190 protein-coding genes, 3 tRNA genes, 1 other RNA gene, 1 pseudogene and 2 riboswitches (1 of these 197 running past the window's edge) are annotated in these 230686 nt (G+C 43.1%); of the genes and pseudogenes, 91 read left to right on the top strand and 104 right to left on the bottom strand.

Annotated elements, in window-relative coordinates:
- A protein-coding gene (locus tag ACQKC9_RS02005) for an autotransporter domain-containing protein (RefSeq protein WP_427620310.1) crosses the window boundary here: on the top strand, positions 1–1789 show its 3' portion. 65 nt of this gene lie to the left of the window's left edge; the window shows 1789 of its 1854 coding nt (coding positions 66–1854); the start codon falls outside the window, past its left edge; its stop codon occupies positions 1787–1789.
- A 143-nt stretch (positions 1790–1932) separates the two neighbouring features.
- On the opposite strand, the gene arfB is transcribed toward ACQKC9_RS02005, so the two are convergent.
- From arfB to ACQKC9_RS02035, 6 genes are all read right to left on the bottom strand, one after another.
- The gene (arfB, locus tag ACQKC9_RS02010; RefSeq protein WP_102091188.1) at positions 1933–2346 is read right to left on the bottom strand and encodes an alternative ribosome rescue aminoacyl-tRNA hydrolase ArfB; all 414 of its coding nucleotides are present in this window, start codon (positions 2344–2346) and stop codon (positions 1933–1935) included.
- A gap of 185 nt (positions 2347–2531) precedes the next feature.
- The gene (locus tag ACQKC9_RS02015; protein ID WP_427620311.1) at positions 2532–3374 is read right to left on the bottom strand and encodes an HpcH/HpaI aldolase/citrate lyase family protein; all 843 of its coding nucleotides are present in this window, start codon (positions 3372–3374) and stop codon (positions 2532–2534) included.
- A 213-nt stretch (positions 3375–3587) separates the two neighbouring features.
- On the bottom strand, positions 3588–4349 hold the full coding sequence (locus ACQKC9_RS02020; RefSeq protein ID WP_101205627.1) for an SDR family oxidoreductase: 762 nt from the start codon (positions 4347–4349) through the stop codon (positions 3588–3590).
- A 174-nt stretch (positions 4350–4523) separates the two neighbouring features.
- The gene (locus tag ACQKC9_RS02025; RefSeq protein WP_102078818.1) at positions 4524–5306 is read right to left on the bottom strand and encodes an SDR family NAD(P)-dependent oxidoreductase; all 783 of its coding nucleotides are present in this window, start codon (positions 5304–5306) and stop codon (positions 4524–4526) included.
- 3 nt (positions 5307–5309) lie between these two features.
- Positions 5310–6317, bottom strand: coding sequence for an NADP-dependent oxidoreductase (locus tag ACQKC9_RS02030; RefSeq protein WP_427620312.1), 1008 nt, complete (start codon positions 6315–6317; stop codon positions 5310–5312).
- 22 nt (positions 6318–6339) lie between these two features.
- Positions 6340–8145, bottom strand: a complete 1806-nt coding sequence (locus tag ACQKC9_RS02035; RefSeq protein ID WP_427620313.1) for an acyl-CoA dehydrogenase — start codon at positions 8143–8145, stop codon at positions 6340–6342.
- Positions 8146–8326: 181 nt separating this feature from the next.
- On the opposite strand from ACQKC9_RS02035, the gene ACQKC9_RS02040 reads away from it, so the two are divergent.
- Complete coding sequence (locus ACQKC9_RS02040; protein ID WP_427620314.1) at positions 8327–9349, top strand: GlxA family transcriptional regulator; 1023 nt, start codon at positions 8327–8329, stop codon at positions 9347–9349.
- Positions 9350–9403: 54 nt separating this feature from the next.
- On the opposite strand, the gene ACQKC9_RS02045 is transcribed toward ACQKC9_RS02040, so the two are convergent.
- The gene (locus ACQKC9_RS02045; protein ID WP_427620315.1) at positions 9404–10681 is read right to left on the bottom strand and encodes an LD-carboxypeptidase; all 1278 of its coding nucleotides are present in this window, start codon (positions 10679–10681) and stop codon (positions 9404–9406) included.
- Positions 10682–10884: 203 nt separating this feature from the next.
- Here ACQKC9_RS02045 and ACQKC9_RS02050 point away from each other — a divergent pair, with 203 nt between their 5' ends.
- Positions 10885–11364, top strand: coding sequence for a YkvA family protein (locus ACQKC9_RS02050; protein WP_427620316.1), 480 nt, complete (start codon positions 10885–10887; stop codon positions 11362–11364).
- Between the two features lie 121 nt (positions 11365–11485).
- On the opposite strand, the gene ACQKC9_RS02055 is transcribed toward ACQKC9_RS02050, so the two are convergent.
- Together ACQKC9_RS02055 and ACQKC9_RS02060 are read right to left on the bottom strand one after the other, a co-directional pair.
- Positions 11486–11791, bottom strand: a complete 306-nt coding sequence (locus ACQKC9_RS02055; RefSeq protein ID WP_114700242.1) for a hypothetical protein — start codon at positions 11789–11791, stop codon at positions 11486–11488.
- A gap of 116 nt (positions 11792–11907) precedes the next feature.
- Positions 11908–12453, bottom strand: a complete 546-nt coding sequence (locus tag ACQKC9_RS02060; RefSeq protein WP_427620317.1) for a hypothetical protein — start codon at positions 12451–12453, stop codon at positions 11908–11910.
- A gap of 349 nt (positions 12454–12802) precedes the next feature.
- Here ACQKC9_RS02060 and dnaQ point away from each other — a divergent pair, with 349 nt between their 5' ends.
- The 8 genes from dnaQ to ACQKC9_RS02100 all read left to right on the top strand — a co-directional run bounded on the left by dnaQ (position 12803) and on the right by ACQKC9_RS02100 (position 22106).
- On the top strand, positions 12803–14461 hold the full coding sequence (gene dnaQ / locus ACQKC9_RS02065; protein WP_427620318.1) for a DNA polymerase III subunit epsilon: 1659 nt from the start codon (positions 12803–12805) through the stop codon (positions 14459–14461).
- A 147-nt stretch (positions 14462–14608) separates the two neighbouring features.
- The gene (locus ACQKC9_RS02070; RefSeq protein WP_427620319.1) at positions 14609–16291 is read left to right on the top strand and encodes a hypothetical protein; all 1683 of its coding nucleotides are present in this window, start codon (positions 14609–14611) and stop codon (positions 16289–16291) included.
- 259 nt (positions 16292–16550) lie between these two features.
- Positions 16551–17495 (top strand): NAD(+) diphosphatase, encoded by a 945-nt coding sequence (gene nudC / locus ACQKC9_RS02075; RefSeq protein WP_427620320.1) that lies wholly within the window; start codon positions 16551–16553, stop codon positions 17493–17495.
- A 257-nt stretch (positions 17496–17752) separates the two neighbouring features.
- Entirely contained in the window at positions 17753–18598 is an 846-nt protein-coding gene (locus ACQKC9_RS02080) for an RnfABCDGE type electron transport complex subunit B (protein WP_427620321.1), read from the top strand.
- 133 nt (positions 18599–18731) lie between these two features.
- Complete coding sequence (gene nth, locus ACQKC9_RS02085; RefSeq protein WP_427620322.1) at positions 18732–19427, top strand: endonuclease III; 696 nt, start codon at positions 18732–18734, stop codon at positions 19425–19427.
- Between the two features lie 489 nt (positions 19428–19916).
- Positions 19917–21083, top strand: a complete 1167-nt coding sequence (metK, locus tag ACQKC9_RS02090) for a methionine adenosyltransferase (RefSeq protein ID WP_057760687.1) — start codon at positions 19917–19919, stop codon at positions 21081–21083.
- A 76-nt stretch (positions 21084–21159) separates the two neighbouring features.
- Positions 21160–21516: a DUF3144 domain-containing protein gene (locus ACQKC9_RS02095; RefSeq protein ID WP_102078350.1), complete on the top strand. Its 357-nt coding sequence runs from the start codon at positions 21160–21162 to the stop codon at positions 21514–21516.
- Positions 21517–21749: 233 nt separating this feature from the next.
- Positions 21750–22106, top strand: coding sequence for a hypothetical protein (locus ACQKC9_RS02100; RefSeq protein ID WP_427620323.1), 357 nt, complete (start codon positions 21750–21752; stop codon positions 22104–22106).
- Positions 22107–22249: 143 nt separating this feature from the next.
- On the opposite strand, the gene ACQKC9_RS02105 is transcribed toward ACQKC9_RS02100, so the two are convergent.
- The 9 genes from ACQKC9_RS02105 to ACQKC9_RS02145 form a co-directional block, all read right to left on the bottom strand.
- Positions 22250–23902 carry a BCCT family transporter gene (locus ACQKC9_RS02105; RefSeq protein ID WP_057760694.1) on the bottom strand — a complete coding sequence of 551 codons (1653 nt, stop codon included), beginning with the start codon at positions 23900–23902 and terminating at the stop codon, positions 22250–22252.
- A 242-nt stretch (positions 23903–24144) separates the two neighbouring features.
- On the bottom strand, positions 24145–25797 hold the full coding sequence (locus ACQKC9_RS02110; protein ID WP_427620324.1) for a BCCT family transporter: 1653 nt from the start codon (positions 25795–25797) through the stop codon (positions 24145–24147).
- A 244-nt stretch (positions 25798–26041) separates the two neighbouring features.
- Positions 26042–27685, bottom strand: a complete 1644-nt coding sequence (locus ACQKC9_RS02115; RefSeq protein ID WP_427611520.1) for a BCCT family transporter — start codon at positions 27683–27685, stop codon at positions 26042–26044.
- 200 nt (positions 27686–27885) lie between these two features.
- Positions 27886–29151 (bottom strand): PQQ-dependent sugar dehydrogenase, encoded by a 1266-nt coding sequence (locus tag ACQKC9_RS02120; protein WP_427620325.1) that lies wholly within the window; start codon positions 29149–29151, stop codon positions 27886–27888.
- Between the two features lie 207 nt (positions 29152–29358).
- Positions 29359–31956, bottom strand: coding sequence for an ATP-dependent chaperone ClpB (clpB, locus tag ACQKC9_RS02125; RefSeq protein WP_427620326.1), 2598 nt, complete (start codon positions 31954–31956; stop codon positions 29359–29361).
- A 309-nt stretch (positions 31957–32265) separates the two neighbouring features.
- On the bottom strand, positions 32266–32847 hold the full coding sequence (locus ACQKC9_RS02130) for a L,D-transpeptidase family protein (protein WP_427620327.1): 582 nt from the start codon (positions 32845–32847) through the stop codon (positions 32266–32268).
- Between the two features lie 111 nt (positions 32848–32958).
- Positions 32959–33750, bottom strand: coding sequence for an SDR family NAD(P)-dependent oxidoreductase (locus tag ACQKC9_RS02135; RefSeq protein ID WP_427620328.1), 792 nt, complete (start codon positions 33748–33750; stop codon positions 32959–32961).
- Between the two features lie 72 nt (positions 33751–33822).
- The gene (locus tag ACQKC9_RS02140) at positions 33823–35538 is read right to left on the bottom strand and encodes an AMP-binding protein (protein ID WP_427620329.1); all 1716 of its coding nucleotides are present in this window, start codon (positions 35536–35538) and stop codon (positions 33823–33825) included.
- 305 nt (positions 35539–35843) lie between these two features.
- The gene (locus ACQKC9_RS02145) at positions 35844–36974 is read right to left on the bottom strand and encodes a DNA topoisomerase IB (RefSeq protein ID WP_427620330.1); all 1131 of its coding nucleotides are present in this window, start codon (positions 36972–36974) and stop codon (positions 35844–35846) included.
- 180 nt (positions 36975–37154) lie between these two features.
- On the opposite strand from ACQKC9_RS02145, the gene ACQKC9_RS02150 reads away from it, so the two are divergent.
- A complete protein-coding gene (locus tag ACQKC9_RS02150; RefSeq protein ID WP_427620331.1) occupies positions 37155–37607 on the top strand; it encodes a GNAT family N-acetyltransferase in 453 nt (150 codons plus the stop codon).
- A gap of 83 nt (positions 37608–37690) precedes the next feature.
- On the opposite strand, the gene ACQKC9_RS02155 is transcribed toward ACQKC9_RS02150, so the two are convergent.
- From ACQKC9_RS02155 to ACQKC9_RS02170, 4 genes are all read right to left on the bottom strand, one after another.
- Positions 37691–37975 (bottom strand): pyrimidine/purine nucleoside phosphorylase, encoded by a 285-nt coding sequence (locus tag ACQKC9_RS02155; RefSeq protein ID WP_057760713.1) that lies wholly within the window; start codon positions 37973–37975, stop codon positions 37691–37693.
- Positions 37976–38036: 61 nt separating this feature from the next.
- A protein-coding gene (prfB, locus tag ACQKC9_RS02160; RefSeq protein ID WP_197177230.1) for a peptide chain release factor 2 occupies positions 38037–39132 on the bottom strand; the annotation gives its coding sequence in 2 pieces (ribosomal slippage) (positions 38037–39059 and positions 39061–39132; 1095 coding nt in all).
- Between the two features lie 124 nt (positions 39133–39256).
- Complete coding sequence (locus ACQKC9_RS02165) at positions 39257–39958, bottom strand: HAD family hydrolase (RefSeq protein WP_427620332.1); 702 nt, start codon at positions 39956–39958, stop codon at positions 39257–39259.
- A 159-nt stretch (positions 39959–40117) separates the two neighbouring features.
- Positions 40118–40654 carry a gamma carbonic anhydrase family protein gene (locus tag ACQKC9_RS02170; protein ID WP_057760719.1) on the bottom strand — a complete coding sequence of 179 codons (537 nt, stop codon included), beginning with the start codon at positions 40652–40654 and terminating at the stop codon, positions 40118–40120.
- 502 nt (positions 40655–41156) lie between these two features.
- Between ACQKC9_RS02170 and carA the strand changes: the two genes are divergently transcribed.
- The 10 genes and pseudogenes from carA to ACQKC9_RS02220 all read left to right on the top strand — a co-directional run bounded on the left by carA (position 41157) and on the right by ACQKC9_RS02220 (position 54323).
- The gene (gene carA, locus ACQKC9_RS02175; protein WP_427620333.1) at positions 41157–42398 is read left to right on the top strand and encodes a glutamine-hydrolyzing carbamoyl-phosphate synthase small subunit; all 1242 of its coding nucleotides are present in this window, start codon (positions 41157–41159) and stop codon (positions 42396–42398) included.
- Between the two features lie 153 nt (positions 42399–42551).
- Complete coding sequence (gene carB / locus ACQKC9_RS02180) at positions 42552–45815, top strand: carbamoyl-phosphate synthase large subunit (RefSeq protein WP_102091162.1); 3264 nt, start codon at positions 42552–42554, stop codon at positions 45813–45815.
- 330 nt (positions 45816–46145) lie between these two features.
- On the top strand, positions 46146–46622 hold the full coding sequence (greA, locus tag ACQKC9_RS02185) for a transcription elongation factor GreA (RefSeq protein ID WP_057760725.1): 477 nt from the start codon (positions 46146–46148) through the stop codon (positions 46620–46622).
- Between the two features lie 484 nt (positions 46623–47106).
- Positions 47107–48000, top strand: coding sequence for a hypothetical protein (locus ACQKC9_RS02190; protein ID WP_427620334.1), 894 nt, complete (start codon positions 47107–47109; stop codon positions 47998–48000).
- A 206-nt stretch (positions 48001–48206) separates the two neighbouring features.
- The gene (locus ACQKC9_RS02195; RefSeq protein WP_057760727.1) at positions 48207–48782 is read left to right on the top strand and encodes a hypothetical protein; all 576 of its coding nucleotides are present in this window, start codon (positions 48207–48209) and stop codon (positions 48780–48782) included.
- A gap of 141 nt (positions 48783–48923) precedes the next feature.
- On the top strand, positions 48924–50192 hold the full coding sequence (locus ACQKC9_RS02200) for a putative DNA modification/repair radical SAM protein (RefSeq protein WP_427620335.1): 1269 nt from the start codon (positions 48924–48926) through the stop codon (positions 50190–50192).
- Between the two features lie 76 nt (positions 50193–50268).
- On the top strand, positions 50269–51141 hold the full coding sequence (locus tag ACQKC9_RS02205; RefSeq protein ID WP_427620336.1) for a TIGR03915 family putative DNA repair protein: 873 nt from the start codon (positions 50269–50271) through the stop codon (positions 51139–51141).
- A gap of 150 nt (positions 51142–51291) precedes the next feature.
- Complete coding sequence (locus tag ACQKC9_RS02210) at positions 51292–52614, top strand: glycosyltransferase family 4 protein (RefSeq protein ID WP_427620337.1); 1323 nt, start codon at positions 51292–51294, stop codon at positions 52612–52614.
- Between the two features lie 29 nt (positions 52615–52643).
- Positions 52644–52865, top strand: a pseudogene (locus ACQKC9_RS02215) (agmatine deiminase family protein); the annotation flags it as partial.
- An 84-nt stretch (positions 52866–52949) separates the two neighbouring features.
- Positions 52950–54323, top strand: coding sequence for an NAD-dependent succinate-semialdehyde dehydrogenase (locus ACQKC9_RS02220; RefSeq protein ID WP_427620338.1), 1374 nt, complete (start codon positions 52950–52952; stop codon positions 54321–54323).
- Between the two features lie 957 nt (positions 54324–55280).
- Here ACQKC9_RS02220 and ACQKC9_RS02225 read toward each other — a convergent pair.
- From ACQKC9_RS02225 to ACQKC9_RS02235, 3 genes are all read right to left on the bottom strand, one after another.
- Complete coding sequence (locus ACQKC9_RS02225; RefSeq protein WP_427620339.1) at positions 55281–56723, bottom strand: APC family permease; 1443 nt, start codon at positions 56721–56723, stop codon at positions 55281–55283.
- A 302-nt stretch (positions 56724–57025) separates the two neighbouring features.
- Entirely contained in the window at positions 57026–58288 is a 1263-nt protein-coding gene (gene gabT / locus ACQKC9_RS02230) for a 4-aminobutyrate--2-oxoglutarate transaminase (RefSeq protein ID WP_427620340.1), read from the bottom strand.
- A 201-nt stretch (positions 58289–58489) separates the two neighbouring features.
- Positions 58490–59953 carry an NAD-dependent succinate-semialdehyde dehydrogenase gene (locus tag ACQKC9_RS02235; RefSeq protein WP_427620341.1) on the bottom strand — a complete coding sequence of 488 codons (1464 nt, stop codon included), beginning with the start codon at positions 59951–59953 and terminating at the stop codon, positions 58490–58492.
- A gap of 223 nt (positions 59954–60176) precedes the next feature.
- Between ACQKC9_RS02235 and ACQKC9_RS02240 the strand changes: the two genes are divergently transcribed.
- Positions 60177–60947, top strand: a complete 771-nt coding sequence (locus ACQKC9_RS02240; protein ID WP_427620342.1) for an IclR family transcriptional regulator — start codon at positions 60177–60179, stop codon at positions 60945–60947.
- A 53-nt stretch (positions 60948–61000) separates the two neighbouring features.
- Here ACQKC9_RS02240 and ACQKC9_RS02245 read toward each other — a convergent pair whose 3' ends face one another.
- Both ACQKC9_RS02245 and ACQKC9_RS02250 read right to left on the bottom strand, forming a co-directional pair.
- Entirely contained in the window at positions 61001–62209 is a 1209-nt protein-coding gene (locus ACQKC9_RS02245) for a CaiB/BaiF CoA transferase family protein (RefSeq protein WP_427620462.1), read from the bottom strand.
- Between the two features lie 205 nt (positions 62210–62414).
- Complete coding sequence (locus tag ACQKC9_RS02250) at positions 62415–63599, bottom strand: acyl-CoA dehydrogenase (RefSeq protein WP_179799224.1); 1185 nt, start codon at positions 63597–63599, stop codon at positions 62415–62417.
- A 176-nt stretch (positions 63600–63775) separates the two neighbouring features.
- On the opposite strand from ACQKC9_RS02250, the gene ACQKC9_RS02255 reads away from it, so the two are divergent.
- Positions 63776–64603, top strand: a complete 828-nt coding sequence (locus ACQKC9_RS02255; RefSeq protein WP_427620343.1) for an IclR family transcriptional regulator — start codon at positions 63776–63778, stop codon at positions 64601–64603.
- A 73-nt stretch (positions 64604–64676) separates the two neighbouring features.
- Here ACQKC9_RS02255 and ACQKC9_RS02260 read toward each other — a convergent pair whose 3' ends face one another.
- Genes ACQKC9_RS02260 through ACQKC9_RS02275 form a run of 4 tightly spaced genes read right to left on the bottom strand, consistent with a single transcriptional unit; the run spans position 64677 to position 67768 of the window.
- On the bottom strand, positions 64677–65669 hold the full coding sequence (locus tag ACQKC9_RS02260) for a hypothetical protein (protein ID WP_427620344.1): 993 nt from the start codon (positions 65667–65669) through the stop codon (positions 64677–64679).
- A gap of 18 nt (positions 65670–65687) precedes the next feature.
- Entirely contained in the window at positions 65688–66692 is a 1005-nt protein-coding gene (locus ACQKC9_RS02265) for a hypothetical protein (RefSeq protein ID WP_427620345.1), read from the bottom strand.
- Between the two features lie 35 nt (positions 66693–66727).
- A complete protein-coding gene (locus ACQKC9_RS02270) occupies positions 66728–67549 on the bottom strand; it encodes a hypothetical protein (protein WP_427620346.1) in 822 nt (273 codons plus the stop codon).
- A gap of 18 nt (positions 67550–67567) precedes the next feature.
- The gene (locus ACQKC9_RS02275; RefSeq protein ID WP_427620347.1) at positions 67568–67768 is read right to left on the bottom strand and encodes a hypothetical protein; all 201 of its coding nucleotides are present in this window, start codon (positions 67766–67768) and stop codon (positions 67568–67570) included.
- A gap of 267 nt (positions 67769–68035) precedes the next feature.
- Here ACQKC9_RS02275 and ACQKC9_RS02280 point away from each other — a divergent pair, with 267 nt between their 5' ends.
- Complete coding sequence (locus tag ACQKC9_RS02280) at positions 68036–69850, top strand: FMN-binding glutamate synthase family protein (protein WP_427620348.1); 1815 nt, start codon at positions 68036–68038, stop codon at positions 69848–69850.
- A 72-nt stretch (positions 69851–69922) separates the two neighbouring features.
- Entirely contained in the window at positions 69923–70738 is an 816-nt protein-coding gene (locus ACQKC9_RS02285; protein WP_427620349.1) for a phosphodiester glycosidase family protein, read from the top strand.
- A 216-nt stretch (positions 70739–70954) separates the two neighbouring features.
- Here ACQKC9_RS02285 and ACQKC9_RS02290 read toward each other — a convergent pair whose 3' ends face one another.
- The 5 genes from ACQKC9_RS02290 to ACQKC9_RS02310 form a co-directional block, all read right to left on the bottom strand.
- The gene (locus ACQKC9_RS02290) at positions 70955–72172 is read right to left on the bottom strand and encodes a globin domain-containing protein (RefSeq protein ID WP_427620350.1); all 1218 of its coding nucleotides are present in this window, start codon (positions 72170–72172) and stop codon (positions 70955–70957) included.
- A 311-nt stretch (positions 72173–72483) separates the two neighbouring features.
- A complete protein-coding gene (locus ACQKC9_RS02295) occupies positions 72484–73707 on the bottom strand; it encodes a vWA domain-containing protein (protein WP_427620351.1) in 1224 nt (407 codons plus the stop codon).
- 146 nt (positions 73708–73853) lie between these two features.
- Positions 73854–74717, bottom strand: a complete 864-nt coding sequence (locus tag ACQKC9_RS02300; protein ID WP_427620352.1) for an AAA family ATPase — start codon at positions 74715–74717, stop codon at positions 73854–73856.
- A gap of 299 nt (positions 74718–75016) precedes the next feature.
- Positions 75017–75613 (bottom strand): hypothetical protein, encoded by a 597-nt coding sequence (locus ACQKC9_RS02305; RefSeq protein ID WP_191113871.1) that lies wholly within the window; start codon positions 75611–75613, stop codon positions 75017–75019.
- 261 nt (positions 75614–75874) lie between these two features.
- Positions 75875–76195, bottom strand: a complete 321-nt coding sequence (locus ACQKC9_RS02310; protein ID WP_057760762.1) for a YcgL domain-containing protein — start codon at positions 76193–76195, stop codon at positions 75875–75877.
- A 249-nt stretch (positions 76196–76444) separates the two neighbouring features.
- A riboswitch (glycine riboswitch) is annotated at positions 76445–76584 on the top strand.
- Positions 76585–76653: 69 nt separating this feature from the next.
- A riboswitch (glycine riboswitch) is annotated at positions 76654–76802 on the top strand.
- Between the two features lie 168 nt (positions 76803–76970).
- On the opposite strand from ACQKC9_RS02310, the gene gcvT reads away from it, so the two are divergent.
- The 5 genes from gcvT to ACQKC9_RS02335 all read left to right on the top strand — a co-directional run bounded on the left by gcvT (position 76971) and on the right by ACQKC9_RS02335 (position 83646).
- Entirely contained in the window at positions 76971–78155 is a 1185-nt protein-coding gene (gcvT, locus tag ACQKC9_RS02315; RefSeq protein ID WP_427620353.1) for a glycine cleavage system aminomethyltransferase GcvT, read from the top strand.
- A 117-nt stretch (positions 78156–78272) separates the two neighbouring features.
- Positions 78273–78653, top strand: coding sequence for a glycine cleavage system protein GcvH (gene gcvH, locus ACQKC9_RS02320; protein ID WP_057760766.1), 381 nt, complete (start codon positions 78273–78275; stop codon positions 78651–78653).
- Between the two features lie 352 nt (positions 78654–79005).
- Positions 79006–79764, top strand: coding sequence for a nitroreductase family protein (locus tag ACQKC9_RS02325; RefSeq protein WP_427620354.1), 759 nt, complete (start codon positions 79006–79008; stop codon positions 79762–79764).
- An 85-nt stretch (positions 79765–79849) separates the two neighbouring features.
- Entirely contained in the window at positions 79850–82747 is a 2898-nt protein-coding gene (gene gcvP, locus ACQKC9_RS02330) for an aminomethyl-transferring glycine dehydrogenase (protein WP_427620355.1), read from the top strand.
- A gap of 209 nt (positions 82748–82956) precedes the next feature.
- On the top strand, positions 82957–83646 hold the full coding sequence (locus tag ACQKC9_RS02335) for an esterase/lipase family protein (protein ID WP_427620356.1): 690 nt from the start codon (positions 82957–82959) through the stop codon (positions 83644–83646).
- Positions 83647–83741: 95 nt separating this feature from the next.
- Here the strand turns inward: ACQKC9_RS02335 and ACQKC9_RS02340 are convergent, their stop codons facing one another.
- The 4 genes from ACQKC9_RS02340 to ACQKC9_RS02355 form a co-directional block, all read right to left on the bottom strand.
- A complete protein-coding gene (locus tag ACQKC9_RS02340) occupies positions 83742–85088 on the bottom strand; it encodes a ribonuclease D (RefSeq protein WP_427620357.1) in 1347 nt (448 codons plus the stop codon).
- 135 nt (positions 85089–85223) lie between these two features.
- A complete protein-coding gene (gene recR / locus ACQKC9_RS02345; protein ID WP_057760773.1) occupies positions 85224–85817 on the bottom strand; it encodes a recombination mediator RecR in 594 nt (197 codons plus the stop codon).
- Positions 85818–85934: 117 nt separating this feature from the next.
- Entirely contained in the window at positions 85935–86264 is a 330-nt protein-coding gene (locus ACQKC9_RS02350) for a YbaB/EbfC family nucleoid-associated protein (protein ID WP_045445429.1), read from the bottom strand.
- A gap of 111 nt (positions 86265–86375) precedes the next feature.
- Positions 86376–87650, bottom strand: a complete 1275-nt coding sequence (locus ACQKC9_RS02355) for an O-succinylhomoserine sulfhydrylase (protein ID WP_427620358.1) — start codon at positions 87648–87650, stop codon at positions 86376–86378.
- A gap of 446 nt (positions 87651–88096) precedes the next feature.
- Between ACQKC9_RS02355 and ACQKC9_RS02360 the strand changes: the two genes are divergently transcribed.
- The 3 genes from ACQKC9_RS02360 (at position 88097) to dusA (ending at position 92355) form a co-directional block, all read left to right on the top strand.
- Positions 88097–89731 carry a phospholipase D family protein gene (locus tag ACQKC9_RS02360; protein ID WP_427620359.1) on the top strand — a complete coding sequence of 545 codons (1635 nt, stop codon included), beginning with the start codon at positions 88097–88099 and terminating at the stop codon, positions 89729–89731.
- Between the two features lie 222 nt (positions 89732–89953).
- Positions 89954–91258, top strand: a complete 1305-nt coding sequence (locus ACQKC9_RS02365) for an MFS transporter (protein WP_427620360.1) — start codon at positions 89954–89956, stop codon at positions 91256–91258.
- A 113-nt stretch (positions 91259–91371) separates the two neighbouring features.
- Entirely contained in the window at positions 91372–92355 is a 984-nt protein-coding gene (gene dusA, locus ACQKC9_RS02370) for a tRNA dihydrouridine(20/20a) synthase DusA (protein WP_427620361.1), read from the top strand.
- Positions 92356–92436: 81 nt separating this feature from the next.
- On the opposite strand, the gene ACQKC9_RS02375 is transcribed toward dusA, so the two are convergent.
- The 4 genes from ACQKC9_RS02375 to ACQKC9_RS02390 form a co-directional block, all read right to left on the bottom strand.
- Positions 92437–93225, bottom strand: a complete 789-nt coding sequence (locus tag ACQKC9_RS02375) for a CPBP family intramembrane glutamic endopeptidase (RefSeq protein ID WP_427620362.1) — start codon at positions 93223–93225, stop codon at positions 92437–92439.
- 68 nt (positions 93226–93293) lie between these two features.
- The gene (locus tag ACQKC9_RS02380; protein WP_427620363.1) at positions 93294–94184 is read right to left on the bottom strand and encodes an alpha/beta fold hydrolase; all 891 of its coding nucleotides are present in this window, start codon (positions 94182–94184) and stop codon (positions 93294–93296) included.
- A 280-nt stretch (positions 94185–94464) separates the two neighbouring features.
- On the bottom strand, positions 94465–95517 hold the full coding sequence (gene sppA / locus ACQKC9_RS02385; protein WP_290175450.1) for a signal peptide peptidase SppA: 1053 nt from the start codon (positions 95515–95517) through the stop codon (positions 94465–94467).
- Positions 95518–95801: 284 nt separating this feature from the next.
- Positions 95802–98717 (bottom strand): ComEC/Rec2 family competence protein, encoded by a 2916-nt coding sequence (locus tag ACQKC9_RS02390; RefSeq protein WP_427620364.1) that lies wholly within the window; start codon positions 98715–98717, stop codon positions 95802–95804.
- Positions 98718–98962: 245 nt separating this feature from the next.
- Here ACQKC9_RS02390 and ACQKC9_RS02395 point away from each other — a divergent pair, with 245 nt between their 5' ends.
- Positions 98963–99538 (top strand): DUF2062 domain-containing protein, encoded by a 576-nt coding sequence (locus tag ACQKC9_RS02395; RefSeq protein ID WP_227522947.1) that lies wholly within the window; start codon positions 98963–98965, stop codon positions 99536–99538.
- A gap of 63 nt (positions 99539–99601) precedes the next feature.
- On the opposite strand, the gene ACQKC9_RS02400 is transcribed toward ACQKC9_RS02395, so the two are convergent.
- The 3 genes from ACQKC9_RS02400 to ACQKC9_RS02410 all read right to left on the bottom strand — a co-directional run bounded on the left by ACQKC9_RS02400 (position 99602) and on the right by ACQKC9_RS02410 (position 102059).
- Positions 99602–99907 (bottom strand): hypothetical protein, encoded by a 306-nt coding sequence (locus tag ACQKC9_RS02400; protein ID WP_057760791.1) that lies wholly within the window; start codon positions 99905–99907, stop codon positions 99602–99604.
- A 178-nt stretch (positions 99908–100085) separates the two neighbouring features.
- Positions 100086–100766, bottom strand: coding sequence for a lipoprotein-releasing ABC transporter ATP-binding protein LolD (lolD, locus tag ACQKC9_RS02405; RefSeq protein ID WP_057760792.1), 681 nt, complete (start codon positions 100764–100766; stop codon positions 100086–100088).
- Between the two features lie 57 nt (positions 100767–100823).
- Positions 100824–102059, bottom strand: a complete 1236-nt coding sequence (locus ACQKC9_RS02410) for a lipoprotein-releasing ABC transporter permease subunit (RefSeq protein WP_102092330.1) — start codon at positions 102057–102059, stop codon at positions 100824–100826.
- 444 nt (positions 102060–102503) lie between these two features.
- On the opposite strand from ACQKC9_RS02410, the gene ACQKC9_RS02415 reads away from it, so the two are divergent.
- Complete coding sequence (locus ACQKC9_RS02415) at positions 102504–103478, top strand: hypothetical protein (RefSeq protein ID WP_427620365.1); 975 nt, start codon at positions 102504–102506, stop codon at positions 103476–103478.
- A 133-nt stretch (positions 103479–103611) separates the two neighbouring features.
- On the opposite strand, the gene ACQKC9_RS02420 is transcribed toward ACQKC9_RS02415, so the two are convergent.
- On the bottom strand, positions 103612–104001 hold the full coding sequence (locus ACQKC9_RS02420) for an SCP2 sterol-binding domain-containing protein (protein ID WP_427620366.1): 390 nt from the start codon (positions 103999–104001) through the stop codon (positions 103612–103614).
- Between the two features lie 866 nt (positions 104002–104867).
- Between ACQKC9_RS02420 and ccoN the strand changes: the two genes are divergently transcribed.
- The 6 genes from ccoN to ACQKC9_RS02450 all read left to right on the top strand — a co-directional run bounded on the left by ccoN (position 104868) and on the right by ACQKC9_RS02450 (position 111056).
- Positions 104868–106349 (top strand): cytochrome-c oxidase, cbb3-type subunit I, encoded by a 1482-nt coding sequence (gene ccoN, locus ACQKC9_RS02425; protein WP_191113886.1) that lies wholly within the window; start codon positions 104868–104870, stop codon positions 106347–106349.
- Positions 106350–106358: 9 nt separating this feature from the next.
- Complete coding sequence (gene ccoO, locus ACQKC9_RS02430; protein WP_191113887.1) at positions 106359–106997, top strand: cytochrome-c oxidase, cbb3-type subunit II; 639 nt, start codon at positions 106359–106361, stop codon at positions 106995–106997.
- A complete protein-coding gene (locus ACQKC9_RS02435; protein WP_057760804.1) occupies positions 106997–107176 on the top strand; it encodes a CcoQ/FixQ family Cbb3-type cytochrome c oxidase assembly chaperone in 180 nt (59 codons plus the stop codon). The genes ccoO and ACQKC9_RS02435 overlap by 1 nt, the downstream gene beginning before the upstream one ends.
- A complete protein-coding gene (locus ACQKC9_RS02440; protein ID WP_404692984.1) occupies positions 107176–108321 on the top strand; it encodes a c-type cytochrome in 1146 nt (381 codons plus the stop codon). The genes ACQKC9_RS02435 and ACQKC9_RS02440 overlap by 1 nt, the downstream gene beginning before the upstream one ends.
- Before the next feature lie 527 nt (positions 108322–108848).
- On the top strand, positions 108849–110258 hold the full coding sequence (ccoG, locus tag ACQKC9_RS02445; protein WP_427620367.1) for a cytochrome c oxidase accessory protein CcoG: 1410 nt from the start codon (positions 108849–108851) through the stop codon (positions 110256–110258).
- 216 nt (positions 110259–110474) lie between these two features.
- Entirely contained in the window at positions 110475–111056 is a 582-nt protein-coding gene (locus ACQKC9_RS02450) for a FixH family protein (protein ID WP_427620368.1), read from the top strand.
- A gap of 126 nt (positions 111057–111182) precedes the next feature.
- Here the strand turns inward: ACQKC9_RS02450 and ttcA are convergent, their stop codons facing one another.
- Positions 111183–112289 carry a tRNA 2-thiocytidine(32) synthetase TtcA gene (ttcA, locus tag ACQKC9_RS02455; RefSeq protein ID WP_427620463.1) on the bottom strand — a complete coding sequence of 369 codons (1107 nt, stop codon included), beginning with the start codon at positions 112287–112289 and terminating at the stop codon, positions 111183–111185.
- 350 nt (positions 112290–112639) lie between these two features.
- Between ttcA and queC the strand changes: the two genes are divergently transcribed.
- The 12 genes from queC to ACQKC9_RS02515 all read left to right on the top strand — a co-directional run bounded on the left by queC (position 112640) and on the right by ACQKC9_RS02515 (position 126188).
- Positions 112640–113416: a 7-cyano-7-deazaguanine synthase QueC gene (gene queC / locus ACQKC9_RS02460; protein WP_191113890.1), complete on the top strand. Its 777-nt coding sequence runs from the start codon at positions 112640–112642 to the stop codon at positions 113414–113416.
- A gap of 344 nt (positions 113417–113760) precedes the next feature.
- The gene (locus ACQKC9_RS02465) at positions 113761–114090 is read left to right on the top strand and encodes a hypothetical protein (RefSeq protein WP_057760815.1); all 330 of its coding nucleotides are present in this window, start codon (positions 113761–113763) and stop codon (positions 114088–114090) included.
- 175 nt (positions 114091–114265) lie between these two features.
- Positions 114266–114763 carry a peroxiredoxin gene (locus tag ACQKC9_RS02470; protein WP_160020998.1) on the top strand — a complete coding sequence of 166 codons (498 nt, stop codon included), beginning with the start codon at positions 114266–114268 and terminating at the stop codon, positions 114761–114763.
- Between the two features lie 144 nt (positions 114764–114907).
- A complete protein-coding gene (locus tag ACQKC9_RS02475) occupies positions 114908–116398 on the top strand; it encodes a dihydrolipoyl dehydrogenase (protein WP_427620369.1) in 1491 nt (496 codons plus the stop codon).
- A gap of 160 nt (positions 116399–116558) precedes the next feature.
- Complete coding sequence (locus ACQKC9_RS02480) at positions 116559–117743, top strand: mechanosensitive ion channel family protein (RefSeq protein ID WP_427620370.1); 1185 nt, start codon at positions 116559–116561, stop codon at positions 117741–117743.
- A gap of 150 nt (positions 117744–117893) precedes the next feature.
- Entirely contained in the window at positions 117894–120200 is a 2307-nt protein-coding gene (gene rlmKL, locus ACQKC9_RS02485; protein ID WP_427620371.1) for a bifunctional 23S rRNA (guanine(2069)-N(7))-methyltransferase RlmK/23S rRNA (guanine(2445)-N(2))-methyltransferase RlmL, read from the top strand.
- A 278-nt stretch (positions 120201–120478) separates the two neighbouring features.
- Positions 120479–121054: a TerD family protein gene (locus tag ACQKC9_RS02490; RefSeq protein ID WP_057760825.1), complete on the top strand. Its 576-nt coding sequence runs from the start codon at positions 120479–120481 to the stop codon at positions 121052–121054.
- Between the two features lie 227 nt (positions 121055–121281).
- Complete coding sequence (locus ACQKC9_RS02495) at positions 121282–122349, top strand: DUF475 domain-containing protein (RefSeq protein ID WP_057760827.1); 1068 nt, start codon at positions 121282–121284, stop codon at positions 122347–122349.
- 244 nt (positions 122350–122593) lie between these two features.
- Positions 122594–123514 carry a glutaminase gene (locus ACQKC9_RS02500; RefSeq protein ID WP_290175455.1) on the top strand — a complete coding sequence of 307 codons (921 nt, stop codon included), beginning with the start codon at positions 122594–122596 and terminating at the stop codon, positions 123512–123514.
- Positions 123515–123968: 454 nt separating this feature from the next.
- Positions 123969–124544 (top strand): TerD family protein, encoded by a 576-nt coding sequence (locus ACQKC9_RS02505; protein WP_057760832.1) that lies wholly within the window; start codon positions 123969–123971, stop codon positions 124542–124544.
- 206 nt (positions 124545–124750) lie between these two features.
- A complete protein-coding gene (locus tag ACQKC9_RS02510) occupies positions 124751–125503 on the top strand; it encodes a TIGR00266 family protein (protein ID WP_057760834.1) in 753 nt (250 codons plus the stop codon).
- Positions 125504–125579: 76 nt separating this feature from the next.
- Entirely contained in the window at positions 125580–126188 is a 609-nt protein-coding gene (locus tag ACQKC9_RS02515) for a TerD family protein (RefSeq protein WP_057760836.1), read from the top strand.
- A gap of 149 nt (positions 126189–126337) precedes the next feature.
- On the opposite strand, the gene ACQKC9_RS02520 is transcribed toward ACQKC9_RS02515, so the two are convergent.
- Positions 126338–127612, bottom strand: coding sequence for a TerD family protein (locus ACQKC9_RS02520; RefSeq protein ID WP_427620372.1), 1275 nt, complete (start codon positions 127610–127612; stop codon positions 126338–126340).
- A 288-nt stretch (positions 127613–127900) separates the two neighbouring features.
- Here ACQKC9_RS02520 and ACQKC9_RS02525 point away from each other — a divergent pair, with 288 nt between their 5' ends.
- Complete coding sequence (locus ACQKC9_RS02525; RefSeq protein WP_427620373.1) at positions 127901–129052, top strand: ATP-grasp domain-containing protein; 1152 nt, start codon at positions 127901–127903, stop codon at positions 129050–129052.
- A 129-nt stretch (positions 129053–129181) separates the two neighbouring features.
- On the opposite strand, the gene ACQKC9_RS02530 is transcribed toward ACQKC9_RS02525, so the two are convergent.
- Both ACQKC9_RS02530 and ACQKC9_RS02535 read right to left on the bottom strand, forming a co-directional pair.
- The gene (locus ACQKC9_RS02530; RefSeq protein WP_165596807.1) at positions 129182–129922 is read right to left on the bottom strand and encodes an MHYT domain-containing protein; all 741 of its coding nucleotides are present in this window, start codon (positions 129920–129922) and stop codon (positions 129182–129184) included.
- 122 nt (positions 129923–130044) lie between these two features.
- Positions 130045–130752 carry a hypothetical protein gene (locus ACQKC9_RS02535; RefSeq protein WP_427620374.1) on the bottom strand — a complete coding sequence of 236 codons (708 nt, stop codon included), beginning with the start codon at positions 130750–130752 and terminating at the stop codon, positions 130045–130047.
- Between the two features lie 722 nt (positions 130753–131474).
- Between ACQKC9_RS02535 and ACQKC9_RS02540 the strand changes: the two genes are divergently transcribed.
- From ACQKC9_RS02540 to ACQKC9_RS02560, 5 genes are all read left to right on the top strand, one after another.
- Positions 131475–132701 carry a S1 family peptidase gene (locus ACQKC9_RS02540; RefSeq protein ID WP_427620375.1) on the top strand — a complete coding sequence of 409 codons (1227 nt, stop codon included), beginning with the start codon at positions 131475–131477 and terminating at the stop codon, positions 132699–132701.
- A 42-nt stretch (positions 132702–132743) separates the two neighbouring features.
- Positions 132744–134060, top strand: coding sequence for a phosphoribosyltransferase domain-containing protein (locus tag ACQKC9_RS02545; RefSeq protein WP_427620376.1), 1317 nt, complete (start codon positions 132744–132746; stop codon positions 134058–134060).
- A 42-nt stretch (positions 134061–134102) separates the two neighbouring features.
- A complete protein-coding gene (locus tag ACQKC9_RS02550) occupies positions 134103–134933 on the top strand; it encodes an HAD hydrolase family protein (RefSeq protein WP_427620377.1) in 831 nt (276 codons plus the stop codon).
- A gap of 78 nt (positions 134934–135011) precedes the next feature.
- A complete protein-coding gene (locus ACQKC9_RS02555) occupies positions 135012–136193 on the top strand; it encodes a cysteine protease StiP domain-containing protein (protein WP_427620378.1) in 1182 nt (393 codons plus the stop codon).
- A 65-nt stretch (positions 136194–136258) separates the two neighbouring features.
- On the top strand, positions 136259–137323 hold the full coding sequence (locus ACQKC9_RS02560) for an HpcH/HpaI aldolase/citrate lyase family protein (RefSeq protein ID WP_227679389.1): 1065 nt from the start codon (positions 136259–136261) through the stop codon (positions 137321–137323).
- A 151-nt stretch (positions 137324–137474) separates the two neighbouring features.
- Here ACQKC9_RS02560 and ACQKC9_RS02565 read toward each other — a convergent pair whose 3' ends face one another.
- Positions 137475–138287, bottom strand: coding sequence for an alpha/beta fold hydrolase (locus ACQKC9_RS02565; RefSeq protein ID WP_427620379.1), 813 nt, complete (start codon positions 138285–138287; stop codon positions 137475–137477).
- Positions 138288–138626: 339 nt separating this feature from the next.
- On the opposite strand from ACQKC9_RS02565, the gene ACQKC9_RS02570 reads away from it, so the two are divergent.
- Positions 138627–139424, top strand: a complete 798-nt coding sequence (locus tag ACQKC9_RS02570; protein ID WP_427620380.1) for an enoyl-CoA hydratase/isomerase family protein — start codon at positions 138627–138629, stop codon at positions 139422–139424.
- Between the two features lie 70 nt (positions 139425–139494).
- Here the strand turns inward: ACQKC9_RS02570 and ACQKC9_RS02575 are convergent, their stop codons facing one another.
- From ACQKC9_RS02575 to acnB, 3 genes are all read right to left on the bottom strand, one after another.
- A complete protein-coding gene (locus ACQKC9_RS02575) occupies positions 139495–139938 on the bottom strand; it encodes a PACE efflux transporter (RefSeq protein ID WP_427620381.1) in 444 nt (147 codons plus the stop codon).
- 205 nt (positions 139939–140143) lie between these two features.
- The gene (locus tag ACQKC9_RS02580) at positions 140144–140587 is read right to left on the bottom strand and encodes a DUF805 domain-containing protein (RefSeq protein ID WP_427620382.1); all 444 of its coding nucleotides are present in this window, start codon (positions 140585–140587) and stop codon (positions 140144–140146) included.
- A gap of 202 nt (positions 140588–140789) precedes the next feature.
- Positions 140790–143393: a bifunctional aconitate hydratase 2/2-methylisocitrate dehydratase gene (gene acnB, locus ACQKC9_RS02585; protein WP_427620383.1), complete on the bottom strand. Its 2604-nt coding sequence runs from the start codon at positions 143391–143393 to the stop codon at positions 140790–140792.
- Positions 143394–143812: 419 nt separating this feature from the next.
- Here acnB and ACQKC9_RS02590 point away from each other — a divergent pair, with 419 nt between their 5' ends.
- Positions 143813–144223: a carboxymuconolactone decarboxylase family protein gene (locus ACQKC9_RS02590; RefSeq protein WP_102092355.1), complete on the top strand. Its 411-nt coding sequence runs from the start codon at positions 143813–143815 to the stop codon at positions 144221–144223.
- 148 nt (positions 144224–144371) lie between these two features.
- Complete coding sequence (lipA, locus tag ACQKC9_RS02595; RefSeq protein ID WP_427620384.1) at positions 144372–145415, top strand: lipoyl synthase; 1044 nt, start codon at positions 144372–144374, stop codon at positions 145413–145415.
- A 153-nt stretch (positions 145416–145568) separates the two neighbouring features.
- On the opposite strand, the gene ACQKC9_RS02600 is transcribed toward lipA, so the two are convergent.
- The 3 genes from ACQKC9_RS02600 to ACQKC9_RS02610 are packed head-to-tail and all read right to left on the bottom strand — an operon-like array spanning position 145569 to position 149143.
- The gene (locus ACQKC9_RS02600) at positions 145569–147572 is read right to left on the bottom strand and encodes a TRAP transporter permease (RefSeq protein WP_427620464.1); all 2004 of its coding nucleotides are present in this window, start codon (positions 147570–147572) and stop codon (positions 145569–145571) included.
- 10 nt (positions 147573–147582) lie between these two features.
- Positions 147583–148146: a DUF1850 domain-containing protein gene (locus tag ACQKC9_RS02605; RefSeq protein ID WP_427620385.1), complete on the bottom strand. Its 564-nt coding sequence runs from the start codon at positions 148144–148146 to the stop codon at positions 147583–147585.
- Positions 148124–149143, bottom strand: coding sequence for a TAXI family TRAP transporter solute-binding subunit (locus tag ACQKC9_RS02610; RefSeq protein WP_057760864.1), 1020 nt, complete (start codon positions 149141–149143; stop codon positions 148124–148126). Before ACQKC9_RS02610 ends, ACQKC9_RS02605 begins: the two co-directional genes overlap by 23 nt.
- A 466-nt stretch (positions 149144–149609) precedes the next feature.
- Here ACQKC9_RS02610 and mtnP point away from each other — a divergent pair, with 466 nt between their 5' ends.
- A complete protein-coding gene (gene mtnP / locus ACQKC9_RS02615) occupies positions 149610–150503 on the top strand; it encodes an S-methyl-5'-thioadenosine phosphorylase (protein WP_427620386.1) in 894 nt (297 codons plus the stop codon).
- 157 nt (positions 150504–150660) lie between these two features.
- Here the strand turns inward: mtnP and ACQKC9_RS02620 are convergent, their stop codons facing one another.
- From ACQKC9_RS02620 to ACQKC9_RS02645, 6 genes are all read right to left on the bottom strand, one after another.
- Complete coding sequence (locus ACQKC9_RS02620; protein WP_427620387.1) at positions 150661–151704, bottom strand: methyltransferase domain-containing protein; 1044 nt, start codon at positions 151702–151704, stop codon at positions 150661–150663.
- Between the two features lie 115 nt (positions 151705–151819).
- On the bottom strand, positions 151820–152482 hold the full coding sequence (locus ACQKC9_RS02625) for a TIGR04282 family arsenosugar biosynthesis glycosyltransferase (protein WP_427620388.1): 663 nt from the start codon (positions 152480–152482) through the stop codon (positions 151820–151822).
- Positions 152483–152566: 84 nt separating this feature from the next.
- A complete protein-coding gene (locus tag ACQKC9_RS02630; RefSeq protein ID WP_427620389.1) occupies positions 152567–153271 on the bottom strand; it encodes a TIGR04283 family arsenosugar biosynthesis glycosyltransferase in 705 nt (234 codons plus the stop codon).
- Positions 153272–153316: 45 nt separating this feature from the next.
- Positions 153317–154138: a DUF547 domain-containing protein gene (locus tag ACQKC9_RS02635; RefSeq protein WP_427620390.1), complete on the bottom strand. Its 822-nt coding sequence runs from the start codon at positions 154136–154138 to the stop codon at positions 153317–153319.
- Positions 154139–154274: 136 nt separating this feature from the next.
- Positions 154275–155267 (bottom strand): arsenosugar biosynthesis radical SAM (seleno)protein ArsS, encoded by a 993-nt coding sequence (arsS, locus tag ACQKC9_RS02640; RefSeq protein WP_427620391.1) that lies wholly within the window; start codon positions 155265–155267, stop codon positions 154275–154277.
- Positions 155268–155488: 221 nt separating this feature from the next.
- On the bottom strand, positions 155489–156691 hold the full coding sequence (locus ACQKC9_RS02645; protein WP_427620392.1) for an FAD-dependent oxidoreductase: 1203 nt from the start codon (positions 156689–156691) through the stop codon (positions 155489–155491).
- Positions 156692–157075: 384 nt separating this feature from the next.
- Here ACQKC9_RS02645 and ACQKC9_RS02650 point away from each other — a divergent pair, with 384 nt between their 5' ends.
- The 6 genes from ACQKC9_RS02650 to ACQKC9_RS02675 all read left to right on the top strand — a co-directional run bounded on the left by ACQKC9_RS02650 (position 157076) and on the right by ACQKC9_RS02675 (position 162726).
- Positions 157076–158032, top strand: coding sequence for an alpha/beta fold hydrolase (locus ACQKC9_RS02650; RefSeq protein ID WP_427620393.1), 957 nt, complete (start codon positions 157076–157078; stop codon positions 158030–158032).
- 223 nt (positions 158033–158255) lie between these two features.
- Positions 158256–159077, top strand: a complete 822-nt coding sequence (dapD, locus tag ACQKC9_RS02655; protein ID WP_057760881.1) for a 2,3,4,5-tetrahydropyridine-2,6-dicarboxylate N-succinyltransferase — start codon at positions 158256–158258, stop codon at positions 159075–159077.
- Between the two features lie 225 nt (positions 159078–159302).
- The gene (queE, locus tag ACQKC9_RS02660) at positions 159303–160034 is read left to right on the top strand and encodes a 7-carboxy-7-deazaguanine synthase QueE (protein WP_057760883.1); all 732 of its coding nucleotides are present in this window, start codon (positions 159303–159305) and stop codon (positions 160032–160034) included.
- A gap of 61 nt (positions 160035–160095) precedes the next feature.
- On the top strand, positions 160096–161253 hold the full coding sequence (locus tag ACQKC9_RS02665) for a multidrug resistance efflux transporter family protein (RefSeq protein ID WP_427620394.1): 1158 nt from the start codon (positions 160096–160098) through the stop codon (positions 161251–161253).
- Positions 161254–161353: 100 nt separating this feature from the next.
- Positions 161354–161989 (top strand): trimeric intracellular cation channel family protein, encoded by a 636-nt coding sequence (locus tag ACQKC9_RS02670; protein WP_427620395.1) that lies wholly within the window; start codon positions 161354–161356, stop codon positions 161987–161989.
- A 71-nt stretch (positions 161990–162060) separates the two neighbouring features.
- Positions 162061–162726 (top strand): trimeric intracellular cation channel family protein, encoded by a 666-nt coding sequence (locus ACQKC9_RS02675; RefSeq protein WP_057760888.1) that lies wholly within the window; start codon positions 162061–162063, stop codon positions 162724–162726.
- Between the two features lie 82 nt (positions 162727–162808).
- Here the strand turns inward: ACQKC9_RS02675 and recJ are convergent, their stop codons facing one another.
- Positions 162809–164647: a single-stranded-DNA-specific exonuclease RecJ gene (gene recJ, locus ACQKC9_RS02680; protein WP_427620396.1), complete on the bottom strand. Its 1839-nt coding sequence runs from the start codon at positions 164645–164647 to the stop codon at positions 162809–162811.
- A gap of 317 nt (positions 164648–164964) precedes the next feature.
- On the opposite strand from recJ, the gene ACQKC9_RS02685 reads away from it, so the two are divergent.
- Both ACQKC9_RS02685 and ACQKC9_RS02690 read left to right on the top strand, forming a co-directional pair.
- A complete protein-coding gene (locus ACQKC9_RS02685) occupies positions 164965–165480 on the top strand; it encodes a hypothetical protein (protein ID WP_057760892.1) in 516 nt (171 codons plus the stop codon).
- 184 nt (positions 165481–165664) lie between these two features.
- Positions 165665–166054 (top strand): hypothetical protein, encoded by a 390-nt coding sequence (locus ACQKC9_RS02690; protein ID WP_201567403.1) that lies wholly within the window; start codon positions 165665–165667, stop codon positions 166052–166054.
- A 97-nt stretch (positions 166055–166151) separates the two neighbouring features.
- Here the strand turns inward: ACQKC9_RS02690 and ACQKC9_RS02695 are convergent, their stop codons facing one another.
- From ACQKC9_RS02695 to uvrB, 3 genes are all read right to left on the bottom strand, one after another.
- Positions 166152–166529 (bottom strand): hypothetical protein, encoded by a 378-nt coding sequence (locus ACQKC9_RS02695; protein ID WP_165597842.1) that lies wholly within the window; start codon positions 166527–166529, stop codon positions 166152–166154.
- Positions 166530–166818: 289 nt separating this feature from the next.
- Entirely contained in the window at positions 166819–167871 is a 1053-nt protein-coding gene (locus ACQKC9_RS02700) for a pyridoxal phosphate-dependent aminotransferase (RefSeq protein WP_427620397.1), read from the bottom strand.
- Between the two features lie 312 nt (positions 167872–168183).
- Entirely contained in the window at positions 168184–170295 is a 2112-nt protein-coding gene (gene uvrB, locus ACQKC9_RS02705; protein WP_101206411.1) for an excinuclease ABC subunit UvrB, read from the bottom strand.
- A 483-nt stretch (positions 170296–170778) separates the two neighbouring features.
- On the opposite strand from uvrB, the gene dps reads away from it, so the two are divergent.
- Positions 170779–171261 (top strand): DNA starvation/stationary phase protection protein Dps, encoded by a 483-nt coding sequence (gene dps, locus ACQKC9_RS02710; protein ID WP_057760902.1) that lies wholly within the window; start codon positions 170779–170781, stop codon positions 171259–171261.
- 158 nt (positions 171262–171419) lie between these two features.
- Here dps and ACQKC9_RS02715 read toward each other — a convergent pair whose 3' ends face one another.
- The 4 genes from ACQKC9_RS02715 to ACQKC9_RS02730 form a co-directional block, all read right to left on the bottom strand.
- On the bottom strand, positions 171420–172508 hold the full coding sequence (locus tag ACQKC9_RS02715) for a cation diffusion facilitator family transporter (RefSeq protein WP_427620398.1): 1089 nt from the start codon (positions 172506–172508) through the stop codon (positions 171420–171422).
- A gap of 208 nt (positions 172509–172716) precedes the next feature.
- On the bottom strand, positions 172717–173277 hold the full coding sequence (locus ACQKC9_RS02720) for an acyl-CoA thioesterase (RefSeq protein WP_427620399.1): 561 nt from the start codon (positions 173275–173277) through the stop codon (positions 172717–172719).
- 151 nt (positions 173278–173428) lie between these two features.
- A complete protein-coding gene (locus ACQKC9_RS02725) occupies positions 173429–173839 on the bottom strand; it encodes a DUF2177 family protein (RefSeq protein ID WP_427620400.1) in 411 nt (136 codons plus the stop codon).
- 39 nt (positions 173840–173878) lie between these two features.
- Positions 173879–174781 carry a LysR family transcriptional regulator gene (locus tag ACQKC9_RS02730; protein ID WP_057760910.1) on the bottom strand — a complete coding sequence of 301 codons (903 nt, stop codon included), beginning with the start codon at positions 174779–174781 and terminating at the stop codon, positions 173879–173881.
- Between the two features lie 108 nt (positions 174782–174889).
- Between ACQKC9_RS02730 and ACQKC9_RS02735 the strand changes: the two genes are divergently transcribed.
- Positions 174890–176062 (top strand): MFS transporter, encoded by a 1173-nt coding sequence (locus ACQKC9_RS02735; protein ID WP_427620401.1) that lies wholly within the window; start codon positions 174890–174892, stop codon positions 176060–176062.
- Between the two features lie 116 nt (positions 176063–176178).
- Here ACQKC9_RS02735 and ACQKC9_RS02740 read toward each other — a convergent pair whose 3' ends face one another.
- The 4 genes from ACQKC9_RS02740 to ACQKC9_RS02755 all read right to left on the bottom strand — a co-directional run bounded on the left by ACQKC9_RS02740 (position 176179) and on the right by ACQKC9_RS02755 (position 181432).
- Complete coding sequence (locus ACQKC9_RS02740; protein WP_427620402.1) at positions 176179–177633, bottom strand: class I SAM-dependent methyltransferase; 1455 nt, start codon at positions 177631–177633, stop codon at positions 176179–176181.
- Positions 177634–177767: 134 nt separating this feature from the next.
- Complete coding sequence (locus ACQKC9_RS02745; protein ID WP_427620403.1) at positions 177768–178808, bottom strand: DUF1365 domain-containing protein; 1041 nt, start codon at positions 178806–178808, stop codon at positions 177768–177770.
- An 84-nt stretch (positions 178809–178892) separates the two neighbouring features.
- Positions 178893–180632, bottom strand: coding sequence for an NAD(P)/FAD-dependent oxidoreductase (locus ACQKC9_RS02750; protein WP_427620404.1), 1740 nt, complete (start codon positions 180630–180632; stop codon positions 178893–178895).
- Between the two features lie 62 nt (positions 180633–180694).
- Positions 180695–181432 (bottom strand): SDR family NAD(P)-dependent oxidoreductase, encoded by a 738-nt coding sequence (locus tag ACQKC9_RS02755; protein WP_427620405.1) that lies wholly within the window; start codon positions 181430–181432, stop codon positions 180695–180697.
- 554 nt (positions 181433–181986) lie between these two features.
- On the opposite strand from ACQKC9_RS02755, the gene ACQKC9_RS02760 reads away from it, so the two are divergent.
- Together ACQKC9_RS02760 and ACQKC9_RS02765 are read left to right on the top strand one after the other, a co-directional pair.
- Positions 181987–183189: a pyridoxal phosphate-dependent aminotransferase gene (locus tag ACQKC9_RS02760; RefSeq protein WP_347163404.1), complete on the top strand. Its 1203-nt coding sequence runs from the start codon at positions 181987–181989 to the stop codon at positions 183187–183189.
- A gap of 256 nt (positions 183190–183445) precedes the next feature.
- Positions 183446–183521, top strand: a tRNA-Asn gene (locus tag ACQKC9_RS02765).
- A gap of 498 nt (positions 183522–184019) precedes the next feature.
- On the opposite strand, the gene ACQKC9_RS02770 is transcribed toward ACQKC9_RS02765, so the two are convergent.
- The 5 genes from ACQKC9_RS02770 to ACQKC9_RS02790 all read right to left on the bottom strand — a co-directional run bounded on the left by ACQKC9_RS02770 (position 184020) and on the right by ACQKC9_RS02790 (position 187903).
- Positions 184020–185327 carry an arsenic transporter gene (locus tag ACQKC9_RS02770; RefSeq protein WP_427620406.1) on the bottom strand — a complete coding sequence of 436 codons (1308 nt, stop codon included), beginning with the start codon at positions 185325–185327 and terminating at the stop codon, positions 184020–184022.
- Between the two features lie 67 nt (positions 185328–185394).
- Positions 185395–186168 carry an arsenical resistance protein ArsH gene (gene arsH / locus ACQKC9_RS02775; RefSeq protein ID WP_427620407.1) on the bottom strand — a complete coding sequence of 258 codons (774 nt, stop codon included), beginning with the start codon at positions 186166–186168 and terminating at the stop codon, positions 185395–185397.
- Positions 186155–186562 carry an arsenate reductase (glutaredoxin) gene (gene arsC / locus ACQKC9_RS02780; protein WP_057760920.1) on the bottom strand — a complete coding sequence of 136 codons (408 nt, stop codon included), beginning with the start codon at positions 186560–186562 and terminating at the stop codon, positions 186155–186157. Before arsC ends, arsH begins: the two co-directional genes overlap by 14 nt.
- A 44-nt stretch (positions 186563–186606) precedes the next feature.
- The gene (locus tag ACQKC9_RS02785) at positions 186607–186969 is read right to left on the bottom strand and encodes an ArsR/SmtB family transcription factor (protein WP_427620408.1); all 363 of its coding nucleotides are present in this window, start codon (positions 186967–186969) and stop codon (positions 186607–186609) included.
- A 172-nt stretch (positions 186970–187141) separates the two neighbouring features.
- Positions 187142–187903: a hypothetical protein gene (locus ACQKC9_RS02790; protein ID WP_427620409.1), complete on the bottom strand. Its 762-nt coding sequence runs from the start codon at positions 187901–187903 to the stop codon at positions 187142–187144.
- Between the two features lie 380 nt (positions 187904–188283).
- Between ACQKC9_RS02790 and ACQKC9_RS02795 the strand changes: the two genes are divergently transcribed.
- Entirely contained in the window at positions 188284–189633 is a 1350-nt protein-coding gene (locus ACQKC9_RS02795; protein ID WP_427620410.1) for an MBL fold metallo-hydrolase, read from the top strand.
- A 354-nt stretch (positions 189634–189987) separates the two neighbouring features.
- Here ACQKC9_RS02795 and ACQKC9_RS02800 read toward each other — a convergent pair.
- The 4 genes from ACQKC9_RS02800 to msrB form a co-directional block, all read right to left on the bottom strand.
- A tRNA-Asp gene (locus ACQKC9_RS02800) sits at positions 189988–190064 on the bottom strand.
- Between the two features lie 37 nt (positions 190065–190101).
- Positions 190102–190177: transfer RNA gene (locus ACQKC9_RS02805), tRNA-Val, on the bottom strand.
- A 224-nt stretch (positions 190178–190401) separates the two neighbouring features.
- On the bottom strand, positions 190402–190887 hold the full coding sequence (locus tag ACQKC9_RS02810) for a glutathione peroxidase (protein ID WP_160020834.1): 486 nt from the start codon (positions 190885–190887) through the stop codon (positions 190402–190404).
- 137 nt (positions 190888–191024) lie between these two features.
- Positions 191025–191450: a peptide-methionine (R)-S-oxide reductase MsrB gene (gene msrB, locus ACQKC9_RS02815; protein ID WP_057760931.1), complete on the bottom strand. Its 426-nt coding sequence runs from the start codon at positions 191448–191450 to the stop codon at positions 191025–191027.
- 444 nt (positions 191451–191894) lie between these two features.
- Between msrB and ACQKC9_RS02820 the strand changes: the two genes are divergently transcribed.
- A complete protein-coding gene (locus ACQKC9_RS02820; protein ID WP_427620411.1) occupies positions 191895–193547 on the top strand; it encodes an aminotransferase class I/II-fold pyridoxal phosphate-dependent enzyme in 1653 nt (550 codons plus the stop codon).
- 287 nt (positions 193548–193834) lie between these two features.
- Here ACQKC9_RS02820 and ACQKC9_RS02825 read toward each other — a convergent pair whose 3' ends face one another.
- Both ACQKC9_RS02825 and ACQKC9_RS02830 read right to left on the bottom strand, forming a co-directional pair.
- Positions 193835–195442, bottom strand: a complete 1608-nt coding sequence (locus tag ACQKC9_RS02825; protein WP_201548837.1) for an inorganic phosphate transporter — start codon at positions 195440–195442, stop codon at positions 193835–193837.
- A gap of 567 nt (positions 195443–196009) precedes the next feature.
- The gene (locus ACQKC9_RS02830) at positions 196010–197719 is read right to left on the bottom strand and encodes an ATPase (protein ID WP_427620412.1); all 1710 of its coding nucleotides are present in this window, start codon (positions 197717–197719) and stop codon (positions 196010–196012) included.
- Between the two features lie 320 nt (positions 197720–198039).
- Between ACQKC9_RS02830 and ACQKC9_RS02835 the strand changes: the two genes are divergently transcribed.
- The 5 genes from ACQKC9_RS02835 to ACQKC9_RS02855 all read left to right on the top strand — a co-directional run bounded on the left by ACQKC9_RS02835 (position 198040) and on the right by ACQKC9_RS02855 (position 204055).
- Positions 198040–198753 carry an FFLEELY motif protein gene (locus ACQKC9_RS02835; protein ID WP_427620413.1) on the top strand — a complete coding sequence of 238 codons (714 nt, stop codon included), beginning with the start codon at positions 198040–198042 and terminating at the stop codon, positions 198751–198753.
- 90 nt (positions 198754–198843) lie between these two features.
- Positions 198844–199944, top strand: coding sequence for a bifunctional demethylmenaquinone methyltransferase/2-methoxy-6-polyprenyl-1,4-benzoquinol methylase UbiE (gene ubiE, locus ACQKC9_RS02840; RefSeq protein WP_427620414.1), 1101 nt, complete (start codon positions 198844–198846; stop codon positions 199942–199944).
- A 118-nt stretch (positions 199945–200062) separates the two neighbouring features.
- Entirely contained in the window at positions 200063–200767 is a 705-nt protein-coding gene (locus tag ACQKC9_RS02845) for a ubiquinone biosynthesis accessory factor UbiJ (protein WP_427620415.1), read from the top strand.
- 102 nt (positions 200768–200869) lie between these two features.
- Positions 200870–202531, top strand: coding sequence for an ABC1 kinase family protein (locus tag ACQKC9_RS02850; protein WP_427620416.1), 1662 nt, complete (start codon positions 200870–200872; stop codon positions 202529–202531).
- Between the two features lie 96 nt (positions 202532–202627).
- Positions 202628–204055, top strand: a complete 1428-nt coding sequence (locus ACQKC9_RS02855) for an FAD-binding oxidoreductase (RefSeq protein WP_427620417.1) — start codon at positions 202628–202630, stop codon at positions 204053–204055.
- Positions 204056–204161: 106 nt separating this feature from the next.
- Here the strand turns inward: ACQKC9_RS02855 and ruvB are convergent, their stop codons facing one another.
- From ruvB to ACQKC9_RS02880, 5 genes are all read right to left on the bottom strand, one after another.
- The gene (gene ruvB, locus ACQKC9_RS02860) at positions 204162–205145 is read right to left on the bottom strand and encodes a Holliday junction branch migration DNA helicase RuvB (protein WP_057760949.1); all 984 of its coding nucleotides are present in this window, start codon (positions 205143–205145) and stop codon (positions 204162–204164) included.
- Positions 205146–205320: 175 nt separating this feature from the next.
- A complete protein-coding gene (ruvA, locus tag ACQKC9_RS02865) occupies positions 205321–205941 on the bottom strand; it encodes a Holliday junction branch migration protein RuvA (RefSeq protein WP_191113941.1) in 621 nt (206 codons plus the stop codon).
- Positions 205942–206019: 78 nt separating this feature from the next.
- Positions 206020–207057 (bottom strand): class II fructose-bisphosphate aldolase, encoded by a 1038-nt coding sequence (gene fba / locus ACQKC9_RS02870; protein ID WP_057760953.1) that lies wholly within the window; start codon positions 207055–207057, stop codon positions 206020–206022.
- A 427-nt stretch (positions 207058–207484) separates the two neighbouring features.
- On the bottom strand, positions 207485–207871 hold the full coding sequence (locus tag ACQKC9_RS02875; protein WP_201567361.1) for a hypothetical protein: 387 nt from the start codon (positions 207869–207871) through the stop codon (positions 207485–207487).
- Between the two features lie 257 nt (positions 207872–208128).
- The gene (locus tag ACQKC9_RS02880; protein WP_427620418.1) at positions 208129–209343 is read right to left on the bottom strand and encodes a phosphoglycerate kinase; all 1215 of its coding nucleotides are present in this window, start codon (positions 209341–209343) and stop codon (positions 208129–208131) included.
- A gap of 506 nt (positions 209344–209849) precedes the next feature.
- Here ACQKC9_RS02880 and ACQKC9_RS02885 point away from each other — a divergent pair.
- Entirely contained in the window at positions 209850–210179 is a 330-nt protein-coding gene (locus tag ACQKC9_RS02885) for a TraR/DksA family transcriptional regulator (RefSeq protein ID WP_341609671.1), read from the top strand.
- Between the two features lie 65 nt (positions 210180–210244).
- On the opposite strand, the gene ACQKC9_RS02890 is transcribed toward ACQKC9_RS02885, so the two are convergent.
- Positions 210245–210913, bottom strand: a complete 669-nt coding sequence (locus tag ACQKC9_RS02890; protein WP_427620419.1) for a thiamine phosphate synthase — start codon at positions 210911–210913, stop codon at positions 210245–210247.
- Positions 210914–211000: 87 nt separating this feature from the next.
- Entirely contained in the window at positions 211001–212083 is a 1083-nt protein-coding gene (locus tag ACQKC9_RS02895; RefSeq protein ID WP_427620420.1) for a serine hydrolase, read from the bottom strand.
- 393 nt (positions 212084–212476) lie between these two features.
- Here ACQKC9_RS02895 and ACQKC9_RS02900 point away from each other — a divergent pair, with 393 nt between their 5' ends.
- The 3 genes from ACQKC9_RS02900 to ACQKC9_RS02910 all read left to right on the top strand — a co-directional run bounded on the left by ACQKC9_RS02900 (position 212477) and on the right by ACQKC9_RS02910 (position 216697).
- The gene (locus ACQKC9_RS02900) at positions 212477–213112 is read left to right on the top strand and encodes a response regulator (protein WP_101206382.1); all 636 of its coding nucleotides are present in this window, start codon (positions 212477–212479) and stop codon (positions 213110–213112) included.
- Positions 213113–213145: 33 nt separating this feature from the next.
- The gene (locus ACQKC9_RS02905) at positions 213146–214903 is read left to right on the top strand and encodes a sensor histidine kinase (RefSeq protein ID WP_427620421.1); all 1758 of its coding nucleotides are present in this window, start codon (positions 213146–213148) and stop codon (positions 214901–214903) included.
- A gap of 78 nt (positions 214904–214981) precedes the next feature.
- Entirely contained in the window at positions 214982–216697 is a 1716-nt protein-coding gene (locus ACQKC9_RS02910) for a sigma 54-interacting transcriptional regulator (protein ID WP_427620422.1), read from the top strand.
- A 70-nt stretch (positions 216698–216767) separates the two neighbouring features.
- Here the strand turns inward: ACQKC9_RS02910 and ACQKC9_RS02915 are convergent, their stop codons facing one another.
- Positions 216768–218237: a S41 family peptidase gene (locus ACQKC9_RS02915; RefSeq protein WP_427620423.1), complete on the bottom strand. Its 1470-nt coding sequence runs from the start codon at positions 218235–218237 to the stop codon at positions 216768–216770.
- 234 nt (positions 218238–218471) lie between these two features.
- Entirely contained in the window at positions 218472–220130 is a 1659-nt protein-coding gene (gene gpmI / locus ACQKC9_RS02920; protein ID WP_290176469.1) for a 2,3-bisphosphoglycerate-independent phosphoglycerate mutase, read from the bottom strand.
- A gap of 247 nt (positions 220131–220377) precedes the next feature.
- On the opposite strand from gpmI, the gene ssrS reads away from it, so the two are divergent.
- Positions 220378–220573: non-coding RNA, 6S RNA (gene ssrS, locus ACQKC9_RS02925), on the top strand.
- Positions 220574–220679: 106 nt separating this feature from the next.
- Here ssrS and ACQKC9_RS02930 read toward each other — a convergent pair.
- Positions 220680–221312 (bottom strand): FxsA family protein, encoded by a 633-nt coding sequence (locus ACQKC9_RS02930; protein WP_427620424.1) that lies wholly within the window; start codon positions 221310–221312, stop codon positions 220680–220682.
- A gap of 259 nt (positions 221313–221571) precedes the next feature.
- Between ACQKC9_RS02930 and ruvC the strand changes: the two genes are divergently transcribed.
- On the top strand, positions 221572–222156 hold the full coding sequence (gene ruvC / locus ACQKC9_RS02935; RefSeq protein WP_427620425.1) for a crossover junction endodeoxyribonuclease RuvC: 585 nt from the start codon (positions 221572–221574) through the stop codon (positions 222154–222156).
- A gap of 145 nt (positions 222157–222301) precedes the next feature.
- Here ruvC and ACQKC9_RS02940 read toward each other — a convergent pair whose 3' ends face one another.
- The 5 genes from ACQKC9_RS02940 to ACQKC9_RS02960 form a co-directional block, all read right to left on the bottom strand.
- Complete coding sequence (locus tag ACQKC9_RS02940) at positions 222302–223252, bottom strand: META domain-containing protein (protein WP_427620426.1); 951 nt, start codon at positions 223250–223252, stop codon at positions 222302–222304.
- A 313-nt stretch (positions 223253–223565) separates the two neighbouring features.
- Positions 223566–224228 (bottom strand): glutathione S-transferase family protein, encoded by a 663-nt coding sequence (locus ACQKC9_RS02945; protein ID WP_427620427.1) that lies wholly within the window; start codon positions 224226–224228, stop codon positions 223566–223568.
- A 220-nt stretch (positions 224229–224448) separates the two neighbouring features.
- Entirely contained in the window at positions 224449–225087 is a 639-nt protein-coding gene (locus ACQKC9_RS02950; RefSeq protein WP_057760978.1) for a peroxiredoxin, read from the bottom strand.
- A 243-nt stretch (positions 225088–225330) separates the two neighbouring features.
- Positions 225331–226074, bottom strand: a complete 744-nt coding sequence (locus ACQKC9_RS02955; protein ID WP_427567356.1) for a phospholipase D family protein — start codon at positions 226072–226074, stop codon at positions 225331–225333.
- A 163-nt stretch (positions 226075–226237) separates the two neighbouring features.
- Positions 226238–227977, bottom strand: coding sequence for a glutamine--tRNA ligase/YqeY domain fusion protein (locus tag ACQKC9_RS02960; RefSeq protein WP_427620428.1), 1740 nt, complete (start codon positions 227975–227977; stop codon positions 226238–226240).
- A gap of 305 nt (positions 227978–228282) precedes the next feature.
- On the opposite strand from ACQKC9_RS02960, the gene ACQKC9_RS02965 reads away from it, so the two are divergent.
- Together ACQKC9_RS02965 and ACQKC9_RS02970 are read left to right on the top strand one after the other, a co-directional pair.
- Positions 228283–228798 carry a peptidylprolyl isomerase gene (locus ACQKC9_RS02965; RefSeq protein ID WP_057760980.1) on the top strand — a complete coding sequence of 172 codons (516 nt, stop codon included), beginning with the start codon at positions 228283–228285 and terminating at the stop codon, positions 228796–228798.
- A gap of 123 nt (positions 228799–228921) precedes the next feature.
- Positions 228922–229791, top strand: coding sequence for a UDP-2,3-diacylglucosamine diphosphatase (locus ACQKC9_RS02970; RefSeq protein ID WP_427620429.1), 870 nt, complete (start codon positions 228922–228924; stop codon positions 229789–229791).
- 119 nt (positions 229792–229910) lie between these two features.
- Here the strand turns inward: ACQKC9_RS02970 and orn are convergent, their stop codons facing one another.
- The gene (gene orn / locus ACQKC9_RS02975; protein WP_057760984.1) at positions 229911–230498 is read right to left on the bottom strand and encodes an oligoribonuclease; all 588 of its coding nucleotides are present in this window, start codon (positions 230496–230498) and stop codon (positions 229911–229913) included.
- Between the last annotated feature and the right edge of the window lie 188 nt (positions 230499–230686).

Raw genomic sequence — 230686 nt, forward strand, 5'->3', positions numbered from 1 at the left:
GCTGGCTGTCAGCCTATCTATCGCTGGTATTTCTCACGCAAATGCTTATGACAGTGTCACCTTTTTCGGTGATAGCTTGACCGATGGTGGCTATTTTAGTCAAGTTGTACCAGGTCCTGCTCAGTTTACTACTAACCCTGACAACACATGGGCGACCTCATTCGCTGAGCAGCTAGGTACCACGGCTGTTCCCGTTGTATTCGGTAGTCCTCAAATTGGTAATAACTACGCTATCGGTGGTGCAAGAGCAGGCGAAGAAGCGGTCTTCCCTGGCGGTATTCCTATTGCTTCTGCCAATAGCCAAGTCGATAGTTATCTCGCCAATAACACAGTAGATCCTAATGGATTATATGTGGTGTGGGCAGGTGCAAATGACTTGCTTGCGGCGGCTGAAAATCCTGCTAATGCTCAGGCGACCATACTTGGAGCAGTAGCTAGCCAAACCGAAACGATTAATGCATTAAAAAACAATGGTGCCAAATATATCTTGGTACCTAATATTCCCGATGTCGGTCTAACCCCTAGAGTTATTGATCAAGGGCCTGTAGCACAGGCGCAAAGTACTGGTGCTACTAGTCTATACAATCAATTCATGCTTAGTGCCGCAGCAAATACTGGCGCTAATATCATACCGCTAGATATGTTTAGCTTAACTCAAGAGATCATTGCATCGCCTGCTCAGTATGGTTTCACTAATGTCACCGATGAAGCTTGCGGTGACAACAATAGCTCTCTAACTTGTGGACCTGATACGCTTGTAGAAGCAAATGCCAACGAAACCTACTTCTTCGCTGATGGCATACATCCAACAGGTGCTACTCATCAACTGATCGCTGACTATGCAAATGCTGTTGTCACAGCACCTAGCCTAATCGGTGTATTGCCTCATATTGCAACGACAACTGGACTTGCAACCAATGAGCGCTTACAGTCACACGTCAATCAAATCCAAAGCAGTGAGCAAAAACCTGCCCGTACACTATGGGCCGTCGGTGAAGTCGCTAATCAAGAAATTGCTGGGTTTGATGGTGATAATAATACCCAAGTATTGCTTGGCGTAGATTTTGCTCATCCTAACTCAGCCAATGCCGTGACAGGCTTGTATGGCAATATCACCCAAAAAGACTTTGAAAACTCAGACGTTGGCACAGGTTTAAGTGATGTTGATCTAGGAGAGGTCGGTTTTGGTGTCTATCACAGCAACAAGTTTGGTGGTTTACAGATCAATGGTGCTGCAGGATTTGGCAACATGGATGTCGATGTCACACGTGCTGTGACACTAGGCAGTAACCAACAGCAGTTTAAGTCAAATGCTGATGGCAAGCGCTTTTATGCCAACCTGCAGGCAGGCTACCCAATGCAAGTGAGCAATATTGCCGTTACGCCTTATATCGGTGCCACAGCGAGCCGCGTAAAAATTGACGGACTCAAAGAAAAAGAGATGTCTGGCATTGCTATGCAGTTCGATGAGCAGAAATACTCTACGACATATGGCAAGCTTGGTCTCAAAGCCAATCATAGCTTGATGGAGAACCTCAACCTATTTGGTGATATTCATTACCAAAAGCAGCTGAGTGACAATCGCGAAGCAGTAACCGCACGTTTGAATACGCTACCAAATATCAGCTTTGAGACGCCTATGGTCGAAACTGATGATGATAATGTTGCTATGACACTTGGCCTATCTAGAAGCTTTGGCCTATTGAATGCCAATGCTGGTATTACCCATTCACAAGGTAATGACGACGACTCAACCAGCTTATTCGTTGGACTTAATGGTGCATTCTAAATAAGTCGTTAATCTAAAAGAATGGTATAGGTGATAATTAATCGCCTATACCATTCTAAATTCAAAAAACCTCATAGCCTACTACAGCTTTTGCTCTATAAGTTTTCCGCTTCTCAACGACAAAACCTAATATCACAAACTCTCTAAAAATCTACTTTACCGCGCAAAGCCTTTGTCTTACCGCGCTGTGTCTTTTTATCCACCCGTTTACGTTTGGCATTTCTGCTTGGCTTGGTCGGCCTTCTCGTTTTATTAACGTAAGTGGCTTTGGTGATAAAGCTTTGCAAACGCTCAAGCGCATCTATTTTATTGCGCTCTTGGGTTCGAAATTGCTGCGCCTTGATAATTAGTACGCCTTCCTTTGTTATTCGGCTATCTTTGCTATTTAGCAGTCGCTGCTTGTACTCATCACTCAGACTTGAGTTGTTAATATCAAAACGCAAGTGAATGGCAGAAGATACTTTGTTGACATTCTGGCCACCTGCGCCTTGCGCTCGTATGGCGCTGATCTCTACCTCATTATCATTGAGGCTGATATTATTATTAATGAAAATCATAGTTTGCTTTTATCGAATGTGAATGGATATGGTTTATGATAAAGCATTATATAGTCAATCCTCTATAAATTAGGTACGGTGTCAGTCTCGCTTAGTATACTGCTTGTAATACTTTCACTCAGCTTCCTGGTAACCAAATTATATTGAACCGACTACTTATATTTAACTAAATATGGATTGACCTGCTACTTTGCCAACAGTTGACGACAACGTTCAATCACTGGCGCATCGACCATCTCGCCATCTATTTTAAATACTGCCTGCCCGCTCCGCTCGTACTCCTCAATCACACGCTGTGCGAATAACAAAGTCTCATTTGTTGGTTGCAATGCTTGTTGGACGACCGCCACTTGTTTGGGATGAATACACAGCATTCCAGACATACCCATTTGTGACCATAGCTGTACTCGGGCGCTTAGGCCTACTTTATCATTGAAATCAGGATAAATAGTATCGATGGGTGGCGATAATTGGTGCACTTTTGACGTCAGGATTAGTTGATAGCGGATTTGGTTGGCGATGATATCAGCAGCAGGCGTTCCTACTTGTACTTGCAAATCATTGCACAGATCTAAAAATCCATAACTAAACGCGGCCAACCCGACCGCTTTTGCCATACTATCGATTTGATACAATCCTATCGCACTCTCAATCAATGCAATCACGGGTAAATTGGTAAGCTGATGTACGCTATTAATATCTTCTTCTTGCTCAGCTTTGGCCAATAACACGCCAGCTAAATTAGGCATCTTCTGACAAAGCACTATGTCTTTGAAAAATTCTTCGCTACCTGACTTATTAATACGTACCCAAATTGGCTGATAACCTGCACTGTCGTGATATTGCTGTAATGCTTCGCGTGCGGACGCTTTATCTTCTAGCGCAACGGCATCCTCTAAATCTACAATAACCGCATCTGCACCACTAGCAAAGGCTTTCGCTACTCTATCGATGCGAGTCGCTGGCACAAACAGCCATGTTTTATTTTGAGAAATCGTTTTTATTTTATTGTTGATAACTGAATTCATGCGTGACTCCATCATATTGTCCAAGTAGCTATTAGCATATTTATTATGCCACTATACAGCTGATCCCCATTCAAGATTCGCCATTCTATAGCATAAAGCCAAGGCTACTTAGATATTCAATCGAAAATCAAATCAAAAAAACCGCATGAAAATGAATCTCATGCGGCTCTTCATAGTAAATTGTTCTTGAACTTATATGCTGTATTTTGCTAATTAAGCTAACATACCGCCGTCGACAACGATAGTCGCACCTGTGGTATAGCTTGAGGCATCCGACACTAGATACAATACGGTACCAGCCATTTCATCAGGCTCAGCCACACGTCCTAGCGGAATTGAGTGTAGTGCCATTTTTAAGACTTTATCATTAGTAGTCAATGCAGAGGCAAACTTAGTATCGGTCAAACCTGGCAATAGCGCATTAACACGGATATTAAGTGGGCCACATTCTTTAGCAAAGGCTTTGGTCATGCTGATGACTGCCGCTTTGGTGATTGAGTAGATGCCTTGTTTATCGCCTGCTACTAAGCCATTGACCGATGCGGTATTTAAGATGACACCGCCACCCTGCTCTTTCATCATTTTGCCAGCGGCCGTCGACATAAAGAAGTAACCACGGATATTAACTTCAACCGTTTTATCAAAGGCGGCTAAATCCGTATCTAAAATGTGACCATAGTAAGGGTTGGCTGCAGCGTTATTAACTAAGATATCAATTTGACCAAATTCACTTTTGATATGCTCAAAAATTGCGTCAATTTGCTCCATGTCTCCTACATGACAAGCAAAAGCGCTGGCTTTGTGACCGTCAGCTTTGATGCTATCAGCGACTGCTTGGCAGGCATCGATTTTGCGGCTTGAGACAATCACATGTGCGCCTCTTGATGCCAATAGACGGGCAATAGACTCACCAATACCACGACTCGCACCAGTTACTAGAGCCACCTTACCGGTTAAATCAAATAAATCTTTCATCGTTATTCCTTATATTTTTATAAACTTTATATTTTCGATAGTTTTTGAGCGCTAAATTCATGTATCTAAAACGTGTATCTAAAATCAGATAACTAAATGCAGATAATCGCTGTCAAAACTAACAGCGATTATCGAGCACTAATGAACTGAACAAAGAGCGCTCAACGATCACGGTTACGCTAGCATACCACCATCTAAGGTGAAGGCATGACCATTCATAAAGCTGCTTTCATCGCTGGCAAGCCACGCAATCGCACTAGAGATTTCACTGACGTTTCCTAGGCGGCGCAGTGGACTGGCCTTAATCGTTGCTTGCTGCGTACGCTCATCCATCGTTGCCATAGTATTGCGAACCATTGGCGTATCAATGAAGCTTGGGCATACTGCGTTAAAACGAATGTTGGCGCGCGCGTACTCATGGGCAGCAGACTTAGTCAAACCCATAACCCCATGTTTAGCTGCACTGTAGGCTGAAATCATAGGCGCTGAACGCAGACCAGCAATAGAGGCGACGTTGATCACATGACCACCGCCATTAGGTATCATACAATTGACCGCAGCACGCATACAGTGCCAAACGCCTTTTAAATTCACTGCGATATTGCGATCAAAGTCGTCATCACTTAGCTCATGCATTGGTGAAGGCTTGTGGTCGATACCAGCGTTGTTTACCACAACATCTAGGCCACCAAGCGTTTCTACTGCGAAGTCAAATAACGCACGCACTTCATCACCACTGGTCACGTCCACTTTTTTGAAGACGATACTGTTGCCAGCATCTTGACCTTGTTTGGCAACTGCTTCGCCCATTTCTTCTGCCATATCACCAATGACGACTTTTGCGCCGCGACTGGCTAGCAACAACGCACTTGCTGCACCGATGCCTGATGCACCGCCCGTGATCAAAATTCGTTTGCCAGCTACATCTGATGCAATTCCATTTGTATTCAGTGTCATGATCTATCCCTCTACCTTAAGTACTAGTTTGCCGAAATTTTCACCGTTAAAGAGCATCATCAAAGTATCAGGGAACGTCTCGATACCTTCAACGATATGGTCTTTTACTTTCATATCACCTGACTGAATCCAGCCAGCAATCTCTTTCATAGCGATTGGATATTCTTTGATATTATCGAATACTACGATGCCTTCCATGCGAGCACGATTGACCAATAGTGATAGATAGTTCGATGGGCCTTTTACTGCTGTGGTGTTGTTATATTGGCTGATAGCCCCGCAAATAACGATACGCGCATGTAGATTAATCTGGGTAAGCACGTCATTTAAGATATCACCGCCTACGTTGTCAAAGTACACATCGACGCCGTCTGGGCAGGTTTTCTTTAGTGCTTTTTTCACATCTTCGTTTTTGTAATCAATCGTCGCATCAAACCCAAGCTCATCGACCAAGAACTTGCATTTCTCAGCACCGCCCGCGATACCAACGACACGGCAGCCTTTAATCTTGGCAATCTGACCAACCAAGCTACCAACCGCACCAGCAGCGCCAGAGACGACCACGGTCTCACCCGCTTTTGGTTGACCTGTTTTTAGCAACCCAAAATATCCTGTCATACCTGGCATACCGAGGACGCCTAAGTAGTAAGACAGCGGCGCTAGACTTGGATCAACTTTATGTAGACCTGTACCATCACTGACCGCATATGACTGTACGCCATCGTGACCTGCGACATAGTCACCTACTGCAAATTTCTCATGCTTACTTTCAATCACTTCACCCACAGTACCGGCGCGCATAACTTCACCAATTTGTACTGGCGCGATATAAGATTTGGCATCGTTCAACCAACCACGCATCGCCGGATCGATAGAGATGTATTCAACCTTAATCAGTAGCTGACCATCGGTAATCGTCGGTATTTCTGTCTCGGTATAATCCCAAGTTTCAGCGCTTGGCTCGCCTACTGGTCTTGCTTTTAGGCGCCATTGTTTATTAATTTTTGTCATGTCTCTTTCCTTAGAGTTGTCCTTAGAACCAGTCCGCTTGCATATCAGTGCAAACCGAGTTGGTGTTGGTTAATAATTCGATGTCGCGTTTAACTAATGGTAGTTCCCAATCGATGAAGTATTTGGCTGCTTGTATCTTGCCTTTGTAAAAGTTTTGCTGCTCGACATCTTGCGTCGTACTTAGTAGCTGCTCGGCTTTACTGGCTTGGCGAATCCAAATCCAGCTCAGTACAATTGAGGCAAAAATATTCATCAGTGCTTGCGCGTTGCCAGTAAGGGTTAGTGCTTCTTCTGTCTGCAACACTTTGCCCAAATGCACGAGCACTTCATGCAACTGACCCATATAAGGCATCAGCTTGCCTGCAAGTTGCGCACTCTCAGGGGTAGTGATGCTTTCTAAATCTTGTGTAATCTCACGTTTTAGGATTTGAATGCCTAACCCGCCTTTTTGCCATAACTTGCGGAATGACAAATCTAGCGCCTGCACACCGTTTGTGCCTTCATGGATAGGATTTAGACGATTATCACGCCAAAACTGCTCAGCTTGATATTCACGCGTATAGCCTGCGCCGCCCAATACTTGAATACCTAAGTCATTGGCTTTTGGGCCATATTCAGATGGCCATGCTTTTAGCACTGGGGTTAGCAAATCTAATAGTTCGGTTAGCTCATTTTTTAGCGTTTCGTCTTCACAGGTATTGATACGGTCAATTAGGTTTGAGCCATATAGACATAATGAGATGCCACCTTCAGAGTAGGCTTTTTGTGCCAATAGCATGCGCTTTACGTCACCATGCTGAATAATGGCCGTTGCATCATCTTCAGGCTTATTGTTTGGCGCAATGCGACCTTGTGTACGGTCTTTGGCATAATCTAGCGAATACTGATAGCCGCGATAACCAATCATAGAAGCACCAAAACCGACAGCGATACGTGCCTCATTCATCATCTTGAACATATAACGCAAGCCAAAATGCTCTTCGCCGATCAAATAACCATGACAATCGCCTTCATCGCCGAAGCTCAATGCCGTAGAAGTCGCACCTCTATAACCAAGCTTATGAATCAGTCCAGTCAAATGTACATCGTTACGCTCGCCAACAGACAAGTCAGCGTTCAAGCGATACTTAGGCACGGCAAATAAAGAGATACCTTTAACACCGCCTGGACCACCTGGTACTTTGGCCAATACCAAATGTACAATATTGTCAGACAGCTCATGATCACCTGCTGAGATATAAATCTTGCTGCCTTTAACGCGGTACGAGCCATCATCCTGTTTTACAGCGATGGTTTTGATATCGGCAAGCGACGAACCTGCGTGCGGTTCGGTCAGTGCCATGGTGCCAGTAAATTCACCTGTCAGCATGCGCGGCATAAAGGCTGCTTTAATCTCGTCACTAGCAAAATGCGAGATGACGTTGATTGCCGCAGTGGTCAAAAATGGATAGGCAGTCGTTGATGGATTGGCTGCCATAAAGTAGCCTGCCACAGCAGTCATAACCGTCTCAGGTAACTGCATGCCGCCGTCTTCAAAACTATAACGACCTGCGATAAAGCCAGACTCTCGGAACGCATCAAAAGCAACTTTCACATCGTTTATCATGCTGACTTTTTTACCATCGAACTGTGGCTCGTTCTTATCTGCGATATGGTTGTGTGGCAAAAATAAATCTGTCGCAATCTTATTTGCAGTCTCTAACACAGCGTCAAATGTCTCACGGCTATGTTCTGAGAACTTTGCGTGCTCGGTGAGTGATTCTGTGCCTAGTACATCATACAATTGGAAAGGTAATTCGAAATCGTTTAGGAGGGTATCTGCAGCCATAGTATTCTCGTTAACTGATTAAATGTAGTTATCAATTGATATTAGTCTAATTTGATACCTGTCCGTATTGTCATTTATGACATAATTATGGTCAAATAAGACATAAACAGAGTGTCTAACTGGTTAAAATCAACCAAATAATGGCTATTTTGGTAAGTACAGCAAAGGAAACGAGTGACTTATGCCCTATTTCAAACCTTTTAAAATGATTATTCTTGGCTTCGATGGTGTACTTGGCAGTGTGCTCTCTGGCGCATTGGACTTATTTTCATTCACAGGGGTTAGCTGGCAACGCTTTTCGAATGAGTCTGTAGAGCCACGATTTAATGTGCAGATCGCAAGCTTAGGTGGCGGTGATATTAGGTGCAGCAATCGGTTAATCATGCAAGCCCACTGTGATATCCGAGACGTGACAGAGTGCGATTTATTGCTTGTGCCAACCATTGGCGATTCTATTGATAAGGTATTGAAGCAAAATAGTGAGCTGCTGCCACATTTAGTACGGCTTGCGAATACCAAGGCCGATATAGCAAGCAACTGTAGCGGTGCATTTTTTTTGGCAAAGGCAGGATTATTGGATCATAAGATAGCCACCACACACTGGGGCTATGCCAATAAGTTTAAGGTAGATTTTCCATTGGTGGACTTACAAGAGAATCAATTTGTTACCCATTCAAGAAGCGACTCAACAAACCAGTCAGGCAATATATTTTGTGCAGCTGGCGGCAGCGCCTTTTATGATTTGGGGCTATTATTAATAGAGCGCTACTGCGGACGTGAAATCTCTACACAAGTGGCAAAAACCCAAATTATTGATAGCAAAAGAGGCAGTCAAAATAGCTATACCAATGTGACCTTACACAAGCCGCATTCCGACCATTTGATTAAACAAGTCCAAGAATATATCGAAGAGAACTTTCAGCATTCTTTGCAGGTCAGTAGTTTAGCCGCTATGATAAATATTACCCCGCGCACTTTAAACAGGCGCTTCCAGTCCTGCGTGGCGATGCGACCGATTGAGTATATTCAGGCCGTTAGAATTGAACAAGCCAAACGCTTACTTGAGTTGGGCGATGTATCGATAAAGTCGCTTGCCGATCAAGTAGGTTATGATGATATCTCTTCATTCACGCGTCTATTTAAACGCGCGACAGAGCTGACGCCTAAAGAGTATCAAGATAAGTTTTCGCGGTTGGCTATTTAGTCATGGCAGCGAATAATAGTTAGAGATTAGTATTTAAAAACTATTGCTTAGCAATTAAGCAGTCTGCCACAACCCTTCTACTTGGATAGCATCAGCCTTGATGGTTGGATAATCGGTAAATGCCAACTGATAGCCGCCAACGGTATCGGCGCTAATTTGACAGGTTGCCCCCAGCGGAAAACTGTATTTTTTGCCGATATGACCAAAAGGCATACCACTATATATCGGCAATCCTGTCAATTCATGCAATTGGCGAATGACTGTGGCGACATCATAACGTTTGTCATAGCTGTCCTCGCCCGTACCAGACAATGCCCCAAATACAATCGCTTGCTGACCTTTAAATATGCCTGCGAGATATAAGTCATATAACATGCGCTCAATACGATACGCCTGCTCACCGACATCTTCTAAAAACACAATACCACCATCGATACGCGGTAAATACTCACTACCTGCTAGCGCTGACACGACACTTAGGTTACCTCCCCAAATCGTACCAGTTAATGGTTTTGGCTCACCTTTTGTCAGTATGGTAGGTAGCTGCTGACTGGTTAAGGTAGCGTCTTGTATGCTGATAGTTAGATTGGGGTTGGTTAGTGCTTCAACAAACTGCTGACAGCTGATCTTATCAGGCACAGTTTTACCAAACTCGCTATAGAGCATTGGCGCGGCAAGCGAGCTCATTGACCCTTTTGCCAATAGCGCACATTGGATAGCTGTCACATCGCTAAAGCCTGCGAGTATCGTGCCGCGCTCTTTCATAATCCGTCCTAGCATCGCCCAATCCACCATAGGCAATATGCGCATGGCACCGTAACCACCGCGCACACCTAGCAGCAGCTTTGGCGCGGCTATTGCCCCAGTAGCAAGGTTTTGAAAATCGCTAGCACGCTGTGAGTCCGTTCCCGCAAAGCGTAAATACTGACGATTGGTAATAGCAGGATTTTCTACTTTAAACCCAGCACAAGCCACACGATCTAATGCCAACTGATTACGCTCATCACTACCACCAACGTTAGAGCTAGCAAAAAGTCGTGTCTCAATCGTAGCCGTGATACAACCTGCCTGTGTCAGTGATTCCTGTGACGTTTGTGCTAATGAGCTATCATCCAACAACGAAGTTGGCAGTTCATCCTTGGTCAGCTGCGTACTATGACCAGACTCGATAGGGCTGGCTGCAAGCGCTTGAGACATACCTTGGCTCGCTAGTACTGCTGTGCCTGCACTCACCCCGATTCGACGTAGAAACTGCCGACGGTTTAGCCCAGATGTTGTTTCAGTTGCACGACTATTTTTATTATCTGTCCATGCCTGACGCTTAATCCTCATATCTTACTGCTACCTTATCGCTTTTATTTTTATGACTTGTGTTTTTAGACCTTGTGGCAGCATATTGTAGACGCTTTTCTGACACTGATGGTTGCCTAATCTTTACCGATATTTACTTTTTCGCTACTGAGACACACAATATAGGTCGATCAGATTTGTTACTGTAAATACAAATTCATCGCAAAAAACAAAAGGTAATAATTATGTTTAATAAAAAAACGGATAAAAACAAGTCACTTGACTCTAATTTAGAATACTTGCTGGGCAAAGAAGATAAGCTGAAAGAAAAATTAGAGGATAGCGGCTATCTTGAGCCGTTTAGTGATGACTTAATGCTATTTATGAGTCTTGTCAAAGACTATTACAAAGGTGACTACCGTAAGATTCCTTTTAAGACTATTTCAGCTGGTGTTATTGGTGCACTCTATGTACTAAATCCAATTGACCTCATTCCTGATTCTATTCCGTTTATCGGCCATATCGATGATGCGCTAGTACTTAAGTTCTGTCTAAAGCAGGCCAGAAAAGATCTGCAAAAATATAAAGAATGGAAGCAAGAACAATCAGCTACTAAGGATAAGTTAGAAGCTAAGAGCGACACGGATAAGACTGATAACGATAAAACTAGTAGTGATGAGAAAGACAGCGACGAGGCTGGTACGAATCTGAAGAAAGCCTCATAAATATTAATACTTTCAGCGATTAAAAAAAGTGGTTCATAATCACAGTATTAAAAAAGCCACGACCGCGAATTAATATTTCGGTCGTGGCTTTTGTTATTTATAGTTTATTTAATACTATATTTTAATCAGGCACTTCATAATTAGCTTTTTCTGGATTAAGACCAAACGAGTAGACGAAGGTCGCAACGAGACTATTGATAATAATGAAAGGCAAATCAATGGCAGCATGACCAAGTGCATAGCGACCAAGCAGCCACGAGACGATTAACATGATAATAAAGAATGCACCCAAATATGCCAAAATCGCAGGATGTTTTAAATTATAAGGCTGTTCAGGCGTCGGTTGTTTGTCTAGTACATACGTCCTTACCGCCCAACCAGCTGCATAAGAGAATCCGCCTAACACCACGTAACTGAAAAAATTCATATCGCTTAACTCTAATGGTATGACTGTTTATAACAAAATACTACCTATGCAAATATCATCGACAAACAATGGTATTTATAGTCGATACTTATCCAAGTACTATAGTCAACGCTTATTTAAATACTATCATCAACATTATCGATAACAAGATTGGCATGTGGATTGGCTAAAATATCAGTATTCACTTCATCACATTCCACGCGATAGATCGTGTTGGCACCTCGGTAGATATACGACAAGTACTCACTATCTAAGAGCGGATCAATATTTGCATAGGCTGGTTTGACATGAGCCAGTACAAGCACTCGATCAGGACGACCAATAACCGCATCGACATTATCTGGATCGATAGAGAAAAACTGCGGTATGTCGCTATTCTCGATCACTTCTAACGGCTCTGGAGTATCCCAAACGCGCTTAGCAGTGACGGGCTCTTTCATCTGCATTACCCAAGTGTCATCTTGCTGGCTGACCTTTATCTGTGCAGGTTCATCTTGACTCACCGTATAACAACCCTCAAAGACAGACAGATCTGCTGCAACTTCGGTATCTGCTTGAGGGCTAGTATCATCACAAGCGCTCAGAAAAATCGCGCTGCTGGCAGTCACACTGAGCATCAAATACGTCAGTCTCTTATTAAATAAATTCGAGCGTAAGGACATAATGGGGTTATCCTGCAATCATGCATTAAAAACTTTTATTAAGTGTACTATTGTCAAAAAACCATCAAATAGCAGATATAAAAAATGCGCTTGGGCATTTTTGTAGCAAAAACGATTCTTTTACTAAAAACTAGAGCCTTTCAGCGAGCTTCACTATTTTAACAGAAAACCAAGACGTTACTATTATGTTATAAGTTACCGTAACGGTTTTCTGACTTTGTGCGTCACGACTGCCCATATTTATGATAGATTTGCTATACTCACAACGTCATCATCATCGTTCGAATAACGTAAACGAGATGCTCTAGTACTACCCTATGCTTACCACTTATCAGGTCCATACTCTTTTATGTCAGACAACCGTAATTCAATGCCAAACACTCATAAAGACAACGCGATTGATCCATTGGCTGCTAAAACAAACACCACTGTGGCCTATACTGATGGTGCTTGCAAAGGCAATCCTGGCGCTGGCGGCTGGGGCGCACATCTTATATTTAGTGATGGCAGCACACAAGATTTATACGGCGGCGACAAAGAAACCACCAATAACCGTATGGAACTAATGGGTGCGATACAAGCCCTGACGCATAGCCCGCATGAGCATACTCTTGAGATTTGGACTGACTCCAGTTATGTCAAAAAAGGCATAACTGAATGGATTGAAGGTTGGAAGAAAAAGGGCTGGAAAACTGCCAGTAAAAAGCCCGTCGCCAATCAAGACCTATGGCAACAATTGGATAAGCTCTGCCAACAGCGTGATGTTAGCTGGCATTGGGTCAAGGGTCACGCTGGACATGCTGGTAACGAAAAAGCAGATGAGCTGGCAAACTTAGGTGTCACCTCAAACAGCGGCCATTCAGCTATAGTCAGTAAAGCAGATACGGCTAAAAAAAAAGACCACATAGCGACTGATATTGATACTAACATTGATACTAATACTGACGCTAACACTGATACCTTGCAAAAATCGTCTAGCGCTGACTGGCTAAGTTTCGATCCATTGGGTCTAGATATGATGGACGATGAGTTTGATGAAGAGCCATTAGAACCTGAGCCGCTAAAGGAAGATAGTCAGAGTACAGCTAACACCCTTAAGATGAATGAAAACATTGCTGTAGAATCTAGCAACCATCAAGATAATACATACAACCCGACGAGTACCAAAGCTATGCCAGATATTCAAACGCACCTAGATGATACCGTCGACAATAATATGTTGCCAAGTGTAGAATCTGACGCCCCTAAGTTCGATGGGGATACTAGCCGTGCCAACCCACATTTTAAGCCGCTACTACCAAAGCCGATACATCGTCATGAAGCAGATCGCCAGCTTATCATGGATACAGAAACCACAGGGCTTGATGCTCTAAAAGGCGATCGTATTATCGAGGTCGGTATTGTGGAGCTGGTCGGACGTAAGTTTACTGGTGAAAAGCTGCACGTTTATATCAATCCACAGCGTGGCATGGATGACGAAGTCATTCGTATTCATGGTATCTCTGAAGCATTTTTGACTGACAAACCGACCTTTGATCAAGTGGCTCAGTCTTTGTATGACTTTATGGACGGCGCTGAAATTATCGCTCATAACGCTACTTTTGATATGAACTTCCTAAATATGGAGTTTGCAAAAGTTGGTCTGAATGACTTTGCTAATCGAGTACAAGTAACCGATTCACTGGCGATGGCCAAGCAGCAATACCCTGGGCAAAAAAACACGCTAGATGCCCTCGTGCGTCGCCTAGATGTTGGTAAGCAAGACCGTACTTTTCACGGAGCATTACTTGACTCAGAGATTCTAGCCGAAGTTTATTTGGCGATGACTGGTGGACAGGTCACGCTTGCCATCGAAGAGGATACAGATACCGATGGCGGACAAACTGCTCATGCAAGTTTCGCTAATTTAGCGACTTTACTACTGGCATCAACGGCGGATGAAACTGCTGACCAAAGCTGGTATACCGCTTTGGCAGAAGATTATCCTGCCTTAAAAGCTAGCATGTAATTGTCGTTCGAATTTTTATTGAACCGACATTTGTATAATTTAGTCTTGATTATTATGATAGAAAGCGTTAAAACATCACTAGCTAATACTTTCTAAATCAAATTTATCATATTGCTATTCTCATCAGTACATTATGGAAAAATACTTATGGACCAGTCTGCGCAAATGAAGCTAACCGCCCCAACGCTTAGTGTTACTGATTTTAACCTACCATCACTCCATTTACTGCATGATGAGGTTATAGCAACGCTTAAAGATACTGAAATTCATCTAGGTGAGTTCAATGATGATAGTAGTCAGGCACCTTTGTTGTCAGACTCTATCGAAGTATTAAAGCAGCTGTCTTGTATTTTCAAACTCATTTCTTTGGTCGGTGCAGAGGCTCTGAATGATGCCATTGTTGGTGGTTTACAGAGACTTTATGACAATGGTGATAATAACGATACTGATTTGATCATGGATCTATCAGAAGCCATCATGACCTTGGATCGTTATGTTGAGTTTGTCCTATTGACTGAATCGGTAGAGCCTACTCTACTCATACCTGTCATCAACAAGCTTAATGCACATAGTCAAGAAGCTCCTATTACAGCAGACTATTTTGCAGCTTTTGGTAGCAGTAGTGTCATCATCGCTAATCCTGAACAAAACTTTGAATCTCTAAGCACACTCAATCTAGACACAGAGCTGCTGACCAACGCTTATCGTAGTGGCCTTGCGGTTGCACTACTCAATCAAGATGGCAAAATTGACTCAGCAGATCAGCAAAAGCTTGATGCTATGAGTGCAGCTTGTGCATTAATTGCCTCAAATACTGATAGCTTATTTTGGCAAGCGGCGACTGCTGCCGTGACTGATATCGCAGCAGTATTACCATTAAATCTGAGTCAAAAACACACACTTATTTATTTAGAGCAGCAATTTCAAAGCTATTTGCCAGTAATGGATACCCGTTTTGCAGATTTAGTGAGCTTTGCCTGTCAACGTGATAACGAGCAAGCGCAGCAATTACGTGAACAGTATGCAAGCAATCATTTAGAAGGTGCTCAGTTAGAACAAATGAAGCGCTTTTTATTCGGTCCTAACCGCGAACTTACTGATACGTTAAACACAATTATTCAAAATCAGATCAATAACATTAAAGAACACGTCGATAGCTATGCACGTGGCGATTCAATCAACCCTGTTGACATGCAGACAGCGCAGATTATTAAAGAGCTGACTGAACTGAGTTCGGCATTGCGTTTATTAGGTCTGTCCAACGCGGCCAATAGTCTTAGCGAAGCAGCAGAAGCTGTGAGCCATTGGCAAGCACCTTCTCCTGAAGATTTCGATCATTTGCTACTAGCGCTAATGCATGCAGAGAACGCCACCATTGCTATGGCAGAGATGCATACACCAGGGGCAATCTATCTACCACTGAATAACCCGCATATCTCATTGCATCAGCTTAATACGGCCAATGATACCTTGATACAAGAAAGCCGAACTGCGATTGCTAGTGCTGAGCAAGCCATCAATGATTATTTGGCGGAGCCTGAGCGCGACATGCTTAACATCCAAAATATACCTGGGATGATGCGTCAAGTAGCAGGCGCGGTACGTTTCTTACAGTTGGCCACACCTGCCAGCATGCTGAGTCAGCTAGCCAACTACATTGAAAAGCGTATCGAAGGCGGACGACGTATCGAAGACAGTACGTTAGCCTGCATCGCTGATGTTATCATGGCGGTTGATCATCACTTAGATGGTTTTGAGAATAATCGTCCTGTCAGCAAGCAAGCGCTTGATGTTGGTCAACAGAGCTTAAGCCATCTACTGGCTGCTTAACTTTTCTTATTATCATGTCATGGTCATCATCTCTTAGCCATGACATCTCATTTACGTATAGATAATTCAAGATAATGTAGGTACAAGTCAGGCATGTGAAAGCGCTACAGTCATTAGGTTAAACTAGCCTAGTCATTAGGCTGAACCAGCCTGACAACATATCTGGATATCTGGTTTACATAGAATTGATGATATTTTACTCTAAAACAGTCTGTGTCTACGTCGATGCGGACTTACTTTATAATGTTTGGAATTTTATATGGCCCATGCTTTTGTATTAAGTGATGACAGTATCTTATGCCGTCAAATGCCAGATGGTTGGTGGCCTTTGCAAGTTCAGCTATCGCCCGATAGTAATGACTCAAATGAGCAAGCTTATCAAGTTGGTCATGTAACGCTGCATGAGAGCCTAGCACCAAATCATTGGATATCAGACGATAACAATAGCACTGGCAACCATGCAGATAATACGGTTGATGCCAATATGGCTCATAGCTTTACTGCTCAAGCTACGAGCGCCATGACTTATGACTATGCAGTTGCTCATAACGTAACGCTACCAATTATTGCTGAAAGCAGTGGCAACACTTTTGTTCCTTATCGAAAACTGATGACTCATTTGCCAGTCGCCTTGTCAGATCAGATTAGCCAAGCGATACAGCTATTAAGCTGGCAAGCAGATACACAGTTTTGTAGTCGCTGTGCTAGCCCTACTGTAAATGCTGACCAAGGCGAACGTGCCATGGTTTGTCCAGTATGTCGGTTGCGCCAGTATCCCCGCGTACAACCATGCGTCATTACTGCTATTACTCGTCCAAATCCAGCGACGGGTGAGATGCAAATTTTACTGGCTCACCATCATCGTCATGGACAGCAAAACCTACCGCCAATGTATGGTTTGATCGCAGGGTTTGTAGAAGTTGGAGAGAGTCTGGAGCATGCCGTAGTACGTGAAGTCGCAGAAGAGGTCAATATCAGCGTATCAGATATCCGCTATGTCAGTAGTCAGCCATGGCCATTCCCCTCTAATTTGATGCTTGGTTTTCGTGCATCGTATGCCAGTGGCGATATTATCTTGCAAGAAGATGAGCTAGCACATGCTAATTTCTTTGATCTCTCAAACCTGCCCAGAATTCCACCAAAGGGTAGTATCGCTCGTGATTTGATTGATAAAGTGGCTAAAGAACAAAATATAGATTTATAATCAGTACTTATCTATAAACACCACATTACGCTATAGTGTTGTATTTTCAATCTCATCTCTTTAAAATCGCTGCTCCTGTGATAAGCGTTTTACTTTAAACTTTATTTTTTAATAAGTAACACGTTAACCTGAGCAGTAAAACGCTGACAGAGCAGATGCTCTTATAGACACTGTTTTACAAAGACCGCTTTCTCCACCTTTTATCTCTATTTATACTAATACCTATTCTTACGACTGGTATTAAGGTCCTTAATTAAATGCAAAGTAGCACCAATATACGCTTAGTTAATCTACCTATCTTATTCGATGCATTACACATTGATACCTTGCCCGCTGACATACAAGCAAAAATTGCACGTGTGGATGCTTGTTTGCCACAGACGCAATGCGGACTATGTGAGCATCCAGATGGTTGCCTACCATATGCCGCTGCGATTGTATTAGATGGCGAGCCGTATAACAAATGTGTGCCTGGTGGTCAGCCTGTCACCAATGCGATTGCTCAGACTCTCGATATAGATACTCCTGACACTACGCTGACGGCAGTGCCTTCACAGTGGCCAATAGATGCCACCTCTGAACGTCCGACCGAGGTTCGTGCGGTTATCCGTGAAGATGACTGTATCGGCTGCACCAAATGCATTCCTGCTTGTCCAGTCGATGCTATCGTTGGTACTGGCAAGCATATGCATACGATTTTTACAGATTTGTGCACGGGCTGCGAGCTCTGTATCGCGCCCTGCCCTGTTGATTGCATTGACTTAGTTGCGATTGAGCGAGAAATATCTGAGCCTGAGCGAATAGCAGAGCAAGAGGATTTGAGACAACGCTACCATACCCATTTGAAACGTGTCACAGAACAGCTTGCCGATACGAGCAATAGTAGACCTGTCGTTAGTATGGTAGAGGCTAAGCTCAATAATGCAGCAAGCCAGTCTCTAAACATCAGTGAATCGCAAGCGAAAAACACCATTGCAGCTGCCAAGCTCCGTACCAAAATCAAAAAACTGGAAAAGCAACTGAGTGTTCGTGCAAACGACAAGAAACAAGCAGAGCTCGAATCCTTACAAGCCGAGCTTGAATCATTACAAGTAGCGCTATAACAGTAATAGCAGCTTGCGCCGTTAATGCGTTAATAAAATGCGTTAATAAATTGATACTTTAATCATTAACATGAATGCTAGCGCTAGCATATAATTTGGCACCACCATTCATCAAAATAATAGTCAAAATCCCATGAGTAAAACGGTCAAACATAAAACAGCTGACACGCCGCCCTCTAGACGAATGCCCAATCGTGACGTGCGTCCGTTCTTTGAAAAGCTGGCAGCGACTATTGATGAACCTGTCACCGAACTCAATTATGACAGTAATTTTGAGTTACTTATCGCGGTAATTTTGTCCGCACAAGCGACTGATGTCAGTGTCAATATTGCTACCAAGCAATTGTACCCAATAGCTAACACGCCTGAAGCAATACTGGCACTAGGCGAAGACGGTCTAAAATCCTATATCAAAAACATTGGTTTATATAATGCCAAAGCAAAAAACGTCATCAAAACCTGCCATGATTTGATTGAGAAATTTGATAGCACCGTTCCTGATAATCGCAAAGACTTAGAATCACTGGCAGGTGTCGGCCGTAAAACTGCCAACGTTGTATTAAATACTGCTTTTGGCCAGCCTACCATGGCCGTTGACACGCATATCTTTCGTGTGGGCAATCGTACTGGGCTTGCCACTGGCAAAACCGTACTCATCGTCGAAAAAAAGCTGGTCGAGCGCATCCCAGAAGACTTCATCGTAGACGCTCATCATTATCTTATCTTACACGGCCGCTATACTTGCCAGGCACGTACACCCAAATGTGGCGCTTGCCCTGTTTATGAAGAATGTATGTTCAAAGATAAAGCTGCATTTTTAGAGTTGTAACGTATTGTTTATTTTAAGCAGATGCTGCTGCTAGCTAATCACTCAGCCAGATAAACCGCTATCCAGTAACCACCTTTGATTGCAGTGAACTGCTTGATGAGCATTTCTTATAGTAGAGCAAGTGTTGCTCACTAGAGTTTTATAACGTTTCAAGGTAGAATAACCCTATTTTGCGTTAAGAGATTTTGGCCATTACCCTGCTTCTGATAAGGCAATCTGCACATTAGCGTTGTCTATTAGGGCAAGTACTGACCCAACTCGTTACCGCCAAGACCATATTAGAGCGAGGCAGTATCATTTTATATATTGATTGAATGATAGTCCGCTCACCCTTTGGTCATATTTATCAGCAAAGATTTTAGTCAAAACCGATTTTAAATTGAGAAATACCGATTATCTGCCGCGTAAATGCGTGGTCAAAATTAATTAGAGCAGCACCCAGATGTACTGCTTTTCCTACCCTTATTGATTCAATTAAGCGATCCCATTATGCGTGAATACAACTTATTTACCTCAGAATCTGTGAGCGAAGGCCATCCTGACAAAATGGCTGACCAAATATCAGACGCTATCCTTGACGCTATCTTACGTGAAGATCTACACGCACGTGTGGCATGCGAAACCTTAGTAAAAACAGGCGCAGTCATACTTGCAGGTGAAATTACTACAACCGCAAATATCGATTTAGAGCGTCTGGTCCGTGACACCGTAAATGGCATCGGCTATCACCATTCAGACCTAGGCTTTGATGGCGAGACTTGTGCAGTCATCAACATGTTAGGCAAACAATCTCCTGAAATCGCGCAAGGTGTCGATCGTAGCGACCCTGAAGAGCAAGGTGCAGGCGACCAAGGCTTAATGTTTGGTTATGCCAGTAATGAAACCGAAGTATTGATGCCAGCACCTATCGAGTATGCCCATCGTTTGATGGAGCGTCAGTCGGAGCTGCGCCGTGCAGGCGAGCTGCCATGGTTGCGTCCAGATGCCAAAGCGCAGGTGACCTTGAAGTATGACGGCAATCGTCCTGTTGCCATCGATGCTGTTGTATTATCAACACAGCATGATCCAAGCATCTCGCAGTCAGACCTACAAGAAGCCGTGATGGAATCTATCATCAAGCAAGTGCTACCAGCTGACTTATTGCACGCTGGCACACGCTATCATATCAACCCAACTGGTAAGTTCGTGATTGGTGGTCCTGTCGGTGATGCTGGTTTAACTGGTCGTAAAATTATTGTTGATACTTACGGCGGCATGGCACGTCATGGTGGCGGTGCGTTCAGTGGTAAAGATCCTTCAAAAGTGGATCGCAGTGCTGCTTACGCGGTACGTTATGTGGCCAAAAACATCGTAGCAGCAGGTCTTGCTGAGCGCTGTGAAGTACAGGTCAGCTATGCGATTGGTGTCGCTGAACCTACTTCTATTTCTGTCAATACCTTTGGTACTAGCAAAATCAGTAACGATGAGATCATTCGCTTGATTCGTACTCACTTTGACCTACGTCCTTACGGCATTACCCGTATGTTGAATTTACTACAACCAATGTATCAGCAGACTGCTACCTTTGGACACTTTGGTCGTCCAGGTTCAGAGACTGCCTTTACGTGGGAAAAAACAGACAAAGCTGATATCTTAAAAGCAGACGCTGGTTTATAAGAGTCACTATTTTAAAACGTTTACCAACCATTTTTATATACTAAAAACTACTGACACTTATTATTAGGAGTTGCTTATGTCTCAAGACAATATTCAAGACCAAAACGCTGATGCTAACATCGAAATTACCCCTGAAATGCAGGCATTCTATCAACGTGCTGACGCTATCATCGGTATTGCCAACAGTCAGCTAGGCCCTGAAGCACATTCAGGTCAAGTAGGTGCTTCTTTATTGTATGCTGCAGCACGCTATAGCGCGTCAGTTGCCTCTATCGGTTTTGTCAAAGGTGATGATTTCGCCAAAGAAAAAGACGATATCGTCGAGTTTTATGTCAAACAGTATCGCCAAATGCTGAGCGACAATTTGACTGATTATGCTCAAAACTTTGACAAATACGTGCAGCTAAACCAAGACGATAAACCAGCTGAATAAGCGAATGTTGTCAGTCTAGATGTCTTTAATTTAGACATACTGTCGTAAAATCAGTATTCGATTGCAGAAAATAAAACCCCAGGCTTAACTAAGCTTGGGGTTTTTTGTATGGTGTTTAAGTAGATAGCTACTGACAAATGAGCTACCATAAACGACTAAGTATTTATAATCAGTAGACAAATTCATCAGTGATAACAGGACGCTATCGAATATTATTAATAAGGACATTTCTTATGAAACAAACTATATCTACTCGTCGATTTTCCACAATTAATCAATCTTCGTTCAAACCATCATCACTTATATTGATATTAGTTCTAGCTTTAACTGGCTGTAGCTCTATGTCTGATGTAGGCACGTCTGGTCAAACACCTACCTCATCCAGTCCTGATATCAGTCAACAATTTGAAGGTAATCTTACTCAATGCCCACCCGCTAACCCTGCCAATAATATCTGTACGGCACAATATGAACCCGTCTGTGTAAAAACGAAAGTTGGATCAATTGTTATCTACCGAACGGCTAGCAATGCTTGCTCAGCCTGTAATATTCCTGAAGCCATTGGTTATACAAAAGGCGAATGCAATTAATCTATAAAGCGATTATATCGAGATCTGCTGTGCTGAAAGCTGCTGTATTGGAAGACTTTCTATTAAAAATATTGAACATCCATAAAAATACCCAGCTTATGACAAGCTGGGTATTTTTGTAGCTGAGAAATAAACTCTAAATCTTAAGCATCTTTCTCAAGTGCTGGTGGGCCTTTTAGCAACTCTTCATCACGGAACTCATTGGCCGAGTTATGCTCTGCTGACTCTTCTGTGGTGAACCATTGCTGATTACGATACAGTATCAAGCGATCTCGACTGAGACCACGCAATAGAGAATACATCATCACGACGATCACAATAGCAAAAGGAAAACCTGAGACAATTGATGCCGCTTGTAATGCACTTAAGCCGCCTGCTGCCAATAATACAGCAGCGATAACACCTTCAGAACCAGCCCAAAATAAGCGCTGAATCTTTGGTGGATTGGTATCACCACCTGATGTCAGCATATCGATGACAAAACTGGCTGAATCTGATGAGGTGACAAACCACAGGACAATCATCACCACGATGAGCAAGTTGACCGCACCTGTTAATGGATAAGACTCCATCAATTTAAAGATAGCGCTACCTGTATCGGCTTTGACTGCTTCGATCAGACCTGGGCTAACTATGTTAGGGTCTGCTGCTGCCACCAGCTCCATATTTACCGCAGAACCACCAAAAGCAGTAAACCACAGAAACAATATCGTGATAGGAATTAATAATACGCCTAATATAAACTCACGGATGGTACGACCACGAGAGATACGTGCAACGAATACCCCAACGAATGGTGACCAGCTAATCCACCATGCCCAATAGAAAATCGTCCAAGAGGCTTGCCAATTTTCTTCGCCTCTATAAGACTCTGTCCATAGACCTAACGGCACGATTTGATGCAAATAGTTGCCGATGTTTTCTACGAAGCTATTAAAAATAAACTGCGTAGGCCCAAAGATAATCACAAAACTTAGCAATATCACAGTGAACAATATATTGGTATCACTTAGACGCTTGATGCCTTTATCCAATCCCATAAACAGAGATAACCCTGCTAGCATGGTGATAAGGCCAATCAAAATAATCTGCACCGTAATATTATTGGGTATACCAAATAACGTCTCAAGGCCTGAGTTAATCTGTAAGACGCCAAGACCTAACGTGGTCACTACCCCAAACATCGTACCAAATACGGCAAGCGTATCTACCGTATGCCCCCAACCGCCGTAGATCTTTTTACCCAATATTGGATAAAGTGTCGAACGGATAGCCAGTGGTAAACCTACTCGATAATGAAAATATGCGAGCGATAGCGCAACCATGCCATATAGCGCCCATACATGTAGACCATAATGTAGGAACGAGATATTCATCGCTTGCTTGGCAGCGGCAACTGTCTCCGCCTCGCCTAATGGTGGTGCCATGAAGTGATACAACGGCTCAGCGGTGCCCCAATAAAGCAGCCCAATACCGATACCTGCTGAAAACAGCATACCAATCCAAGAAACCATATTGTACTCTGGTCTCTCATTCTGATGACCGAGTCTGATATCGCCGTAGCGGCTAAATATCATATAAATACTCATGACCAATGTTAAATTGACCACGACAATAAAGAACCAGCCAAAGCGTAAAGAGACAAATGCTTTTGCTTGGTTAAATACTACTTCTGCTTGTTCGTTAAATAAAGCGCCAAAAATAATGAACGCCAGTATCAAGATTGCTGAAGTCAAAAATACAGGTTTACTTACCCGCGGAAAAGGGCCTAATCGGCCAACTTTTACATGATCCATAGGTATATCCCCAAAAAAGTGCGTAACCATACCAAGGTATGAACGAATTATCAAATATAACACCTTGTAAATACTGCCGAATGTATAAAAATCGTAGTAACATTTCGGTAATAATTTTCAACAATACGAATTTATCCTGAATAAATTTAAGTATCTTTACCCAATAAAAAAGCCCCAACTTAAAAATAAATTGGGGCTTCTTCTATCAAAAGCTTGAGTAGCTATCTTACTTTTACCTACTTTTAGTCACCTTTAACAATCTTAGGTGGCCCTTTTAGTAGGTGCTCGTCAGCAAATTCATCTGCCGAGTTATGATCTGCTGATTCTTCAGTAATATAATGCTGCTGTGCTCTATATAGTATCAGTCGATCGCGGCTCAAACCACGCAGTAGCGCATACATCATGGCAAATATAACCAAGGCAAATGGCAATCCTGCTACGATAGCGGCTGCTTGTAACGCGCTCAATCCACCAGCAGCTAACAAAACAGCAGCAATAACGCCTTCAGTGCTTGCCCAAAATAAACGTTGAATCTTTGGCGGATTAGTATCACCACCTGCGGTCAGCATATCAATGACAAAACTTGCTGAATCTGATGAGGTCACAAACCACAATACAATCATAATCACAATCATAAATGTGATGGGTTGCGCCAATGGATAGTACTCAACCAATTTAAAAATGGCACTACCAAAATCTGTTTGTACCGCCTTAACCAGTCCAGGACTAACCAACGCTGGATCAATAGCAGCGAGCAGCTCCATATGGATAGCAACGCCGCCGAAAGTTGAAAACCAAAAGAACAATATGGTCATAGGGATAAGCAATACCCCAAGTACGAACTCTCTAATCGTACGACCACGGCTGATACGAGCAATAAACACGCCGACAAATGGTGCCCAACTTACCCACCATGCCCAATAAAATATCGTCCATGCTGACTGCCAGTTTGCCTCACCTTCATAAGACTCACCCCACAGACCTAATGGCACAACCACTGAAAGATAGTTGCCGATATTTTCTAGGAAGCTATCAAAAATGAAAAGCGTCGGCCCTAAGACGACCATAAAACCAAGCAAAATAGCCGTTAGACCAATGTTCACATCGCTTAGACGCTTGATACCCTTATCCAAACCCATCATGACAGAACAGGCGGCTAAAGCAGTAACAAAAGCAATCAGAGCGATTTGTATTGTAAGGTTATTAGGAATACCAAATAATTTCTCAAGCCCTGAATTAATTTGCATAACCCCAAGACCAAGTGACGTCACCACACCAAACATCGTACCGAATACGGCTAAGATATCAACGGCATGACCCCACGAGCCATATATTTTTTTACCCAATATAGGATAAAGGGTTGAGCGAATCGATAGTGGCAAGCCACGGCGAAAATGGAAATAGGCTAAAGATAGCGCTACAATCGCGTACAATGCCCAAGCATGTAAGCCCCAATGTAAAAAGGTAATATTCATCGCCTGCTTGGCGGCTTCTATCGTTTCCTTTTCACCAAGTGGCGGTGCCATAAAATGATATAAGGGCTCTGCTGTACCCCAGTAGACAAGTCCAATACCAATACCAGCAGAGAACAGCATGCCGATCCACGAGAATAGACTGTACTGTGGTGTCTCAGTTTGAGCACCAAGGCGAATATCGCCATAACGGCTCATAGACAAATAAACACAAAGTCCTAAGGCCACATTAACGAGAATAATGAAAAACCAACCAAATTTATCGGTAATAAAGCCTTGTAAAAAACTGAACAACGTACCGGCAGATTCAGTAAAAAAAACACCAAGAACAATAAATGTAATAATCAGTAATGCTGAAGTTAAAAAAACAGGTTTACTTACCCGCGGGAAAGGGCCTAACCTGCCAACTTTTACATGATCCATAGGTATATCCCCAAAAAAGAGCGTAACCATACCAAGGTATGAACGAATCACTAAATATAACACCATGTAAATACTGCCGAATGTATAGAAATCGTAGTAACATTGCAGCAATAATATTTCAACAATCTGAATTTTCCCTGAATAAATTCAAATATCTTTACCCAATAAAGAAGCCCCAATTTAAAAATAAATTGGGGCTTCTTCTATCAAAAGCTTAAGTAGCTGTCTTAATGCTATCTACTTCTTAGTCACCTTTAACAATCTTAGGTGGCCCTTTTAACAGATGCTCATCGACGAACTCATTCGCTGAGTTATGGTCTGCTGATTCATCTGTAATAAAGCCTTGCTGCGCTCTGTATAGAATCAGACGATCACGACTCAAACCACGAAGTAGCGCATACATCATGACAAAGACTACTAGGGCAAACGGTAGTCCTGCTACGATCGCTGCCGCCTGTAGAGCAGACAGTCCACCAGCCGCTAGCAAGATAGCCGCGATAACACCTTCTGTCGTCGCCCAAAATAAGCGTTGGATTTTCGGTGGGTTGGTATCGCCACCAGCAGTCAACATATCGATGACAAAGCTAGCAGAATCTGACGAGGTCACAAACCATAGCATAATCATAACGACAATCAGTAGCGTAATCGGTTTTGCCAATGGGTAGTATTCAACCAGTTTAAAGATGGCGCTACCAGAATCCGCTTGTACTGCTTCTACCAATCCTGGGCTAACACCTGACACAGCAGAAGCAAGCTCCATATGAACAGCAACGCCGCCAAAGGTGGTAAACCAAAAGAACAAAATCAGCATGGGAATCAGTAGTACACCAAGCGTAAACTCACGAATAGTACGGCCACGAGAGATACGAGCGATAAAGATACCAACGAATGGTGCCCAGCTAACCCACCATGCCCAATAAAATATCGTCCAACTACTTTGCCAATCTGTACCGCTATAAGACTCACCCCATGTACCTAGAGGTACAATCACAGTCAGATAGTTGCCGATGTTTTCGATAAAACTATCAAAGATAAATAGCGTTGGTCCTAAGATGACCATAAACGCTAATAAGACGATAGTGAAACCAATATTGATATCACTTAAACGCTTAATACCTTTATCCAAACCCATCAAGACTGAAGCTGCCGCTAGCGCTGTGATGAAAGCGATCAAGCCAAACTGTACGGTAAGACTGTTAGGCGTACCAAACAGCTTTTCGAGTCCAGAGTTGATCTGCATAACCCCAAGTCCAAGCGAGGTAACCACACCAAACATCGTACCAAACACAGCTAAGATATCGACCGTGTGTCCCCAACGACCATAGATCTTTTTACCAAGTAAAGGATACAAAGTAGATCGAATCGATAATGGTAGCCCGCGACGGAAATGGAAGTACGCTAAAGATAGCGCTACAATCGTATAAATCGCCCAAGCGTGTAGACCCCAATGCATAAATGAGATATTCATCGCTTGCTTGGCGGCTTCTACTGTCTCTGCATCGCCCATTGGTGGTGCCATAAAGTGATACAGCGGCTCTGCTGTACCCCAATAAACCAGACCAATACCAATACCTGCAGAGAAGAGCATGCCAATCCAAGAGAACAGATTGTACTGCGGTCGTTCTGTTTGGTTACCTAGTCGAATGTCACCATAGCGACTCATTGCCAAGTAGATACAAAGCGCGAGCGCGGTATTAACTAGAATAATGAATAGCCAACCAAACTTATCGGTAATAAAATTTTGTAAAAAACTAAAAACAGCCCCTGCTGTTTCGGTGAAAAACGCACCGAAAATAATAAAGCCAATAATCAGCAGTGATGATGTAATAAACACAGGTTTACTTACCCGCGGAAAAGGTCCTAATCTGCCTACTTTTACTTCTTCCATGTGCAAGTCTCAAATTTCAAGGAACGTTACCTTAACAAAATAGGTCTTAACTATCAATCTATTACAAAATAAAACTTGATAAAACTATTAATTTACTCTAAAAGAATTGAATAGTTTTATTAAAATAATTAAATATATAGGCAGGTAAATACGTCCTTAATTCGATGCTGTTTCGATGTTTTTTCAATATTGTTTCGATGTTATTTGGGCAATAATCTGAGTAATTGTGCATCATTACCGTCTTCAAGTGTCCACACTTGCCCGTCTACTGCTAGCACACTGCGTACACGCTCACCCATGTCATAGCGGTAACGCTCAGCCGCGGTATTGTCTTCACTTATGCCCACTACGACAAGCGCTTTAGATGACAAGCCACTGATAAGCGCATTGCCCTGCCAGCTAGGAAAGTCATTGTGAGTACCAGCCGCATAAATGCTCACAGCAGATGGTGATATGACAGGTGTCCAAGTAATTTTGGGTGCCGCAAACTCTGGCTTTGTGTCATGGTCAGGAATATCTAAACCTGAATAATTGCGTCCATTGGATACCACTGGCCAGCCATAGTTGTTACCCTTCTCAATAATATTAAATTCATCGCCGCCTTTTGGTCCCATTTCGTGCGCCCAAAGCTGTCCACTATCGTCAAATGCCATACCAAGCACATTGCGATGTCCGATGGTCCAAAACTGTTTGGTTAACTCATTATCAGTAAACGGATTGTCTGTCGGGGTGTTACCATCAGGACTCAACCGTATTATCTTACCCAAATTACCATTCATGTCTTGTGCTGGGTCTTTGTCTTGACGCTCGCCTGAGCTGATATATAGATAGCGGCCGTCGGGCGAAAACAGCAGGCGATGACTATAATGTCCTTGCCCCGTAACTTTCGGAGTCTGTTGCCAGATGGGCGTGATATCTTGCAACGTAGGTGTGGCTGTCTCTAATCCTGAGAGTGTCGCCTTGATTACTTTAGCGCCAAATTTATTACTATCATTTCCTGTTCCTGCTTCCGCATAACTAAGATAGATGGTATTGGACGTCGCAAAATCCGGAGCCACGATGATATCTCCTAAGCCGCCTTGACCACCGTAAGCGACTGTAGGAACGCCTTCAATTTTGGTCTTATTGCCAGTCGCTGTACCTACGATAAATAGCTCACCTGTTTTTTGTGTCACCAGTAATTTTGGCGCTTTGCTATCTGCAATAGGTAACGCTGTCATAGCCCAGGGCTCATCAAAGGTAGCGATTGCTTTAGTGGTAAAGTCAGGCTTGCTAGTCTCTGTTTGTGTGGTGGTTTGAGCATCGTTATCTGAACTGGAAACTTCCTTAGACTCTGTTGCAGTGCTTTTATTATTACTAGGACTTACTGTAGAAGGGTTAGAGCATGCGGCAGTGCTAAATAGCAATGCTGCAATAATTAGCGGCGAGGCTAAAGGTATATTTATACGTTCAATATGGGCTGTCATCGTTCTGTTTCTCCGTTCAGTTGATACTGATACTATTAGTCTTTGATTTAGTTATAGCATAGTCCTGAGACTTAAGAGATATTGAAATGGTAAAAAAACAGTAACGTAAAACGCGCCTTATAAATAAAAACCCCTTACCTACGATTGTAGATAAGGGGTTTATTTTAAGCGTACAGTTGGGTTATAAAGACGTCAAAGCCAATACGATTAGCTCATTCTAAGCTTATCAAAAGTTAGCTTGTCATCGACACCTACATCGACTTTGATAATATCACCAGCGACAAAATCACCTGCCAATAGCTTCAATGACAATGGGTTTTCGATCTCTTGTTGAATGGCACGCTTTAAAGGACGGGCACCATAAACAGGGTCATAACCTACAGCAACCAATTTATTCATCGCATCTGCTGACAGCTCAATATCCATCTCACGCTCTTGGATACGCTGACGCAAGCGATCCAATTGAATATCTGCAATACCTGCCATCTGCGACATACCAAGCGGATGGAAGACTACGATTTCGTCAATACGGTTGACGAACTCTGGACGGAAATGCTGCCCAACAGAATCCATTACTTCCGCTTTGATATCCTCGTAGCTTTCGCCAACCATTTCTTGAATCTTATGCGAACCCAAGTTACTGGTCATGATAATCACAGTATTCTTGAAATCAACGACACGACCTTGTGAGTCGGTTAGACGACCATCGTCCAATACTTGCAGCAAGATGTTGAACACATCAGGATGCGCCTTCTCTACTTCATCGAACAATATGACGCTATACGGCTTACGACGTACCGCTTCAGTCAACGTACCGCCTTCTTCATAGCCAACATACCCTGGAGGTGCCCCGACGAGACGGCTGACACTGTGTTTTTCCATATATTCACTCATGTCGATACGTACAATCGCATCTTCAGAGTCAAACAAGAAGTTTGCTAGTGATTTGGTCAGCTCGGTCTTACCAACACCAGTAGGTCCTAAGAATAAAAACGAACCAGAAGGACGATTGGGATCAGATAAGCCTGCACGGCTACGACGTACCGCATTGGCCACCGATTCGACCGCTTCGTTTTGACCGATGACACGCTCATGGAGCTTTTCTTCCATTGCGATCATCTTATCACGCTCGCCTTGCATCATTTTGCTGACTGGAATACCAGTCGCGGCCGCAACCACTTCGGCGATTTCATTGTCTGTCACCTTATTACGCAGCAATTTCACACCGCTACCTTCACCTGTCTGCTCTTTTTGCTCAGCCAAGTCAGACTCATGAATACGTCGTTCTAACTGCGGAATGGTTTCGTATTGCAGCTTACTCATGGTCTCATAATCGCCTTCACGGCTAGCTTTGTCATACGCAATACGTGCTTTATCTAGCTCGTCTTTTAGCTGTTGACTGCCTTTGACCAGTGCTTTCTCTGCCTGCCAAACCTCATTGAGATCAGCATATTCTTTTTCTAATTCTGCTATTTGTGCATCGAGCACTTTACGCTCGGCTTGCGCGCCAGCGTCTTCTTCATTTTTGAGCACTTCACGCTGCATTTTTAGCTGAATCAAGCGACTATCGAGCTTACCTAATGATTCAGGTTTACTGTCCATCTCCATGCGCAGACGACTGGCCGCTTCATCAATTAAATCAATCGCCTTATCTGGTAACTTACGATCAGTGATGTAGCGATGACTCATACGCGCAGCAGCGATAATAGCACTGTCTTGAATATCGACACCATGATGCAGCTCGTAACGCTCTTTTAGACCCCGTAATATCGCAATGGTGTCTTCGACCGTTGGTTCATCGACCAGTACTTTCTGGAAACGACGCTCAAGTGCGGCATCTTTTTCGATGTATTTACGGTACTCATCCAGCGTCGTCGCTCCGACACAATGCAGTTCACCGCGTGCCAATGCAGGTTTTAGCATATTGCCTGCATCCATCGCACCTTCAGATTTACCCGCACCAACCATGGTGTGCAGCTCATCTATGAACAATATAACGTTGCCTTCTTGTTTGGCCAAATCACTCAATACGCTTTTGAGACGCTCTTCAAACTCACCGCGGAATTTCGCCCCTGCAATCAGTGCGCCTAAGTCTAACGACAGCACTTCTTTACGGCGCAGACCTTCTGGCACGTCACCATTGATGATTTTTTGCGCCAAGCCTTCAACGATAGCCGTCTTACCAACGCCCGGCTCGCCGATGAGTACAGGGTTGTTTTTGGTACGGCGTGATAGCACCTGAATGGTACGGCGAATCTCTTCATCACGGCCAATGACTGGATCTAGCTTGCCAAGCTCCGCTTGTTCAGTCAGGTTGATCGTATATTTGTTGAGTGCATCACGCTGACCTTCTGCGTTTTGGTTATTCACCGTATCATCGCCACGCAGCTGCTCAATTACAGCTTTTAACTTGCTTGCCGTTACGCCGGCACTTTCAAATATCTTTTTGGTTTCGCCCTGCTCAGCAAGTGCCAATATGACCCATTCCGTCGCAATAAAATCATCGCCTTCTTTTTGCGCCTGACGATCTGCCAAGTTCAAGATTTTGACCGAATTTGGGTTTAGATTGACGTCACCTGTCGGCTCCGAAATCGTTGCTTGATTATCCAATGCTTTAGCAACGCCATTTTTTAGCGCTGGAATAGAAGCACCTGCTTGTTGGCAGATGGATAAATTAGATTCATCTTGTAGCAACACGGCAAGCAAATGCACAGGATCGATACCTGTATGATCGCGACCTAACGCTAGGCTCTGTGCTTCTTGAATGGCGGACTGCAATTTTTGAGTAAACTTCTCAAATCTCATGTCTATATCCTTTTATAATTGGTATTCTCAGTAGCACCTCTAAGGGTTATCTTAGTCTAGTGCCTACTGTTATCTGTCACTTATATAAGGTATATATACACCTATTTCAAGACGATCACCAAATAAAACCTTACTTAAAACAATGATATTAATTATTAATAATATTTAAATCACCTATTAATATCAATTAAAGGTAGTTAGTAGATAAGTTACGCCATTTTATTGATGTAAGTTAAAGAGAAGTCTCTGTTGAATACGGTAATAAGCAATGCACTTATTGAGCATAGACCCAATCATAATACGACTATGCTACTCCACGATTTCGATAAAAGTACCAAGTATCACCGCTGCCATAATTTCATCCATCTCATCATTGGCAACAGCGATACAGCCATCTGTCCAATCACGTCGTTGATTAAACAATGCCAAATACCCAAAGCCGTTCATTTGCCCGTGAATCATGATATTACCGCCTGCACTGACTCCTAGTTTTTTAGCATATGCTTTGTCAGCAGTATTGGGATAGCTGATATGAATAGAACGATGGGCAATGGAATTTTCATTCTTATAATCTAATGTATAGACCCCAACGGGCGTACGCTGGTCGCCTTCTTGTTGCTTGTGACCTGATGGACTGTCCCCTAGCGCAATACGATACGACTTAATGGCTTTACCATCGCTCATCAGTTTTAAGATACGGTCTGATTTATCGACGAAGACTCGATCAATCACTATAGAAGGAGGAATGGGATTCTTGGGTTTTGAGGTGCTTTTGACATAAGCAATAGCGCTGGTGCTGACAATGGCAGCAAGACTAAGAACAATAGTAATAGGCAGCCAAGGCATACGCTGCTCATTTGATGGGTAAGATTTTTTATAAAAAAATAGCATAGGCTTTGATTCCCATAATTAATTTTTTGTCATTAATCATATGTATCAAAGTACTATGCCAGATTCTGTAGATACGTTTTGTGCTAAAGTGATGAATCACTCACGAGACTGTTACACCATGCGAATCGCACCATCTAAGCGAATAACTTCACCATTTAGATAAGCATTATCGATGATATGAGTCACCAATTTGGCAAACTCATTGGGATCGCCCAAACGTTTAGGATATGGCACGCCTGCTTCTAACTGTTCGCGTGCCTTTTCAGGAATACTGTCCATCATCGGCGTAGCAAAGACACCTGGTGCGATAGTCATCACGCGGATGCCATGACGTGCCAGCTCGCGAGCAAGTGGCAAGGTCAGACCAACCACGCCTGCCTTGGACGAAGAATAGCTGGCTTGACCTACTTGACCGTCAAAGGCGGCGATAGAGGCTGTATTAATAATAACACCTTGATCTACATTCTTCTCTACATGGTCGCCTGCATTGCTATCATTCGCTATGCGCTTGGCAATGCTAGCAGCGACCAAACGAGCGACGTTAAATGAACCGACCAGATTGATATTGACCCCGCGGCTAAATGCCTCAAGGTCTGCCGGATTGTTATCACGATCTAGCAGTTTTTGTACCACTACGATACCAGCACAGTTGATTGAACCTTGTAGGCCGCCAAAAGCTGATTCTGCCATTTCAACCGCTGATTGCACTTCATCACCGTTAGTAATATCACAGCGCACAAAACGTGCGCCATCACCCAACTCAGCGACCAATGCTTGCCCAGCAGATTCATTTAAATCAGCGATGACGACGTTGCCACCTTGACCCACAATCGCCCGAGCCACTGACTCTCCCAAACCTGATGCACCACCTGTAACCAAAAAGCTGCTTTCTTTAACTTGCATGATTATTCCTTTAAATTTTTGCTTCTTATTAGATATTTTTCTACTGAATTTATGAATGCTTTACCAAATTATTTATGCAGCAGACAGACTACGCAGCAAAAAGCGTTGAATCTTACCACTCGGCGTTTTTGGTAATTCTGTCACAAACTCGACCTCACGCGGATACGCATGAGTGGATAGCCGTTTGCGTACCAGCTCTTGGATTTCTTTGGCGATTTGCTCACTGCCTTCGATACCATCTTTTAGTACCACATAAGACTTAATAGTGTGACCGCGCACTTCGTCTGGCACGCCTACTGCCGCAGACTCTGCCACTGCGTCATGCTCTAACACAGTGTTTTCGACATCAGTAGGCCCTACGCGATAACCTGCGGTAATAATGATGTCATCATCACGGCCTGAGAACCAGTAGCTGCCGTCACTATGACGCTCAACCACGTCGCCTGTCAGATAGTAGTCATCTACAAAGGCTTGTTTTTCATTCCAGCTATAGCCACGGAAATAAAACGCAGGTGACTGACTGACCACGACTGCTAGCTGCCCTTGCTCACCATCCGGCAGTACATTCATATCATCATCTAGTACAACTAGCGTATGACCTGGGAGCGCCATACCCATCGAGCCAACAGGACAGTCATGCGCCAGTGCATGATGTGCACAGCAAGTCATGCCAGTCTCTGTTTGGCCATATTGGTCTTTGACTTGGCACGCCAAATAGGTTTCAACCCAGTTGACCACTTCTGTATTCAATGTCTCGCCTGCCGAGTTGGCACAGCGTAAAGACAGCTTAGTATTAGTATCGTTATGAGCGCCTTCATTAACACTATCAAATACGCCGCTAGATTTCATCATTCGAAATGCCGTCGGTGAAGAGGCCAAATTGGTAATCTTGTGACGCACCATAAACTCACGCGTATTATTCGCATCAAATCCTGCTTCATTAAAATAAGTGGTGATACCCAGTAGCAGCGGCCCTGTGATGGCATAGTACAAGCCATACGCCCAGCCTGGATCTGCCATGTTCCAGTACTGATCATCTTCGCGTAGGTCGATGGCATAACGCATATATAAATAGAAAGCAGGTAACGCAGCCAATGGAACGCTGACGCCTTTTGATTTACCAACCGTACCTGAGGTAAACATTTGCAAGAATGGCGCGTCCGTATCAAGCATCATAGGTTCAAACGTTTGCAGCTGTGCTGCCATAGACTGGCTATAATGATCGTCACCCCATGTCTGAGCATCTTTTATACTGCCGACCAATACCATTTTGGTTTGCTCAGCCAAATCTTCAAACTTGCTGCGATTTTCTAGGTTAGTAAAAACGACTTTGGTATCGGCTTTGTCCATCCGATATTTGATTGAATCATAGCCAAAAGCAGTAAATAGCGGCTGATATACCGCGCCGATGCGCCACGTCGCCAATACAACAGTAAGAAGCTCTGGCGTGCGCGGTAGCATGGTCGCTACCTTGTCGCCCGCTTGTACCCCATACGACTGTAATAAGTTAGCAATTTGTGCACTCGCTTTGTCAAGCTCACCAAAAGTCATGCGCGTTACATTGCCTGTCGTGTCTTCGTGTACTAACGCAGTATTGTCAGCCCGACCGTCACGTACATGACGACCACAGCAAGCCATATAAGCATTTAGTCGATCATCCACATGCTCGCCAAATATTTCTGACAGCAGTGTATTCATATCAAAATTATTATAGTAATCGGTATAGTTTTTTGGTGTGACGGTAGTATCTGTATCAATATTCGTAGGAGTTTGAGAGACGGTGTTCATAAGCTAATCCTTTAGCAATAGCAGGTAACTGGCAAAATGGTATTTATGATTGAAAAAACGGTCACATCCTATAGACCGTTTCATAGGTTCGTATTTATCATGCTCTATTAGTAACGCATTTTTACGTTTATTTCAATACATAACGTATCATTTTTATTTTATAGAAGTAGAGATAATCTATAACTAATTATCATTAGTTCACCATAAATCTGCAAAGACACCTACAATAGCCAAAGTACTGCCACATATTTTCAATTTCCTATTAAAGAATTAACACCTCAATATTATTATCTACAACCTCACACTTAAACATCAGCTCTTAAAAACCCTAATAATGCTTTTTCTTCACAGCTTTGGTATTTTTTGGTTCGACCACGGCGCGCTTGTTTGTAAGCCTCAAAAAATTGCCCTGCCAAAAAACGCTCAATGACAATGGGATGAATATAAGAGGCACGGCATACGGTCGGCGTGTTGCCTAGCTCTGCTGCCACACTTTCTACCATATCAGTGACTAATTGCTGTCGCTCAGCGCTTTCTGGCGCACTGGCTAGTATGTTAGCGCCTGCCGTCGTTTGTAGTTCGTCATAAAGGTAGCTTGCTGCGAGTACACTTGCCATCCATGTACGAAAATCCTTTGCGCTATATAGCTTGCTTTCACAGTCCATACCGCACGTATGCATGCGTAAGTAGTCATTGATATCGCTACTGTCGACGACTTGTTTGTGCCCATTGTCATCTAGATATTTGAATATCTGATAGCCAGGTAATTCAGAACACGCTTGTACGATGTCAATCAAGCGCTCGTCTTGTAGCTCAATATGATGCTCTTTTGCACTTTTGCCGACGAAATCAAACGCCAGTCCATTGTCGGTTTCACTGACATGCTTGCTGCGTAGCGTACTCAGACCATAGCTTTTATTTTGCTTGGCGTAGCGGCTATTACCAATACGAATCAATGTTGTTTCTAGCAATTTAACGACGGCAGCAAGCACATTGGTGCGTGACAACGACTCTGCTTCCAAATCTATCTCCACCTGCGCGCGTAGATTGGGCAATGCCTCTGCAAACCCTATCATCGCATCAAACTTTGCTTGGTCACGGATGTTGTTCCATGACGGATGATACAAGTACTGTTTGCGAGATTTTTCGTCTCGCCCTGTTGATTGCAGATGACCTCTTTCATCTTGACATATCCAGACCTCTGACCACATGGGCGGTATCACCAATGCATCAAAACGCTGACGCAATGCTTTGTCTTTGACCGTGTTGCCCGTTGCATCACGATAAGTAAAGCCGCGACCCCAACGTCTACGCTCGTAGCCTGGCTCATCGTCACTCACATAACGCAAATTAGCACGGCGTGCGAGATGCTCGTAATCATGACGCACATCTTTGGTCATTGTCTGCTGGCTAGTCTGTAATTTTGCCTTTGTCATAAACCTGTATACCTTTGAGAATTCATGGTTTTAGCATAATTAATGACGGTAGTTTTTGCTGTTTATTTGGCACAGACAAAGTGTAATGCTGTGTAAAAGTAAGCGAATGGCAGGGTTCTCAACCATTGAATTTTAGGTCATAATTTAATGGCTATCAAAACTTAAGTTGAGTAAAACACAATGAAAAACACTTCTATCACAATAGCACCACTCTCTAAAGCCGACTATGACTTTTGGTTGATATTGTGGCAAGACTATCTAACATTTTATGAGACCAGTTTGCCAATGAGCACGATTGATACAACATGGCGCAACTTGATAAATAATGACGTCGCTACCTATGGAATTGGGGCGTGGAAGGATGATATTTTGGTAGGTTTTACTCATGTAGTAATACATCCAACGACTTGGAGTAGTACGGCATGTTGTTATCTACAAGATCTCTATGTCAATGAGTCTGTACGTGGAAAGGGTATCGGACGGGCATTAATTGAAGCGGTATACAACTTTGCTGATGAAAAAGGCTGTAATCACGTTTATTGGAAAACTCAAGAAAGTAATGCTGATGCACGCCAACTGTATGACAAAGTCGCAAGCTTAACGGACATGGTGCAGTACCGTAAAAACTTATAGTTTTTTATAGTTCAGAAATAAAAAACGCCAAGCATAAAATACTTGGCGTTTTTCGTTTTGATACTGCTATAACTTAGAAGTCGTTATTTACCATATACACATAGATAAGCGGTTTCGACGTCTACTTTTACTTGGAACTTTTGATTGGCTTCAACGGTAAACTGCTCGCCAGCGTTAAACGTTTGCCACTCATCACTCTCTGGTAATTTTACGGTCAATGCGCCACTTACCACACTCATGGTTTCGAATTCACTAGTGCCAAACTCATATTCACCAATTTCCATGACGCCGACAGTTGCAGGCTTGGTTGCCGTTTGAAAAGCAATAGAAGTCACTTTATCATCAAAATAATTATTAACGCTTGGCATAATTTTCCTTAATTAAATATTGGTTACTATTTTAAAACGGCTGCTTGTTTAAAACTGCTGCTTACAATCCTGCTTTTAGACTCGCTTCAATAAACTGATCAAGGTCACCATCTAGCACAGCACCCGTGTTAAAGGTCTCAACACCGGTACGCAAGTCTTTGATACGTGAGTCATCAAGCACGTACGAGCGAATTTGACTGCCCCAGCCGACATCAGATTTACCATCTTCAACTGCTTGCTGTGATTCCATACGTTTTTGCATTTCTAGCTCATAGAGCTTAGCACGTAGCATCTTCATCGCCGTGGCCTTGTTACCATGTTGACTACGCTCATTCTGACAGGTCACTACTACGCCCGATGGTTCATGAGTAATACGTACCGCAGAATCTGTCGTGTTTACGTGCTGACCACCAGCCCCAGATGAGCGATAGGTATCGATACGCAAATCTGCTGGATTGATATCAATCTCGACGTTGTCATCGATTTCAGGCGAGACAAACACCGCAGCAAACGAGGTATGACGACCATTATTACTATCAAATGGTGATTTACGCACTAAACGGTGAACGCCAATCTCGGTACGCAACCAACCAAACGCATAGTCGCCTTTGATCTCAATCGTTGCCGACTTAATACCAGCCACACTACCAGACGACACTTCAATCACGTCTACTTTGAAGCCATGTGCTTCTGCCCAGCGTGTATACATGCGAAGTAGCATCTCTGCCCAATCTTGCGCTTCAGTACCACCACTACCCGACTGAATATCTAAGTAGCAGTTGTTTGGATCCATCTCACCGCTGAACATACGGCGGAACTCTAGGTCAGCCACACGTTTTTCAGCATTGTCCAGCTCAGTCTGCACATCGGCGAGCAATGACTCATCGTCTTCCTCTACCGCCAGCTCTAGCATAGCAGATGCATCTTCTAGCGTAGTTTCAAGAGAGACCACTACATCAATGACACCATCAAGATGGCTTTTTTCTTTGTTAATCTTGGTCGCACGCTCTGGATCGTTCCATAGCTCTGGGTTTTCTAACTCCAAATTGACTTCTTCTAAGCGTTCTTGCTTACCATCGAAGTCAAAGATACCTCCGCAAGTCCTGCCCACGCTCTGATAAATCTTTAATTTGCTCTTGATACGGATTGATTTCCATAAATATTCCTGTTTTTCTAATAAAATAAATAACGCATGTGGCGCTATTTTAAATGAGATTGATACTAAATGGTTCGCTAATTATCGCTGATGCCAATGTTGCTACTATTACTGGATTAAATAATCTAGATCGACCAATCTTCTACTGCCCAGCGATGGGCCAAGGCATGTGCGTGTAGCGCATCGTCAGGTGATACGCAAACGGCCACATCAGCCCATTCGAGTAACGGAATATCATTTTTGGAATCTGAATACGCGTACGTCTTTTCAAACGTGATGCCAGAGGCTTGCTGTTTATTCAGCCATTTATCCAAATGGTATATTTTGCCCGCTTGGAAGTTTGGTCTATCAGTTAGCTTGCCTGTATAGCGATTGTCTTTGATCTCGAGCGGCGTTGCCAATACATTGGCAGCTTCAATACCAAAACGCTTGGCAATGGCGGATACTACAAAATCATTGGTCGCAGAAATAATCACCACATCGTGCCCTTGCTCAATGTGCTGACACAATGCTTCCATCGCTTTTGGGCGAATATGTGGCTCGATTTCGCTTTTGATATAGTCTTCTCTTAGCTCATCAAGTCTATCAAGCGGCAGACTGCTTAAAAACTGCGCAACGAATTCATTATACTCTGTCGCGTCTAGCGTGCCTTCGATATAGTCATTATAAAATTTCTGGTTGGCAGTGCGGTACTGCGCCTCATCGACAAGGTCATGCTTTACGATATACTCACCCCAGAGATAATCGCTATCGACATCAAGTAAGGTATGATCTAAATCAAATAATGCCAGTTGTTTTTGTTGTGTTTTTGCTTGATTTGCCTGCATGGTGAGACCTTATCGTTGGTTGCGAAAAAATATGAATCGTTTAATAAAATTGGGTACAGTTATCTACTAAGGCTGAGCGTGCCACCTAAATAGCACATCAATTAGATATAGCTCGTACCTTATAATTTAACCATTTGGAATTGCTTAGACTATTTACCTTTAGTCAGGCATCGCTATTTCTGTTAAGCCTGTTTTGAATTTCTGGCAACGCTCAGCATAATGTAGCGCTGACATTTTTAGCATCGCTGCTTGCTCATCGGTCAGCGTCTTGACCACTTTTGCAGGCGCGCCCATCACTAGCGAGTTATCAGGAATAACCTGACCTTCAGTAATCAAGGCTTTCGCCCCTATCAGACAGTTTTTACCGATTTTGACATTATTGAGCACCACAGCGCCAATGCCAATCAAGCTATTATCACCGACTTCACAGCCATGTAGCATAGCCAGATGACCGATAGTCACGTAATTACCAATAGTAACTTTGATACCTGCATCAGTATGAATCACACTGTTTTCTTGCACATTACTATAGTCACCGATATGAATACGATCGTTGTCACCGCGTATCACTGCACCGAACCAAATATTGGCTTGATGGCCTAAATATACATCACCCATCACTTGCGCTGAGTCTGCTACCCAACCGTTGAACGGTGCGGCAAACTCTGGGGTTTTATCTAAATACTGATAAATCATAACGACTCCTTGTCATCTTCATTATTGTTATAACAAATGATCATAAAAATTGGGTCTAGCGCTGCGCTGTCCATTGTGGCAAAGCCAACTGCGAAAATCCAGCGCTATTAATATACGCTCGATGTCGAATCTGACAAAAGAAAAGGCAGCTTATATCTGCTTAGGCTATTTCATAAAGTGAATATATTTATAAAGTCCTTGTTATTAGCCATGAAATGACTATTAATCCAGTAAATCGGCTAGCTATAACCGTCTATTTTGTATATAATACGCAAAATCTGTGCCTAAGCGAGCGGACATGATGCAAGTTACCTATTCACTATCTAGTGGGTTTTGTAGTTTTCATCAATAATGTCTTCTCGCTTTTTTGTGGAAAATTTTTGTGTATCGCCCTTTTTTTACTTTTATATGACAACAGTCAAATGCCGTAAATAAAAGGATACGGAGCAATTTTAGTCCAACAAAACATGATGGCACTCACCAATAACAGCGGAGGCAATCCTTGAATTCATCGGCAGAAATACAAGCAATTTTGGCACTAGCAGACGGTACAATCTTTCGCGGTGTCAGTATCGGCAGCCTAGGTCATCGTATTGGTGAAGTGGTATTTAACACAGCCATGACAGGGTATCAAGAAATCCTAACCGATCCAAGTTATGCCCGCCAGCTGGTGACTTTGACTTACCCTCATATCGGTAATACAGGCACCAATAGCGAGGACACAGAATCTGGTAATGGCCACAAAGTATGGGCAGACGGTCTTATCATCCGTGATGCCACCATGGCAACCTCTAACTTCCGTAACTCTGAGTCACTCAGCGACTATTTACAGCGTAATGAGACAGTGGCTATCGCTGAAATTGATACCCGTCAGCTAACACGTCTATTACGTGATAAAGGTGCACAGAACGGCTGTATCATGACTGCCTCAAACGGCGAGACTATCAGCAACGACGATGAGCAAAAAGCGATTGAGTTAGCGAAAGGCTTTGCAGGTCTAAAGGGCATGGACTTGGCAAAAGAATGCTGTACTAAAGAGAACTTCGAATGGACAGCAGGCACTTGGGACTTATCAGACACCCTACTCAACCGTGATATCCTTGGTAGTCATGATAGCGGTACTGGCGGCTTCTTTAAACAACTCGGCACTCATATCGATTCTAAATACAACGTCGTCGCTTATGACTTCGGTAGCAAAACCAACATCCTGCGCATGCTCGTCGACCGCGGTTGTCACGTGACGGTTGTACCAGCACAGACCCCTATCGCAGACGTGCTAGCAATGAACCCAGATGGCATCTTCTTATCAAACGGCCCTGGCGATCCTGCAGCTTGTGATTATGCTATCGATGCGGTACGTCATATCATTGAGCAAACTGACGTGCCAACGTTTGGCATCTGCTTAGGCCATCAGCTGATTGGTTTGGCTAGCGGTGCAAATACTATCAAGATGAAAACTGGCCATCATGGTGCCAACCATCCAGTACAAGATTTGGCGACTGGCACGGTTATGATTACCAGTCAGAACCATGGTTTTGCGGTTGATGAAGACACGTTACCTGACAACGTTAAATCTACTCATCGCTCACTATTTGATGGTACCAACCAAGGTATCGAGCTGACCAACAAGCCTGTATTTAGCTTCCAAGGTCACCCAGAAGCCAGCCCTGGTCCACATGACTGCGCGCCATTGTTTGATAAGTTTGCGGATATGATGGAGCAGTCTAAAACGGCCCAAGCGTAAACGGTTGTTTATAACTACATAATAAGTAAACGCTTTAATCGTCCATAGCGGTTCAAGCGTCGCTAAATAAAGCACTGCAAGTATAAAACGCCATAAGCGTTATCAAAAATAAAGATTACTCAAATTATCACCCAAACGAAGGTAGCTCTAACTATGCCAAAACGTACCGACATAAAAAGCATTCTTATCATTGGCGCAGGCCCTATCGTCATCGGCCAAGCATGTGAGTTTGACTATTCAGGCGCACAGGCGTGTAAAGCACTAAAAGAAGAAGGCTACCGCGTCATCTTGGTCAACTCAAACCCTGCGACCATCATGACTGACCCTGTCATGGCTGACGCGACCTATATCGAGCCGATTACTTGGCAAACCGTTGAGCAAATCATTGCCAAAGAACGTCCAGATGCAATCTTGCCAACGATGGGCGGACAGACAGCACTAAACTGTGCGCTAGAGCTAGACAAGCACGGCGTATTGACCAAGTATAACTGTGAATTGATTGGCGCGACCAAAGACTCAATCGAGATGGCAGAAGATCGCAACTTGTTTGATAAAGCCATGAAGCGTATCGGCCTTGAGTGCCCTCGCGCTGAAACGGCTGAAACCATGGAAGAAGCGTTTGCTACTCAAGAAAAAATGGGCTATCCATGTATCATTCGTCCATCATTCACGATGGGTGGTTCAGGCGGTGGTATCGCTTATAACCGCGATGAGTTCATTGAAATCTGCGAGCGCGGTTTTGACTTGTCTCCTAACCATCAATTGCTTATCGATGAGTCATTGATTGGTTGGAAAGAATACGAGATGGAAGTGGTTCGTGACAAAAACGACAACTGCATCATCATCTGCGCCATCGAAAACTTTGATCCAATGGGTGTGCATACAGGCGACTCAATCACGGTTGCACCTGCGCAGACTTTGACGGACAAAGAATACCAAATCATGCGTAATGCTTCATTGGCAGTACTGCGTGAAATTGGTGTAGAAACTGGCGGCTCAAACGTACAGTTCGGTATCAACCCTGATACAGGTCGCATGGTCGTCATCGAGATGAACCCACGCGTATCACGCTCGTCTGCCCTAGCCTCAAAAGCCACTGGCTTCCCGATTGCCAAAATCGCAGCAAAACTGGCGATTGGTTATACCCTAGATGAATTGCAAAATGACATCACTGGTGGCAAAACGCCAGCCAGCTTTGAGCCTGCGCTTGATTATGTCGTGACTAAGATACCTCGTTTCAACTTCGAAAAATTCCCGCAAGCAGACAATATCCTGTCGACTCAGATGAAATCGGTCGGTGAAGTGATGGCGATTGGTCGTAACTTCCAAGAGTCGATGCAAAAAGCATTGCGCGGCATGGAAACAGGTGCAGATGGTTTTGATGAGCAAATTGACTTGTCAAAAGTGAGCGCCGAAAAAGCGCGTAGCGAAATCATTAACCGCCTAACCATTCCAACACCTGAGCGTATCTACTACGTTGCTGATGCATTCCGCGTCGGTATGAGTGTCGATGAAGTGTTTAACTTTACCAAGATTGACCCATGGTTCTTGGTACAGATCGAAGACATCGTTAAAACAGAAGCTACCGTAAAATCACTTGGCTTTGGTGGATTGAACGAGAAAAATCTACGTAGCTTTAAACGTAAAGGTTTGTCAGATTTGCGTTTGGCTAAACTGCTTGGTATTTCACAAAAGCAACTTCGCAAAAAGCGTTGGGATCTAAACGTCTATCCAGTCTATAAGCGTGTCGATACCTGTGCCGCAGAGTTTGCTACTAGTACGGCCTATATGTACTCGACGTACGATAGCGAATGTGAAGCAAACCCAACAGACAAAAAGAAAATCATGGTTATCGGTGGCGGTCCTAACCGTATCGGCCAAGGTATTGAATTTGATTACTGCTGTGTGCATGCAGCGCTTGCCATGCGTGAAGATGGTTACGAGACCATCATGGTCAACTGTAACCCTGAAACGGTTTCAACCGATTATGACACTTCTGACCGTCTATACTTTGAGCCAATCACGTTAGAAGACGTGCTAGAGATCGTTCGTATCGAAAACCCTGATGGCGTGATCGTACAGTTCGGTGGTCAAACGCCATTGAAACTTGCTCGTGCACTAGAGTCAGCAGGCGTTAAAATCATCGGTACTAGCCCAGATGCAATTGACCGTGCCGAAGATCGTGAACGCTTCCAGCATATGATTCAGCAGCTAAACCTAGTACAGCCATCAAACGCACTAGCAACTAGCTTAGAAGACGGCTTGGTGAAAGCAAAAGATGTAGGCTATCCATTGGTTGTACGTCCATCTTATGTATTAGGTGGCCGCGCGATGGAAATCGTCTATAACGAAGACGAGCTAAGACATTACCTACGTACTGCGGTACAAGCATCGAACGAAGCGCCTGTCCTACTAGATCGTTTCTTAGATGATGCTATCGAAGTCGACGTAGACTGTGTATGTGATGGTACTGATGTCGTTATCGGCGGTATCATGCAACATATCGAACAGGCTGGCGTTCACTCAGGTGACTCAGCATGCTCACTACCACCATACTCACTGTCTAAAGAGCTATGTGACGTGATGCGCGCACAGACGGTCGCTATGGCAAAAGAGCTAGGCGTTATCGGTCTAATGAACGTACAGTTCGCGGTAAAAGGCGAAACCGTATATATCCTAGAAGTGAACCCACGTGCTGCACGTACAGTACCGTTCGTCTCTAAGTGTATCGGTACTTCGTTAGCACAGGTTGCGGCTCGCTGTATGGCTGGCACTTCGCTTAAAGACCAAGGCTTTACTACTGAGATTGTCCCAGCATTCTATGCGGTCAAAGAAGCGGTATTCCCATTTGCTAAGTTCCCAGGTGTTGACCCAATCTTGAGCCCTGAGATGAAATCAACGGGCGAAGTTATGGGCGTGGGCAAAACCTTTGGCGAAGCATTCTACAAGGCCATTATCGGTAGTAATGAGCGTCTGCCAGGCTTGCCTACTGAAGGCGAGACAAAAACCGTCTTTATCTCAGTTCGTGACAGCGACAAAGCCCAAATCGCTCCGATTGCTCGTCAACTTGCAGACTTTGGCTTTAAGATTGTCTCGACCACTGGCACGCAAAAAGTACTGAGCGACGCTGGTATCGAAAGTCAACAAATCAACAAGGTTACTGAGGGTCGTCCGCATATCGTTGATGCCTTGAAAAATGGCAAAATCGACCTTATCATCAATACGACTGAAGGTAAGCAAGCACAAGAGGATTCGTTCTCTATTCGCCGCAGTGCGCTACAAGGAAAAGTATTCTACGTCACCACGTTAGGTGCCGCTGATGCCGTCTGCAAATCTTACGCGATTGACTTACCGTTTGATGTCTATAAGTTACAAGATTTGCATGAGCAAGCAAAGTCTATTGACGTGGCTGAATAATTTCAGTAGATTAAGCATAACCGTTAGGCTTGCCTAAAAGCTCACTCAAGTATCGTTGTTTGCTTTAAATATAGCCAACCATGCTTGAGGAACGATACCTTTACCGTGATAGACCTAAAAAGCATAGTGGCTAAATTGCGACTATGCTTTTTATTACGTAAGCTTAAGTGCGCCTATGCTTGAATTGAGATGATATACACTCATAAATGATGGCCAACTTATTCATTACATCGTCTTAATTATCACTCTTTTATATTTTATATCCATTGCAACAACACTGACACCATCTCATTATGAGGTGGTGTGGTGTTATTGGTTTAAGGAAAAAACATGCAACGTTACCCAATGACTCCGCAAGGACACGCGGCTCTAGAAGCCGAATTAAAACAGCTAAAAAGTGTCGACCGTCCACGCATCACAGCATCGATTGCTGAAGCACGCGAACACGGCGATTTGAAAGAAAATGCTGAATACCATGCTGCCCGCGAGCAACAAGGTTTTTGTGAAGCACGTATCCGTGATATCGAAGCCAAGCTTGGTGGCGCTCAAGTCATCGATCCTTCGACACTGCCAAAAGAAGGCCGTATCGTGTTTGGCGTCAGCGTCGTGATTGAAAACATGGACACCGAAGAAGAAAAACAGTACAAAATCGTTGGCGACGATGAAGCTGACTTTAAAGCTGGCAAAATCTCAGTCAACTCACCAATCGCTCGTGGTTTGATTGGTAAATTCGAAGGTGACGAAGTACGCATCGAAACGCCAAAAGGCGTGGTTGAATATGAAGTCATGAAAGTTATATACGACTAATAGCGACACTTAATAGCTACACTGCGTTCTAATCTATAAATTTGATGTTCTCAAAGATAGACAGTTTGAGAAATGACTTTTAGATAGTAGCTTCTATGACAATGATTGCGACTGACTACTTAGCCGTTCAATTTCATAGATGAAAGCTGTACTACACATAGATAGCATTTATACCGTTTCGGTTACACAATGCTGCTTTTATCCATGATTTGTTTTGGCGCATAATTATTTGAGTTTGAGTGCACAACAGCTTCAATATTAAGTTTATTCAATAAGAAATAGTTAAGATTGAATAGCTTTTATCCAAGTTAGTATTGCGGCGCCTTTACTAAAAATAATGATGGTCTAATCGCACACATAGGCTAATATCAGCACTACTACCCTCGTTATTTGGCATATTTTTCGGTGTCATTTAGCGGGGGTTTTGTTTATCTAAGCATTATCTATTGTTGTATTACTTACTATTATTTTTGAGGAGTCTTTTATGATTACGAACAATGGTTTTCAAGCATTAACTACTAAAACGACTATGGCAAAAAATTCAGCTATGTCTGCATTGCTAGCAGGTATCGTATTGGCCACATCATCAGCCAATGCTGCCCCTGAGATTTCCATTAGCTCATCTGCGAGCGGTAGCACCACGGTGGTCGAGCAATACTCTGATGGCAAAACTGCTACGATTACTGCGACGCCAAACGGTATCACCATGCAAGATGGCATGCCGTACGCGGTAACTCAGGTGACCACTGTGCCACACTATGTCGTGCGCCAGTCTCCTGTTGTCCAAGGTACGACGACCGTTACTAGCGTACCAGTGACTAACTCTATTACCAATAAAGTCACTAAAGTAGATGTGATTACCACGCCTGCCAGCAGCGTGACGCAAGTACTACCTGTTGCAACCAATGTCACCCCGCCAGTGATTATGCAGCAGCCAGTGACCAATCAAGTAACGACCACGACCACAACTTTGGATACGTTGCAACTGACCCCGACTTTTAGTACGCCTGGCGTGGTCAATGCCAACACCAAAGTCATGAAAATTCTAAAAAATGCTGATGGACGTGAAGTTGCCGTTCCTGCCAATCATATTGCCCCTGGTGATGTGATCGAGTATCACACCACTTATACCAATACCACGGCACAGCCAGTCAATGATATCAATGCAATGATCTCATTACCAAGTGGCGTCCAGTTAGTCTCGTTGAATAGTCCTCTGCCGACGCTTGCTACCACTGGCGGTGACAGCTATCAAACCATTCAGCAGGTTGGCAATACGGTGGTTGTCCAAGAAAACTACTCTGGTCTAAAATGGAACTTGGTGAACTTTGACGCCAATGCGGCCAAGACTGTCGTCATACGTGCCAAGGTTCAGTAAAAATAATTCTGAGTTTGAAACTTAAAAACTATTGAATTTGATAAAAGGTCTTATGGACTAAGTATTTAGTCCATAAGACCTTTTTTGGAAAATAGCTAACTTATTATGATATAAATAAGCTTTTGTTAATCTGAAAAATGAGCCTTGTAGTTGTATTGGCTGTAACACGTTATTATTAAGCTCTATATCACTAAGGAAGATGAATAATGAGCATCCTGTCCATTAGAATATTTCTATTCATCCTTGTTCTTATTGGCATATTTATTATTTTTAAAGCAATAAAACTGTTTAGCAATGCATTTAATGGCATCATATTATTGACGCTACCATATAACGATAATGCAGGTAGTTTCACTGTCTCAAAATCAGGCATTTATGCAATCTGGCACAAGGGCCCTCTCTTCAAAAAAACGCCGCTGACCCAGTTTAGAACACATATTCTCAATACCGCTACTGATAAAGAAATTAAGCTTAATCGCTCGATACTGTCTCCGCGCTCAAACAATTTTGATACTGGAAGAATGGAGCTTTTTACTTTTAAGGCGGAAGCGGGTCACTACGAATTAAAGCTAGTACCAGGTTCAAGTACCTCAAGATTTCAAGCAATGATAGGAGGCGCTATCCCATTGGCAGATATTGATTTAAACCACTACTCTATTGAGATTCAAAAAAGCCAAGCACAGATACTCACGATACTAGCCATTCCTCTCCTATTGCTTGGTATTGCAGGTATCGTTGGCGGATTGGTGGTTGGATTATTAGCTGAAAAAATTTTTATATAAACTCAAATCACATCTAAAAATCTAGACTTTCTTGACGACAACCGTTGTCGTATATCATTCTAACTTCACCTATAAATACAATGACTTAGCGATAATTTTGGTAAAATAGTCCTTCATCAATTAATTGGTAAAACGCGACTTATGGCAAACATCAATTATGAAAGATTACAGGGCAAACTCAATATCTTGGCCGATGCTGCCAAGTATGATGTCTCCTGCTCATCCTCCGCTGGTACTCGCAAAAACCAAGGCGGCGGACTAGGTGATGCCTCTGCAACAGGTATCTGTCACAGCTATACCGAAGATGGTCGCTGCGTCAGCCTGTTAAAGATTCTTTTGACTAATCACTGCATTTACGACTGTGCTTATTGCACCTCGCGCAAGAGCAATGACACGCCGCGCGCTGCTTTTAGTGTCGAAGAAGTCGTCGACTTAACCATGCAGTTTTATCGCCGTAACTATATCGAAGGGTTATTTCTTAGCTCTGGTATCTTTAAAAGTGGCGACTATACAATGGAGCGACTAGTCGAAGTCGCCAAACTCTTGCGTACTCGCGAGCGCTTTAATGGGTATATTCATCTAAAGACCATCCCTGGCGCGTCAAAGGAACTATTGCTCGAAGCAGGACTATATGCAGATCGCTTGAGTGTCAATATTGAAATCCCAACCAAATCAGGACTGGCTTTACTTGCACCAGAAAAATCACACGAGCAACTAAAAGCGCCGATGGAAACAGTAAAAGAAGAAATCATCACTATCCGTGAGAGTCGCAAAACCCACAAAAAAGCGCCTAAGTTCACGCCAGCAGGTCAGACCAGCCAAATGATCGTTGGTGCGAGTAACGAGACTGACTTGCAGGTGATTCAGCTGTCGAGTCACTTTTACAAAACGTATGATCTCAAGCGGGTCTATTACTCAGGTTATGTACCTATGCTCTCTGATAATCGCTTGCCTGCGATTGGAACGCCTGTACCGATGGTACGAGAGAATCGTCTGTATCAGGCAGATTGGTTAATGCGCTTTTATGGTTTTGGTGCACATGAAATTGTGGAGCCAGAATCGCCATTTTTAGATTTAGACTGCGACCCAAAGCTTGCTTGGGCCATACGCCATCGCGAGCATTTCCCAGTCAATATTCAAACAGCGACTTATGAGATGATTGTGCGTATCCCAGGTATCGGTACAAAGACTGCTAAAAAAATCGTCAAAGCACGTAAATTCAATCAATTGACGCTATACCATCTAAAAAAGATGGGTGCTGCAGTCAACCGTGCTAAATACTTCATCGCAACCACTGGCAAAAACGAACACCTTGCTCATTTAACGCGCGATAATTTTCGTCAGTATGTATTGGCTCAAACGCAGACCAAGTTTAACGATCAACGTACTGGGCAGTTGGTTTTATTTTAGAATGGCTCTAGATAGTGTGTGCTAGAGAAGGTTGCCATCTGGCTACTGTATTTATGATAGAAATGTAGGATAAAACATGTCAGCACTTATGCAAAATGACTCTTACGCTGTCGGTCAATTGACGCCTAGCATTGTACTGTATGAGCCTAGCTTTGAAGGTTGGCTGAGTGCTGTGTTTTATGTTTATGCCAATCGTCTACAAAACGATGTGGCACTAAAGCTAACGGCGCAAGATTGCTATGTGCCATCACTTATCGCTCAGGCAACTAGCGTGGCAACTGACGAGGACAAAGCCGAGCGTGTGTTGGTTAAATTAAATACATTATTGGGTCGCTCAGGTATGCGAAATATCTTGTGGGGATTTTTATCAGAAAAGGATGATATCGGTACGACATTGTTCCGCGTGGTCAAATACGCCATCGACTACCCTAACCGTCAGATCATGCAGGATTTGGGTAATTTAGACGTTCTCGAATTAGTCCAAACAGTCAAATCGGTTGGCCGTGAGAAACACCGTATGGAGGCGTTTGTACGTTTTGAGCATACGACTGATGATATTTATTTTGCACGTGTAGAGCCTGATTTTAATGTACTGCCACTGATCGGAGAGCACTTTCGTCAGCGCTATCAAGATCAACACTGGGCGATTTACGATCTAACGCGAGGCTATGGCATCTATTATGATAAAAGTAATAGCATACCATCACGGCCAGCGAAGCTGCAAACCATCACCGACCTCGATGATGCGGTACTACGCAATCCTGCCAGCATCCATAGTCCTGATGAGCAGCGCTATCAAAAATTCTGGCAAGGCTACTTTACCAACGTCAATATCAAAGAGCGCAAAAACCCTAAGCTGCATAAACAATATCTCCCGCAGCGCTACTGGAAATACTTGAGTGAAAAACAAGTACTGCCCAATGCTGAGCATTTACAAAAACGACGCTAATGGCTTTTGGTGTTTATTAATCCATGCCTTACGCTTATATAGTCTAAAAACTACCTATCTGACCTTATCTTTTTATCTTGATGGTTGAGTTTTAATCGCTTTTAACTGACAATAGCAAATTGATATTACTAACCGGTGACCAACGCTATTATGAAAGTTATGCGCTTACTGTCGTCTCTAAAGCATGATGAATCCGAGCGCGGCATTTTTCATCTTGGGCGAGCATTGGTCAAAAATGAGCATACCTCTATCATTGTCTCTAGTGCCGATGAAGACAATGACTTGGTCAGACGTCTCAAGCGCGATGGCAATATATACCATCAGCTGCACGTGAATAAAAAGTCTTGGCTATCGCTATTGCAAGTCTCTGCACTGCGGCATTTGATAGAAAAGTACGAACCCGATGTCATCCATGTACACTCGCGTACCCCTGCATGGATATTGCATTTGGCATTGCGCCGTGCGCGCGTCAGACGTTTTCCCAAACTGGTCTCGACCATGTATGGTTTTTATCCTATTAACAAGTACTCTCAGGCTCTACTCAATGTTGATACGATAATCACCGTATCTGATAGTGTCACTCAATACTTAAAAAAAGGACTGCGCATCGAAGACGTAGATCCTAAAGTCATCACGCGTATTTATCGCGGTATCGACACTCGGCGCTACCCTTATCGTCATAATCCTTCGGTCTATTGGTTACGTCATACCTTTGCTGAATACCCTGAGCTTGAGCACAAAAAATGGCTCGTATTCCCAACCGTCATCGGTAATGAGTACGGGCAAGAGTGGCTGATAGATATCTTGGGTAACCTGCAAGAACAGTTCCCCAATATTCACGTCATTATTATGGATGAAGACTATAAAGACGGCGATGTCGCTCATGAAGATTTTCGCCAACGTACTAATAGCTTGGGACTGGCTGAGCGCATTACCTATGTGGGTAGCAAGCGTAATGATATGCGAGAATGGCTATCGGCGGCCAACATTGTCATGGCACTTGCCAATGAGCCCGAGTCAATCGGTATCAATGCCCTACAAGCCATACATTTAGGTACGCCAGTTATTGGTTGGGATCAAGCTGCCTTTAGCGAGATTTTACAACCGCTCTACCCGCAAGGCTTGGTAAAAAAGTACAATGCCAATGCGCTGTGTAAAGCGGTTAGAAACCAGCTAGAGAGCGTGACGCGTCCTGAAATGACCAACAAATTCACCATGCGTGAGATGATTGAAAAGACGCTTGAAGTGTATCAAAGTTTACATGATGCGGCGCTTGCCGAAGAACAAGCAGAAGCAGATGCTATCGCAGTTCGACGCATCAAACGCAGTCTAAAAAAAGCGTCTAAACCTGCCCTTAACGTCGCTGTAAAAAACATCGAACCTGTTGCTAAAAATCCAAAAATAAAGCTAACCAAAGAAAAGTCGAAGACAACGGATAATGTAGATACGGTAGAAACCACTGAAGACAATTAACAGCTGTAAATACTTTCCAGTCGGGCGATGTCTGTATCGCCTCATATGCCAACTTTTTGATTTGTAATGACGCGGTCATAGTACCGCAATATGATGATATAAATGATGCACTCGCCATCGAGCAGCTTGAAAAAGTCTTTCCTCAGCATCAGGTAGTGGGAGTACGAACAAGAGAGATTGTTTTTGGTGGCGGTAATATTCACTGTATTACGCAGCAGCAACCAAAACCATCCATCAAAAGCAGTAACTAGAAGCTTTAATTAAAAGCACCCGCATAAAAATATAGACCCAAATGGATTTTGAACCCAATAATATTTTAAAATAAAGGACATAATATGAGCGATTATCAAGTTAATAACCCAGCCACTGGTGAAGTAGAAGCCACTTACCCTACCGCCACTGAACAAGATATCCAGCAAGTCATTGAACAAGCAGATACCGCTTATCAAGACTGGCGTAAAGTGCCATTAAATGAGCGCAGTGCACTACTGCATAAAATCGCTGATATCTATCTTGAGCGTCAAGATGAGCTATCACGCATCGTCGCCAACGAAATGGGCAAACCTGTTGCCCAAGCCAAAGGCGAGATCGGTCTGGTTGCTGATATCTATCGCTACTATGCAGACAACGCTGAGCAGCTACTAGCGCCAAGCACTATTGATGTAGACTCAGGGTCAGCGTCGGTAGAAAAACACCCTGTAGGCGCGCTATTAGGCATCATGCCGTGGAACTATCCACATTACCAAGTAGCCCGTTTTGTCGCGCCGAACTTTATGGCAGGTAACACGATTATTCTAAAACACGCACCGCAGTGTCCAAACACCGCAGAAATTATTGTCGATATCTTTAAAGATGCAGGCGTACCTGAAGGTGTTTATAACAATATTTTTGCGACCAATGAGCAATCAGCGACCATTATCAATGACACACGCGTACAAGGTGTCTCGTTAACAGGTTCTGAACGCGCAGGACAAGCCGTGGCAAAAGAAGCTGGTGGCGCACTCAAAAAGGTCGTTTTAGAATTGGGCGGTTCAGATGCCTTTATCGTCGCAGCCGATGCCGATATTGAGCAAGCGATACAAGGCGCTATCTCTGGTCGTTTTGGTAATACTGGACAAGCCTGTAATGCAGCCAAGCGTTTGATCGTCATTGAATCAGTCTACGACAAATTCGTTGAAGGCTTTACCAATGCAGTCAGCAGCATGACTTTGGCCGACCCGCTTAAAGAAGATACGTTTATTGGCCCAATGTCATCAAAAGCCGCTGCGGTCAACTTGCAAGCGCAGCTAGACAGCGCTATCCAAGCAGGGGCGACAGTATTGGTAGAAGGCGGCATGGACAAAGACAAGCCTGGCGCTTGGTTTAAGCCTGCAGTACTGACAGATGTGACTGAATCCATGGATGTGTATCGTGAGGAGCTGTTTGGTCCTGTAGCAGTCGTCTATAAAGCAAATGATATCGACCATGCTATCAAGATTGCCAACGACGTGCCTTTCGGTCTGGCCGCGTCTATCCAAACGCAAGATGCGGCACTGGCTGCTGAAATTGCTGACAAACTAGAAGTGGGCATGGTCACTATCAATGCGCCTTCTGGTTCTGAGGCCAATACACCATTTGGCGGCGTCAAACGTTCAGGTTTTGGCCGTGAGCTTGGCACCCTTGGCATCACTGAGTTCTTAAACTATAAGCTGATTCGTGATAAGTCTTAATAGATTAAAATCTTAGTTAAATAAAAAAAGCCTAACGTTTGACGTTAGGCTTTTTTATGAAAGGTAGTTTAAGTAAGTCTACTTTTTATATGGATTTTCTTATTTTTAGTTGACGATATCGAACATCAAAGTCTTGGTTAATCTCATTGATCATACTCATTTCACGAAATCTAGAGTTTAGACGTAGTTATTTTTCTATGCATGTTTAAGAGTATTATGATTGCACGTATTTCAGAACGTCAAAAAAGGCCTCATGTCAAGTATTAGGTCTTTTCGTTGGGATATTTTTATTCATTATTTTTATGTTAAATTGTCTCCACATAGTTAGATGATGCGATGTCGAGTACACTGCCAAAAACTAGAAAAATGTCGTTCTGTTTATTGAGCATACTATCGGGCAGTAGCAGCACCTCAATCTATTGCCTGACACTCGAAACCCACAGCTTTCTCAATGAGACGCTAATACTATTATTTTTCTAAAGCAAAAAAGGCGTCATTGACTAAGTGGTCCTCTTGATTAAAACGAACATATATCCCTTCACTGTCCTTTGTTGCATACCAATACTCATCATTTGCACTAATATTTATTTGGAAAAACTTATTGCTTATAATATTACCGACAGTGTAGACCGAGCCTTCTACAAAAAAATCGTTGCCACAGATACATTTTAGTTTATCTCCACTTCTGATCATATAGCTAACCTTCACGACAACGATAATAGTAAACAAGAGTGAGCTATTTTACTTTTTTATCGTTAAATGTCAATATGCGAATATTATGCTAGTTGATTATTTAACAAAAATAATTAAGACTCTCATCTAATCAAGAAAGGATAGAAAACGACTTTAAGTAAATTATTACTGTTCTGAATGTATAAACTCATTTTTGAACAGAACAAAGACAACAAAAAAAGCCTAACGTTTGACGTTAGGCTTTTTTATTAACGATAAGTAAGTCTACTTTTTATATGGATTTTCTTTTAACCACTGCTGGTTAGCCGTTTTTAGCTCACGCAGCTCATGATCCATAATGTCTTTACTCTTACCAGGATTCTTCATCGTAGCATAACCGTACAATACCCCACCAAGTACGATCCAGCCAAGGAAAATCCACCACTCAATAGCGACAAGTGCTGATGGCATACCTGGTAGATATAGTGCCAACATACCAAGACTCAAGATAATAGTGATAATACCAACCAATTTACCTGCTGGTACTCTAAACGGACGTACCATATCAGGCTCACGGTAGCGCAGCACTAAGAATGAAAGAGCCACACAAGTATAGGCAATAACAATACCGAACCCGCCAGCATCTACAATCCACACCAGCATTTTACGACCAAATAATGGCGCAAGTGTCGCGAGACCACCGATTAATAAAATCGCATTGACGGGCGTATTATATTTCGGATGCAGTTTGCATAAAAACTGTGGCAACATGTGCGTTTTGCCCATAGCATATAGCAGACGACTACCACCGATAAGAAACGCATTCCAGCTCGATAAAATACCTAGCACGCCGCCAATAACCAGTAACGTACCAGCCCATTTACCATTCCAAGCATTGGTCATCGCATCAGCCGTTGCCAATGTTGAGTCTTGCGCTTGTAATAGCGGTAAAGTCTTGCCCACACTCCAAGCGACTGCTACATACCACAGCACGGCAATAATAATAGAGACAATCAAAAACTTACCGATGTTCGGACGAGATAGATTGATTTCTTCTGCAGCTTGGGGAATGACATCGAAGCCAACGAACAAGAACGGTACCATCACCATCACCGTCATGATGCCACCCATACCACCAATAAAGTTAGGCGCTTGTACGGTATTAGAGGTCTCAGGACTAAACATCAACGCCCCAACGAACAGCAGTATACCTACACAGAAAATACCCACGACTGCCAGCTTTTGAAACCAAGCACTGACTTCCATACCGCGTATGTTCAGCCATGTAACAATGATTGAACCAAGCATCCCCACAGCGACCCATGTGGCATATACGTCCCAGCCAGCGATATTCCAAAGATACCCTTGGCTGTAATTAGGAATGACATATTCAACAACGGTGGGCAGTGCTACTGCTTCAAAAGCAACGACGGAAAAATAACCAAACAAAATACTCCATGAGCAAATAAAGGAGACATTGACTCCTAACGCTCGATGGGTATAAGTATGCTCACCGCCAGTAATTGGCATGGAGGCCGCAAGTTCAGCATACGTCACACCAATCAATACGACGACTAGACCGCCTATCAAAAAGGCGCTAATTGCGCCCCATATACCTGCTGAGATGATCCAACTACCTGCTAGTACAACCCAGCCCCAACCAACCATTGCACCGAATGCCAGTGCAATAATATCAAAAACACCTAATGTTTTCTTTAATTCAGACATAACCTACTCCTTGTCTGTGTGTCATCCGTGTAGACCTTTCACAGTTACACTAATTTTGTTTAGTGGGATAGCACCCATTATATTTACTGTGTATGCCGTTTGGTCTTTTGTACTATTTGTCTATTATCCAAATAATATAAATAAAAAAACGGCGTCTTGACTTGCAAGGCGCCGTTCAAAAGCTCACTCAAAATGAGTGCCATGATGGCAGCCTTGCCGTTATCTTAAATACAACCTTTTAACCAAAATCATTGCTTGATTAAAAGTGGTCCATCGCTACAGTAAATGACACTCAATATTGATTAAACAGTTAGAATACCTTTGATAATATCAAGACCTTCTTGTAATACTTCATCTTCGACCGTCAATGGCACCATCACACGAATGGCATTGCCATACATACCACAAGATGCTAATAGCAATCCTTGCTCAAATGATTTTGCTTTTAGATTGGCGGCGGCGGCGGCATCAGGTTTGCCTTCGCTATCGATTAGCTCAAACGCTAGCATCGCGCCTTTATGACGGATATGACCAATGCTGCTTAGGTTCAAGCCTTTTAAGAACGCGGCGATGGTGTCACCAATCACCACACTACGCTCAAGTAAGTTTTCTTCTTCGATAACTTCCATGACCGCAAGTGCGGCCACACAAGCCAGTGGGTTACCAGAGTAAGTACCGCCTAGGCCACCGACTTGCGGCGCATCCATAATGTCAGCACGCCCAATGACCGCAGAGATAGGATAGCCACCAGCCAAACTCTTCGCAGCAGTCATTAGATCAGGCTCAACGCCTAATTGCTCAGTGGCAAACAACGTACCGGTTCTCGCGAAACCACACTGTACTTCATCAAAAATGAGCACGATGCCATGCTCATCACAGATCTCGCGCAACGCTTTGGCAAATGAAGGCGTCACCTGATGGAAACCACCCTCACCTTGGACTGGCTCAATAATCATTGCAGCGACTTCACTAGGATCGATGTCTGCTTGGAAAATCATGTCAAGGCTATGTAGTGCTTGCGCTTCTGTTACGTTCAACTCTTCTGCAGGGAACAACGCATGGAATACTGGTCCTGGCATCGGGCCAAAGTTCTTTTTGTATGGCAACACTTTGCCTGTTAGGCTCATACACATCATGGTACGACCATGCCAGCCACCAACAAAAGAAATCACGCCTGGACGACGGGTTTTAGCACGAGCAATCTTGATGCAGTTTTCAACCGCTTCTGCACCAGTGGTCAAAAAGAATGCTTTAGTATCGCCGCTGATTGGCGCTTTTTCACACAGCTTTTCAGCCAAGTCTACATAGCATTCATAGTTGATCATTTGCGCCGCAGTGTGTGTAAATTTGTCTAGCTGCTCATGGACACGTTGAGTGATTTTTGGATGGCTATGACCCGTGTTCAATACTGAGATACCACCGACAAAGTCGATATAACGCTTGCCTTCGATGTCCCAGATTTCTGAGTTCTTTGCTTTTTCTGCAAAGATAGGAAAGGCAACCCCAAGTCCTGTTGGTAAAACAGCTTTGCGGCGCTCAAGTAATGATTGATTGGTAGTCGTCATGGGAATGTCCTTTTCTGTGTTCGTAACATAAGTGCCATCTAAAGATTGGCGGTTTATTTGATGTCTGTTTTTGTACTCAGTAGATATCAAATGGTGTTTGTTTGACCCAAAACACCACAGATATCCAAAAATTTGCGCTAGTTGATGCTTTGCTAATTGTTACTTTGCTGACCATTAAGCCAACTCATTAGGTTATGGCTATTAGGTAATATCAGAGCACCAGTATTTGGTCGTGATATAGTCTTCGATACCGTATTTTGAACCTTCACGGCCAAAGCCAGACTGCTTCACACCACCAAATGGGGCAACTTCTGTAGAAATTAAACCCGTGTTATGACCGATGATTCCGTACTCAAGACCTTCGGTAACGCGCCATGAGCGGGCATAGTCGCTACTATAGAAGTAAGCGGCCAAGCCATAGATCGTATCGTTAGCAGCACGGATAACTTCTGCTTCGTCTTTGAAAGTAAATATGGTCGCAATCGGTCCGAAGATTTCTTCAGAAGCGATGTCCATATCACTGCTAATATCTGTGATAACCGTTGGATTATAAGTCAGTTCTGAAGCGTCATTGACACTACCACCAGTGACCAGTTTTGCGCCTTTATCTAGCGCGTCTTTTAGCAAGGCTTGAACTTTATCTAACGCTTTTTTGTTGACTAGAGGGCCAATATCTACGCCTTCTTCCAAACCGTTACCCACTTTTAGCTCAGCGACTTTCTTGACAAAGATATCTAAAAACTCATCTTTAATGCTGTCTTGAACGTATACGCGGTTGGCACAGACACAAGTCTGACCAGCGTTACGATATTTAGAAGCGATTAAGCCAGTAGCGGCTTTTTCTAGATCGGCGTCATCAAAGACGATAAATGGTGCGTTGCCACCCAACTCTAACGATAGTTTTTTAACAGTCGGTGCACATTGTGCCATCAACATACGACCTACTTCTGTAGAACCTGTAAATGACAGCTTATGAATACGGGCATCGCCAGTCAGGATTTTACCAATAACAGAGGACTCACCCGTTACCACTTGAATAACGCCTGCAGGAATACCTGCTTGCTCTGCCAAAGCGCCTAATGCCAATGCTGAGAACGGTGTCTCGGTGGCAGGTTTGACGATAATCGTGCAGCCTGCCGCTAGTGCAGGAGCAACTTTGCGCGTGATCATCGCAGCTGGAAAATTCCAAGGCGTGATAGCGGCGCAAACACCAACTGGCTGCTTGAGAACAACGTGACGTAGCTGCGTGCTATTAGCAGGAATCACATCACCATAGACGCGCTTGCCTTCTTCAGCAAACCAGCGGATAAAGCTGTTGGCATAGCCTACTTCACCACGTGATTCCGTCAGCGGCTTACCTTGCTCAGCGGTCATGATAATAGCCAAATCTTCTTTATTAGCATCAATGAGATCTGCCCATTTCTGTAATAGGTCTGCACGCTCTTTGGCTGTCTTGGCTGCCCAAGTAACTTGAGCTTCATGAGCGAACGCGACTGCTTTATTGACATCTTCCGTCGTGAGGCTTGGTACAGTACCAATGAGCTCGCCGTTAAAAGGATTGTCCACATCGAGGGCTTCATTGTCACTGGAGACATGCCAGCCGTCTGTGATAAGACAAGATTGTTTGAGTAGATCTGGATTTGATAACTGTAGCGTATGTGACATGTAAACGCTCCTTGTCATTTAGAGTGTATGTTTATAAGAGTGGATATAATGGTAACTATTAAATAATTATTGATAATTCATTTATTGTTCAATATACTGAACATTAATTCTATATACGAGACATCATTATAAGAACGATATGATGGGATTTGCAACCCTTAATCTCATTATTTTGAAAATTATCTTGTATTTTCTTATTTTCTTTTATTTTTATAGGTTACTTATGAGCTCGACTGCCGTGCCTGCGCTAGACAAAACATTTCAGATTTTGGACTTGATTACTGATAGTTCACAGCCTCTGACCGCGGCTCATATCGCTAAGGAACTGGGGCTTCCGCGTAGCTCTACTCACAACATATTGCAAAGTCTATTGACCAAACATGTCATTTACAAAGACCCTGAAAGTCGCTTTTATTTGGGTTCATATTTGATGTATTGGGCTGGGAAATATGAGCAACAACAAGGCGTCACCCAGTTGTTTAAAGATTTGATTGTGCAGTATCCGGTGCTTCTTCAGCACACAGTTACCTTATCCAAACTGGATTTGGGAGAGGTGGTATTTTTGGCATGCCATGAGTCGCCTGCTCCGCTTGGCTTTACCTTTCGTGCAGGTGTTCGTGTGCCTGCCGTGTTTTCTGCAACTGGCAAGGCTATGCTATCCACGTTATCTATGGACAACATCAAATCGTTATATAAAAATGAGTTTCCGACACCTATGACCCAGCATGGGGTCAAGAACTTTACGGATTTATCCGCTGAGCTTGTAGCGACTCAAAAAAGTAGGTTGTCACTCGATGATGGACAGTTGCGCGATGGGATGTATTGCTTGGGCACTTATATCCGTAATGCATCAGGCAATGCGGTCGCTGGTATGGCAGTAAGTTTTTTACAAGGAGAGTATGAATCTAAACGGGCTGAGGTCAGTGCGGTATTGATTGAATTGGCGGAGCAAATCGAGCAGCATTTAGGCTTCAATCCTAACGCTGAAAGATAGCGTTAGGATTGAATATCGGTGCAGGTCTAAAAAATATAAACCAAAAAATTCTGCTAAACAATTCCATCGGCTTTTAGCTTAGCGATCATCTCACTGTCATAACCCAAATCAGTAAGCGTACTATCAGTATGCTCGCTTAACTGCGGTGGCGGCATACGATAGCTGACTGGTGATGCGGATAACTTGATAGGGTTACCAAGTGCGCGTACTGGACTGCCTTGTGCCGCAAAATTAACAATCATGTTCCTTGCTTGCGCTTGCGGTATGGCCAAGGCTTCAGCCACGTTATGAATCGCGCCGCATGGAATACCTGCCTGATCTAGCACTTCTAGCCAATAGGCGCGTGGCTGATTAGCAAAATGCTTAGTCAGCTCACCGCACAACAATTCTCGATTGGTCACACGTGCTGGATTGGTCGTAAAACGCTCATCGGTATGCCAATCGACTGCGAGCACGGTGCAAAGTTTGGCAAACTGACTGTCATTGCCGCAAGCTAAAATAAAGTGCTGCTCGCCCGCGCCAGCAAACACTTGATACGGCACAATATTAGGATGCTGATTGCCCAACCTTGGCGGTATCTTATCGGATGCCAAATGATTCATGCCGACATTGGCCAGCATAGCGAGCGCACTATCAAGCAACGCTACATCGACGTGTTGTCCAACACCCGTATTTTGACGCGCCAATAGTGCCGCTTGAATACCAATCGTTAGCTGCAAACCTGCAAACAAATCGACCACTGCCACGCCAACTTTGTGCGGTTCGCCATCACTAGGGCCTGTGATACTCATCAGACCTGACAACCCTTGGATAATATAATCATAACCGGGGCGCGCAGCATCTGGACCTGTCTGCCCAAACCCTGTCAATGACGCATAGATCAGCCGCGGATTGGACTGTTTTAGACTGTCATAATCCAAGCCGTATTTTTTCAGACCACCGACTTTGAAGTTTTCGACCAAAATATCACTCTCAGCGATCAGCTGCTTAATGATGTCTTGCCCTGTCGGCGTAGTGATATCTACCGTCAGCGATTTTTTATTGCGGTTAATCGTAGCGTAATAAGCAGAGGTGTCATCGCTGAATGTTGGCGGTGCCCAATGACGAGTCTCATCACCGATATGTGGACGCTCAACTTTGATAACTTCGGCACCAAGATCAGCAAGTACTTGTGTGCAAGAAGGGCCAGCAAGCACTCTCGATAAATCGAGCACCTTGATACCATGCAATGCGCCCTTTGGCATATTAGCCATATCAATCATATCTGTCATGAGATTCCCTTACTCTGTGGCGTATTCTTCGATTTTCTGATTAGAAAATTGTTATTCAGGATGTAATTACAAAGTAGTTAAATCATGAATAACAACTGAAAAACGTACGCTACTGTTAATGCTCTTTTGATAAAAAGCCAAGCAGTAACGTACGTCATAAAATACAGCTGTACCAAAAATTATTAGCTAAAAACGCTTAAAAGAACGCTTGAATGCCTGTCTGTGCACGGCCTAGGATAAGCGCATGAATATCATGTGTACCCTCGTAAGTGTTGACGGCTTCCAAATTCATCACGTGACGGATGATGTGGAACTCATCAGAGATACCGTTACCGCCATGCATGTCACGAGCGATGCGAGCGATATCCAGTGCCTTACCGCAGTTATTACGTTTAATGAGTGAGATCATTTCAGGCGCTGCGTTGTCTTCATCCATCAGACGACCGACACGTAGCGCTGCTTGTAAGCCCAAGGTAATTTCTGTCTGCATATTGGCAAGCTTCAACTGCACGAGCTGCGTTGCCGCTAGCGGACGACCAAACTGCTTACGATCGAGCGTGTATTGACGGGCGGCTTTCCAGCAGAATTCAGCCGCACCCATCGAACCCCAAGCAATACCGTAACGGGCTTTATTTAAGCAGCCAAATGGTCCTTTTAGACCACGGATATCTGGGAAAGCATTGGCTTCAGGAACGAATACTTTGTCCATCACAATCTCACCCGTGACTGACGCACGTAATGAGAACTTGCCTTCGATTTTCGGCGCAGACAATCCTTTCATGCCTTTGTCTAAAACAAAACCTCGAATCTCACCCGCATCGTCTTTTGCCCACACGACAAACACGTCTGCGATCGGACTGTTGGTGATCCACATTTTATTGCCCGTCAACTCGTAACCACCATCGACGGCGCGCGCACGCGTTGACATCGATGACGGATCTGATCCTGAATCCGGCTCAGTCAGACCGAAGCAGCCAACATACTCACCTGTGGCAAGTTTAGGCAAATAACGCTCTCTTTGCTCTTCTGTACCATACGCCCAAATAGGATGCATAACCAAGCTTGACTGCACGCTCATCGCTGAACGGTAGCCCGAATCAACGGCTTCCACTTCTTTGGCAATCAGACCATAGGCGACACTTGATAGACCTGCACAGCCATAACCTTCAATCGTGACGCCTAGCAGACCCATTTCACCCATTTGACGCATGATATTACGGTCAAAATTCTCATTGCGATTGGCCTCGATAATGCCAGGCATCAGCTCTTTTTGAAAAAACTGACGCGCGCTGTCGGTGACCATACGCTCTTCTTCAGTGAGCTGGTCACGTAGTAAAAAAGGATCTTCCCAATCAAAGCGTGGGCTAGTAGATGTTGCCATGTGGATCTCCTTGGTATCAGTCATCCTGACTGACGAATAGTGTTTAATACATCATTTGGTCTAACAAGTCATTGACTTCATTATTCCGCTGTGCGAAACTTAGTTTCATAATTTAAAACCATTTAACCAAACTTTCACTGCGCTGTAAACCTTTATCAAAAAAAGATGAGTATAAAATGACAAAACCCTTATCAACAGCTACTCCACTACTCGAACGCATGCATGCAACAATGAGTCAAAACAAGGAAGAGAATGACCGACAGTTTGTGACGGCATTGGGACGGGGACTGATCATACTGGCGGCTTTTGAGCATCATGAGCGGCTCACCCATCAGCAGCTATGTCAGATGACCGAACTGCCAAAAGCAACCATTACTCGCCTTATCCATACTTTGACCACGCTTGGGTTTTTACGTGTCACTGAGTACGGACAGTATCAATTGGGCAGTAGTGCGGTACGCCTAAGCGCGACCGCATGGAGTCGTCACGATATGGTAGCAGCAGCTGAACCACTATTACGTCAGTTCGCTAGTGAAAACGAAGTATCTGTGAATTTGGCAACCGAAGTCGAAGGAGAAATGCGCTATCATGCCTGCTGCCGTAGTCCTGCTCGTCTATCGGTCAACTTACAGGTTGGCTCCGCTGTACCTGTCGCACGCACTGCTATCGGACGTGCTTTTTATGCGGCAAGCTCACAAGCAAGACAAGCGGTCATCATTAATAATCTCCAAGATAATTTGTCTGTTGAAGAATATAACGATGCGCAAACCGCCCTAGCCAGCGCGGCAGAGCATTATGAAAAGTATGGCTATACCGTGTCTGATGGGGAGTTTTCTACTGACATATTGGCAGTCGCGGTTGGGGTCTATGATGTCGCAACAGGACAATATGCTTATTCGCTTAATGCCAGTGTACCAAGCGCTAATTGGGAGGCGGACGACTATGCGGAAATGATAGTGCCGAAATTGCAAACGTTGGCGGAGCAGATTGGTGGTGGGATTTAAAGCAGTAATATGGTGAAGATATAAGCCTTCTAGCCAGTCATAATTTTTCTATTGATATAGACTAAAGGACTGGTTAATTGGCTGGCTCTTTAGCGTCCAGTACCCACACCGCATCATGCCCGACAAAATACGTATGATGGTCCGCCACTTCTATGTTATAGACATGGTCTTCATAAGGATTGGGGCAGACATCGTTATAGCGTCGCATCTGCTCGTGAATACTATCTTCTGATAATCCTGTTGCATCACCATATTTATCAATAGTATATAGCGCTATTTCATGAGACTTTTTATTGGTAATCTTATTTTCTCTTACTATCCTACCTTCATACATTAACGGAGCGTTTACAAACTCAATATAACGCTCTAAAGAATGAGCGGACGGAGTCATATCTTGAACTAAGCGGACATTCAATGTTTTATAAAGATCAGAGTCTATAATAAAGGGTGCCTTTTCATTGATGAGCAACTTGGCATCAGAAGTTTGCAGATTGACGGTTTTGATTTCTTCTTTGAACGCTTCTTCTGTATTGGCTAAACTAACAAACTGATAGCCATCATCCGTAAATTTCACAAACTGAATCAGGCCATCTGTTTCCCACATATCATGCTCTTCGATACTTTGAGTATAAGCACAGCCTTCAGGAAAATTGGGTAAGGTGCGTACAGGGATAAACGAATAATCATCAAGCGCAATCGTATCACCATGAGCAGACGTTAGATATCCAGATGGCAAACGCGCCGCCGATAGCCATTCACCTTCCTTATCTTCAGGCTGGCGAGTTACCCAAAATGGATGATTACTGGTACATAAGATATAGTTTCTACCTTTTTCACCTTGCTCGGCTACCGTTTCGTTAAAGTATTCAACTTTAAAGATGCTTTCCTTTTTCGGGGATGTAAACGTACTTATGACAGGCTGATACTCTATGTCACCACGACCACTTTCAAACTTGGAGAGCACAGGCTTTGATAAAACTAAGTCGCCCACTTTAATATCCTGAATCGGTACTAACCCTTTATCCGTATGTACCAATGTACCTGCGACAAACCCTGAATTGGTCATTATTTTTCCTTTTTATTATTATAGGTTGGCTTGTGTCAAATCATGTACCCAAACGCCATGCTTGCCTACGAAGTAGGTATACGTGTCTGCGACTTCGATATTATAAATCGTGGTTTCATAGTAGGTATATGCTTCACCTTTTTCATCGTCAATAGCTTGCTCTTCTTCTGTCATTGCATTATAGTCGTCCCAATTTTCATTTATGTAGCTTCCATTTTCGTTAAGCTCAAAGCGTCCCATAGCATGATTATATATATCGCTTTCTATAAGAAGCTTGTCTTCACATAACATACTCATCGTAGGGTCGGCAGGATCGAATATATAGTGCTCTTCGTTATCAAGATACATGCTACTATCAATAGCTCTCGGATGTTTACCCACTATTAATGGTATATCTCCCCTAAAATCGACTATTTGACGATAACCCGATCTTCTTCTTGACCAATAATCTGCACATACGGCTACATTGGGCACATTAGTTCTTAAAAGGGGTGTCGGTACGCCAAAATCAACACTTTCCATAGGTATGTTTAAGAAGTTAACTAATCCAGTATCTATCCATGCGCCACATTTCGATAAATCGTGTATACTCAATATATCTTTAGCGGGCATCCATCCATACTGTTCTGTCCAGAAAGGGTGGTCTTCTGAACAATATAAAGCAGCCTCATGTGTTGAAGGTCTCGCTTCTCCTTGTGGATATTCATCACGTAAACCATACTCTTTTAGCGCATCCTCAAAAAACCCTTTAATAGCTAAGGCATCATTGATATTTGGATTGTCCGCAATAGCTTTGTTAATGTTGTCTAAACTTAAAATGCGTGGTGGAGAAAAACTCATACGCACTACCTTCTTCTTCTCTGGTGACTCAAATGTACTGGTAACAGGTTTATACACCAGCTCACCGTTCGGGTTATGCTCATCACGAGACAATACCCTATCGCCCACTTTAATATCCTGAATGGGCACTAGACCTTTATCCGTATGAACGAGCCTACCTGCGACAAACCCCGAATTGGTCATTAGCTTTCCTTTTACTGTTTTTATTATTGATGCAATTAGTTATTTGAACTGGCATCATGCACCCATAGTCCTGCTCGACCAATGAAGTAGGTATGGTTGTCTGCCACCTCAAAATTATAGACAGTTGCCTGATATAAAATATGTTCACCTTGCGCGTTGGTCAATTGATTGAACATACGCATGGTGCCTCCATTATCTTCAATATGTTGACCCAAATAGCCTTTCTCCTGATAAAAGCTAATGTCATTAACATATCCCATACCCTTATATTCTACTTCGCTGTAGTCGAGCATGTGCGCTTCGGCATCTTGTACATAATCATCGTAGTAGTCTTCATGATAATGCTTTTGATACCAGTAATAATTTGGATTGAATTCTAGATTATCATTAGCGACTTGATAGGTAGGTTGCACACGCTCAACGGTATACATTACCCCATCGGTATTCACAGCAATCTCATACTGCTGTAGTTCATCCACACGTTTAAAGTGAGGCTGGTCATAGAACTCAATGTCCGCCTGTGGATTCTCCATAGCACCGACTACCCAAACAGGGTGATTGGGCGTCGCTAGAAAATGACTAATGGGACTAGCTGACTTGTATGTTTGATAATCAACCATCTCTCGATCTTTATTAAACTTCTCAAGATTTTTCTCTAAACGCACGATCCACATCTCTTTGTCTTCATGCACAAAGGTCTTAACCACCGGCTTATACTCTATGTCACCACTACCGTCTTCAGGCTTGGAGAGTACAGGCTTTGATAAAATGAGGTCGCCGACTTTAATATCCTGAATCGGTAATAACCCTTTATCCTTATGAACGAGCGTTCCCGCGACAAATCCTGAATTATTCATATCCTCTCCTTTTTAATATTATTGCTTTAACCCATCAAACCTCAGCCCAAACTTTAGCAGATACTTACGCAGTCGGTCGCTGTCGTTATTGCTTTTTAGCTGATTTCTGGAGTTGGCATACAGATAGCGCCCAGCCGCCGCTTGGTTTTTATGGTTGATACAAACCTCAATCACATATGCCAATTGCACCGCATCAAACGGATCAATAGTTGTCAGCATGTCTTCATTAAGATATTTTATTAAAATATTATGGCTACGCTGCTCGATGGTTTTGCTGTTTAAAGTAACATATGGGCTATTTTTAATCACTTTATTGCATATACTGTCATTACTTATTTCCGTAATCGAACTAATGCCGCTCTCAACAAAAATGATTCTGACCACACTGTTACCCATTGATACCGACGTGATGACGTCATGCGTGTATGATGTACGCGACAAATGTAAGCATTTTATTTATATCAATCATTACTATTGAGCCTCGCTATGCCTGAATCTCGTACCAATCTGAACCCTGAACCCAAAACCAGCTCGCCGTATTTTATCGGATTATTACTTCGCTATAGCACGTTTGGCGCGGCGATTTTAATTCTGTTAGCGGGTTTATTATTGGTAAGTTGGTGGCTGATTGTTATCGGTGGTTTGGCCGTAGCGCTTGGTATTTATGATTTGATTCAGTCGAAGCACGCGATATTGAGCAACTACCCTGTCGCTGGACATATCCGCTATGTATTGGAAGACTTTCGCCCTGAGATTCGCCAGTATTTGCTTGAGGACGATAAAGAACAAGTACCGTTCTCACGCCAGCAGCGCGCGCTAGTCTATCAACGTGCTAAGAACGTTAGTGACACCAATGCCTTTGGTACGTTGGATAACCTCTATACTCATGGTAAGGAGTGGTTTTTGCAATCTACCATCAGCGCACCACTAGAGAACAAAGACTTTCGAATCATGGTCGGCGGTGAGCGTTGTCAGCAGCCGCACGATATGTCGGTATTTAATATCTCTGCGATGAGCTTTGGCAGTCTGTCAGCCAACGCCATCATGGCACTCAATCAAGGCGCAAAACTCGGCGGATTTACTCACGACACGGGCGAAGGCGCGATCAGCCCTTATCATCGTAAGTTCGGTGGCGATTTGATTTGGGAATTGGGTACAGGCTATTTTGGTTGCCGTGATAATGATGGCAACTTTGATCCACAGTCTTTCGCTGAAAAGGCCATCGATCCGCAAGTTAAAATGATTGAAATTAAGCTTTCACAAGGCGCTAAGCCTGGTAAAGGTGGTGTCCTTCCCTCTAGCAAAATCACGCAAGAGATTGCGGACACACGTCAAGTACCTACGGGTCAAGACTGTATCTCGCCCTCTTCGCATACCGCATTTAGCACCCCACGCGAGTTAGTCGCCTTTTGGCAGCAGCTACGCGACCTATCCGGTGGCAAGCCAGTTGGCTTTAAGCTATGTATTGGTCAGCCATGGCAGTTTATGGCGATTGTCAAAGCGATGATAGAGACGGATAACTATCCTGATTTTATCGTTATCGATGGTGCAGAAGGCGGCACAGGTGCAGCGCCCGTCGAGTTCATGGACAATGTCGGCATGCCAATGGTTGAAGGGTTTTTGCTCGTACATAATACTTTAGTCGGTGCAGGCATCCGTGACAAAATTAAGCTTGGCGTCAGTGGCAAGATCGTATCAGGCTTCGATATCGCGCGTATGATTGCGTTAGGTGCAGATTGGTGTAACTCGGCACGTGGCTTTATGTTTGCGGTTGGTTGTATTCAGTCGCGCTCTTGTCATACCAACACTTGCCCGACAGGTGTGGCAACCCAAGATCCATATCGTCAAAAGGCGCTTGACGTCCCTAGTAAGGCTGAGCGTGTTGCAAGTTTCCACAAAAACACGCTAAAATCGCTTGCCAGTATCGTTGGTGCAGTCGGTTTACAGCATCCAAGCCAACTACAGCCTTATCACATTGCACGTCGTTTAGAAGATGGACAAATAAAACTGCTGTCGAAGTTCTTTTATTTCACCGATAGAGGTGCATTACTTGATCAAAGTGCCCGTGCAGACGTGTTTAATCAGATGTGGGTGATGTCGACAGCGGATAGCTTCCTTGCCGATAATGATGCATTGATTGCCTACAATAAGGACTCGCGAGATACAGGCAAACAAACGCAAGCGCCAACTTTAAAAGCAGGCGATCAAGCAACAAACGATCAAGTAAACAATAATACTACTGGTATCATGATGGGTAATGTTAATAATACCTTTCGCGACTTTCCACCTAGCAGTGAGTAAGCATTAGCGATTCATCATCGGTGAGCCATGACTACTGATATCTCTTTCCTTATGATAAAAGACCCATAATTAATGCCAAGTTTTTCTCATACTTTACCTTTATGCACAGTCGCCCTGCTCTCATTTAGTATCAGCGCTTGCCAGCCAATAGATACTACTGCCACGCATAGCGACACAGAAGACTGGTCGTGCCAGTCTCAGAATGCACCATTTTCTTACAATGCTTGTAGTATCAAAGCGGAAGCATTGACTGATGGACATTACGCATTAAAGTTGTTTTGGCAACAGTCTGAGAGTGCGCAACCCTTGCTAACTTTTGATAATTTGATGTCGACATTACCAAGCAATCAAGCGCTTAGCTTTGCCATGAATGCGGGTATGTACAATAAAGACTATGCACCGATTGGCTATACAGTCATAGAAGGCAAAGAACTCAAATCGCTAAATACAAAAGAAGGTGGTGGTAATTTTCATCTATTACCTAATGGCGTTATGTGGTGGGACAAAGCTGGCAACGTGCAAATCACCGAAAGTAATGCGTTAAATGATCAGCTAAATAACGGTGATGTGCAGCCTTGGTATGCGACGCAATCGGGTCCTATGCTGGTCATCAATAACGAGATACATCCACAGTTCAACCCTGACAGCAGCTCAATCAAACTGCGTAATGGTGCAGGCGTTTGCCGTGATGGCAGTATACAGCTCGTTAATAGCGATGAGCCTGTGACCTTTTATCAGTTTGCAGAACTATTTAAGAATGAGCTGGGTTGTTCAAACGCGCTGTTTTTGGATGGTGGTATTGCCTCAGCGTTGTATGCGCCTAGTATCGATAAGCAAGATAAAAAAGAGATGGGCGTGATGATTGGATTGGTTGAAAAGAAAGAGTAATGTACCTTGATACTCTTTCTTTTCAACTAAGATTAAAAAAGCACTTAGCGTGATTATTTCATGCTAAGTGCTTTTTCATAAACGTTTATTTCGAATATTATAGTCAAAGAACTCTAAAGTGGGTACAAGGTAGCCGACTGCAGATTGTATAAATAGTACATCTAAGGAGGGTAACGACGTAGCGGCTTAGTAGTTCACCGACTATATGTTAAAAACTTAACCACCCAAGCTCATTTTGGGGCCAAACGGTTCGTAGTGAACGCTATCGACACCATGATCTAATGCTACTAACCCATCAATCATACTCTCCATAAACGGCATCGAGCCGCACACATAGATATCGGCAGGCTTAGGCAAGGTAGCAAGCCATGTCTCATCTAATATCTGCCCAGACTCAAAGTAGAATATATGCTTTTCTACAGTCTCAGCCTTAGCAAGTAATGCCTCTACCTGATCAGAAAAAGCATGATGAGCGACATTTTGACATGCATAAACCCAAATAATAGGTCGTTTAGGATTGGCTAATACTTGCGCTTCTAGCATAGACAGTACAGGCGTAACCCCGACTCCTGCACTCATCAACACCAATGGAATCTCATTCTGATGTACCAAATCTTGATTGAGCGCAAAGTCACCAGCTGGCGCTGATAATAAAACCGTATCACCGACTTCTAGTTGATCATGCATATAGTTAGAAACCAGCCCATGATGCGCATTACGGTTGTCACGTCGAACCGCAAACTGAATGCCCGTATCGGTACTAGCAGAGTACAAAGAATAATGGCGCAAGGCTATATGGTCGCTGTCTTTTGGGTCTGTTTTTACTGTGATATATTGACCAGCAGTTAAGGTTAACTTGCTTAAATCAATCTCTTGAGTGTTTGCTGAATCATTGCCTGTTTTGTTCTCACTCTTATCGACTGGTACCACGGTAAAGGCTGCGATATCTGTAGCGACTGCTTCTTTTTTAGTGACCTTAAACGGTGCAAACCCCTGCCACATTGCTTCTTCATACATGCCATGTTCAATTTGGATAAACACGGAGGCAATTTCATCATAAGCTTCTGTCCAAGCGTTAATAATGTCGTCAGTGACTGCCTCTCCTAGCACTTCTTTTATCGCCCCAATTAAATGCTTGCCGACGATAGGATAATGCTCAGGCAATATCTGTAACGCTCTATGCTTATGGCTAATCTGAGTCACTTGTGGCAATAGCGTAGCCAGTTTGTCCAAGTGCTTGGCAGCGGCTAATACTGTCGTTGCTAGCGCCGTCTGCTGTCTTCCCAATTTTTGATTGGTTTCATTAAAAATATCTAACAGCTCAGGATGCTCATTAAACATATTTTTATAAAACACAGTGGTAATCGCAACGCCATGCTCTTCGAGTACAGGAACAGTTGCGGTGACGATTTCTAACGTTTTTGGTGAGGCCATGTTGTTTCTCTTAGTCATTAACTTCATTGGTAAATTGAGATGTTAAAAATAATCGGTCTAAACTGGCAATAATGAGCAGACCTTTTTACAGTGGTCATCAAAATTTTTAACCGCCCAATTCGGAAGATTTATAACATTCATTTAAAATGAATGTTAACACACTTTATTAGGCATACCAATATAGGATGACTATAGAACCTATTTGCATCGACAAAAAAACAGCCGCTATGATGTCATAACGGCTGTTGTTATAAGGATTTAAGCTGTGTTAACCGACTTTATTTATTTATCAATCGGGCTGAATATCAAAATTACCGTGCCATATATTGAGTCATTTCTTCCACACCATGCAAGGTCATCGGATACATTTTATTCTCAAACAGCTTTTTGATCTCAACGATGGTTTGCGTATATTGCCAATACGACGGGTTTTCAGGATTGAGCCAAGTTACTTTGTCAAAATGCTCCAGTACGCGCTTCAACCATACGATGCCCGCTTCATTATTCATATACTCTACGCTGCCGCCTACTGTCATCAGCTCATAAGGCGACATCGATGCATCACCGACGAAGATAACACGATACTCTCGGCCATATTTATTGAGCAGCTCAAACGTTGGCATCGGTGCACTATGGCGACGATTGTTGTCCTTCCACACATAGTCATACAAGCAGTTATGAAAATAAAAGAACTCTAAGGTTTTAAATTCATTTTTTGCCGCAGAAAATAGTTTCTCAAGCGCTTCGACATGGACATCCATACTGCCGCCTACATCAAACAACATCAGCACTTTGACTCGGTTTCGGCGCTCTGCCTGCATATGTATATCGAGTACACCCTTTTTTGCCGTACGCTTAATCGTCTCATGAATATCAAGCTCGTCAGCACTGCCAGTCCGCGCAAACTGACGCAGATTGCGTAGCGCCATTTGAATTTGGCGAGTACCGAGCTGATTGTCGTCATCGAGATTGCGATATTTACGCTGCTCCCAGACTTTTGCTGCGCTACGTTTGCGCGACTCACCGCCGACGCGTACGCCTTCTGGATGGTCACCATAGGCACCAAACGGCGAAGTGCCACCCGTCCCTACCCATTTACTACCACCTTGATGACGCTCTTTTTGTTCTTTTAACCGTTCCTCTAACGCCTTCATCAGCTCTTCAAGCGAGCCGTACTTTTTCAGTAATCGTCTTTGCTCTTCGGTTAGATTTTTGGAATCGAGCTTTAAATCTAGCCACTCTTTGGGCACGTCCGTTAGCTTGGCTAATAGCTCATCCATATCGAGACTATCGACACCTTCAAAATAATCCGCCATGGCTCGATCGAACTTATCAAAATGGCGCTCGTCTTTGACCATGCACAGTCGAATCAGCCGATACATATCTTCGCGGCTGGCAAAAGTAGTCAGTGCTGGATCTTCAGGATGCGACTGCATCATCAGCCCTTTATCTAACGCGGCATTGAGATCAAGCAGCTCGCGCGTACTGACTGGCACGCCGTAAGTACGCAAGGTATAGAATAGTTTGATAAACATAAGAGTCGTATCACTTATTGGCTGATATTATTATCTGGTGATATTGCTGATATCATTAATTGGTACAGGTACAGGTTGAGCGCTTGCGTTGACTTTTACATCAGATATTGGATATAAAAGGTTAAAGCTAACGCAAGCTGCAAACATTAACGACGCATCATATTGGCAAAACGCTGTAATAAACTCACATCGGCCTCGTTTTTGAGCAACGCACCATATAGAGGTGGAATAGACTTCTCGCCGCGCAGATTTTCTTCTAGCTCGTCCTGAGCCATATCATCAGCAAGCAACAAGGTTAACCAATCAACCAACTCAGACGTCGATGGCGGCTTTTTAAGACCTTGAATACCGCGCAGCTTATAGAAAATATCCAATGCATCATTGACCAGTTTTTCTTGAATATCTGGAAAATGCACTTCGATAATTTGGCGCATGGTTTCTTCTTCTGGGAAGTCAATATAATGGAAGAAACAACGACGCAAAAACGCGTCTGGTAGCTCTTTTTCATTGTTTGAGGTAATAATAACTACTGGACGCTGCGCCGCAGTAATAGTCTCGCCCGTCTCATAAACATAAAAAGACATCTTATCAAGCTCATGTAGCAAGTCATTTGGGAACTCGATATCGGCTTTATCAATCTCATCAATCAGTAGTACGCTACGCTCTGTACTGGTAAAAGCGTCCCACAGCTTACCCGGTTTAATATAGTTGGCAATGTCATAAACCTTGTCATCACCCAACTGTGAATCGCGCAGGCGTGATACTGCATCGTATTCGTACAGTCCTTGTTCAGCCTTAGTCGTCGATTTGACGTGCCAAGTAATCAGTGGCATACCCAAACTCTCAGCAACTTCTTCGGCAAGTAATGTCTTACCTGTGCCAGGCTCACCTTTGATCAGTAATGGCTTTTGTAAGGTCATAGCGGCATTTACGGCCAGTTGCAAATCATTGGTAGCAATATAACTACTGGTACCAGTAAAGTTTTGCTTAGTATTGTCAGCTGTGGTCATAATCAGATCTCGATTGTTGTTATAGATAAATTGTTATAAATGGATAGGTCTAAAACATAAATGACTAATAACGAATAAATTGGTAAAGAATAAATTAGATTAGCACAGCCTGATGCATTGCCAAAATACTCATGCGTTCGCATTTATTAACAATTGTTATGTACAGTTCATAGTGAGCTATTATCTATATGCCTAGTAAACAATCTGGCACAAAAAAAGACACGCAATGGTGTCTTTTTATTCAGGTATCAAATAACTTTTAAGACAATAATTTTGTCTCAACGCCTAGCCTATTTTTATTACTTGTCAGATGTATCGTTAGCCATTTTTTTAGCCGATGTACTGTCTTTTTTTAAGCTCACGTTAGTCTCAGGCTGTTCGGTTACGGTAGCGCCTTCTGGCAAATAACTGCCTGTGGTCATTTGTAACGTTGCCTGTGTATCTTCTGCGCTGCGACTGCGGGCTTTGTCCAAGCTAGATGCAAATGCGCTGCGTATCAACTGCCATACAAAACCAACAAACAACCCTGCGACCAGTATCACCAATATCGGCAACATATTGGCAACCGCGCCTGCGTAATCTTTCATCATCACAGCATAGACGACGCTAATACTGGCTGGTGCAAGCTCGCTCGGATCGCCAAGTGCAGTACCTGGTGCTAATAATACTGCAAACAGAACCATCCAGCTCATACCGCCCAATGGCTTTGGCAGTACACGAGCAACGAGTATCCATAACACTAGTACCAAAACAGCACCGCCCAGATAAGCATACATCGGCAAATCAGCGGGCGGGACATCCTTTACCATTTGGCCCCACCAAATGGCAATCTCACCGAGAATGTCACTGATAGACTCTAGCGGTAAGCTATGTAAGATATTTTTTAACCAGTCCATGCGTGTTTATTTACCTGCGTTTATCGCCGGTGACACAATCTGTGTCTAGCGGTATATGTGCGTTCTGTAGAACCAGAATGAGGCCAACTACATAATGAACTTATGCATTATGTAGGCTTGTATGTACCTTGCGTAGGGTGTCAGTTTATCACGACTCTCTACTCAAATGCATGTGAGCAAGTGTGTCGTAGGTTTTTATTGACGCCGTTTTTAAGGTAGCGTATTGATATTTCCTACCACACTCACTTGCTGACAAACCTATTAATTATAGATGCTGTCCTGCGATTCACGAGCGCGCAGCTCTGCTTGGCGGCGCATCACATCTTGCGGCGGCAACTGCACAAAGTAGCCTTGAGACTGTAGTTTTGCCAGTACTTCTTCTTTATCGACACGAGCGAGCTTATCTTTAGTTGATAAGTCCAAATGCATGACGAACTTACTACGGCCTAAACCTGCACGGAAATCTTTTGGTAATACACCAAGCCAGTCTTTGATTTCATCAGTATCATCAGGATAATCAGGACGCGCAATGTAGATATACATGTCGTCATGTTTGGGAAATTTATAAATATCGCAATGCATAAAAACCACCTATCAGAAACTATGGGCGTAGGTTAGCATATTTCAGGCAAATACCAGTAGTCGCTTTGCGTTTTGCTATCGTAATTTTTGTCAAAACACACAGATAAAACGCTGATATAAGCGATAAAAATATCGTTGTAAAACATAACCTATTTCATAGACTGCCTTATCAAAACATCATTTTTGCCAAATTTATTTATTTTAATGGCCTTGATGACTTGTAAAAGCGCTTTGAACCTTTCATAATAAAAGCGTTTTTCAGGAGAGAGTTTATCAGCATCTTTTTTGTATTGAACCCTATTGGTTATACAACTATCGCAATTGCTAGATAACCACCGAAGGCGCATCCACCCTGCCAATCGCTCAGGTAAAAGGACTGAAAAACGCATGTCACTGTTGTTTGATAATGTTTAGTAATATGGCGCTAATAGCGCACTACTTTTTTATCAAACATAAGGCATAACAAATCTGGAGAGTGGTAAGAACGGACGACGTCTTACCCACCGAAGGGGAGAAAATACGCTATCATCGACGATAGGGCTCATATAACTGCCCAAGAATGATGATTCGTGTTGAAAATCTCAGGTCACAGGACAGATAGGGCTTTAGCTCAAACTGACGTATAGCGTCTGTTTGGCTTATGTCTTCATCTTTGCTTTCTGTGTCACCCTTTGATGTGATATTTGCACCTTGCAATATTGCTTCTTGCTACTTTTACGTTGCGCATCACTCCTTACTCTGCCGAGTACGACTGATGTACACATAAGGATTTGTTATGACTGATACCCATTCTCAAGACATCACTTCTCAAAACCAAGCCCCTCAGCGCACCCCTTTTTACCAGTCTCATATTGATAGTGAGGGCAAACTGGTCGATTTTTCTGGTTGGGAATTGCCCATTCATTACGGTTCACAAATCGAAGAGCACGAAGCGGTACGTACAGATGCAGGTATGTTTGATGTCTCACATATGGTTGTGACTGATATCAAAGGCGCTGATACCAAAGCATGGCTACAAAAACTGCTCGCAAACGATGTCAACAAACTCACTACCGCTGGTAAAGCGCTGTACTCTGGTATGCTCAATGAGCAAGGCGGCGTCATCGATGATTTGATCGTCTACCTGATGAATGCAGAAGAAACTGAGTACCGTATCGTCTCTAATGCGGCCACTCGTGACAAGGATTTAGCACAGTTTAATAAAGTCGCTGAAGGTTTTGACATTACTATTACCGAGCGTCCTGAGCTTGCGATGCTTGCCGTTCAAGGTCCAAATGCTATTGCAAAACTGGCTCAAGCCAAACCAAACTGGGCAGATACCTTAGTAGGGCTAAAACCTTTCGTTGGTGCTGACTTGACCGATATCGAAGGCACCGATTGGTTCGTGGCTCGTACTGGCTATACTGGTGAAGATGGCGTCGAAGTCATTATGCATGGCGATGATGCCCCGGCTTTCTTTGAGCAGCTAAAAGCGAATGGCATCCAACCTGCTGGTCTTGGCGCACGTGATACCTTGCGTATGGAAGCTGGTATGAACCTTTATGGCCATGACATGGACGAAACCATTAGCCCTTATGAATGTAACATGGGCTGGACGCTAGCGCTCAAAGACGACCGTGCCTTTGTCGGCCGTGAAGCATTGGTCAGCAAACGTAAGCAATCAAAAGAAGACAACACCGCTATGAAGCAAGTGGGTCTGCTATTGACCACGCGTGGCGTATTGCGTGAAGGCATGACAGTGACTATCAATCAAGGCACTGATAACGAGCAAACTGGCATTATCACCAGCGGCACATTCTCCCCTAGCCTAAAAAATTCAATCGCGATTGCCCGTGTGCCTGCCAGCTTATCAGAAGATGACAGCGTACAAGTCGATCTACGCGGTAAAGGTAAATTCGTCGATGTACGCGTACTGAAGCTACCTTTTGTCCGTAACGGCAAGCAACAGTTTGACTCTTAGGTCTTATAAATTCTATCATTAGAGCGCGTTGTCATTTTGCACGCAATTATAAAAATGACGATACGCCTAGCCTCCATTATTTTTGTTAATTAACCTCTATCACTTAGGAGAGAGACCATGAGCAACATCCCAGCAGAGCTAAAATATATTGCGAGTCACGAGTGGCTACGCCTAGAAGACGACGGTACGATCACTGTTGGTATCACTGACCATGCTCAAGATCTATTGGGTGATGTGGTATTCGTTGAACTGCCAGATGTGGGCGATATCATCGCTGTTGATGACGAAATCTCAGTTGTTGAATCAGTAAAAGCGGCTTCTGACGTTTATGCACCTATTTCAGGTGAAGTGATCGCTATTAACGAAGCACTAGAAGATGATCCTGAAATCATCAACTCTGACCCATACGGTGAAGGTTGGTTCTTCAGAATGAAGCCTGACAACATCGCTGACTACGAAGCACTAATGACTGCTGACGAGTACGAAAGCGACTTATAAGCTAAGCACGTAAGCTAAGCATGTTCTTGTAAAACATTAGCACTTGTAAGACTTTAGCTCGTACAAAGCACTAGCTCCGACTAAACATCATAGATACTGGCAGCAGCTGGTATCTATACTCTCTATTTAAACGATTTAAAAACCTTTCTTATGAAAAGTATTGACTCATTGACCATGCTTGTTATTTGAAAGTAGCTTTATATATAGATCTCCAACAATCATTATCGTCCGATGTTATTGCTCTCAAGCGTTATCTCATTGACTCGTATTGATCACCTATTCGAATCCCAATGAATACGTGCTATCAATAACGACGCAAACTGATAACCCAATTCTCAGCATGGATCCTAATATGAATGCCAACACCGATAATAAAGACCCCATTGCCACGCCAGATCATACGCCGCAGCTACAAGCCTTTCGCGATATCGTAGAGTCACGCCGTTCCGTGCGCCGTTTTACTGACACACCTATCCCTGATGACGTATTGGCAGACTGTCTGCGTTTGGCCATGCTAGCGCCAAACTCTAGCAACCTACAGCCGTGGGAATTTTATGTTATCGATGATGCTGACAATCGCAAACGCGCCGTCAAAAACTGTATGAATCAAAACGCAGCAAAAACATCAGCCCGTTTGATTGCCATCGTTGCTCGTACTGACGTTTGGCACGATCACGCTAAGCAAGTATTGCGCGAATACCCTGATCAGCCAGTGCCTAAGAAAGTAAAAGACTACTACAACAAAGTCGTCACGATGGACTTTTTGCGCGGCCCAGCCAACGTGGTTTCGGCTGCAAAATGGGGTGCAACGCAAGTGGTCAGACGCGTAAAGGGCCCAATCAAATCGCCTTATTATACGTTTGAAGATACCAAAAACTGGGCAACCAATAACACCGCACTTGCCGCTGAAAACCTCATGCTAGCACTACGTGCTCATGGGTTTGATAGCTGTGCCATGGGCGGCTTCGATGAGCCTGCTATGAAGCGCCTACTAGGCTTGGGTGACGATCAGCATATCATTATGATGATTGGCGCAGGTGAACGTGCTGACAATGGCGTTTACAACACCCAGTTCCGTTTTGATCAAACACAGTTTGTGCATTACGTATAACGTACCGCTCACAGTGTTTCCTTAACTGCACACAATTTTTTCTTAATTGCTATTTTGTTTATTACTCCCTTAACCAAGGATTGTCATGACTATCTCTCAAAACCCATCGTTTGATACCTTTCAAGGATTGTTCAACGAAGCTGAATTTGTCTATCGCCACTTAGGCTCGAACGAGACCAAGCAAGCTGACCTACTCAGCGCTGTTGGTTATAAAGATATGCAAAGCTTTATCAATGACACTGTGCCTGAGCCAGTACGTTTGCACAAAGAGTTGGATTTGCCAGTGGCGATGAGTGAGCACGCCGCACTTGCCAAACTACGCACGATGGCAGACGACATCACTGTTAATAAAAGCTATATCGGTCAAGGCTACTCTCCAGTTCGTATGCCTGCGGTCATTCAGCGCAATGTGCTCGAAAATCCAGGCTGGTATACCGCTTATACGCCTTACCAAGCGGAAATCGCTCAAGGTCGTCTAGAAGCATTGCTGAACTTCCAACAAGTATGTATCGATTTAACTGGTCTTGAGTTAGCTGGTGCATCATTGCTTGATGAAGCAACGGCCGCTGCAGAAGCGATGGCGATGTCAAAGCGTGTGAGCAAAAGCAAATCAACGCAGTATTTCGTCGATGAGCGTGTCTATCCGCAAACGTTAGATGTTATTAATACTCGTGCTAAATACTTTGGTTGGGAAGTCATCGTTGGTGATTTTGAGACAGCTAAATCAGGCGATTATTTCGGTGCGCTATTCCAGTATGTCGGTGCTGAAGGTGACGTTAAAGACTTAACAGACGTCATCAGTGCAGTAAAAGAAAATAAGACATATGTCAGTGTCGTCAGTGACATCATGAGCTTGGTGTTATTAAAATCACCAGCCGATATGGGTGCCGACGTAGCGCTAGGTAGTACTCAGCGTTTCGGTATCCCAATGGGCTTTGGTGGTCCACATGCCGCTTATTTTGCGTTTTCTGATAAAGCCAAGCGTTCAGCGCCTGGTCGTATCATTGGCGTATCAAAAGACGCACAAGGCAATACAGCTCTGCGTATGGCTTTACAAACGCGTGAGCAGCATATCCGCCGCGAAAAAGCCAACTCAAACATCTGTACCTCACAAGTATTACTAGCTAACCTCGCTGGCATGTACGCGGTATATCATGGTCCAGGTGGCGTGAAGCGTATTGCCACTCGTATTCATGCATTTGCCACTGCGTTTGCTGGTGCTATCAAAGAATCTAACGACAGCAGCTTGAGCGTGGTACATGATCAATTCTTCGATACAGTCGTGGTTGATTGTGGTTCAGAGAAATTGGCTACTCAAATCTTTAAAAATGCAGACAACGTCGGCTACAACTTATGGCGTCTAAGCGACACCAAATTGAGCGTTGCCTTTAGTGAAACCAGCGATCAGCAAGATTTCAACACGTTAACTCAGTTGTTCGTCAACAAGTCACACGATCTACCTGAAACAGCTCGCGTCTCTCTAGATAGCGCACACCTGCGTACGGATGATATCTTGACTCATCCAGTATTCAACTCGCATCACACCGAGCATGAAATGCTACGCTACCTAAAGTCGCTTGAAGACAAAGATCTAGCGATGAACCGCAGCATGATTTCACTGGGTAGCTGTACCATGAAGCTAAACGCCACCAGTGAGATGCTACCGATTACTTGGCCTGAGTTTGCCAATGTGCATCCTTTTGCACCGCGTGATCAAGTTACTGGTTATATCGCGATGATTGATAGCTTGCAAGATCAATTAAAAGCCATTACTGGTTTTGATGATGTCTCTATGCAGCCAAACTCTGGCGCCTCTGGTGAATATGCTGGTCTGTTAGCGATTCGCCGTTATCATGAGTCATTGGGCGAAACCAATCGCGATGTTTGCTTGATCCCGATGTCGGCGCACGGTACCAACCCTGCTACCGCCATGATGATGGGTATGCAAGTAGTCGTAGTCAAAACTGATGAAAACGGCAACGTCGATATCGATGATCTAACGGCCAAATGTGAAGAATATAGCGACCGCCTAGGTGCGCTAATGATCACTTATCCATCGACGCACGGTGTATTCGAAGAAGGCATCCGTCATATCTGTGATTTGACCCACAAGCATGGTGGTCAGGTCTATATGGACGGCGCGAACATGAATGCTCAGGTAGGCATGATGCAGCCTGCAGACGTTGGTGCTGATGTATTGCACATGAACTTGCACAAAACTTTCTGTATCCCGCATGGCGGCGGTGGTCCAGGCATGGGCCCTATCGGTATGAAGGCGCATTTGGCAACGTTTATGGCCAACCATACCTTGAGCCCTGTACACAATGCACAAAAAGACTGCTCAGCCGTATCAGCAGCACCTTATGGTTCAGCAAGCATCTTACCTATTTCGTGGATGTATATTGCTATGATGGGCCGTGATGGCTTATTAAAAGCAACGGAGTTGGCATTACTGAACGCCAACTACGTCGCTGCTGAATTAAAAGGTCACTACCCTGTCCTATATACTGGCAAAAACGGCCGTGTGGCTCACGAATGTATCATCGATATTCGTCCGTTAAAAGAAGAAACTGGCATCACGGAAAGCGATATCGCTAAGCGCTTGATGGATTATGGTTTCCATTCACCGACGATGAGCTTCCCAGTCGCTGGCACTCTTATGATTGAGCCAACAGAGTCTGAGTCAAAAGAAGAGTTGGATCGCTTTATCAGTGCGCTGAAATCTATCAAAGCTGAAGCCATGAAAGCCAAAGCTGGTGAAGATAATTGGACGCTAGAAGACAATCCATTGGTCAATGCACCGCATACCGCAGCTATGATTACTGGCGAAGAGTGGACGCATCCTTACAGCCGTGAGACTGCTGCATTCCCACTACCATACATCCGTGCAAACAAGTTCTGGCCAAGTGTTGCGCGCGTCGATGATGCGTATGGTGATAAGAACCTAATGTGCTCTTGCCCAAGTATCGAAAACTATATGTAATTATCATTTTTGATAACAGCTCGTTTATTGTCAAAAAACCTCCAAGTCAGCAGTTGACTTGGAGGTTTTTATTTTGCTGACTTTTTATCTATTACATTAGCAGGTAATATTATCAATAAAATAAACGATAAGAACTCAATGTAATAAAAACTTATATTGATAATAAGCTATTTATCTTAAATTTCTGAAGCAATCACTTGGACACTGCTATGCAACATAAAGCGCCTAAACAAAAAACTCGTGTCATTCTAATACATGGGCTACACCAAACCCCATGGATCATGCGACCATTAGCCAAGCGCCTGCAAGCAGCAGGATTTGATACCCATCAGTATGGCTACCGTAGTATGCGTGATGGTATCAAAACCAATAGCGCTCGCCTAAATAGCTGGCTAGAAACAAACCATCACCCAGATCATCCTATAGATTTGGTCGGGCATAGTTTAGGCGGCTTAATCATTCGTGATTTTGTCGCTCAGTATCCAAAATGGAAAATTGGACGTTGTGTGACGCTAGGGACACCGCATATAGGCAGTGTGTGTGCAGATTATATCTGGCGACTGACTCCTGTTGTCGTAGGTCGCTCATATGTCGACGCACTCGACGGCACAGTCGCACTATTGCCCAAACATGTGACGCTAGGCGTCATCGCTGGCAACCGACCTTATGGTCTAGGTCAGTTATTTTTGCAATATCACAATCACAAACTGCGCAAATCTGACAAGCCACCTCTTAACGAGCAGCTTGCACATGACGGGACAGTATATATAGAGGAGACGAAAATAGAGTCTGCAGCTGATCATATCGTCATGCCAGTCTCACATACTGGCATGCTAGTGAATCCAGAGGTCGCCGAGCAGACTCGATACTTTTTAGAGCATGGACGATTTAAACGCTAAGAGCTGTATGAATACTTGAGTGTCAGTTTTCAGTCTTATCGAACGATTTCTTGTTAAACGGTGCCTTATCGAACGCTGCTTGGTTGAACGACTCCTTATTGAACACGAATACCCATGCCCTGCTGCAGTTCGGTTTTATGCTTTTTGATGACTGGAATTAAGGTTTTAATGATCCAATCGTTACGCCAACCTTTCAGTCCTTGTGGCAATTGACTAACCTCTTTATCAAGAGCAACCACTTCATATAATTGTCCTAGCCATTTTTTACGCATCAATACACTGGCAGGTATACCGATTTCGCGCGCATGCTCATCAATCGTTTGCTGCACTGCTTTTGAGAGTACTTTATTTTTTGAGCGATATGGTGGCACTAGACAGTCTGGATGCTCTGTAGGCGGTAGACTCTTGGCATCTCTGATTACTTTCAGCAGCTCTTCGCCATATAGTCGCAGCATACTACGGTGCATGGTCGTTTTATGTGCTAGCTCGCGCATGCTGTTTGGCTTTTCAGTGACAATCTCTCGCACTGCTTGTTTTTTTATCACAAAGGTACGCGGTTGATTGGTCGCACGTGCCAGCTCTTCTCGCCACGTAGCCACCCCTTTGAGTATCGCCATTTGCTGTGAGTTATAACGGTAATCTGCCATCGTTAAATACATCGCTTCATCTTCGACGTGCTGCGTGTCATACAAATCACTGGCATAGAGCTGACAGTCGGCCCAAACATAATCGTATAACCCTTGAGCCTTAAGCGCATGCTCGATACTGAGATATAGCGCTGGCAAATAACGCACATCGTCGATGGCATATTGCTCTTGCTCATCTGTCAACGGACGCTGGAGCCAATCAGACTGACTATGTTCTTTATCGATATGCATATCTAGCTGATCGGCCAGTGCCTGCTGATACCCCATTTGCAATTGACCCGTCAGATAAGACAATGCAATTTGCGTATCAAAAATATTGGTCAATGGTGGACAGCCAGACAACAGATAAAAAATGCCCAAATCTTCGCCGCAAGCATGCCAAATAGCCACATCTACTTTGCGTAGCGCTTCCCACAGCTCAGCCAGTTGTAGCTGCGGTGCATCTAGCAAATAAACATGATTACCAGTATTCAGCTGTACAAGTGCCAAGCGCGGATAATAAGTATCACGTTTAATAAACTCAGTATCTAAGGCCACGCGTCCGCAAGTCGCTAAGGCATCGATAACCTCATCCAATTCGCCTTGCTTACGTACCCATGTAATAGCAACGTCATCAGCAATATCTAACAGTGCATCAATATCTAGCACCTCAATATCAGGTAATTCAACATCTGGATTATTAGCAGCTGACTCAGATGACGTGGCTGATGACATTGGCTCAGGATTAGCGGCTTCTTGTAATGAGCCATCATTGATATCAGAAGCATTTGATTGAGCTGAGGCGTTATTGGACACGGGCAGATACCTGCATTAATAGGAGAAAATAAAACGCTAAACCGCGCCTTAATAAAATTAAAAGATAAACAATAATAAAGTAATTATAGCAATTCCAAGAAATGAATTGGGTAAGACTTTGAAGCAATCAAAACATTATAAAAAAGAACGATTTTGCATGGCTTGACCAAGCGTCATACTATCCAGATACTCAAGCTCGCCGCCCATCGGCACACCTTGTGCTAAGCGCGTCACTTTATTGACATGGCGACTGACAGCCTCACTAATAAAGTGCGCCGTAGTCTGACCTTCGACAGTCGTACCTGTTGCCAGTATCAGCTCTTCGACAGGTTCTTGCTTCACTCGCCATACGAGCTGATCAATATTTAAGTCATCGGCGCTGACACCATCAATTGGCGATAGATGCCCGCCAAGCACAAAATAACGACCACGGTAACCAGCTGTCTGTTCAATCGCCATCACATCTGCTGCTGTCTCGACCACGCATAGCAGACTGTCATCACGTCTAACATCTTGGCATAGCGGACATACAGCCTCATCACTAAAGCTATGGCAACGCTGACATTCAACAATATCACGCATGGCTTCATCTAGTGCTTGGGCGAGTGCCATACCTTGTGGGCGTTTTTTACTGAGCAGATGTAGCGCCATTCGTTGGGCACTTTTTTGACCGACGCCTGGCAATATACGCAGCTGTTTGACCAGCTGATCAAATTTGGCTGTAAGCAAAGTAGCTTCCTTTAGTTGACTTTATCTAACTGAATTTATAAATCGTAGCTATAAAAATGGGGTCGTATCGTGTCGATAACAACCCCATTTTTGTCTTTAGTATGAAGTATTTAATGCTTAAAACATGCCTTGCATACCTGGTGGCAGACCCATACCTGAAGTCGCGCCAGCCATTGTTTCTTCATACAGTGCATCTGCTTGACGAACCGCATCATTAATAGCAGCAGCGATAAGATCTTCGATCATATCTGGCTCATCTTCTAACAGACTTGGATCAATGGTCAAACGCTTAACCACATGACGACCAGTCATCGTTACTTTAACTAAGCCACTGCCCGCTTCTGCTTGCACTTCTTTATTAGCAAGTTCTTTCTTAGCGTTTTCAACGTTTGCTTCTACTTTCTTTTGCATCGTTTGTGCTTGTTGCATCAATGCTTGAATGTTCATAGTTGCCTCTTTTGTTATTTATGGTTTGTATTTTATGCTAGTGCGTATAGTAATGAATAATTAATAACGTAAAGTTAATGCAATGCGTTAGTGCAGATTATACCGTTATCTTTACAAACTGTCTAAACCACGTGCTAAGTCTTTGATAATATCTTCTACATCTTCCAAACCTACTGATAGACGAATCAGACCGTCTTTAACGCCAGCTTCGGCACGAGCCTCAGCAGTGAGACGGAAATGCGTCGTGGTTGCAGGATGAGTAATCGTGGTTTTAGAATCGCCCAAGTTATTGGTGATAGAGACCATTTGTGTTGAATCAATCACATGCCACGCCGCTTCTTTGGTATCACGGCTATCAGATGCCTTGACTTCAAAACCCATAATAGCACCGTAACCTTCCTTCATATGATGCTGACGTGTGGCAAGTTCGTGCGCAGGATGGTCAGTTAAGCCTGAGAAATGCACAGTACTGACATTAGGATGATTGACCAAAAATTCTGCCACTTGATTGGCATTTTGGCAATGCGCTTGCATACGTAATTTAAGCGTCTCAAGCCCCTTGGTAAATACCCAAGCATTGAACGGACTCATGCTGATACCACCTGAGCGCACTACAGTAAATGCTTCTTGCATCAGCTTATCACTGCCGACTAATGCACCGCCTAATACGCGACCCTGACCATCCAAATATTTGGTCGCAGAGTGAATGACCACATCCGCACCCAAGTCTAACGGGCGCTGCAATGCTGGCGTCGCAAAGCAATTATCGACGACGAGTAATATGTCATTGGCTTTACATAGCTGACTCAGATAACCGATATCACAAATCTGCGCCAATGGATTACTTGGGCTTTCGCAATAGATCACCTTGGTATTTGGTTGAACCGCATTAGCCCATGCCTCATTGTCGAAGCAATCAACGTAGCTGACTTCAACACCAAACTTGGCCATATAATTATTAAATAGACCAATAGATGAGCCAAATAACTGGTTGGCCGCTAGCAAATGGTCGCCCGCTTTTAGGTATGCCAAGCACATGGTCAAAATAGCGCCCATACCAGAGGCAGTTGCAACCGCGCGTTCACCATTCTCTAGTGCGGCTAAACGACGCTCAAAAGTACGTACGCTTGGATTGGTATGACGCGAGTAGACATTGCCTGTTTTTGTACCGTCAAAATGAGCAGCAGCATCAGCGGCTGAACGATAAACGTAAGAGCTGGTGGTAAAAATAGGCTCTGAATGCTCGCCTTCGTCTGTACGGTGTTGACCTGCCCGCACTGCGATGGTCTGCATGCCATAATCAAGCCCTAAATCTAAGGCATCGTTGCGCCAGTTTGAATCTAACTTGTTCAAACTGCTCTCATCATGGTTTTGCGACTGACTCATAAACGTTCCATTACTTTGGTTGGTATTTTATTGATTAGTATTTTATTGGTTGGTCTTTTAATTGAAATAAAATGACTGCTTATTCTTCTGATTATCGACCGAATTTATCAGCGTTATCATATCATGTCGACTTATTCCGCACAGCTGGTTTCAAATGGCCACTAAATATTATTTTCGAATACCAAAGATGTATCAATTCTACTGCTTAAAATATGCCACAGATATAATTAAACACTACTTAAAAAACAATGATTTCATGCGCTAAATCTAACAAAAATAACGTATTTATAATAGGCAGATATCGCAACAGCTGCTAAGCTTAGCGACGATTTAGATTTTGCCACGCATAATACAACAACAGTCTGGTAATTCGTCTAAAAAGAGTGATTTAAGCACTCTGAATCATTATTTATCAGTACATTTAGGCTCATTAAGGTAAATTTGTTATGTCGATGTTCAATATAGAACCAAGCAGCTTATCGTTGAGTCTAACCCTAGGACTGACTTTAGGTCTTAGTGCTTGCCAGAGTTTGCCCAAGCAACCACATTTACCGGAAAGCCAAGCACTATCAGCGCGTGTAGAGGCGCTATATTCAGATAAGCAAACGACGCAAGGTGAGCCGATTAAGACCAGCAGTACTGATTTGGTCTCTGCTATTAGTGCGCAGAACGATATCCATCCTGACTTGTCTGGATATCACCCAATCGTAACCGGAGCGAATGCTTTTGCGGCGCGTAGCATCTTGACAGATATGGCCACGCGCAATATTGATGCGCAGTACTATATTTGGCATAACGATCAGGCTGGCCAGCTTCTGTTAAAAGACTTATGGGACGCGGCTGAGCGCGGTGTGATTGTGCGTTTGTTACTAGATGATTTTAATAATAGTGCCAAGTTCGACCAGCATTTATTACGCTTTGCTAGCCATCCTAACATTGCGGTGCGTATTATCAATCCTTTGATGCATCGTAAGTTTCCGACGTTGAACTACGTGACTGGTTTACCACGTATCAATCGCCGCATGCACAATAAGAGCATGACCTTTGATAAGCAGATTACCATCATCGGTGGGCGTAATATCGGCAACGAATACCTGAGTAATGATCAAAGCAGCCAATTTGCAGATTTGGATGTCTTACTGATTGGTAAAGTCGTCGCAGATATTGATAACAGTTTTTATAACTATTGGTCATCGCCTTTATCATTTGATATCGAGACCTTAGCAAAATTTGATGATGACGTTACGCCTGATTTTTTAAAGGCCTTAGATAAGCTCGGTCTGGATGAAGAAAACAACGAAGGCAGCAGCTTGACGGTTTATAAAGCTGCGATCAAAGACTCTACGATTGATAGTGACTTGATTAATAAGCGTGTGCCTTTCCGTTGGACCGACATGCAGTTCTTAAGTGATAATGTTGGCAAACTAAGCAAAACGGTTCCTGCCGATACTAACTTGGTTCATCAGTTGCGTAACTTGCTTGGTAGTCCAACCAAGAAATTGACGATTATTTCTTCTTATTTTGTACCGACCAAAGATGGCGTCGATACGTTGGTTAAGTTGGCTGAAGCTGGTGTCGATATTAAGATATTAACCAACTCATTTGATGCGACCGATGTGACTGCCGTGCATTCTGGTTATAGCCAGTGGCGACCTCGCCTGCTTCGTTCAGGCGTCAAAATATATGAGCTAAAATCGACCGCTGCTGAAGAAAAACGCGATAACAAACTGTGGCGGGCACGTAGCCAATCTTCGACCAGCTTGCACGCAAAAACGTTTGCAGTAGATGACTATCAAGTCTTTATCGGTTCATACAACGTTGACCCACGCTCTGCCAATATCAATACCGAAATGGGTGTAATCATTAATGATGATGAACTAGCAAGGCAGCTGCATGGTGCTTTGAGCGACGATCTATTAAATCAAGCGTATGAAGTCAAGCTACTAGAAAATGGCAATCTGCAATGGCACACCATGGAGAAAGGCGAAAAGGTAGTCTATGACTCCGAGCCACGAGTGGACATGGGTGACCATGTTTGGCTAACCATTATGTCTTGGTTGCCCATTGACTGGCTATTGTAGATATATAGCTTATTAATTTCGACAGTTCTAGAACATTTAGTTTTGCGACTCAGTTGTATTAAGTAAACAAAGTATCATTCAAGAACTTTTATTTTAAACACCCAACTTATTGTTTCGGCAAATCATCTTTTATATATCTTGATTTGCCGTTTTTACCATGGCCGGTTATCCAAACGATGATCGTCTTAATGACCACTTTACTCTGTGGATATGTGATCTATTATGCCGTCTCGTTCTCAATACGCCTTGATGTCTACAAAAGACAAAAATACCGTCATGTTCGTAAGCTTTATCAGTGCGATCGTCTTTTTTGACTTTTTGATATACTTATACATTGCAGATATCGTGACCGCTGCGTTTTTTCCTGTTGATACTGACCCCAATGTCGCCAAACTACAAGGACTGGGGCTTTTTGTCATTGGTTACTTAGCTCGTCCGCTTGGGGGTATTCTGTTCGGGCGTTATGGTGATCTCAAAGGTCGAAAACCGACCCTTTTTCTGAGCATAATCGTCACGGCAGGTAGCTTGCTTGCGATGGCCTGTCTGCCTACTTATGCGCAGTGGGGCGCGCTTGCACCTGCGTTATTCATACTGCTGAGAATCATACAGGGTATGGCATTTGGTCTTTACGTACCGTTATCTTGGGTGTTTGTGGCGGAGCATGTGCCTAGACAGTATTTATCAGTGGCTTGTAGCTACATTACAGCTAGCTTTTTGGTAGGGGTACTCTTCTCTAATGCGTTTTTCCTGTGGCTGACTGGCTTTATGACCACCGTACAGTTGACTGATTATGGCTGGCGTTTGCCGTTTTTTGTTGGTGCCTTACTAACCTGTCTACCATTGTTGGTATGGCGACTAGTTAAAGAGACCCCGTTTTTCTTGGCGTTAGATAAGCCAAAAACTGGTAAGAATTTGGGTAGACCATTTACGGTGTTATTCAAGCGCTGCAAGCATTCTATCTTTGTCAGTATGGTACTGACTCTAGTGATATCTAGCATTACCTCTGTTATTGTCCTACTACTGCCAGATTTAATAGAAATCAACTTTACTTTAGACAGTGATTTGTTTAGCTTCTCTCACAGTTTGGGCATCGTATTTATGATTCTTGGCTGTGTCTTTTATGGCATGATCTCGACCCATGAGAACTTTGGTAAAATTTTGGTCATTGGTTCTGTTCTACTTATCGCTCAAACGTTGGCGTTCTTTTATCATTTGCAGGCGGGTGGCGATTATATATTGATTATGTATGCACTTTTGGGATTCTGTGCCGGTATCGTGGGAATGGTCCCTGCCATTTTAGTGCAGCTATTTCCGACCAATGTACGTCTCACAGGTATCGCTTTTTGTTATAATATTACCTACGGTATCGTTGGTGTACTGATCCCCTTTGGTCTTGGTTACGCCACGACGCTTATCAGCTTCTCACCAGCGCTATATATTGCCTTTGTGGGCTCTATCGGTATTATTATGGGGCTTTATTTCTATAATTTGCCCGAATTCAAAAAGATTGATCATGTTATTTTATAAATAATGGATCAGTCACTGATTTGAACAAAGCTTAAAACTAAGGTGCAATGGGATATCTCGTCCATTGCACCTTATCCATTTATTTAAGACACAAATATTAAGGCTCAATAATCATGGTTGATATGACCAACAAACGCCTCTCAGTTGCGCCAATGATCGACTGGACAACGACAGATTATCGCTACTTTGCACGACTGTTTAATCCGCATACGTATCTATATACCGAGATGATCAGTACTGGTGCATTGATACATGGTAACCGAGCGCGGCATCTACGTTTTGATACGCTCGAGCACCCGCTTGTATTGCAGCTCGGCGGTGCAGACATCAATGAGATGACACAATGCGCAGAGTTTGCTCAGCAGTATGGCTATGATGAAGTCAATATCAACGTCGGTTGTCCCTCAGATCGCGTACAGCACAATAAGATAGGTGCTTGTCTGATGGCCGAGCCTAAGACGGTTGCTGATTTGGTCAAGCATATGCAAGCCGCAGTCGATATTCCTGTGACGGTCAAACATCGTATTGGCATCGATGACTTTGATAGTTATGAGTTTATGGTGGACTTTGTACAGACAGTTGCAGCGGCAGGTTGTACTCGATTTATCGTACATGCGCGTACAGCATGGTTGCAGGGGCTCAGCCCTAAGCAAAACCGCGAGATACCACCGCTACGTTACGATGATGTGTACCGTCTGAAGCAGGATTTTCCTGAGCTGGATATTGAAATCAATGGTGGTATCGATACAATTGAGGACATTAGAACGCATCTACAGCATATCGATGGCGTGATGATTGGTCGGGCGTTTTATCATAACCCGTATCTATTAGCAGAGGCCAATAGCTTATGGAACGAGGCAACGTCCGAGACAATACCTAAGCGCTCAGAGATTTTAGCGCAGCTTTATCCATATCTCGAAGAACAACTCGCAAAAGGCGAGGCGTTGCCAACAATGACACGGCATTATTTAGGACTCTTCCAAGGTCTGATGGGCGCGCGTAAATGGCGTCAAGCCTTGAGCGGCAAACCTCAGCTTACGATTGATGATATCAAGCGAGCTGCCGATGAAGTGCTACTATTAAATCCTGATGCATAATCCTAACGCGTAGCCAAATTTTGATTTCTGACTGGCTCGATAGAATTTATATGCCAGCCGTCGTTGTAGTCAGCATTTTATCTACGCTGCTTGCGCAATATACTGCCACATCGCTGCACCATTATTGACAATGTGTAGTACGATTGGCAGTAATAGCGAGCCTGACTTAATCCGTGCATAGCAAAATATCAATGCCAACACTATGATGGTACTAATCTCATAGATACCATACTGCACATGGATCACAGCGAATATCAAACTTGTCACAATGCTGGCGACAATCGCCCCATGATTCGCTGAATATGATGGTGCTGTGAACTGTTCTGCGATGGCTGACCACAATATACCGCGAAAGATAACCTCTTCATAAATTGGTGCGACGACCACCATAGCAAAGACCAATAGCCAAACCGAACTGACTGAATGATAAAGAGGATCAACAAACACTAGTGGTGCCATATCGAATACATACGTCAGTGTCTGACTGGCAATCATAAATATCAGTAGTAGCCCAAGCATGCCTATACCCACCGACAGTGAGAACGGCTTTAGTGCTAAATATTGACGCAGACTGCCACCTTTTAAAAGAATGATAAGCACGCTAATTGCCACTAGCAATATACAGCCGATAAGTATAGACAGGCTCACGACCGTTCCATCATTACTACCAAAATAGAATATACGCCCTACCGATGTCCTTTCATCGGCAGGTAATACCAGCTTGCCAGCGATATAGACACCTACCAACTGACTGATAAAAAAAGCAAGCACCATTCCTACTGTTAGCACGAATGTACCCACGCGCGAAAATAGCGGCAGAGACTTAGGTGAGGCAGTCGTACTAGATGGCGCAGTTAGGTTTTTTGGCATAAAGGTATCACTTAAAAATACTCTGGCAGCTCATATCCATTACAAACATGACTGATGGTATGTTGCATTTATTTTGACAATTGCTGCTTAATCAATCCTAACACCTGCGTTGAGACAGATTCTGGATGCTCAAGTGGGAACATATGCCCTCCTTCGTGAGTCTCATAAGGAATACCCAAGCGCGATTTTATCTGCTGCGGAAAGCGACGTTTCAAAAAGATACTGTCTTGACCAATGATTAAAGTCACAGGTACTTTAGGGCCGCGATTTGGTGCCAGCCAATACCAAGATGGATTGGTACGGAACACAGCGACTTCGCTGGCTTTAGGGATGGCCAATGTCACTTTGCCATCCGCGCGCTCATGCAAGCCGTGATCGATATATCCTTGAAAGCTACGCTCATCAAAATTCTTAAAAAACCCTTTATGCCGCATTTTCTCATATGCTTCATCCCGGCTATCCCACACATCACGGCGATGTTTGGACACGCCAGCTGGTGACAGTTTGTCCATCAGACGATTATTCATAAGCGGTAATCTGTCTGCTGTCTTTGCCAAATGCCACAACAAGCTGACTTTGCCATAAATCCAAGGCGGATCCATAAGCACTGCTTGTGCAAACAGTTTAGGCTGACGATACGTGGCCTGTAACGTACACATAGCCCCAAGCGAATGCCCTACTCCTACTACCTGTGCAACGCCATGCTTTTCACAGGCACTGTTTACACTATCAATAATTTGCTGCGTCAAACTGCGCCAATGATCGTCCACTGGATAATCGGGCGTATCACCCAACATCGCAATATACTCAATCGTAAAAAACTTTGACAGGCCTTCAAAGAATGGCTCATATACCGCGCTTGGCATTCCATTAGCATGGGCAAAATGCAGCACAGGTTTATTGGTTATTTTAGAGACAGGTAGTTTAGCAAAGGACTGCAAATTTATTTCATCACTCATGACAGACTCTCGTGGGATCGTTTATGTTATATATTATTGTTAATGATTGAACCTTGTACCCTTATTAAAATCAACAGCATCAAAACTACCCTAATCAAAACCAACCATGTTTATATTGCAAATTTGACGGCTGTGTTTGATGGTTATAGTTGTATAGCTAATTTAATCAGGCTATCACTTAGGCCAAGGTTTTTATTTGGTATTGCATACAATTAAGGCTGAGCACAATTATATGCTCAGCCTTAACAATCATACACATTATATTTAAAACATAAAACGCTTAACGCATCTGCCCAGTGTTACTTTCTTGTGGCAATACATCAAGACTAACGCTAGAACCGATACCTGCACCTAACTTCACTGCAAAACGATCCATAAACATCTGGAACGGATCAGTTGGGCTATAGCTAATGATCGTATCAAGGTCTAGTTGCTTACTTAGACTTGTGATACTACCTGTTTTGTCTGCTAAGCCTAGCTCAATAGACTGCTCACCTGTCCAGAATAGCCCTGAGAACAGTTTGTTTTGTTCAGGATTTTTCAGACGGTCACCGCGACCTTCTTTGACAGCGTTGATGAAATGCTTGTGCGTGTTTGCTAGTACTTTTTCGACATGATTTTCTTCATAGTCAGTCAACGGACGAGATAAGCTTAAGATATCTTTATACTCACCAGCCGTAATCGTACGATCTTCTACACCAACTTTATCCATCAAACCTTTAACGTTATAGCTTGGCATAATGACCCCGATAGAGCCGACCAAACTTGATGGATTAACATAAATCTCATCTGCAGCAGATGCAATATAATAAGCACCTGACGCACCGATATCACCAATCACCGCATATAGCTTTTTGTCTGGGTACTCTTGGCGTAAATCCATCATGGTCTGCCAAATCTCATCAGACTGTACCGGTGAACCGCCAGGTGAGTTAATATCTAAGGCCACTGCTTTTGAGTTACTGTTTGCAAAAGCGTCTCTCAAGGCTTCATTAACATCATACGCATTGGCCACATCGTCATTACTGATGACGCCTTGCAGCTCAACCACTGCTAAATGTGGATCGCTAGTATCGACTGCGTCCATACCTGTTGGCGCACTGCTGCAACCACGACCAAGGGTCAAAAATATCAATAGGATATAACCAAAGGTCAGTAGTTTAAAAAAGATACTCCAACGACGAGCGCGGCGCTGCTCAACCACACTCGCTAATAACGTGTTTTCCAGCACCTTCCATTCTTGTCCACTTGGCGGGCTTGGTTGCTGCGGTTGCGTTGGCTGATTTGCCGAATTATCAGGACGTTTGTTAGGGTCTGGTGGCCAGTTGGGCATATAACTTCCTAAGTTAGAAACAATCTAAAACAATAAAATGAGGTTGTCGAGAAATACAGTTAAAGCGGTAGTGTATACCTGACTGATACTGTCTCACAGTATCTGTGACCTGTACTAATAGTCAGCGACCTGTATTAATAGGCTGCTAAGTATGGTGGTATTTCGATAATGGTTCAATAGTATAACTGTGAAATATCACTATATTGTAACGCTGATAATATAAGCCTTACTTTTGAAGGTTAGTAGTTTCGGCATTGGGAATGCTATCAATGTTATTTAGCGATTTAGTTGTTTAGCGATAATGCCGCGTCTAACGGCTTATTATCATAGGTTATAACTTCATCAACTCTCTGACGACTTATGATATCGCCTGTAATTTGCGAGGCACTATGACCAAGCCAACGTGTATTTTTGAATAGCATGTCATCATTATTCGATTCAGCTGAACATAGTAATGACCACATTTGCCAAACGCGTTGATGAGTATCAGCATTTAAAATCAGACGTGACTGGGACTCTGACTGTTTGCTAGTTAACTTGTTAGATGCTACTTGTACTTGAGGGCTAACAGGTGAATTGGCAGGTAACGAATTGAGTGGGTCTGCCGCATTGTATCTTAGAACGCGTATAGGCAGATTAGTATCAAGAGCAATCGTACAATCCCAAACGCTGGTATCACCTATCTTGGCCCAACCAGTGATGGCTTGTACTGACAACTCATCGTTAGTCGACTGCCATGTTTTGCCTTGCTCACAACGTTGGGCACTGATAGTGGGCGTATCTTCAGACTGCCTAACTGTTTTATAGGCTTGCTGAAATGTAGACCAATGATCAGAGCGCCCTGCTTGCCAATATTGGCTGATGGACAACTGCTCGTTTAATTGCGCAACGGTCATCGGCAGTAATTCAGAATTTTTGGTATTAGCAGTATTCTTATCGTCAGGAATTAACGTATCAGTCAGGCCATCACTGCTACTCTGTATGACAATACTTTCTAACTTATCGACAGATAAACTACCCAGTTGCTGCTTCAAATTTTCAGATAATTTATCTGCTGTCAGGCTGCTTGGCATTGTCCGTGTAGAGGCTGGTCTATGGTCAGCTAAGAACAACCAATTGGTACTGTCTTCATTGACGGTAGGATATTGTAGCAATGCTGCCGTTATATACGAATCACCTGTTGGTAAAATATATAGTGTCGGCATTGTGACGAGGGACTGCTGATTGGCATACACCGTCATCATCAGTAACGTTAATGGTGGCAACATCAACCAACGACTGAGCAAGCCGCGTGGTAACAACCAAGGCAATGCACTTAGCAAAGCCATCGATAGTATCGCGATATTAACTGGTGTATAGAGCCACGCATCCAATAGCGCTGGCAATGACGTCAGCCAACTCATCAAATCGTGTAGATGACCAACTATCGTACTAATAATTACCCAAAGAATATCAGCGATACTTGGCACCAAAAGATAACACAGCCCGGCTAATAAATTGAGCGGTACAATCACCCAACCAAATAGTCCAATAGCAAATAAATTGATAAAAAGCCCCCATAACGACGCCTTACCGAATAAAAGCAACGTAACGGGTAATAAAGTAAGAAACAGCCAAAACTGTAGTTTAAATACACGCTTGATCATTCGCCAAACACGGTTAGATAGCGCGTTATTGATATGAGTACGTGGCTTATCATTATACAAATTCGTTACAGCAGTAGTCTGGTGCTCATACGATGTATCATCATACTTGAGTAATAACGCCACTGCGATAAAAGACAGCCAATATCCCGCCTGCCATAATACGTAAGGGTCACGCCAAGCCATCAATATAGCCAATGCCAATAGCACGCGCATCGTACTGATAGGAAGCAATATCAATCTGACGAATCCAATCGCTAATAACATCCAAGCCGTACGAGCAGCAGGCACGTCAAAACCAGTAAATAACGCATAAATAAAAGCGGCACCAATCATTACCCACCAGCGCACTTGCCAACGCGGGATACGACGATAAATCGCTGAACAATTACGATCAAACAGCAGTACAACTATACCTGCTAGCACAATAGCTAAAAACAGTACGTGCGTGCCTGAAATAGCGAGCAGATGTGAGATACCCGCCAGTTGATATAAGTCCTTAGTATCACGATTAATCAAGCTACGATCACCCGTAAGCAGACTTAATGTCACGGCTTTTGCTTGTTGCTCTGCTGTCGTTTGTGCTGACCAGTCTTGATAGAAATGCTGTCGTAATCGCCAACGCCCCTGATCGATACGAGTACGAAAGCGCTGAAGATATGAATCAGAGTCTAGCGACTGCTTCGAATATTTTTTATCGCTGATTTCATTGCTAATTTCGCTACTATTTACCAATGTAGGGCTAACGGCCAAAATATTTGCAACGCCATCAATATGCCGACCTCGCAACCAGCGATAACTGTCAAAACCAGTAGGGTTATTGACTGCTTGTTCAGAAGTAGCCAATGGCGCCAGTGCTAGGCTCATGAATATCTCATCACCGGGCTGCAAATCGTTTAAGGCTGCAAACTGGCTATCATTTGCAGACTGTCTTGGATAGGCGTTAAGTAGAACTCGGTGTTCGCTGACTTCGATATTAACTTCATTGGAATTAGTATTGTAATTGTTACTTAGGCTATTTCTATTCACATCTAAGTAGTCGGATGTTTTAGTTGCTAACTCTTGGGGCGTTAGCTCAGCGACTAACGGAGCGATATTCGTTATCACTGCTACTTGGCGATAACCGCTGTCTGTAGTGGCATCATAAACACTGTCGCTCAACCCTTCGATACGCACGAGCGCTTGTACCCGCATCGGGAGAGTTATTTCAGTGGTTTCTGCTCGTTGATGAGCAACCAAAGCTTGCAGTGCACTGCCTATCACTAACACAGTCGCTAACAAAGATAAGACTAAGTATCTAATAATTCGGAAAGGAAGTTTAGTATGACAAACTGCGTTGTTAAAGGTATTGTTATCAGCGCTGTGGCTGTCTATCGAGGGTATGTTGAATTGAGCAGACGCCAACAGAAACGTAGCAAATACAATCAGCGCCAACGACAGATTAGACGCACCAACTATCTCTAGCAAGGATAAGTCAGTTGGCAATATCACATTATCTGCGACTGCCAATACGCCCATCATAACTATAATTATAAGGCTACCAATCAACCAGTACACCAGCACTCCTTGCTTGATGACTTAAATATTATTCGGCCAAATATGGTTACTTACTATAGCAAATGGCACGCGATGCAATAGCATTTATATTTATATTACCCTATACTGAGGCAACGTATTAGGTGGTAACTATCTGACACCACCATTCTGTGTGTTCTAACCTTTATCCTACTCACCATATATTACTTTATATCAGCTTCTCAATACCATTGAGTAGACTGTAGTTAATGATTAAAGGCGATCCTGTGCCCCAAAAACGTCTAAAAGACCTACTTCCTACACCAGAGAAAATCTTAGAAAGTCGCACTTTAAAGCTGTTTGCACCGCACTTGGCTGATCCAAGGTTATGGCATTTCAATCGACACAGCCTAAATAAGGCCGTCTATATCGGTGTACTAAGTGCATTTTTTCCGCTGCCAGGACAGATGTTACTGGCACTTATTGGCTCGCTTATTTTTCGTGCCAATGTCCCTATGGCGCTTGGTTTGACATGGATTACCAACCCAGTCACTAGCTTGCCAATTTTTTATGCTGGATACTATATCGGTGCAAAGATCATTGATGCACCTGTAATTAGCTTGCGATTCATCGGTAGAATGATTGCTGATTTTAGCTTATGGGCATTATCAAATGGTGCCAATCCGTTCATTACTTATCGCGGTACCGTATCGCTTGCTGCATTTTGTATCGGGCTAACGATTTTAGCCGTAGTCACCAGTCTTATTTGCGGTTTAGCATTTAAAGCCATTTGGCGTTATAAGACCGTGGCGAGCTGGCAGAAACGTCAGCAAAAACCTTCTGACGAATCTGACAAGTTATAAGGCAATTTATCTTTGTTATATGGCTATAACGCTTACGCCCTAGCTAAACTAAGCTAGCAAAGCTCATTCTTCTTTACTGTTCTCTATAGCATTCAAAACTTTGTCAGTGAAATTGCTATCCATGGGCACGATCTCAATGACTTCATCATTTTTACAGAGCGTATAACGCTTACCTGTCGCGCTGTCTTGAACTTTTAGGTCGTAATCAACCCCAGCCAAAGTGATGGCATCAAACACAGGTGTCAGTAGCTCTGTTTGTGCCTGCCTATCGAGCGTTTCAAACAAAGTTGGATCGATGTAAGGCTTTAACGGCTCATCACCCTCTTCTGCACTGCCAAAAGCCGCAATTGGATTATCATCTTCACGCATTTTACGCATCCTTATAAAATAAATAAGGCGGCTGGCTCACAACCGCTTAATCGCTAGTTTCTATGATATATTTTCTTAATAATACAACAATAACTTTTCAATATGATAGCCATCACATCCATGACAGACGCCAATAAATGGCGTTTCGGTCAGTTTTTCGACCTAATATAAAAAATTATTAATACTGTTCCCAATGCCCATTGCGTAGCAACAACTGACGATCAGCAAGCGCCGCCAAATTGCGATCATGCGTCACCATAAGTAGCGCCGTTTGCATGGTGCTTTGTAGCTCTGACAACAGGCCAAAGACGCTTTGCGCATTGTCGTAGTCCAAGTTACCTGTTGGCTCATCTGCCAAAATAAGCGATGGCTTAGTCACTAGCGCGCGTGCAATCGCTACACGTTGACGCTCGCCACCTGATAGCTCACCTGGTCTATGCATCAAACGATGCTCAAGACCGACATTTTCTAGAATCTCAACCGCTTGCTTACGAGCATCAGTCGTTGATACTTCTGGACGCATCAGTAATGGCATAGCTACGTTTTCGATTGCTGTAAATTCTGCCAATAGATGGTGAAACTGATAAATAAAGCCCAAATGCTTGTTACGCATTGCACCGCGCTCAGTTTCATTCATGCTATTTAATAGCTGACCATGCAACCAAACTTCACCACTGGTTGGCGTATCTAAACCACCAAGCAAATGTAGCAGTGTACTTTTACCTGAACCACTGGTTCCAACGATAGCGATGCGCTCACCCGCATGAACAGTCAGATCAAGACCAGTCAATACTTGTGTACTGACCGCGCCTTCATCATATATCTTATTGATATTGGTCGCCTCTAAAATGGCAGACATAGCGCTTCCTTTATTTTATTTATTTCGGTATTTATTTCAACATTTAGGCGTTTGGGATTACTCATAGCGTAGCGTTTGAGCAGGCTGAATTTTAGCCGCTCGGCGCGCTGGATAAATCGTTGCCAAAAAGCTCAGTACAAACGATGCACCTGTAATTAATACCACATCTAACAAACGCAACTGCGATGGCAAGTAATTGACAAAATACGCATCAAATAGGTTTAGACCAAATGCTTGGTTAATAAAGCCTAAAATATCGCTGACCGTAAGCGCAAATATCACACCCAGTATCGTACCAGCGATAGTACCGATGACCCCGATGACCACACCTTGGACCATAAAGACTTGCGTAATCAAGCGAGGAGACGCACCAAAGGTTTTTAAGATTGCGATATCTGCTTTTTTATCAGTCACTAGCATGACCAGACTTGAGACAATGTTAAAAGCAGCAACTAAGATAATCAAAAATAGTAATAGGCCGACCATGGCTTTTTCCATTTGAATTGCCCCAAACAGATTGCCATGAGTTTGTGTCCAGTCATTTGGATATAGCTTCTCAGGTGCGATAGCAGCCGCTTTTTCCGCAGCTATCGGCGCAGTAAAGATATCGTTAAGCTTCATGCGTACGCCCTGCGCGCCTTCTGGCAAACGCAGTAATTTTGCCGCATCTCCCATCGGGATAAACGCCATGAGACTGTCTACTTCTGGGCTGATCGTAAAGATGCCTGTCAGAGTAAAACGCTTAAATCGCGGTATCACGCCTGCTGGTGATGGCGACGCTTCTGGCAATACTAGCGTCACTTTATCCCCTATTTGCAGACCCAAAGACTGCACCATCTCCTCGCCCAACACGATACTGAAGTCACCACTTTTCAGGGTGTCAATACTACCTTCTATCATGTGCTCATTGATAATGGAGACGTTTTTTTCGTATTCAGGCTCGACGCCTGTCACCATGATACCTGCGACCTGACCATTTGATGTCAGCATCCCTTGCAGTTGAATGAATGGTGCCACAGCTGCCACTTCTGGGTCTTCTTTGATCTGATCAGCGAGCTGTTCCCAGTCGCCAATAATTTCTGATGAGACCACCGTAGCCTGCGGCACCATCCCCAAAATGCGGGTTTTCAGTTCACGGTCAAAGCCGTTCATCACTGATAGCACCGTAATCAATACGGCAACCCCAAGCGTCAGACCAATCATCGAGATGAGTGATATAAAGGAGATAAAGCCATTACTACGTTCTGCTCGGGTATATCGTAAGCCGATAAATAACGCTAAAGGACGAAACATATTCAAACTCTTTATCTTATCTACGTGCGACTTTATATAGGTTGCATAACGAGCAGTAGTAAATGCATCATACAGTTGCTACTACTCACATATAAATCAAACACAAAAACAGGGTGTCAGACGAGCCAATAACAGCTGTCAAAAGGGAGCTAGTTTGACACAAACTAGCTGATATGTGCCAGTCATTAGCAACAACTGAGAGTATTTTTTACCAAAAAACTGGGTTTTGTTATTATTTTTTATAGGGGGCTTGCTATTAGCTGTACCAATACCTATATATTATATGCTAAAGACAATTGTCATTAACCCCTCATTGAGGTTTACTCACCATTTACTGATAATATCGCTGACCATCATAAACCAATCATTTAAAATGTTGGATGGTACACAAGCAAACACAGTATTAGATATAAACCTCACGCTGACTTAATTTTGAGTATTTTCATGACCATAAATTATCAATACAAAAACATTCAATCTCCCACCAAGATCACGTTGACCGATGAGCAGTCTGCAGGTCACGCCGATCACTGGCGTATTCTGACCGATGATATGAGTCATGATGTGCCTGAGTGGCTACAAAAAATGATCGAAGTCGCCGCGATGCCTAAAGGCCTGAACAACAACGTCAGTGCAAAAGACAGCTGCCTGCTTCTATCAGAAGATCAGCCTTGCCATATTAATCAAGTGCTCGCGATGAAAGATGGTAAGCCAGAATGCTTTATCAATGCCTACCCTTGTGTCGATAGTCCTTACGGATTGAACTGCAAAATTGAGCGTGTTATCGCCAATGACAACTCACACGATGCCGTGTTGCGCTTACGTACTGCTGATGGCAGTATCATTTATGCGTTTGATCAACTCTATACGACCAACCGTCATCTATATCAACGCGACACCTCTTACTATGTGAACTTTAGTGCTTGGGCGCATGAAATTAAGCTAAGTGAGCAAAACGAAGTCATCATGGTTGAAGACCAAGAGTCTATCCGTTATCACCGTGCCTTTAACGATATTGTGGCAGCAAATGACGGAAAAATCCCTGATGACCTGCAAGAGAAAATCAGTGTATGGAAGCCTGAAACCAAAGAGCAAATGGCACCCGTCGAGATTAACTTAGGACATATGTGCGCTTACTTGTTTGGCGATACGCTAGGACAAGAAGATGAAGCTTGGTGTCAGGGTCAAGTACTTGGCAAGCAAGAAACCGTATTTAATGGTAAATCTATCATATTGTTTGATGTGGTAACGCTACGTGAGCAAGATGCGGATCCTTTTGTAGTGCGTATCGGTGCGCTCAATACTGCTGAGACTAATAACATCAAAGTACATGACTATGTCCAAGCAAACGTATGGCTACAAGCAGCAATATACAAAGAAAACCAATCAAATGCGACGCAGCAGTCAAAAGCTAGCTAGTCTTTTTGAGAGACTTTTTACAGCTTTTTATGCTATTACTTATTTCGTTACGCAATAAAAAAGCCCCTAATATGAATTAGGGGCTTTTTTGTGTCTTACTGACTTACAACGCAAAAATCGTATAAATACGCGATTAAGCCATTGTCGTCATTGATTTGATACGAGTGTATAGCTCTTTTTGCTCTGCGCTTGGACGTGCAGTCTGTACGGCCATTAGCTGTGACATATCGCCTTCGACACGGATTTTGCCACTCATAAACGCACCCATGATTTGATTGGTATCAAAATCAGTGATGATAGACTGTAGGATATCGCGATCTAATAGCAGCGTCGTCGTTGCATTATCGTTTAAGCCGCGATGCAGCAAACCATTTGTAAAATTGGCTTCGATAGTTTTATCAGCTTCAGCCACTTTTAAGTTGACGACCATATTGGCAAGTACTGGTGGTAAGTTTAACTCACCTGCTTCATTGCCCATTTTTTCTACTTGCTCAAACCATTCATCTGTCAAAAAAACTGCCATATTATATTATCCTTAATTGATATTCTGTCAGACCAACATCCCTTGAGGCACTCTTGGCCTAACTATTAGAATTATTAAAATGATTGCTATCAATAGACCTATGCGATACATAGCCATTAATGACGTTCAGCCTCATTATAAAGGGCGACTTGATAAGAAGTAAAACCTATTTATCGGCTCAGCAATGTTATTGTTACAAAACTTCTTTGCAAGCCTACGCTTATGTCTAGCGAGCACTTCCCCTATTCAATCAGAATGAGCATCTAGAATAGTGACAAAATTGTGTATAAAATAGAGGAGTAGCACAGCAATAATAAGTTGCTCGCTAACATTTATACCAAAGAGTTTGTATTTTGGCGCATAGTTCTGATGATATTTAATTAGGATTGCGTTACAATACCCTTAAACAGAGTCGGGAGTTTTAACCAAACATTACATAATCGTGTTTTTTGTCAGCCGCCGCTAGCATACATCTATGGTCAATGCGTTTTAATAGCCCTATAGATATGGGTATCTATCTTCATTAGTACAGATTTTTTCGTAATAATTAAGATACATATTTAGCCTTATGAGATGTTTGATGCTCAAAACGGCGCGTCTTCTTATTTACCTTGATGATCTATTAACAATCCTACTATCGATTGACCTTGAGTAAGGTGCATGAAGTGCCTATTTCTATTTATTAGTATTAACTGATAGACAGCAAGGGCCTGAATCGATAGTTAATGACGTCATTGCGTTAAATAAGTCAAAAAACAATATGTGTTGGCGCTAGTATAAATATGAATTTGAAAGTATTTATAGTGCAGACAGCATAGATTGTTGGTTAATTCTGTTGATAATTCGGGCTGTAAAGGAATCATCCAATGAGTTTACAAAACACAGCAGTCGCCCCAGTTGACCGTGAGTATGAAATTACTGTCGTAAGATTTTTTACGATCATGGCTGTCGTTTGGGGCATCGTCGGCATGAGTCTTGGTGTGTTCATTGCTTCACAGTTAGCATGGCCAGCACTCAACTTTGACATTCCATGGCTGACCTTTAGTCATTTAAGACCACTGCATACCAATGCGGTGATTTTTGCGTTCGGTGGTTCTGCCCTGTTCGCAACGTCTTACTACATCGTTCAGCGTACCTGTAAAACGCGCTTATTTGCGCCGTACTTGGCTTGGTTCACCTTTTGGGGTTGGCAGGCAGTTATTGTTGCTGCCATCATCACGCTTCCTCTAGGTTTGACCACCAGTAAAGAATACGCTGAGCTTGAGTGGCCTATTGATATCTTAATTGCCTTGGTATGGATTTCTTATGCCATCGTATTTTTTGGTACACTCATCAAACGTAAAACCTCACATATTTATGTGGCTAACTGGTTCTTTGCCGCCTTTATCATTACGATTGCACTACTACATATCGTAAACAGCATGGCGATTCCTGTTAGTGCGTTCAAATCTTACTCGCTATTTGGTGGTGCAACTGATGCGATGGTGCAGTGGTGGTACGGACATAACGCGGTAGGTTTTTACTTAACGGCAGCCTTCCTTGGAATGATGTATTATTTCGTTCCTGTACAGATTGGCCGTCCTATCTATTCTTATCGTTTGTCTATCGTTCACTTTTGGGCATTGATTGCTTCATATATGTGGGCTGGTGGTCACCATTTGCATTATTCAGCGCTTCCTGATTGGACGCAGTCTCTTGCTATGGTCTTCTCAATCATCCTATTCGCACCATCTTGGGGTGGTATGATTAACGGTGTACTAACGCTATCAGGTAGTTGGGATAAGCTACGTACCGATCCGATCATTCGCTTTATGATTGTTGCATTGTCGTTCTATGCGATGTCGACGTTCGAAGGCCCAATGATGTCTATCAAGACAGTGAATGCGTTATCGCACAACACTGACTGGACAATTGGTCACGTACACTCAGGTGCACTTGGCTGGGTTGGTATGATTACCATTGGTTCGCTATATGTACTGTTACCACGTATTTATAACAAACCGAAGATGTACTCTATCAGCTTAATCACCACGCATTTTTGGCTTGCGACTGCAGGAACGATTTTCTATATCGTATCTATGTGGATTTCAGGTATTGGCCAAGGCATGATGTGGCTTGCTACTAACCCAGACGGTACTTTGGTATATAGCTTCGTTGATACTGTTGAATTCTCGCATTTCCCATATATCGGCCGTGCATTTGGTGGCTTCTTATATGTATCGGGTATGTTTGTAATGGCTTATAACTGCTATAAAACACTCAAAATGCCAGAAGGTAAGCCTGTAGATGTCGCTGATCCAACGGATCATGAACCTAGTGTCGAAAAACCTTCGACAGCTAACGTATAAGGAGCGATCATGGCTGGTACACCGCATGAAATTATTGAAAAAAATACAGGCTTGTTAGTCATTGGTATCGTGATTGCTATTAGTTTTGCAACGCTAGTTGAAATCGTGCCATTGATCTATGACAACAAGGGTCCTGAAGAAGGCGGCTTGAACAAGCCCCTTCCTGCTATGGAGCCTTGGACAGCGCTTGAATTTGAAGGTCGTGATATTTATATCCGTGAAGGATGTCACGTTTGTCATACGCAAATGGTTCGCCCATTACGTGCAGAAGTTGAACGTTATGGACCATATTCACGTGCCGCTGAGTCGACGTGGGATCATCCATTCTTATGGGGATCGAAACGTACTGGACCAGATTTAGCACGTGTTGGTGGCCGTTATTCTGAAGATTGGCAAAAGCAACATTTGATCAATCCACGTTCGCTAGTGCCTGAGTCAGTTATGCCAGGTTTCCCTTGGTTGGCGACTAACGAAGTAGATGGCGAAAACATTCAAGCTAAAATGCGTCTATTCCGCGATCGCTTCGGTGTTCCTTATACTGAAGAAGACATTGAAGGCGCTCCAGATGCAGTGCTTGGCGCTACTGAGCTTGACGCTTTGGTCGCTTATCTACAGCAGTTAGGTACCGCAATGGAAGGACAGCGCTAATGGGTATTGGTGAATTACAAACAATTGCGACCGTTTCTGCCTTTATTGCCTTCGTAGGCGTTGCATGGTGGGCGTATTCGCCAAAAAACAAAAAACGCTTCGAAGAAGATGCACAACTTGCGCTTGATGACGAGGATATAAAATCTCTGTCTGAAGAGCAGCGCAATAAGGATAAATGATGACATTTTTTTGGAGTTCTTGGATCACGCTAATCAGTTTCGGTTGCTGGCTTTTTATTCTTGGCGTTCTGCTGTTTGTACTAAAATACAAACCAGACGTTGAGGAAGACGGTACCACTGGTCATGAGTATGATGGTATCCGAGAATACGACAAAGCACTTCCTAAATGGTGGTTGGTGATATTTTTTGGTTCAATCGTTTGGGGTGTGGCGTACTGGGTATTCTTTCCAGCTATGTTCCCAGCACATTGGAAAGGTATCGCCACCGTAGAAGTTGACGGTGAAACTGTACCGTGGACTTCTAAAAACGAGTTGTTCAGTGAGCTTGAAAGCAACAACAAAGTATTTACTGATAACTTTGAAAAAAGCATTTTGGTAAAAGCAGATGCTGCAGGTGCGACTGCGACACTTGGTACGCTAAACGAGTTACAAGCGACCATGCGTCGTAGTGAAAACCCACCAGCAGATCTACAGACTAAAATTGACGAAAAAGTTGCAGAACTTGCTCCTTATGTCGAAAAACTGTCTGAAAATCCAAATGCATTAAAAGTTGGTAGCCGTTTGTTCCTACAGAACTGTTCTGTATGTCATGGCTCTAACGCTAAAGGTGCGACAGGCTACCCTAACCTAACCGATAACGATTGGTTATATGGCGGCGAAGCTAGCAACATTCTGACCACGCTACACAATGGTCGTATCGGCGGTATGCCTGCTTGGCGCGATCAGATCGGCGAAGACGGTGTACGTGCAGCTTCTGAGTATGTATTGTCACTATCTCCAAACAACGGTAGTAAGAGTAACGGTGAACTTGATCAAACTTTGGTCAATCAAGGCGAAGCGATCTTTAAGCAGCAGTGTGCACTTTGTCACTCTGAAAGCGGTAAAGGTATGATTTCAGCAGGTGCACCAAACTTGACTGACAATATCTGGTTGTATGGCGGTGAGCGTGAGACTGTACGTAATACATTACGTTATGGTCGTGCTGGCGTTATGCCTCAGTGGGAAACTAAGCTAGGTAATGAGCGTATCATGCTACTTGCTGCTTATATCTACTCACTATCAGATAAAACAGGCAAATCACCTGAAGCAGCACCGGTTACTGCTGCTACTCAGCCTGTAGCAACTGAAGAAGCAACTGCTAACTAAGACGTTGTTACTGCACTGAATATGGACGAGATTTAATGAAGGGAGAACTGTTATTGCAGTTCTCCCTTTTGCGTATGGCGATATTGATTTTCATTTAGAAATGACAATGATGAGTGGCTATAAATACTAGAAAACGTTCTCATATATTCGTTGCTTTTTAGGATTATTACCCCATTATTAGTAGGGAGAATGTTAGAATAGCTATTTTTTAAAATAGTCTATTGGTCATGGCTTTATATCGCTCTGATTCAATCATATAACACGATAGTCAATTTCGCATAAATCAGATACAAGCTTGTCCAGTCTACTACTTGTAGTACCTTTACTCCCCTTTGTTTGTATCAAGATTATGTTGAAGCGACTATATTTACAATCGATCATTTGGTAAGCAGATTAGAAGATTTTTTATCGAATTTTCTATCCGCTATTTACTGACATTGATAACATCATACACTCATATACCTCGACGCTAGAGGTGTTTGTTCATCATGCCAGCAGACTGATTCTTTTTTTAAAGAGGCACGTTTATGTCAGCACAACAATCCAATAAAATTCCTGTACAACAAGTCGATCTTGATGCAACCAAGCATCGTGTACATCCGAGGTTTGTCACAGGTTTTTATCAAAATATTCGTGTCATCACGATGTATGCTCTTTTGGCGGCTTTTTTACTTTTGCCATGGCTGCGCTATAATGATAGACAAGCAATATGGTTTGATGTGCCATCTCAGCATTACTATATTTTTGGCATGACGTTTTTGACGCAAGATTTTTATTTTATTGCTGCATTTGCCATTATTGCCGCGTTTACACTGTTTATGGTGACGGTATATGCTGGGCGTGTTTGGTGTGGTTATGCTTGTCCTCAAACGATATGGACACATCTATACCAATATGTTGAAAAGTGGGTGATTGGCGATCGTAATAAACGCATCAAGTTTGATAAAGCACCGTTAAGTGCGAGCAAAATATTCAAACGCACGGTTGTGTATTCAATTTGGTTTTTGCTTTCTGTGATTACAGCAGCGACCTTTGTTAGTTATGTAGCTGGGACAGATTCTCTATATCACAGCTGGCAGTCAATAGGAGTACTTCCATTCCCTGACTGGCCAACGTGGGTATGGGTCTCAATGTTTATCTTTACCTTTGCTACTTATGCCAATGCAGGCTACATGCGTGAGCAGATGTGTGTACAGATTTGTCCCTATGGCCGCTTTCAGAGTGTGATGTTTGATAAAGACACATTGATCGTATCTTATGATTATGAACGCGGTGAGCCACGCGGTGCCCGTAAAAAGGGTACAAATCCAGAGCACTTAGGCGATTGTATTGAATGTACCATGTGCGTGCAGGTTTGCCCTACTGGTATCGATATTCGTGATGGGTTACAAGTTGCCTGTATCCAGTGTGCAGCTTGTATTGATGCTTGTAATGAAGTGATGGACAAGGTCGGCTATCCGCGTGGTCTCATTCGTTATACAACTGAACGTCAGCTAGCAGAAAAAGAACCAAGCCGCGTACTGCGCCCACGATTATTTGCTTATTTGACATTATTAGCCGTACTATGTGGCGGTGTTATATATGCGTTAACCGATCGCGTGCCATTGGAGATTGATATCCGCCGTGACCGTAATCAGTTGTCATCTATCAACAATCAAGGCATGATCGAAAACAGCTATATCGTTAAGCTAACCAACAAGACTCAGGACGCTCATACCTACACGATAACACTAGCACCGCAAAAAGGGCTGAGCTTAGAGCTACGCTTTAACGATGTACCATTAGAAGCTGGCGAAAGCTTTGATATGCCAGTCAGTATTTATGGTGATCCTGATGTGATAGAGTTTGGTCAAACGCCTGTCACGCTAAATGTGAGCAGCGAAAACGGTAAGTACAAGGTAAGTAAGCAAAATATCTTTACGACCCAAGGTCAGTAAATCATTAGCAGACCTATTGTTTAATTTCATGTATATCATTCGGTAGTCTAGCTAGTTCAAGTAGTTAAATAACTAATTGTTCTAGTGATAGGCTATTGGATACACGTTTTATCATTAAACTGGCAGCGCTTAGCCGCCAAATTATCCGTTGATACCATTTGTAGATGTCTAATGAACAGCTATCTATCAAATGCGTATCTGATGCATAGGTATTTTATGTCTACTCCAGCACCGAACTTTAAACATCAAGATAAGCAGCCATGGTATAAAAATTACATGGTCGTTATCTTTGTGATTGGCATGCCTGCTGCGGTCGTGATCGCTTGTATTTGGTTTGTTTATTACTCTTACCAGATCCGTGATAGCGTGGTACGTGACGACTGGTATATGGATGGCAAAACGCTCTATCATGATGTATCTCGTGACAAGCTCACGTATGACTTAGACTTGCATGGACAAATGCAATTTGCAGAAAATGGCGATATTGTGTTTTATCTCAACTACCCTGAGCAAAGCGTCCAGTCAGGCAAGCTGTTAAATGGTACTCCCCTTACCTATCCTGATACGTTGGAGCTCTCTATTTCTCATGCAACGGATATCAAAAAAGACCGCGACGTTGTCCTTAAGCATGTTGAGGGCAATAAATACAGCGCACAAGTCGATATTGATCCTGTAAAAGCCAAGTATTACCTTCAGGTTAGCAATGACGGTAAAGATGATTGGCGTATGCAAGATGTCGCAAAACTGCCTCGTGCCAAGGTCAGCTTTGACCCGCTACCAGTTTTTGCTAAAAGTTAACGCGGTGAGTAGCATCCAGACATAAAAAAACCAGCCACTCGTCAGAGATCGGCTGGTTTTTTTTGAGCTATTTAATATCCTACTAATGAATAGGTACTATTTAATATAGCTCTAACTCATAAACTACTAAATCACAGGGTTAATCGTTGGAATTTTCTGCGCTTTACGCTCGTTTTGTGCGGCTTTATCCGTCTCTGTCGAATAAGACTTTTCACTAGCGAACTTAGGATTGAACGTTTGCGTCCTTGGTGATACCGGTAAACCAATCTCAGCCAAACTATCTGTCTGCCCAGCTTGAATATTGTCGCCTTCAAATAAACGCTCATCGTTATCACGATCAAGACTAAGTGTTTCAAAATCAAACAATTCACGATCAGCTAACTGTGATGGCGCAACGTTTTGCATGGCCTTAAAGATAGAAGCTAAACGCTGCGGATGAGCATCATCCCATTCACGCAGCATATCGTTGATGATGGCACGTTGTAGATTGGTCTGACTGCCACATAGGTTACAAGGAATGATTGGGAATTCCTTTAATTTGGCATATTCAATGATGTCTTTTTCTTCGACATAGGCCAATGGACGAATCAGCATGTTTTGCTTGTCATCGCTCAGCAGTTTAGGCGGCATGGATTTGAGCGCACCACCATGGAATAAGTTCAAAAAGAAAGTCGCTAGCATATCATCACGATGATGACCAAGGGCAATCTTAGTCGCGCCAATTTGTTTGGCAAAGCCATATAGTGAACCGCGGCGCAGACGAGAGCACGCAGAGCAGTAAGTCTTGCCTTCTGGCACTACGCTTTTGACGATGCTATATGTGTCTTTTTCTAAAATATAGTGAGCAATGCCCTGCTCGTTTAGATACGCAGGTAAAATGTCTTCCGGATAGCCTGGCTGCTTCTGATCAAGATTGACTGCGACAATATCAAAATGAATTGGTGCAATGCGTTTTAACAGCAATAAAATATCAAGTAAGGTATAGCTGTCTTTACCACCCGAAACACAGACCATCACCACATCGCCATCTTCGATCATATTAAAATCGCGGATTGCCCAAGAAACTTGGCGACGCAGCTTCTTTTGTAGTTTACGAAAGTACGCTGACTCGGTAGGTGCTTGCGCATCGGCAAACTGCTCATCAATCATGTCCTCATCATTGCCATCTTCAGAGACGTCATCATACTCTCTGCTATCAGTATCGGTGCCTAAAGCTTGACTATCAAAGCTCATTGCATCAGATACATCATCAGCTTGAGAAGGAATATTTGGCGTAAATAAGGTTGCTGCGGTCATAAGTTACTCAATATCTTTATAAGGGTGATTTTACTATAAAGCGATTTGCGATAAGGCTTTTAAAGCATTATCACCAATGTCATGTGACTGATACTTTAAAAGCTGCGATTATAACAAATATTGCTAACAGATTGAAAAGATGACAGTAATACCGACTTTATTTTATTGCAGTGCTATGTAAATTTGTTTTGATGGCTTAGTGACGCTTAATTGGTCGCTTCGTGGTTCTGTAGTAGACGTATTTTTGCTAAAATAGCCGTTTTCGTAAACCAATAATAGATACCACTATGACTAACGTTACTTTGCAAAATACCTCCAATCAAGTATCAGATGCTGACTTAGCTGCTCTTACCAAAAGCCAAAATGCGGTTGTTCTTTTATCAGGCGGTCTCGATTCGGTGACTTGCTTATATTGGGCAAAAGCACGCTATGCATCAGTGACAGCAGTCAGCTTTAACTATGGTCAGCGTCATAATAGTGAACTTGTGGCCGCAAAGACCATCGCTGAGACAGCAGGCGTCAATCATAGAATCATCGATATTGATATCGCACAACTGGGTGGCTCATCGCTAACAGACCACAGCATGATCGTGCCAGACGGTGATTCGGACAAATTCCCTAGCAAAAAGCGCGATGAAATCGATAATGACGCTATCCCAAATACCTATGTGCCTGCGCGCAACACTATTTTCTTATCTTATGCGTTAGCAGTCGCCGAAGTCGCTGATGCCAATCATATCGTCATTGGTGTCAGCTCAGTTGACTACTCGGGCTACCCTGATTGTCGCCCAGAGTATATAGCTGCCTTTGAACATATGGCCAACCTTGCGACAAAAGCAGGCGTTACTGGACATCGCTTATCGATTCAAACGCCATTACAGCAATTATCAAAAGCCCAAACCATTGAGCTTGGTCTATCATTAGGTGTCGATTACGGACAGACGATTTCTTGTTATCGCGCAGATGCCAATGGTCTTGCTTGCGGTGTTTGTGATAGCTGCGCATTACGTCGTCAAGGCTTTGCCCAAGCTGGCGTAACTGACCCTACTCATTATCAGTCTTAATTAATTTTAGTCAGTCCTATATAAGTTGGGTACGGTACAAGGCGCGCTTAGTCTACTACTTGTATTACGTCTACTCGCCTATCTTGTACCCAAATCATATAAGGCCGACTATGTATTAACGCTAAACGCTATGTGAAATGATGATACCCATCAACATTCGCGCAACATTCGCTTGCATTAACACAGCACGTCGTTCTTGTATTCTAATCGACATACTTGCTATCGTATGAACGATTATATTTATCGAAAGATGTAACTGACGATATCGGTCACTCATATATTGATGAGTTGACTTTGCATTGAGCAAAAGATAAAAAATTGACGCTACCCGTAAGAGGAAATTTATGAAGTTGTTGCCAGTACTACCCCTAGCTTTAGCGGCCCTGTTTGCCATGCCACAAGCCAACGCTGCTGACATTAAGCAAGACAATATCAATTCATGTGTTAATGGCGCAGTCAAATACAAAGTCGCTGACAAAAGCAACGCAACCAAACTATGTAACTGTACTATTGGTGTGCGCAGCAACATGACTATCGGTCAAATGTGGGAAATCGAAAGCTACGCGCAAGATAAGAAAGACCCTTCTAATCTGCCATATGTGAAAGCGATGCAAAAAGATTTGCAGCAGTGCACCGTTGGCTTGGATTTGAAGAAGCCGCAAAAACCTGCTTAACTTCTAATCGTTTGATATACAAAAGACTGGCTATTGCCAGTCTTTTTTGTTGCCAATGAATGGGCAAAGTGTAAAACTGATTATTTATTTCTACTAATCTGCCTATAATAAGAACACTATAAATAGAACCATTATTAAGCCAATATACATAACTAAAACTAACAAGGATTTTACAATGGCCAAGCCAACGACAGAAACCATTCACCTACCTGATTTTCCAGTAACCATAGTACGCAAGCTTGCTGGTAATTTTATTCATGATGAAATCAATTTAAAAGAAATGGTCGCCAATACCGATAAAGGCCTTATTCTCTATTTCTATCCCAAAGACAACACGCCAGGCTGCACCACACAGGCAACAGAGTTTACTTCGCACCTTCATGACTTCGATGAATTGGGCTACGACATCATTGGCGTCTCTCGTGATAGCGTTGAATCTCATGAAAAATTTATCGACAAGTATGACTTACAGATTCCACTCATCAGTGACGCTGATGAAAAGCTATGCCAGTATTTTGACGTTATCAAAGAAAAAAATATGTACGGCAAAGTTACGCTAGGCCTTGTACGTTCGGCATTTGTATTCAACAAAAACAGCGAGCTGACTCATGCCCAGCGCAACCTACGTGCCAAAGACTATACCAGTCGTTTACTAACTATATTGGCGCCGTAATTACTGGTTCTGTAATTAAGTCAGTATTATTGACGTTATAGTTGAATCAGTATTGATCATAAGAACCATAAAAACCGAATAAAAAATATAAGCCAAGCATTCAGTCTATCACTGAATATAACCTTGCCCCTATTAGAGAATAATATGAATAAACAATCTGGCACGACCACCGACGATACGCCGAAAGAAGTCACACGTAAAGTATCTGTCGCTATTATTGGCGCGGGTACCGCAGGTCAAAACGCTTTTCGCCAAGCGAGTAAAATCAAAGATGACGTAGTCATTATCAATGAAGGGTTTTGGACCACAACCTGTATAGCGGTCGGCTGTATGCCCAGTAAGCTGCTAATTGCAGCTGCTGATCGCGCACATGATGCCAACCATTCTGCTGAATTTGGTATCCATGCGACCGCGCAAATTGATGGCAAACGAGTCATGGAACGTGTACGTGACGAACGCAGTCATTTTGCCAGCTACATTAAAAAGCAAGTAGACAGCTGGCCTGATCATAAGAAAATCGACGGTCGTGCTCGTATTAATGAGCAAGGGCTAATTGAGGTCAATGATGAGCTAATTGCTGCTGAGCAAATCATTGTCGCCACAGGTAGCTCGCCGTTTATTCCTGATGGGTGGGTGGACAAGCTTGGTGATACCATGCTCACTTCTGATAGTATCTTTGAGCTTGAAGATTTGCCAAAAACGATGGCTGTCGTCGGTGCTGGTGCCATCGGTCTAGAGCTTGCACAAGCATTCACACGCTTGGGTGTAGAAGTCACGCTGCTAAACCGTGCCAAACAAGTGGCTGGTCTAAAAGACGATGATATTAATAATAAAGCCATGGATTGCTTAAGTCATGAATTAACCATGCATCTAGGTAGCGAAATTACCGATGTAGGCACAAAAGCAGATGAAGGTAATAAAAGTGCGTTTATCAAATATAAAGACAGCGCTGGTGAGTCTCAGCAATGGCAAGGTGAGTATGTCTTAGTTGCTACTGGTCGTCGCAACAGTATTAAGCAGCTAGGTGTCGAAAACTTAGGTGTCGAGCTAGACGATAAGAACCGTCCAAAAGATTTAAGTAAAAAAACAGGTCAGATTGGCGACTTAAACGTCTATATCGTTGGTGATGCCAATGCTAATATCCCGTTACTGCATGTGGCCAGCGATGAAGGCTATAGTGCGGGCAGCATGGTCTGCGAAAACACAGAAGCGGCCTATATTCGCCCACCTGCGACTCCTTTCTCTATCGTATTTTGCTCACCGCAAATCGTCAATGTTGGTATGTCGCTACCAGAGATTCAAAAAGATTCAGAACTCGAATTTGTTATCGGTAGTGTGAGCTTTGATAATCAAGGACGTAGCCGTGTAATGGGTGTCAACTGCGGGCTGCTACATATCTACGGCTGCAAAAAGACAGACAGGATTTTAGGCGCTAGTATGGTCGGTCCTGATGCTGAGTATATCGGTCATATACTTGCTACAGCGATTACCAATGATTTGAGCATCAAAGATATGCTCGACACCCCTTTTTATCATCCAACGATACTAGAGGGACTACGTACGGCGTTACGTGATGTGCAGTACAAAATGGAGATACCTTTCCAATCTTTAGACACCCAAAAGGATAATTCTTAATTGACCATTTAGCTAAGTCCTCAAGTTAGCAATGCTTTCAATTTGGTAGTAATTAGTTTTAAGCGTTACTTTATTTGATTGCTTTGGCGACTTGAGGTAATTTATAAATAGATATTCATTTATAATTTTTTGTACAAACACATCCTGCATGGACGAAAAAATGCCAATCGCTAGTGTTACCGACTTTTTTGAAGAGATCATTCGCGACTTACATACTAGCCTATATCTTGCTCTCGGCGGCTCTATCGATGAAGAGTCACTTAATTGGTCCTCTCAGGCAGTAGAATTGGCGAGCACTGGCATCAAAATCCTAATACTGCTTGCGGTATTGGGATTTTTTTATTGGTTGGCCAATTATATCCTTAGACAAAGCCGTGCCAAAATTCGGTTAAATGAGCGCCGCACCAAGATTGTCCGTTCAGTTTTGCGCTATGTCTGGATTGTCGCCAGTCTGATAGCGATTATGAGTCAGATAAACTTTGAGCCAGAAACCATCAAAGCCACCGCAAAGGCAAGCACTTGGGCAGGTATCTATTACGTACTTTGGGCATCATCAGGACAAATCATTCACAGAGTCCTACAGCACTATGGTCTCAATGCTTCCATAGAGCAGCTACTCAAAAATATTTTATCTGTATTACTATTGGTACTCGGGCTTGCCAGCGTCATGGCGCAATTTGGCTTCGACATTGTATCGTTAGTGGCGGGTTTGGGTATTGTTGGCTTGGCAGTAGGTTTTGCCGCTCAGTCTACCCTTGCTAATTTTATCGCTGGTATTACTATTCTGCTTGAGCAGTCTTTTCAAGTCGGTGACTGGATTCATATCAATGATAATGAAGGGCGCGTGGTACTTATCGCGTTACGCACAACTCATATTCTCACACGAGACAACATCACTGTCATTATCCCAAACTCTAACGTTGCCTCATCAGAAGTTATCAACCTGACTTCCAAAAACTTTATCCGTTTTGATATTCGCGTACGTATTGCGTTCGAAGATGATATAGAAACGGCTCGCAAGGAAATTTTGCAAGTGCTCAGCAATACCGATGCGGTGCTTAATCGTCCTGAGACTTCAGCGACCGTGGCAGAAATTGGTGAGTATGGGGTGTTTTTTATCGTACGCTTTTGGGTTAAACCAGCAGCCGTTGCCCGCATACCCAAAATCAAAGAAGTGCTGCAAGAAGAGATTAAAATCGCGTTTGATGCGGCTAATATTTCTACGCCCTATCCGCATATGCGATTGCTGATGCCAAAGGATGTTGACTACCCTATTGCGACTAAACCCTTTGCAACCACCACTCAAATCGTCCCAGAGGAATTACCACTGACGAAGGGTGAGTAGAGAATTTCTTTTCACGTATTTGGCTATCACATCTTAAAATCTTAAACACGGCTACTTTGAACCATCCTACTGTGAATTATGGTAAAATTGCCGGTTACACCGATTATCTTATTATTTGCTTTTTTGTCAATTTAGCCCACAGGTACCCGTATGACCGAACAAACCGCGCCCGCATCTCTAACAGCAGCTTCACCAGAGTTGTCGCTTGATCTTATTATTACCTGTGCCGATGGGCTTGAGGCACCACTGCAGACTGAGCTAACCAGTTTTGGCATTGATAGCGAAATCAAAAGTACTGGCCGTCTAGCCGTAACTGGCGGCTTACGTGAGCTATATACTATCTGCCTATGGTCACGCGTGGCCTCGCGGGTATTGATGCTGATTAAACGTAAAAACATCAATGCAGAATACGATGTCGCAGAGCAGCTATATGGCTTGGCAAAATCGGTCAACTGGACTGAGCAATTTAGCTTGGAGCAAACCTTTGCTATTCGTCTGTCTGTCGATAAGCGTGTCGCTGTCAGTCAGCAATTTGCCATGCTACGTATCAAAGATGCGATTGCCGATACCTTTAACGAAGTTTACGACAGCCGTCCTAACGTCGACAGCAAAAACCCAGACTTCTCTGTTTTTGCAACTATCAATGATAAGCAAGCAGAGCTGTATTTAGATTTATCCGGTACCAGTTTGCATCGCCGTGGTTACCGTGTGGCCATGACAGAAGCACCACTAAAAGAAAACTTGGCAGCTGCCCTACTCTATAGCGCTGGTTGGCACAAGAAAAATGAAGCTGGCGACGCACCTTTCTATAATGCGTTAATCGACCCAATGTGCGGTTCTGGAACGTTCCTTATCGAAGCGCTATTGATGCATTGCGACTATGCCGTGGGTATCGACAAAGCTGCCAATCAATTTGGCTTTTACCAGTGGCAGCATCATAACGAGACGCTATGGCAAGAAATGATCGATGATGCTCAAACGCGTTTCCGCGAAGCATTAGAGATTGCCAATGAGCAGCCTGATACATTGCCGCTTATGCTGGGCTTTGATGCTGATAGTGGTGCGATTCTTGCCACAGAAAAAAACTTAATTGCCGCAGGTTTACAGGACATTTTACCGCTACTTGATATCGAACATCGTGCGCTTGACCAACTCAGCAACGTGCTCAAGCCATTAGTCAATGACGGTCGATTGAGCAACCCCTTGGTCATTACCAACCCACCGTATGGTGAGCGTTTGGGTGATGAAGAAATGATTAAGCCGTTGTATCAAGCGATTGGGCTGATATTGCAAGACAGCTTTGCCGGTAGTGGCATTGATCCGATGCTTGGCATATTGGCCTCTCATGTCGAACAAGTAGATATTCTACCGATTAAAGAACCAAAAACCTTACGCTGTCATAACGGTGCTATTACCGTCTATTTCCGCTACGGAACGCTTATCGCTGGGCAAACAGGCAACCTTGTCAGTCGTTTTGAGAAACGCGAGATTGAAGTAGAAGACGGTCAAGACTTCATTAACCGTCTGCAAAAGAACCTTGCTAAGCTCAAGAAACTGGCCAAAAAAGACAACGTAAGCAATATTCGTGTTTACGATGCTGATTTACCTGATTTCAAAGTTGCGATCGACTTGTACGGTGATTATGCACATGTGCAAGAATATGCGCCGCCAAAGACCATCCCGCCTGAGACCGCAAAAAAACGCTTTAACTTGGCATTGATGGGTATCCGTGAAGTCTTTGATATTAACCGTGAACAGATCTTTATCAAAACGCGTGCCCGTCAGTCTGGAAACGATCAGTACAGCAAACAGAACACCACAGAAAAACGTGGCAAGTTTCATGTTGCGCGTGAAGATGGTGCCTATCTGTATGTCAACTTTACAGATTATTTAGATACCGGTCTGTTTATCGATCACCGTAATATGCGTGCTCGTATCAAGGACAACAGCCGCGGTAAAGCAGTACTTAACCTGTTCGCTTATACTTGTACCGCAAGTGTGCATGCAGCGCTTGCTGGTGCGAAAAAAGTCACTAGCGTTGATTTGTCGCAGAACTATCTAGATTGGGGCAAACAAAACTTTGTCTTGAACGGTTTGGACGTTAGCCGCAATAAATACCAATTCGTTGCTGCCGATATCTTTGAGTGGATTAAAGACAATACCGAGCAGTTCGATGTTATCTTTATTGATCCACCGACCTTCTCAAACTCTAAGAAATTCCAAGGTACTTTTGATGTGCAACGTGACCATGCTGCATTGATTAATCGTGCCATGAACCGCCTCACCTCTGATGGCGTCTTATACTTTTCTAACAACTTTACGCGTTTTGAGCTAGATGAGCAGTTGACTCAGCGTTATGACATCATTGATATCACGCAAAAAACCATTGGCTTTGATTTCAATATCAAAAAACCGATTCATCAAAGCTTTGAGATTCGTCATCGTCAAAGTCTATAATTCGAAATTTTAGATTTATAGTTTAGAATCTAAAGTCCGTAAACAGGATTTTGATAAATGAGACTATAGATTTATAAGGGCAATATAAGTACCTGAAACTTCTGTTTTTTGCCGAATGTATATGAAATATAACAATGGCCCAATCAGCTTTGATTGGGCCATTTTTTGTTGCTATGATAGAGCGTTACTAGGCGATGGATTTGCGCAGTTATTGCGTAAGCATCGCCTTTTTTCGATAACCTATAAAACCACTAACGTCTAATAAAAAGGATAACACCATGGCTTTATCACTTAATAAAGGCGGTAATTTATCGCTAACGAAAACTGACCCAAACTTAACCAAGCTACTTATCGGTCTTGGCTGGGATGAGCGTGCCACTTCTGGTGCTGAGTTCGACCTTGATGCTAGCGTGTTTTTGCTAAATGGCGCAGGCAAAGTGCGCGGCGATCACGACTTTATCTTTTATAATCAGCTGAAGTCTGACAATGGCGCTGTCGAACATACTGGTGACAACCGTACTGGCGAAGGCGACGGTGATGATGAAGTTATCAAAGTAAACCTCACTCAAGTACCTGCAGACGTAGATAAAGTAGTCGTGACAGTGACTATTCATGATGCTGCAGCGCGTAGCCAGAACTTTGGTCAGGTCGCCAATGCCTTTATCCGTGTTGTTAATGAAGAAACAGGCACTGAAGTAGTACGTTTTGATTTAGCAGAAGACTACTCTGTAGAGACAGCAATGGTGTTTGGCGAAGTATATCGTCACAACGGCGAATGGAAATTCCGTGCTGTTGGTCAAGGCTATTCAGGCGGCTTGCAAGCGATGTGTCAGCAATACGGTGTTGATATCTAAAACCATTATTTACTGGTGTTTAATCAGTTATTAGTCGCCGTCATCACGTCCAAAATAGCAAACCGCCATCGTTGCAAATAGTCACAATTTTTAATGGCCAAATGACTAGTAATGCTTTACGTTTCGTTTAAAATTATGCATAAAAAGTGGTTAGTAATAACCGCTTTTTTGCGGTTCATGCCTATACTAGGTAGACCTTAGCTTTACGCAACCATACAGGATGTGTCATGAGACATTTTTATTTAGACTTTATCTTTACCGCAATTGCTTTGGCAATAGCAGCATGGTGGGGATATTCACATGGCGGTATGGGTGGCATGATAGCCACTCTTTCTATTACCGCTATTTTGGCCGTCATGGAGATTTCATTATCTTTTGATAATGCGGTGGTCAATGCTTCAGTCCTTAAGGGCTGGGACGAATTTTGGAAAAAGATATTTTTAACCGTTGGTATCCTAATCGCCGTATTCGGTATGCGATTGGTCTTCCCTATTGTCATCGTCGCGGTTACTGCTGACCTTGGTATGATGGAAGTCATCAACTTGGCTTTATATAGTCCTGAAGAGTACTCGGCAAGACTGATGGCACACCATGCAGAAATCTCAGCATTTGGTGGTATTTTCTTACTATTGGTATTCTTGAACTTTATTTTTGATGACAAAGAAGTACATTGGTTTGACTGGCTTGAGAGCCGTTTAGCCAAGCTAGGCAAAGTCGATGCCATGAGCGTATTTGTAGCGCTTATCGTCTTGATGATTGCGGTATCGTGGGCTAATGCAGAGCAGTCAAGTGCTGTTCTAATCGCAGGGGTTTGGGGTATCTTGGTTTATCTTGGTGTACAGGTTGTATCGGGTATGCTTGAGGGTGACCTTGAAGAAGACCTAGAAAACGAAGAAAATGGTTCGGGCGCTGCGGCGACCAGTGCCATTATGAAAGGTGGTATCATTGGTTTCTTATACTTAGAAGTCCTAGATGCCTCATTCAGTTTCGATGGTGTGATTGGCGCATTTGCAATCACCAATGACGTGATTGTTATCATGTTAGGTCTTGCGATTGGTGCGATGTTCGTACGTTCGATGACTATCTTCTTGGTAGACAAAGGCACGCTTGACGAGTTCATCTATCTTGAGCATGGCGCACATTATGCAATCGGCGCATTGGCACTGATTATGCTATTGTCAGTGAAGTTCCACGTGCCAGAGATTATCACCGGTCTGATTGGTATTGCCTTTATTGGTTGGGCGCTGCTAGCGTCACTTCAGCATCGTAAAGCTGAGAAAGCCAGCTTAAACTAAGGCATGTTCTCAGTGTAATCTGTATCTAGTTATACATCTAAGCAGGTCATATCATCAGGTATGGCCTGTTTTTTTTGACAATTTTGCCTTACTGTTAGGCCGTATTGAAGCCCCAAGATATCGGAATAACCAATAATTAAGACAATCAATGGTTAAAATTACGTTTGCCCTGTTACTATTACCCTATCTTCAGTTAAAATCCTCATCCTTAAATAAATTGTCGAAATAAGACCCTATAAACAATATGCAAAAAATTCTTGATGATATTGCCGCAGAGATGGCAAGAGAAACTGACCGCGGCAAAGTAGCAGATTATATCCCGCAATTGGCTCATGTCGATCCGAACCAGTTCGGTATAGCTGTAGCGACTCCTGATGGGCATATGTATGCAGCAGGTGATGCAAGCACTCTGTTTTCCATCCAAAGTATCTCTAAAATATTTACCTTGACCATTGGTCTTGGCAAGCTAGGCGATACACTTTGGACACACGTCGGACGCGAACCATCTGGCGATCCTTTTAATTCAATTGTGATGCTCGAGCATGAGTCTGGCCGCCCACGTAATCCTTTTATCAATGCTGGGGCAATCGCAGTTGTCGACGCCATCATGATGGGACATGAGCCAAAAGAAACACTGGGTGAAATCCTGCAGTTTGTTCACCTCATTGCAGATGATGAGTCAATTCGCTTTGATCATAAAGTAGCGGCTTCTGAGATGGCGCACAAGGACCGAAATGCCTCTCTGGCGCACTTTATGAAATCCTTTGGTCGTTTAAGACACGATGTGGATAATGTATTAGGTACGTATTTTCATCAGTGCTCAATTGCAATGAACTGCCAACAGTTGGCCAGTGCTGGTCTGTACTTAGTGTCTAATGGAGTTGATAAGCACTCAGGAGTACGCGTAATCAATGAAAAACGAGCACGCCGGATTAACTCGTTGATGATGATGTGTGGTCATTATGATGGTTCTGGCGAATTTGCTTACCGCGTGGGTTTGCCAGGCAAAAGCGGCGTTGGTGGCGGTATTTTGACGATAGCACCTGGTAAAGGTTCTATCGCGGTTTGGTCACCAGGGCTTGATCATGTAGGTAACTCTAAGCTTGGACTAAAAGCACTAGAGCGCTTCGTACAAAAAACTGGCTGGTCAGTTTTTGCAGAATAAGAGATACATGTATATTTATCTAAATAGGTTTTTTATATAATGCCATACTCTCATACTAGCTGCGAAGCATACCTAAGCCATGAGCTGGTTTATTATAAGCACATATAGTCAGTCGGTGCTTTTTAAAGCGATTGTTTTATCTAAGCTATCTTTGTGCTAAATCCCTTTTGTATGAAACATTACTTTTCATAACAATATCTTAACGACTATTGCTAAGTTGATTAGAAATTATCAAAGATACAGAAGTATTATGTCCCTTAGTAAGCATATAGTAAGCGCACAAAATACGCCTTGCTTAGTGAGCAAACGCTTAGTATAGTAAAACGTAATGATATGCAGGGCATAGCGTACAGGTAAGTTTTTATTATTTGCTCTGAGGTATCAGTCACTGCACAACTTTTAGTTTATTTTTTATCAATCAATCCACTTAACTATTAATCCAAAGGATATTTGTATGGCTATTAGCTTAACAAAAGGCGGCAACGTAAACTTATCAAAAGAAGCGCCAGGTTTAACTAACATTACAGTCGGTCTAGGCTGGGATCCACGTGCCACTGACGGCCAAGAGTTTGATTTAGATGCAATCGGTTTCTTGATTAACGAAGCAGGCAAAGTCCGTAACGACCAAGATTTTATCTTTTTCAATAATTTAAAATCAGATAACGGCGCTGTTGAGCATACTGGTGATAACCGTACTGGCGAAGGCGATGGCGATGATGAGAAAATCAAAATCAACCTTGCTAGCATCCCAGCTGATGTCAACAAAGTAGCTATCTGTGCCATCATCTATGAAGGCCAAGCACGTAACCAAAACTTCGGTCAAGTTGGTGATGCTTATATCCGCGTTGTAAACGATAATGGCGAATCTGAAATCGCTCGTTACGACCTATCAGAAGACGGCAGCACTGAAACAGCGATGATTTTCGGTGAATTATATCGTCACAGCGGTGATTGGAAATTCCGTGCGGTTGGTCAAGGCTTCAGCGGTGGTCTTGGACCATTAGCAGCCTCTTATGGCGTAAATGTATAACGTTAAAACCAACGTAAACGTTTAGCAAGCCAATTATCATAATCAGACGTCTGGTTATGATCCAATGAGCCATCAAGTGTGCCCCTTTAACGCATTTGATGGCTTTAAATTTAATTGGCTTATCATTAAAAGCCATAAAGCATCTAAAAGCACACGCACACATTAAGAGCATTTAACAAAGATATTAGAATAAGGATTTGCAAGCCATGGCCGCAACATTCAGTTTAATCGGTACTATTGAACCTTTTTTGCATTGTAATCTCAAAAAAGGCGATTCAATTTATTGTGAAGCCAATGCGATGGTGATGATGGAGTCCAATCTTGAGCTGAAAGGTAAGCTACAAGGTGGCCTGATGCAGTCACTGATGCGCCGCTTTGCAAACGATGAATCGTTGTTTCAACAGCAGATTGAAGCGGTTAATGGTGAGGGCGACTGTTTGCTTGCGCCCACGCTTGATGGTGATATGCAAATCATAGAAGTTGGCAAGCAGCAGTATACATTAAGTGATGGTGCGTTTGTCGCGGCTCAAACTGGCGTCGATATCAGAGCCAATATTCAGCGCAATTTAGGCGGTGCAGTGTTTGGTGATACAGGCGGCTTTATGGTGATGCAGACTCAAGGCCAAGGTCAAGTCGTGGTATCTGGTTTTGGCTCGTTGTTTGAAATTGATGTCACACCAGACAAAGATGTCATTATTGACAACGGTCATGTGGTCTGCTGGGACTCAAATCTTGAATACAAATTGTCAGTTTCGACCAGTAAGAAAAAAGGCATCATGAGCAATATCATCAATTCCGTCACTAGTGGCGAAGGTATGGTTCTGAACTTCTCAGGAAGTGGCAAAGTCATTATTTGCTCACGCAATCGTGACAGTTATCAAGGTTGGATACAAAGCGTCTTAGGCAGCAGCTCAGGCGGACGTGGCGGCGGTGGTGGCTTTTTAGACAATATCTTATAACACCTTTCGCAATTTATAACATTCCTTAGCGTTATTTTTAAACGGTTTTACTCACAATTATTATAAGGATACTCACATGGCAGTTAGTCTTCAAAAAGGTCAAAAAATCTCCCTAAGCAAAGAAGCTGGTGGCGAGCTGACTCAAGTTAAACTAGGTCTAGGCTGGGATGTTGCGCAAGGGCCACAAGATAAAAAAGGTGGCTTCTTAGGAAAATTATTCGGCGGCGGTTCTGGTGGCGATTCTATCGATTTAGATGCTTCATGCATCATGTTCGATGCTAACAAGCAAGCGGTCGATGCCATTTGGTTCAGTCAGCTGAAATCGAAAGATGGCAGTATCGTGCATACTGGTGACAACCGTACTGGCGACGGCGATGGTGATGATGAAGTCATCAATGTCGATCTCTCAAGAGTACCTGCGAATGTGGTTTCATTGGTATTTACGGTCAATAGCTTTACTGGTCAAACGTTTGAAACAGTAGAAAATGCGTTTTGCCGTATCGTTAATGCCAATAACAATAGCGAAGTAGCACGTTATAACTTGTCTGCCCAAGGTGGACATACAGCGATGGTAATGGCAAAGGTTTATCGTCACAACAATGAATGGAAAATGCATGCGATTGGCGAGACTGCTTCTGGTCGCACCTTCCACGACTTAATGCCTGCTATCACACCGCATGCGTAATTGACTTTAGACTTTAGACTTTAGACTTTAGACTTTAGACTTTAACTGGATTATTACCAATCTAGTTAAGTAGTTTATTTCAAAAGAGAGCGGCCCATCTATCAATAGATGGGCCGCTCTTTTATGCTTATTATTTATAGTTAAGAATACTATTTACGTCCACGCTTCCAGCTAAAGCCCCAATTAAACGCTTTGTCCATTTCCTGATGACCTTTGAAATATTGGTTGATACGCTCAACATTGATACTACCTTGTTGATTGACCAAACGGGCAATGGCACACATTGGTAGATTACCAGCACCTTCGGTCAAACGTGTCTCAATCGATGATTGCTCTGGCACATGAATAGTCACAACCCCATCAGTTTTTTCCCAGTTAGGTGCGCCTTCGTAAATAAATGCAAAGATAAACACCTCTTCAATCTGCGACCATTGCTGACCATTGATATCCAGCCATTCACCGCCGCTTACCTGCCCCGTTCTATCATCCGCACGTAAACAAACATAAGGCGCTGATTGCAAGCTACCAAAGCGATTTCCCAACGCTTGAATCAAAGTTTTTTCACCATTTTTTAGATGAATCATAGCGCCGACATCTAAATCGATACCGCTTGATTGATGCTGCTTAAACAAATCACCCAGTATGCCTTTCTTAGGTGTTGATTTATCATTTTGCGGGCGTTGATTCCAATCTAAATTGACCGAAATTTTGCCAAAGTCATCGCGTTTTTTAAGATTAATGCTAGATTGATTTTTAGTTAAGGTTATTTTACTTAAGTTAATTGAAGGGTTAGCAGGAATCGGTGGCGGGTTGTTAGTTTGAGACGTGCTGCCTGCTTTTTGAGTATTGATTGGGCGCTGCGTGTTGATAGGTTGAGGTTGGCTTTGTGCAGGGTTATTATTTTGGGCAGGTGCGTCATCAGCGATTTCAACACCGAAATGTTCAGACAAAGGTTTTAACCCTCCCTCAAAACCTTGGGCGATAAAACGAAATTTCCAGCTTCCTTGTCTGCGATAGCATTCAGCCAATATAATGGCTTTTTCATTACGGCCTGTGCTACTCAGCTGACAGGTCATCAGCACATGACTGCCCTGTAAGACTTGAATGTCCACATCGCCAATTTGTGACAATGTTTGCGCACTAGAGAACGCTAAGGCAATTTTCTCAATAGTTGCAGGCTGTGCAGACAAATTAACATCAAAAAACCCATCACTATCATGACCACGGCAGCTAACGCTACCATCATCGCTACGTGTCTGACCATAAAATATCATGTCACCATCACCGCGTACTTTGCCGTCATTAGTCAGGCGATAAGCGGCACAATCGATGGCATTTTGGCTTAAAATGCGAATGCTAATATTGTCAGTTGGTAGTGGTGCATTAGCACCTGCAATTAGTTTTTGAGGTTGGTTTTGACTCATCATACGTCCTTTAGATTATTTATTATATTGTTGTCATCATCATGCTGACTATCATCATATAGTAGCATGGATATTATGAAAATTTTGAACCAGACAATCGCAATATAAGCGATAAAGTCATCCTTACAAATCCCTATGACTATTTTATCAGAGGCGTTTATAACGCATGTCATTTGTATATAATACGTCCTATTAAACCGTATACCTTTGCTAATATTACTACTAGATTTGCAATAGCAGTATTGACTTGCCGATTCCCCTACACCCAATGACAACGCTGAGAGAATTATGAATAATCTTGCTGACAATAGTAACCCTTCAATACCAGTAGCGGCGTGGTTAGCTGAAGGCCAATCTAGCCAGCGTGATATGTTGGAGAGCTTACAAAGTCTAAAGAGCAAATCAAGCAGTCCTTCAAACAACCCTTTTCAAGTTATTGCCTCACACCGTCATGATAGACCTGAAATTTTTGAATTCGCCGATATGATTTATCGCGAGCCATCTGACTCGATCGTAGATACTGATAACCACATGACTGGCGAAACTGCTATACCACGCTGGCAGTTCGTATTAGAACAAGCTCAAAAGCATAACGTAAAAGTACTACTGACTGGACGCAATGGTATCGATTATGAAGTGCATCGTGAGAAATTTGACGCTGTTGGTATTCGCTTATTGACGGGCGCAACCAGCGTGGCGGCACTAGAATCAATCGATGATAAATTTGCTTTTATGCAGCATTGTCACACTCATAATATCCCAGTGGCAGACGCATGGCGTTTTGACAATACGGCGGAGCTTGAGGCTTTACTCGCCGAGCATGGCGACCAACCTCTATGCGTCAAACCTGTTGTCGGTATTTTTGCCCAAGGGTTTTGGCGATTAGATACGGGTAAAGCAGATAGTACTGCATACGACAGCTTTGAGCACTTATACTTCACTGAAGAGAAAAAAATAAATACAGCCCAATTTGTGAATGCCTATACTAACAGTCAAATGGTACACGAGCGCCCTATTCCAATGTTGCTTATGCCTTACCTATCAGGGCAAGAGTATTCTATCGATGTGGTCTGTGAATATGGTGAAGTCCTAGCTGCTGTCACTCGTCATAAAACAGGAAAGATACAACACGTTGGTTATGAGCAGTCTGTCATGGATGTCGTAATCCCATTGATTAGGGCTTTTGGCTGTGATGGCATCGTCAGTGTACAAACTAAAGCTGATGATAGCGGTCAGCACCGAGTTCTTGAGATTAATAGCCGCCCATCAGGTGGTATTGGTTATACTTCTCATAGTGGGATCGACTTGACGCAAGTCGGATTTTCTTATTGGTTAGGGTTGTCAGAGAAACCTAACTTAGAAACCAATATTCAACATATTGAGCCATGCCAAGTACGCTCTATTATGATGAGTGTCAAAATTGAAAAGGATGATGAATAAATAGTCCACTAAGCACGCACGTGGTTAGCAGATGATTTGAACAGACACAAAAAAAGGGTTTTTAGATATTAATCTAAAAACCCTTTTTTATTTTCACTTTCAATTGGTATTAAAAATGAGCGTTTGAAATTACTCGCCAAACGCTAGTGTTGCTTGCTTAGGTGCATTTTTAGAAGCAATGACCCATAGTAAGCTCAATACGATTGCTGAACCGATGAAGATCATAATAGATGAAGATATGGCACCTGCATGGGTATAATCCATAGACATCGAGTGATCAGTCATTGTCATTTCCATCGCGGCTATACCAGTATAATGCATACCACAAACGGCAAGACCCATGATGAAGGCACTACCAAAACGCTGTAATGTACCACGTAGATTGAATGCCAACCATAGCGCAGCGATAGCAGCTGCAATAGCAATCACAATTGATAAGATAAGCAGCGGTATATTGTATGACATGGTAGCGTCCATCTGCATAGAGGCCATACCGGTATAATGCATGGCTGCAACACCCAGCCCAGTAAGCACACCGCCACCAATTAACTTAGCAACACTTGGTTCACCACGACCTACGATGACAATACCAACTGCAACGAAACAAATCGCGAGTAGCATTGAGACAATTGTCAGACCCAAGTCATAAGTCACAGGCATCTTCATGTCTACTGCCATCATACCGATATAATGCATAGACCAAATCGCACCACCGATAGCAATCGATGATAACGCTACCCAAAAATACAAATCCGTTCCTGGCTTAGCAGAAGGTACTCGAATGGCAAGATTTAAGCCAACATAAGAACCAAATACTGCAATGGCGTATGAGACCAACACCAAAAGTAAGTTATATTCAACTTCCATCATTTTTTTGCCTTTTATCTATCATAAGAATTGAGTCAAATAACGTTACTTTTATTGCAACACGGTGCGTCATTCGCTCGTTGATTTTTTTGCATAGACATAAAATTATCTACACACAATTTTTCCTACCCAATGGTAAATTCACAAATATTGGTACTACCGGCGCCGCAGTTAGTCTCTTCAACTTGAACCACATCTATAGCAGGGTTGCTTGCCAAAAAGCCTTCTATATAACCTACAATAAAATGGCATCCTGAGTGAGTATGATCTGACGACTTACAGAACGGACATTTGATTAAATAAATTACATTATTCTTTGCTTTAACTTTAGACAGACCTTTTAGTGCTGGCACAAGCTCACGAGTGATCGTAGTAGGCATCTTCAGTGGGCTGCCAAGTGAATAATCACGCTGGTAAATTCCGCCACCAACCTTACGACCCAACTCCTGCAATGCAGTCATACGTCGCTCAATAGGCAAACTATCTTCATACTGACTGACAATATCTGCTATTTTAGGGTAATAAGCACCAATGGCTGATAAGACGCTTTTCTCATCCAATGTCTTTTTTGCAGGGGCAGCTGACGATCCGCCTTCTTCATCTATTTCTAGATTAAAAAGCGTACATCCTTCAATTGAAGACAGGTCATCGATTAGATCTGCTTGCGTTTTAGAGCCTAGGCTTCTTGCAATCACATGAATGATATTACCACCATTCTCTGAAGCCTCTTGTCTTTGGGAGACCAGCTGATAACCTGCTTTGATAAGCGGCGAAATAACATTAACCAGACGAATACGTTCAGAAGACGTTTCTAATGCACAAGAGAATTTCACAGAGCACTCCTTTTCTTAAAATACTGCTACGCTTTCTTATAACAAGCTATCTAGATAAACTAATGTGAATAACGTCTCAAAGGTCCGAACAACTGGCTTTCTCACAATATAAAAGATATGCAGACATCAACCATATGATAGTTTTTATATATCTTTTATATTATAAGAAATGAAATATATTCAGTAGATGAGACTTCGATTTTTATAGTTATTAAGCATACAAGCACTCTAACTACTAGAAATTCATTAATTGAGAAGCAGCAATAAGCTTGAAAATAAGATTAAAATTAATGGGTTTAAATCAAATACTATTTTTAAAATTTACAGATAACACTTGGTCACAGTAGAGTTACTAAATAGCAATAGATTTTGATTGTATTATCACCGGAATCTTATTTTGTAGCAATACACTATATGGCTTTGTCCGATAAGTGGCTACATTAACCGACAAATGGCTAGACTATAAAACCTCATTATTATTTTCTAAAAGTAATTAGTTATTAAAAGGAGTTCCGAAACTATTTAAACCTATATATCTTGATATATCTATTATGCAAATAATCTTAACTGTATATTAAAACACCTATTAACATTTTCTCTTTGTAGAATAATAGGTTCAAAATAAAATAAAAAACCTTTATATAGTCAGACTTTAGTCTCAAGGATAAAATCATTAAACAATAAAAATAATTATAATCACGCAAATAAACTAAGGAAATGTGATGTTGAAGCAAGTCGAATTAGTGCTAGGAGCCAATACGGTTATCGAAAATACAAAGTGTTCGATCGCATTTTCTACTACTAAATCATTGGGATTTGGACAGCAGCTTGGGCTATTGTGGTTGCCATTAGATGCCTATCGTAAAGCCGTTTGTAGTCCTGCTTATTTACATGAGTCTAAAGACTGGGCTCAGCTCGATAACAAGGATAATCCAAGTACATGGCAGTTAGATTTACCCCAGCTATTTGATACGCTTGGCGTTAGTTTCTTACAACTGATTGCTTATGTTTATCATGAGCCAAACCTAAACTTGCCAGCAGTAGAGTTAAACGACGTAAGCCTCACGCTCAATAACGGGGATATTCGCTATGACTTCACAACAAACGAGCGGCATATCAAAGCAGCGATTATATTAGAAATATATCAGCGTAATGGACAGTTTAAATGTCGGGCGCTTGGTGAGGCATCAACGCAAGGCTTAGCGAGCCTTGAACATCATGTACAGGTTAGTCTGGATATTCGTCCACCTAGCACACATACACTTATTCAAGAAGCTCAACAGCAGCAGCGTACTCAACCAAACAACGAAGCTCGCCCTCCCCGTCAAGTACAAGCAGGCGAAACTTGGACAGGAACAGCGTTTGCTATTGATCCCTATCATCTGCTGACCTGCTATCATGTGATTGAGTCAGCAGCGATGGTTGGCGTACGTCAGCAAGGTCAGCCTGATCGCGAGGCACAAGTCGTGCTCAGCGATATCGGAAGCGATTCAGCTATTATTAGAGTTAGCGATCCTTTGCCTAGCTACCTCCCATTGGCGCAGCAATGTGTTGATATATTGGGTGAGACCATTACCACACTGGGGTTTCCGTTGTCAGGACTGAGTAGCCAACTGCAAGTCACCCAAGGCTGTATCTCAGGATTGACAGGCTTAAACAACGATATCCGTCACGTGCAATTCACCGCACCCATTCAGCCTGGATCTAGTGGTAGTCCTTTATTATTGCCGACTGGAGAGGTCGTCGGTATGGTCACATCCAGTCTGGTTCATGAACATGCACAAAATATGAACTATGCGGTGAAATTTCAGTTATTATCTGCCCTACTGGCGAGCGCTGGCATCAGCTTGGAGAACACGACTGACTTGATCAGTGCTACGCCTCTTACAACACCTCAGCTAAGCAAGCAAAGTCGCAGTGCCTTATGGCTAGTTGGCTGTCAGGGTTAAAAATCTACGACGACATACAAATAAAAGCGCCAAGGAATATGAATGTTAAATGAGCAACACAGTACGACCATCACCCTACCCCGTGGTACGCTAGATCTCACTTATCAAACCAACTCAGCCACTAATAAATCAGTCACTAATAAAAATGGCGTAGAACAACGCGACCATTATCAATTAGAAGATTTGCTAGGATTTGCCCAGCGTATTAATCCAAAGCGTGCGTTTTTGTTTGTCTCAAAAGTGCTAGGTCGTCATATTCCCGTTGCGCCAAGCACTATGCGAAACGCATTCACTGATTTGGCTGATTTAGTGCCTAATGACTTGCCTGAGCCAGTACTAGTCATCGGTATGGCAGAGACCGCTGTTGGTCTATCTGCTGGCGTCCATCAGGCACTACAAACGCGCTATCCTCAAGCTCTGCTATTAAACTCTACGCGTCATGCACAGCACGATGACAGTAGTGATGAAAATGGTACTGACTCCTTGCTGACGACGTTTTGTGAAGACCACAGTCATGCTAGCCAGCATTTGATTTATCAGAGCAAAGATAGCGTTACTCAAGCGCAGCTACTGGCTAGTAAAACACTGATTATGGTCGATGATGAAGCCTCAACGGGTAATACCTGTGTGAATGTCGTCACTGCCTTACGTGAAGCAGGACTGAGCCAGTTAGAACAAGTGCATCTAACAACATTGGTCGACTGGTCATTAGATCAAGAAACACCTAATCCACAGTCAGATGCTACACCTGCACGTATGGCCGATCGTCTCGCTGGTATTGAGTTTCATCGTCATCATTTACTGTCTGGTGCATGGCAATGGACAGATGCACCCAATCCTGAACCTATTACGATGCCATCGGTTGATACTACTGCCGCTGGTAGTCAGGCGCTCGGTGATACGGGCAACTGGGGGCGTTTTCCAACGCTAGACAGTACAGAGGGTTTTGCTAACTACCTTTCGAGTTTTCAAGCTGCATTTACCCGTTTCAATGATCAAGAAAACTTTGATGTTGCTCAGCTACCAAAAAGAATCTTAGTATTGGGTAGCAATGAGTTTGTTTGGTTGCCATTTCTATTGGCTGAATGGCTTGAAACAGAGTCCGACAAGCTCAACAACGATACAGCGTCCATGGTTAATTTTAGCGCATTAACCCGTTCACCGATTGCGCTTGGTGGAGCGATTACCACGATGCTGAGCTTTCATGATAATTACGGGCTTGGTATGACCAATTTTGCTTATAACGTTGAGCCTAGTGGTTGGGATTTGATAGTGTTGTGTATAGAAACATCAGCTGATAGTGTGGATGCTATGTGGCGAGGTTTAGATAACGTGCTAGTGGTGAGCCCTAGTCATTAAACTGCTCTCTAACTTTCAAACCTATTATTTACGGACGACGCCATGACTACCTCATTTTTTAAAGCCAACCCAGACATTATTAAGCCTTATGCCTTGATGGATTTGGATGACACGTTATTCCAAACCCAGCGTAAAATTGATGCATGGGACTTACCCACTACTGAGCGTGAAACTTTGGTTTGTGCGACGGTCAATAAACAAGACGAGCCACTGAGTTTTATGAGCCAGCGCCAAGCGATCTTTTTTAACTGGCTACTTGCCAGCACTGAATTAATCGTAGTGACGGCGCGGGATCGTAGTGAAATAAAACGCGTTAAACTGCCATTTGATAGCTGGCAAGTATTGACCCATGGAGCGATTATTTTAACGTCTGACGGAGCGCTGCTGAGCAGTTGGCAGCACCATATGTATAGTAAGCTTGCGCCATTGCAAGATAAGCTTAATAAGTTAAGTCAATTGTTTGCCAGTCATAGTCAAAGCGAGCAAAGTCATCTAGTATTTACACCGCATATCGATAGCTTTAACAATGGTTCTACGGATGAAGAGCTAACCATTTATCTGGCTATCAAACATGCACAGAAAGACCATCAAGCGCTCGTAGATTTAGCTGAGAAACTGCCCACTCTGATACGTGATTTTGACCAAGATTTCTATGTACATGTGAATGCTAATAACCTAGCGATATTGCCCCATGCGGTTCATAAGCGTCATGCGGTACAGTTTTTATTAGAGCATCATTTAGACCATCAGCGTCCCAGTTTTGGCTTTGGTGATAGCTTAGCTGACCTGCCTTTCTTGCAGTTATTGGACTGGTACGGTATGCCCAATCATGGCCAACTGCATGAGCAATACCAGTCTAAATCGTCAGGCTAAACCATTAGTTTAAATCATCAGCTTAAACTGCAGCCACGCAAATCCACTGTTATCATCACGAGTGCTATTATTCATACTATGACTTTACCTAATATACAGACAAAAAGAGCTGCTCTGCAAAACTATGGCTCAGGCAGCTATCTTGCAAGCGATGTCACCGTCCTACTCGATATGGTGGATAAGGACGCGGTTGCCGATGTGCCCGTCAGTCAAAAAGAAGCGCTTATCCAAAGCGGACAACGCCATTACTCTGACATGCTGACTTTAGAGCAAGCACCTACTGCAATGCATGAGCAGCTATACATACAGGCATTAGAGCAAGGCTCAACAAGAACCGCGACTGATATTGCTCATTTGTCTCATACGCTACATCAGGTGTTTCAGCACAGCGTTAGTAATGAGCATCCACTGGTTTTGGTCAGTTTGGTACGAGCAGGTCTACCGATCGGTGTGTTATTGCAGCGTGCGCTGTCGGATACAGACAGTAGCTATCACCTGCCAAGTGTACATTATGGCATCAGTATCATTCGTGATCGTGGTCTTGATCCAGTGGCCCTGCAAATGCTACTAGAGGCTTATCCAAACAGTCCGATTGTCTTCGTCGATGGCTGGACAGGTAAAGGGGCCATCTATCAAGAGTTGGCTCGTAGTCTAGAGAAGTTTAGTGATTCTACCCATGTTAATTTTGCCAACATTTTTCATCAAGGCGCTGACGTCATTCCGTTACTGACCCTTGCTGATCCGGCTGGCGTTGCTTGGCTGGCAGCTAGTGAAGAAGACTGGTTAATCCCATCGGGTTTGTTAAATAGCACCGTATCGGGATTAATTTCGCGCAGCTTATACACGGAGCCGTCATCAGGCCTACATCGCAGTGTTTTTTATGATGATTTAATTGAGGTAGATCACAGCTTGGCATTTATCGATCATATCGATGCCGTGAGACGATCATTGGCTACTACTCCAGCCCGTTTACCGACTTACCAGCAGCCACGCTACCAGACTGCGGCGCTGATAGAGACGCTGGCAGCAGATTATCATATCGTCAATCGCAACCGTATTAAGCCGACTATTGCCGAGGCAACACGTGCCATATTACGCCGTGATCCCGAGCGTATATTGCTCGCCACTGCTGAGCACCCTGATACCATATTGCTACGCCATTTATGTGCGCAACGAAACATCACTATCAGTGTATTAGGTGATAAAATACTGCCTTATCAAGCCATCACGCTTATCAAGCAGCGCTCCCAAGACACTTAATACATTTAACGGTATTAAATACTTTCTTTTTCGTTCTCTTATACTCTCTACTTATGATGCCAATTATGTCAGATATGCTAAAAACCGAGTCAGACCTTTACAATGATACCCAATCTTATGCGCATCTGATCACTGAGCGTCATGCGATGGTCAAACCGCACACGCACCATCCATATCAGCTCGGTGCTAGCTTGTACATGCCTGCGACTCGCCAAGATATTTGGCAAGTCATCAAGCGAGATAAATTACCGACGATTAATAGTATTATTATCTGTCTAGAGGATGCGGTCAGTCAGCAGGATGTTGAGTTGGCGCTTGAGCGTTTGCGAACCCTCCTAAATACTTGGGCTGAGCATGTGAATAGCATTAATGCGCCATCTAAATCGGCAAAGATTCATGCTCAGCATCCGACGCGTCCACTGGTCTTCATACGTCCACGTAGCCCGATGATGCTACAGCAACTGGCTGACTATACCCATATTGACCTTATCGATGGTTTCGTTATGCCGAAAGTTGATATGTATAGCTTATCTAACTGGCGCATGGCTTGTCAGAACCTAAAAGTAGATCAACTACTTATGCCGACGCTCGAAACCGCAGCGCTATTTAATCCACATCACAATCAAGAGCTTGCCATCGCTTTTAAAGAAGCGTTTAGCCAGCCGGTTTTTGCATTGCGTATCGGCGGTAATGACTTGTTCGCAGCATTGCGCTTACGCCGTCCAAAAAACAGTATTGTCTATGACTCGCCTATCGGTACGTTGGCTTATCAAATGCTTGGCTGTTTTGTGCCGCATGGTTTTTATCTTACCGCGCCAGTATTTGAGTACTTGGATCAGCCGACGCTGTTTATGCAAGAGCTGAACCGAGATGTCAGCTTAGGGATGGTGGGCAAAACTGTCATTCATCCAAGCCAAATCGCCCTAGTACAGCAAGCTTACTGTGTGCCACTGAGTACATTGGATGAAGCGCAAGCGATCCTTCACTCTGAGGCCAAAGCGGTATTTAAGTACAATAATACGATGCTAGAGCCTGCGACGCACCGTGCTTGGGCGACTGAAATTGTTAATCGTGCAGAAGCCTTTGGAACCATTGATGACGGACATAGCCAATACAGCTCACGAATGTAGCTTTCATCTCTGATGATGGTTTTCTGTCATTTAACAACTCACACTATGAAAAAAGCCGCTATCAAATAACAGGTAGCGGCTTTTTTATATAGATATATGCTCAGGATTTCCTATAGATATGAGGCTTTAAAGCTCTCGAACAGTAGCTACACTAAACACAACTTTCCAAAAACTGACGAAGTACTTGATTCACTTGATCAGGCTCTTCTACTGTCGATGTATGACCCGCACCTTTGATAATAGCAAGCTTTGACCCAGCGATAGCAAAATGCATGCGTTCAGATTTGGCATAAGGCGTAGCGGCATCTTCATCACCTACCACGATTAATGTTGGCGTTGTAATCTCACCCAACTGCTCATAAGTACCGGTACGCTCAATAACGCCCATTGTTGCTTTGACCACGCCGCCTTTGCGATTGCTTTGTAGCATCGTCAGCCACTGCTTACGGTCAGATTTGCGCAGTTTGTCTGCCAAAAACGTACTGCCAAACATAATTGGCATCACCTTATTACTCACACGCTTCATACCCAACCAGCGAATCGCTTTAACCAGCTTGCGATACTGAGGGATGTTTTTTGGATCTTCAGGGTCAGCAGAGGTTTCTAACAGCGTTAACGACAACAGCAACTCAGGGCGTTTGAGCGCGATACGTTGAGCCACGAACCCGCCCATAGATAGTCCAACGAAGTGACATTTATCAATTCCAAGCGCTGCAAGTAAGCCAAGCGTATCGTCAGTCAGCGTCTCCATATCATAGCCAGATTTGGTAACCTGCGACTGACCTTGCCCGCGAAAATCAAAAGCAATACAACGATAGTCGGTTTGAAAATGCTCTACTTGCTTATCATACATCTGCGAGCTCCACAGTAGACCGTGAGCAAATACGATAACGGGCTTTTGTGTGTCATTCGGTGCACTGTCTTCGTAATAAATATCAGCGTTATTTACAGTGATAATTGGCATAACCACATCCTTGTTTGATCAATGAAAAGTTTGAGCGTACCCTTGTGTCTTTTACGACTCTTTTACGCTCAACCTGGCATATTAGCATAATCCATTAGACCCTTAGGTCATAGCCTTTTTACGAACCAGTCGTTTTGTCTCATTAGCTAGCATTAGCTTTTGCGATAGAATAGTAAAGTTTACCAGTATGTAGATGTGTCTTAAGCGCCCACAAAACATGCTTTTATAATCATAGCAAGCTGCTATAGTAATCAGCATTGAACCATTTTTACCTTTATCTCAAAGTATTGTCATTGATACAAAATATTAAAACAGTCATTTAAAATAAGGAAATCTCAAATGTCACAGTCTCTCGTCGATTATCAAGTTGCAGAGCACATTGCTACCATTACCTTTAACGATCCAAAAAGCTTAAACGCCTTTGGCACGCCCTTAAAAAACCAAGTCTTGATAGCGCTAGATAAAGCGGCTGCAGACGATCAGGTACGGGTGATTATTTTGCAAGGGGCTGGTGGTAATTTCTCCAGCGGCGGCGATATTAAAGAGATGTTGTCTGAAGGATTAGACAAGGATATTGTTTCAAACAAATTAAGAGGCATGGTAGAAGGCGCAGGCGAAGTCAGCTTAAAGTTACGTCATATTCATAAGCCGATTATTGCCAAATTAGAAGGCGCCGTAGCTGGTGCTGGCATGAACTTGGCGCTTACTTGTGACTTCCGCATTGCCGCAGACAATGCAAAGTTTGTACAAGCGTTCGTCAATATCGGCCTAGTGCCAGATGCAGGTGGTATTTACTTATTAAACCAATTGGTAGGTGCAGCAAAAGCCACTGAGCTTGTAATGCTAGGTGATAAACTGAAAGCAGAAGACATGGCACGTTTAAATCTAGTGAACAATGTGGTAAGTATTGAAGAACTAGATGCCACCGTCCAAGCATTGGCGCTACGATTGAGCCAGCTGCCAGGCAAAGCGTTGGCCGCTATGAAAGAGAGCTTCAACGTACACGCCTTCGCTGGTTTGAGCGCAGCGTTAGATACGGAAGTAGAGCAACAGACCGTGATGGCAAAAACCGATGACTTTATCGAAGGTGTTAGCGCCTTTATAGCGAAGCGTAAGCCTGTATATCAAGGTAAATAACAAGATAAAAAATCATACTATCAAAAAAGGGCTACCGATATGGTAGCCCTTTTTTTGTCAATATCTTTAATTAAGAGGCAGTCGCGGAATTATAATGATAAGGCAAAGTAAATATTTTATCGAAAATAAAGGTAAAAACGAAGTTATATATTAAGAAGAAAACCATCAAAGCCGCTTCCATCATAAATGCTTCGATCAAGCCAACATCGTACCAGATGATATATATTGGCAAGCAGATCAATACCAGACCGATTTCAAAGATCAGCGCATGTACACTACGGATAAGCAGCGTACGCTCAGCTATATGCCTGCGTTGCTCCCAAGTCTCAAAAGCGGTGTTGTAGACGAAGTTCCAAATAATGGCAGCGAGCGATATCATCATAGCAGCGGGCAGCGATTCTGATGCATCACTATTGCTAAGCTTCATTAGTACAAAGGTAGAGGAGATGATTGCCAGAATCTCAAATACAATCACATAGACAATTCGGCGTTTAACTGGGGATAAGGTAATCAACCAAGACTCCAAAGCACCTGTATTTAAACAGAAAGGTGCGTATCAAAGTATCGGTCCGTCCCGAGATAGAAAAGATAAAGGAAGTACAGAGCCACGGTTTCCGCCTGCACTTATATTATACAGAAACCAAACTCAAAAATCAGTGAGGACATTTGTAAACAGGCATCAGCCGTTTTATTAACGATTATCGTCTGTTTTAGCCGGACTATTTTGCTGTTAGACCCCATTTATTGGTTTCAGGCTTGGTATCACTCGCTAGAAATACTAGCAATATAATAGAGCCTATCAGTGGCACTATCCCTATCAAAAGCCACCATCCTGAGCGACTAGTATCATGTAAGCGACGGATAGTCACGGCAAGACCAGGCAGAAATAAACCAAGTGCCGCTACTATGTAAAATAAACCTGTCTCTGAGCTGAATATTATTGCGTCTAGCAGCATTGCAACGATCATCACCCCCATTTGCACTAGAAAGAAATACCAATACTCTTTACGGCGAGCACGACCAGAAAAATTCGTGTAATTTCTCATGCCCTTTTTAAACCAGTCAATGATGCCGTAATTTTCTTCAGCATTATAATTGTTAGCCATCGTAGATCTGGGCAGTGGCGGCGGAGTCGCTTTATCAAGCTTAATATTATTTTCCATAGGGCTTTTTATCTCAGTCGTAGAAAATAGGAATCGTCAGTGAAAATTATCAACCATTGGCTTTGATTATAGATACTCAATAAAAGTTTGTAAATGAATACTAATTTTCTTGGAGTCATCAATAAAAAACCCCGCATCATGACGATACGGGGTTATTCTAATATTAAAACTTAAAAACGTTTTGCTTAAGCTGCAACCAAGATTAGGTCAATTGAGCAACGTTAATCTTGTCTGCTTCTTCAGTATAGTCTTCCATACGGTCGAAGTTCATGTATTGATAGACTTCATCACCCATGCTGTTTAGCATACCAGCATACTGCTGATACTCATCGTTAGTCGGCAATTTACCAAGTACCGCTGCGACTGCTGCAAGCTCTGCAGAAGCTAGGTATACGTTAGCGCCTTGACCTAGACGGTTCGGGAAGTTACGAGTTGAGGTCGATACCGCAGTAGATTTCGGTGCGATACGTGCTTGGTTACCCATACATAGTGAACAACCTGGCATTTCAGTACGAGCGCCGGCTTGTGCATAGATGTTGTAGTAACCCTCTTCCATCAACTGGCGTGCATCCATCTTAGTAGGTGGTGCAATCCATAGACGAGTTTTCAGGCTACCTGCTGGTACGTCTTGTAGCAATTTACCAGCGGCACGGAAGTGACCGATGTTGGTCATACATGAACCAATGAATACTTCATCAATGGTATCACCAGCCACGTCTGCTAGCGTTTTTGCATCATCTGGATCGTTCGGGCAGCAAAGGATAGGCTCTTTGATTTCGCTCATATCGATAGTGATGTCGATAGCGTATTCAGCATCATCATCAGCACGCATGAGGCTTGGGTTAGCCAACCACTCTTGCATTTGCTCAACACGGCGGCTGATCGTACGTGCATCGCCATAGCCTTCTGAGATCATCCACTTAAGCAGCGTGATGTTTGAGTTTAGGTACTCAGTCACTGACGCTTCAGACAAAGTGATGGTACAACCAGCAGCACTACGCTCAGCTGAGGCATCAGACAATTCAAACGCTTGCTCAGCAGTCAAATCTTCTAGACCTTCGATTTCAAGAATACGGCCGTTGAACTCGTTGATTTTACCTTTCTTATCAACCGTCAAATAACCTTCTTTGATCGCTTGATAAGGGATAGCATGTACTAGGTCACGTAGGGTGATACCAGCTTGACGCTCACCAACAAAACGAACACGAACAGATTCAGGCATATCAAGTGGCATAACACCAGTTGCAGCTGCGAAAGCAACTAGACCAGAACCCGCTGGGAACGAGATACCCATTGGGAAACGAGTATGCGAATCACCACCAGTACCAACGGTATCTGGAAGTAGCATACGGTTCAACCATGAGTGAATGATACCATCACCTGGACGTAAGCTTACGCCGCCACGGTTCATGATAAAGTCAGGTAGTGTGTGCTGAGTCTCAACGTCAACTGGCTTTGGATAAGCAGCAGTATGACAGAATGACTGCATCACGAGATCCGCTTGGAAACCCAAACATGCCAAGTCTTTTAGCTCATCACGCGTCATTGGACCAGTCGTATCCTGAGAGCCGACAGTCGTCATCTTAGGCTCACAGTACATACCTGGACGTACGCCTGACAGACCACAAGCTTTACCAACCATTTTCTGTGCAAGCGTAAAGCCTTTACCAGTATCAGCTGGCTCTTCTGGCTTAGCAAAGATGTCTGAATGACCAAGACCCATATATTCACGAGCACGGTTAGTCAAACCACGACCAACGATTAATGGAATACGGCCACCAGCACGTACTTCATCAAGCAAAGTAGGTGAGCTTAGCGTGAACGTTGATAGCACTTCATCAGAGTCATGCTTAGTAATTTTGCCTTCGTACGGATAGATGTCAAATACATCGCCCATGTTTAGGTTATCGACTGCCACTTTTTCGATTGGCAATGCGCCAGAATCTTCCATCGTGTTGAAGAAGATAGGAGCAATATTGTTACCAAGTACTAGACCGCCGCCACGTTTGTTTGGCACGTTAGGGATATCTTCACCCATCAACCAAAGTACTGAGTTGGTTGCAGACTTACGGCTAGAACCAGTACCAACAACATCACCAACATAGGCTAGCGGATGGCCTTTTTCTTTAAGCGCTTCGATTTGCTTCATTGGGCCAACAACGCCCTCTTCGTCAGCATTGATGCCGTCGCGAGAGTTTTTGTGCATGGCTAGTGAATGCAATGGGATATCGGGACGGCTCCATGCGTCTTGCGCAGGTGACAAGTCATCCGTGTTGGTCTCGCCAGTTACTTTGAACGTCGTGTAAGTGGTTTTCTTTGGTACTTCAGCACGGTTCAAGAACCATTCTGCATCAGCCCAAGACTGAATCACTTCTTTAGCAATGGTGTTGCCAGCTTCTGCTTTTTCAGTCACGTCATTGAACGCGTCAAATACTAGCAAAGTTTTCTTTAGTGCTTCAGCAGCGTCTTGTGCAACTTCGCTATCATCTAGTGCAGCAACTAGTGGCTGAACGTTGTAGCCACCTTGCATAGTACCTAGAATTTCAACAGCTTTTTGCTTGCTGATAAGTGGTGATGATGTTTCACCCTTTAAGATAGCAGCCAAAAATGCCGCTTTAACGTATGCTGCTTGGTCAACACCAGCAGGGATACGGTTTTCTAATAGGTTCATCAAGAACGCATCTTCGCCTGCAGGCGGGTTCTTTAATAATTCAACCAACTCTACTACTTGTTTTTCATTTAGTGGTAGGGGTACAGTTCCTAGCTCAGCACGTTCTTCGACATGTTTACGATAAGCTTCTAACACAATAGTCGTCCTCGTCAGTTGGGGTGTAGCACATTACGTGGGTAGTCAGCATGACTGCCTGCGTCTATATACTATATGAAATAATTATCCGTGCAATCATAGCTTAAAACGCTTTAAATGTTAATGGCTCAGCTCTGAAAAGGCGCATAGTAAGGCCATATTGAACATTTATTATAAAAATAGTGCCATCAATAATATGATTGTAGCGCTCATTATAACTAGCATTTGCCTGATTACGCTTATCAATCAGCGCTTGCTTTATGACTGAGCAGACACCATATGACTGATATACGATTTCGTAAGAAATAACTTCGATAAAATTTCGCTTAAAAAAATGTAGCAACTTAGATTTATTAATAGTCGATTGATTAGTAGTCGATTTGGTAAAAACATTTTGGTAAAACATTAAGGACGACGATATGACTGATAGCAATGCGGACAACAATACTAACTATGACAATGGTCTCAAGGTACGCACTGAGGTCATGGGTGAGCAGCATGTCAAACGCTCGCTTGATGCTGCCACAGGATTTACCCAACCGCTGCAAGACTGGATTATCGAACACGCTTGGGGCAGCACTTGGCAAGATGACTCAGTATTACCACGCAAGTATCGCTCGTTAATCACTATTGCCTTTTTAATTGCCCAAAAAAGCCCAAATGAGTTGAAAGGACATATACGCGGTGCCATTAACAATGGGGCCAGTGTCGCTGAGATTAGAGAAGTGCTCATGCATAGCTTGCCGTACTGCGGTGCACCTGCTACTCAAGAAGCGTTTCGAGCTGCCATAGATATACTGAATGAGTTGGAAATCGATATAGATATTTAAAACTATGGTCGTCCGAGCAATCATAGTAATCTTAACAATATTGTTTAAAAATTGACGACCAAATTTCTGCTATAATATCTGCACTCATAAAACATTCTGATAATTCCATAAACCCTTATAATATAAAGGGTTAAGAGATAACTCCATTATGACAATTGCCGTACAAACACATGTACCTGCTGCTAAGGCCAAACCAAAAAAAGCCATTCAAGGCGAAAAGCTACGTGGCTATGACAAAGTTGCCCGTATCCCAATTAAAGTGATCCCGACTGTCGAGGCAAAGAAAAAGCCTGATTGGATTCGGGTAAAAATGTCCTCGCCTGCTGAAGTTGCTCGTATCAAAGCAACCTTGCGTGAGCAAAAGCTTTATACCGTTTGTGAAGAAGCGGCCTGCCCTAACCTGCCACAGTGCTTTGCTGATGGTACAGCCACCTTTATGATCATGGGTGATATCTGTACGCGTCGCTGCCCGTTCTGTGATGTAGGTCATGGTCGTCCTAATGAGCTAGACAAGGATGAGCCGCGTCATACCGCTGAGACGATTCAAGGCCTACAGCTTAAGTATGCCGTAATCACCTCTGTCGATCGTGACGATCTAAAAGACGGCGGTGCTGGACACTTTGTGGAAGTCCTAAACGAGTCAAGAGCACTTAGCCCAAACTGCTTGATTGAAATCCTAGTACCAGATTTCCGTGGCCGTATGGATATTGCGTTGGATTTATTAACAGAGACTGCACCAGATGTGTTTAACCACAATATCGAAACGGTGCCACGTCTATACAAAGCTTTCCGTCCAGGTTCTGACTATCAGCATTCGCTAGATTTGCTTAAGATTTATAAAGAGCGTCGTCCTGATATCGCTACTAAGTGCGGCTTTATGGTTGGTCTTGGCGAGACAGAAGAAGAGATCTATGCCCTACTCGATGACTTGAAAGCTCATGATGTAGATATGATCACTATCGGTCAGTATCTACAGCCTAGTAAAAACCATGCGCCTGTTGATCGTTATGTCCATCCAGATGAGTTTCAACGCTATATGGACTACGGCAAAAAAATTGGCTTCTTTAGCATTTGGGCAGGTCCAATGGTACGCTCAAGCTACTTTGCAGATCGTCAGTACTACGGCGAAGACTGCCCAGCACCTATCCGCAGCAAAAAAGCATTAGAAGCTGAAGGCAAACTTGGCTGCTAATTTAGTAATAAAATGATGTGAAAGTAGTTGCGAACAACAGCCGCTAAGACAGTTATTACGAAATCTCAAGAATATTAAAAAGGGTGAATAACAGATTTGTTATTCACCCTTTTTTTAGCTTTGATAAATTGTCAAAGGATTAAACCCAATGCTTTACACGGTTAAAGTAGGCGTTGGCTTTCCAGCTGTTTTTATATTGAATGCAGCAATACCGAGGACAATAATACCACCTGCGATACCAGTCGTAATCTCAGGATAAATCAATAACAAAGCGCCGATAGCTAAGATGATACGAGTCACCGTATTCATACTGCCTCTGAAGTAGCCTTCAAGTGCTGAGCTCAGTGCAATGACACCAATTACCGAAGTCACTACCACTGTAATAATATCTACAATAGGTGGCAGCGGGAAATCTTTTGCCGTGACTGCTAGGCCGGTTGGATCTATCATCAACATCGTTGGATTATAAATAAACATAAACGGCACGATGAATCCAGCTAGGGCAAGCTTGAGGGACAAGAACCCTGTCTTCATCGGATCACCACCGGATATCCCTGCACCTGCAAAGGCTGCAAGACACACAGGCGGTGTAATATTGGCAAAGATACCAAAATAGAAAACAAACATGTGCGCTGACAAGATTGGAATATCAAAACCGGCCAATGCTGGTGCAGCCATGGTCGCCGTAATGATATAGGCAGGAATAGATGGTAATCCCATGCCTAAAACCATTGATGCCAACATCGTTAAGATAAGCGTAAAGAATAGCGATCCTGCGCCTAGCGTGACAATAGAGGATGTCATCACCGTACCAAAACTGGTCAGACTCACAACCCCAATGATAATACCAACGACCGCACAAGCTGCCATGACCGCTAGAGACTGGCGTGCACCGTCTTCTAATGCACCCAAAATATCAGAAAAGCTCATGCGAGTTTCGGCACGTAGCATACTGATCACAACGGTAAAGCCGATGGTATACGCTGCTGCATATCCCACAGGTACGTTTCTGATTAATAAAAAAATCAAGAAGACAATCGGCAATAGCATGTGACCGCGGGCTTTTAGTACTTCTTTGACCGCTGGTAGATTTTCTTTGGCGATACCTTTTAGATCACGACGTCCAGCACGGAAATGCACCTGCGCAATGACGCCTAAATAGTACAATATCGCTGGCAATAATGCTGCTAAGGCAATCGTGCTATACGGCAAGCCTGTTGTCTCAGCCATAATAAAGGCACTGGCACCCATAATCGGAGGCAAGATCTGTCCACCAACCGAAGCACTGGCCTCAACCGCACCTGCGAAATCTTTGTGATAGCCGACCTTTTTCATTAACGGAATGGTAAAGGCACCCGTACTAACCACATTTGATAAAGCTGAGCCGTTGATACTGCCCATAAAGCCACTAGAGATGACTGCTACTTTTGCAGGTCCGCCCTTCTTATGACCAGCGATGGCCAATGCTAAATCATTAAACAACTGCCCCATTCCCGAACGTGCTAAGAACGCACCGAACAGAATGAACAAGAAGATAAAGGTGACCGATGCACCAATCGCAACAGAATATAGACCTTCTGTTTTTAAGAATAATTGACCAAAGATATCACCCATATCATAGGGGCGAGTCAAAAGCCTATCAGGCATAAAGTCTAGATGACTGACAAATGGATAGGCCAAAAATATGCCGGCCAAGATTGGCAAAATCCACCCAGTGATACGGCGGCTGCCTTCTAACACGCAAACTACCGTAATTAAGGAAAATATCACATCGACCTGATTGGCCATACCGCCACGCGAGGTGACGATGTCTTGATACTCATAAATGAGATAGCCCATACCGGATAGAGACAGGGCAAACCAAATCCAGTCATACCATGCCACTCGCTTGCGACTGCTTTTTTTGCTGGCTGGAAAAATTAGGAATATCAATGCAAAACCAACACCCACGTGTACAGAGCGCTGTAACAGTGCTGGCATTGGATTAAAAGTGATATATAAATGAAACAGTGAATAGAGTATACAAATGCCAGCGATAAAATACTTCACTGGTCCTTGAGTGATATGACGCGTGATTGACTCTCGGTCATATTTTTCCAATACTGCTCGGTTGACCGCATCCGCCTCAGCATCGTTATCAACTTGAGCATCTGGCATGGTAGTCACACTACCTTGATCCGTCACTTGGGAGTTCATGACAAAAGTCCTTTTTAAATCTATCAATTAAATCATACGTCTTAGGCATGATCACCACTTCAGAATAGTCTGGCACCCACTGGTGAATCAAGAAACGATGACCACCATAATCCATTTCACCTTTGGTAAGTCTAGATACGACCCAATTAAGGCGAGGCAGTTTTTCGTTGATTTGATAACCCAGATAGCCAGGCTTTTGTATAGGAGCGAGCATTTCGGTGGAGGGTGTTCCCGCACCGAATGCTTCAAAATAGGTCGTGGTCAGTAACAGCTCCGCACCTTCTGTACTACTGCCGTCTATGCGTTGATACTGCTCTTCCCACCACTGTTTTTCTACAGAATGTATCCAACGTAGCTGAAAATCAGGCTCAGTGAAATAGCAAACCTTATCATCAGCACCGTCTACGCCTGCGACTCGCACTTCGACGACAGACTGAAGCGTAGAGCCTAACCATAGCGTAAAAAAAACCAGCGCTGCAATGAATGCCGCGCCAGTTGATAACCATAATGAATTACTTAGCTGCTTGTTCGTCATAGTACTTTTTAGCTCCAGGATGGATTGGGGCTACCATGCCATCACGAGCGGTTTCTAGACTGATATCATTGGCCGCTTGGTGAGCTGTTTTTAGACCATCTAAATTATCAAACAATGCTTTGGTTAGTTTATAACCATCCGCTTCAGATAGATCAGAGCTAACCAATAGTGCATTCATAATTGCTGCAGTTGGTACGGCTGTTTCGTTGCCATAAGTGCCAGCAGGAATCTCAAAGGTTTTGAAGTAAGGCTTGGTCGCGATGATTTCTTTTAGCTTGTCTTGGTTGATAGTGACAATCTGTAAATCTAAACCTTGCTCTAACTCCATCAAAGATGAGTTTGGTAGGCCACTACTAAAGAATGCCGCTTCAATCTTACCTGCTTTCATACCATCAGCAGCTTCAGCAAAGCCTAGATAATCAACGGTGACATCATCATATGTGATACCAAACCCTTCAAGTAAAGTACGAGCATTCACTTCTGTACCAGAACCTTGATCGCCTACAGCAATACGCTTGCCTCGTAAATCTTCAATGTTTTTGATACCAGATTTTTTTGAGGTTACGATTTGCACCACATTAGGGTACAAAACAGCAATCTGTTGAATGTTAGTGATTGGCTGCTCAAAGTTGTTTTTACCTTCGACAGCATCCGTCACCACGTCACTCAGAGCCAAGACCATGTCGACCTTGCCTTGGGTCAATAGATTGACGTTTTCAACTGATGCACCAGTAGTTTGAGTTTTTGAGTTTACGCCAAAAGTTTTGACATAGACTTCCGACAATGAAGTACCAATGATGTTATAAGGGCCAGACGCGCCACCAGTAGCGATGGTCAAAAACTTAGTATCAAGCTTATCTGCTGCAGTATCTGTTGCCGCGCTATCTGCAGATGCAGTATCACTGCCCTCTGAGCTTGGAGATGAGCATGCAGTTAGACCTAACGCAGCACTCAACATAGCTGACAAAAGTAATGGGGATTTTAAAGAATTAAGCATTGAATTCATCCTTGAAGTGGTCGATTTTGTACGTTTAACAATATCCGTATTTATACATAAATACGTTACAGACGAGTAATAATATAGTAATTCTGTCAATAAATAAACCTTAGCTTACTTTCTCTTTTTCTTTCAATACCTTATATTTAAAGCTATCAGAGAAAATATAGGGCATTCTTTAATTAAGCTAACATATATGTATGTTTTGCTATGCGAAACAAAGTTCCATTTAATAAATATTAAAACAAAAATTGTCGCTATTGTAAACCTTTATCGATATCTGGAAAATATTGTCATATCGCATTATTTCTTAAGAATTTTTAGATATGGCAAATTAATGAGAATTCTCGATTTATAACTATAAGGGCAAAAGTTCTGCTATATTTCATCTGAGCTATTTTTGGTTCAGGATGTTACATGGCACTAGTCTGTGTCTCTCTTTTATTAACCCATTCGGATAGTCCTTATGACAATACCCCACACGGAAGTACTGGCAACGTTATCTGCTGATATTGCTATCATCGGTGGCAGCGGTCTCTACCAAATGTCATCGCTGACCAACAAACGCAGTGTGACGATACAGACGCCTTATGGCAGTCCATCTGATGATATTGTCTTAGGTGAGCTTGAGGGAGTGACCGTTGCTTTTTTGACACGGCATGGTCAGGGCCACAGACTGACCCCGTCTGAAGTGCCTTATCGTGCCAATATCTATGCGCTAAAAACGCTTGGGGTACGCTATATCGTCTCCGTATCAGCTGTTGGCTCGTTGCAAGCGCATCTTAAGCCATTAGATATGGTCGTGCCAGATCAAATGATTGATATGACTAAGCAGCGAGCGAGCACTTTCTTTGGTGAGGGAGCCGTCGCCCATGTGTCGATGGCAGACCCACTATGCCCTGCCCTAGTAGAACTCTTGACGCGCGCTTATGACCAAGCAGATATTATAGAAGGCACCAGCCATTCTAAAGCAACTTATGTCTGTATCGAAGGGCCTCAATTCTCAACTCGGGCAGAGTCAGAATGGTATCGTCAGATGCAGGCAGATATTATTGGCATGACCAATATGCCAGAAGCCAAATTGGCACGTGAAGCCAGTATTGCTTATGCCACGTTAGCTCTGGTGACAGACTTCGACTGTTGGCATCCGACGGAAGAAGCCGTCAGTGCCGACTATGCGATAAAAAACCTCATGAAAAATACGGACAATGCTCAAAAAGTGATACAGAAAGCCGTGGCTTTGATTGCTGCCGAACTGCCTGAGTCAATCGCCCATAATGCCCTCGCGCAAGCATTGGTCACGCCTATAGATGCGATGGATGACCATACCAAGATTAGACTGGCCGCCTTGCTACCGTGATTGTAATGCGTCTTTTCCATTTTGAACTAAATACTGCTAATCGGTTTAGTCTTAATCTGCCTTCAATCAGGTCAAAAAAGGCCATTATCTAAATTAATGGCCTTTTTTATAATTTAGCATGTATATTTAAATTTATGCTAAGTACATCACTTTGATATCAACAACAACCACCTGCACCAGATGCCAGCATCATAGGTTGATTAAATGGCAGTAGCTCACCGCAACCCGCAAAAATACCGTAATGGCGACTGTCATCACCGATAAACTCAAAATGCGGCGCAAAGCGTGACTCTTGCAGCATGCGAAACGTATTGCCACATACTGGGAATACCCGACCAGCTTCGATAGCATGGTGTTTATCGAGATCAAAACGGTGCGGGGACTGCTCGATAGTTCCTTTATATATCACCGCTTGTCCGTGATCTTCGCAAGCATCCTCAAGTGATTCGATTTTAAATAAGCGGTAAGTTGCAGAGAAAAACTGAATATCACCAATTTTGGCCGCCAATGCAGGATCTGTAATCTCAAGCGGACGATCCTCGACCAAACGTACGTCCAAGAAACCTGCATCTCGTGACAAACGGTTAAAATCCTTCCAATATAACGCGCCGCTCAAACATTCGCCATATAAAACGGGATCATCGATTAAGTGTTGCGGGATACGGCGATCGGCATAGACGTCAGAAAAATAAAACTCCCCACCAGGTTTCAGCAAACGCTGCACACTGGCCATGACCGCGGCTTTGTCTGGTGATAGATTGATAACGCAGTTTGAGACGATGATATCGAAACTATTAGCTTCAAGGTCTAGTTCATCTAGTTTCTCGATATAGCCGTGCAAAAATGTCACATTGTCATAGCCGAACTTATCGACATGGTAGGCTTGATGCTGTCTGGCCACGGCTAGCTGCTCATCGGTCATATCAACACCGACTACGTGCCCACTCTCACCAACCAATTGTGCTAGTGCATAGACATCTCGGCCTGAGCCACTACCCAAGTCTAAAATTCGGCAGCCTTCAAGCAGTGCTGGACATACCAGACCACAGCCGTAATAGCGATTCAATACTTCATCGTGAATATTCGCGAGTAATGGCTTGAGCCACTCAGGCATATTGCTAATATCACAACAAGCCGAGGTCTTTAAATCATCGGTACTCTGTAACTCTTTGCCATAGTAATTTTGCACGACGTCATGCATAACAATATCCTTATTGAATGTGCCACCTAGTTAAAAGTCTTAGTAAATCATCTTAGAATATACAACTACGTTAGTGAATTTATTGATCTAGTTATCAATTATCCGTTATCCGCTATCAGTCGTTATCGACTTTGGTATTGAGTTGAGAATCTAGCCAGCCTGACGGCAAATGTACTAGATCTTTAGGCTCATCAATATCAGGTAAAGGGTCGAATAGTGCAAGTGTCCAACCTAATGTGGCTATACGCTGCTTGGTGACAGCAGCAACACTAGGTGTACTCCAAACAATGTCCGAAAACAGGCTTTCATCAACTCGCTTAAACCCTAACAACACATAACCACCATCAGTCGCTGGAATCATGACCGCATCGTGTTGATTTAGCTGCTGTATCGCTGTCTGAATACGTGCTGTCGTAAGACTAGGACAGTCCGTACCAATCAACATAACCTTGTCGAAATGTTGCAATGCGCACTGACTGGCTATCAACATACGCAAACCCAAATCACCATCGGTCTGCATAGAGCAACGCAGTGAGCTAGGTAAATCAAGCGCCTGCCAGCATGGATCTGTTGGTGCTGGACTCACACATAGCTCGACAGCAAAGCCCGTATCAACGGCCTGCTCAATACTATGCAATAATAGCTGCCTTGCCATACATGCAGCACCATCTACCCCTAGCGCTGGCTGCAAACGGGTTTTTGCCTTATTGGGCGCTGGATATTTTGCAAAAAGAATGATGCAGGTATCTTGCTGTCTTGCAGATAAATCAGCTGTCACTATAACGGTCTCTCAATTGGTCAAATGCACGAGGATGAACTCTTTCTTCTTTTGTCTATCATGTTGATAAATCAAACAACTTCATTAATTATAGTAGCGTTGCTTTAAGACATCAGGCGATACGCCGCGCCAATAATCAAAGCGCAAGTGCCACATCAAGAAAATCGTCCGCCATGTACCATGCTGCTGCCAACGCCGCGCTGAGGTCGTGACTTTGCTTTTTAGACAAGCCGGTCGAGAAATTTTCTTTAGCCGTTTACACAGTTCTATATCTTCCATCAATGGCTGATCAGGATAGCCACCAATCTGCTCGAACACAGACTTTTTGATAAATATTGCTTGATCACCAGTGGCTATACTGACTAGACGTGAGCGCTGATTTATCATTAATCCGACGATGTTTAACAATGGATTATGGCTATCTAAATGAACATCGAAACGTCCCCAATCGTACTGAGCTACTGCCTGCTGAACGTTATCTATCGCGTCAGCCGGCAGCTCGGTATCAGCATGTAAAAATAGCAACACGTCACCTGTTGCCAACATAGCGCCTGCATTCATCTGCTGTGCACGCCCTACCGTAGAGTCGATAATATGCCAGTCAATGATTGATTGAGCAATCTCTGTACTTTTGAGCATTTCTTTGGCGACAGTAATCGAACCATCCACTGAACCACCATCGACCAATATCACTTGCTGCGGTGCCGGATCGAGACGGACAATATGAGCCATAAGCTCAGGCAAGTTATCCGCTTCATTTAATATCGGAATGATGATGGAGATTTTCAATGGATATACCGTCACGTTAATCAGCGAGTAACATTAAAAACTGGCTTATTTTTTATTCAAATTCCAGTTGTAATCGGTATAGCTTACTTTTATCTTGCCTTGTTTGAGATCCGCTGTCTGAGCTTTACTCAATCCTAGTGACGAGCTATAACGACCTAGAAACCCTGCCAAATCTTTTGTACCACGCCAGTTGGTTGCAAAGTCTTCTTTATACCATTTAAAAATTGGTGACACTCTTAGCGTATCGCCTTTGAGACTGTTGCGACTACTGTCTGCTAAAAACTTAGACGTTGCCTGCTCCAACTGACTGTCTAAACGCTTGCCAGTAAAGGCATCATCTTGCAATGCAGGGCAACCGATACTGGCACAATTGACCGCAAAGTGAATGCGCGGATCGTTGTAACGTTTAGAACCACGAATCAGGTTGTGCTCGATATCATCCAGTGAGCGCGTTTTACCGAGTAGCGAAACAAACTCTTGCTTCCATGGTGACCCAAACAGTCCGCCAATATCTTTGATAGATTTAACGTTTGGATATTTCGTCAATACCAAATCTACCGTACCAGCGTTATAAACGTTGATTAAAAAAGCCAACTGCTCATTTTTACTCCAACGATTAAACTCTGATTGAGATACCTTGCTTGTCGCTTCCAGATAGCTTGTCAGCTTACTTTGATCTGCTTTCATGCCAGCATAATTGACCACTGAAGCTTTGCCACCGTTGGTCATGGTCACATGCTTATTTAATAAGCTATCCCAGCTCTGATGGTTGAAGTCAGCATGAGCAGCCACGCTTGCTAATAAAATAGTCGTGGCAATCACTGGTTGGGCGAAAAACGTCTTCGCTGGAAAGTTAAATACTGACATAAGGCTTACTCCGTTTACACTGATTGTTTTTTATCTAAATTTTTTATGTATGCTAAAAGCACCTATGTTTAAAGTGCTTAGGCTTAAAGCTCATATATTTAAAGTGCTTATATTAAAAGCACTTACATTAGAACGGCTAAGGCGTGTCTACTAGCACTGGCTCTATTGCCTCTTCTTCTAACGCGCCGCCACAGCTACTGCCCTGTCCTGCTGTACAGCCATAGCAGTGGTCAGCAATGGCAATGTCATCACCAGACGGGTTTTGCGTTAACAAATCACTTAGGTGTCGCCGTGACTTGTTGGGGACAGGTATCTTTAACTGCTGATTGAAATCACAATCAAACAGTTCACCCAGCCAATTGACACTAATGGTCGAACGGCACATAACCTCGGCTAAATTAGCAGCCATATAATTAGCTTTGAGTAAATCCATATACGGGTGGAACTGGTTTTTTGCCAACAGCACCGCCCCAAAACGCTGAATCGGCATATTGGTTAGGGCAAATAGATGATTAAACTCAATATCAAAGTGCGCGTTTAACTCACGCTTGTAATCTGCTTCAAGCTGCTGTTGATTGGGCGGCAGCGTCGCGCCTTGTGGGTTGTAGACCAAGTTTAATATTAAATTCGAATCAGGCCTGCCGTACCCCAAGCTGTTGAGTTTTTGCAACCCCAATATACTGTCGTCAAACGCACCTTTGCCGCGCTGTTTATCGACATTTTCTAAAGAATAACAAGGCAAAGATGCCACCACTTCCACTTGGTTGTCTGCTAAAAACTGCGCCATATCCTCATAATCCTCTTCCATAAGAATGGTCAGGTTACAGCGGTCTATCACTTTGACGCCTAATGCCCGAGCGGCCTTGACCAAATACTTAAAATCCTCGTGCATCTCAGGCGCACCGCCTGTCAAATCAAGCGTATCGATATTTTGTGCTTGCAATACTTCTGGTATCAACTCGACCAATTCACGCGACATCATCTCGGTACGATAAGGGCTGGCAGCCACATGACAATGTACGCAAGACATATTGCATAAATAGCCCATATTCACTTGCAATATGGTCAGTTGACGTCGTTTTATCGCTGGAAAATCCGTATGCTCAAGTAACTCAATTGTTGATTTCATGGTGGTCTAAAATCCTGTTAGCAGTACAACTAAAAAAGGATAGCAACGTAAAATTAAAGATTAGAAAACAAAGGTAGCGCATTGCTTTTACTGTTTATTTTTAATATTTACAACGTAAAACCTGATTGCTTACTTTACGGTTTATCTAATCAATCATACCTGATTATGAATAAGCAGTGACAACTAATCAGATGGATTTTATGGTTTATTCCAAATGAGCATTAACCCTTATCCGCCTCTATGAAGCGCTTATCAATATACTTTTTGAGATGCCATACCCAGCGACCTTGTAGATTTATATTGCCCCAACTACCAATGGCATATTTATCGCCGCACGATAGCAGGTATAGCGTGCGTGACTTTGGCTGATAGCTCTTCATTACGCTATCTTGTAGATAAGCCAACAAATTATCGGCTTCGACAGCACCGCCATGCACTGAGTGAACCCCCGAATGCGCCACGTATTTATCGATTCGTGTCGCCACATCACCAACCGCAAACACATTAGGATGAGAGACACTTTGCTGCTTATCGTTTACCGCGACAAACCCATTACCTTCTATCTCCAAATCCGTAGAAGCCGTCCATGCCGAGCCTATGACGCCAGTCGCAGCGATGACAGCATTCATTGGCAATAATTTATGGGTGGTCGATAATTTACCATCGCGATAATCCGTTGCTCGTTCTCGAATTACCGTAATACCATGACGATCTAGCTGCTTAACAACTCGGTGACGAAAGCCCGAATTAAACCCTGACAAGAGATTCTCGCCGCATACTAATGTCACCTGATGGTTACGGTTGATGTTCCGTAGCGCGACTTGGGCTGCCATGACCAACTCTATGGCCGCAGCTCCTGCCCCAATAATAGCCAATTGATACCTTTCAGACTGTTGAGTATCTTTTAGAATCTGCTGCCATTGAGTGATAAATGTTGATAACGGTCGTATAGCAATCACGTCAGTATTAGCATAGGTATTAACAGCGCCAACATCACTATCATCACTATCGCTTTTATGCTCGTTGTAGCCATTGTGGTCACGTAGCCAACGCATGTCTGTATCTGCGCCCGTATTTAAAGACAAGACATCGTAATCAAAATTCGTTTGTTCATCGCCAGTCGTAACCACCTTGTTTGACGCTGCGTTTACTTGTACAAGCGACTGCTGAATAAAGCGCACACCTGCTCGCACACAGAGCGATTTGATATCGATACTGATATCATGCAGCTGATAATTCCCTGCCATCCAACCCGGTAACATGCCAGAATAGATGGTTTGCGGCTGCTCACTAATTAAGTGAATGTCTGCCTCTATCGTATCGGCATCCTTTAAACGCGCGGCGCTAAGTCGGCGTAATATACCAATGTGAGCGTGACCTGCGCCTGCCAATAGTAATGTCTTTTTCGGTAAAAATTTCGTCATAGATGATTTTATCAAAGCGGTTGGCGGTTGGTTGCTGTTAGTGTTTGATCGAATGTTGATTGATATAAATGACTTTAAAAACTCATTTAAAAGTATCATATAAATAAGACTAGTCTGTTGCGGGCGAACAGTAAGAGCGTAAATGGCTTATATGATTGATGTAGCTTATACGGATTCAGCGATAGTCACTGCGTTAACCGTTATTAGTAGAATGATATTTTGTATAACTGAATTAAAATCATAAAATAAGGTGAAATTATTTATCATCGCCCAGTACAATAGGACATTATAAGAGCCGCATGATAAATTGCGTTGCTTGACTCATTATTTGAGAAACATCGTCAAAACCGTTAATGAAAATTATAAGTAATCAAGGAACATTACATGAGTACCAACATCGATACCAGTAACGATCACATTTTGTCTTCTGACAATATTCACTACTTGCACCATGACTTTTTTGAACCAAGTAGCAAAGACGTCGACATTAGCGCGACTTTGCTGATTGTGCATGGCATGGCAGAGCACAGCGGTCGCTATAGCGATTTTGCACAGTTTTTGGCAGACAATGGTATCGCTGTAGCGACTTACGATCATTTGGGTCATGGACAGACTATCAAGACTGAGGCCGATCTTGGTTTTTTCGGTGAAGAGCATCCGGTACAGTCGCTTTTGAAAGACGTGATTGTGATGGCCGATAGCCTAAAAGACCGTCATCCAGACGTCCCGCATTTTGTGATGGGTCACTCGATGGGCTCATTTATCGTGCGCAATGTACTCAAGCATCATGCGCATAATTTCACAGGCGCCATCCTCATGGGTTCCGCAGACGCCAACCCACTGGCCAAGGTTTTATTACCTATTAACAAGCTACTGGCCAGAGTCGCCCCAAGACAACCGAATACAGTTTTTGCCAAGGTGATGAACAAAGTCCTTAACAGCCAACTCCCTGATCGCAATTCGTCCTCACAGTTTGCATGGCTCAGTGAAAATACCGCAAATATTGAAGCCTATGAAGCCGATCCTAAGACTGGTTTTAACTTTACCAATAATGGCTTTATGACATTGTTTACGCTCATGGATACTGGACTAAATAAAAATTGGGCTACTACTATTGCCAAAAATTTCCCGATGCTGTTTATCAGCGGTGAAGATGATCCGATTGGCGAAATGGGTCGCGGTATACGTAGGGTAGTCACGCGTCTGGACAAGCGTCATTTCAGTCATGTCGATATTCAGCTGTATCCTAATATGCGTCATGAAGTGCTGCACGAAAAGGATAAACAGACCGTTTATCAAGACATTTTAGAGTGGATAGAGACCAACACGACAGACGATTAAATCATGATAAAGGAGTTGTTTTGAGAGGATATCTAAAACAACTCATTCAATATTGTCACAATAAGACCCTCAACGTGTTTGCTAAAAGCGGTCAAATTAGCGACAATACGGCAAGCAAGTTTTTGGACCAAGCCATACCTTGAATTTTCTTTAGGCTGGGTCATATAAGTCTTTAACCATAACATTAAGATCACCCTCCCTTTCATTCATTTTAGGAACCTTTATGTCATTACAACAAACCATCGAACAAGCTTTTGAAAATCGCAACGAATACAGCCCAGCCAATATGCCACAAGACGTGCGTGATGCTATCAATCAAGTACTTGAGCAACTAGATAACGGTAGCCTGCGCGTAGCAGAAAAGAAAGATGGCGAGTGGGTTGTCAATCAGTGGGCCAAAAAAGCCGTACTATTGTCTTTCCGTCTAAACGACAACTACGTCCAAGCCGCTGGCGAACACGTACAGTTCTATGACAAAGTACCAACTAAATTTGCTAACTGGACCGAAGCACAGTTTAAAGAAGCAGGCGTACGCGTTGTACCGCCAGCTGTCGCGCGTAGAGGTTCATTCATTGCAGCAGGCGCAGTATTGATGCCGTCATACGTCAACATCGGCGCCTATGTCGATCAAGGCGCGATGGTTGATACATGGGCGACTGTTGGTTCATGTGCTCAAATCGGTAAAAACGTGCATCTATCAGGCGGCGTTGGCATCGGCGGCGTATTAGAGCCATTGCAAGCAAACCCTACTATCATTGAAGACAACTGCTTCATTGGTGCACGCTCTGAAATCGTTGAAGGCGTTATCGTTGAAGAAGGCGCGGTCATCTCTATGGGTGTCTACATCGGTCAATCGACGCGCATCTATGATCGCGAGACTGGCGAGATTCATCGTGGCCGTGTACCAGCAGGTTCTGTTGTTGTACCAGGTAGCTTACCGTCAGAAGATGGCACACATAGCTTGTACGCTGCTATCATCGTGAAAAAAGTGGACGCGCAAACTCGTGCAAAAACATCAGTAAACGAGCTATTACGCTTAGCCTAAATATTTGGCAAGTACCGTTGTTTATTGAATAATATTGTTTTATATGAAGATGCTGGAGGATGACTCCAGCATCTTTTTTGCAGCTTAATATAACGCGTTACGTTATAATCCTCTTTTAGTTTGGCTTTATACAAACACAAAATCATTCGTACCATCCCCTGCCTTTTTATTACGATTGATAAGCGCTTCATCGCCTTATCGACCTTTAACTGTATTTGAAATATTATGAGTGAATCATCATTACGCACCGCCGCTATCCCTGTCACTGACCCTGAAGCAGGGTTACGTCTGACTGAGATTTTTTATTCCCTACAAGGTGAAGCGATCACTTCAGGCTTGCCGACGATATTTGTGCGTCTAACAGGCTGTCCGCTGCGCTGCGTCTATTGTGATACCGAATATGCTTTTACTGGCGGCGAACGTCAATCATTAGAAACCATCATAGAAACCATCAAGGGTTATCCGTGCAAGCGCATTTGTCTGACGGGCGGTGAGCCATTAGCGCAGCCAAATGCTATTGAATTGATGAAACGTTTGTTGAGCGATGGTTATGAGATATCACTTGAGACCGCAGGCGCACTTACGGTAGAAAATGTGCCAGCAGCAGTCAGTAAGGTAATGGATCTCAAAACGCCAAGCTCAGGCGAAGTCGATAAAAATCTATGGTCAAATCTCGACTACCTTACTCAGCATGACCAAATTAAGTTTGTCATTATGAATCGTACAGATTATGACTGGGCAAAAGCTAAATTGACTGAGTATAAGCTAAACGAACTGGTCGGTACGGTATGGTTCTCTCCAATGTTTAACGTCGCAGATGATGTCGATGAACAGCTCAGCCCTGAAGTACCTGTACTGGCGCGCGAGCTAGCAGAATGGATGTTGGCTGATGCCTTACCAGTTCGCTTTCAGCTACAATTGCACAAAATCATTTGGGCAGATGCCAAAGGCAAGTAACTATCAGCAAGTAACAAACAGAAAGTGTGAATACGTAGAGCGCCCTGGATAAGGTAACGGTATGGTTAAACTCATTTTATTGGGCTTGCTAGCAGGTGCGTTTTTTAGCTCGACATTTATCTTAAATGAGCTTATGAGTAGCGCAGGTGGACATTGGTTTTGGTCAGCGAGTCTGCGCTATGTCTTTATGCTGTTGATTATCACCGCCGTTATTACGATACAACATGGCTTTGATCGTATTAAAGCGCTAATGAGAATTTTTCTACAGCATTGGGGCTTTTGGTGCATTACTGGCAGTATCGGATTTGGACTGTTTTATACTGGTATTTGCTATGCCGCAGATCATGTTGCGGGATGGGTGGTAGCGGCTACCTTTATGTTTACCGTCGTCGCCAGTTTGCTTGTGCTATTAGCATTTGGTCAACGCTTTGACAAAAAATTCATCGTATATGCTGTCATTGTCTTTATCGGTGTGGCGCTCGTCAATATCAGTGAAGGTCTGCATGCTGCTTCTATAACCGACACCGTCCCCATGTCTGACATGCTGCTCTACGGTGCGCTACCTGCTCTTATCGCAGCTTTTAGCTACCCGATTGGTAACCAGCTGGTTTGGCAGGCTTCTCACAATGCTCGTCAGCGTAATACCGAGTTACAGAAGGCAGCAGAGTTGAACGCTCAACGAGCTAGCACTAGTGTTGGTATTGATATTAACGATCAGAGTGAACCGGTCATATCCGAAGCTTATGATTTGCCAACTACGACATATGATGCTACCGACCTCGATAGCGTACTTCAAAGCGACAACACTGCAGCAACCTCATCCCTACAAAATCTCATTGCTCGTATTCCTTCTATCGAAACCACGCTACTGCAAAATGCCTTTAACAAAGTGTGGCTAATGACTCTTGGGTGTTTGCCATTTTGGCTGTTTTTGGGCATTATAGTGCGCCCTGACCAACCCCACCCCTCACAAATAATCAATACGTTGCTCGTTGCTCTATTGGCAGGCGTGGCAGCGACCACTATATTTTTGTATGCACGCGAGCAAGCTGTTACTTCAAGCGAGGTTGCAGGCGTCGACTCAACCCAAGCCAGTGAAGTTATTTTTGCTTTGATTGGGGGTATATTATTATTAGATAACGCCATACCTTCGACGATGGGACTGGTCGGTATAGGGCTTATTATTGTAGGGCTGATATTCTTTGCAAAAGATGGCTAAATGGCACTGTAACACTACGCCTCTTTCGTCAAACTTATGCATTGAATAGCCACCTAAAAAACACTTATCACTTTGATGATCTCGATTTGGCACTATAACCATGGGTAATGCTTTGATTTTTCCTGATATTCTATTATATTTATTGGACATGGTTGGCATTGTTGCCTGCGCAATTGCAGGGACTTTACTTGCGCAGCATAAAGGCTTTGATATCGCTGGGTGTATTCTGGTAGCGATGGTCAATGCCATCGGCGGTGGTACATTACGTGATATGGCTCTCGACCGCCATCCTCTATTTTGGATGACTGACCTTAATTACGTGATCGTTATCACGGTGACCTCTCTTATCTTACAAATATTCTTTCACCTTTATCATAAGATTGATAATGCGTTAAAGCTCTTTGATGCCATTGGGTTGGCCGCTTTTAGTGTCATTGGTTTTAAGGTGGCCTTAACCCTAGATATGTCTCCCCTCATTGCTGTTATGATGGGTGTCTGGACTGCTACCATTGGTGGTTTGCTACGCGATATCATTTGTAATGAGATTCCGCTGGTATTACAGCGTGAGATTTATATTACTGCCAGTATCGCAGGGTCGGTGACCTATTTATGCTTACAGTATTTCGGAGTCGGTGCCAGTCTCAACGAATTTATTATGCTGTTTGTCATCTTTGCAGTACGTATGCTCGCGCTCAGATTCGACTGGCATCTGCCTTCTATTCGGCTCGTGGACTGATTGATTGAGCAAGACTCTGCGTAGATAGCCTTTGTTTGACTGACAATAATTGAAAATAGTGAGAACTGCCCATGTTGGCTATCGTATTGGATCCTACCGTACTGATCACTACTTTTGACCCGCGCTCTTTGATATATTTCTTTGATATGATTGGCATCATCGCCTGTAGCGTCTCAGGGACGATACTTGCCAAGCACAAAAACTTCGATGTCTTCGGCTGTCTGCTCGTGTCTATCGTCACTGCTATCGGCGGCGGTACGGTACGTGATGTCATTCTGGATCGCCATCCATTATTTTGGATGGTAGATATGAGCTATCTGACCCTTATTACGATTTCATCCCTAGCGATGCAGATATTTTTTCATCCAAACTCAAGGCGAGTCGATAAGTTCCTTAAACTATCCGACACCATTGGTCTGTCAGCATTTACGCTGATCGGTATCAAAGTCGCTGATAGCATGGGTGCCAATGTGCCTGTAGCGCTATTATTAGGTGTGATTACCATCGTGGTTGGTGGCATCATTCGCGATATGATTTGCAATGAGATTCCATTGGTACTGCAGCAAGAGATTTATATCACCGCAGCGTTGACGGGTGGGGTTCTGTACTTTGCTCTAAAGAACTTAGGCGTGACAGATTGGGTAGCTGACATCTCTACGATGAGTACGATTTTTACTTTGCGTATGCTGGCTATTCGTTACGATTGGCAGTTCCCCACACTAGAATGGAAATACTGATACTAGAGCGTGTCTTCATTTCAAAAATACCAATGCGCTCAAATATGGGCGCGTTTCGTATTATCGGTTCAATATTGTCGCTTTAGCCTTGCTCTACCACAGCCAAATCTTTAACCATCAGCTGTAAGCTTTGTTTGCCATTCCATTCATTGATGTCTAGCTGAAATAACAAGTGGACTTGCTTAGCACGGTAATCCCACGCCTCATTATCGAAGTTAAAGCAAATTGCCTCTATCGGATATTGAACGTCTGGATAGCGCAGCGATAACTTAAGATGTTTGTCTTTTAAAATCTTAAAGCTCAATACCTCAAACACACCGTCAAATATCGGCGGTGCAAACCCATGACCCCAGATACTGGCATCGGCTAAATGCTCGGCAAACCATAAGCTAAAGTCACTCGCCTGCAAAGGTCCATCGGTGAATTTTTGCTCTGCAAATACCTCATCATCCATCTGAGCCATCACTTCGTTAAAAGCTGTGACAAATGCCTCAAAGTTGCGGCGCTTTAGGGTCAGACCTGCGGCCATCGCATGCCCGCCGAAATGACTGATTAAGTCTGGATAACGCTCAGCAACTTGTTCAATCGCATCACGAATATGTACGCCAGCGATAGAACGTGCAGAGCCTTTAATGGCGCTATCTTCATCTGTTTGTTCAGTGTCTGCTGGTGCAAATACGATACTGGGTAAATAATGGCTTTCTTTTAGTCGACCAGCGACAATGCCAATGACTCCTTGATGCCAGTCATCTTGGTATAGAATAATACTACGCGCACCTGAATTGCTAGCCTTAGCAGTAGAGACAGCTTGAGTAATTGTGTCGTCGTTACTGGCATTATCATCGCTATCAACATTCGCCCTATCGTCGTTATTATTTTCAGTGGCCAATGCTTGTACGATACTATCGGCTTGTGTACGCATCTCGCCCTCTACATGACGACGCGTACGGTTCAACTGTTCAAGCTCTTGTGCCAAATGTTGTGCGGTGCTCCAGTCTTCAGTCAATAAGCACTCGATACCGATGCGCATATTGTCCATACGCCCAGCTGCATTGATACGTGGGCCTAATACAAAACCAAAATCCTGTGCATGAAGCTGCTTGGGATCACGGCCCGCTTGCTCAAGCAATGCCAATATTCCCATACAGCAGCGGCCTTGACGAATTGCCGATAATCCGTGATGTACCAAAATGCGGTTGTTTTTATCCAGTACCCCAACGTCTGCAATCGTCCCAAGTGCGACCAAATCCAAATATTGGCTCACCTGTACCGTAGACTTGCCAGCTTCGCGGCGTAGCTTTGCTAAGCGTCCGAGCACATAAAATGCTACGCCTACTCCAACCAATGCCTTACTAGCAAAGTCACAACCTAGCTGATTGGGATTGACTACCGCTTCGGCAGGTGGCGTCTCTTTGGTCGTGAGATGGTGGTCTGTGATAATCACCGTAATACCATCAGCTTGGGCACGCGCCACCCCTTCATGACTTGAGATACCATTATCAACCGTCACTATCATATCTGGCTGAAAAGTCTCAATACCTAACTCGACGATCTCTGGCGTCAGGCCATAACCGTACTTAAAACGATCTGGTACTAGGAAATCAACGACCGCACCCATCTTTGTGAGCGCGCGCATCATTAAGGCTGTACTGGTGGCACCGTCACAGTCAAAGTCACCAACGATCAAGATACGCTGACGCTCATCAATCGCCAAGTCCAATAAGCGCACGGCTTCTGTGACACCGTGCAGTGCCTCAGCAGACAATAGACCTGATAGGCTAGTCTCCAGCTCATCAGGCGCAGTGATACCTCGCCCTGCATACAGACGGGCAAGCGTGAATGATTGAGCGGCAAATGGTTGCAGCGCGGCGGGCAACTCGTCGATGCGAGTGCTGGTATAACGGGGGGTTAAATTTAGCATGAGGGTATTCTACTGGCTTTAGCAGAGGGTCACAATGACAATTTATACTACCTCTGTATATCATTAGGCATTGTGCAACCTAATGAATAATGCCCATATATTAGTAATAATTGAGACTGCCATTTTTATAGCTCATGTAAATCACCTTCGTTTACTCACTTACAAAAAAGGTGCACAGTGTGAGTAATTTCATTCATTTTGCTACAAAGCAATGATTGTAAGCCACGCATAAATCCATAAAATAGTAAGCAACTGAAGGATTTGTTATTCATTGAACTTTTTATCATTTATATTTTAATTATTTATAAGGACACTTTATGAAAACCACGCCACTTGCTGAAAAACTTCCAAATACTATCGACCCTAACCTAGACCTTGATAAAGTTAAAAAAGAATGTCAAGGAATGGTAAAAAGACGCGCTAGAGTTTCTGCTGGTGTAGCGGTTGTGCCAGTGCCATTTTTTGATGTGGCAGTTGATGCAGGCATGTTAACGCAGTTGATTCCAGAAATTAGTGAGCGTTTTGGTCTCATTGAAGACCGTCAATCAGCCATTAACTTGGAATCTCGCGAAGTGCATTGGAGCGCAGTAAAAGACCGTACCGTAGATTTCGCTGGACTCATGGCAACACGTGGTATCGTCAAAAAAACCATCCAAGGTTTCGGTGGTCGTATCGCTGCCAAACAAGTGACCAAGTTTATCCCACTTGGCGGTCAACTGGTTGCTGCAACGATGGGCTATACGATTTTTAAGAAAATTGCCAATGACCATATCAATGAATGCTATAAATTGGCAAAAGATATTCAGCAAAAAGAACACGGCAAAAACGTATAAATAAGCCGAATAGCTTAGTCTATATCAAGCCAGTTAAGTGTTCACTTAGCTGGCTTTTTTGTGGTTTATACAGATAAGTTATAGAGCTCTAAAATAATATGCGCTTGTGGTTAATGATGTCATTGCTAGGTTTTACTGATAATATACAGCTTTATTTATGACAGACACCTTAAAGGACTAACTTATGAAAAAAATCTTGGCTTCAACGATGATGCTAGCGACTTTTGCCTTGGCGGGATGTACCACAACAGGTGCTACAAACAACGGTACAGGTACAGCAATCGGTACCGCAAATGAGATCGGCATGAATGTTTTTAGAGCTGCGATCGACAACCAGTGTCGTAGCCAAATTGAAAAACAAAACGCGTGGCGTGTTGCAAGCGTTGCCATGACAGAAGCACAGCAAGAATCTGTTAAAACCAATGTTTGTGGCTGTGTCAGTGAGCAAGCACCGCAGCAAGTAACCATTGTTGAGTTGGGCAATGCCGCGATTGACTCTCAGTACCGTACTCAGTTAGTCGCACAAGTCGTCGCCAAATCTCTACAGAGCTGCTATACAAGCTTTGTTCAATAGAACAATCAAATTATTCATTAGAATAAGAAATAATAAAAAGGGTGCGTTATACATAACGCACCCTTTTTATTGCTTTCTATTGGTTAAATTGATTAGCCTAAAATTTATTTGTGTCAGCTGGTTGAGACGTTATAGAAGCCGTAAAAGGCAACGATTGGCTACGACGGAAATACTTCGAGGTGCTATCAATAATTTTATCCACTTCCTTAATTAAATCATTAATCACGTCATCGTAAATACCATGATATAGCTCTTTTTCAAATGCTGTAAATGGGTGTTTGCGCGAGGCTGAACCCACCTCGGTGACACCGTCTTTACTATAAAAAATATCTACGCGACCATCACTATTCAACACACAATTTAATAGTCCACCTTCAATTTCCATCTCTACGCGTTCTGGCATAAAAATATAGTCATCTACATTGATAAGCTTTTTTTCTACTTCTCGTTTAAAAAATGATTTGATATCGAACATAGGTACATCCCTAACTTTATAATTATAAGATACGTGAGCATGCCGAGCACTGTGACTGTTACCCAGTATTCATCTGTGTGATTAACGGGTCATGCTTTACTCAGTTATCCTATAAGATAGCGTTAAATTATTTAAGGTGCGATATGTAAAACTGCGTTTGATGTTGGTAAAAATGCGCGATTGATTCTGGCCTCAATACAGTTCCAACAACCGAAATAAACACAACAAAAAAGGAAGCGACCAATAAGCAACTTCCCTTTATATCATCCAACTGCATTAACTAATTTAGTTAGACCCAGCCCTTCGCACGAAATGATTTGAGCGTCTCTACGAACACTGCCATCTCATCAGGTCTGCCAAGCGTCAAGCGATTAAATCCTGTGATAGGTGCAAACTCGCGACCAACTGCGATGCCATGCTCACGCATTCTATCGATATAGGTTTGCACGTCGCCCTTTATCTCATGGAATATAAAGCTGGCTTGTGATGGTAAATACCGTAAACCAAGCTCATCTAACGTCTGCTCTACCAGCTGGCGCGATTGATTCGCCGTACGTAAGCTCAAGGCCAAAAACGCTTCGTCATCGAGAGTCGCTAGCGCAGCCACTGCACCAGACAAATTGGTATTATCAATCGAGATAAATGCTTCTAATCTAGCTATCATTTGCGGGCTAGCCACTGCATAGCCGACACGCATGCCCGCGAGTGCGCATAACTTTGAGAAAGTACGCACCACAATGACATTTTCTGAGTACTCCTCTCGTATCCATGCAACACCACTCTCAAAACTTGGATCAGTCACATACTCTGAATAAGCTTCATCTAATAAAAAGTAATGGTTACTTGGTGCATTCCCTACCCATTCTTTGAGCTTTGCTGTGTCAGTAATAGTCGACGTTGGGTTGTTTGGATTGCACAGATAAAACAAGCTAATACCGTCAAAGTCATCAGCCACTTTTTGCATGCTTTGCAAGTCAAAGGAGTAGTTTTCAGTCATCAGCGGTACTTTTACCACAGGTACATCGACAGATGTCGCATATAACTCAGCATAGGCAAAGGTTGGATGCGGCACGATAACTTGGAATTTTTTGCCTTCTACTAATGCTTGATTTTGTAGCATTTGGACGACGGTACGAATATTTTCACTAGAGCCACTGCCCAGTGAGATTTGACTCTCTGTCACACCATTTATCTCAGCGACTTTGGTAATCAGCGCTGCACGTTGGTCATCAGGATAACGAAAACCGATGTCTAAGGAGTCGATAACGGATTTTTTGGCAGCATCTGACATGCCGAGTGAATTTTCGTTAGAGTTTAATTCTATTAAGTTGTTGGTAAGCACAGTGAATAATACGCCTAGATTATGTCCATTCCAAAAATTCAGTCTATGTTGATAATTTGATCTATGACAACAACAAGCCTAGCCTACCAAGAACATTACACGTACTTGGCTTGCTAGCTTGTGACTTAAACTTTTGAAATATTATATGGATGGTGAAGATTTATGCGGATATGGTAAGTGGCAATGCGAGGTATTACAAGTATTCTGTACGTTCCGATATTGAATAAACCACAAAAAAGTGAGGTACTTAAAAAGCACCCCACCTTAGCTATTGTTTAGCCTCTTTTTAGCCTCAATATTTAACCTCAGTTATCAGATTAAATGTGCTTTTAACTCAAGCACTTTGTCACGCGTTTTTGCTGCTTCTTCAAACTTCAAATCACGCGACATTTGCTGCATTTGCTTCTCTAGTCGTTTGATTTCTTTGGCAAGCAAATCAGGGCTACGCAAGATATTGATATCGACATCTGGCAAGTTACTCTTAACTGGGATAGCTTGATTGTCGTTGGCATCTAGGCTTTCGCCCGTATCAATTTTGTCCGTGATACTACGGCGAGCACCTTTTGGCGTGATGTTATGCTCAAGGTTAAAGGCAATCTGCTTATCACGGCGGCGATCCGTCTCATCTATCGCCTTTTGCATACTTGGCGTAATACGGTCGGCATAGAGAATGGCTTTACCGTTTAAGTGACGCGCTGCACGACCAATGGTCTGAATCAGCGAACGCTCAGAACGCAAAAAGCCCTCTTTATCAGCATCAAATATCGCTACCAGTGATACCTCAGGCATATCCAAGCCTTCACGTAACAAGTTGATACCGACCAGCACATCATGCACGCCAGTACGCAGCTCATGAATAATCTGCATACGCTCAACAGTATCGATGTCCGAATGTAGATAAGCGACTTTTACATCATACTCTTTAAGATAACTGGTCAGATCTTCCGACATACGCTTGGTCAATGTGGTAATCAGTACACGCTCGTCCTTTTCACGGCGTTTGGTAATCTCTGATAGCACATCATCGACTTGCGTCAAGACAGGACGTATCTCAATCTCAGGGTCAATCAGACCCGTCGGACGAACAACCTGCTCTACGACTTGCTCGCTATGCTCAAGCTCATACAATGCTGGCGTGGCACTCACATAAATGGTTTTGGGCTTGATACGTTCCCACTCTTCAAACTTCATCGGGCGATTATTCATCGCACTGGGTAATCTAAAACCATAATTGACCAAGTTTTCTTTGCGTGATCTATCGCCTTTATACATCGCACCAATCTGCGAAACCGTCACATGTGATTCATCAAGGAACAACAAGGCATCTTCTGGAATATAATCAAACAACGTCGGCGGCGCTTCCCCTGATGGACGACCAGAGAGATGCTGTGAGTAGTTTTCGATACCGTTACAGTAACCAAGCTGCTGAATCATCTCCAAGTCATACTGAGTACGCTCTTTGAGACGCTGTGCTTCAATCAGTTTGTTGTTGTCACGGAAGTACTCTAAACGCGGCTCTAACTCAGCACGAATCGTATGGCTGGCAGCTTCTAGCTTATTGCGCGGCGTCACATAGTGCGACTTTGGATAAATAGTAATACGTGGCACGCTGCGTACCGTCTTACCCGTCAAAGGATCAAACCACGTAATCTTCTCGACCTCGTTATCGAATAAATGCACACGTACGGCTAGCTGCTCAGACTCAGCAGGATAGATATCTAACAGCTCTCCACGCAAACGATACGTACCACGGCCAAAATCCAGCTCATTACGTGTGTACTGCATCTCAACCAAACGCTTGATTGTCGCCGTACGATCGATGTTATCGCCCACAACGACATGCAATAGCATTTTTAGGTAGCTCTCTGGATCACCCAAACCATAGATACAAGATACCGAAGCGACGATAATCGCATCACGACGCTCTAACAAGGCACGCGTGGCTGACAGGCGCATCTGATCAATATGATCGTTGATGGCGCTATCTTTTTCGATAAAGGTATCACTAGCAGCGACATACGCTTCTGGCTGATAGTAATCATAATAGCTGACAAAATATTCGACAGCATTATTAGGGAAGAACGATTTGAACTCACCATATAGCTGAGCAGCTAGCGTTTTGTTGTGCGCCATGATAATGGTTGGGCGCTGAGTTTCAGCGATTACCTTTGCCATGGTATAGGTCTTACCAGAACCAGTCACACCCAATAGCAACTGCTCGTCCATGTCCGAATTGATACCGTTGACTAGCTTTTTGATGGCTTGAGGCTGATCGCCTGCTGGCTCAAAGTCAGTAACCATCTCAAAGGCACGACTTGATATTTGCGTCCCTGACGCATTAACACCACTAATTTCAGCTTCGCCTTGGAGCTGAGTGGCCAATTGATTTAACTGACGCGATGAGCGCGGTTCAGGCATTCGCATAATGGCTTTCTTCTTCTTAAGGTTTATAACAATATGGGGTCTGAGTAGCGGTTTTTAAAGGAGAATAAGGAGTCTCATCCTATAGTTAAAACTCTGCCTTGCTGCCCAAAAACATGAGTGTATAGATCTACTATTTATTAAAATTTAAGGCTTAATAGTAGCGGATAAAACTTACATCGTTATAAAAAACGCACACAGTATTCGATAAATTTACAAAGCTTTTCATGGTTAACAAACTCGTTACACGACCACCTAACAAAGCCTAACACTCAAGGGTTCCAACACTGAGTTAAGCTGCTATTATCGTTCTTGAATTAACAAGTTGATAACTTCTAAGTATTAGTGATCAGTACTAATGAATTGATAGCTGTACAGCAATTTTTATCATTAGTTTTAACTTGATTGTCATCGAATAGAAGACCAATAAAAATACATTGAACTTTCATTCAATATAATAATTTTAAATAAATGACGGAGTAAAATATGAGAGAACGTTACGCAAGTGGTATTTCAGACGAAACTGCGAAAAAAATGATTGATTTGCTAAACGCTAACCTAGCAAACGTTATTGATTTGACCTTAGATGGCAAACAGTGCCATTGGAATCTACAAGGCACCGGCTTCATCGGTGTGCATCAGTTATTAGATGAAACATCAGATCGCATCCTTGAAGTATCCGATACTATCGCAGAGCGTATTGTGATCCTAGGCGGTCAACCAAACGGTTTGGCAAGTCGAGTAGTCAAAGAGTCTATTCTAGATGACTACCCAACCGACATCACTGAAGTAGATCAGCATGTTCGTGAGCTAACCAGCCGTTATAAGAAAGTTGCAGAGACATTGCGCGAAGCAATTGCTACTGCTGGCGATGCAGGTGATGAAGACACCGCTGATTTATTTACAGAAGCTAGCCGTATCGTTGATAAAGATGCATGGTTCATCGGCGCAAACGCACCAAAGAAATAATAGCATTCAATTTGACTAGTCACTAAGCACTGAAGTTATAGAAAAAGCCGTCATAATTGACGGCTTTTTTGTGTTTGGCGTTTTGTTAATTTAAAAAGAATACTTAGAAGCATTCGATAAAACATACATATTACATGTTCAATTCATCAAACCCCAGATTAAATATTCTCTAAACTTAGTAGCTCAGCGTTAGGTTCTGACAGCGTCAAGATAGCCTCTTGAAAGACTGGGTTACCTCTGAATAAATTTTCAATCTCTTCAAACTTCTGAGCGATATGTTCTTCTTTTTGGTTGCCGGCGATATCTACTGCCGCCACCATAAATATCTTTTTTGGGCCGACCCATTCTAGGTGTAGATAGGACACACTATCGATATCTGGATGATTTAGTAGCTCGTTTAAAACATATTCGTGCATACGGTCAGTGACTCTATGTCCGACCAAGAAATCTCGGTTACGACTGATCAAAAATATGGCGACGACGCCCAATAATAGACCGACGATGATAGACCCTAACGCATCCCAATATGGTTCGCCCGTATAAGCGTGCATACCCATAGCAGCAGCGGCAATCACCAAGCCGATAACCGCTGCTAAATCTTCAAAGAATACACCGCGTAACGTTGGGTTAGATGTATCTACGACATAGCCAAGTGCACTGATATCGAGCGCTTCACCATGTTTTTTACTTTGTCTGTATGCCTGAACCAATGAAATCCCTTCGAGCACAAACGCCACTGCCAAGACGATAAATCCAATCGTGTAATTGGTCTCAGATTCAGCAGCATTCCATTCTTTGATACCCGTATAAATAGAGACAATCGAACCTGCCGTAAACACACCAAAGGCAGCAATCATCGACCAAACATAAGACTCTTTGCCATAGCCTAATGGATGGCTTTTGTCAGCAGGTTTAATGGATTTTTTTTCTGCGACGATGAGCAATGTACCATTACCAGCATCTGCCCATGAGTGAGCTGCTTCTGCAATCATGGAGGCTGAGCCTGTCATAAAGGCGGCAACAGTTTTTGCTATTGCAATAACCAGATTCGCCCCGACCGCAATCAACACAGTGATAAGTGAGCCTGAATGCTCATCATTGGTTTCAGGGCTTTGATTAAGGGTATGTTTTAATTCAGGGTCACTTGGAATTTTAGGATTGCCTGCCCCACGTGCACGAGGTGTTTGCGCTTTAGGAGTGGCTGGTAAATGGCGCTGCGGATTAGCAATAGATGGCTTTAGACTCATGCTAGACTCACTGAAATAAGGTATTGATAGTAGAATTTTTCGCCGTAGATGAATGGCTTGAAACATACATCAGCTTAAAATAAGCGCTCTACAATATCAGTGTCTTTTTAGTGAGTCGTTGTATGAATTATTAATTCAATAAAACTAGATAACTTTGTAAAATTTTAAATAGCTTTAAATAACTTTAGATAGCTTTGAATAACTTGGGCTACTTTTCCACCTCGGCATTTTCTTCGTTCTCGCTAAACTGCTTGTTAATCTCCTCGAAGTCGCAACTAGGACGATGTGAGCTCTCCATACGCAGCTTCTTTCGTTCTTTAGCCGCATCAGATCGACACTGCTGCATCTTGTTTTTGATATCGAGTGGTGGTGCAGAGGTTGGTTTACCGTTGTCATCAATAGCCACCATCGTAAAGTAACAGCTATTGGTATGACGAACAGTACGACCACGTACATCTTCTGCTTCGACGCGGATACCTACTTCCATTGAAGTATTACCAACATAATTGACACTGGCTGCAAAAGTAACCAACTCACCCACATATATCGGCTCACGGAACATCACTTGATCGACAGACAGTGTCACCACATAGTTACCACTATAGCGACTGGCACAAGCATAAGCGACCTGATCAAGCATCTTGAGCAAATCCCCACCATGTACATTGCCAATGAAATTCGCCATATCAGGCGTCATAAGTACTGACATGTATAGCTCATGGTTTAATGGGGCTTTTTTGGCAGTGGAGCTGGTATTGTATTGCGGCATAATATTCCTTAATGATTTGACACTTGTTTATTATGTCTACCATTTATACAGCAGGTCGCCGTATAGCACAAACGGCCCTTTGTCATTAGACAGTCTAAATTGTGTAAATTGGTACTATTCAAACAGCGTTATATAGGCCAAGACATAAGCGCTAGCTCAACCAATGAAAGTGATACGCAAGCCATGCCACTATCGCACTCACTGAACCGGTCAAAATACCACCCCATACAAAGTCAACCAACGCTGTATCTAGCGTAAAGCCTTTATACAGTGCCAAATTGGTAAAGTCATATGTCCCGTAAGCCATCAAGCCAATCAGCCCGCCGAGTAAGAAGATATGACCAACGGATGCGCCAGCTTTGATCTGCGGATATAGAACCAAGATGCAAAGTGCCAATATATAAAACATATAAAACACGCCAGCGGCCATCATGTTTGGCTCATCAGCCAATAGATGTCCGATACGCGACTCATAAAAGGCGCCTTTCATGGTCGTTAGCCATACAGCATCGACACCCAAAAAGATAACCACAGCGGCAAGATAAATAAAAACGTAACCCATGATGTCATCCCTTATAAAATGAATAAAAACGGATAAAAGTTATAATGTCAGTCGTGGTTGAATAAAGTCTAAAAATGCCAGAATACGCGAAGATACGGCACTGTTTTTGTAATAGACCGCCTGTATAGCTTCACGGTTGTTTGGTCTGACTATCGCCTCGGGCAATACTTCAACCAATCGTCCAGATTTCAAATCTTCACCAATCATAAAATGTGACAGTAAAGCGATACCCTGATGATTTAAACATAGCTGACGTAAGGTCTCGCCACTACTGCCAGTCATATGAAAATTCAGTTTAACTGGAGTTTTTAGTGGCCAACTATTTAGTTTTGACGCATCGTTAAAGCCAATTAATTTATGAGTGCTTAAATCGTCAACATTCAAATTATCAATATGAGTCACTTCATTATGCTGGTGTAAGTATTCAGGACTGGCTACTAGCCGCAGCTTACTTTTACCCAATAGACGCGCATGCAGATTTGAGTCTTTTAAGTCGCCAATTCTGATAGCCAGATCTGTCTTATGTTCGAGCAAATCGATGATATTGTCATGCGAGGTAAGGTCGAGAGTAATGTGTGGATATTGCGCCACAAAATCACCAACCAGAGGCGTCAATTGATGAAAGACAAACGGGCTCGCGGCGTCAATTCGTAAGTGCCCACTCGGCGCTTGTTTTAACAGCTTAATCGCCTCTTCACCGGTATATAACGTATTTAAACTCTCACGCGCATATCTAATAAAGACATGCCCTTCCTCCGTCAGCTCCAAGCGTCGTGTCGTTCTATTTAGCAGCGTGCATTGCAGTGTATCTTCGAGTCTGGACACTGCACGAGATACCTTAGCTACTTGCTGATTCAATAAATTGGCAGCGCCAGTAAAGCTGCCCGTGTCTACTACCGTCAAAAATATCTCTATGTCTTCTGTTTTAGCATGTCCCATCATCATGATTACCTTTACAAAATTAACAAAGGTATTTTGTCATTTATGCTGTTTTTTGCAAACTATAAATCCGTCAAACTACGTGCATCATTTAATTATTAGGATGTCGTTATGCCACTCGCTTTATGGGCGCTTACTCTAAGCGCATTTGCAATTGGGACAACCGAATTTGTCATCGTTGGATTGGTACCAACTATTGCCGCTGATCTGGGCGTGAGCTTACCTTCAGCAGGGTTACTCGTCAGTCTATATGCTGTCGGCGTTGCCATCGGTGCCCCTATACTTACCGCACTCACTGGCCGCTGGAACCGCAAAATCGTACTGATGAGCTTAATGGGTCTGTTTGTCATGGGTAACTTTTTGGCTTGGCAAGCACCCAGTTATGAAACCTTGATACTCGCACGTATCTTGACCGGTCTGGCGCATGGTGTGTTTTTCTCTATTGGTTCCATGATTGCTACTAGCCTTGTTAGTAAAGAAAAAGAAGCCAGCGCGATTGCCATTATGTTTACTGGGCTTACCGTGGCGCTTGTCACTGGCGTACCCCTTGGCACATGGATTGGACAGCATTTCGGTTGGCGCGCTACGTTTTTGGTCGTCTCAGTACTGGGTTTAATCGCTTTAATTGGTAGCGCCATATTAGTACCAAAAAACCTAAAAAAATCTATCCCTGCAACGTTCAAAGAACAATTACAAGTCATTGTAAAACCACAATTACTACTGGTTTATCTCATGACTATTCTTGGCTATGGCGGTACGTTTACGGCGTTTACCTACCTAGTACCTATCTTAGAGCAGCAAACCAAATTTGCGCCATCAGCCATTGGTCTTATTATGCTCGTATATGGCGTGTCCGTTGCTATTGGTAATATCTGGGGCGGAAAACTTGCAGATAAACGCGGCCCAATTAGTGCGCTTAGCATTATATTTAGCGCCTTAAGTGTCATTCTTTTACTGTTCACCTTTACTATGCAATCTAAGATTGCTGCTGTACTGACTATTTTGGTATGGGGTGCTTTCGCCTTTGGTAATGTACCAGGCCTACAAATCTACGTGGTCAAACAAGCTGAAAAATATACGCCAAACGCTATCGATGTCGCCTCTGGATTGAATATTGCTGCATTTAATATCGGTATTGCATTGGGCTCAATCATCGGTGGTAGCGTGGTTGAAAATATGTCATTACAAGACACGGCTTGGATCGGTGCTGTTATTTCTTTAATGGCACTAGCGGTCACACGCTATTCAGGTCTACGTGATAAGCGTGCCCTACAAGCATCGTAGAACTTTTCCATGTACAACCTTTCAATGTACAACCTCTCAACATATGGGTCTCAAACTGTCTATACAGTATGAGACCCTATGAAAGTTATAAACAAACCATATCTGTATCACCTAACTTATACCGATACTGTGTCTGTTCTATCTTCTTTACTAAAGGTGGTCTCATCGTTCAAAACTGTTTTATGATTTAAGACGGCAGATGGCAAATCATAAAAATGCAGCGTGTCGATATTATTAGGCTTCACCGCAGTGACTTGTACCACACCGATCGTGCGCTCCAAAAAGCCACCTTCGCAATAGCAAAAGTAAAACTCCCATAGGCGGATAAAGGTATTGTCATAGCCAAGCGCTTGAATCTCTGCACGCTGCGCCATAAACGCAGCACGCCAATCACGTAGCGTATACGCATAATCAAAACCATAATCATGCAATTGTTTGACGACCATATCGGTCTGTTCAGTGAATTGGGTCGTCAGCTCTTGGTTTGAGAGCAGACAACCACCTGGGAAAATATGCGTTTGGATAAAATCGACTGAATCGATATAGTCTTGATAATTTTGATCATTAAAAGTGATGGCCTGCAATACCATAAGACCTGTCGGCTTGAGCAAGCTATCACATTTAGCAAAGAAAGTCGGTAAGTACTCATGGCCCACCGCTTCAATCATCTCGATACTGACTAGCTTGTCATATTGACCTGTCAGCTCACGGTAATCTTGTTTGAGCAGTGTGATTTTGTCAGACAGACCTGCTGCCTCGACTCGTCGCTGTGCTTCATCATACTGAGCATCAGAGATAGTCGTGGTAGTCACATGGCAGCCGTAATGCTTGGCCGCAAAGATAGCAAAACCACCCCACCCTGTACCGATTTCAATCACATTATCATTAGCGCTAAGCTGTAAACGTTGGCATATAAGCGACAGTTTGTGCTGCTGAGCATCGCTAAGCGTCACGTCAGGCGTAGGATAGACTGCCGATGAGTACATCATCGTATCGTCCAAAAATCGCTCATACATATCGTTGCCCAAATCATAATGGGCTAGGATATTGGATTTGGAGCCAGATTTGTCATTGCTACGCAGCTGATGCTTCGCTTTTTCAAATGCTTTACTAATACCTGCAAAACGATTCTCTAGTTTATTGAGTACGGCTAAGTTACGAGCCGCCAAACGAATCAAACCTGTCAGATCATCCGTATCCCACTCACCATCGATATAACTGTCTGCTAGCGCGATAGAGCCTCCTAAAAGCAGCTGACGATAGACAGCAGGATCATGAATCTGTAGCGTCACATGTAGCGAATGGCGACCAACTGCCGAGCTACTAGCCTCATTGGTAGCTACTTTACCAAAACTACTTGTCTTAGGTTCCTGTTCGTCAAATGTTTCAACCAACGTGAGGCTACCAAACTGAACGTGCTGTAACGCACGAAAGATAAGTTTTCTCGCTAAGTGATTCACACTATTGCTGACTGGCTGTAGTACAGCACTTTCATTAACTACTTTGCTCACACGAGCAGTTAATTTTTCTAGTTTTGTGACTGGTGCTCGATCGGTCGGTCGTGCTGGCATCGTATATTTATCCTTGTTTAAATGCTTTGTTTTTTAGTGATTCATTTTTAGTATTACATTGACAAAATTTTTGGATTGTTGGTATTTGAAAATTGCTGTAACTACAAAACGTCTTTTTGACTAGTATTTTTCTGCTAGCTGCTTTCCTTCTGTCTACTTTTCTGATGGCCGCTTTTCTGTTGACTGTCGGCCAATTTTTCATCGTAGTTGATATACGGCACTTTTTTTATCACATAGAGCTTAAACGCATGCCAATAAATACGGGTTAATGACGTCATATTCATCAAAGGGTTCTTTCGCAAGCTATGACGAACAGCCTCTTCTGTCATCGGTACGCCTGATATCTTTATGCCAGTTTTTAAAACTTCACCGCGCTCATCGCTGATATTGATAGCAATACGCACCTGTAAGCCAGTATTAGGATGCTCATCCATTTTTGTACCCTTTACCGTGACCTGCCAGCGGTACAGCTGATCGATAGGGTTAAAAGGTGATACGTGAAAATCCTTGTCATGACAGAGCTCAGTATTCTCTCCTTCTAACAAAAAACCGTAGTAATGACGCTTGTCCCATGGCGTATTAGACACTTCAGCTAACAGATGAGTTGGCGTTTGCTGCGCATCAAACCCCAAGTAAAAATTAACTGGGCTAAAGTACATGCCCGCATTACGGCAGATAAGCAGTCCCAACATATCGCCTTCAGGTGCGCTCCCCGCATATTTCTCGAATGCTCGGCTTAGGCGTTTTTCTAGTGCTTGAACAGACTGTCCATTACTATCAGGTTTTCTATCATCGCTTAGGCTATTATTACTCTGTAGATCAATATGCTGTAGATAGTCATCAGCATAGAAACGTTGTAGCGCCTTTTTCTTTGCTGAAAATAGAGGTAGACCTTTTGCTAGCAGCTTTTTCGGTAATACTTTACGTAATGGTAATTTTTCTAAAAACTTACTCTCATTAAATGCTGCCGTGTTAATTTCAGGAAGTTCCTTCCCTGCCGCCAGTGCGCTAATATTGACGCCCCAATAGCGATAAGGGTAGACGAATTTATTCACACTAGGTAGCAGCCGTCTGTGCCATGTCGTACCCTCAAACAGCTGATGCGGCAATGCATTTGTATCATAAGAAGACCCATGATTTGGCGTAACATTGGCATCTTGAGCGGACGTGGTCATAAATAGTCTCTTGTGTAACGGTGTGCTTTTCGTATGGAAAATCTTTCAAAACACTTAGAATACATAATGGCGTTAATCGTCATATTATTTGGTTTTACGGCGACCGAATAAGCCACGTTTCTTATATTGGCTCGTATCAGCAGTTGAACTCTGCAGACGATTAGCATACTCAACCAGTTCCTGATTAGTGGTCGCTATGGTTACTTCGCGCTTGTTCAGTCTACGTAATTTGGTATCCGCTTTTATAGGTAAGTCTTTATAACGAAACGGCGTATGCGCGCTATCAGCATCAGGTAAATGAGCTGGATCAACCTCGTCTTTTATATCAATATCAAGACCAAGCGCCTGACAGACGCGTAGGCCACTACGCACGCCATCCTCATGAAAGCCATTAAACCAATAGGCTCCGCAGAAATGCGTGTGTGAACCGTTGCCAGAGATACTCGACCATTTGGTCTGCGCATCAATCATCGCAAGATCAAACACTGGATGACTATAATCGATGCTCTTAACGATCTGTTTATCATCGATGCTTTTATTGTCTACAGCTGGGTTTAAGGTGACCAAATAATTGTGTTTTTTGGTCAGTCGTTGCAGGATATTCATATGATAAGTCAGTATTGGCTTTGCAGATATCTGTGCGTTTTCAGCTGCTTGTTCACTATCCTTAACACTGCCTGAAACTGTTTCATCTATTAAGTAATTCCAACTTGCCCATGCCAGTGGCTTCTTAGGTAGAACACTGGTATCGGTGTGCAATACAGCCGTGTTTTTGGTAAAGCGGAAATGACCTAATACTTCAGATTCATCGGTGCTCGCATCCTTTAAGATCTTTAGTGCGGTATCTGCATGACAAGCAAGAATAACCTCATCGAATACAAGTTCTTCGCTACGGTTGTCAGCGTTACCTTTATCCTGCACTGTCAAAGCATTCTGTACTGTCAAAGTCACTTGCTCGCCATCACGAACCACAGACTGTACTGGGCTATTGACCCGTATCTTGCCACCCGCTTTGATAAAGCGTGGAATCAATTTATTGACGTATTGTTTTGAGCCACCTTTTATCGTAAACCACTGCGGACGATTGACCACATCCAGCAACCCGTGGTTGTCAAAGAACTGTGCAAAAAATACCAAAGGAAATTCTTGCACTTCATCTAGGCTGGTTGACCATATAGCCGATACCATTGGCAATAGATAGTTATCGGTAAATAGCTGACCGTATTTCTTTTGCGTCAAATAACCACCGAGCGTTTGTTCTGCAAAGCTACTGACATCTTGTCCTTGAGAGCGCGCACTATCGTAATCTTGACGTAGCTGTTTGATATGCTTATTAAACTGCAAAATATCTTTGATAAACTGCCAGAATTTTGGATTAAGTACATTTTTACGTTGTGACAATAAAGTGTTGAGCGTATGACCATTGTATTCAAAATGACGTGCAGTATTTTTGACAGAAAAACTCATATCCGTTGCTTGAAACGGCACCTGCAACTCATGAAGCAAACGAAAGAAGTTCGGGTATGTGCGCTCATTAAAGACAATAAATCCTGTATCTATCGCACTACTCTCTACATTGCTACTCTTCGCTTTTTTACCGTCTTGTAGTGCCACGTCAATCGTATTTACATGCCCGCCGATATAATCATTGGCTTCAAATACCGTCACATCATGTTGCGTACCTAGATAATGGGCGCATGTCAGTCCTGATACACCTGAGCCGATGATAGCAATACGTTTTTGGGTAGTCTGATGGTCAGAATCTGCTGCAGCATTGGTAGCATTTTTTTGGTTACTTGCACGCTTGAAACGAGTAAACGGCATAAAAGCATTCCCTTCTGTATTTTTCTGTCGATATGATGATTAAGAGTTCTACGGATAGTAGATTATTTTTTATTGAGCTTTTCGCTAACTTGCTGCCAGACTAAATCAGGCAACGTACCTAAGGCTTTTAAAGGCATGGTTAGTTTTTTTGGAAATTCAATCACATCATGCCCGCTTTCGATACCGTCACGTATAGCTTGACTGGCCTGAGCTGGCGTCTGGATAAACGGCATCGGAAAGTCATTCTGTTTGGTCATCGGTGTCTCAACAAAACCAGGCACGACTAAGCTAACTGACACATCATGCGGAGCAAGGCTAATCTGTAGGGTCTTCATTAGATAATGGATAGCTGCCTTTGAGCTACCATAGGCCTCAGCGCGCGCAAAAGGCACATAAGCAGACGCTGAACCAATACCGACCAAGCGACCTTTTGAGGCAATTAGCTTTGGTAATACCCCTTCGATCGCATGCGACAACGTACCCATATTTACCGACATGACTTTCATAAACACACTGCTATCAAAGTTCGGCATATCTAAGTACTCGCACATACCAGCGCCGCAAATTGCCAAATCGACATTATCAATTTTTTCAAAAGCTTCGATGACCTTTTCTCGATCCATGAGGTCTAAATCAATCGTTTCTGCGCCTAACGCCTGAAGTTCAGCCAACGCTTCGTCGTCACGGCCAACTGCATATACATGATGATTTGCTAGCAGATAGTCTTTTGCCAACTGCTTACCAATGCCCGACGTCGCCCCAGTAATGAGAATATGTAATTTTTCAGTAGAATCTGTCATCGTAAATATCCTTTTTGAGTATTCTTATCTTTTTAAGTATTTTCATAATATGGAATTAATGCTCTTAAACTGATTACCTAATAAAACCTTAGACCTTTGATAGCAACTAGCTATTAATTATCGTTATTCTTCGCAGATATCATTGGGCGCATTTTATTAAGCTATAAGCCATTTTATTTAACAAATCTAAATAATTATAGTGGTTGGCTACAGGTTTATTGTTGTGTCTTCGCAATCGTCTGGGCTCAAGCTTAATATAAGCGTGTTGTTTACTACCTTCACAAGGATACTGCTATCACAAGCAACGACACAATATTCTGTTACTAGCGTCGTAAGACAGGTCAATATCAGCATGCTACAATGCAAAAACTAGCAATCGCGTCGTTTGCCGAAGCATCATCACCATCATCTATAGTCGAATGACCGCCGTATTCGGTAAGATAACGCTATCTTTCCTTAAACTATCTGACATCTTGTCCTGATAGCAATGAAAACGTTATATAATTAATATCAGATTTCCACCAACCCCACCCTCATATAAAAAAGGATCTCTCATGAGCGAGTTGCAACTGTCTGACCGCGTCAACAACATCCAACCATCACCTACGCTAGCGATTACCAATAAAGCCAAAGAGCTAAAAGCAGCTGGTAAAGATATTATCGGTTTGGGCGCTGGTGAACCTGATTTTGATACCCCTGAACACATCAAAAAAGCAGCAATCGATGCAATCAATGATGGCTTCACTAAATATACGGCTGTCGATGGTACGCCAGAGCTAAAAACAGCCATCATCGAGAAGTTTAAGCGCGACAATGACATCAGCTACGAGCCAAACGAAATCCTAGTATCGGTCGGTGGTAAGCAGTCATTCTTTAACCTTGCCCAAGCATTTATCAATCCTGGCGATGAAGTCATCATCCCAGCACCATACTGGGTCAGCTATCCTGACATGGTTATCATCGCAGAAGGTGTGCCAGTCATCGTCAAATGCCCAGCGGAGCAAGACTTCAAAATTACCCCTGAGCAGTTAGAAGAAGCGATCACTGACAAGACTAAACTATTGGTATTAAACAGCCCATCTAACCCAACAGGTATGATTTACACATTAGATGAGCTAAAGGCCATCGCTGAAGTATTGAAAAAACATCCACAAGTCTATGTAGCTTCAGACGATATGTACGAGCACATCCGCTGGACAGGTGATAAGTTCTACAATATCTTAAACGCGGCACCTGAGCTAAAAGATCGCGCAATCATCTTGAACGGTGTGTCTAAAGCATATGCAATGACAGGCTGGCGTATCGGCTATGCGGGTGGCCCTGCTAAGCTAATCGGCGCGATGAAAAAGGTACAGTCACAATCTACCTCATGCCCAACGTCAATCAGCCAAGTGGCAGCGGAAGTCGCTATCAGTGGTGATCAGAGCGTACTAGAGCCGATGGTAGCCGCCTTTGAGAAACGCTGTGACCTAGTCGTAGATGGTTTAAATGCCATTAAAGGCATTACTTGCTTGCGTCCTGATGGCGCATTCTATGTATACCCAAATATCGTACCGCTCATCAAAGCAGCTGGCCTGTCATCATGTACTGAATTCTCAGCATGGTTATTGGACAAAGTAGGCGTGGCAGTTGTACCTGGCGATGCATTCGGTCTTGGCGGCTATATGCGTATCTCGTACGCTACTGATGAGGCAACATTAAAAGACGCGCTATCGCGTATCGAAAAAGCAGTGGCTGATTTAGACATTGCTGAATAAAACGTAAAGAGCAACGAGTCTTACCGCTGTTCATAAAAAATACGCCCTCTATACACTATAGGGCGTATTTTTTTACGCGAGTCTTGGGCATAACTAGGAAAAACACACTATCTCATCATTAAAATGACAATTTTTACTAATTATGCAAAAAAAGGCTTGACGTATTTTTTAACTTTGCTAGAATACGCCCCACTTAGCAAGAACTCGTTAGAGACTTCTAAGGCTCGTTGTAAGCGATTAAACACTTACAGCCTATTCTCCAATAGCTCAGTTGGTAGAGCAACGGACTGTTAATCCGTGTGTCCCTGGTTCGAGCCCAGGTTGGAGAGCCACATTTTAGTAGTAAATTTCTTGAGTCAACTTTGATTCAATTATGGCATTTGCCAAAACCCTCATCAATTTGATGAGGGTTTTTTTATGCGTATCATTTAGGGTCTGTTGAACATTCAAATGTGGTACTGGCAGTGACTATTTTTTAGACAATACGCAGTGAAATTTTTGACGCCCAGTCGTTCTAGGTTAGACAGTTTCGCCATGTATTGGCAAAAAATAGCCCTGTCCTGAAAGGCTGATGCTAAAATCACCTCAAACGTTGTTGCAAGCCTAGTTAAGGTCTCGACATTATCGTCGGTTTACGCCTAGTATGATGCGATTTTCGCGATCAGCAGTCCTAATATTTGAAAGTTCAACAGACCCTAATATTGTTTATCTATTTTGCCAATTTGATAAGCGCTAATCACTACTTTATCTCATACTTGATTTTGACCATGATACTTAAAACTAAGCAACATGGTCACGATCGGATATTACTGTAGTAAGTTTTTCATCAGTTAACTTGGCAATAGTGGTAGCCAGAATACCAATGCTAACAATGTCACTAACAACACAGGCGGCGTGATCAGTAGACCAATCTTTATGTACTGTCCCCAGCTAATTTTGTAGTCCTTTTCTGCTAAGACATGTAACCATAGTAAAGTAGCCAGACTACCAATCGGCGTAAACTTAGGTCCTAAATCATTACCGATGACATTGGCATAAATCATCAGCTCTCGTGTTGCTGCAGGCACTTGTGCTTGATCAATTGCAAGCGCGCCGACTAGGGTCGCTGGCATATTATTCATAACAGAAGCAACTATCGCTGATAAAAACCCAGTCCCAACGGTAGCAATGACTGCGCCTTGTTGACCCAACCAGTTGAGTACTTGCGCACCATAGGCCGTAAGCCCCGCATTACCCAGACCATATACCACCAGATACATACCGATTGAAAATAGTACGATTTGCCAAGGTGCTTTACGTACTACATCGCTTACAGAGACTACCGCACCATGCCCCCCTTGCCATATACGACCAGCGATTGCCATTAGTGCAACAGCAGCGATGCCCGTGACCAGTGAAATAGGCAGCCCCAACGGCTCTGTTGCAAAATAGGCGACCAGTAGCAAACCTAATAGTGGAAAAGCAGCTCGAAAGACCAATGGATCGGTAATAGCAGACTCTGGAGCGCTGAGCTCGCTAGTCGAGTAAGTTTTTGGAATATGACGTGCATAGACAACCCACAACACCAGTAGCGTCGCTAATACAGACACGATATTGACTGGCACCATCACCGCCGCATAACGACCAAAGCCAATATCAAAATAATTGGCACTGACGATATTGACTAAATTTGAGGTGACCAATGGCAGGCTTGCCGTATCAGCGATAAAACCAGTCGCTATGATAAATGCCAGCGCTGATGGTGGCGAAAATTTCAGACGTAGCAAGATAGCGATGACAATCGGGGTCAGTAGTAGCGCAGCACCATCATTGGCAAAAAAGGCAGAAATAAAGGCGCCGAGCACGACAATCATCGGAAACAATAAGCGCCCTTGCCCATTGCCAAGGCGTGCCACGTGCAATGCGGCCCAACCAAAAAACCCTGCCCGATCTAAGATAAGCGAAATGATAATCAGCGCCACAAAAGTAAAGGTCGCATCCCAAACAATATCCCAGACGATACCCACATCTGATAACTGCACGACGCCAAGCGCTAATGCGACTAAGGCACCACCCATAGCGCTCCAGCCGATGCCCAATCCTTTAGGTTGCCATATAACTAAGACTAAAGTGACCACAAAAATAGCAAATGCAAGCATTGTACAACCTTACTTAAGCTGATTTTATTCAGCCGATTTAATATAGGAAATTAGATCGATTAGGAGGTTAGATCGATTTTTGATTGACGCGGCTCGATACTTCTTCAGCACTCTCGACACGTTCTGAATAGCGATCAGTGAGATAGTCTGAACGTCCACGTGTGAGCCAAGTAAACTTCACTAGCTCCTCACAGACGTCAACAAGGCGCAGATATAAGGGAGACATATCCATGCGATTGTCGTCGTTGAACTCCAAAAACGCTTTGGGTATCGAAGATTGATTAGGGATAGTAATCATCCGCATCCAGCGCCCAAGAATACGCATCTGATTGACCGTATTAAAGCTCTGACTACCACCGCTGACTTGCATCAGTGCTAGGGTTTTACCTTGCGTTGGACGCACGCCACCTAGTGATAACGGTATCCAGTCGATTTGCGCTTTCATAATACTGGTAATACTGCCGTGACGCTCTGGACTCACCCACAGCATGCCTTCTGACCACTGCGCCAGCTCCCGCAATTCTTGCACTTTAGGATGGTCTGAGTCTACATCGTCGGGTAACGGCAAGCCGGATGGATCAAACATTTTTACTTCACAACCATACCAACGTAGCAACCGGCTTGACTCTTCAGCAGCCAACCTAGAAAACGAGCGCGCACGGACAGAACCGTATAGCACTAATATTCTTGGCGGATGACGTGAGTCATTTGGCGCAACCAAAGAATCAATGTCGATAGGCTGAAGATTATCTATATCAATATTGAGCAAATCGTCTAAGCTAAATTCTGGCGAAACAGTAGGATCAACTGCTAATGTTTGGTCAACCTCAGTGTTTGTCATGAGTAACAACCTCGCCGTCTTCTTTTGTGAAGCTACTTACTGGATTGGCTAGCAATTCAAACACACGTTCAGAAGGACGGCATAGAGCAGCGCCTTTATCAGTCACCACGATAGGACGGTTGATTAAAATAGGATGTGCAATCATGGCATCGATAATCTGATCGTCAGACAACTCAGGATTATCTAGACCAAGCTCATCATTGATAGCTTCTTTGCTTCTTAATAGCTCTCTAGGCGAAATCTGCATTTGTGCCAACAGCTCCACTAAACGATCGCGCGTTGGTGTATTTTTCAGGTATTCCACTACTTCTGGCTCTTCACCTGATGCTTTAATAATGGCAAGCGTGTTACGAGAGGTTCCGCATTTAGGATTATGAAAGATTAATGGCTTCATAGTGTTTATACCTATTTTATGTATTTATTGAATTGATAATTGGTTTAATCGTTACCTTGCTCAGCAGACTCATTTACTCTGCAACCATTCAAACTATCCATGAGTGACGCACATAATTCTGGATGTCCCGCACAGCAATCTTGCAACAGAAACTGAATGACGTTATCCATATGTGATAGCGAAGCACGATAGATAATATGTCGGCTATGACGCTGTGAAACCACCCATCCTGCCCGTGCTAGCACCGATAAGTGGGCTGACATTGTGTTATGAGGAACAGAGAGCTGACGGGCTATTTCACCTGCAGGTAGGCCTTCAGGCTCATGGCTGACTAGCAGCTTAAAAGCCTTTAAACGAGTATCTTGAGAGAGCGCAGCAAAGCTTGCGATAGCATTAGTTATTTCCATATGTCCAATAATACAGACATATTAAAATAATTCAATGTTTTTTGAACAATTTTGTCGCTTATTCTAAGTATCAAAACTCAGTAAAAATGCGACGATAAATATATTTTCTAAGTAGTTGATGCTAATACTTACCAATATAAGACTAATTACTACGTATGCTCAAGTAGATATATTACATGTTCGCGTGAAGACAATGCTTAACCACTTTGAGTCTGACTTTCTCTGATGGTTTGACGCTACCATTTATCCAAAAATCGTTATCTAGCTTATCCATATGTTTTTCAGTTCCTCCCCAGCGTGTTTTTTTAAAACCAGAGTCCTTTAACTCAATTAACGTATAGCCCTGCTTTTCCTCCTCGCTGAGTAACACTTTAGGAATCCAGCCATTAATCTTTATTGCATGATCCAACTTAAAATCAATACTAAAATTTAACCAATATTGAGTTTCGTCTCTCTCATCTGATAAAGAACTCAATGTAAAATTATTTTTATACCAAAAAATAAAATTATCCGTGGATTTTAAGAAGTACCAAGTTAAATCCAACAATTCTCTACAACGCTCAATATTGGGCGGTAGAGCATCATTATGTTCAATGTCATTTCTAATAATCATCATCTGTTTTAACATATAAGGTCGAACTAAGCCTAAAGACTCTAAATATTCTAGATATCCTTTTGGTGAATCAGATAAAGCAATTTTTTTGAGAGAATATACGTGTTCTATAAATGTTAGTCTTTGATTGAGACAGCGCTTTAAGTTAGAAACAACATCTACTCGATTAAACTCATTTGCATTCCCTGTCAAAATTAAGTCAGCATGATTCCAAAGATCGTATGCTCTCAGATGATCTGCTTCGTTCGTATAACTATAGCTCTCTATTGTTGCAGACCAATCTAATACTGAATCGCATAACCAAATATATTCTTTCTTCATATTTTATTACTCAATTTTTCTAACTGATTAACATCATTATATAGAAACTTAGAGCAGACCAACCTTAAAAAACAATCTTTGTAAAGTTGCCTCACCTAGCCTTTCAATTAAATGCGTAAAGATAAAAAAACCAAAAAATCTAATGGTAAAAGTGAGCATTTCTTAATCTTCTCAACCTAAAGCCTTCTACGTTTGGCCTTATGTAAATAACAAGTTTAATATATGTTATTGTATATTGATGACACTTAGAAGTTCATGCTAGATTTAATACAAGCTTATGCAACAGTAAAGCTAGATTTGGCTGGTAGCTCTCGCTCTGTACTGCCAATAAACCTGATTAAAATAACTATTATGATTAAAACAACAATAAGGAAACGACCATGCTACTAGAGAAAATTAAGACATCTGGACTTTCGCACCTATCCTACTTGGTAGGCTCTGGTGGTCAAGCAGCGGTAATTGACCCACGTCGTGACTGCGCGATATATGTAGAAAAGGCGCGCGCAGCAGGGCTTGAGATTACTCATATTTTTGAGACACATCGTAATGAAGATTTGGTTTCTGGCGCACCTATCTTGGCTGCAATGACAGGAGCAACAGTTTTGCATGGACCCAATCCAGAACAACCTGTTGTCTACGCTGAGACCGCACGTAATGGTGATTGCTTTTCAATTGGCCAATTAGAAATCCGTGTCTTAGAAACGCCTGGTCATACCGATGATCATCTTGCTTATGTGCTGTTTGACACGGCGTATCCAAAGGAAGCAGTTGGAGTTTTTACTGGGGATGCGCTCTTTGTAGGTGATGTCGGTCGTACTGACTTCTATCCCAATCGTCGTAGAGAAGTTGCAGGTTTACTTTATGACTCATTACAAGACATTTTAGCGCTTGGAGATCAGGCAATTATTTATCCAGCTCATGGTGCAGGCTCCGTCTGTGGATCAGGCATGGCGGAGCGAGAGTTCTCTACCGTCGGTCACGAAAGAGTCAACAACCCACGTTTACAGATTACCGATCGTGAGACGTTTATTGATTTCAAGACTAGCGAAAATCATTATCAGCCGCCTTATTTCAGATTGATGGAGCGCCTTAATATGGAAGGTGGTGAAGCGCCTCCAGTCGTTATGCGTCCGCGTAACCTTTCGCTTAAACAGCTAAATGACTGCGATGCTGATCATCTCATCGATATTCGTGAACCAATGGCGTATGCGTCAGGACACCTGCCCGGTTCTATGAGCTTACCTGTCAACATGCTACCTGCGTTTGCTGGATGGTTTATTGAAGAAGGACAAAGCTTGGCACTGATTGCCTCTGATGAAGAGCAACTGGCGACTGCGATGGAGCATTTGGTACGTATTGCTTTTGATAATATTATAGGTGGCTATGTGGGTGTCGTCCCTGCCGCTGCTAAATGGGAGCAGATGCAGCAAACCCCTATGATCGATACAACCGAGGTAGAGAGTCGCCTTAATAATGCTCAGAACTGGACATTGCTCGATGTACGCGATATCGATGAGAGAAATACTAATGCGATCGAAGGCTCACAGCATATCTATGTTGGACACCTGAACGAGCGTTGGCATGAGCTTGACCAAAGTCACCACTATACATTGATGTGCGCCAGTGGTGCTCGGGCAACGATAGCAGCAGGATGGCTCGCTAGTCGAGGTTTTGAGCACATTGATATCTATCTAGGGTCAATGGGTGCATGGCAAGCAACGCATGAATAGCCTTTTATTTGTAGCTAAAATTCACAACGAGCTAAACGTGTTATAAATTCTAAATAATGCGTTTTAAGCAAAGGCATTTTAAAGTGCTGTAACTAAGATAAATACGACAACCCTTCTTTTATTCAATATAAGACTGATATAAAAGAAGGGTTTACGTTTTAGCCGACCTTTGATTGATACGACTTAAGTGAATATAAGTCATTGCTCTAGATTCTAATTCTTACTGTACTTGCTTACCTGACTTATAACTCATAAAATATAGATACATAAAAAACAGACACAAAAAAACCTCAAACAATCTAATGCTTGAGGCGAAACTTGCTTAAACTTAACAGTTTAAATTCGTTTTAAATATGGCGCAGCGGACGGGACTCGAACCCGCGACCCCCGGCGTGACAGGCCGGTATTCTAACCAACTGAACTACCGCTGCTTAGGTCTCTTAGCTTGTTTAGCCACTTGCTAAGAAGTGGTGGGTGATGACGGATTCGAACCGCCGACATTCTGCGTGTAAGGCAGACGCTCTACCAACTGAGCTAATCACCCTTCGAACAATTGCTAGGCAATTTATTCAACATCAACTGAGCTCTTAAGTTTGTCACTAAGCTCCGTTGCTGTGGGTGTGTATTATATAGATTTACTGTTGGGTGTCAAACAGTATTTACCACTTTTTTAGATATTTTTTCGATTTTTATTAGAATATCTAGCAAGCATTTGTTTTTATTGATTTTATATTTTCATACAAAATCAATATTTTTTAAATTTAATGCCTATTTATTAGCCAGTGCTTGCTCGATGTCGTTTTTGATGGCTTCTGGCTTGGTCGTTGGTGCATAGCGGTCAATCACCTGACCTTTACTATCGACTAGGAACTTGGTGAAATTCCACTTGATACCATCTGTCAGCACACCACCCTTTTGTTCTTTGAGCCATTGATAGATAGGATGAGCATCTGCGCCATTGACATCAGTCTTTGCCATCATCGGAAAGCTAACACCATAATTCTTTTGGCAAAACGCGCCAATCTCATCGTTGCTACCTGGGTCTTGGCTACCAAATTGATTACAAGGAAAGCCGACGATGACCAGTCCTTGATCTTTATATTGTTGATATAGCGACTCTAAGCCTTCAAACTGCGGCGTAAATCCACATTTGCTTGCAGTATTGACGATTAATAATACTTTATCTTGGTAATCTGAAAACGCTTGCGAGCTACCATCCATGCGCTCAGCCGTAAAATCATAAATTGTACTCATCATTTATCCTTAAATTGAGGTTTTTATTGTTTTGAGTGTCTATGCACTACTTCTTTTTCTATCATACACATAATAAAACTATTGAAAAGGAAGCACCTTGTACTTCCCTTTCACGTTTCTAATACTACTTAGACTACTTACTTCTCAGACTTATCTAAATCAATAGATACTGAGTTGATGCAATAACGCATGCCTGTTGTCTCAGTAGGACCATCAGGGAATACATGGCCCAAATGTGCGCCACAGTTGCTGCAAGTGACTTCGGTACGAGTCATGCCTAGCGAGTTATCGACGTGCTCTTCAATCGCGCTGTTATCGATACCTTGATCAAAACTTGGCCAACCACAGCTCGCATCAAATTTATTACTTGAGTCAAACAAGCTTGCACCGCAGCCTTTACAACGGTAAACGCCATCATCGGTCGCATCATTATATACACCTGTAAATGGGCGTTCAGTGCCCTTCTCACGCATAATATGATACTCATCAGCGGTTAAACGCTCTTTCCAGTCAGCTTCAGTCAACTGGCTGATTTCTTCTTTGCTTAGTTGATTGTCTTGCATAATTTATCCTTATTCGAGTATTTATTATCTAATCTCGGTAACTATTTTATCGCCATATGATTATGAGAACGACGTGCTCTATCTGTTGGTTATCGATGCACTATTCAAGGCATATATAAGCAAAGTAATCTTTATATTGTGAGATAGATAGCATGATTGACGAGATTAACTGAGTCAAATATAGCAAACTAATTTTAGATAATAATGGGTAAAGATGTAATTTTGATATCTATACCTTTTATAGTCTATATAAGAGATTTAGAGCCGTATGAACATAAACCAAACGTTAATTGCAAGATATACTTGCAAATACTAATAAAGCTGATTGTAAAATCATTTGCAAATTAACTATCAATGCAATAATATCTTGCATTAGTGTTTGACTAAAATGTTTAATATATCTCTACACTGAATATTTACTGATTAACAAAGGCTCAAACAACAATGTCTGACGACAATAGCAAAAGTACGCAAGCGGAACGACTGGTACAGTTACGCCGTGACAAAGGATTTACTGCTGAGCAGCTAGCAAAGGCCATGACAGCCGCTGGTGCAAAAGTGAGCCGTGGTGCTATCTCAAACTGGGAACGCGGTACCAATGGCATCGTCTCATCCAAGCTGCCTACACTCGCACGTATTTTGGGCTGTAGTGAAGGATATCTGTTGCGCGGCGACCTCAACAATAAGGCTATTGATGCAGACGAGTCACCATCACCTATAGAGCGCAGTGAACATCAAAAGCTAGATACGAGTTCACACACACAGTCAGGTATTAAGACAACTGATGCTCAGTCCACGCTAACTTCTACTGCTGGTAAAGACTCAAAAACCAATTCGACAACCAATCCGAAAAACGGTCATGCTATGAACACTATAAAAAAATCTGACAAATTACAAAACGTTTGCTATGACATTCGTGGTCCTCTATTGCAGACTGCTAATAAGATGGAAGCAGAAGGCAAACGCATATTGAAACTAAACGTGGGAAATCCAGCGCCTTTTGGTTTAGAAGCCCCGCATGAAATTTTGCGCGATGTCGCTATGAACTTATCTGAGGCGACTGGCTATTCAGACTCGCAGGGGATTTTCTCAGCACGTAAAGCCATTTTGCAATATTACCAATCAAAGGGGTTACTGTCGGCTGTTGACGTACGTGATGTGTATTTGGGCAATGGGGTTTCTGAGCTTATCGTCATGACCATGCAGGCATTGATGAACGATGGCGATGAAGTCCTAATTCCAATGCCAGACTACCCGCTTTGGACTGCAGCAGCCAACCTCGCTGGTGGTACTGCTGTGCACTATCGCTGCAATGAAGAAGACAACTGGCATCCTGATATTGAAGACATTAAGTCTAAAATCACGAGCAAAACAAAGGGCATCGTGGTTATTAACCCAAATAACCCGACAGGTTCACTTTATAGTGATGAGCTATTAAAGCAAATTATTGAAGTCGCCAAAGAGCATGATTTAATCATCATGGCTGATGAAATTTACGATCGCATTCTCTATGATGATAATGTACATACGCCGATGAGCACCCTAACTGACGACGTGCTGGTGCTCTCTTACAATGGCTTGTCAAAGTCACATCGTATCGCAGGATTTCGCTCAGGTTGGATGATGGTATCAGGCCGCAAACAGCACGCAGCTGACTTTATTGAAGGCTTAGATATGCTCGCATCTATGCGTCTTTGTTCTAACGTGCAAGGACAGTATGCTATTCAAACAGCGATGGGTGGGCATCAGAGCATGCAAGACCTGACTTCTGAAAAGGGTCGTCTATATAAGCAACGTGAAATGGCAGTCTCACGTCTTAATGCTATTAAAGGTATTTCTTGTACCATGCCTCAAGGCGCGTTTTACTGTTTTCCAAAAATGGATCCAGAGGTCTATCCTATCACCGATGATATGGATTTTATGATGGACTTGCTCGTTGAAGAAAACGTACTGATGGTTCAAGGTACTGGGTTTAACTGGGATAGACCAGATCATTTCCGTCTGGTGTTCTTACCTAACTTGCTTGACCTAGAAAATGCGATGGATAGATTGGACAGATTTTTTGCCAAAAAACGTAAGCAGTTTGGTACCGAGTAAATCGTTATATATCATTAAAAAACGCTTATCGGCATGATGCTGATAAGCGTTTTTTATTGCGTTGAACCTAGGGCGTGTCTTCAATTCACCCGATAGTCATCTAAATGGGCTAAAAATGGCTAAATCTTGCCAAACATCGTCAAATAGCTGGTTAATATCCCGATATTATCTGCGCTATTTTTCTTGTTTGACGGCAATTTATCTCATTTTTACCACCATTTTTGAAATGAAGACACGCCCTAGTTATTAAAACTCAATTATGATAATTCACTGATAAAAACAACATATTAAAAAATATTGCTCAATACAAGATAGCTGATAGCAGACATAGTAGCCGCTGCAGGCAGCGTCACAATCCAAGCCAATCCAATTGGTTTCATAAGCTTCCAGTTCGTATCTCTGTTGACGATACCGATACCCAGTACCGCACCTACTAGCGTGTGAGTACTTGATACAGGCAGACCCATTGTCGATGCGCCCATTACAACAGCAGCAGCAGCCAGCTCAGCTGAGAAGCCTGAAGCTGGATGCATTTTCGCTAAATTGGTACCAACGGTTTGAATCACTTCTTTACCAATGAACCAAAGACCAACGATTAGTGCCACACCAAAAGTCAGCATGACAGCAGGTGGTACAGCAGCTTCAGTAGCGATACTATTGGTACGAATCACATCCATAATGGCGGCAAAAGGACCAACCGCGTTGGCGATATCGTTTGAACCATGACTAAAGGCAAAAGCTGACGCGGTAAAGACTTGCATCCAGCTAAACATAATGAATGTCGCTTTGGTCAAATCTTCTTTATGCTTACCGCGGATACTCTTGGTATAGATATAAGTCGCTAACCATACTAGCGCCGCTATCATACCCATAATCAAGAAGCCCTGCAGTGTGGTCAGGCCGCTATTAACATTTTTAAGACCTTTAAAGACGACTAGAGAAGTCATCACCGCACCACCTGCGGCAGCAATGATAGGTACCCACTGCTTAAGTGCTTTTAGAGTATCAAGGCTACTGCGCTCATTCTCAATATCATAAAGCTTTTTGTAGTAATCAGTTTCTAGATCTTCAACGTTACAATCATCATCTTTATAGATTTCCTGATCACGTAGCATCGCTGACGTATAGGCCAATTGCTCAGACTCTGTCAAACCATCCAAAAACTCTTTGTGGTTTTGCTTTAAGACTTTTTTATTGCCTTTTAGCGTAGCAATATAAGCTTCAGTTTTATCATTATATTCAATGATATTTTTCTTGATTTGTCCATATAAAAGATAAGACAACACGCCACCTAGTAGCGGTGACAGCACCCAAGAAATAGCGATAGTTCCAACCGTTCCCCAGTCTACCGTTGATAGCGCCATGTCCGTACCACCTAACGTGATACCTAAAACAATGGAGCTACCAATCACACCGCCAATAATGGAGTGAGTGGTCGAAACGGGCAGACCTTTTTTGGTCGCAAATAACAGCCAAAATGCTGCTGCAACCAATGCGGAGAGCATGACATAAATGAACTGATTGGGCGTCACTGATAAACCATCTAGATCGACGATGCCGCTTCGAATCGTATCAGTAACCTCCCCGCCTGCAAGAACTGCTCCCGATACTTCAAATATCGCGGCAATACCCAATGCTTGCGGGATAGTCAACGTCCCTGCACCCACCGAAGTACCAAAGGAGTTGGCGACATCGTTACCACCGATATTGAATGCCATAAAGACACCAAAAGCGGTCGCCACGATGAATAGCGTCGTTTGCTGACGCATGGTGTAATCTAAACCCCACCACAAAAAGTAGGAAGTCATCGCAATCAGTAAAATGGCAAAAAATAGATTTATTCTCATAGAGCCAACTGGCTTGATTGACTCTGTAGAACTGCTGCTAATACCCATACGTTAGTACGTCCTGCGTAAGCTGATGAAAATTATATGAGGTTGATAATATTGCGCTGCTACTCACAGTGCTTGTTACGGCATCTAATAAAGTAGCAATAGAAAATATATAACATGTGGTTAGAAGGTCTTAAACCGACTAGAGCGAAAGGGAAAACACATCCTTCAACATGTCACAAAGCCGCAAGTGATATTGCCAAATCGTCTGATTACAGCATCTTGCGGCTTATATATTTCTTAGCGATATTTGTGGTACTACTAACAGCTATTGTAACAATTTTTGTCGTAATTATTAAGTTATCTATACTAAATAACCAAAACACGTTGTTTGCTAAATTAAAATTATTATTTAGCAGAAGCTGTTTTGCGCTCTATTATATTAAATATGAGCACATAATGCATGATGATATTGCGAGATTTGTAACTGCGAGTGTATACGGACAAGACCACACTCTGTAAAAGACAGGATGGCTCGAATATGGTTCGAGCCATCCTACTTAGGAAATACGTGGAAAATACAGTTATATAAATCTATAAGAGTCCTTAAACTTTAAGCATTTCTAACAATTATTTGCTTTCAGTAAATGCAGACAACTGCTCGATAGCATGATCTAATACGTCCAAACGCGCCTGACGCTTTTCGTTGGTCGCAATAACACACCATGGTGCTGTCGTTGTATCCGTGCGTGCCAGCATATCTGCTGCAGACTGCACATAGTCTGACCATTTATCACGGTTACGCCAGTCATCATCCGTTAGTTTAAATTGCTTATGCGGTGTTTCTTGACGATCTTCAAACCGTTTAAGCTGCTCTTTTTTATCAATCGCTAACCAATATTTGATAACCAACGTTCCTGCTGCCGCCAAGTCTGCCTCAAAACGATTAATTTCATCATATGCTCGTTGCCATTCATTAGGAGACGCAAATCCTTCGATACGTTCAACCAGCACACGCCCATACCACGTACGATCAAAAATGGCGATACGGCTAATACGATTCGTTTGTTCGTCAGGCAATCTCGTCCAGAAACGCCACAAGTAAGGATGCTGGGTCTCATATAACATCGGTGCGCCAATATTATAGATTTGATACTCGCGAGGATCTAGCGGTGCAACCAATCTTTTGATTGCACCGCCCTTGCCAGCAGCGTCCATTCCTTCAAAAGCAAACACTACATGCCGACCTTGGCGTGCACGTAGTAACTCAGCAAGCCGTGCTTGCTTCTCTGCCAATGCCTCACGATAGTCTGACTTACTGATTTTTTTATCTTTAATAGACGTCAGTTGCTTAGGTATCGGTACAGGCTCAAACTGTTTTTGTTCGGTATCCGAGTTAAGTTTTAGTGTCTCGGACTGAGGATGGTTTTCTGACGTTCCCTTGTCATTGTCGTTGTCCTTGTCATTGTCACTGCTATCTGCTTGACTACTCGCCAGCGCGGTTTGCATAGCATGTAGCACCAAATGACAAAAGTTATCAGCGGCTTCTAACTTATCATCACCATCAATAATGACCCAATCATCCTGTTGATGCAGCAAGGTCGCAGCCACCTCATTAAACTTCTCGATGACTTGTTTATTATTCCAGTCAATTTGATACAAAAACTGCGGATCTGCTTCATCATCCTTTAAGCGACTGTGCAACGTTTCAATATCGACATGAAACCAACATTTTAATAACTTGGTTTGATTGGCAATGAGATCGTTTTCAAATGCTTTTAGCGTATCTAACTGCTGCTGTAGATAGTCTTGCCACTGAGCAATAGGAAGCGAATTTTTATCTGTTTGACCTTTATTATTTGATAATGCTTCAAGGTTTTCACTATCTGATGTCGCTAGTCGCATGACGTTGTATAATAAATCAGCATACCAGTTGCCGAAATATACCATGACATCACCATGGCGCGGCATGGCGCGGGTATGCGCTTGCCAAATAGGTTGATAACTCAATGGCGAATGACCAATAGTTGCCTCAACTTTAAGTAGCCTTGGATCTACCCATTGCCTCAACTGCTTAACGGCGGTACCTTTACCCGCTTGCTCCATTCCGTTCACTAGTACTAACAGGCCTGTTGGTTTATTGAGGGTCGGTGGCGTTTGTTGGCGAGTGGCTTTTAAAGCATACTGAGCTGTCACCAATGCCAATCTAAGCGAATCCTCATCCAGTGAAAACTGACTTAAAGGATTGGGCTTTAGACGCTGCTCCACAACTTGCTCACTAAATTGTGTACTTACCGCTTGTGGTGCTTTTGGTTCAGTAGTATCATTTTTTTTAGACATGATTACACTCGCTATTATCGTTATTGGGCTGCTTTACCGTTGAGTGACTTATGGAATAGCTATTAATAGGACAACTCTTAATATCCCTATCTCATCGCTCATTTTTATCTCATTTAATCATAGCACTGCGCCAATCGAGTAAATAATATTGCTGTGTAACAGATTGGTATTTGTATTCTTAATTATTTTCTTTTAAGGTGAACACAATTTTGGGTATAGGATAGAACAGTTGTTGAAAACCTCATAACCCTGAACCACCATATTTAAAACAACCATACTCAAATTTGATCACCCTATTTACTTCTACAGGATTTATTGCCATGACCGCTTTAGCTGATTTACAACAGCATTTGACACGTTTTTGGGCGATGCCTCATCACCAAGATGATGCATTAAATGCTAAGCTCAAAGAAGTACAATCATGGCAACAAGCACGTCTCCAGCAGACGCATCGCGAGCTATTTGAACAACCTAAAAACCAACTAATGGCAGATTACTTTCTCACCCAACTGTATGGCGGCGAAGAGTTCAAGTTATTAGCAGAGCAGTTAGCACGTATCTTGCCAAAAGCAAAAAAACTAGAACGCCTTGCCAAAGAGTCAGCTCTAGAGGCTGGTAGCATGGGCATCCAAGCAGCGATTTTTGCTATTGAGCTAGATCTGCACTTAGCCCAGTGGTTACTCGCTCAAGATTTACCAGTAAACGAAGAAAACATGCTAACCGCCTATCGTACTGTCGATGAAGAAAACGAGCGCCGAGTTCAGATTGCCAATTTAAAAGACGTCTGTTATCGCACGGACAAACATCTGAATTCGTTTATGCTCAAAAAAGCCTTTGCACTAGCAAAAAGTACAGCCTATCGTCATGGCTACCAGCCGCTTTATGATTTTATTGATACAGGCTTTAAAGCCATGAAACCTCTGAGCAGCGTCAGCGATTTTATTGAGCCGTTCTGCAAGCGTGAACTGTCCATTATTGATCAGGTTCATGATACGGATAATGGCAGTAAGCCAGTAGCGTTTGGTGTATCATAAGCTCAATATGCTAAATAGCTAATTGACGCTTACTATTTAACGATTTCTTCCGATAAAGACAATCATAAAAATAAATTCTAGGACAACATGATGACTGATATTTCAAAATATAGCAGCGCCCTTTCTAATCAAGCCACAACGACCAATGGTCATCTGCAAGACAAACTGGTAAAAGACAGTATTGCTCATAACCAACAGATTAGCGCGCAGATATTACGTAACCAAACAACCAATGTCGTGCCGAGCAAGAATAATAGCGTTGCTAATGACGACAATAGCGACTTTACTAAAGTTCAAGATTTACCAACTGGGACGCCGCAAGGCCAACAAACCACTATGCCAAACAACGACAAAACGACTCGTACAAACCCTTCAGAGCAAACGATAAAACAGACACTGTTCAATCAGCGTGATGACATCAATAATCCGCACACGCCTGAAACAGATGGTAATGAGCAGACGCATTTTGGCTATAAGACAGTCAATAAAGCAGAAAAACAAGCACGTGTGGCTGACGTATTCACTTCTGTTGCCAAAAAATACGACATCATGAATGACTTGATGTCATTCGGTATTCATCGTCTATGGAAGCGCTATGCGATTAGTTTATCGGGCGTGCGCGCTGGTCAGCATGTCCTTGATATTGCGGGTGGTACGGGTGATTTGGCTAAAGTATTTAGCCGTGAAGTTGGTAGAAATGGCCACGTGGTACTATCTGATATCAATGCTGCGATGCTGGAAGTCGGTCGTGAGCGCCTGATCAATGCAGGCTGTAATAACGTTGATTTTGTATTAGCTAATGCTGAGACATTAGCTCCCTTTGATGACGAAAGCTTTGATTTGGTCACCATTAGCTTTGGTCTGCGTAACGTCACAGACAAAGATGCCGCGCTAAAGTCTATGTATCGCGTCCTGAAGCCAGGCGGTCGTCTATTGATTTTAGAATTCTCAAAGCCAGTATTTGAGCCATTATCTAAGGCTTATGATTTGTATTCATTTACTGCATTGCCAGTGATGGGTAAGCTAATTGCTAATGATGCTGAAAGTTATCAGTACTTGGCTGAGTCAATTCGTATGCACCCTGATCAGCAGACACTCAAGCAAATGATGCAACAAGCTGGGTTTGAGAACTGCGATTATCATAACTTGACTGCTGGCATCGTGGCTGTCCATCGAGGATTTAAAGCGTAACGACAAAGTACGATTGGCAAGACTATTACGTTTAACAGACCCTATTAAACCTAACACCAACATACTATGCGCTGATGCAGCTAATGCAAAGGCGCTCACTTAACGATGCGAGAGCCTTATGCTGACTGTCTTTCTATTAGCTGGTGCCGAAAAGCTAATTAACATTGCTATTGCTAGTGATGAGATTACCAAAGCAGGTTTAGCACCGCTTGCAGGTAAAGTGTTACGTCTTAATATGGGATTGCCTGAGATTCATTTAGACATCTTGTTCACTCATGAGCGTTTGCGCTTTGAGCCGGTCACGACGGAGAGCGTATTTGAGCCAAGTGGCCAAATGAATGAGCGCCAAAAAGCCAGCATGGAGCGCGCACGTTTTGGTCATAGTCGTCCAGATTGTACCATCACTGTAGACAATGCCGCTCAACTGCTCAATCTGATGCGTGGCGCTGAAGGTAACCTGCCAATCGCTGGTGATTACAAGGTGCTGATGCAGCTCAAACAACTGGTTGCAGGGTTTGATCCTGACGTGGCTGGACAGCTTGAGCCGTTTATTGGTAAGCCAATGGCTAGCCAGTTACATCTCCTTATCTCTCAGCTCAAAGGTAGCTGGCGTCATAGTGCCAAACGTGCTTTTGATGACGTTAGTGATTGGGCCAATGAAGTGGCTGGCAATAGCACACCTGACCCTATCGAGGTGGCTGAAGTAAATGATCTAAAACAGCAACTGTTAAAATTACGTGCTGACGTCGAACGGGAAGAAGCCAAACTTGCTGCTATCAAAGAAGAGCAAGCGCAGTTTCTTAATAACTCGTTTCATCAATAGCCGATTGCATCAATCATAAATGAACGCTATTACCGATGGCACTATTTATGATTAAGCGCAGCGCCTACCCCATTTTCGTCTTTGTTTAGAGTACTTAATCCCATGCTATTATCGCACCGCGCTCGTCTACTTGAGCTTTGGCGTATCGCCGCAATGTATCGCCTTGATACCCATTTTTCTATCGAAGAAGCACCACAGCTACAATCTTTGGCGCGATTAATTCGCATGCATCCAGCAGCATGGGGCAAGAAGCACCAACCAAATGCGATTAAGTATGCGCTTGAGGATATGGGTACGCTGTTTCTAAAATTAGGCCAGTTACTCTCAACACGTCGCGACTTGGTACCGCCTGAGATTATCGCTCAATTGATTCAATTGCAGGACAAAGTTAAGCCTTTTGACGCTGATATCGCTGTCGCCCAAATTCAACACCCTAAACATGGTCTTGGCCAGTCTATTGAAACGCTGTTTGCCCGATTCGATATCAAACCACTAGCGGCCGCTTCTATCGCCCAAGTACACACGGCTGCCTTACATGATGGGCGTGAAGTCGTGGTAAAAGTGGTTCGCCCTGATATTCGTACTGTGATTGTCTCTGACTTTGAGCTACTGCGGGAATTGGCAAGTTGGGCATCTGCACGTATTGAAGCAGCACGTGCCGTCCATATCATTGATATTGTCGAAGACTATCGGCAAGTCATGCTCAACGAGCTTGATTTGACACTTGAGGCTGATAATACTACTCAGATGCGTAATAACTTCTTGGGTTCAGCATTGATGTATGTGCCTGAAGTTTATGACGCTGCCAAAAACGTGATGGTCATGGAGCGTATCCAAGGCGTCCCTATCTCACAAGTTAAGATGTTTGATCAGTTAGGTTACGACCGTGCAGCGCTTGCAGAAAAAGGCCTAACGATATTTTTTACCCAAGTCTTTCGTGATAACTTTTTTCATGCTGATATGCATCCAGGCAATGTGTTCGTAGAGACGCCGCCTGTGCAAACCTTACATGCAGGTATGGCAGCAGTTGATTTAGGTCATGAACCACGCTATATCGGGCTTGATTGCGCCATCATGGGCACTTTATCAAAAGACGATCAGCTCATCGTGGCACGGATGTTACTTGCCGTAATGAACAATAACTTTACCGCTGTGGTTGATATTGTGAGTCGTGCAGGTTGGATACCACCAAATGCCGATAAGCATGCCCTGATGCGTGATATGAAACGTACTGTCGGCCCTATGCTACAAAAATCAATCGATGATATCGACTTTGCTGGCGTACTGATGCAGATTTTGGACATTGCACGTAGACATCATATGAGCATCCCGCCGCAGCTAATGCTTCTGCTAAAAACCTTGGTCCATGTGGAAGGACTCGGTCGTGATTTATATCCTGACCTTGATATTTGGTCACTTGCCAAGCCAATTCTAAGCAGCTGGATTAAAGAGCAGTTAGATCCTATGCGTAATCTACAGCAACTGCGCCAACAACTGCCTGAAATACTCCTGTCTACTACCGATATTCCTAAACTATTAGATCAAGGTTTACAAAGCCTTGCCTCACAGGGCTCTCGTCAGGACAGTCAGCTACGCGAGATACAGCAGATTCGCGCTGACATGCTAAATGACCGCCGTCGTGACTGGTTGGCACTGGCAGGGTTTGCTATATTTATCGCTATCGCTACGCAAGTTATCGGCTGGCTATCACCTATATTTTATATACTGGCTATCTTGGTAGTTGTTTGGCGCATCCTAACTTAGTTGTAATAGAACAAATGTCTGTCATTAAAGCATATCAAATGGATATTGAATATGCTAAGTTAATGCTAAATATTCTAGTTATCTATAGGAACCCTCATGTCAGCGCTACCACTGTCACAGACCCATAACACTAGTAAACCAGACTATAGTGAGGCTATCACAGCTTTGCAGGAACGTTTTGGTAAACAACTGAGTTTGAACGCTACAGTGCGTGAGCAGCATGGCCATACCATGACCTGGTTAGCCAATCAGCCTCCAGATGCAGTATTAACAGTACAGGACAAACAGGAAGTAGCTGCGGCCGTTAAAATTTGCCATCAGCATCAAATGCCAGTGATTGCTTTTGGTATCGGCTCTTCTTTGGAAGGACAATTAAATGCTCCCTATGGTGGACTGTGCATCGATATGCATGCGATGGATGCTATTTTACAGGTCAATAATGAAGATTTGACCGTTACCGTCCAGCCTGGCGTGACGCGTGAGCAGCTAAACCATTATCTGCGCGATACAGGGCTGTTTTTTCCGATAGATCCCGGTGCCAATGCCAGTATTGGTGGCATGGTCGCCACTCGTGCCTCAGGTACTAATGCGGTACGTTATGGCACTATGAAAGATGTGGTACTCGCACTAGAAGTAGTGACCGCAAGTGGCGATATCGTACGAACAGGCACACGCGCTAAGAAGTCTGCGGCTGGTTATGATTTGACGCGCTTGATGATAGGCTCAGAAGGCACCCTTGGTATTGTCACTGAAGTCACGCTGAAACTATTTGGTATTAGTGAGTGTATAGGCAGCGGCATTTGTCATTTTTCGACCATCGAAGATGCTTGCCAGGCAGTAATGCTGACTATTCAGATGTGCTTACCTATTGCTCGTATCGAGCTGCTTGATGCAATGCAAATCAAAGCATGTAATCAATATGCCAATCTCGATTTAACCGAAACGCCTACGCTATTTGTTGAATTTCACGGTACAGAAGCAAGCGTTGCTGAACAAGCGCAAATGTTTGCTGATATTATCGAAGAGTTTGATGGTCGTGATTTTGCCTGGGATACCAATGAAGCTGAGCGTAAACGTCTCTGGCAGGCAAGACACAATGCTTATCATGCTAGCTGTGCGTTACGTCCTGAGACAAGCGCCCTATCGACTGACGCTTGCGTACCTATTTCGCGCTTGGCAGAATGTGTCAGCGCCACTGCAAAAGATATTGAAGCATCAGGGATGATTGGACCAATTGTGGGTCATGTAGGCGACGGTAACTTTCATGTTTTATTATTGGTCGATACCAATAATCCTGAAGAGGTAGCTACTGCTGAGGGTATTATCGGTCGTCTCGCCACGCGGGCTATCGAGATGGATGGTACTTGTACGGGTGAACACGGGATCGGACAAGGCAAACAAAAGTATATGCAGCAAGAACATGGTAATGCGCTGATACTTATGGAAGCTATCAAGGCAGCCCTCGATCCTAAAAACATCCTTAATCCAGGGAAAATATGGCCTGAGGCTTTATCTATTTCCTAATACTATTATAAAGACTAAGACCATACTAAAATCAAACCAATAGCCAAAAAAAATGCGCCTACTTCTCATCAAAAGCAGGCGCATTTTTTTGGCTAAAAACTGATTGCTATAACATCTGGTCGATTGCCATCTGTGTCAGTACGCGGCCACGAGCAGTACGCAGCACATAACCTTGTTGAATCAGATATGGCTCAATTACGTCCTCAAGTGTACCCCGGTCTTCAGCCATCGCAGCTGCTACTGCTTCAACACCAGCAGGACCACCATCAAAGCGCTCATGCAATATTTCGATATAACGTCTATCTAGATGATCAAGACCACGTCTATCCACTGCCAACATATCTAACGCGCTACCAGCAATCGCGCCATTAATACTACCGTCTCCTCTTACCTCGGCATAGTCACGCACACGGCGTAATAGGCGGTTAGCAATCCTTGGTGTACCACGTGCGCGGCGGGCAATCTCTACAGCGCCATCTTCACTCATTGGTACACGCATTAGACGTGCTGCTCGACTGACAATCGTCGTTAGATCAGCGATATTATAAAATTCAAGGCGCTGTACAATCCCAAAACGGTCACGTAGTGGTGAGGTTAGCAGCCCTGCTCTAGTCGTTGCTGCTACCAAGGTAAACGGTGGCAAATCAAGCTTGATAGAACGCGCAGCAGGCCCTTCACCAATCATAATGTCCAATTGGAAATCTTCCATCGCTGGATAAAGGATTTCTTCAATGACCGAGCTTAAACGGTGAATTTCATCGATAAACAGCACATCACCTGCTTCTAGATTGGTCAGCATGGCTGCCAAATCTCCTGGGCGCTCAAGCACTGGCCCTGAAGTAGAACGCAAATTGCCACCCATTTCACGAGCGATAATATTAGCGAGGGTTGTCTTGCCCAGACCCGGTGGACCAAATATAAGTGTGTGATCTAGCGCTTCGTCACGGCCACGAGCAGCACCGATGAACACTTCCATCTGCTCACGTACCACCGGCTGACCAATATACTCAGCCAATAATGCTGGTCTGATATTGGCATCAGGAGCATCACTTGCACCTTCTAGTGGGTTAATTAAGCGATCTTGCGTCATAGAATTTATCATTATATTAAAAAATTAGTTAACAAATAGCATAACCAAACGCTGCGCATAAGTCATGCAAAACCTCATTAAGCGAGCACTAAAACGAAAATAAGCGACATTTAATGTCGCTTATTGATTTAATACATTATGTGGTTGTCATCGATAGATGGCTAGTTAATATGAATTAAAAGCCAGACAATTGCTGTAAAGTAGCTTTTAACAAGCCTTGAGTATCAGCAAAAGTATCCCCTTTACTCTTGGCAGCTTTGATCGCTAGCTGAGCTTCTTTTTCTTTGTAGCCCAAGCTAATCAACGCGCCTTCTACTTCAGCGATGATACTACCTTCGTGAGAAATCGTTGTTTCCTGAGGCGTCAATTCAAACGCACCATTATCAACGTCGATATTCTTTAACTTGTCTTTTAGCTCAATCAATAAACGTTGCGCCGTCTTTTTACCGATACCTGGGATACGAGTTAATGCCGTCTCCGACTCTTGCTCGACGTGCATCTTTAGCTCAGCTGCTGACATTGCAGACAGCATAGCTAAGGCCATTTTTGCCCCAACACCATTGATTTTAATTAACTGGCGAAAGACATCGCGTTCTTTTCGATCGATAAAACCGTATAGCAATTGGGCATCTTCGCGAACATGGAAATGTGTCCAAATGCTGGCTTGTTCATTCAGCTGCAACTGGCAAAACGAAGGCAATGGCAGTTCGATATCATAACCCACACCAGAGGTCGTCATGATACAAGCCGTCGGTGCCATCAAGTACTGCACCTGTCCGGTAATCAATCCAATCATAATTTACGACCTCTTATGTGTAATATTATAAAATCAGCTGCCACTTCATGATTAACAACTACGTTCTACAACACAGTCTTATTGGTAGAAGTTCACCATACCTTCAAGACTGGTTGGGCGAATTTTATGTGCTTGACCTGCAGAGCCGAACGCTTCAAAACGATTGGTACAGATATCTGACATCGCTACCATAGACGCTTTAAAATATTTACGTGGATCAAATTCACTTGGATTTTTTGCAAGGAATTCACGGATAGCACCAGTTGATGCCAGACGTAAATCCGTATCGATGTTTACTTTGCGTACGCCATGTTTAATCGCTTCAACGATTTGCTCAACTGGCACACCATAAGTTTCGCCGATATCACCACCATTTTCATTAATAACTTTTAGCCATTCTTGTGGCACTGATGAAGAACCATGCATGACCAAATGCGTGTTAGGAATACGGGCATGAATCTCTTTTACGCGCTCAATAGACAAAATGTCGCCTGTCGGTGGACGTGTGAACTTATAGGCACCATGACTAGTACCGATAGCAATTGCTAACGCATCGACATTGGTATCTTTTACAAACTGCTCAGCTTCGTCAGCACTGGTCAATAGTTGCTCATGATCTAGCACACCTTCAGCGCCAGAGCCATCTTCTTCGCCAGCCATACCAGTTTCCAGACTACCTAGGCAACCGATTTCGCCCTCTACAGAGACACCGCAAGCATGAGCCATCTTAACAACTTCGCGCGTGACGCTAGCATTGTAATCATAATCCATTGGCGTTTTGCCATCTTCACCAAGTGAGCCGTCCATCATCACTGATGAAAAACCTAACTGAATTGAGCGTTGGCAGATGGCTGGCGACATACCATGATCTTGATGCATTACCACTGGAATATGTGGCCATTCTTCGATCGCAGCGATAATCAAATGACGCAAAAATGCTGACCCTGCATAGTTACGTGCGCCTGCACTGGCTTGGACAATGACAGGTGAATCACAAGCATCCGCAGCCATCATGATTGCACGCATTTGCTCTAAGTTATTGACGTTAAAGGCAGGAACACCATAGCTGTGTTCAGCGGCATGATCTAGAAGTTGACGTAAGGATATTAGGGCCATAAGACGCTCTCTGATTAGATTTTGAATAGTATTTTAAAAAACAGCTTGATAGCAATCATTTCACTGTATATTCGACCATACCGACCGTATATAGGCTAGTAAAAATCTGAATGCTATTGGATATGATTACCACGCGGTGATTATAGCAAAAATTGTTCTGTCTTCGTAGCAGTTGACCGACTATTTGTCAGTCTATACCGTCTTTTGATCTCAGTTTAACTTTCATAAACTGTTACTTTATAAACTGCACAATGACATACAACGCAAAAAGCCTTGGCAATCACCAAGGCTTTTCTAGTATTTTGAGGCTTATAAAGCAATGACTCTTTTTAGAAATTATTTATTTAAAAGTTATTTACCGATGATTATCTATCAATCGATAGACTCCCAGTAAATCAGTCATTATAGTGCTTAGTTATCGCGTAGCTTAGTACTGTTGCTCTGCATCAACTGCAACATCATTTGCGCCATCAGCAACAGCGTTAGCGCCATCAGCAACAGCTTCAGCAGTATTTTCAACCGCTGTGTTAGTGCTTTCAGCAATAGCATCGCCAGTGTTTTCTAGAGCGTCTGTCGCAGCTGCACCAGCAGTGTCAGCGCCTTCGGCAACTTCAGTACCAGCGTCTTGAGCAGCAGCTTCAGCTTCAGCAGCAGCTGCGTCTGTTTCAGCGGCAGCAGCATCAGCATTTGCAGCAGCATCATCGCCAGCAGATTCAACAGCAGCTTCAGTGTTTTCTTCTGTTTGTTGGCTACATGCAGTGATTGCAAAGGTACCAGCAAGTACGCTAGCAAGTAATAAATGACGTTTTAACATAATAAACCTCTCGTAAATAATGCATGTCAAAATACATGGTCGCGCTATTTTATAGAGTGCGAATCAGACATGCAATAATAATTTTCAGTATATAAATAAATAATTACTGCTTAATAATAATCGATGGCTATTGCGCTTACTTATATCAATAAAAACAAGCAAATCAACAGCTAAAATATTATTTTTACAGACTACCTTAGTTATTTAAAGTTAGTTGTACGTCTAATGTTACTAAGCTACAGAGTATCGTTAATTAGTTAGGCATCTATTTGCAGCGCAGCGACTGCTGGAAGTACTTTACCTTCTACAAACTCTAAAAATGCACCACCGCCCGTTGACATATAGCTCACACCATCAGCAACTTGATATTTATCGATAGCCGCTAACGTATCACCGCCGCCCGCGATAGAGAAACCATCGCTATCTCTTACAGCAGTAGCTAATATCTGTGTGCCTTGCCCGAAAGCATCGACTTCAAAGACACCCACTGGACCATTCCACAAGATAGTTTTTGCATTGATAATAGCATCAGCAAGCTGCTTTGCGCTTTCTGGTGCGATATCCAATATCATGTCATTGTCACCAATCGCATCAACTGATTTGATCGTTGCGGTGGCTTTTTGCAATGAGCCAGTAAAGTCAGCGAAATCGATGTCATTTTTATCAGCGACTACGACGTATTCAGGCAGTAAAATTTCAGTCTTGGTCATAATGTCACGCGCAGTATCTAGCAAGTCTGCTTCGTACAAAGAGGCACCAACACCGTGACCTTGTGCTGCCAAGAAAGTATTAGCAATACCGCCACCAACGATAATCTGTGTGCAAACTTCAGCCAAGCTGTGTAGTACTTCTAATTTGGTAGATACTTTTGATCCACCAACGATAGCAAGCATTGGCTGTGCTGGTGTTTCAAGTGCTAGGCTCAAAGCATCAAGCTCAGCAGCTAACAATGGCCCTGCACACACAGTTTTATCTGCTTGACGCATCGCTTGCGTAACGCCTTCTGTTGATGCCTGTGCACGGTGCGCTGTACCAAAAGCATCCATCACAAACACATCGCACAAATCAGCGTACTTTTTCGCTAACATGGCATCGTTTTTCTTTTCACCGTCATTGAAGCGTACATTTTCTAATAGAACCACTTCGCCAGATTTTACATTGGCACCTTGGGTAAGATAATCACTATTAAGACGTACAGGTGTCGATAGTTGCGAGCTTAAATTTTCCGTCAGATAGTCAGCGACTGGTGCCAATGAATATGCAGCTTCAGGATTGCCTTCTGTTGGGCGGCCTAAATGTGAGCAAACAATTACCGCAGCGCCTTTTTCGAGCGCCATCTTGATGGTAGGAAGACTGGCTTGCAAGCGCGCATCGCTCGTGACCTTACCATCTTTAATAGGCACATTTAAATCTTCTCGAATCAAAACCACTTTATCCGTTAAGTTCAACTCACTCATACGCAAAAAATTCATTACCTGCTCCTATGCATCAATATGTCTGTTAATTTGCGATTACTGTCGTTACTGATGTGACCATTATAGTCAGCTCTATATAAATCGGATTCAGTGCTAAGCTCGATCAACCTACTATTTAGTAGCACTCTTACTCGCCTGCTTTATAACTACGCTATCTTATATCTAAGCTATATAGTCACTATCAGCTTTATTGCTTTTTAATGTCTTTTTAACGCTTGGCTCTGACACTTATCAGATCACTCTGATGAGTCGATCAAGTAAGCAGAATTCAGCGGCGGTGTATTCTACCAGTTTTCTAGCGCAGTCTCACAAGCAACCTGACACAAATTTCAGTACATTTTAAATATTGAGCCCCTATCTTCAGACCATTATTCGATGGTAACAATTGCAGTTGCTAGCTTTAAGCATAGACAATAAACCGTAACATTTCGTGGTGGTACTCAGCAGTCAAGCTCTTTATGATAGAGGCATTGACAATAAAAATAACCTACTAGGAGAAAATAATGAGCATCAACTTAGACACTGCGAAACAAAACCTATTAAAATTAAAAGATGAGTACGAATCTCGAATTGATAAGATAGAAGATCACATTCAAAATCCACAAGATGATCTCAATGAACATTGGGAAGATCAGGCCATATCCTATCGTCAAAATGACATGCGTAAAAACTTGATGAGCGAGGCACGTCAAAGCTTAATCTATGTCGAAAATGCATTGAGTCGAATTGAAAATGGTACTTATGGCGAATGCGAAGTCTGCGGTGAACAGATCGAAGAGCAACGCTTAGAAGCGCTACCCTATGCCACCTTGTGTATGGAACACGCTGAGTAGCGCTGTCATATTAATACTCTATTGTAAGACTATTGCTACTCTAAAACCTCTCTAAGAAGAGTACTTCAAGTAGGTGTTTTCCATTTAGAAAATGCCTGCTGCCATTCATGACAGCGCTGAGCTATGTCCGCTGCTGGCAAATCCATGATATCCCCGACTACTGCTACAAGCGCAATGGGCAAATCTACCAGCTCTGAAACATTTTCTGCGGTTAACCCCCCTATTACACAGATTGGTATGCCTTGCTGACACCCTTCCACAAGCTGCTGACGTGAAATGATATTAGCATTTGGCTTAGTCGTAGAGGTAAATACTGCACCCATTGCAGCATAACTTGCGCCGTCATTTTTTGCTTCTTTAATTAGATCTACATCACCATGACAGGTACGACCGATTATTTGATGCGGCGATAGAGACTGTAGAGCATCATCGATACTGCCGTCTGTTTGTCCAAGATGCACCCCTACGTCAAGCTTTTCAGCCAACTTCACGTCATCATTAATAACAACTGGCACGTTGTACGTTTTAGCTAACTCGACGATTTTTTGCGCCTCATCAAAAAGCTGCAAAGCTCCATCAGGTAGACTAAGAACCTGCTTACGACGAATTTGTAATAGCGCAATCAAGCCTGTCGATAAGGCTGCCTCTAGCTTTTGATATAACAGCTCAAATTCATCATCGTTGGTCAACAAATATAGCTTAGGCATAACTGAGGAAAATGATGAACGACTCATAGCGTTTATCCTTAATTCTTAAATTCAACACAATAAAAAAGCCGTTATACGATATAACAGCTTTTTTATACATTTAGAACAGATAGCTTACACTGTACGGCGTGTAGCCAAACTATTTAAGATATTTTTAGCATCACCCCAACGTGTTGCTGAGCTGTTTGCCCCTAAGATAACAATAATTGCAGGACGATTATTGACACGAGTTTCCATCACAACGCAACGTCCGGCTTCATTGATAAAGCCTGTCTTAGAGATACCGATTGGATAGCTGCCGTCACGAACCAATGTACTGGTATTACTGGCTTTATAGGTGCGGTTACCACTTGAGTAATTTGAGACAAAAAAGTCATAGCTCTTAGTGGTAGAAAAACGACGAATCACATCATAGTTGCCAGCAGCACGTACCATCTTGACCAAATCTTTTGACGAAGCTACGTTGCGCTTATCAAGTCCAGTTGGATCACCAAAAAATGCCGTATTCATGCCCAAGTCTTGCGCTTTACGATTCATCGCACGCATAAAGGCATCATAGCCACCTGGATAGTTACGCGCTAGACTCTTCGCTGCTGGATTTTCAGACTTCATCAACGCCATTAATAGCATCTCAGCACGATTCAAACGGTCACCTGACTTCAAACGTGAGCTTGCACGCTTTGGACCAATGAAATCTTCTGGATCAAGCGTGATTTCTTCACGCATATCAAGACCAGCATCCAACACGACCATAGCCGTCATAACCTTAGTGATACTAGCCATTGGGCGCGCGATATCAGCATCTTTTTCGTAGATAGATTCGCCTGTTTCAGCATCAATCACCGCAACACTACGTGAATCGGTGCTAATCGGAATCATATCACTGCTACCGAAAGCCCCACGATAAGTTGTGTTATAGCGGGCACTATTGGTGTTATTACTACTAGCAAAACTATTAGTATTCGTAATGTTGGTAGTGCCGTAGCCATTATCGACTTTCTTAATAGCAGAGCCATTAGACTTGTACATTATGTTGCGAGCTTCAGACAAGCTATCAGCGCCGCCCCAACTCAGGCGTGCACTAGAGGCAGTGTCAGTGCTACCATTAATTGTAAGTGCGGCTTGTGCAACACTGCCCAAACTCAATGAAATCATAGCAGCGATCAATTGCTGTTTGGTTAATGGTAGTTGCTTCATTATGCCTCCTGCTGTCGCTATTACGCCAGTTACATATTGTCTGACGCCAAAAACGTACGTAGCGTTTATAGATGTGTTTGTAAGTACTCACATAGAGCTTTTGTATTTTTAGTGTATCATGGTTTACATTTAAGTTTAATCTATCAAACTGATTTAGTAGTTTTTTTTGGCTTCGTTCAAACTTTACTACAACCAATTTATATTCTAGAAACATCAATTCACACTGCAGCAATATAATTTAACTTCGAATGTTATGATTACTCGTATTTTGTTATATTAATCAGCAGTATTTTGAATATACGAAGATAATAATAATGGTTGAAATATATTCATTTTTTATACTATTTGAACCTAATAAAGCGTTCATTCTGACAATTAATAAAGAGTATGGTTATGATTAAAGTATTAGTGGTAGATGATCATGATTTGGTACGGATGGGTATTAGCCGTATGTTGTCAGACAGCCCCGATATTGAAGTAGTAGGTGAAGCAGACAGCGGTGACATGGCTATCAAACAAGCCAAACAACTACATCCCGATGTGATTTTGCTAGACGTCAATATGCCGAATATTGGCGGGCTCGAAGCAACCAAACGTCTGATACAACTCGACATGGGTATCAAGATTTTGGCGGTCAGTAGTATGTCTGCACAGCCCTATCCCTCAATGCTGATCAAAGCAGGTGTGAATGGTTACATTACCAAAGGCACGCCGCTTGATGAAATGATACGTGCGGTCAAAAAGATTTATCAGGGAGGTCGTTACTTCAGCCAAGATGTTGCTGAACAGTTAGCAGATGTTTTATTGTCTGATAATGCAAACTCACCTTTTGACTTATTAAGTGACAGAGAAAAACAAGTGGCCATGATGGTTGTTAATTGTCAGAGCCCTCAGCAAATAGCCGATCAATTGTTTGTTAGTGTCAAAACCATTAATACGTATCGCTACCGTATTTATGAAAAAGTTGGGGTTGATAGTGATGTTAAATTAACTCATTTGGCCATTCGTCATGGTCTGATTCAACCATAAACCATTTAGCGTTTATTTTATTACGGCCAGTTTATGAACCCTGCTACCAATCTTAGCTCTGCCATTACTCGTTATGTACATCATGACGATACGCTTCCTCTGCCGCAGTTGCGTAAGTTGGGGCTGATCTATAGCAGCTATCGCTTCGTCGTTAGCCTGTTCTCTATGCTCATGCTATACATCTCTGCTCGTACTGGTAATAGCGCTTCTTTACCGAGTTTTTTACAACAAACGACTCTAAGCTTTTATGTACTGTTAAGCTTGATATTGCTTGGGCTATTTTATGTTGTTAGAAAACATATGCGCCGCCAGCTGGCATTCGGACTGGCCTTAGACGTTATTATATTAAGTCTACTGCTCTACACGACAGGCAACCCTGATTTGCAGCTAACCATGCTATACATGGTGGTCGTCGCAGCTAGCTTTATGCTACTACATGGTTCACAAGCGCTGGTTATTACTTTACTTGCCATCATTCTGGTTATTTATCAGCAGTTTTTTTACGCTATTGCTAATAGCATGAGTCTAGCCAACCTAGGTGATGCGCTACTAATGTCAGCGAGCTTTTTAGCAGTGGGCGGTTTGAGCTGGTCTATCTCTCAGCGATTGGTACAGCTTGAGAAAGTCGCGGCAAACCATGCTAAGGAAGTCGAGCGACTTAACGTGATTAATCAAGAGGTTATCACGCAGATGGTGAATGGTGTTATCGTTATCGATAAGCAACATATTGTCTTAGCAAATCTTGCAGCACATCAATTGCTGAGCCTTTCGCTTGTCACGCCTACTACAGCACAGAATACCCTTGACGATACAAAAGAGACTCATAACAAAGCACTTCTCTCTAATTTTGAGCAGCAACTCAATGAACAGCATTCCCAGTTGTTTCATGCCTGCTTGTCAGTAGCATCTGGGCAGTCACGCGCTTTTACCTACGATGTGCCAGCTGTGGCAAATGCCTCAATATTTGGCAAATTACGTGTACAGATTATTCCACTAAAAGACGATAGCAAACTTGTCATATTAGAAGACTTACGCCGTGAGCAAGCCAGTGCCCAACAACTGAAACTGGCTTCTTTAGGGCAATTAACTGCCAGTATTGCCCATGAAATCAGAAACCCATTAGCAGCGATATCGCAAGCCAGCCAGCTATTAATGGAAGATGTTGCAGAACAAATGGAAGATGACAGTACATTAACAAGTGAATCGAATGCTGCCATGACTGGCAACCATGAGCTTTATGAAATGATATTTTCACAGACAAAACGTGTAAACCGTATCATTGAGGATATTTTAAAGCTGTCTCGTCAGCAGACAGCTACCCAGCAGGTGCTCGAATTGGCTGAATGGATGCCATCATTTTTGGAGAATTATTTCCAAGGACACGACATTTTTCTACGAATAAAAACTAAACCCATCATATCATTTGATACTCATCAGTTAGAGCAGATATTAATCAACCTAATCAACAATGGCCTGCGTTATAGCAGCTATGCTCATCCTCATGCTTATGTGGAAATCGACATTTACTGCGCAGACAACGATGTTATAATCGATATATTAGATAATGGTGATGGTGTTAGTGCTAGAAATTTAGAACTTTTGTTCGATCCATTTTTTACAACAGATAAAGCTGGTACAGGACTGGGGCTCTATTTATCACAAGCATTTTGTGAAGCCAATCAAGCGCGTTTACTCTACATTCCTGAACATGAGAAAACATGTTTTCGATTGATTGTACCTTCTATTAAATCTGATAATAAATTTCAAACTATCGAAGAAAATCTTACCTAAACTTACCCTTTGAAAGCTATTACACCCATTTAGACCCAGCTATTGATTTTATAGCCATAAAATACGATGAGATGATGTATGACAACAACCGCGCTAGTCGTCGACGATGAAGTAGATTTATGTCGATTGATGCAAATTACCCTAACTAAAATGGGTATCAAAAGTGATGTGGCTTATACATTGTCGCAAGCAAGAACATTTTGGCAAGACAATGACTACGATTTCTGTCTGACGGATTTAAAACTGCCAGATGGCTCGGGACTTGAGCTGGTAAAAGAAATTAGCAATAGCTCTAATATTCCAATAGCAGTGATTACGGCTCATGGCAGTATGGATTTGGCTATTGAGGCACTGAAACTCGGTGCCTTCGATTTTGTCAATAAACCGCTAGAACTACCACGTTTGCGCCAACTGGTAGAGAATGCCCTAAAAGTTATTCATCAAGATAACGAAGTACAGGCCGCACCAGAATGCTCTCCTGAACAAAAAATGCTAGATAGTAGATTGATTGGTAATTCTGCTGTCATGCATCCCCTCAAAAATACTATTTTAAAGCTAGCACGCTCACAGGCACCTGTATTTTTATCGGGCGCTTCTGGTACAGGTAAAGAAGTGGTCGCCAGATTGATCCATGATTTAAGTCCACGGCGTGATGGCAGCTTTGTACCAGTGAACTGCGGTGCGATACCATCAGAGTTAATGGAGTCGGAGTTTTTTGGTCATAAAAAAGGTAGCTTTACAGGGGCTGTCGCTGATAAACAAGGGTTATTCCAGCAAGCCAATGGCGGCACGTTATTTTTAGATGAAGTAGCAGATTTGCCTTTAGCCATGCAGGTTAAGTTATTACGTGCTATTCAAGAAAAAACAGTAAGAGCAATCGGTGATACAAAAGAAGTTCCAGTAGACATCCGCATTTTGTCTGCCACTCACAAAGACCTGAGCCAATTGGTACAAGATGGTGCATTTCGACAAGATTTGTATTATCGCATCAATGTCATTGAGCTAAAGCTTCCAACGCTTAACACACGCCGTGATGATATCCCTGTGTTAGCAGACCACTTTTTGGCTATGATTGCTGATGACTGGCAATTAGAGTCACCGCCGTCATTGACGATGGAAGCCTGCGAACGCTTACAACGCCACGATTTTGCGGGTAATGTCCGTGAACTACGCAACTTATTGGAGCGTGCAGTTACATTAGCTGAAACTTCATATATAGACGTTAGTCATTTAGGTCTTCCTGACATTGAACCTGAGCTTGTAAATACACAAGAGCAAAATCATAGCTCAGCTATCGATAGCTCTGAGCCACCTGCTCGCAACGTAGAAAATCAAATAGACGTTCAATCTACAGTCCAATCAACAAAGAACGGCGAGCAAGTCATTCAACCTAGTAGCAATATAGCGACGCAGGGTGAACAAAGGGCGACCAATTTACATCCCTATCGTACTAACATCAACCACTACCCCTCAATGGTACAGCATTCGTCAGCCGGTAATGATAGTTCGTCAACCAGCGTAGCAAGTACTCATGACAAAGAGTCGCTCCTTGACTCCACCGCCCAACAAGAAACCTCTAAAGACATATCAGGTTTACCAGAATTGTTCGACGGTCAACTACCGCCTCAAGGGTTAGAGCATTATTTACAGGAACAAGAAAAACAGCTGATTATCACGGCACTCAAACAAACTGGCTGGAACAAAACCCAAGCAGCTGAATTATTAGGAACCACCTTTCGCTCTTTACGCTACCGTATGAAAAAGCTCGAAATTTCTGAAGATGCGTCTGATTAGCTTCTGTTAAGCGACATCTTCAAATATTTTTAAGCGTTGAATGGTATGTGCTGTTAATTGCTACGAAAATCTATTCTTTCGTAGCATTTTTTCTAACAAAGCGAATACCCGAATCAAGCGCGCGCGCCTTTACTAATTCTAATGCTTGCTGTTCCCACGTGTTCTCGCTGCCTGATAAAGTCACATCAGGTTCTACGCCGATCTCGTCTATTTGTTTGCCTACTGCCGTCATATAATTGGCCACAGTCAATTTGACGGCTTGCTCATCGTTTAACGGTATGACTGATTGTACTGAGCCCTTACCATAGCTAACTTCGCCGATAATAGTAGCGCGTTTTTGTGCTTGTAAACTACTGGCAAGCACCTCTGCTGCTGATGCTGAATAGCGGTTTTGTAATACCACTAAAGGCAAAGGCTTAAGTATCGCATCACCTTGGGTCGATAGTACCCGTGATTTATTTTGACGTGCTTGCACCTGCACTACATCAGTATCATCCATAAATAAACTGGCCACGCTCACTGCTGATGTCAGTACGCCACCTGGATTATCACGCATATCTAGTAAAATGCCTGATATCGGAGCGTTTAGGTTAATTAAACCTTCTAGTAATTTTTCACGGCTGTTGTTTTGAAACGCCGGTAATTTAACAATAGCAATACCATCAACCAGTTTGGTCTCGATAATCTGCGGATGACTGTTATTACGCTGCAACGTCGTTGTATGCTTACGGCGACCAGCTTTAGAAGTAATGATATCTACCTGCGTACCAGCAATACCCGTTAAGAGCTGCTCAACATCATTGACCTGTCGCCCTTCGTCTAGCTTAAACTCATCAACCTGATGCAAATAATCACCAACTGCGATGCCTTTTTTGTCTGCAGGTGAGTCGTCAATAACCTCTGTCACGACCCAATAACCTGCCTCTGGTTGGTAATTAACCTTAATACCAATATCACCAACGTCACCCTCAGTAAAAGCACGCAGGTTCTCATATGCTTCTGCGTCCAAAAACTCAGCATGGCTGTCAAGCTTGGTCAGCATACCGCTCATTGCATTGCTAAATAACTCTTCATCATTGACCGCATCGACGTACTGACGACGTACTAAATCCACCACAGCCACAAATGTCTTTAGCGTCTCAGGAGAGATAGCATTTAGCGATACTTGTGCAACTTCTGCTGGAATCTCCATATCAATATCATCAGCATCATCCGTCAGCGCGCTTTCATCTGGCACACTATCTATCGAGTCATCTGGCTCATCGGCGACATCTAACATATCAGCAATATTCGATAAATTATCAGCGTCGTTTTCATCCGCTATCTCATCTGCATTCAAACTGATGAGCTGTAGACCATTTGTAGGATTATCATTATTTGTAGAAGCTCCCACTGCTGCTTGTGCATTTACGCTAATCGCACAACCAAGCACACCTATTAAAATTGCAGGCTGCAAAATCTTGGACGCGACTGATGCCTTCCCTACTGATTTACTTAACCCTTTGGATAAAAAAGAACGTGCAAAAGAAATAGGCTGCATAAAAGAACTCATTTGAATAATAGAGAATACGAATTTATCGTTATATAGCGACTTATAAGATAGCACCAAACGCATATTTCGAACTAGCATAGTATTGCAAGTAAATTAAGTAAAATGTATCACAAAAAAAGGAAAGGATAATAGGTTATCCTTTCCTTTTTGATATCTTCTGGTACAGCTGTCAAGTCAGTATAAACCACAGTCATTTAAGTACTGTGTTTTAATTCGACTGGCCTAGACTGCTGGAACCAATAAGCTTTCACCTGTCATTTCGGTAGGGGCATCAACATTCATCAATGATAAAATAGTCGGTGCCACATCACTAAGTTTGCCGCCACGGCGTACTTGTAGCTTTTGCTCGCCCACATAAATCAATGGCACATGCTCTGTCGTATGCTGTGTATGTACTTGACCACTTTCGTAGTCTTGCATTTGCTCACAGTTACCATGATCGGCTGTAATAAGCATGTCACCACCAGCAGCACGCACTGCTGACTCGATACGGCCCACACAGACATCCAAGGCTTCTACGGCTTGTACCGCCGCATCAAAGATACCTGTATGCCCTACCATGTCACCGTTGGCATAATTGACTACTAGCACATCATATTTGCCAGATTCAATCGCTTCTACTAACTTATCAGTGACTTCGGGTGCGCTCATTTCAGGCTTCAAATCATAAGTTGCCACATCTGGAGATGGTACCAAGATACGCGTCTCGCCTTCATACTCTTCTTCACGGCCACCGCTAAAGAAAAACGTCACATGCGCATATTTTTCAGTTTCCGCGATACGTAGCTGTGTTTTACCTTGATCCTGCAGGTACTCTCCCAATGTGTTGGCTAAAGACGTTGGGTAATAAGCAATGCTGGTTTTTGGATTGTCAGCTAGGACATCTGAATACTTAGTTAGCATCACAAATGCCGCTAGTTTTGGTTGTTTTTGACGCGCAAATCCAGAAAACTCATGGTCTGGCAAGACAAACGCTTGGGCAAGCTCACGAGCACGGTCAGCACGGAAATTCATAAAAATAAGTGCGTCGTTATCATTGACAGTATATGGCACTTCATCACGTCCAATTACGGTCGTTGGACTGACAAACTCATCGGTCTCACGCGCTTTATAAGCAGCTTGGACAGCACCATCTGCCCGTGTCGATAGACGATCAGCTTTACCTTCAGTAATCAACTCATAAGCTTTTTGCACTCTATCCCACCGATTGTCACGATCCATTGCATAGTAGCGACCGATGATACTTGCAATCTGTACGCGGCCACCTTCGTAATGAGCATTCAATTTATCAATATAGTCGCGCAGACGATTGATGTACTTATCAGCAGATTTAGGCGGGGTATCACGGCCGTCTAAGAAACAATGAATAAAGACATTCTTGGCACCATGCACCAGTGCTGAGTGACACATACCTTCGATATGGTCTTGATGAGAGTGAACGCCGCCATCAGAAAGCAAGCCCATAATATGGACATTACCGCCACGTTCGTTGGCCGCTTTTACGGCATTGACCAATGCTTCGTTTTTATAAAACTCACGATTGGCCAGCTCACTTGAGATACGAGTTGAGTCCTGATAAAGAACACGTCCCGCCCCTAAATTCATGTGACCAACTTCTGAGTTACCAAACTGACCATCTGGCAAACCAACATCTTCCCCTGAAGCTGAAATCAGCCCATGAGGATATTGCTGATAAATCTTGTCTAAATTTGGCATATTAGCGGCAGCGATGGCGTTATCTTTATCTTCTTCACGATGACCAAAGCCGTCCAATATCATCAAGACATGCGGTATTTTTTTATTCTGTGCACCGTCTTGGTTATTGCTAAGCTGTGTTTTATTATTATCAATAGAGTCTGATGCTTGTTGGGTACTGGTCATATATTACCGCTCCTCGAGTGAATGAACGCCTATAATGCTGTGTAAGGGAATATAAAGCCCTCTATATTAACACACATCTTGAAATAGCTGAAAAACTGAGCATTTTTCGTGAGTTTATGAATAATTTTATAGGGTTATCTTGCGATGATTTTTCTATACAATGCAATATAAATGCGGCCAACTAACCAAGCTACGTATCAATCTGTAATTCAGACTTGCAATCACTCTTTTCATTGGTTAAGATAAAACTATTCTGAAGTGTTGGCTAGTAGATGTTTATTCCCTGAGCCGATAATGCTTTACCAGGATGTGGTACCTATTGTCTCATTGTGTATGCCTGCACCGCTTGCGGTGTATCAGGAAACCTGCAGAGATGATGACGCATCCGCCCTGAACTTCACGGTTCATGGGTCACCATCTTACAGCGGCACTTCGGTTGTTTCATTCGGTTAGTAAATATATTTCTTATAATTTATTTACTACCACTAAAAAGCCCCTTTCGTCATCGACGGGAGGGGCTTTTTTTATGCTTATGATTTAACTGAATGGTTATTCGTCATTAGCAGATTTAGTAATCTTTTTTACATCTTTAGGGATGTTTTTGGCAGTACCATCAACCGTCGTATGCTGTTTAAACACATCACCAAATGGGTTTTGCTGCTGTTGACCAAATGGATTTTGACCACCCATGCCACCTGCGCCACCGAACGGGTTTTGACCACCCATGCCACCAGCACCACCAAATGGATTTTGACCGCCGCCCATTTGACCACCCATCTGCTTCGCCATCATTTCCATCATCTTTTGCTGATTATTCATGACGTAATTATTGGCCAAGTCTTTTAGCTTTTTCTGCACAGGTGGCAATACTACCAACAGCGCCATCAAATCACTAAGCACCCCAGGAATAAGCAATAAAATACCTGCAGCTGCCATCGCGATACTCTTAATCATCGTAGTCTCTGGCGGACGCATCGCAGGGTTCATCATGCCACCAGCTTTCATTTGCTGTGCCATTGGATTAAGAGCAGCCATACCTTTGCGCATCAAAGAGATACCGATAACCGCAGCGATAATAAACCACATAAACACCCACCAGCCGCTCATAAACTGAGCAAGCAAATACCACAGTAGCATCTCGATAATAAACCAAACGATGGCTATACCAACTATCTGACCCATAAAGTGTCGTCCTATAAAATAAAAACCAATAAATTGAGCGCCATGAAAATTAAAATGGCTAACATATGATGTATATGGGGATTGGTTGCTATACTATCAAACTTAAGGCTAATTTTTAAGCCATATAGTCGGTACTATATAATTTGGCTACAAGGAAAGTGAGCGACAGTACTACGAATCGTAGGCTAAGCGAGTCTGACTCCGTATCTAATTTATATAGGACTGAATATAAAATGACAGGTAAGCAAGACGGAATATTATGGCAATTATTATAGGCATTGACCCAGGGTCACGCATGACCGGTTACGGGATAGTACAGCAGACAGGTGACAAGCTGACCTATATCGATGCAGGGACGATTCGCACAGATACCAAAGAGATGCCTGAACGCCTCAAGCGTATCTTTAATGGACTAACCCGTATCACACAGCATCATTTAAAATACGCAGACGAGCCTATCTATACGGCGATTGAGCAAGTATTTATGGCAGAAAACCCTGACTCCGCACTTAAGCTTGGGCAAGCACGAGGTGCGGCGATTGCAGCGATGGTTGCACTAGATTTAGAAGTATCAGAATATACGGCTCGGCAAATCAAACAAGCAGTCTGTGGCTATGGAGCGGCGGCCAAAGAGCAAGTACAGGAGATGGTGTGCCGGATATTAGCGTTAGAAGTCGTACCGCAACAAGATGCTGCCGATGGTCTTGCCTGCGCCATCTGTCATGCTCACTCAAGCCATTCAATGAACAAACTGATATTGAACAGCGCCATGCGTGGTCGCGGTGCTTCTAAAAAGAAAGGTCGCTGGCGTTTAACTGAAGAAGATTGGGGTAACTTGCGTTAAAGATCAGCGTCAAAATAGCGAGGCGTTAGAGCAAACAATCATCAAAACAGATAAACAGCAAAGTAAATATCCCATAAAGAAGCACGCGCTATTAGGCGCGTGTTTTTTATGGCTATGAGCATTTCAAAGCTCAAAATACAGTAAACTACTCTACAACTGTACTTTCAATCACAGCATCTAATATATAAGCATACTTTTCATCAGCAGTATCATCTTTGGTTAACTCATTAGTCTCTGATAACTCATCGATGTTTAGCGGATAGCGTTGTAAGCGTAATACTTCTTCGTGTTTGCTGTCATGCTGATAGCCGTCGATCTCACCAACGAATACTCGCCACTGTCCTTCGTGAGTTTTGATGCCTTGATCATTATAAGTAATAGGCTTAACTTGTAGACACTGCTCAGAGTTACCTGCTTCGCAAGGTACTGTTTCGGAGTTTACTGCCCAAAATACTGTTTCACCCTTACTGTTATATTTCGCTTGTGCAGTAAGCCTGCCATTCCATACTAAAGTCACATCATCGTCAGTAAACTGGGTCAATACTGGGTTATCGCCTTGATCAATTTTGAACTCACTACTGCCCTGCATCAAAGTGTTCAAAGCATTTTCAGCCACGTCTAAATCGCCACAAGACATCTTTGTACTCATACCCTCTTCAGTAGTTAAGGTATGGCCCTTTAACTGATAGCCAGCACTAATCGTATTACAGCCTACGCTATAGCTTAGCGTGTCTTGCCCCTGATATTGATTGAAGGCAAGCGTTACCTGACTGTTGATATTCGCGAATTCAGCTATAGGTTGTTCATTGGCGTCGACTGCATTTGCTAACGTCCAACGATGATGAGATAAGGTGGTCGTCAGCTTTCCTTGAGCGGTTAATTCAACAGGTTCAGATTCGTCTGATGTAGGGCTCATACTAGATACCAGACCTTCACTTACGGCTAAGTCTGTCATCTCGCCAGCTTCAGCACCCTGCGATATATCATTTTCGCTAGACGCCGCTTCTTTTTGACACGCACTTAGCATCAGATTAACTGCCATCATACTGGGTAATAGCAGTAATTTTAACGTTGGCTTATTTCGGCTACCTACCATATTACATACCTCTTAGTAAGCTTGTACAACTTATCTCACGTACCATTTATGTTTTGGAAACCTATTCAAAAGAAGTCATAATTTAAAGGTATTCTTCTTAAATAAACGTTTTAAAAACATAATTGATATAACTAAGCTAGATTAACCACTATAACCTTGGCACTATTAACCTATGTAACGAAATGTTGATTTTTATTATGTTTCATAAAAAAACAGCTAACGATTGAGGTTAGCTGTTTTGCTTTATAGCGATCAATTTATCGGATAGGTTAATAGATAAATTTTATGATTTAAACTATTTTTCTAGAACCTTTTAGTCATTCAAACTGGCAGGTTTGGCTTTAGCCATATTTTTAATACTGAAGCGTTCATTCATCTTTTGATAAAAACGAGCTAGGTTTTCGCCTTGCTCATTAGGATTAATTTTTAATACTTTACCAAAATCCAAGCTTAGATATAGCACGATATCCGCAAAACTTAATTGCTCACCTACTAGGTATTCACGACCTTCTAATATCGTCTCAAAATACGCCATGGCTTTGACCGCACGAGCAATTGATGGTGCGACGAACTCGGGCACTTGCTCAACACGTTGTGCTTTAGATGGATGACTGTGTTGAAACGCGAGCATCAAGTTATACATCACTTCAAACTCTGCAACACGGCGCATAGAGCAAACTTGCGCACGCTGTACCACATCATTACCCATGACCGAACGCTCACCATAAACACGATCCAGATATTCACAAACTGCCTGAGAATCATTCAGTACTGTACCATCATCTAAGGTCAAAACAGGTACGGTCTGCATCGGATTCATTTGCGTAAATGCTTCTGACATTTGCTCATTTGCCGCAAAATCAATATCGATCACATCCACATCATCCATGTCATCGACATCGATACCTTTTGAAGCCAATAAGATAAGCGCTTTACGTGGATTGGGCGCTGTACGGGTAATATATAGTTTTTTCATAGCAAACTCCTTGTAAGAATGATTGGACAGCGATTTGACGCTGATACGCTTTATTATGGTTGTTGTACTAATAAGCACAAACGATTGATACGCTATACCACAGTTATAGCCTAATCTGGCCATCATGGCAAAGTGTTATTAATCATAAAGTAGAAATAATAAAAGCCCCATAACCTTGAGTCATGGGGCTTTATTTAATTACATTTACACATCAGTATAATTATTTGTTTGGTGCAGGTGTGGTGCGTAGATACGGCTTAATCTCTTTGTGTCCTTTTGGATATTTTGCAGCGATATCTTCGTTTTTCACACTTGGTGGAATGATCACATCGTCGCCATCTTTCCAGTCTACAGGTGTTGCAATGTTATACTCATCCGACAACTGTAGTGCGTCAATTACGCGGATAATTTCATCAAAGTTACGGCCACAGCTGGCAGGATATGTTAGCGTTAGACGAACTTTTTTGCTTGGATCAATGATAAAGACGCTACGTACTGTATGAGTGCTGTCGGCATTAGGATGCATCATGTCATATAGCTCAGCGACTTCTTTATTAGGATCAGCGATGATTGGGAAGTTCATATCTGTGCCTTGAGTCTCACCGATATCGCTCGCCCACGCTTTGTGATCTTCTAGGCTATCAACAGAAATACAAATCGGCTTTACATTGCGCTTTTGGAACTCGCCATTCAGTGCAGCGGCGCGACCAAGCTCAGTGGTACATACTGGCGTAAAGTCTGCTGGATGCGAGAAGAAAACGACCCAATGATCACCTGCCCACTCGTGAAAATTGATGTCACCTTCTGTGGTTGTAGCGTCAAAATTTGGTGCGGTATCACCTAAACGTAAATGTGCCATGCTTGATTCCTTAGCTATGTGAATGAACGCTTATATCGACACGTCGGCCTCGCGTTCTATTATTATCATCGACGTGCTCAGCTATCAAATATAACATAAAGCACATCAGCAAAAACTGACTTTATCTTAACAAACTGGTTATGAATGTCTTGTGACGGATTGTAATGCGGTTATTCCATTTACCTCTAAGCTGATGGACAAATTTTTTAATAAATTTTATGGACAAGCAGCTTTGATAAATAATTAAACCACCATACCTGCATCCCATAAGCAAAATTCGCCAAACTTACCCTTTTTACTGGTACCACCAGCTGCGCGTCCAGCATCAGTCAATACTAGCTCACCATCTTGCGCTTCTAGATAACCCGCTGCAAGCAGCTTTTCATTCAACTCTTGCGTTTTAAAGCCCAACTCTTTAGCAAGCTTGGCGGTGGTCAGTTTAGAGTAATTAGGTGTGGTTTCTGTCGTAGAGTTACCGGTTACGTTGGTAGTAGAGTTTGTTGTTTTGGGACTAGGCTCAGACTTACTTTCAGTTTCGGTCACCTTTTCAAGAGACATTCTCACTTCATCACTGATACGAATAATGCGCTGCGCTTCCTCATAAGTATCAGCATAAAGCTTAGCATCGTCATTACGATAAATCAGTACGCCCATCTCATTATTATTGACTTGGCTAAACTCATAAAGATTTAAACTGGTAATAATGCATTCATTTTCATTCAGATAACATTTCGCATGTAAGTTTTTGCAAAAGCTAGTACGAATAAAGGTCAGGTTTTTGAGCCAGTTTATTTCTTCAGGGTGCAAATCATTCTTGCCATAAACAATGCGAATGTCGATCTTGAGGCGGTTGCGGTCTTCCAATAATTCTTTGATACGTTCATTAAGCTTCAAATATGGGCTAATAATAATCAACCTGTCAGAAGCGTTTTTAATCAACTCTTCTAAATGATACGTTGTACCACTGCTGTTTAGAAACTTTGCCATTCTTATTTCCTCAAATCTTACTATGCTTAACTTTATAACTACACACAAAAAAGCCCATCCCTAGCGTACTAGAAATGGGCTAACTTGCAAACTACTATTGTTCAGTATTATTTCAAAATATCTATTTGGATAAAGATACTTTTAAATACTAAGCCAACATAAATTAAGCTGGCTTATAACTATCACGCAAGCTAACGATTTGGTTAAATACTGGCTTATCCGTGCTGTGATCTTCGCTATCAGAGATGAAGTAACCTTCACGCTCAAACTGGAAACGCGTGCCAGCGTCTGCATTGACCAAAGACGGCTCAACCACTGCATTTAGCTCAGTGAGTGAGTTCGGGTTTAGCGCTTGATGAACATCAGCGACGCCACTTGGATCTTCAGCACTGAATAGCTGCTCATACATGCGTACAGTCGCTGGCACACCTTGACTGGCTGATACCCAATGAATCACGCCTTTAACCTTACGCCCTTCAGGGTTATTACCCAAAGTAGCAGGGTCGATCGTCGCTTTTAGCTCAACGACATTGCCATTTTCATCAGTGATATGTTCAGTGACGGCTAGTACGTAGGTGTTACGCAAACGAATTTCTGGCTTTTCTGGAGAGAGACGCTTGTAGCCTGCTGGCGGTTCAATCTCATAATCACCTTGATCGATGTATAGCGTCTCGGTAAACGGAATCTCACGCTCACCCATATCGACGTTAGGATGGTTCGGCTGAGTCAACCAAAGCGTCTGAGTCGCATCGTCAAAACGTGCATTAACGCTATCGGCTTTTTGCGTCTCCCAGCTGCTGACCGCTTCGCTAAAGTTAGTGATCGTCACTTTCAATGGCTTTAGTACCGCCATACCGCGACCAGTAGTCGTCTCTAATGACTGACGGACGCTAAACTCTAGCAAACGGAAATCAACCACGCTATCAGCTTTGGTCACACCCACACGCTCACAAAAATCACGCAAGCCCTCTGGCGTATAACCACGGCGACGCATGCCAGCGACGGTCGGCATACGGGGATCATCCCAACCACTGACGATACCTTCATCTACCAGTTGCTTTAGCTTACGCTTACTGGTCAATGTATGATCAACGTTTAAGCGGCTAAACTCGTACTGATGCGGCGGCACGTCAAAGCCGATTTTTTCGATGACCCAATCATAAAATGGACGATGATCTTCAAACTCAAGCGTACATAATGAATGGGTAATCCCTTCTAACGCATCCGAGAGTGGATGAGCAAAGTCATACATTGGATAAATGCACCATTTATCACCAGTCTGATGATGCGCTTGATGCATCACGCGATAGATAACAGGATCACGCAGGTTCATATTTGGGCTAGCCATATCAATCTTGGCACGCAAAATAGCCTTTCCTTCAGCGTATTTACCGTCTTTCATATCGTTGAACAGCGCTAGGTTTTCTTCAACACTGGCATCACGATATGGTGAAGGCGTTCCCGCTTCATTGAATGAACCACGGTTTTCTTTGATTTGTTCAGGGGTTTGCAAATCAATATAAGCGTCGCCTTGCTCAATCAACTGAATTGCCCATGCATGCAACTGATCGAAATAACCTGAGGCATGATGCGCCTCGCCTGCCCACTCAAAACCTAACCACTGCACATCGTTCTTAATATTGTCGATGTAATCTTGCTTTTCAGCAGTTGGGTTGGTGTCATCAAAACGTAGGTTGCACACACCGCCGAACTCTTCGGCCACACCAAAGTTTAAGCAGATAGATTTTACGTGGCCTAAATGCAGGTATCCATTTGGCTCAGGCGGAAAGCGCGTTACAATTTGCTGGTATTTTTGCGCATTGACATCGTCACGAATGATATTACGAATAAAATCGTTTTTTGCTTCGTCTTTTTGTGCATTGTTGCTTGAGTGATCACTCATCGGGCATTGCTCCTAACGCAAATTGTCAGTTCATGGTGCGTGCCATCACGCATCACGAAACGTTTAAACTAAAGTGTTAAAATAAAGCGAGAATATAAAAACCTAGATAGTGCGACCGCATTATCAAAATTTGTCAAAAATGGGTAAAGTTGCGTTATTCTATCAGGTTTCGCAAACGCATTAACAGCCTGATACATGACACGGGATAAAAAAGCCGTTAGACTACCCGTAACTTTTTAACCACCAACTTTTAACCACCACTTGACAGCGTCATTTAAGGCGTTGCAATCAAAAAGGAATATCCCATGGTAGACATGCCACCAGTAGTAGAACTTGAAACCAATATGGGTGCGATCGTTATCGAACTCAACGAAGAAAAAGCACCAAAAACCGTAGAAAACTTTTTAAACTACGTAAAATCTGGTCAGTATGACGGTACAATTTTCCATCGCATCATTGATGGTTTCATGATTCAAGGCGGCGGAATGGACGCTGAGATGAATGAAAAACCAACCAATGCGCCTATCGAAAACGAAGCGGACAACGGCCTAAAAAATGACAAAGGTACTATCGCAATGGCGCGTACCCAAGATCCGCATTCAGCGACTAGCCAGTTCTTCATCAATGTAAAAGACAACGACTTCCTAAACCACTCTGGCAAAAATATGCAAGGTTGGGGTTACACCGTATTTGGTAAAGTAACAAGCGGTATGGACGTTATCGAAAAAATGCGCAGCGTACCAACTGGTCGTTTCGGCATGCATGCTGATGTACCAAAAGAGCCAGTTGTTATCAACTCAGCAACCATCATTACTCAGTAATAGTCATTCAATAGCAGCTATTCAGTAATAGTTACTTAGTGATAGCTGTGAATGAGCGAGCATTTTCTAGTAGAATTTACTAAGTCATGCTCGCTATACGATAAGTCACGAGGACCAAGATAAATGCAAAGTTTTAATCACTTAATCACGACCCGCCCTCATCAAGTGCGGCAAGTATTGATTAGCGATTTGCATTTATCGCCTCAGGAGCCTGCCTTAGTGCAGGCTTTTTTGGCGCTATTAGATGACTGTCTCGCCTTGCCAGCGCTAAAACACCTCTTTATATTGGGTGATTGGTTTGAGGTGTGGCTAGGTGATGATACGTATTTATCGTTGTCAGAAGACGAGAAGATAGCGCACTGGTTGACTCCACTTATCACCAAACTCAAGCAGCTACGTATCAATGGCTGTGAGATATTGGTCATGCACGGTAATCGTGACTTTCTGTTAGGACAGCCGTTTTGTAATCTGTTCGGCGGTGAGCTAATCAGCGAGCCGTATACTTTGCCTGTTGGTCAGCAGAACTACCGCTTAGAACACGGTGACGCACTCTGTACTGATGATAAAAAATATCAGTTTTTTCGCAAAATTATGCGTAACCGTTTAACTCAGTGGTATTTGCTTAATAAGTCATTAGAAAAACGCTTAGCCATCGCAGACAACATGCGCAAAAAAAGCCAGCAGAACAATGCGAACAAAGCTGCGCATATCATGGATGTGAATGATAAAGCCGTACGTCAAGCCATTGCTACTAGTGATGCATTGTTACACGGACATACCCATCGTCCCGATATCCATCACGTCACCGCTGATAAAAAGCGCTACGTGCTTGGCGACTGGCGATTGTTAGATAAAGACACTCGCCAGCCGAAAGTTAGCGCCGTGATTGGTGCAGTGACAGATGATGAGCATTCAAATGACGGTTTTAGTAGTAATGATTTAAGCAGTAATACTGCTAAGTTTGGATTGTTTGAGTTTACAATGCTTGTTTGATTCTATCGTTGAACCTATCTAACAAACAAAAGGGTCTGTTGAAATATCAACAGACCCTTTTTATTTTTTACTACAATTCTTTTACTACACTTTTAAATAGCTTATCGCTTGCTAGCTATTTAAGGTATTAGCTTAAAGAAATGCTGACGGTAGTGCTTTAGCTCACGGATAGAGTCACGAATATCATCTAGAGCTAAATGACTGCCCCCTTTTTCGAAGTTCTTTAAGATATCAGGACGCCAGCGGAAACAAAGCTCTTTGATAGACGACACGTCAAGATTACGATAATGGAAGAACCGCTCAAGCTCTGGCATTTGGCGCGCCATAAATCGACGATCTTGGCAAATAGAGTTACCGCACATTGGCGACTTACCACTATCGACCCATTTGTTTAGGAACTTGATGGTTTCAGCTTCGGCTTCTGCTAATGTCACCGTACTACGACGCACACGATCGACCAATCCTGACTGACCGTGTTGCTTGGTATTCCAGTCATCCATCTTATTTAAGACTTGATCCGATACTTTGATAGCAAATACAGGCCCTTCAGCAAGCACATTCAAATCTTCGTCAGTAACGACAGTAGCAATCTCGATAATCTCATCATTTAAGGTATCAAGTCCGGTCATTTCTAAATCAATCCACACCAGCCCTTTTTTGCCTTGATTTTTGATTTTAATCTTGTTGGGATGGTCACCGGTAGTCATACAATATCCTATGGTCATTAAATTTTGGGACAGTTTTAAACATAATTTAAAAAACGTATTGCGGTTGAATACTCATATTCAAGCAGCATTGTAATGCACTGATTGATTCAAAAAATCTAGCAAGCAGCCAAAATATTACAAAACCACTGTCTGCCGCAGACGCTTTAGGCTGTATGTTAGCAAATTTT

The sequence above is a fragment of the Psychrobacter sp. NPDC078409 genome (assembly GCF_050268505.1).
Lineage (GTDB): Bacteria > Pseudomonadota > Gammaproteobacteria > Pseudomonadales > Moraxellaceae > Psychrobacter.

Excerpts from the sequence above, each read along its gene's own strand:
- ACQKC9_RS02195 (WP_057760727.1), top strand. The coding sequence starts at position 48,207 with ATGAGCATCCTGTCCATTAGAATATTTCTATTCATCCTTGTTCTTATT.
- sppA (WP_290175450.1), bottom strand. The coding sequence starts at position 95,517 with ATGCCCAACTGGCCACCAGACCCTAACAAACGTCCTGATAATTCGGCA.
- ACQKC9_RS02530 (WP_165596807.1), bottom strand. The coding sequence starts at position 129,922 with ATGATGGAAGTTGAATATAACTTACTTTTGGTGTTGGTCTCATACGCC.
- ACQKC9_RS02150 (WP_427620331.1), top strand. The coding sequence starts at position 37,155 with ATGAAAAACACTTCTATCACAATAGCACCACTCTCTAAAGCCGACTAT.
- ACQKC9_RS02450 (WP_427620368.1), top strand. The coding sequence starts at position 110,475 with ATGTCTACTCCAGCACCGAACTTTAAACATCAAGATAAGCAGCCATGG.
- ACQKC9_RS02875 (WP_201567361.1), bottom strand. The coding sequence starts at position 207,871 with ATGTTAAAACGTCATTTATTACTTGCTAGCGTACTTGCTGGTACCTTT.
- ACQKC9_RS02140 (WP_427620329.1), bottom strand. The coding sequence starts at position 35,538 with ATGAACACCGTCTCTCAAACTCCTACGAATATTGATACAGATACTACC.
- ACQKC9_RS02770 (WP_427620406.1), bottom strand. The coding sequence starts at position 185,327 with ATGCTTGCATTTGCTATTTTTGTGGTCACTTTAGTCTTAGTTATATGG.
- ttcA (WP_427620463.1), bottom strand. The coding sequence starts at position 112,289 with ATGAGCTTTGATAGTCAAGCTTTAGGCACCGATACTGATAGCAGAGAG.
- ACQKC9_RS02470 (WP_160020998.1), top strand. The coding sequence starts at position 114,266 with ATGGCCAAGCCAACGACAGAAACCATTCACCTACCTGATTTTCCAGTA.
- ACQKC9_RS02265 (WP_427620345.1), bottom strand. The coding sequence starts at position 66,692 with ATGACCAATTCGGGGTTTGTCGCAGGTAGGCTCGTTCATACGGATAAA.
- ACQKC9_RS02750 (WP_427620404.1), bottom strand. The coding sequence starts at position 180,632 with ATGCCGTTTACTCGTTTCAAGCGTGCAAGTAACCAAAAAAATGCTACC.
- ACQKC9_RS02545 (WP_427620376.1), top strand. The coding sequence starts at position 132,744 with ATGTTAAATGAGCAACACAGTACGACCATCACCCTACCCCGTGGTACG.
- ACQKC9_RS02135 (WP_427620328.1), bottom strand. The coding sequence starts at position 33,750 with ATGCAAGTTAAAGAAAGCAGCTTTTTGGTTACAGGTGGTGCATCAGGT.
- ACQKC9_RS02945 (WP_427620427.1), bottom strand. The coding sequence starts at position 224,228 with ATGAAAAAACTATATATTACCCGTACAGCGCCCAATCCACGTAAAGCG.
- ACQKC9_RS02130 (WP_427620327.1), bottom strand. The coding sequence starts at position 32,847 with ATGCTATTTTTTTATAAAAAATCTTACCCATCAAATGAGCAGCGTATG.
- ACQKC9_RS02295 (WP_427620351.1), bottom strand. The coding sequence starts at position 73,707 with ATGTTTATCAAACTATTCTATACCTTGCGTACTTACGGCGTGCCAGTC.
- ACQKC9_RS02035 (WP_427620313.1), bottom strand. The coding sequence starts at position 8,145 with ATGGCTGCAGATACCCTCCTAAACGATTTCGAATTACCTTTCCAATTG.
- ACQKC9_RS02055 (WP_114700242.1), bottom strand. The coding sequence starts at position 11,791 with ATGAATTTTTTCAGTTACGTGGTGTTAGGCGGATTCTCTTATGCAGCT.
- ACQKC9_RS02820 (WP_427620411.1), top strand. The coding sequence starts at position 191,895 with ATGTCTGACGACAATAGCAAAAGTACGCAAGCGGAACGACTGGTACAG.
- ACQKC9_RS02905 (WP_427620421.1), top strand. The coding sequence starts at position 213,146 with ATGAACCCTGCTACCAATCTTAGCTCTGCCATTACTCGTTATGTACAT.
- ACQKC9_RS02730 (WP_057760910.1), bottom strand. The coding sequence starts at position 174,781 with ATGATGGGACATGCTAAAACAGAAGACATAGAGATATTTTTGACGGTA.
- ACQKC9_RS02015 (WP_427620311.1), bottom strand. The coding sequence starts at position 3,374 with ATGAATTCAGTTATCAACAATAAAATAAAAACGATTTCTCAAAATAAA.
- ACQKC9_RS02565 (WP_427620379.1), bottom strand. The coding sequence starts at position 138,287 with ATGCCAATTATCACTGTAAATAACGCTGATATTTATTACGAAGACAGT.
- ACQKC9_RS02255 (WP_427620343.1), top strand. The coding sequence starts at position 63,776 with ATGACAAAACCCTTATCAACAGCTACTCCACTACTCGAACGCATGCAT.
- ACQKC9_RS02885 (WP_341609671.1), top strand. The coding sequence starts at position 209,850 with ATGAGCATCAACTTAGACACTGCGAAACAAAACCTATTAAAATTAAAA.
- ACQKC9_RS02235 (WP_427620341.1), bottom strand. The coding sequence starts at position 59,953 with ATGTCACATACGCTACAGTTATCAAATCCAGATCTACTCAAACAATCT.
- ACQKC9_RS02855 (WP_427620417.1), top strand. The coding sequence starts at position 202,628 with ATGTCAGCGCTACCACTGTCACAGACCCATAACACTAGTAAACCAGAC.
- ACQKC9_RS02300 (WP_427620352.1), bottom strand. The coding sequence starts at position 74,717 with ATGACCACAGCTGACAATACTAAGCAAAACTTTACTGGTACCAGTAGT.
- clpB (WP_427620326.1), bottom strand. The coding sequence starts at position 31,956 with ATGAGATTTGAGAAGTTTACTCAAAAATTGCAGTCCGCCATTCAAGAA.
- dps (WP_057760902.1), top strand. The coding sequence starts at position 170,779 with ATGAGAGAACGTTACGCAAGTGGTATTTCAGACGAAACTGCGAAAAAA.
- orn (WP_057760984.1), bottom strand. The coding sequence starts at position 230,498 with ATGACTACCGGTGACCATCCCAACAAGATTAAAATCAAAAATCAAGGC.
- ACQKC9_RS02435 (WP_057760804.1), top strand. The coding sequence starts at position 106,997 with ATGGGTATTGGTGAATTACAAACAATTGCGACCGTTTCTGCCTTTATT.
- ACQKC9_RS02890 (WP_427620419.1), bottom strand. The coding sequence starts at position 210,913 with ATGAGTCGTTCATCATTTTCCTCAGTTATGCCTAAGCTATATTTGTTG.
- ACQKC9_RS02525 (WP_427620373.1), top strand. The coding sequence starts at position 127,901 with ATGAATAATCTTGCTGACAATAGTAACCCTTCAATACCAGTAGCGGCG.
- ACQKC9_RS02835 (WP_427620413.1), top strand. The coding sequence starts at position 198,040 with ATGACCGCTTTAGCTGATTTACAACAGCATTTGACACGTTTTTGGGCG.
- ACQKC9_RS02045 (WP_427620315.1), bottom strand. The coding sequence starts at position 10,681 with ATGAGGATTAAGCGTCAGGCATGGACAGATAATAAAAATAGTCGTGCA.
- ACQKC9_RS02960 (WP_427620428.1), bottom strand. The coding sequence starts at position 227,977 with ATGAGTGATCACTCAAGCAACAATGCACAAAAAGACGAAGCAAAAAAC.
- ACQKC9_RS02250 (WP_179799224.1), bottom strand. The coding sequence starts at position 63,599 with ATGGCAACATCTACTAGCCCACGCTTTGATTGGGAAGATCCTTTTTTA.
- ACQKC9_RS02795 (WP_427620410.1), top strand. The coding sequence starts at position 188,284 with ATGCTACTAGAGAAAATTAAGACATCTGGACTTTCGCACCTATCCTAC.
- gcvT (WP_427620353.1), top strand. The coding sequence starts at position 76,971 with ATGACTGATACCCATTCTCAAGACATCACTTCTCAAAACCAAGCCCCT.
- queC (WP_191113890.1), top strand. The coding sequence starts at position 112,640 with ATGACTAACGTTACTTTGCAAAATACCTCCAATCAAGTATCAGATGCT.
- ACQKC9_RS02305 (WP_191113871.1), bottom strand. The coding sequence starts at position 75,613 with ATGGACTGGTTAAAAAATATCTTACATAGCTTACCGCTAGAGTCTATC.
- ACQKC9_RS02550 (WP_427620377.1), top strand. The coding sequence starts at position 134,103 with ATGACTACCTCATTTTTTAAAGCCAACCCAGACATTATTAAGCCTTAT.
- ACQKC9_RS02760 (WP_347163404.1), top strand. The coding sequence starts at position 181,987 with ATGAGCGAGTTGCAACTGTCTGACCGCGTCAACAACATCCAACCATCA.
- ACQKC9_RS02410 (WP_102092330.1), bottom strand. The coding sequence starts at position 102,059 with ATGTTTCGTCCTTTAGCGTTATTTATCGGCTTACGATATACCCGAGCA.
- ACQKC9_RS02280 (WP_427620348.1), top strand. The coding sequence starts at position 68,036 with ATGCCTGAATCTCGTACCAATCTGAACCCTGAACCCAAAACCAGCTCG.
- ACQKC9_RS02170 (WP_057760719.1), bottom strand. The coding sequence starts at position 40,654 with ATGATTTATCAGTATTTAGATAAAACCCCAGAGTTTGCCGCACCGTTC.
- ACQKC9_RS02025 (WP_102078818.1), bottom strand. The coding sequence starts at position 5,306 with ATGACACTGAATACAAATGGAATTGCATCAGATGTAGCTGGCAAACGA.
- ACQKC9_RS02560 (WP_227679389.1), top strand. The coding sequence starts at position 136,259 with ATGTCAGATATGCTAAAAACCGAGTCAGACCTTTACAATGATACCCAA.
- ruvC (WP_427620425.1), top strand. The coding sequence starts at position 221,572 with ATGGCAATTATTATAGGCATTGACCCAGGGTCACGCATGACCGGTTAC.
- ACQKC9_RS02080 (WP_427620321.1), top strand. The coding sequence starts at position 17,753 with ATGCAAAGTAGCACCAATATACGCTTAGTTAATCTACCTATCTTATTC.
- gpmI (WP_290176469.1), bottom strand. The coding sequence starts at position 220,130 with ATGACCAGTACCCAACAAGCATCAGACTCTATTGATAATAATAAAACA.
- dusA (WP_427620361.1), top strand. The coding sequence starts at position 91,372 with ATGGTTGATATGACCAACAAACGCCTCTCAGTTGCGCCAATGATCGAC.
- ACQKC9_RS02605 (WP_427620385.1), bottom strand. The coding sequence starts at position 148,146 with ATGACGAACAAGCAGCTAAGTAATTCATTATGGTTATCAACTGGCGCG.
- nudC (WP_427620320.1), top strand. The coding sequence starts at position 16,551 with ATGGCCCATGCTTTTGTATTAAGTGATGACAGTATCTTATGCCGTCAA.
- arfB (WP_102091188.1), bottom strand. The coding sequence starts at position 2,346 with ATGATTTTCATTAATAATAATATCAGCCTCAATGATAATGAGGTAGAG.
- ACQKC9_RS02210 (WP_427620337.1), top strand. The coding sequence starts at position 51,292 with ATGAAAGTTATGCGCTTACTGTCGTCTCTAAAGCATGATGAATCCGAG.
- ACQKC9_RS02645 (WP_427620392.1), bottom strand. The coding sequence starts at position 156,691 with ATGACGAAATTTTTACCGAAAAAGACATTACTATTGGCAGGCGCAGGT.
- ACQKC9_RS02745 (WP_427620403.1), bottom strand. The coding sequence starts at position 178,808 with ATGACCACGTCCGCTCAAGATGCCAATGTTACGCCAAATCATGGGTCT.
- ACQKC9_RS02260 (WP_427620344.1), bottom strand. The coding sequence starts at position 65,669 with ATGACCAATTCAGGGTTTGTCGCAGGTACATTGGTACATACGGATAAA.
- greA (WP_057760725.1), top strand. The coding sequence starts at position 46,146 with ATGCAACGTTACCCAATGACTCCGCAAGGACACGCGGCTCTAGAAGCC.
- ACQKC9_RS02225 (WP_427620339.1), bottom strand. The coding sequence starts at position 56,723 with ATGTCTGAATTAAAGAAAACATTAGGTGTTTTTGATATTATTGCACTG.
- ACQKC9_RS02285 (WP_427620349.1), top strand. The coding sequence starts at position 69,923 with ATGCCAAGTTTTTCTCATACTTTACCTTTATGCACAGTCGCCCTGCTC.
- ACQKC9_RS02380 (WP_427620363.1), bottom strand. The coding sequence starts at position 94,184 with ATGAGTGATGAAATAAATTTGCAGTCCTTTGCTAAACTACCTGTCTCT.
- ACQKC9_RS02420 (WP_427620366.1), bottom strand. The coding sequence starts at position 104,001 with ATGGCAGTTTTTTTGACAGATGAATGGTTTGAGCAAGTAGAAAAAATG.
- ACQKC9_RS02825 (WP_201548837.1), bottom strand. The coding sequence starts at position 195,442 with ATGGGTATTAGCAGCAGTTCTACAGAGTCAATCAAGCCAGTTGGCTCT.
- ACQKC9_RS02580 (WP_427620382.1), bottom strand. The coding sequence starts at position 140,587 with ATGGAAAATAATATTAAGCTTGATAAAGCGACTCCGCCGCCACTGCCC.
- ACQKC9_RS02895 (WP_427620420.1), bottom strand. The coding sequence starts at position 212,083 with ATGAAGCAACTACCATTAACCAAACAGCAATTGATCGCTGCTATGATT.
- ACQKC9_RS02095 (WP_102078350.1), top strand. The coding sequence starts at position 21,160 with ATGTCTCAAGACAATATTCAAGACCAAAACGCTGATGCTAACATCGAA.
- ACQKC9_RS02735 (WP_427620401.1), top strand. The coding sequence starts at position 174,890 with ATGCCACTCGCTTTATGGGCGCTTACTCTAAGCGCATTTGCAATTGGG.
- ACQKC9_RS02740 (WP_427620402.1), bottom strand. The coding sequence starts at position 177,633 with ATGCCAGCACGACCGACCGATCGAGCACCAGTCACAAAACTAGAAAAA.
- ACQKC9_RS02505 (WP_057760832.1), top strand. The coding sequence starts at position 123,969 with ATGGCTATTAGCTTAACAAAAGGCGGCAACGTAAACTTATCAAAAGAA.
- ACQKC9_RS02520 (WP_427620372.1), bottom strand. The coding sequence starts at position 127,612 with ATGAGTCAAAACCAACCTCAAAAACTAATTGCAGGTGCTAATGCACCA.
- ACQKC9_RS02350 (WP_045445429.1), bottom strand. The coding sequence starts at position 86,264 with ATGAACATTCAAGCATTGATGCAACAAGCACAAACGATGCAAAAGAAA.
- ACQKC9_RS02310 (WP_057760762.1), bottom strand. The coding sequence starts at position 76,195 with ATGCATTGCGATATTTATAAATTTCCCAAACATGACGACATGTATATC.
- ACQKC9_RS02755 (WP_427620405.1), bottom strand. The coding sequence starts at position 181,432 with ATGACAGATTCTACTGAAAAATTACATATTCTCATTACTGGGGCGACG.
- ACQKC9_RS02050 (WP_427620316.1), top strand. The coding sequence starts at position 10,885 with ATGTTTAATAAAAAAACGGATAAAAACAAGTCACTTGACTCTAATTTA.
- ACQKC9_RS02270 (WP_427620346.1), bottom strand. The coding sequence starts at position 67,549 with ATGAATAATTCAGGATTTGTCGCGGGAACGCTCGTTCATAAGGATAAA.
- ACQKC9_RS02570 (WP_427620380.1), top strand. The coding sequence starts at position 138,627 with ATGTCACAGTCTCTCGTCGATTATCAAGTTGCAGAGCACATTGCTACC.
- ACQKC9_RS02115 (WP_427611520.1), bottom strand. The coding sequence starts at position 27,685 with ATGGAAGAAGTAAAAGTAGGCAGATTAGGACCTTTTCCGCGGGTAAGT.
- ACQKC9_RS02495 (WP_057760827.1), top strand. The coding sequence starts at position 121,282 with ATGAGACATTTTTATTTAGACTTTATCTTTACCGCAATTGCTTTGGCA.
- ACQKC9_RS02685 (WP_057760892.1), top strand. The coding sequence starts at position 164,965 with ATGAAAACCACGCCACTTGCTGAAAAACTTCCAAATACTATCGACCCT.
- ACQKC9_RS02670 (WP_427620395.1), top strand. The coding sequence starts at position 161,354 with ATGGGTAATGCTTTGATTTTTCCTGATATTCTATTATATTTATTGGAC.
- ACQKC9_RS02620 (WP_427620387.1), bottom strand. The coding sequence starts at position 151,704 with ATGCATGACGTCGTGCAAAATTACTATGGCAAAGAGTTACAGAGTACC.
- ACQKC9_RS02155 (WP_057760713.1), bottom strand. The coding sequence starts at position 37,975 with ATGCCAAGCGTTAATAATTATTTTGATGATAAAGTGACTTCTATTGCT.
- ACQKC9_RS02900 (WP_101206382.1), top strand. The coding sequence starts at position 212,477 with ATGATTAAAGTATTAGTGGTAGATGATCATGATTTGGTACGGATGGGT.
- arsC (WP_057760920.1), bottom strand. The coding sequence starts at position 186,562 with ATGAAGCCATTAATCTTTCATAATCCTAAATGCGGAACCTCTCGTAAC.
- gcvP (WP_427620355.1), top strand. The coding sequence starts at position 79,850 with ATGACTATCTCTCAAAACCCATCGTTTGATACCTTTCAAGGATTGTTC.
- ACQKC9_RS02790 (WP_427620409.1), bottom strand. The coding sequence starts at position 187,903 with ATGAAGAAAGAATATATTTGGTTATGCGATTCAGTATTAGATTGGTCT.
- ACQKC9_RS02365 (WP_427620360.1), top strand. The coding sequence starts at position 89,954 with ATGCCGTCTCGTTCTCAATACGCCTTGATGTCTACAAAAGACAAAAAT.
- queE (WP_057760883.1), top strand. The coding sequence starts at position 159,303 with ATGAGTGAATCATCATTACGCACCGCCGCTATCCCTGTCACTGACCCT.
- ACQKC9_RS02690 (WP_201567403.1), top strand. The coding sequence starts at position 165,665 with ATGAAAAAAATCTTGGCTTCAACGATGATGCTAGCGACTTTTGCCTTG.
- ACQKC9_RS02725 (WP_427620400.1), bottom strand. The coding sequence starts at position 173,839 with ATGGGTTACGTTTTTATTTATCTTGCCGCTGTGGTTATCTTTTTGGGT.
- ccoN (WP_191113886.1), top strand. The coding sequence starts at position 104,868 with ATGAGTTTACAAAACACAGCAGTCGCCCCAGTTGACCGTGAGTATGAA.
- ACQKC9_RS02100 (WP_427620323.1), top strand. The coding sequence starts at position 21,750 with ATGAAACAAACTATATCTACTCGTCGATTTTCCACAATTAATCAATCT.
- ACQKC9_RS02020 (WP_101205627.1), bottom strand. The coding sequence starts at position 4,349 with ATGAAAGATTTATTTGATTTAACCGGTAAGGTGGCTCTAGTAACTGGT.
- ACQKC9_RS02465 (WP_057760815.1), top strand. The coding sequence starts at position 113,761 with ATGAAGTTGTTGCCAGTACTACCCCTAGCTTTAGCGGCCCTGTTTGCC.
- ACQKC9_RS02040 (WP_427620314.1), top strand. The coding sequence starts at position 8,327 with ATGCCCTATTTCAAACCTTTTAAAATGATTATTCTTGGCTTCGATGGT.
- ACQKC9_RS02540 (WP_427620375.1), top strand. The coding sequence starts at position 131,475 with ATGTTGAAGCAAGTCGAATTAGTGCTAGGAGCCAATACGGTTATCGAA.
- arsS (WP_427620391.1), bottom strand. The coding sequence starts at position 155,267 with ATGAAATCAACAATTGAGTTACTTGAGCATACGGATTTTCCAGCGATA.
- rlmKL (WP_427620371.1), top strand. The coding sequence starts at position 117,894 with ATGACCGAACAAACCGCGCCCGCATCTCTAACAGCAGCTTCACCAGAG.
- ACQKC9_RS02715 (WP_427620398.1), bottom strand. The coding sequence starts at position 172,508 with ATGAGTCTAAAGCCATCTATTGCTAATCCGCAGCGCCATTTACCAGCC.
- ACQKC9_RS02930 (WP_427620424.1), bottom strand. The coding sequence starts at position 221,312 with ATGGGTCAGATAGTTGGTATAGCCATCGTTTGGTTTATTATCGAGATG.
- ACQKC9_RS02665 (WP_427620394.1), top strand. The coding sequence starts at position 160,096 with ATGGTTAAACTCATTTTATTGGGCTTGCTAGCAGGTGCGTTTTTTAGC.
- msrB (WP_057760931.1), bottom strand. The coding sequence starts at position 191,450 with ATGCAAGACAATCAACTAAGCAAAGAAGAAATCAGCCAGTTGACTGAA.
- ACQKC9_RS02555 (WP_427620378.1), top strand. The coding sequence starts at position 135,012 with ATGACTTTACCTAATATACAGACAAAAAGAGCTGCTCTGCAAAACTAT.
- ACQKC9_RS02220 (WP_427620338.1), top strand. The coding sequence starts at position 52,950 with ATGAGCGATTATCAAGTTAATAACCCAGCCACTGGTGAAGTAGAAGCC.
- ACQKC9_RS02955 (WP_427567356.1), bottom strand. The coding sequence starts at position 226,074 with ATGGCAAAGTTTCTAAACAGCAGTGGTACAACGTATCATTTAGAAGAG.
- ACQKC9_RS02695 (WP_165597842.1), bottom strand. The coding sequence starts at position 166,529 with ATGTTCGATATCAAATCATTTTTTAAACGAGAAGTAGAAAAAAAGCTT.
- ACQKC9_RS02060 (WP_427620317.1), bottom strand. The coding sequence starts at position 12,453 with ATGTCCTTACGCTCGAATTTATTTAATAAGAGACTGACGTATTTGATG.
- ACQKC9_RS02440 (WP_404692984.1), top strand. The coding sequence starts at position 107,176 with ATGACATTTTTTTGGAGTTCTTGGATCACGCTAATCAGTTTCGGTTGC.
- ACQKC9_RS02600 (WP_427620464.1), bottom strand. The coding sequence starts at position 147,572 with ATGCCAGATGCTCAAGTTGATAACGATGCTGAGGCGGATGCGGTCAAC.
- ruvA (WP_191113941.1), bottom strand. The coding sequence starts at position 205,941 with ATGATTGGATTGATTACCGGACAGGTGCAGTACTTGATGGCACCGACG.
- ACQKC9_RS02880 (WP_427620418.1), bottom strand. The coding sequence starts at position 209,343 with ATGAATTTTTTGCGTATGAGTGAGTTGAACTTAACGGATAAAGTGGTT.
- gabT (WP_427620340.1), bottom strand. The coding sequence starts at position 58,288 with ATGACGACTACCAATCAATCATTACTTGAGCGCCGCAAAGCTGTTTTA.
- ACQKC9_RS02190 (WP_427620334.1), top strand. The coding sequence starts at position 47,107 with ATGATTACGAACAATGGTTTTCAAGCATTAACTACTAAAACGACTATG.
- carB (WP_102091162.1), top strand. The coding sequence starts at position 42,552 with ATGCCAAAACGTACCGACATAAAAAGCATTCTTATCATTGGCGCAGGC.
- dnaQ (WP_427620318.1), top strand. The coding sequence starts at position 12,803 with ATGTCAGACAACCGTAATTCAATGCCAAACACTCATAAAGACAACGCG.
- ACQKC9_RS02400 (WP_057760791.1), bottom strand. The coding sequence starts at position 99,907 with ATGCGTGAAGATGATAATCCAATTGCGGCTTTTGGCAGTGCAGAAGAG.
- ACQKC9_RS02105 (WP_057760694.1), bottom strand. The coding sequence starts at position 23,902 with ATGGATCATGTAAAAGTTGGCCGATTAGGCCCTTTTCCGCGGGTAAGT.
- ACQKC9_RS02590 (WP_102092355.1), top strand. The coding sequence starts at position 143,813 with ATGACTGATAGCAATGCGGACAACAATACTAACTATGACAATGGTCTC.
- ACQKC9_RS02940 (WP_427620426.1), bottom strand. The coding sequence starts at position 223,252 with ATGGTAGGTAGCCGAAATAAGCCAACGTTAAAATTACTGCTATTACCC.
- ruvB (WP_057760949.1), bottom strand. The coding sequence starts at position 205,145 with ATGACGCAAGATCGCTTAATTAACCCACTAGAAGGTGCAAGTGATGCT.
- fba (WP_057760953.1), bottom strand. The coding sequence starts at position 207,057 with ATGGCCCTAATATCCTTACGTCAACTTCTAGATCATGCCGCTGAACAC.
- ACQKC9_RS02325 (WP_427620354.1), top strand. The coding sequence starts at position 79,006 with ATGAATGCCAACACCGATAATAAAGACCCCATTGCCACGCCAGATCAT.
- ACQKC9_RS02415 (WP_427620365.1), top strand. The coding sequence starts at position 102,504 with ATGACCATAAATTATCAATACAAAAACATTCAATCTCCCACCAAGATC.
- ACQKC9_RS02205 (WP_427620336.1), top strand. The coding sequence starts at position 50,269 with ATGTCAGCACTTATGCAAAATGACTCTTACGCTGTCGGTCAATTGACG.
- ACQKC9_RS02845 (WP_427620415.1), top strand. The coding sequence starts at position 200,063 with ATGCTGACTGTCTTTCTATTAGCTGGTGCCGAAAAGCTAATTAACATT.
- mtnP (WP_427620386.1), top strand. The coding sequence starts at position 149,610 with ATGACAATACCCCACACGGAAGTACTGGCAACGTTATCTGCTGATATT.
- ACQKC9_RS02145 (WP_427620330.1), bottom strand. The coding sequence starts at position 36,974 with ATGACAAAGGCAAAATTACAGACTAGCCAGCAGACAATGACCAAAGAT.
- ACQKC9_RS02030 (WP_427620312.1), bottom strand. The coding sequence starts at position 6,317 with ATGACAAAAATTAATAAACAATGGCGCCTAAAAGCAAGACCAGTAGGC.
- ACQKC9_RS02500 (WP_290175455.1), top strand. The coding sequence starts at position 122,594 with ATGCAAAAAATTCTTGATGATATTGCCGCAGAGATGGCAAGAGAAACT.
- ubiE (WP_427620414.1), top strand. The coding sequence starts at position 198,844 with ATGACTGATATTTCAAAATATAGCAGCGCCCTTTCTAATCAAGCCACA.
- ACQKC9_RS02965 (WP_057760980.1), top strand. The coding sequence starts at position 228,283 with ATGGTAGACATGCCACCAGTAGTAGAACTTGAAACCAATATGGGTGCG.
- ACQKC9_RS02275 (WP_427620347.1), bottom strand. The coding sequence starts at position 67,768 with ATGCTGACAACTATTGATCCGTTTGATGCGGTGCAATTGGCATATGTG.
- ACQKC9_RS02915 (WP_427620423.1), bottom strand. The coding sequence starts at position 218,237 with ATGCAGCCTATTTCTTTTGCACGTTCTTTTTTATCCAAAGGGTTAAGT.
- ACQKC9_RS02375 (WP_427620362.1), bottom strand. The coding sequence starts at position 93,225 with ATGCCAAAAAACCTAACTGCGCCATCTAGTACGACTGCCTCACCTAAG.
- ACQKC9_RS02635 (WP_427620390.1), bottom strand. The coding sequence starts at position 154,138 with ATGTCAGTATTTAACTTTCCAGCGAAGACGTTTTTCGCCCAACCAGTG.
- ACQKC9_RS02650 (WP_427620393.1), top strand. The coding sequence starts at position 157,076 with ATGAGTACCAACATCGATACCAGTAACGATCACATTTTGTCTTCTGAC.
- lipA (WP_427620384.1), top strand. The coding sequence starts at position 144,372 with ATGACAATTGCCGTACAAACACATGTACCTGCTGCTAAGGCCAAACCA.
- ACQKC9_RS02910 (WP_427620422.1), top strand. The coding sequence starts at position 214,982 with ATGACAACAACCGCGCTAGTCGTCGACGATGAAGTAGATTTATGTCGA.
- ACQKC9_RS02110 (WP_427620324.1), bottom strand. The coding sequence starts at position 25,797 with ATGGATCATGTAAAAGTTGGCAGGTTAGGCCCTTTCCCGCGGGTAAGT.
- ACQKC9_RS02335 (WP_427620356.1), top strand. The coding sequence starts at position 82,957 with ATGCAACATAAAGCGCCTAAACAAAAAACTCGTGTCATTCTAATACAT.
- recJ (WP_427620396.1), bottom strand. The coding sequence starts at position 164,647 with ATGCTAAATTTAACCCCCCGTTATACCAGCACTCGCATCGACGAGTTG.
- ACQKC9_RS02830 (WP_427620412.1), bottom strand. The coding sequence starts at position 197,719 with ATGTCTAAAAAAAATGATACTACTGAACCAAAAGCACCACAAGCGGTA.
- ACQKC9_RS02675 (WP_057760888.1), top strand. The coding sequence starts at position 162,061 with ATGTTGGCTATCGTATTGGATCCTACCGTACTGATCACTACTTTTGAC.
- ACQKC9_RS02120 (WP_427620325.1), bottom strand. The coding sequence starts at position 29,151 with ATGACAGCCCATATTGAACGTATAAATATACCTTTAGCCTCGCCGCTA.
- metK (WP_057760687.1), top strand. The coding sequence starts at position 19,917 with ATGCGTGAATACAACTTATTTACCTCAGAATCTGTGAGCGAAGGCCAT.
- ACQKC9_RS02245 (WP_427620462.1), bottom strand. The coding sequence starts at position 62,209 with ATGATTGATATGGCTAATATGCCAAAGGGCGCATTGCATGGTATCAAG.
- ACQKC9_RS02490 (WP_057760825.1), top strand. The coding sequence starts at position 120,479 with ATGGCTTTATCACTTAATAAAGGCGGTAATTTATCGCTAACGAAAACT.
- ACQKC9_RS02810 (WP_160020834.1), bottom strand. The coding sequence starts at position 190,887 with ATGAGTACAATTTATGATTTTACGGCTGAGCGCATGGATGGTAGCTCG.
- ACQKC9_RS02070 (WP_427620319.1), top strand. The coding sequence starts at position 14,609 with ATGGACCAGTCTGCGCAAATGAAGCTAACCGCCCCAACGCTTAGTGTT.
- ACQKC9_RS02200 (WP_427620335.1), top strand. The coding sequence starts at position 48,924 with ATGGCAAACATCAATTATGAAAGATTACAGGGCAAACTCAATATCTTG.
- ACQKC9_RS02290 (WP_427620350.1), bottom strand. The coding sequence starts at position 72,172 with ATGGCCTCACCAAAAACGTTAGAAATCGTCACCGCAACTGTTCCTGTA.
- gcvH (WP_057760766.1), top strand. The coding sequence starts at position 78,273 with ATGAGCAACATCCCAGCAGAGCTAAAATATATTGCGAGTCACGAGTGG.
- ACQKC9_RS02785 (WP_427620408.1), bottom strand. The coding sequence starts at position 186,969 with ATGGAAATAACTAATGCTATCGCAAGCTTTGCTGCGCTCTCTCAAGAT.
- uvrB (WP_101206411.1), bottom strand. The coding sequence starts at position 170,295 with ATGCGAATGCCTGAACCGCGCTCATCGCGTCAGTTAAATCAATTGGCC.
- ACQKC9_RS02850 (WP_427620416.1), top strand. The coding sequence starts at position 200,870 with ATGCTATTATCGCACCGCGCTCGTCTACTTGAGCTTTGGCGTATCGCC.
- ACQKC9_RS02515 (WP_057760836.1), top strand. The coding sequence starts at position 125,580 with ATGGCAGTTAGTCTTCAAAAAGGTCAAAAAATCTCCCTAAGCAAAGAA.
- ACQKC9_RS02480 (WP_427620370.1), top strand. The coding sequence starts at position 116,559 with ATGCCAATCGCTAGTGTTACCGACTTTTTTGAAGAGATCATTCGCGAC.
- ccoG (WP_427620367.1), top strand. The coding sequence starts at position 108,849 with ATGTCAGCACAACAATCCAATAAAATTCCTGTACAACAAGTCGATCTT.
- ACQKC9_RS02240 (WP_427620342.1), top strand. The coding sequence starts at position 60,177 with ATGAGCTCGACTGCCGTGCCTGCGCTAGACAAAACATTTCAGATTTTG.
- ACQKC9_RS02360 (WP_427620359.1), top strand. The coding sequence starts at position 88,097 with ATGTCGATGTTCAATATAGAACCAAGCAGCTTATCGTTGAGTCTAACC.
- nth (WP_427620322.1), top strand. The coding sequence starts at position 18,732 with ATGAGTAAAACGGTCAAACATAAAACAGCTGACACGCCGCCCTCTAGA.
- ACQKC9_RS02475 (WP_427620369.1), top strand. The coding sequence starts at position 114,908 with ATGAATAAACAATCTGGCACGACCACCGACGATACGCCGAAAGAAGTC.
- dapD (WP_057760881.1), top strand. The coding sequence starts at position 158,256 with ATGTCATTACAACAAACCATCGAACAAGCTTTTGAAAATCGCAACGAA.
- ACQKC9_RS02970 (WP_427620429.1), top strand. The coding sequence starts at position 228,922 with ATGCAAAGTTTTAATCACTTAATCACGACCCGCCCTCATCAAGTGCGG.
- ACQKC9_RS02165 (WP_427620332.1), bottom strand. The coding sequence starts at position 39,958 with ATGCAGGCAAATCAAGCAAAAACACAACAAAAACAACTGGCATTATTT.
- ACQKC9_RS02720 (WP_427620399.1), bottom strand. The coding sequence starts at position 173,277 with ATGCCGCAATACAATACCAGCTCCACTGCCAAAAAAGCCCCATTAAAC.
- ccoO (WP_191113887.1), top strand. The coding sequence starts at position 106,359 with ATGGCTGGTACACCGCATGAAATTATTGAAAAAAATACAGGCTTGTTA.
- ACQKC9_RS02510 (WP_057760834.1), top strand. The coding sequence starts at position 124,751 with ATGGCCGCAACATTCAGTTTAATCGGTACTATTGAACCTTTTTTGCAT.
- ACQKC9_RS02950 (WP_057760978.1), bottom strand. The coding sequence starts at position 225,087 with ATGGCACATTTACGTTTAGGTGATACCGCACCAAATTTTGACGCTACA.
- lolD (WP_057760792.1), bottom strand. The coding sequence starts at position 100,766 with ATGTCTGCCATTTTAGAGGCGACCAATATCAATAAGATATATGATGAA.
- ACQKC9_RS02355 (WP_427620358.1), bottom strand. The coding sequence starts at position 87,650 with ATGAGTCAGTCGCAAAACCATGATGAGAGCAGTTTGAACAAGTTAGAT.
- ACQKC9_RS02610 (WP_057760864.1), bottom strand. The coding sequence starts at position 149,143 with ATGCTTAATTCTTTAAAATCCCCATTACTTTTGTCAGCTATGTTGAGT.
- arsH (WP_427620407.1), bottom strand. The coding sequence starts at position 186,168 with ATGACAAACACTGAGGTTGACCAAACATTAGCAGTTGATCCTACTGTT.